Origin of the sequence: Flavobacterium pallidum (assembly GCF_003097535.1) — a bacterium.
Taxonomy (GTDB): Bacteria; Bacteroidota; Bacteroidia; order Flavobacteriales; family Flavobacteriaceae; genus Flavobacterium; species Flavobacterium pallidum.
In genome coordinates, this window is the sequence record NZ_CP029187.1 from 346,029 (window position 1) to 576,714 (window position 230,686).

The 230,686-nt window shown below is 44.2% G+C and carries 198 protein-coding genes and 7 tRNA genes (1 of these 205 running past the window's edge); 90 read left to right on the top strand and 115 right to left on the bottom strand.

Features of this window, described 5'->3' with window-relative positions; all coding sequences use genetic code 11:
- Nucleotides 1–72 precede the first annotated feature (72 nt).
- Entirely contained in the window at nucleotides 73–687 is a 615-nt protein-coding gene (locus HYN49_RS01285; RefSeq protein WP_108902430.1) for a hypothetical protein, read from the bottom strand.
- The gene (locus HYN49_RS01290; RefSeq protein WP_146185027.1) at nucleotides 680–1,261 is read right to left on the bottom strand and encodes a hypothetical protein; all 582 of its coding nucleotides are present in this window, start codon (nucleotides 1,259–1,261) and stop codon (nucleotides 680–682) included. The genes HYN49_RS01285 and HYN49_RS01290 overlap by 8 nt, the downstream gene beginning before the upstream one ends.
- A gap of 104 nt (nucleotides 1,262–1,365) precedes the next feature.
- Between HYN49_RS01290 and HYN49_RS01295 the strand changes: the two genes are divergently transcribed.
- Nucleotides 1,366–2,328 carry a hypothetical protein gene (locus HYN49_RS01295; RefSeq protein ID WP_108902432.1) on the top strand — a complete coding sequence of 321 codons (963 nt, stop codon included), beginning with the start codon at nucleotides 1,366–1,368 and terminating at the stop codon, nucleotides 2,326–2,328.
- A 19-nt stretch (nucleotides 2,329–2,347) separates the two neighbouring features.
- Here HYN49_RS01295 and HYN49_RS01300 read toward each other — a convergent pair whose 3' ends face one another.
- From HYN49_RS01300 to HYN49_RS01310, 3 genes are read right to left on the bottom strand one after another with little or no spacing between them, the layout of a single operon-like run.
- Nucleotides 2,348–3,577, bottom strand: coding sequence for an RNA polymerase sigma factor (locus HYN49_RS01300; RefSeq protein WP_108902433.1), 1,230 nt, complete (start codon nucleotides 3,575–3,577; stop codon nucleotides 2,348–2,350).
- Between the two features lie 9 nt (nucleotides 3,578–3,586).
- A complete protein-coding gene (locus HYN49_RS01305; RefSeq protein WP_108902434.1) occupies nucleotides 3,587–3,928 on the bottom strand; it encodes a YciI family protein in 342 nt (113 codons plus the stop codon).
- An 18-nt stretch (nucleotides 3,929–3,946) separates the two neighbouring features.
- On the bottom strand, nucleotides 3,947–4,408 hold the full coding sequence (locus HYN49_RS01310; RefSeq protein WP_108902435.1) for a carboxymuconolactone decarboxylase family protein: 462 nt from the start codon (nucleotides 4,406–4,408) through the stop codon (nucleotides 3,947–3,949).
- Between the two features lie 249 nt (nucleotides 4,409–4,657).
- Here HYN49_RS01310 and HYN49_RS01315 point away from each other — a divergent pair, with 249 nt between their 5' ends.
- A complete protein-coding gene (locus HYN49_RS01315; RefSeq protein WP_026707723.1) occupies nucleotides 4,658–5,521 on the top strand; it encodes a sigma-70 family RNA polymerase sigma factor in 864 nt (287 codons plus the stop codon).
- 582 nt (nucleotides 5,522–6,103) lie between these two features.
- On the top strand, nucleotides 6,104–6,763 hold the full coding sequence (rpe, locus tag HYN49_RS01320) for a ribulose-phosphate 3-epimerase (RefSeq protein WP_108902436.1): 660 nt from the start codon (nucleotides 6,104–6,106) through the stop codon (nucleotides 6,761–6,763).
- Here the strand turns inward: rpe and HYN49_RS01325 are convergent.
- The 17 genes from HYN49_RS01325 to HYN49_RS01405 all read right to left on the bottom strand — a co-directional run bounded on the left by HYN49_RS01325 (nucleotide 6,760) and on the right by HYN49_RS01405 (nucleotide 25,007).
- Nucleotides 6,760–7,560, bottom strand: a complete 801-nt coding sequence (locus HYN49_RS01325; RefSeq protein ID WP_108902437.1) for a zinc-dependent peptidase — start codon at nucleotides 7,558–7,560, stop codon at nucleotides 6,760–6,762. The two genes, rpe and HYN49_RS01325, sit on opposite strands and share 4 nt — an antisense overlap.
- Nucleotide 7,561: 1 nt before the next feature.
- Nucleotides 7,562–8,458: a DUF72 domain-containing protein gene (locus HYN49_RS01330; RefSeq protein ID WP_108902438.1), complete on the bottom strand. Its 897-nt coding sequence runs from the start codon at nucleotides 8,456–8,458 to the stop codon at nucleotides 7,562–7,564.
- 75 nt (nucleotides 8,459–8,533) lie between these two features.
- A tRNA-Arg gene (locus HYN49_RS01335) sits at nucleotides 8,534–8,605 on the bottom strand.
- 56 nt (nucleotides 8,606–8,661) lie between these two features.
- On the bottom strand, nucleotides 8,662–9,111 hold the full coding sequence (locus HYN49_RS01340) for a GatB/YqeY domain-containing protein (protein ID WP_108902439.1): 450 nt from the start codon (nucleotides 9,109–9,111) through the stop codon (nucleotides 8,662–8,664).
- Between the two features lie 151 nt (nucleotides 9,112–9,262).
- Nucleotides 9,263–11,197 (bottom strand): cell division protein FtsZ, encoded by a 1,935-nt coding sequence (gene ftsZ, locus HYN49_RS01345; protein ID WP_108902440.1) that lies wholly within the window; start codon nucleotides 11,195–11,197, stop codon nucleotides 9,263–9,265.
- A gap of 77 nt (nucleotides 11,198–11,274) precedes the next feature.
- Nucleotides 11,275–12,672 (bottom strand): cell division protein FtsA, encoded by a 1,398-nt coding sequence (gene ftsA, locus HYN49_RS01350; RefSeq protein WP_108902441.1) that lies wholly within the window; start codon nucleotides 12,670–12,672, stop codon nucleotides 11,275–11,277.
- Between the two features lie 6 nt (nucleotides 12,673–12,678).
- Nucleotides 12,679–13,413, bottom strand: coding sequence for a cell division protein FtsQ/DivIB (locus HYN49_RS01355; RefSeq protein WP_108902442.1), 735 nt, complete (start codon nucleotides 13,411–13,413; stop codon nucleotides 12,679–12,681).
- A complete protein-coding gene (gene murC, locus HYN49_RS01360; RefSeq protein ID WP_108902443.1) occupies nucleotides 13,400–14,749 on the bottom strand; it encodes a UDP-N-acetylmuramate--L-alanine ligase in 1,350 nt (449 codons plus the stop codon). Before murC ends, HYN49_RS01355 begins: the two co-directional genes overlap by 14 nt.
- Nucleotides 14,746–15,879 (bottom strand): undecaprenyldiphospho-muramoylpentapeptide beta-N-acetylglucosaminyltransferase, encoded by a 1,134-nt coding sequence (gene murG / locus HYN49_RS01365; protein WP_108902444.1) that lies wholly within the window; start codon nucleotides 15,877–15,879, stop codon nucleotides 14,746–14,748. Before murG ends, murC begins: the two co-directional genes overlap by 4 nt.
- 2 nt (nucleotides 15,880–15,881) lie before the next feature.
- Nucleotides 15,882–17,228 (bottom strand): FtsW/RodA/SpoVE family cell cycle protein, encoded by a 1,347-nt coding sequence (locus HYN49_RS01370; protein WP_108902445.1) that lies wholly within the window; start codon nucleotides 17,226–17,228, stop codon nucleotides 15,882–15,884.
- A 52-nt stretch (nucleotides 17,229–17,280) separates the two neighbouring features.
- Nucleotides 17,281–18,615: a UDP-N-acetylmuramoyl-L-alanine--D-glutamate ligase gene (murD, locus tag HYN49_RS01375; protein WP_108902446.1), complete on the bottom strand. Its 1,335-nt coding sequence runs from the start codon at nucleotides 18,613–18,615 to the stop codon at nucleotides 17,281–17,283.
- Nucleotides 18,616–19,845 (bottom strand): phospho-N-acetylmuramoyl-pentapeptide-transferase, encoded by a 1,230-nt coding sequence (mraY, locus tag HYN49_RS01380; protein ID WP_108902447.1) that lies wholly within the window; start codon nucleotides 19,843–19,845, stop codon nucleotides 18,616–18,618.
- Between the two features lie 4 nt (nucleotides 19,846–19,849).
- A complete protein-coding gene (locus HYN49_RS01385; RefSeq protein ID WP_108902448.1) occupies nucleotides 19,850–21,313 on the bottom strand; it encodes a UDP-N-acetylmuramoyl-L-alanyl-D-glutamate--2,6-diaminopimelate ligase in 1,464 nt (487 codons plus the stop codon).
- Nucleotides 21,310–23,310, bottom strand: coding sequence for a penicillin-binding protein (locus HYN49_RS01390; protein WP_108902449.1), 2,001 nt, complete (start codon nucleotides 23,308–23,310; stop codon nucleotides 21,310–21,312). Before HYN49_RS01390 ends, HYN49_RS01385 begins: the two co-directional genes overlap by 4 nt.
- Nucleotides 23,301–23,648 (bottom strand): FtsL-like putative cell division protein, encoded by a 348-nt coding sequence (locus HYN49_RS01395; RefSeq protein ID WP_108902450.1) that lies wholly within the window; start codon nucleotides 23,646–23,648, stop codon nucleotides 23,301–23,303. Before HYN49_RS01395 ends, HYN49_RS01390 begins: the two co-directional genes overlap by 10 nt.
- Before the next feature lie 2 nt (nucleotides 23,649–23,650).
- Nucleotides 23,651–24,547 carry a 16S rRNA (cytosine(1402)-N(4))-methyltransferase RsmH gene (gene rsmH, locus HYN49_RS01400; protein WP_108904906.1) on the bottom strand — a complete coding sequence of 299 codons (897 nt, stop codon included), beginning with the start codon at nucleotides 24,545–24,547 and terminating at the stop codon, nucleotides 23,651–23,653.
- Complete coding sequence (locus HYN49_RS01405; protein ID WP_108902451.1) at nucleotides 24,534–25,007, bottom strand: division/cell wall cluster transcriptional repressor MraZ; 474 nt, start codon at nucleotides 25,005–25,007, stop codon at nucleotides 24,534–24,536. The genes rsmH and HYN49_RS01405 overlap by 14 nt, the downstream gene beginning before the upstream one ends.
- 369 nt (nucleotides 25,008–25,376) lie before the next feature.
- Here HYN49_RS01405 and HYN49_RS01410 point away from each other — a divergent pair, with 369 nt between their 5' ends.
- Nucleotides 25,377–26,141 carry an alpha/beta fold hydrolase gene (locus tag HYN49_RS01410; protein ID WP_108902452.1) on the top strand — a complete coding sequence of 255 codons (765 nt, stop codon included), beginning with the start codon at nucleotides 25,377–25,379 and terminating at the stop codon, nucleotides 26,139–26,141.
- 54 nt (nucleotides 26,142–26,195) lie between these two features.
- Nucleotides 26,196–26,813 (top strand): ribosome biogenesis GTP-binding protein YihA/YsxC, encoded by a 618-nt coding sequence (gene yihA / locus HYN49_RS01415; RefSeq protein WP_108902453.1) that lies wholly within the window; start codon nucleotides 26,196–26,198, stop codon nucleotides 26,811–26,813.
- A 1-nt stretch (nucleotide 26,814) separates the two neighbouring features.
- Here the strand turns inward: yihA and gldC are convergent, their stop codons facing one another.
- Complete coding sequence (gldC, locus tag HYN49_RS01420) at nucleotides 26,815–27,147, bottom strand: gliding motility protein GldC (RefSeq protein ID WP_181368989.1); 333 nt, start codon at nucleotides 27,145–27,147, stop codon at nucleotides 26,815–26,817.
- On the bottom strand, nucleotides 27,140–28,114 hold the full coding sequence (gene gldB / locus HYN49_RS01425) for a gliding motility lipoprotein GldB (protein WP_108902454.1): 975 nt from the start codon (nucleotides 28,112–28,114) through the stop codon (nucleotides 27,140–27,142). Before gldB ends, gldC begins: the two co-directional genes overlap by 8 nt.
- 195 nt (nucleotides 28,115–28,309) lie before the next feature.
- On the opposite strand from gldB, the gene nadE reads away from it, so the two are divergent.
- Both nadE and HYN49_RS01435 read left to right on the top strand, forming a co-directional pair.
- The gene (nadE, locus tag HYN49_RS01430; protein WP_108902455.1) at nucleotides 28,310–29,128 is read left to right on the top strand and encodes an NAD(+) synthase; all 819 of its coding nucleotides are present in this window, start codon (nucleotides 28,310–28,312) and stop codon (nucleotides 29,126–29,128) included.
- A 50-nt stretch (nucleotides 29,129–29,178) separates the two neighbouring features.
- Nucleotides 29,179–29,808 carry a response regulator transcription factor gene (locus HYN49_RS01435; RefSeq protein WP_108902456.1) on the top strand — a complete coding sequence of 210 codons (630 nt, stop codon included), beginning with the start codon at nucleotides 29,179–29,181 and terminating at the stop codon, nucleotides 29,806–29,808.
- Here HYN49_RS01435 and dnaG read toward each other — a convergent pair.
- The 8 genes from dnaG to rlmN form a co-directional block, all read right to left on the bottom strand.
- Complete coding sequence (gene dnaG / locus HYN49_RS01440) at nucleotides 29,805–31,781, bottom strand: DNA primase (RefSeq protein ID WP_108902457.1); 1,977 nt, start codon at nucleotides 31,779–31,781, stop codon at nucleotides 29,805–29,807. The genes HYN49_RS01435 and dnaG overlap by 4 nt on opposite strands.
- 167 nt (nucleotides 31,782–31,948) lie before the next feature.
- Nucleotides 31,949–32,998 carry a hypothetical protein gene (locus tag HYN49_RS01445; RefSeq protein ID WP_108902458.1) on the bottom strand — a complete coding sequence of 350 codons (1,050 nt, stop codon included), beginning with the start codon at nucleotides 32,996–32,998 and terminating at the stop codon, nucleotides 31,949–31,951.
- A 26-nt stretch (nucleotides 32,999–33,024) separates the two neighbouring features.
- On the bottom strand, nucleotides 33,025–33,771 hold the full coding sequence (locus HYN49_RS01450) for a hypothetical protein (protein WP_108902459.1): 747 nt from the start codon (nucleotides 33,769–33,771) through the stop codon (nucleotides 33,025–33,027).
- Nucleotides 33,758–34,318 carry an RNA polymerase sigma factor gene (locus HYN49_RS01455; protein ID WP_108902460.1) on the bottom strand — a complete coding sequence of 187 codons (561 nt, stop codon included), beginning with the start codon at nucleotides 34,316–34,318 and terminating at the stop codon, nucleotides 33,758–33,760. Before HYN49_RS01455 ends, HYN49_RS01450 begins: the two co-directional genes overlap by 14 nt.
- A 224-nt stretch (nucleotides 34,319–34,542) precedes the next feature.
- Nucleotides 34,543–35,517, bottom strand: coding sequence for a polyprenyl synthetase family protein (locus HYN49_RS01460; RefSeq protein WP_108902461.1), 975 nt, complete (start codon nucleotides 35,515–35,517; stop codon nucleotides 34,543–34,545).
- A gap of 114 nt (nucleotides 35,518–35,631) precedes the next feature.
- On the bottom strand, nucleotides 35,632–36,126 hold the full coding sequence (locus tag HYN49_RS15070; protein ID WP_146185028.1) for a hypothetical protein: 495 nt from the start codon (nucleotides 36,124–36,126) through the stop codon (nucleotides 35,632–35,634).
- A 5-nt stretch (nucleotides 36,127–36,131) separates the two neighbouring features.
- Nucleotides 36,132–36,509: a hypothetical protein gene (locus HYN49_RS01475; RefSeq protein ID WP_146185029.1), complete on the bottom strand. Its 378-nt coding sequence runs from the start codon at nucleotides 36,507–36,509 to the stop codon at nucleotides 36,132–36,134.
- A gap of 404 nt (nucleotides 36,510–36,913) precedes the next feature.
- Nucleotides 36,914–37,954, bottom strand: a complete 1,041-nt coding sequence (gene rlmN / locus HYN49_RS01480; RefSeq protein WP_108902465.1) for a 23S rRNA (adenine(2503)-C(2))-methyltransferase RlmN — start codon at nucleotides 37,952–37,954, stop codon at nucleotides 36,914–36,916.
- Nucleotides 37,955–38,160: 206 nt separating this feature from the next.
- Between rlmN and HYN49_RS01485 the strand changes: the two genes are divergently transcribed.
- Nucleotides 38,161–38,802 (top strand): O-methyltransferase, encoded by a 642-nt coding sequence (locus HYN49_RS01485; protein ID WP_108902466.1) that lies wholly within the window; start codon nucleotides 38,161–38,163, stop codon nucleotides 38,800–38,802.
- 107 nt (nucleotides 38,803–38,909) lie between these two features.
- Here the strand turns inward: HYN49_RS01485 and HYN49_RS01490 are convergent, their stop codons facing one another.
- The 7 genes from HYN49_RS01490 to HYN49_RS01520 all read right to left on the bottom strand — a co-directional run bounded on the left by HYN49_RS01490 (nucleotide 38,910) and on the right by HYN49_RS01520 (nucleotide 44,945).
- Nucleotides 38,910–39,482, bottom strand: a complete 573-nt coding sequence (locus HYN49_RS01490) for a phosphatase PAP2 family protein (RefSeq protein ID WP_108902467.1) — start codon at nucleotides 39,480–39,482, stop codon at nucleotides 38,910–38,912.
- Between the two features lie 2 nt (nucleotides 39,483–39,484).
- Nucleotides 39,485–39,859, bottom strand: coding sequence for a Sec-independent protein translocase subunit TatA/TatB (locus tag HYN49_RS01495; RefSeq protein WP_108902468.1), 375 nt, complete (start codon nucleotides 39,857–39,859; stop codon nucleotides 39,485–39,487).
- Nucleotides 39,860–39,925: 66 nt separating this feature from the next.
- Nucleotides 39,926–42,190, bottom strand: a complete 2,265-nt coding sequence (locus tag HYN49_RS01500) for a M1 family metallopeptidase (protein ID WP_394336399.1) — start codon at nucleotides 42,188–42,190, stop codon at nucleotides 39,926–39,928.
- Between the two features lie 8 nt (nucleotides 42,191–42,198).
- On the bottom strand, nucleotides 42,199–42,690 hold the full coding sequence (locus HYN49_RS01505) for a DUF6702 family protein (RefSeq protein ID WP_108902470.1): 492 nt from the start codon (nucleotides 42,688–42,690) through the stop codon (nucleotides 42,199–42,201).
- Between the two features lie 12 nt (nucleotides 42,691–42,702).
- Complete coding sequence (locus HYN49_RS01510) at nucleotides 42,703–43,461, bottom strand: hypothetical protein (RefSeq protein WP_108902471.1); 759 nt, start codon at nucleotides 43,459–43,461, stop codon at nucleotides 42,703–42,705.
- Nucleotides 43,448–44,158 (bottom strand): hypothetical protein, encoded by a 711-nt coding sequence (locus tag HYN49_RS01515; RefSeq protein ID WP_108902472.1) that lies wholly within the window; start codon nucleotides 44,156–44,158, stop codon nucleotides 43,448–43,450. Before HYN49_RS01515 ends, HYN49_RS01510 begins: the two co-directional genes overlap by 14 nt.
- On the bottom strand, nucleotides 44,145–44,945 hold the full coding sequence (locus HYN49_RS01520; protein ID WP_108902473.1) for a carboxypeptidase-like regulatory domain-containing protein: 801 nt from the start codon (nucleotides 44,943–44,945) through the stop codon (nucleotides 44,145–44,147). Before HYN49_RS01520 ends, HYN49_RS01515 begins: the two co-directional genes overlap by 14 nt.
- 118 nt (nucleotides 44,946–45,063) lie before the next feature.
- On the opposite strand from HYN49_RS01520, the gene pepE reads away from it, so the two are divergent.
- Complete coding sequence (gene pepE, locus HYN49_RS01525; RefSeq protein WP_108902474.1) at nucleotides 45,064–45,771, top strand: dipeptidase PepE; 708 nt, start codon at nucleotides 45,064–45,066, stop codon at nucleotides 45,769–45,771.
- A gap of 199 nt (nucleotides 45,772–45,970) precedes the next feature.
- On the opposite strand, the gene HYN49_RS01530 is transcribed toward pepE, so the two are convergent.
- Nucleotides 45,971–46,043 (bottom strand) — tRNA-Gly (locus HYN49_RS01530).
- A gap of 122 nt (nucleotides 46,044–46,165) precedes the next feature.
- On the opposite strand from HYN49_RS01530, the gene HYN49_RS01535 reads away from it, so the two are divergent.
- Nucleotides 46,166–46,606: a GNAT family N-acetyltransferase gene (locus tag HYN49_RS01535; protein WP_108902475.1), complete on the top strand. Its 441-nt coding sequence runs from the start codon at nucleotides 46,166–46,168 to the stop codon at nucleotides 46,604–46,606.
- Here the strand turns inward: HYN49_RS01535 and HYN49_RS01540 are convergent.
- Nucleotides 46,601–47,308, bottom strand: coding sequence for a murein L,D-transpeptidase catalytic domain family protein (locus HYN49_RS01540; RefSeq protein WP_108902476.1), 708 nt, complete (start codon nucleotides 47,306–47,308; stop codon nucleotides 46,601–46,603). The two genes, HYN49_RS01535 and HYN49_RS01540, sit on opposite strands and share 6 nt — an antisense overlap.
- A 277-nt stretch (nucleotides 47,309–47,585) precedes the next feature.
- Between HYN49_RS01540 and HYN49_RS01545 the strand changes: the two genes are divergently transcribed.
- The 5 genes from HYN49_RS01545 to HYN49_RS01565 all read left to right on the top strand — a co-directional run bounded on the left by HYN49_RS01545 (nucleotide 47,586) and on the right by HYN49_RS01565 (nucleotide 56,843).
- Nucleotides 47,586–49,928: a DUF5916 domain-containing protein gene (locus tag HYN49_RS01545; RefSeq protein WP_317045859.1), complete on the top strand. Its 2,343-nt coding sequence runs from the start codon at nucleotides 47,586–47,588 to the stop codon at nucleotides 49,926–49,928.
- Nucleotides 49,929–50,006: 78 nt separating this feature from the next.
- Nucleotides 50,007–51,524 (top strand): 2,3-bisphosphoglycerate-independent phosphoglycerate mutase, encoded by a 1,518-nt coding sequence (gene gpmI / locus HYN49_RS01550; protein WP_108902478.1) that lies wholly within the window; start codon nucleotides 50,007–50,009, stop codon nucleotides 51,522–51,524.
- Nucleotides 51,525–51,572: 48 nt separating this feature from the next.
- On the top strand, nucleotides 51,573–55,130 hold the full coding sequence (locus HYN49_RS01555; protein WP_108902479.1) for a T9SS type B sorting domain-containing protein: 3,558 nt from the start codon (nucleotides 51,573–51,575) through the stop codon (nucleotides 55,128–55,130).
- A gap of 130 nt (nucleotides 55,131–55,260) precedes the next feature.
- Nucleotides 55,261–56,079, top strand: coding sequence for a type I methionyl aminopeptidase (gene map / locus HYN49_RS01560; RefSeq protein ID WP_108902480.1), 819 nt, complete (start codon nucleotides 55,261–55,263; stop codon nucleotides 56,077–56,079).
- Nucleotides 56,079–56,843: a class I SAM-dependent methyltransferase gene (locus HYN49_RS01565; protein ID WP_108902481.1), complete on the top strand. Its 765-nt coding sequence runs from the start codon at nucleotides 56,079–56,081 to the stop codon at nucleotides 56,841–56,843. The genes map and HYN49_RS01565 overlap by 1 nt, the downstream gene beginning before the upstream one ends.
- A 119-nt stretch (nucleotides 56,844–56,962) precedes the next feature.
- On the opposite strand, the gene HYN49_RS01570 is transcribed toward HYN49_RS01565, so the two are convergent.
- Complete coding sequence (locus HYN49_RS01570) at nucleotides 56,963–59,773, bottom strand: M16 family metallopeptidase (RefSeq protein ID WP_245892237.1); 2,811 nt, start codon at nucleotides 59,771–59,773, stop codon at nucleotides 56,963–56,965.
- A gap of 153 nt (nucleotides 59,774–59,926) precedes the next feature.
- On the opposite strand from HYN49_RS01570, the gene HYN49_RS01575 reads away from it, so the two are divergent.
- Both HYN49_RS01575 and apaG read left to right on the top strand, forming a co-directional pair.
- On the top strand, nucleotides 59,927–61,180 hold the full coding sequence (locus HYN49_RS01575) for a type IX secretion system plug protein (protein WP_108902482.1): 1,254 nt from the start codon (nucleotides 59,927–59,929) through the stop codon (nucleotides 61,178–61,180).
- Nucleotides 61,181–61,255: 75 nt separating this feature from the next.
- On the top strand, nucleotides 61,256–61,642 hold the full coding sequence (gene apaG / locus HYN49_RS01580; RefSeq protein WP_108902483.1) for a Co2+/Mg2+ efflux protein ApaG: 387 nt from the start codon (nucleotides 61,256–61,258) through the stop codon (nucleotides 61,640–61,642).
- 65 nt (nucleotides 61,643–61,707) lie between these two features.
- Here the strand turns inward: apaG and HYN49_RS01585 are convergent, their stop codons facing one another.
- The 5 genes from HYN49_RS01585 to HYN49_RS01605 form a co-directional block, all read right to left on the bottom strand.
- Nucleotides 61,708–62,028: a hypothetical protein gene (locus tag HYN49_RS01585; RefSeq protein WP_108902484.1), complete on the bottom strand. Its 321-nt coding sequence runs from the start codon at nucleotides 62,026–62,028 to the stop codon at nucleotides 61,708–61,710.
- Nucleotides 62,029–62,101: 73 nt separating this feature from the next.
- A complete protein-coding gene (gene pdeM, locus HYN49_RS01590) occupies nucleotides 62,102–62,737 on the bottom strand; it encodes a ligase-associated DNA damage response endonuclease PdeM (RefSeq protein ID WP_108902485.1) in 636 nt (211 codons plus the stop codon).
- Entirely contained in the window at nucleotides 62,734–65,202 is a 2,469-nt protein-coding gene (locus HYN49_RS01595) for a ligase-associated DNA damage response DEXH box helicase (protein WP_108902486.1), read from the bottom strand. Before HYN49_RS01595 ends, pdeM begins: the two co-directional genes overlap by 4 nt.
- Before the next feature lie 3 nt (nucleotides 65,203–65,205).
- Entirely contained in the window at nucleotides 65,206–66,807 is a 1,602-nt protein-coding gene (locus HYN49_RS01600; RefSeq protein WP_108902487.1) for an ATP-dependent DNA ligase, read from the bottom strand.
- Nucleotides 66,804–67,838, bottom strand: coding sequence for a ligase-associated DNA damage response exonuclease (locus HYN49_RS01605; RefSeq protein WP_108902488.1), 1,035 nt, complete (start codon nucleotides 67,836–67,838; stop codon nucleotides 66,804–66,806). The genes HYN49_RS01600 and HYN49_RS01605 overlap by 4 nt, the downstream gene beginning before the upstream one ends.
- Before the next feature lie 273 nt (nucleotides 67,839–68,111).
- On the opposite strand from HYN49_RS01605, the gene HYN49_RS01610 reads away from it, so the two are divergent.
- From HYN49_RS01610 to HYN49_RS01625, 4 genes are all read left to right on the top strand, one after another.
- Complete coding sequence (locus HYN49_RS01610) at nucleotides 68,112–68,516, top strand: tetratricopeptide repeat protein (RefSeq protein ID WP_108902489.1); 405 nt, start codon at nucleotides 68,112–68,114, stop codon at nucleotides 68,514–68,516.
- A gap of 68 nt (nucleotides 68,517–68,584) precedes the next feature.
- Complete coding sequence (locus tag HYN49_RS01615; protein ID WP_108902490.1) at nucleotides 68,585–68,986, top strand: hypothetical protein; 402 nt, start codon at nucleotides 68,585–68,587, stop codon at nucleotides 68,984–68,986.
- Between the two features lie 164 nt (nucleotides 68,987–69,150).
- A complete protein-coding gene (pruA, locus tag HYN49_RS01620; RefSeq protein ID WP_108902491.1) occupies nucleotides 69,151–70,779 on the top strand; it encodes an L-glutamate gamma-semialdehyde dehydrogenase in 1,629 nt (542 codons plus the stop codon).
- Nucleotides 70,780–70,871: 92 nt separating this feature from the next.
- The gene (locus HYN49_RS01625) at nucleotides 70,872–71,864 is read left to right on the top strand and encodes a T9SS type A sorting domain-containing protein (protein WP_108902492.1); all 993 of its coding nucleotides are present in this window, start codon (nucleotides 70,872–70,874) and stop codon (nucleotides 71,862–71,864) included.
- A gap of 232 nt (nucleotides 71,865–72,096) precedes the next feature.
- Here the strand turns inward: HYN49_RS01625 and rsmG are convergent, their stop codons facing one another.
- Nucleotides 72,097–72,726 (bottom strand): 16S rRNA (guanine(527)-N(7))-methyltransferase RsmG, encoded by a 630-nt coding sequence (gene rsmG, locus HYN49_RS01630; RefSeq protein WP_108902493.1) that lies wholly within the window; start codon nucleotides 72,724–72,726, stop codon nucleotides 72,097–72,099.
- 147 nt (nucleotides 72,727–72,873) lie between these two features.
- Between rsmG and HYN49_RS01635 the strand changes: the two genes are divergently transcribed.
- The 4 genes from HYN49_RS01635 to HYN49_RS01650 all read left to right on the top strand — a co-directional run bounded on the left by HYN49_RS01635 (nucleotide 72,874) and on the right by HYN49_RS01650 (nucleotide 76,789).
- Complete coding sequence (locus tag HYN49_RS01635) at nucleotides 72,874–73,968, top strand: fatty acid desaturase family protein (protein ID WP_108902494.1); 1,095 nt, start codon at nucleotides 72,874–72,876, stop codon at nucleotides 73,966–73,968.
- Between the two features lie 22 nt (nucleotides 73,969–73,990).
- Nucleotides 73,991–75,175: a pyridoxal phosphate-dependent aminotransferase gene (locus tag HYN49_RS01640; protein WP_108904908.1), complete on the top strand. Its 1,185-nt coding sequence runs from the start codon at nucleotides 73,991–73,993 to the stop codon at nucleotides 75,173–75,175.
- A 124-nt stretch (nucleotides 75,176–75,299) separates the two neighbouring features.
- On the top strand, nucleotides 75,300–76,466 hold the full coding sequence (gene purT, locus HYN49_RS01645; RefSeq protein WP_108902495.1) for a formate-dependent phosphoribosylglycinamide formyltransferase: 1,167 nt from the start codon (nucleotides 75,300–75,302) through the stop codon (nucleotides 76,464–76,466).
- Nucleotides 76,467–76,471: 5 nt separating this feature from the next.
- Nucleotides 76,472–76,789 (top strand): DUF6370 family protein, encoded by a 318-nt coding sequence (locus HYN49_RS01650; RefSeq protein WP_108902496.1) that lies wholly within the window; start codon nucleotides 76,472–76,474, stop codon nucleotides 76,787–76,789.
- An 89-nt stretch (nucleotides 76,790–76,878) separates the two neighbouring features.
- Here the strand turns inward: HYN49_RS01650 and HYN49_RS01655 are convergent, their stop codons facing one another.
- A complete protein-coding gene (locus HYN49_RS01655; protein WP_108902497.1) occupies nucleotides 76,879–78,507 on the bottom strand; it encodes a hypothetical protein in 1,629 nt (542 codons plus the stop codon).
- 249 nt (nucleotides 78,508–78,756) lie between these two features.
- Here HYN49_RS01655 and HYN49_RS01660 point away from each other — a divergent pair, with 249 nt between their 5' ends.
- From HYN49_RS01660 to fabD, 5 genes are all read left to right on the top strand, one after another.
- Nucleotides 78,757–79,437 (top strand): response regulator transcription factor, encoded by a 681-nt coding sequence (locus HYN49_RS01660; protein ID WP_108902498.1) that lies wholly within the window; start codon nucleotides 78,757–78,759, stop codon nucleotides 79,435–79,437.
- Entirely contained in the window at nucleotides 79,437–80,825 is a 1,389-nt protein-coding gene (locus tag HYN49_RS01665) for a sensor histidine kinase (RefSeq protein ID WP_108902499.1), read from the top strand. The genes HYN49_RS01660 and HYN49_RS01665 overlap by 1 nt, the downstream gene beginning before the upstream one ends.
- A gap of 86 nt (nucleotides 80,826–80,911) precedes the next feature.
- Entirely contained in the window at nucleotides 80,912–81,637 is a 726-nt protein-coding gene (locus HYN49_RS01670; RefSeq protein WP_108902500.1) for a hypothetical protein, read from the top strand.
- 30 nt (nucleotides 81,638–81,667) lie between these two features.
- Nucleotides 81,668–82,618, top strand: a complete 951-nt coding sequence (locus HYN49_RS01675; protein ID WP_108902501.1) for a bestrophin family protein — start codon at nucleotides 81,668–81,670, stop codon at nucleotides 82,616–82,618.
- A 97-nt stretch (nucleotides 82,619–82,715) separates the two neighbouring features.
- Nucleotides 82,716–83,591, top strand: coding sequence for an ACP S-malonyltransferase (fabD, locus tag HYN49_RS01680; protein WP_108904909.1), 876 nt, complete (start codon nucleotides 82,716–82,718; stop codon nucleotides 83,589–83,591).
- A gap of 52 nt (nucleotides 83,592–83,643) precedes the next feature.
- On the opposite strand, the gene galE is transcribed toward fabD, so the two are convergent.
- The 3 genes from galE to HYN49_RS01695 are packed head-to-tail and all read right to left on the bottom strand — an operon-like array spanning nucleotide 83,644 to nucleotide 86,232.
- Nucleotides 83,644–84,666, bottom strand: a complete 1,023-nt coding sequence (galE, locus tag HYN49_RS01685; RefSeq protein WP_108902502.1) for a UDP-glucose 4-epimerase GalE — start codon at nucleotides 84,664–84,666, stop codon at nucleotides 83,644–83,646.
- 5 nt (nucleotides 84,667–84,671) lie between these two features.
- Nucleotides 84,672–85,097: a hypothetical protein gene (locus HYN49_RS01690; RefSeq protein WP_108902503.1), complete on the bottom strand. Its 426-nt coding sequence runs from the start codon at nucleotides 85,095–85,097 to the stop codon at nucleotides 84,672–84,674.
- A 4-nt stretch (nucleotides 85,098–85,101) separates the two neighbouring features.
- Nucleotides 85,102–86,232, bottom strand: a complete 1,131-nt coding sequence (locus HYN49_RS01695; protein ID WP_108902504.1) for a DegT/DnrJ/EryC1/StrS family aminotransferase — start codon at nucleotides 86,230–86,232, stop codon at nucleotides 85,102–85,104.
- 101 nt (nucleotides 86,233–86,333) lie between these two features.
- Here HYN49_RS01695 and HYN49_RS01700 point away from each other — a divergent pair, with 101 nt between their 5' ends.
- The 4 genes from HYN49_RS01700 to HYN49_RS01715 all read left to right on the top strand — a co-directional run bounded on the left by HYN49_RS01700 (nucleotide 86,334) and on the right by HYN49_RS01715 (nucleotide 90,572).
- Nucleotides 86,334–87,569, top strand: coding sequence for a 3-deoxy-D-manno-octulosonic acid transferase (locus HYN49_RS01700; RefSeq protein WP_108902505.1), 1,236 nt, complete (start codon nucleotides 86,334–86,336; stop codon nucleotides 87,567–87,569).
- Complete coding sequence (locus tag HYN49_RS01705) at nucleotides 87,562–88,008, top strand: GNAT family N-acetyltransferase (protein ID WP_108902506.1); 447 nt, start codon at nucleotides 87,562–87,564, stop codon at nucleotides 88,006–88,008. Before HYN49_RS01700 ends, HYN49_RS01705 begins: the two co-directional genes overlap by 8 nt.
- 18 nt (nucleotides 88,009–88,026) lie before the next feature.
- Nucleotides 88,027–90,168 (top strand): S46 family peptidase, encoded by a 2,142-nt coding sequence (locus HYN49_RS01710; protein WP_108902507.1) that lies wholly within the window; start codon nucleotides 88,027–88,029, stop codon nucleotides 90,166–90,168.
- A 194-nt stretch (nucleotides 90,169–90,362) separates the two neighbouring features.
- Nucleotides 90,363–90,572 (top strand): hypothetical protein, encoded by a 210-nt coding sequence (locus tag HYN49_RS01715; RefSeq protein WP_108902508.1) that lies wholly within the window; start codon nucleotides 90,363–90,365, stop codon nucleotides 90,570–90,572.
- 130 nt (nucleotides 90,573–90,702) lie between these two features.
- On the opposite strand, the gene HYN49_RS01720 is transcribed toward HYN49_RS01715, so the two are convergent.
- Nucleotides 90,703–91,032 carry a DUF1508 domain-containing protein gene (locus HYN49_RS01720; protein ID WP_317045860.1) on the bottom strand — a complete coding sequence of 110 codons (330 nt, stop codon included), beginning with the start codon at nucleotides 91,030–91,032 and terminating at the stop codon, nucleotides 90,703–90,705.
- Between the two features lie 246 nt (nucleotides 91,033–91,278).
- On the opposite strand from HYN49_RS01720, the gene HYN49_RS01725 reads away from it, so the two are divergent.
- On the top strand, nucleotides 91,279–92,313 hold the full coding sequence (locus HYN49_RS01725) for an acyltransferase family protein (protein ID WP_181368990.1): 1,035 nt from the start codon (nucleotides 91,279–91,281) through the stop codon (nucleotides 92,311–92,313).
- 47 nt (nucleotides 92,314–92,360) lie between these two features.
- Here the strand turns inward: HYN49_RS01725 and HYN49_RS01730 are convergent.
- The 3 genes from HYN49_RS01730 to mutS form a co-directional block, all read right to left on the bottom strand.
- A tRNA-Leu gene (locus HYN49_RS01730) sits at nucleotides 92,361–92,446 on the bottom strand.
- Between the two features lie 8 nt (nucleotides 92,447–92,454).
- Nucleotides 92,455–92,527: transfer RNA gene (locus HYN49_RS01735), tRNA-Gly, on the bottom strand.
- Nucleotides 92,528–92,665: 138 nt separating this feature from the next.
- Complete coding sequence (gene mutS, locus HYN49_RS01740) at nucleotides 92,666–95,272, bottom strand: DNA mismatch repair protein MutS (protein ID WP_108902511.1); 2,607 nt, start codon at nucleotides 95,270–95,272, stop codon at nucleotides 92,666–92,668.
- 160 nt (nucleotides 95,273–95,432) lie between these two features.
- Here mutS and HYN49_RS01745 point away from each other — a divergent pair, with 160 nt between their 5' ends.
- From HYN49_RS01745 to HYN49_RS01755, 3 genes are read left to right on the top strand one after another with little or no spacing between them, the layout of a single operon-like run.
- Nucleotides 95,433–95,939, top strand: coding sequence for a DUF1573 domain-containing protein (locus tag HYN49_RS01745; protein WP_108902512.1), 507 nt, complete (start codon nucleotides 95,433–95,435; stop codon nucleotides 95,937–95,939).
- 59 nt (nucleotides 95,940–95,998) lie between these two features.
- On the top strand, nucleotides 95,999–96,529 hold the full coding sequence (locus HYN49_RS01750; RefSeq protein WP_108904910.1) for an RNA methyltransferase: 531 nt from the start codon (nucleotides 95,999–96,001) through the stop codon (nucleotides 96,527–96,529).
- A gap of 42 nt (nucleotides 96,530–96,571) precedes the next feature.
- On the top strand, nucleotides 96,572–98,644 hold the full coding sequence (locus HYN49_RS01755; RefSeq protein WP_108902513.1) for an Ig-like domain-containing protein: 2,073 nt from the start codon (nucleotides 96,572–96,574) through the stop codon (nucleotides 98,642–98,644).
- On the opposite strand, the gene folK is transcribed toward HYN49_RS01755, so the two are convergent.
- Complete coding sequence (folK, locus tag HYN49_RS01760; RefSeq protein WP_108902514.1) at nucleotides 98,637–99,770, bottom strand: 2-amino-4-hydroxy-6-hydroxymethyldihydropteridine diphosphokinase; 1,134 nt, start codon at nucleotides 99,768–99,770, stop codon at nucleotides 98,637–98,639. The two genes, HYN49_RS01755 and folK, sit on opposite strands and share 8 nt — an antisense overlap.
- Before the next feature lie 202 nt (nucleotides 99,771–99,972).
- Here folK and sppA point away from each other — a divergent pair, with 202 nt between their 5' ends.
- Nucleotides 99,973–101,736 (top strand): signal peptide peptidase SppA, encoded by a 1,764-nt coding sequence (gene sppA / locus HYN49_RS01765; protein ID WP_108902515.1) that lies wholly within the window; start codon nucleotides 99,973–99,975, stop codon nucleotides 101,734–101,736.
- 115 nt (nucleotides 101,737–101,851) lie between these two features.
- Nucleotides 101,852–104,452, top strand: a complete 2,601-nt coding sequence (locus HYN49_RS01770; RefSeq protein ID WP_108902516.1) for an AsmA-like C-terminal region-containing protein — start codon at nucleotides 101,852–101,854, stop codon at nucleotides 104,450–104,452.
- A gap of 29 nt (nucleotides 104,453–104,481) precedes the next feature.
- Here the strand turns inward: HYN49_RS01770 and HYN49_RS01775 are convergent, their stop codons facing one another.
- Nucleotides 104,482–105,276: a DUF2797 domain-containing protein gene (locus HYN49_RS01775; protein ID WP_108902517.1), complete on the bottom strand. Its 795-nt coding sequence runs from the start codon at nucleotides 105,274–105,276 to the stop codon at nucleotides 104,482–104,484.
- A 154-nt stretch (nucleotides 105,277–105,430) separates the two neighbouring features.
- Here HYN49_RS01775 and HYN49_RS01780 point away from each other — a divergent pair, with 154 nt between their 5' ends.
- The 3 genes from HYN49_RS01780 (at nucleotide 105,431) to HYN49_RS01785 (ending at nucleotide 109,711) form a co-directional block, all read left to right on the top strand.
- Complete coding sequence (locus HYN49_RS01780) at nucleotides 105,431–106,945, top strand: GH3 auxin-responsive promoter family protein (RefSeq protein ID WP_108902518.1); 1,515 nt, start codon at nucleotides 105,431–105,433, stop codon at nucleotides 106,943–106,945.
- Between the two features lie 49 nt (nucleotides 106,946–106,994).
- Nucleotides 106,995–107,147, top strand: coding sequence for a hypothetical protein (locus tag HYN49_RS15135; RefSeq protein ID WP_181368991.1), 153 nt, complete (start codon nucleotides 106,995–106,997; stop codon nucleotides 107,145–107,147).
- A 104-nt stretch (nucleotides 107,148–107,251) separates the two neighbouring features.
- Complete coding sequence (locus HYN49_RS01785; protein ID WP_108902519.1) at nucleotides 107,252–109,711, top strand: TonB-dependent receptor domain-containing protein; 2,460 nt, start codon at nucleotides 107,252–107,254, stop codon at nucleotides 109,709–109,711.
- Between the two features lie 73 nt (nucleotides 109,712–109,784).
- Here the strand turns inward: HYN49_RS01785 and clpX are convergent, their stop codons facing one another.
- From clpX to HYN49_RS01815, 6 genes are all read right to left on the bottom strand, one after another.
- The gene (clpX, locus tag HYN49_RS01790; protein ID WP_108902520.1) at nucleotides 109,785–111,017 is read right to left on the bottom strand and encodes an ATP-dependent Clp protease ATP-binding subunit ClpX; all 1,233 of its coding nucleotides are present in this window, start codon (nucleotides 111,015–111,017) and stop codon (nucleotides 109,785–109,787) included.
- 68 nt (nucleotides 111,018–111,085) lie between these two features.
- Entirely contained in the window at nucleotides 111,086–111,760 is a 675-nt protein-coding gene (clpP, locus tag HYN49_RS01795) for an ATP-dependent Clp endopeptidase proteolytic subunit ClpP (protein ID WP_108902521.1), read from the bottom strand.
- A 143-nt stretch (nucleotides 111,761–111,903) separates the two neighbouring features.
- Nucleotides 111,904–113,229: a trigger factor gene (gene tig / locus HYN49_RS01800; RefSeq protein ID WP_108904911.1), complete on the bottom strand. Its 1,326-nt coding sequence runs from the start codon at nucleotides 113,227–113,229 to the stop codon at nucleotides 111,904–111,906.
- 86 nt (nucleotides 113,230–113,315) lie between these two features.
- Nucleotides 113,316–113,672 (bottom strand): phage holin family protein, encoded by a 357-nt coding sequence (locus tag HYN49_RS01805; protein WP_108902522.1) that lies wholly within the window; start codon nucleotides 113,670–113,672, stop codon nucleotides 113,316–113,318.
- A 1-nt stretch (nucleotide 113,673) separates the two neighbouring features.
- Nucleotides 113,674–114,438 (bottom strand): alpha/beta fold hydrolase, encoded by a 765-nt coding sequence (locus tag HYN49_RS01810; RefSeq protein WP_108902523.1) that lies wholly within the window; start codon nucleotides 114,436–114,438, stop codon nucleotides 113,674–113,676.
- Nucleotides 114,439–114,609: 171 nt separating this feature from the next.
- Nucleotides 114,610–115,323, bottom strand: a complete 714-nt coding sequence (locus HYN49_RS01815) for a pyridoxine 5'-phosphate synthase (RefSeq protein ID WP_108904912.1) — start codon at nucleotides 115,321–115,323, stop codon at nucleotides 114,610–114,612.
- Between the two features lie 107 nt (nucleotides 115,324–115,430).
- Between HYN49_RS01815 and HYN49_RS01820 the strand changes: the two genes are divergently transcribed.
- The 8 genes from HYN49_RS01820 to murI all read left to right on the top strand — a co-directional run bounded on the left by HYN49_RS01820 (nucleotide 115,431) and on the right by murI (nucleotide 123,802).
- On the top strand, nucleotides 115,431–116,090 hold the full coding sequence (locus HYN49_RS01820; protein ID WP_108902524.1) for a CBS domain-containing protein: 660 nt from the start codon (nucleotides 115,431–115,433) through the stop codon (nucleotides 116,088–116,090).
- 90 nt (nucleotides 116,091–116,180) lie between these two features.
- Entirely contained in the window at nucleotides 116,181–117,065 is an 885-nt protein-coding gene (locus HYN49_RS01825; protein WP_108902525.1) for an NAD kinase, read from the top strand.
- 169 nt (nucleotides 117,066–117,234) lie between these two features.
- Nucleotides 117,235–117,918 carry a type IX secretion system protein PorG gene (porG, locus tag HYN49_RS01830; protein ID WP_108902526.1) on the top strand — a complete coding sequence of 228 codons (684 nt, stop codon included), beginning with the start codon at nucleotides 117,235–117,237 and terminating at the stop codon, nucleotides 117,916–117,918.
- Between the two features lie 3 nt (nucleotides 117,919–117,921).
- Nucleotides 117,922–118,662, top strand: a complete 741-nt coding sequence (locus HYN49_RS01835; protein ID WP_108902527.1) for an isoprenyl transferase — start codon at nucleotides 117,922–117,924, stop codon at nucleotides 118,660–118,662.
- On the top strand, nucleotides 118,595–121,351 hold the full coding sequence (locus HYN49_RS01840; protein WP_108902528.1) for a BamA/OMP85 family outer membrane protein: 2,757 nt from the start codon (nucleotides 118,595–118,597) through the stop codon (nucleotides 121,349–121,351). Before HYN49_RS01835 ends, HYN49_RS01840 begins: the two co-directional genes overlap by 68 nt.
- Before the next feature lie 30 nt (nucleotides 121,352–121,381).
- Nucleotides 121,382–122,422 (top strand): OmpH family outer membrane protein, encoded by a 1,041-nt coding sequence (locus HYN49_RS01845; RefSeq protein ID WP_108902529.1) that lies wholly within the window; start codon nucleotides 121,382–121,384, stop codon nucleotides 122,420–122,422.
- A 31-nt stretch (nucleotides 122,423–122,453) separates the two neighbouring features.
- Nucleotides 122,454–122,954 (top strand): OmpH family outer membrane protein, encoded by a 501-nt coding sequence (locus HYN49_RS01850; protein WP_108904913.1) that lies wholly within the window; start codon nucleotides 122,454–122,456, stop codon nucleotides 122,952–122,954.
- 71 nt (nucleotides 122,955–123,025) lie between these two features.
- The gene (gene murI, locus HYN49_RS01855) at nucleotides 123,026–123,802 is read left to right on the top strand and encodes a glutamate racemase (protein ID WP_108902530.1); all 777 of its coding nucleotides are present in this window, start codon (nucleotides 123,026–123,028) and stop codon (nucleotides 123,800–123,802) included.
- A gap of 4 nt (nucleotides 123,803–123,806) precedes the next feature.
- On the opposite strand, the gene HYN49_RS01860 is transcribed toward murI, so the two are convergent.
- The 3 genes from HYN49_RS01860 to HYN49_RS01870 all read right to left on the bottom strand — a co-directional run bounded on the left by HYN49_RS01860 (nucleotide 123,807) and on the right by HYN49_RS01870 (nucleotide 134,289).
- Nucleotides 123,807–124,325: a gamma carbonic anhydrase family protein gene (locus tag HYN49_RS01860; protein ID WP_108902531.1), complete on the bottom strand. Its 519-nt coding sequence runs from the start codon at nucleotides 124,323–124,325 to the stop codon at nucleotides 123,807–123,809.
- A 63-nt stretch (nucleotides 124,326–124,388) separates the two neighbouring features.
- Nucleotides 124,389–125,378: a PorP/SprF family type IX secretion system membrane protein gene (locus tag HYN49_RS01865; RefSeq protein WP_108902532.1), complete on the bottom strand. Its 990-nt coding sequence runs from the start codon at nucleotides 125,376–125,378 to the stop codon at nucleotides 124,389–124,391.
- A 4-nt stretch (nucleotides 125,379–125,382) separates the two neighbouring features.
- Nucleotides 125,383–134,289: a choice-of-anchor L domain-containing protein gene (locus tag HYN49_RS01870; RefSeq protein ID WP_108902533.1), complete on the bottom strand. Its 8,907-nt coding sequence runs from the start codon at nucleotides 134,287–134,289 to the stop codon at nucleotides 125,383–125,385.
- A gap of 131 nt (nucleotides 134,290–134,420) precedes the next feature.
- On the opposite strand from HYN49_RS01870, the gene HYN49_RS01875 reads away from it, so the two are divergent.
- The 6 genes from HYN49_RS01875 to HYN49_RS01900 all read left to right on the top strand — a co-directional run bounded on the left by HYN49_RS01875 (nucleotide 134,421) and on the right by HYN49_RS01900 (nucleotide 143,999).
- Entirely contained in the window at nucleotides 134,421–135,326 is a 906-nt protein-coding gene (locus HYN49_RS01875; protein ID WP_108902534.1) for a NifU family protein, read from the top strand.
- A 173-nt stretch (nucleotides 135,327–135,499) separates the two neighbouring features.
- Complete coding sequence (locus HYN49_RS01880; RefSeq protein WP_108902535.1) at nucleotides 135,500–137,539, top strand: thioredoxin domain-containing protein; 2,040 nt, start codon at nucleotides 135,500–135,502, stop codon at nucleotides 137,537–137,539.
- 52 nt (nucleotides 137,540–137,591) lie between these two features.
- Entirely contained in the window at nucleotides 137,592–139,637 is a 2,046-nt protein-coding gene (locus HYN49_RS01885) for a CotH kinase family protein (RefSeq protein ID WP_108902536.1), read from the top strand.
- Between the two features lie 3 nt (nucleotides 139,638–139,640).
- Nucleotides 139,641–141,398: a DUF885 domain-containing protein gene (locus HYN49_RS01890; RefSeq protein WP_108902537.1), complete on the top strand. Its 1,758-nt coding sequence runs from the start codon at nucleotides 139,641–139,643 to the stop codon at nucleotides 141,396–141,398.
- Between the two features lie 265 nt (nucleotides 141,399–141,663).
- Complete coding sequence (locus HYN49_RS01895; protein ID WP_108902538.1) at nucleotides 141,664–142,485, top strand: mechanosensitive ion channel family protein; 822 nt, start codon at nucleotides 141,664–141,666, stop codon at nucleotides 142,483–142,485.
- Nucleotides 142,486–142,613: 128 nt separating this feature from the next.
- On the top strand, nucleotides 142,614–143,999 hold the full coding sequence (locus tag HYN49_RS01900; protein ID WP_108902539.1) for an exonuclease domain-containing protein: 1,386 nt from the start codon (nucleotides 142,614–142,616) through the stop codon (nucleotides 143,997–143,999).
- Nucleotides 144,000–144,059: 60 nt separating this feature from the next.
- Here the strand turns inward: HYN49_RS01900 and HYN49_RS01905 are convergent.
- Nucleotides 144,060–144,141 (bottom strand) — tRNA-Leu (locus HYN49_RS01905).
- 111 nt (nucleotides 144,142–144,252) lie between these two features.
- Between HYN49_RS01905 and HYN49_RS01910 the strand changes: the two genes are divergently transcribed.
- Together HYN49_RS01910 and HYN49_RS01915 are read left to right on the top strand one after the other, a co-directional pair.
- Nucleotides 144,253–145,641 carry a dipeptidase gene (locus HYN49_RS01910; protein ID WP_108902540.1) on the top strand — a complete coding sequence of 463 codons (1,389 nt, stop codon included), beginning with the start codon at nucleotides 144,253–144,255 and terminating at the stop codon, nucleotides 145,639–145,641.
- A 196-nt stretch (nucleotides 145,642–145,837) separates the two neighbouring features.
- The gene (locus HYN49_RS01915) at nucleotides 145,838–146,938 is read left to right on the top strand and encodes a DUF4407 domain-containing protein (RefSeq protein ID WP_108902541.1); all 1,101 of its coding nucleotides are present in this window, start codon (nucleotides 145,838–145,840) and stop codon (nucleotides 146,936–146,938) included.
- 98 nt (nucleotides 146,939–147,036) lie between these two features.
- On the opposite strand, the gene HYN49_RS01920 is transcribed toward HYN49_RS01915, so the two are convergent.
- The 5 genes from HYN49_RS01920 to ruvC form a co-directional block, all read right to left on the bottom strand.
- Nucleotides 147,037–147,768 carry a PH domain-containing protein gene (locus tag HYN49_RS01920; protein ID WP_108902542.1) on the bottom strand — a complete coding sequence of 244 codons (732 nt, stop codon included), beginning with the start codon at nucleotides 147,766–147,768 and terminating at the stop codon, nucleotides 147,037–147,039.
- 73 nt (nucleotides 147,769–147,841) lie between these two features.
- On the bottom strand, nucleotides 147,842–148,213 hold the full coding sequence (locus tag HYN49_RS01925; protein ID WP_108902543.1) for an MmcQ/YjbR family DNA-binding protein: 372 nt from the start codon (nucleotides 148,211–148,213) through the stop codon (nucleotides 147,842–147,844).
- A 6-nt stretch (nucleotides 148,214–148,219) separates the two neighbouring features.
- On the bottom strand, nucleotides 148,220–148,999 hold the full coding sequence (locus tag HYN49_RS01930; RefSeq protein WP_108902544.1) for a cyclase family protein: 780 nt from the start codon (nucleotides 148,997–148,999) through the stop codon (nucleotides 148,220–148,222).
- Nucleotides 148,996–150,132 carry a radical SAM family heme chaperone HemW gene (hemW, locus tag HYN49_RS01935; RefSeq protein WP_108904914.1) on the bottom strand — a complete coding sequence of 379 codons (1,137 nt, stop codon included), beginning with the start codon at nucleotides 150,130–150,132 and terminating at the stop codon, nucleotides 148,996–148,998. The genes HYN49_RS01930 and hemW overlap by 4 nt, the downstream gene beginning before the upstream one ends.
- 51 nt (nucleotides 150,133–150,183) lie before the next feature.
- Nucleotides 150,184–150,738, bottom strand: coding sequence for a crossover junction endodeoxyribonuclease RuvC (gene ruvC, locus HYN49_RS01940; RefSeq protein WP_108902545.1), 555 nt, complete (start codon nucleotides 150,736–150,738; stop codon nucleotides 150,184–150,186).
- A 23-nt stretch (nucleotides 150,739–150,761) separates the two neighbouring features.
- On the opposite strand from ruvC, the gene HYN49_RS01945 reads away from it, so the two are divergent.
- Together HYN49_RS01945 and HYN49_RS01950 are read left to right on the top strand one after the other, a co-directional pair.
- Nucleotides 150,762–151,700, top strand: coding sequence for a lysylphosphatidylglycerol synthase domain-containing protein (locus HYN49_RS01945; protein WP_108902546.1), 939 nt, complete (start codon nucleotides 150,762–150,764; stop codon nucleotides 151,698–151,700).
- Complete coding sequence (locus tag HYN49_RS01950; RefSeq protein WP_108902547.1) at nucleotides 151,697–152,779, top strand: glycosyltransferase family 2 protein; 1,083 nt, start codon at nucleotides 151,697–151,699, stop codon at nucleotides 152,777–152,779. Before HYN49_RS01945 ends, HYN49_RS01950 begins: the two co-directional genes overlap by 4 nt.
- A gap of 95 nt (nucleotides 152,780–152,874) precedes the next feature.
- Here HYN49_RS01950 and HYN49_RS01955 read toward each other — a convergent pair whose 3' ends face one another.
- From HYN49_RS01955 to trxA, 5 genes are all read right to left on the bottom strand, one after another.
- Nucleotides 152,875–153,351, bottom strand: a complete 477-nt coding sequence (locus HYN49_RS01955) for a hypothetical protein (protein ID WP_108902548.1) — start codon at nucleotides 153,349–153,351, stop codon at nucleotides 152,875–152,877.
- A gap of 2 nt (nucleotides 153,352–153,353) precedes the next feature.
- A complete protein-coding gene (locus HYN49_RS01960; protein WP_146185031.1) occupies nucleotides 153,354–153,713 on the bottom strand; it encodes a hypothetical protein in 360 nt (119 codons plus the stop codon).
- Nucleotides 153,714–153,920: 207 nt separating this feature from the next.
- Nucleotides 153,921–153,994 (bottom strand) — tRNA-Asp (locus HYN49_RS01965).
- 86 nt (nucleotides 153,995–154,080) lie between these two features.
- Nucleotides 154,081–155,019, bottom strand: a complete 939-nt coding sequence (locus HYN49_RS01970; RefSeq protein WP_108902550.1) for a DUF58 domain-containing protein — start codon at nucleotides 155,017–155,019, stop codon at nucleotides 154,081–154,083.
- A 140-nt stretch (nucleotides 155,020–155,159) separates the two neighbouring features.
- Nucleotides 155,160–155,477, bottom strand: a complete 318-nt coding sequence (trxA, locus tag HYN49_RS01975; protein ID WP_108902551.1) for a thioredoxin — start codon at nucleotides 155,475–155,477, stop codon at nucleotides 155,160–155,162.
- A gap of 217 nt (nucleotides 155,478–155,694) precedes the next feature.
- Between trxA and HYN49_RS01980 the strand changes: the two genes are divergently transcribed.
- Nucleotides 155,695–157,515 (top strand): T9SS type A sorting domain-containing protein, encoded by a 1,821-nt coding sequence (locus tag HYN49_RS01980; RefSeq protein WP_181368992.1) that lies wholly within the window; start codon nucleotides 155,695–155,697, stop codon nucleotides 157,513–157,515.
- On the opposite strand, the gene dnaE is transcribed toward HYN49_RS01980, so the two are convergent.
- The 4 genes from dnaE to HYN49_RS02000 form a co-directional block, all read right to left on the bottom strand.
- Nucleotides 157,512–162,017, bottom strand: coding sequence for a DNA polymerase III subunit alpha (gene dnaE / locus HYN49_RS01985; RefSeq protein ID WP_108902553.1), 4,506 nt, complete (start codon nucleotides 162,015–162,017; stop codon nucleotides 157,512–157,514). The two genes, HYN49_RS01980 and dnaE, sit on opposite strands and share 4 nt — an antisense overlap.
- Before the next feature lie 164 nt (nucleotides 162,018–162,181).
- Nucleotides 162,182–162,550, bottom strand: a complete 369-nt coding sequence (locus HYN49_RS01990) for an RNA recognition motif domain-containing protein (protein ID WP_108902554.1) — start codon at nucleotides 162,548–162,550, stop codon at nucleotides 162,182–162,184.
- Nucleotides 162,551–162,654: 104 nt separating this feature from the next.
- Entirely contained in the window at nucleotides 162,655–163,869 is a 1,215-nt protein-coding gene (locus tag HYN49_RS01995; protein WP_108902555.1) for a sensor histidine kinase, read from the bottom strand.
- Between the two features lie 76 nt (nucleotides 163,870–163,945).
- The gene (locus tag HYN49_RS02000) at nucleotides 163,946–164,500 is read right to left on the bottom strand and encodes a DUF6252 family protein (RefSeq protein WP_108902556.1); all 555 of its coding nucleotides are present in this window, start codon (nucleotides 164,498–164,500) and stop codon (nucleotides 163,946–163,948) included.
- A gap of 232 nt (nucleotides 164,501–164,732) precedes the next feature.
- Between HYN49_RS02000 and HYN49_RS02005 the strand changes: the two genes are divergently transcribed.
- The 5 genes from HYN49_RS02005 to HYN49_RS02025 all read left to right on the top strand — a co-directional run bounded on the left by HYN49_RS02005 (nucleotide 164,733) and on the right by HYN49_RS02025 (nucleotide 169,079).
- A complete protein-coding gene (locus tag HYN49_RS02005) occupies nucleotides 164,733–165,377 on the top strand; it encodes a 30S ribosomal protein S16 (protein ID WP_108902557.1) in 645 nt (214 codons plus the stop codon).
- Between the two features lie 15 nt (nucleotides 165,378–165,392).
- Nucleotides 165,393–165,917 carry a ribosome maturation factor RimM gene (gene rimM / locus HYN49_RS02010; RefSeq protein WP_108902558.1) on the top strand — a complete coding sequence of 175 codons (525 nt, stop codon included), beginning with the start codon at nucleotides 165,393–165,395 and terminating at the stop codon, nucleotides 165,915–165,917.
- Between the two features lie 187 nt (nucleotides 165,918–166,104).
- The gene (locus tag HYN49_RS02015) at nucleotides 166,105–166,815 is read left to right on the top strand and encodes a tRNA1(Val) (adenine(37)-N6)-methyltransferase (RefSeq protein ID WP_108902559.1); all 711 of its coding nucleotides are present in this window, start codon (nucleotides 166,105–166,107) and stop codon (nucleotides 166,813–166,815) included.
- 284 nt (nucleotides 166,816–167,099) lie between these two features.
- Nucleotides 167,100–168,278, top strand: coding sequence for an acyl-CoA dehydrogenase family protein (locus tag HYN49_RS02020; protein WP_108902560.1), 1,179 nt, complete (start codon nucleotides 167,100–167,102; stop codon nucleotides 168,276–168,278).
- Between the two features lie 81 nt (nucleotides 168,279–168,359).
- Nucleotides 168,360–169,079: an SGNH/GDSL hydrolase family protein gene (locus tag HYN49_RS02025; RefSeq protein ID WP_108902561.1), complete on the top strand. Its 720-nt coding sequence runs from the start codon at nucleotides 168,360–168,362 to the stop codon at nucleotides 169,077–169,079.
- A 213-nt stretch (nucleotides 169,080–169,292) separates the two neighbouring features.
- On the opposite strand, the gene HYN49_RS02030 is transcribed toward HYN49_RS02025, so the two are convergent.
- The 9 genes from HYN49_RS02030 to trmB form a co-directional block, all read right to left on the bottom strand.
- On the bottom strand, nucleotides 169,293–169,622 hold the full coding sequence (locus HYN49_RS02030) for a 2Fe-2S iron-sulfur cluster-binding family protein (protein ID WP_108902562.1): 330 nt from the start codon (nucleotides 169,620–169,622) through the stop codon (nucleotides 169,293–169,295).
- A 1-nt stretch (nucleotide 169,623) separates the two neighbouring features.
- Nucleotides 169,624–170,187, bottom strand: coding sequence for a ferritin-like domain-containing protein (locus HYN49_RS02035; RefSeq protein ID WP_108902563.1), 564 nt, complete (start codon nucleotides 170,185–170,187; stop codon nucleotides 169,624–169,626).
- A complete protein-coding gene (locus tag HYN49_RS02040) occupies nucleotides 170,188–171,240 on the bottom strand; it encodes an NAD(P)/FAD-dependent oxidoreductase (protein WP_108902564.1) in 1,053 nt (350 codons plus the stop codon).
- Nucleotides 171,241–171,432: 192 nt separating this feature from the next.
- A complete protein-coding gene (locus HYN49_RS02045; protein ID WP_108902565.1) occupies nucleotides 171,433–171,672 on the bottom strand; it encodes a NifU family protein in 240 nt (79 codons plus the stop codon).
- An 80-nt stretch (nucleotides 171,673–171,752) separates the two neighbouring features.
- Entirely contained in the window at nucleotides 171,753–172,889 is a 1,137-nt protein-coding gene (locus HYN49_RS02050) for an Mrp/NBP35 family ATP-binding protein (RefSeq protein WP_108902566.1), read from the bottom strand.
- Nucleotides 172,890–172,975: 86 nt separating this feature from the next.
- Complete coding sequence (locus HYN49_RS02055) at nucleotides 172,976–173,719, bottom strand: hypothetical protein (protein ID WP_146185032.1); 744 nt, start codon at nucleotides 173,717–173,719, stop codon at nucleotides 172,976–172,978.
- Between the two features lie 150 nt (nucleotides 173,720–173,869).
- Nucleotides 173,870–174,190 (bottom strand): MGMT family protein, encoded by a 321-nt coding sequence (locus tag HYN49_RS02060; protein ID WP_108902568.1) that lies wholly within the window; start codon nucleotides 174,188–174,190, stop codon nucleotides 173,870–173,872.
- Entirely contained in the window at nucleotides 174,190–174,825 is a 636-nt protein-coding gene (locus HYN49_RS02065; RefSeq protein WP_108902569.1) for a LysE family transporter, read from the bottom strand. Before HYN49_RS02065 ends, HYN49_RS02060 begins: the two co-directional genes overlap by 1 nt.
- Nucleotides 174,825–175,499, bottom strand: a complete 675-nt coding sequence (trmB, locus tag HYN49_RS02070) for a tRNA (guanosine(46)-N7)-methyltransferase TrmB (RefSeq protein ID WP_108902570.1) — start codon at nucleotides 175,497–175,499, stop codon at nucleotides 174,825–174,827. Before trmB ends, HYN49_RS02065 begins: the two co-directional genes overlap by 1 nt.
- Before the next feature lie 87 nt (nucleotides 175,500–175,586).
- Here trmB and HYN49_RS02075 point away from each other — a divergent pair, with 87 nt between their 5' ends.
- The gene (locus tag HYN49_RS02075) at nucleotides 175,587–176,651 is read left to right on the top strand and encodes a glycosyltransferase (RefSeq protein ID WP_108902571.1); all 1,065 of its coding nucleotides are present in this window, start codon (nucleotides 175,587–175,589) and stop codon (nucleotides 176,649–176,651) included.
- Here HYN49_RS02075 and HYN49_RS02080 read toward each other — a convergent pair.
- Together HYN49_RS02080 and HYN49_RS02085 are read right to left on the bottom strand one after the other, a co-directional pair.
- Nucleotides 176,625–177,680 carry a sensor histidine kinase gene (locus tag HYN49_RS02080; RefSeq protein WP_108902572.1) on the bottom strand — a complete coding sequence of 352 codons (1,056 nt, stop codon included), beginning with the start codon at nucleotides 177,678–177,680 and terminating at the stop codon, nucleotides 176,625–176,627. The two genes, HYN49_RS02075 and HYN49_RS02080, sit on opposite strands and share 27 nt — an antisense overlap.
- A 60-nt stretch (nucleotides 177,681–177,740) precedes the next feature.
- The gene (locus tag HYN49_RS02085; protein ID WP_108902573.1) at nucleotides 177,741–178,424 is read right to left on the bottom strand and encodes a response regulator transcription factor; all 684 of its coding nucleotides are present in this window, start codon (nucleotides 178,422–178,424) and stop codon (nucleotides 177,741–177,743) included.
- Nucleotides 178,425–178,603: 179 nt separating this feature from the next.
- On the opposite strand from HYN49_RS02085, the gene HYN49_RS02090 reads away from it, so the two are divergent.
- From HYN49_RS02090 to HYN49_RS02110, 5 genes are all read left to right on the top strand, one after another.
- Complete coding sequence (locus HYN49_RS02090; protein WP_108902574.1) at nucleotides 178,604–181,423, top strand: TonB-dependent receptor; 2,820 nt, start codon at nucleotides 178,604–178,606, stop codon at nucleotides 181,421–181,423.
- A 192-nt stretch (nucleotides 181,424–181,615) separates the two neighbouring features.
- Entirely contained in the window at nucleotides 181,616–182,800 is a 1,185-nt protein-coding gene (locus tag HYN49_RS02095) for a hypothetical protein (protein ID WP_108902575.1), read from the top strand.
- Between the two features lie 160 nt (nucleotides 182,801–182,960).
- Nucleotides 182,961–183,284, top strand: a complete 324-nt coding sequence (locus tag HYN49_RS02100) for a T9SS type A sorting domain-containing protein (RefSeq protein ID WP_108902576.1) — start codon at nucleotides 182,961–182,963, stop codon at nucleotides 183,282–183,284.
- 121 nt (nucleotides 183,285–183,405) lie between these two features.
- The gene (locus tag HYN49_RS15220) at nucleotides 183,406–185,196 is read left to right on the top strand and encodes a T9SS type A sorting domain-containing protein (protein ID WP_245892238.1); all 1,791 of its coding nucleotides are present in this window, start codon (nucleotides 183,406–183,408) and stop codon (nucleotides 185,194–185,196) included.
- A gap of 76 nt (nucleotides 185,197–185,272) precedes the next feature.
- Entirely contained in the window at nucleotides 185,273–186,253 is a 981-nt protein-coding gene (locus tag HYN49_RS02110) for a LuxE/PaaK family acyltransferase (RefSeq protein WP_108904916.1), read from the top strand.
- Here the strand turns inward: HYN49_RS02110 and HYN49_RS02115 are convergent, their stop codons facing one another.
- Both HYN49_RS02115 and HYN49_RS02120 read right to left on the bottom strand, forming a co-directional pair.
- Complete coding sequence (locus HYN49_RS02115; RefSeq protein ID WP_108902577.1) at nucleotides 186,254–188,773, bottom strand: DUF7619 domain-containing protein; 2,520 nt, start codon at nucleotides 188,771–188,773, stop codon at nucleotides 186,254–186,256.
- A gap of 72 nt (nucleotides 188,774–188,845) precedes the next feature.
- Nucleotides 188,846–189,283, bottom strand: coding sequence for a retropepsin-like aspartic protease (locus HYN49_RS02120; protein WP_108902578.1), 438 nt, complete (start codon nucleotides 189,281–189,283; stop codon nucleotides 188,846–188,848).
- A gap of 81 nt (nucleotides 189,284–189,364) precedes the next feature.
- Here HYN49_RS02120 and HYN49_RS02125 point away from each other — a divergent pair, with 81 nt between their 5' ends.
- The 7 genes from HYN49_RS02125 (at nucleotide 189,365) to HYN49_RS02155 (ending at nucleotide 200,383) form a co-directional block, all read left to right on the top strand.
- Nucleotides 189,365–190,132, top strand: a complete 768-nt coding sequence (locus tag HYN49_RS02125) for a TatD family hydrolase (RefSeq protein WP_108902579.1) — start codon at nucleotides 189,365–189,367, stop codon at nucleotides 190,130–190,132.
- A 62-nt stretch (nucleotides 190,133–190,194) separates the two neighbouring features.
- Entirely contained in the window at nucleotides 190,195–191,331 is a 1,137-nt protein-coding gene (locus HYN49_RS02130; protein WP_108902580.1) for a 1-acyl-sn-glycerol-3-phosphate acyltransferase, read from the top strand.
- Nucleotides 191,321–192,349 carry an asparaginase gene (locus HYN49_RS02135; protein WP_108902581.1) on the top strand — a complete coding sequence of 343 codons (1,029 nt, stop codon included), beginning with the start codon at nucleotides 191,321–191,323 and terminating at the stop codon, nucleotides 192,347–192,349. Before HYN49_RS02130 ends, HYN49_RS02135 begins: the two co-directional genes overlap by 11 nt.
- Before the next feature lie 48 nt (nucleotides 192,350–192,397).
- Complete coding sequence (locus HYN49_RS02140; protein WP_317045862.1) at nucleotides 192,398–192,730, top strand: DUF6660 family protein; 333 nt, start codon at nucleotides 192,398–192,400, stop codon at nucleotides 192,728–192,730.
- 100 nt (nucleotides 192,731–192,830) lie between these two features.
- Nucleotides 192,831–197,183 carry a CusA/CzcA family heavy metal efflux RND transporter gene (locus tag HYN49_RS02145; RefSeq protein ID WP_108902583.1) on the top strand — a complete coding sequence of 1,451 codons (4,353 nt, stop codon included), beginning with the start codon at nucleotides 192,831–192,833 and terminating at the stop codon, nucleotides 197,181–197,183.
- Nucleotides 197,184–197,188: 5 nt separating this feature from the next.
- Complete coding sequence (locus HYN49_RS02150) at nucleotides 197,189–198,412, top strand: efflux RND transporter periplasmic adaptor subunit (protein WP_108902584.1); 1,224 nt, start codon at nucleotides 197,189–197,191, stop codon at nucleotides 198,410–198,412.
- Nucleotides 198,413–198,439: 27 nt separating this feature from the next.
- A complete protein-coding gene (locus tag HYN49_RS02155) occupies nucleotides 198,440–200,383 on the top strand; it encodes a heavy metal translocating P-type ATPase (protein WP_108902585.1) in 1,944 nt (647 codons plus the stop codon).
- Between the two features lie 147 nt (nucleotides 200,384–200,530).
- Here the strand turns inward: HYN49_RS02155 and HYN49_RS02160 are convergent.
- Together HYN49_RS02160 and HYN49_RS02165 are read right to left on the bottom strand one after the other, a co-directional pair.
- Nucleotides 200,531–200,617, bottom strand: a tRNA-Ser gene (locus tag HYN49_RS02160).
- A 117-nt stretch (nucleotides 200,618–200,734) separates the two neighbouring features.
- Complete coding sequence (locus HYN49_RS02165) at nucleotides 200,735–201,595, bottom strand: SDR family oxidoreductase (protein ID WP_108902586.1); 861 nt, start codon at nucleotides 201,593–201,595, stop codon at nucleotides 200,735–200,737.
- A 155-nt stretch (nucleotides 201,596–201,750) separates the two neighbouring features.
- On the opposite strand from HYN49_RS02165, the gene HYN49_RS02170 reads away from it, so the two are divergent.
- Nucleotides 201,751–202,149, top strand: a complete 399-nt coding sequence (locus HYN49_RS02170) for a winged helix-turn-helix transcriptional regulator (protein WP_108902587.1) — start codon at nucleotides 201,751–201,753, stop codon at nucleotides 202,147–202,149.
- A 294-nt stretch (nucleotides 202,150–202,443) separates the two neighbouring features.
- Here the strand turns inward: HYN49_RS02170 and HYN49_RS02175 are convergent, their stop codons facing one another.
- From HYN49_RS02175 to HYN49_RS02185, 3 genes are read right to left on the bottom strand one after another with little or no spacing between them, the layout of a single operon-like run.
- Nucleotides 202,444–202,902, bottom strand: coding sequence for a periplasmic heavy metal sensor (locus tag HYN49_RS02175; protein ID WP_108902588.1), 459 nt, complete (start codon nucleotides 202,900–202,902; stop codon nucleotides 202,444–202,446).
- Nucleotides 202,899–203,195 (bottom strand): hypothetical protein, encoded by a 297-nt coding sequence (locus tag HYN49_RS02180; RefSeq protein ID WP_108902589.1) that lies wholly within the window; start codon nucleotides 203,193–203,195, stop codon nucleotides 202,899–202,901. Before HYN49_RS02180 ends, HYN49_RS02175 begins: the two co-directional genes overlap by 4 nt.
- Nucleotides 203,192–203,863 (bottom strand): RNA polymerase sigma factor, encoded by a 672-nt coding sequence (locus HYN49_RS02185; RefSeq protein ID WP_219928758.1) that lies wholly within the window; start codon nucleotides 203,861–203,863, stop codon nucleotides 203,192–203,194. The genes HYN49_RS02180 and HYN49_RS02185 overlap by 4 nt, the downstream gene beginning before the upstream one ends.
- Before the next feature lie 91 nt (nucleotides 203,864–203,954).
- Here HYN49_RS02185 and HYN49_RS02190 point away from each other — a divergent pair, with 91 nt between their 5' ends.
- Nucleotides 203,955–204,656 (top strand): porin family protein, encoded by a 702-nt coding sequence (locus HYN49_RS02190; protein ID WP_108902591.1) that lies wholly within the window; start codon nucleotides 203,955–203,957, stop codon nucleotides 204,654–204,656.
- Here HYN49_RS02190 and HYN49_RS02195 read toward each other — a convergent pair.
- The 4 genes from HYN49_RS02195 to HYN49_RS02210 form a co-directional block, all read right to left on the bottom strand.
- Entirely contained in the window at nucleotides 204,651–205,256 is a 606-nt protein-coding gene (locus HYN49_RS02195) for a hypothetical protein (protein ID WP_108902592.1), read from the bottom strand. The genes HYN49_RS02190 and HYN49_RS02195 overlap by 6 nt on opposite strands.
- Nucleotide 205,257: 1 nt before the next feature.
- Nucleotides 205,258–206,712, bottom strand: a complete 1,455-nt coding sequence (gene rpoN / locus HYN49_RS02200) for an RNA polymerase factor sigma-54 (RefSeq protein WP_108902593.1) — start codon at nucleotides 206,710–206,712, stop codon at nucleotides 205,258–205,260.
- Nucleotides 206,713–206,872: 160 nt separating this feature from the next.
- Nucleotides 206,873–208,306, bottom strand: coding sequence for an asparagine--tRNA ligase (asnS, locus tag HYN49_RS02205; protein WP_108904917.1), 1,434 nt, complete (start codon nucleotides 208,304–208,306; stop codon nucleotides 206,873–206,875).
- Nucleotides 208,307–208,460: 154 nt separating this feature from the next.
- On the bottom strand, nucleotides 208,461–210,815 hold the full coding sequence (locus tag HYN49_RS02210; RefSeq protein ID WP_108902594.1) for an efflux RND transporter permease subunit: 2,355 nt from the start codon (nucleotides 210,813–210,815) through the stop codon (nucleotides 208,461–208,463).
- Between the two features lie 171 nt (nucleotides 210,816–210,986).
- Here HYN49_RS02210 and HYN49_RS02215 point away from each other — a divergent pair, with 171 nt between their 5' ends.
- A complete protein-coding gene (locus HYN49_RS02215; RefSeq protein WP_108902595.1) occupies nucleotides 210,987–213,254 on the top strand; it encodes a cation:proton antiporter domain-containing protein in 2,268 nt (755 codons plus the stop codon).
- Between the two features lie 8 nt (nucleotides 213,255–213,262).
- The gene (locus HYN49_RS02220; RefSeq protein WP_108902596.1) at nucleotides 213,263–213,592 is read left to right on the top strand and encodes a DMT family transporter; all 330 of its coding nucleotides are present in this window, start codon (nucleotides 213,263–213,265) and stop codon (nucleotides 213,590–213,592) included.
- Here the strand turns inward: HYN49_RS02220 and HYN49_RS02225 are convergent.
- The 3 genes from HYN49_RS02225 to pyrH all read right to left on the bottom strand — a co-directional run bounded on the left by HYN49_RS02225 (nucleotide 213,589) and on the right by pyrH (nucleotide 217,484).
- The gene (locus HYN49_RS02225) at nucleotides 213,589–216,081 is read right to left on the bottom strand and encodes a DUF5686 family protein (protein WP_108902597.1); all 2,493 of its coding nucleotides are present in this window, start codon (nucleotides 216,079–216,081) and stop codon (nucleotides 213,589–213,591) included. The genes HYN49_RS02220 and HYN49_RS02225 overlap by 4 nt on opposite strands.
- 96 nt (nucleotides 216,082–216,177) lie before the next feature.
- On the bottom strand, nucleotides 216,178–216,741 hold the full coding sequence (gene frr, locus HYN49_RS02230) for a ribosome recycling factor (RefSeq protein ID WP_108902598.1): 564 nt from the start codon (nucleotides 216,739–216,741) through the stop codon (nucleotides 216,178–216,180).
- A gap of 35 nt (nucleotides 216,742–216,776) precedes the next feature.
- On the bottom strand, nucleotides 216,777–217,484 hold the full coding sequence (gene pyrH / locus HYN49_RS02235) for a UMP kinase (RefSeq protein WP_108902599.1): 708 nt from the start codon (nucleotides 217,482–217,484) through the stop codon (nucleotides 216,777–216,779).
- A gap of 196 nt (nucleotides 217,485–217,680) precedes the next feature.
- Between pyrH and HYN49_RS02240 the strand changes: the two genes are divergently transcribed.
- On the top strand, nucleotides 217,681–218,277 hold the full coding sequence (locus HYN49_RS02240; protein WP_108902600.1) for a thioredoxin family protein: 597 nt from the start codon (nucleotides 217,681–217,683) through the stop codon (nucleotides 218,275–218,277).
- Here HYN49_RS02240 and HYN49_RS02245 read toward each other — a convergent pair.
- Genes HYN49_RS02245 through HYN49_RS02265 form a run of 5 tightly spaced genes read right to left on the bottom strand, consistent with a single transcriptional unit; the run spans nucleotide 218,272 to nucleotide 221,536 of the window.
- Nucleotides 218,272–218,886, bottom strand: a complete 615-nt coding sequence (locus tag HYN49_RS02245) for a porin family protein (protein ID WP_146185034.1) — start codon at nucleotides 218,884–218,886, stop codon at nucleotides 218,272–218,274. The genes HYN49_RS02240 and HYN49_RS02245 overlap by 6 nt on opposite strands.
- Complete coding sequence (gene truB / locus HYN49_RS02250; protein ID WP_108902602.1) at nucleotides 218,837–219,523, bottom strand: tRNA pseudouridine(55) synthase TruB; 687 nt, start codon at nucleotides 219,521–219,523, stop codon at nucleotides 218,837–218,839. Before truB ends, HYN49_RS02245 begins: the two co-directional genes overlap by 50 nt.
- Nucleotides 219,523–220,326 (bottom strand): undecaprenyl-diphosphate phosphatase, encoded by an 804-nt coding sequence (locus tag HYN49_RS02255; protein WP_108902603.1) that lies wholly within the window; start codon nucleotides 220,324–220,326, stop codon nucleotides 219,523–219,525. Before HYN49_RS02255 ends, truB begins: the two co-directional genes overlap by 1 nt.
- A 40-nt stretch (nucleotides 220,327–220,366) precedes the next feature.
- Nucleotides 220,367–220,633: a DUF3098 domain-containing protein gene (locus HYN49_RS02260; RefSeq protein ID WP_108902604.1), complete on the bottom strand. Its 267-nt coding sequence runs from the start codon at nucleotides 220,631–220,633 to the stop codon at nucleotides 220,367–220,369.
- A gap of 27 nt (nucleotides 220,634–220,660) precedes the next feature.
- On the bottom strand, nucleotides 220,661–221,536 hold the full coding sequence (locus tag HYN49_RS02265; protein ID WP_108902605.1) for a cell division protein FtsX: 876 nt from the start codon (nucleotides 221,534–221,536) through the stop codon (nucleotides 220,661–220,663).
- Nucleotides 221,537–221,718: 182 nt separating this feature from the next.
- Here HYN49_RS02265 and leuS point away from each other — a divergent pair, with 182 nt between their 5' ends.
- Together leuS and HYN49_RS02275 are read left to right on the top strand one after the other, a co-directional pair.
- Nucleotides 221,719–224,586 (top strand): leucine--tRNA ligase, encoded by a 2,868-nt coding sequence (gene leuS, locus HYN49_RS02270; protein WP_108902606.1) that lies wholly within the window; start codon nucleotides 221,719–221,721, stop codon nucleotides 224,584–224,586.
- 266 nt (nucleotides 224,587–224,852) lie between these two features.
- Entirely contained in the window at nucleotides 224,853–225,536 is a 684-nt protein-coding gene (locus HYN49_RS02275) for a zinc metallopeptidase (protein WP_108902607.1), read from the top strand.
- A 102-nt stretch (nucleotides 225,537–225,638) separates the two neighbouring features.
- On the opposite strand, the gene HYN49_RS02280 is transcribed toward HYN49_RS02275, so the two are convergent.
- Nucleotides 225,639–225,992: a winged helix-turn-helix transcriptional regulator gene (locus HYN49_RS02280; RefSeq protein WP_108902608.1), complete on the bottom strand. Its 354-nt coding sequence runs from the start codon at nucleotides 225,990–225,992 to the stop codon at nucleotides 225,639–225,641.
- A gap of 77 nt (nucleotides 225,993–226,069) precedes the next feature.
- On the opposite strand from HYN49_RS02280, the gene HYN49_RS02285 reads away from it, so the two are divergent.
- The gene (locus HYN49_RS02285; RefSeq protein WP_108902609.1) at nucleotides 226,070–226,957 is read left to right on the top strand and encodes an NAD(P)H-binding protein; all 888 of its coding nucleotides are present in this window, start codon (nucleotides 226,070–226,072) and stop codon (nucleotides 226,955–226,957) included.
- Between the two features lie 69 nt (nucleotides 226,958–227,026).
- Here the strand turns inward: HYN49_RS02285 and HYN49_RS02290 are convergent, their stop codons facing one another.
- Together HYN49_RS02290 and HYN49_RS02295 are read right to left on the bottom strand one after the other, a co-directional pair.
- A complete protein-coding gene (locus HYN49_RS02290) occupies nucleotides 227,027–227,497 on the bottom strand; it encodes an Lrp/AsnC family transcriptional regulator (RefSeq protein ID WP_108902610.1) in 471 nt (156 codons plus the stop codon).
- Nucleotides 227,498–227,671: 174 nt separating this feature from the next.
- The gene (locus HYN49_RS02295) at nucleotides 227,672–229,039 is read right to left on the bottom strand and encodes a saccharopine dehydrogenase family protein (RefSeq protein WP_108902611.1); all 1,368 of its coding nucleotides are present in this window, start codon (nucleotides 229,037–229,039) and stop codon (nucleotides 227,672–227,674) included.
- Between the two features lie 108 nt (nucleotides 229,040–229,147).
- Between HYN49_RS02295 and HYN49_RS02300 the strand changes: the two genes are divergently transcribed.
- Nucleotides 229,148–229,534, top strand: a complete 387-nt coding sequence (locus tag HYN49_RS02300; RefSeq protein WP_108902612.1) for a DUF423 domain-containing protein — start codon at nucleotides 229,148–229,150, stop codon at nucleotides 229,532–229,534.
- A 78-nt stretch (nucleotides 229,535–229,612) separates the two neighbouring features.
- Nucleotides 229,613–230,686 carry the 5' portion of a phosphoenolpyruvate carboxykinase (ATP) gene (pckA, locus tag HYN49_RS02305; protein ID WP_108902613.1) on the top strand. The gene runs 528 nt beyond the window's last position, so only the first 1,074 of its 1,602 coding nucleotides appear in the window; its start codon is at nucleotides 229,613–229,615; its stop codon lies off the right edge, out of view.

The following is a 230,686-nucleotide window of genomic DNA, read 5'->3' on the forward strand; positions in this document are numbered from 1 at the left end:
GGGGTTTCGTTTTGTCGTGAAAACGATCTGCTTTACCCGTTTCAGAGTTTAAAACCTAAAACGATAATGTGCCTAAAAATTCCAGCTCCCCGACACGCCAACATTAACAGATGATGCCCCGAAATCCCGTTCCGCACTGCCATTGAAAAGGCCGTAAGGCGAATAATGGTAGCTGCAATGCACGCCAAATCCGTGAAACATTAGCTTAATGCCCTGCGACAACGCGATGGTGTGGAGCGCAGGACTGAAATCCATACTGTCATACGGCTCCCCTTCGGGCTTGCTGTAGTGCAGGTATTTCCAGCCGATCCCGGAATTGGTTTCGATATGGAAATTCCCATTCGGCGACTGGTACCAGAATCTCGTGTACCGCAAACCCAGGAGGAACGTGGTCTTACTGCCTTCGAGCAGGATTTTCTGGTTGTTTACATTGTACTCAACGGCCCGGCCTTTGATGACCGCTCCCAACTCGGCCCCGAAATCGATAAACTGCCGCCTTGCCACTTTGGTCCGCATATAGAAGCCGGTGTTTATGGAACTTTGATATTTGTCTGCCAGCGCACCCAGGGGAGTGCCGTAACTGACTTCAACGATATTTCTCTTGTACACGTCCACCTTAGGGACCACTATAGTGTCCTGCGCCTGCATCTTACACGCGATCAGGACCAGGAAAAGCAGCTTATTCATGGGTCAGGAGTTTAAATTTATAATCCGATTTTGAAGAATTTCCCGCCCCGAACAGCAGGAACATACCTTCACTTACATCGTGTTTTTCAAATAATATTTCGTGTGCATCAGGCAGGTAGACAGTGAACCTCGTCATGTCCTTCTGTATGAAAAGCACCGGGAACGATACCGTTTCATAACTGGTGTAAAAAACAAATTTGCTTTTATACCGTTTGCCGTAGAATTTCAGCACATGCTTCTTTTGAAAGGTGTCCACAAAATCGAGGAATAATGCATCCCCTTTAACTGTTATTACAACCGGTTGGGCATAATTGATGTTGTCCAGCCCCGAGAAATCCTTCAGCAGGCTCCTGGTATAGACACGATTGTCATAATTGTAATGCAGTGTGTCCAATTTGTCATAGAATTTCGCCGAAAAACCTTCCGGCATCCGTTTGAAATCATCCTTGTTGAGATGGTTCTGGACACTACAGGAAGTCACAGTGTACAACAAAACCATTTTGCACACCGACTTGAAATACCATCGAAGGGGTTTCCGGCGTGGCTTAAAACTTTCTCGAGTTGCTTTTTTCATAATGCGGTCTGATTAAGATTACAAGACAAACCTAATGCGATTAACACAAACAAAACTGCGCGAAAACAGTATTATATTTTATATATTTGTGATTATCGCAAAATATGAATCATCAGGAACAGCTTTTAAAAGCCATCAGGAAGACCCTTGGCAGGTCGGAGTCGCTGAACGATGCCATCGCAACGGTATTGAATATCAGTTATGATGCGGCACACAGGCGGGTTTCGGGTAAAAGTAAATTTTCGATTGACGAAGCTGTAGTGCTCTGCAGGGCTTTCAGCCTCTCGATGGATGCCATTTTTGGCGGCGACAATAAGGTATTGGTGGAAAAAACCAAAGAAATCAGTTCGTTTGATGATTTGCTGCTGTACTTTGAACAGTCTTCGGAATACCTGAGGCAATACATCGGTAAACCCGAAGCGACCTTGTATTATTCGGCCAAGGACATCCCGCTTTTTTACACCATTGGCGGTACTTTGCTTTCCAAATTCAAGCTCTATGTATGGATGAACCTGCTGGGCGCGAAGGAAAACCCGGAGCCATTTGAAAAATTTGTCCTTCCGGTCTCGTTGCTGGAATACAGTTCCCGATTGAAAAGCGTTTATGACCAGGTACAGGTAAGCGAAGTTTGGAATGACACGACGATAAACAGCACGCTGCAGCAGATCCTGTACTTCTCGGAATCGGGCTTGCTGTCGATACGGAACGCGCGCGAACTGTATACCGAATTGCGGGTGATGCTGCAGGAAATTGAAAAGAAGTCGGCCGAAAACCGCCCGAAATTCCACCTGTACTACAACGAATTGCTGATCCTGAACAACAATGTCCTGATTTCCGACAGAGAGAAGAGTTCGCTTTTCATTCCGTATACGATGTTGGGCTATTTCATCACCGAAGACCAGGTTACCTGCAAAAATGCCGGGGAATATTTCCTGCACCAGACCAAAAATTCGAAGTCGCTGAACCTTTCCGGCACACGCGACCGCAAGATTTTCTTCAACAGGGCACTGCGTAAGATTGATCATTATGCTGAAAGGCTTGGCCCTGAGTCAGATCCTTTGTACTAAAAGCAATTTAGATGTTTTTTTACCCTAAAGCGGATAATTTTTTCCTTATCGTAATCCTTTCCGCTTCCGAATGTGCCAGTGCCAATGCTTTCTGATAATGATCGATGGCTTTCGGCAGATTGACTTCCGAATACAAATGGCCCAGCAAAGAATACCAAAAAGGATTGCTGGTGAGTTGTAGTTTCTCAGCCTCCATAATGGCCTGCCGGCTGCCATTCGCTTTCGCTAAGGCAAAAGTACGATTGAGTGCGGCAATCGGTGAATACTCAATAATCAGCAGTTGATTGTACAATTGAAGGATATTTTCCCATTTCCCGGCGTTGTCTTCCTTCTGTGTGTGCCAATAGGCGATCCCGGCCTCAAGGTGGTACTTCGATAATTTTTCGCCCCGGAAGGCACGGTCCATAAAATAAACGCCTTTATCGATCAGGCCATAATCCCAAAGGTTTGTATCCTGGTCGTCATATAGGATGGTTTCCCCGTTTTCATTCGTACGCGCTTTAAAACGCGACGCATGGAAACACATCAATGACAGTAAGGCGTTGGCTGAAGGGCTATCTGTCCTTTCATTTTCAACCAGCAGATAGTTCAGCCGCATGGCTTCGGCACAAAGATCTTCCCTGATGATGGTTTTCTGCGAACCTGAATAATAGCCTTCGTTAAAGAGCAGGTACAGCGTGCGCAACACCATTTCGAGCCTTTCGCTTACCGCTTCCTGTGAAGGGTGCTCGATTTTCACCTGTTCCGATTTGAGCTTTTCTTTGGCTCTTGCCAGCCTTTTGTAAATGGTGTCGTTATTGGTCAGGAATGCATCGGCGATCTCCTGTGTCCCGAAACCACAAAGCAGGTTCAATGCCAATGCGACCTGCGCTTCAGCGGGAATGCAAGGATTGCAAACGGTGAAAATCATGGCCAGCTGGCTGTCGGCAATGCTTTTTTCAGAAAGGTCTATGTCGATTTCCTCGGAGCTTCCTGCGTTATGCCTGATTTCTACTGCAAGCTTTTGGGCAAAGAAGGCATCGCGCTTCAGGTAATTTTTGGTCTTGTTCTTGGCAACGGTATAGAGCCATGCAGCCGGATTGGGCGGCAAGCCTTTGAGTCCCCACAATTCCGAGGCAGCGAGAAACGTATCGCTCACTATGTCCTCGGCAATCTCGATGTGCTGTATCCCAAAAGAAGTACAGAGCACCGAAACGATTTTCCGGTACTCTGTCCTGAATAAATGGGGTATGAGGTTGGTTTCCTCCATAAGATTGTGTTACAGCGTGCGTACTTCGCGGACTTCAACATGTCCGCCCACATCGAAGATCGGGCATCCTTTTGCGAGTTCCGTTGCTTCATCATAATCATCGGCCTGGATCATCGTATAGCCACCAATGGTTTCCTTGATTTCAGAATAAGGGCCATCGGTGACGAGGGTAGAAGATTTGACGATTTTACCGCTGTCTTCAAGTCGGTTGCCACGGTCTACAAGTTTGTTTTGTGCAGCAATACTGCCAATCCAGTCCATCCAGCGTTTGGTATTGGCCTGCATTTCTTCCGGAGAAAGTTGTGGTGCTTTGTTGTGGTCTGCCCTGAAAATAAATAAGAAGTTTTTCATAATAATGTGCTCTTTAAATTAATTGAATTGTCCTACCTGATAAGTCCCTACTTCGGCCCCGAAAGCAATGTTGACGCGGTTGTACCCGTTGATGGCGATGACAGCCAGGGTAAGATCGATCAGTTCCTGTTCGCTGAATTGGGCCTTGGCTTCGTTATAAATGGTATCGGCTACCAAACCGCCGTTAATGGTGGTCAGCGATTCCGCCCAGGCCAATGCCGCACGCTCCCTCTGTGAATAGAATGGAGCTTCACGCCAGGCATCGATTACTAAAAGGCGTTGTACGTCTTCTCCCTCTGCAAGCAAATCTTTAGAGTGCATGTCAAGGCAAAACGCGCATTGGTTGAGCTGTGACACCCTGTAATAAACCAAATGTAGTAAAGATTTTTCTAAGGGTGATTTTGAAAGGTATTTTCCAAATCCATACATGACACCCATCGCCTGTTGGCCTTTTTCAAAAACTTTAATTCTTTGTTCCATTTTCCTGAAATTAAATTGTTATTAAACGTTGATTTCCCATATAACAATCGGTTTTGCGGAATTGGACAATTTTGATTGCTTTTTTTTATTTTTTTATTATAATGAATTGCATTGCAAAAAACGCCATCCTAAATCGTTGTTAAATAACGGTTTGTGTACACATAAAAATATTTTTCTGCGTTTATGTAACTTTTGATGATTATAATACGTACAAGTTATTGTACACTTAATAAAAAGGAGGAAATTTAAATGAGACAACTCAAAATTACAAAGCAGGTAACCAACAGGGAAACTGCTTCACTCGACAAGTACTTACAGGAAATTGGAAAAGTGGACCTCATTACCGCTGACGAAGAGGTAGAATTAGCACAGAAAATCAAGGCCGGAGACCAGAGAGCGTTGGAAAAGCTTACCAAAGCCAACCTTCGTTTCGTTGTTTCTGTGGCCAAACAATACCAAAACCAGGGATTAACCCTTCCCGATCTGATCAATGAAGGAAACCTTGGTTTGATTAAAGCTGCACAAAGATTTGACGAAACACGTGGTTTTAAGTTCATTTCTTACGCCGTTTGGTGGATCCGCCAATCAATCCTTCAGGCTTTGGCAGAACAGTCACGTATCGTTCGTTTGCCGCTGAATAAGATCGGTTCGATCAATAAGATTAACAAGATGTACGCGCTATTGGAGCAGTCCAACGAACGTCCGCCTTCAGCAGAAGAAATTGCGAAAGAGCTGGACATGACAGTAAATGATGTGAAGGAAAGCATGAAAAATTCCGGTCGTCACCTGTCAATGGATGCCCCGCTTGTGGAAGGTGAGGATTCGAACCTTTACGATGTTTTGCGTTCAGGAGAGTCTCCAAACCCGGACCGTGAGTTGATCCATGAGTCATTGCGTACTGAAATTGAGCGCTCTTTGGAAACATTGACACCTCGTGAAGCTGATGTGGTGCGTTTGTATTTCGGATTGGGAGACCAGCATCCGATGACTTTGGAAGAAATCGGTGAAACTTTTGACCTGACCCGTGAGCGTGTTCGCCAGATCAAGGAGAAGGCCATCAGAAGGCTGAAGCACACTTCAAGGAGCAAAATCCTGAAGACGTATCTGGGCTAATTTTTAGTTTTTTTTAACGTTATTCTTTGTGTTTAAGATTTAATTCGTATTTTGCGAGTCTCAAAACACAACAACAATATTTACCGTAACAACAGTCTGATTAACTGTTCGTTTTTTGATTGATGATTGAAACTCCGGCTGATTACCGGAGTTTTTTATTTTGTAAAAAAACTCCAGTCTGTTCGCTTTGCTCGGGTTCCCGGAGTTTTTTATTTTGTAAAAAAACTCCAGTCTGTTCGCTTTGCTCGGGTTCCCGGAGTTTTTTATTTTGTAAAAAAACTCCAGTCTGTTCGCTTTGCTCGGGTTTAGCTTCGCTCTGTTCGCCTTTCAGGCTCGGGTCCGGAGTTTTTTATTTATCTTAATTTCCCATTCTTTCCATAACTGCTTACTGTGACTGCCAACTGTCTACTTTCATATGGCGTTGCCTGCGGCCCGGGCTGTCCGCTATATCTTTTCCTTCCTGCGTCAGGAAAAGGATGCCGCTTTCATCCCTAACGCAATTCAAACATCAACTTTAAACTTTATTCCTCGAACTTTACAACATAAAATTTTACTTTTGCACGAAACAACACCAACTACAACATGACTAAAACACTCATTGCCCCATCCGTACTGGCAGCAGATTTCGCTAACCTGCAACGCGACATCGAAATGGTAAACAACAGCGCCGCAGATTGGTTCCATATCGATATTATGGATGGCGTTTTCGTTCCCAACATTTCTTTCGGGATGCCTGTTTTGGATGCCATTACGAAGCATGCCAAAAAAACCATCGACGTGCATTTGATGATTGTCGATCCGGACCGTTATATCAAGACTTTCGCTGATTTGGGTGCCAATAACCTTACCGTGCACTATGAAGCCTGCACACACCTTCACCGAACGCTTCAGGCGATTAAGGCGGAGGGAATGAAAGCGGGCGTCGCCATCAATCCGCATACCAATATCGATTTGCTGGAAGACACTATCAATAATATCGATTTGGTGTGCCTTATGAGTGTCAACCCGGGGTTTGGCGGACAATCTTTTATTGAGAACACTTATGCAAAGATTAAAAGGTTAAAAGATTTAATAAACCGAAAAGGCGCCAACACACTCATCGAAATTGATGGCGGTGTCACCGACAAGAATGCCAAACAACTCGCTGAAGCTGGTGCTGATGTGTTGGTTGCCGGGAATTTCGTGTTCCGCTCTGACAACCCCACGAAGACTATTGAAGACCTAAGGCAATTACTGGCTTAATTTTCCCTGTAATTGATCATTTCAGAAACCTGCTTGTATAATTTAGGGTAATTCGTCCTGAATACCATTGGCGTTTCAAAAAAATGCTCGAGCATCACTGCGATGAATTCGTATTCATTCGTAAATCCATAATCCCTGAAATAGCCTTTATCGAACAAAACCTGCCGTTGTTTTTCATCCCGGATCATACTCCTGATGCTTTGATATCGGGTTGCAAACATGGCTTCTGCTTCGTTTGGTTTGCGTAGAGAATACAGATAGATCGCATGTGCAAATTCGTGTATGGCGAGATTGAGGTTGTCATTTTCAGTATGGCAGCCCCGTTCAAAAGCAGCCCAGGAAAATACAATCAACTTATGTGACGGGTTGAATTCGCCATCATGAAGGTTTCCTGTAATCGTAGACTCATAGGAATCGGGATAAATGATAATCCTTTCGAAAGAACCCATCATGTAATTCCGCATCCCGAATGTCATCATCACATACACTGATGCAATCCTGACTTTCATTTCATCGGTCAATTGAATCTCGCGCCCTTCAAATGCAATCGTTACTAAAAAGGTTTTCAGCCGATGCTCAAAATAAGCCTGCCTTTTTGGCGAAAGCCGTTTGAAAAACGGGCTGTATTGTAATGCCAATGAGCGCTCGTTCGCAGTCAGCTTAAGAGGCTTATAATACAAATGCACATAGACTGGCCTGTTGAGGAAATACATAAATGCCGGTTCCAATATGGCATGAAAAAAGCCATAGCCAATAAGCAGGAAAAGCAACGTGAAGATTACAAAGAAAACTTCCATATTATTCGGTGTCAAACATGGATTTCTGTGCAGATTGCCGCAACGGAAGAGGAATGGAAAGGTGGAGTGCCTTATTGATTTCCCTGATGAAATGTTCCGCCAATAAAGGGGATTCCACTTCGATATTCTGGTGTACGAAGAAATATAGTTTTTTTAGCCCGAATCCTTTCCATAAAATGATCCGCTGCACCCATTCATCGAGCCTTGAAATGTCAGAAGGGTGGTTTGCCCCGACATAGCGCACAAAAGCCACAGGGCTTGTCAAACGCATGTGCAGCATGTCCCGGCGTCCGGCAGTATCGACGATGATATTTGCCATATTATTTTTTTCAAGCAGATCTGCATAAGCATCAATTACAGGATTTTGAAACCATTCTGCATTGCGGACTTCAACACCAAGTGGCACCCCTTTTGGGAAATCGTTCAGGACATTTTCAAGTCGGGCGAAATCTTTTGGCTTAAAATTATCAGGCAATTGCAGGAAAGCCATCCCCAATTTGTGATCAAAATTGCTCACAGAATTGGCAAATGCATCTACGAGTTCCTTTACGTCAATCAACCTTTTGTAATGCGTAATAATGTCGGTGACTTTTGGAAAAAACTTGAAATCTTCGGGCGTTTTATGCTTCCAGGTTTCCACCTGTTGCCATTCGGGCATGCGGTAGAAAGTGGCGTTGAGTTCAATTGAATTGAATTGAGTCGAATAATAAGCCAATTCATCTTTCGTTCCGCGGGGGTAAAAACCTTTTAAGTCTGTACGGTTCCATTTCGCACAACCGATATACACTTCAAGCGGGGAATCATCTTTATGTTTGTTAAGAATCCCAGCGGTTTGCTTTGCATCCGCTGGAAGTGTGAAATCTATATTTTCAGGATGGTCGACTTTTCCGAATTGCATGGTATTATTTTACCGCAATATAAGATAACTCATACCATAAAAAAAGCCTGAAACATAATATTTCAGGCTTTAAAGTGACCGCGAGAGGACTCGAACCTCCATCATCAGAACCGGAATCTGACATTCTATCCATTGAACTACGCAGCCTTATTGAGATTTCGAGATCATCAGATTTTCAGAGTCTGACAATCTGAAAATCCAAATTAAGTAAGCAGTTTCTTAACAATCGTCGAAATGGTTTTGCCTTCAGCGGTACCACCCAATTGTGCTGTGGCCAGTCCCATCACTTTACCCATTGAAGCAATGCCGGATGCGCCGGTTTCAGCGATGATTTTAGCAATGACCGCTTCCACTTCCGCTTCGCTTAATTGTGCAGGAAGGAACTTCTCGATTACTGCTACCTGCGCCAATTCGGGTTCAGCAAGATCCAGGCGGTTTTGCTCCGTGAAGATGCGCGCGCTTTCCTTACGTGTCTTTATGAGGCGTTGGATCAGCTTTATTTCCTCTTCTTCAGAGATCTCTTCTTTCGAACCGGATGCGGTTTGCGCCAGCAGCAATTCCGACTTGATGGAACGCAGCGACTCCAGCGCAACGGTATCTTTTGCTTTCATGGCGTTTTTAATTTCGTCCATGATTTTAGTTGATAAGCTCATATTTTGTTATTTACGAAAACCTTTAAAGGCTCCAGATAATGCAGTGCAAACTTAGCTAAAATTACCGGAACGGCAAAGTCAGGCCGCATTCGTTTTGCATAAAAAAACCCGAAAATCGAAGACTTCCGGGTTTAAAATTGGTTTGAGTTAGTTAATCCACGTTGTCGTGAAGGAACGAGTTGTTTGACCGCAACTGTATGTCGTCGTTGCTGTCGATTCCCAGTGAAGTCCGGGATTTATTGTTGCTCTCAGGCGTTCCTGAGATGTCGATACCCAATCTCTTGTAAGCAGGTTCCTTTTCCATTTCCTCCATGCGGGAAGAATTGGTATGGAACTTATAATTGAATTCTTTCAGTTTCCTTCTTCTTTCGTCAGCCCTTAGTTTGTTGGCATCTTCCAAAGACATTTCGGTTGGGGAAATGTTCTCGAAATTGCTGAATTCATTTGCAGGCTCAATGGTTTTTTTAGTGAACTGCAATTCTGACGGCTCCTCAGCCACTTTCGCTACAGGTTTTGATTCCAGCAGGGAATTCTCGATTTCCATATATTCTTCCAAAGAATAACGTACTACGCCGGTCTCATTCAATTCCGTCATCGGAACCACCTGGACAGGTTGGTTTACCTTAATGTCTTTGGCCTCTTCAGTCAGTTCGAAAAAAATCCTGCTGTCTGTATTTTCAGAAATTACCGGTGCTGTTTTTGCAATTGGCAGGTCGAATGAAAATGTGATCTGCTCTTCTTCCTGTGCTACATGTTTTGGTTCCTGAACGATGATTTCACGAACTTCAGGCGTTGTGAAAAAGAAATCCGGCTCGGCTGCCACTGCAGGAGCAGAAACAATTTCAAAAGTCACATCAAGATTCTTGATAAATTCAGTTGTCGGAACAAGTGTCACTTCAAAAACCGGCTCTTCAACAACTGGTTCTTCTACGATTTCTTCCATCAGGTCGTGTACAATCCTTTCTTCATTTGCCGGAGCGGACACTTCGGTAAATTCAAAAGAAGACACCACTTTCGGAGTCAGGTTATGGGTAATCCTTTGCTCTTCTTCAAGTGCATGTATGATTTTCTTAGGCTCTGTATTGACGATTTCGTTTTGTTGCTCTACATTAAATCCCGTAGCGATAATCGTAACCGCAATCGAATCCTCCAGGCTTTCGTCTTCACCGACACCCATGATGATGTTAGCGTTGAAACCGGCTTCATGCTGGATGTGATCGTTGATTTCACCAATTTCATCAATCGTGATTTCATTAGTACCCGAAACGATAAGCAACAATACGTTTTTGGCACCTGTAATTTTATTGTCATTTAAAAGTGGGGAGTCCAATGCTGATACGATGGCATCCTTCGCACGATTTTCACCATTGGCCAATGACGATCCCATGATCGCTGTTCCGCTGTTCGAGAGGACCGTTTTGGCATCTTTTAAATCGATGTTTTGTGTGTAATGGTGCGTGATGACTTCAGCAATGCCGCGCGAAGCGGTTGCCAAAACTTCGTCCGCTTTGGAGAATCCGGCTTTGAAGCCAAGGTTTCCGTATACTTCACGCAGTTTATTGTTGTTGATAACGATGAGCGAATCGACTTGCTTGCGTAATCTTTCCACGCCATTCAAAGCCTGTTCCTGACGCACTTTGCCTTCAAACTGGAATGGGATGGTCACGATTCCTACAGTCAGGATGTCGCGCTCACGGGCAAGCTGTGCAATGACAGGTGCCGCTCCGGTTCCGGTTCCGCCGCCCATACCAGCCGTGATGAACACCATTTTAGTATTGATGTCAAGCATTTTCTCAATATCGGAAATACTTTCGATTGCCGATTGCTGCCCCACTTCAGGGTTTGCTCCGGCTCCGAGGCCTTCGGTAAGGTTTACCCCGAGTTGGATTTTATTTGGCACAGGGCTGTTCTGCAAAGCCTGCGAATCGGTGTTGCAAACGATAAAATCAACCCCTTTTATCCCTTGCTTAAACATGTGGTTGATGGCGTTACTACCGCCGCCACCTACACCGATTACCTTAATCACATTTGATTGGTTCTTCGGCAAATCAAATGAAATACTTCCAAAATCTGAGTTGCTTGTCATATTCTTTGGTTTTATTATTCTTCCGTCTTCTTTTCTTTTCTCTCCCCCCTGTTAGCGAATTTCAAATTACACTGAATTTATTCAGCGTTATCTAAGAAATCCCTGATTTTATCAACATACTTATCAAAAAAAGATTTCCTGATTTTGTTCTCTGTAGACTCCTGGATTTTCTCTGCCTTCGGAGCCACATCTGCAAAAACCACTTCTTTAACTTCCTCTGGTTCAGGAGTTGGTTTTGCCGCTTCAGGCTCGATATACCTTTGGACAGGCTTCACTTCTTCGACCACTTTCTCAATCAGTACGGCGCTCCTGGTGTTGTTCTGGATGCTGTTCATCACCAAACCAACCGCCGTAGCGTACAACGGACTTGAAATTTCTTCATCGGAGTTGCCTGCCAGATGCTCATTTGGATAACCGATGCGAGTATCCATTCCGGTAATATATTCTACCAATTGCTTGATGTGCTGTAATTGCGCACCGCCACCGGTCAATACGATTCCTGCAATGAGTTTTTTGCGTGGGTCTTCGTGTCCGTATGCTTTGATTTCTGCAAAAACCTGCTCGATGATTTCGACTACACGGGCGTGGATGATTTTGGATAAGTTTTTCAATGAAATTTCTTTTGGCTCCCTCCCGCGAAGGCCTGGAATCGAAACAATTTCATTGTCTTTATTTTCACCCGGCCATGCAGATCCGAATTTCACTTTCAGCAATTCCGCCTGTTTTTCTATGATTGAACAACCTTCTTTGATGTCATCCGTAATCACATTTCCACCGAAAGGAATCACTGCAGTATGACGGATGATACCATCTTTAAAAATTGCTAAATCAGTAGTTCCGCCACCAATATCGATCAGCGCGACTCCGGCTTCTTTTTCTTCCTGGCTCAGCACGGCATCTGCGGAAGCGAGCGGTTCTAATGTCAGCCCTGAAAGCTCAATACCCGAGCTTTGGATGCAACGGCCCACATTACGGATCGAAGAGGCCTGGCCCACCACAACGTGGAAGCTGGATTCCAATCTTCCGCCGTACATACCAATCGGCTCCTTGATTTCCGATTGCCCGTCAATCTTGAATTCCTGCGGCAGTACGTGGATGATTTCCTCACCAGGAAGCATGGCCAGTTTGTGTACCTGATTAATCAAAAGATCGATATCCTTGTCGCCGATCACCTCTTCAGGATTGCTCCTGCTGATGTAATCGCTGTGCTGGATGCTGCGGATGTGTTGCCCGGCAATGCCTACAACGACGTCCTTGATGCTGTAACCCGAATTGTTTTCGGCTTCAGCAACAGCAAGCTGGATGGACTGGATGGTTTGGGTGATGTTATTCACGACACCCCGCGCCACACCAAGGCTTTTGGACTTTCCGACACCGAGGATCTCGAGTTTTCCGTACTCGTTTTTCCTGCCAATCATCGCGACAATTTTGGTTGTCCCGATATCTAAACCAACGGCGATATTCTCTTTTTCCATAATCTGTTATTTAGTACACACTACCTGTTGCGTAAACTTTAGGTTGATGAACCTGTAATTATTTAATAAACTGTCCTTTATTGCCTTTTGAAAGAAAGCTTTATAATTGTTAAACTTCCTTTCCGCATTGATCGGCTTCCCGAAATCAATCTGGTAATCAAAATTCCTGTTCGACATGATCAGGCCGCCGTTAGGCAAAACCTGTATACCGATGATGTTCTTTTTCAAAAAATCATCGTCATGTATCAGCCGGAAAACTTTGCACAATTCTTTGCTGTTGTTTTCGTCAACCACACCCGAAACAAGCGGAACCCTCGCAGTATGAATTATCGACAGCGGCATCTTGTCCCCTTCACTGTCAAGGTAAAAAGATCCTGCATCATCCACCACTCTTGCTATGGGGGTCTTTTGTTTTACAACAGCTTTCAGGACACCATCAATACTCACAAAAACCTCTGATTTTTCAATCATTTCATTGGCGTTTATGGCATTTTCCAGTTTACCCAAATCTAGATTTTCTTTGCGTATGGTTTGCGCCGACGGTTTATTTTCTATTAACAATTTATTAACCATCTCGCGGGTAATGAAAAGGTTGTCGTTGGCAGTAAATTCAATTACGGATGCCTTAAGTTTCCGCTCTTCATTCCTTTTTAAAGTAAATGAATATAACGAGATCAAACCGATGCAAATCAGCAGCAGCCTTACGTTGACCCATATATTTATCCAGTTAAGCTTTTTCATGCAATGCTAATTTTAAGGATTCTACCATTTCACCAATATCGCCTGCGCCGATGGTTACAATAACTTCAGCATCACTGTTTAAAACTTCAGGAATCAGCCTGTCTTTAGATACGAGTTTTTTATTCGGATTGGTCATTTTTGACAAAAGCCAGTCAGAATTCACGCCTTCCACAGGAAGTTCCCTTGCCGGATAAATATCAAGCAGGATAACCTGTCCGAATTTCGAAAGGCTTTCCGCAAAACCGTCAATGAAATCCTTCGTCCTGCTGAACAAATGCGGCTGGAAAATCGCCAATACTTCCTTATTTGGATACAATTCGGAAACCGCCTGGAACACTGCATCGATTTCCGTCGGATGGTGTGCATAATCGTCTATGTAAACCAGTTTATCGGTTTTAATCTGATAAGAAAAACGCCTTTTGACGCCGCGGAAAGAGGATAACGCCTTGACAATGGACACGGTTGGGGTTCCGAATTTCCTGGCCATTGCCAAAGCCATTACCGCATTCATAAGATTGTGCCTGCCGGGCAATCCGAACCTGATATTTTCAATCGTTTCAGATGGTGTTTTGACATCGAAAACATAATTCCCGTTCTCAATCCGGATGTTGTATGCTTTATAATCCGCATCTTGATTGATGGCTACCGACATACCGTTTAATGGTAAATCCTTCGCAATGAATAAATTTTCCTTTTCATCAATCTTATCGGCGAATTTCGTAAACGACGCTTCAATCGCACTGCTGTCGCCATAAATATCCAAATGATCAGCATCCATTGAAGTGATGCAGGCCAAATCCGGATGCAGGTGCAGGAAAGAGCGATCGAATTCATCGGCTTCGACTACAGTGACGGTTTTCCCGTTTCCGATCAGATTTGAATTGTAATTTTCGACAATGCCACCGAGGAACGAAGTCACATCGGCACCACTTTCATATAAGATATGCCCGAGGATACTTGAAGTCGTGGTTTTACCATGTGTTCCGGCCACTGCAAAACAGAAAGTATCTTTCGTGATGATGCCTAAAACTTCGGCGCGTTTTTTCACATGGTAATTCCTTTCGAGGAAATAATTCCATTCTGAATGTGAAATCGGGACCGCCGGCGTAATGACAACCAGGGTATTCTCTACGTAAAAATCTTTGGGGATCAGGCTGATATTGTCTTCAAAATGAATCTCAATCCCGCTTTCGATCAGCTCGCCGGTCAAGGTTGACGGCGTCTTGTCATAACCCTGGACATTTTTACCCAACATCTGGAAATAACGCGCCAACGCACTCATGCCGATACCGCCGATGCCTATGAAATACACGTTATGGATTTGGGTAAGGTTCATAAAGAAGTGGCTGAATTGCTGAGCGACTGAGTGGCTGAGTTTGGGATTAGCTTTATAATTTCGTCTACGATATCTCTGGTGGCGTTTAATTTAGCCAGTGTTTTGATGTTTTGTGATAATTTCTGTTGCAGGTTTTCATCTGACAGTAAATTGTTGAACAGGTCTGTGAACTGTGTATCCAATTCTGCTTCGCGGATTAATAATGCGGCATCTTTATCCACTATTGATTTGGCATTTTTCGTCTGATGGTCTTCGGCTACATTGGGTGACGGAATGAAAATTACCGGTTTACCCACGATGCATAATTCTGAAACCGATGACGCTCCGGAACGCGAAATTACGACATCTGCGGCAGCGTAGACCAAATCCATCCTATCAATAAAAGCCATAACCTGCACATCTTCCTTCTCGCTGAAATGCTGATATTGTTCGTAATAATATTTGCCGCATTGCCAGATGACCTGCACATTTTGGGCAGCGAAATTCACGAGTTCCTTTGCTATCAATTGATTAATCCTTGCCGAACCAAGGCTTCCGCCGAGGATCAAAACCACTTTTTTATCGTGCGAAAGATTGAAGTGTGCGAAAGCCTCATTCCTTTTGCCATCAATGCCAAGCAAATCCTGACGGACCGGATTTCCGGTGAACACGATCTTATGCTTCGGAAAAAATCTTTCGAGGTTTTCGTAGGCCACGCAGATTTTATTTGCTTTGGCGCTCAACCAGCGGTTGGTGATCCCGGGAAAGGAATTCTGTTCCTGGATTACTGTCGGGATATTTGCGATTCCTGCAACCCTTAATAACGGTCCGCTGGCGAAACCTCCCGTACCGATGACAACATCAGGTTTAAATTCGCGGATGATCGTTCTCGATTTTAATAAACTGTCAATTAATTTCAATGGGAAAAGCGAATTGTCGAATGTTAACCTGCGCTGTATGCCTGCAATCCAAAGTCCTTTGATTGGGTAACCGGCCTGTGGGACTTTCTGCATTTCCATTTTGTCCCTGGCACCTACGAAAAGGATCTCGCAATCGGGAAACCGCTGCTTTAATTCATTGGCAATGGCAATAGCAGGGTAAATATGCCCGCCTGTGCCGCCACCGCTTAATATGAATTTGAGTCTTTTCATGTTTATTTGTTCATCACTGCCTTCATCGGGTTTGCCGAATCGGTGATGGAATAATTATTTTCATCAAAAGCAGCATTTTTTTCAGCCACTTGTTCTTCATCTTCCTCCTGCAAATGCTTGTCAATCATTTTTTGCAATGCTTCATTCCTCCTGTCCTTTTCTTCCATTTCCTGCGCTATTTCTTCCTCTTTTTTAGTCACACTAATGATGATTCCGATGGCGATACAGGTCATCCAGATCGAACTTCCGCCGCTGCTGACCAACGGCAAGGTCTGTCCGGTTACGGGAAGCAATTGTACGGCCACGCCCATATTGATCAACGCCTGGAAGATAATCGGGAAACCAAGGCCGACGACAAGAAATTTGCCGAAAGGCGTATTGGCTTTATGCGCCGCGACAATGAATCGGAAAAAGAGCAAAAGATATAATGCCAGTACCCCCAGGCCGCCAATCATTCCGTATTCCTCGACAATGATGGCGAAAATGAAATCGGAGGAGGATTGCGGAAGGAAATTCTTCTGTACGCTTTTGCCCGGGCCAAGACCATAGAAACCACCGGTGGCGATGGCCGTTTTTGCCTTTTCGATCTGGTAATCATCATCGGAGACTTCGTATTGGGATTTGTCTTTTTCTTTGAAGAAAGTGCCGACGCGGTTTTCCCAGGTTTTGACACGGGCGAAGATTTTTGGTGTGTTATCGGGGTTTGTTTTTTCGGCGACTTTGGCTACGATAATAAATAAAGCGAACATGGCAACACCGATCCCGATAATCGACATGATGTATTTCAACGGGTAATTGCCGATGAATGTCAACATCAGGACCATGGAAAATATTAAAGCCGCAGTGGAAAAGTTGTTTGGTAAAATCAGTGCCAAAGTGAATCCAACCGGCAGCCATAAATCAATAAACGACGATTTGAAGGTGATTTCCTCATTCTGGATTTTGGACAGATACCTTGCCACAAAGATCATCAATACAATAAAAGCCAACGCGGATGTCTGAAACGAAATCCCCACAAAAGGCACTTGTATCCAACGTGTAGCACTGCCCTGCTCTACCCCGAAAAATAAGGTATAAGCCAGCAATGCCCACACGAATGGGAGTAAAATCCGGGAAATACCCCGGAAATAATGATACGGCACTTTTTGGATATTGTATAAAATAAAAAATCCGAAAAGGATGTGTATGGCATGTTTCAGCAAATAACCCAGCGTATTTCCCGAACCGTGGTTCATGTAAGCCAGGTTGCTGCTCGCACTGAATACGGGCATAAATGAAAACAGCGCCAGCAGGGCCACGAATGACCAGATGCCTTTGTCTCCTTTTAAGCTGTTGATTAGTTTGAGCATATCTTTTGGTTCAGGGTTCAGGGTTCAGGAAAAACTTATGCCCTGTAGCTATTTATAAATTTTGTACTGCCTGTTTGAATTGCCTTCCCCTGTCTTCATAATTTTCAAACAAGTCGAAACTCGCACAGGCCGGTGATAATAATACTGCATCACCTTTTTCTGCGATGCGCTGCGAAGTGCGGACGGCATCCACCATCGAATCGACCTCGACCATGATATCCACTACGTTTCCAAACGCATCGATGATTTTTTTGTTATCCACACCAAGGCAAACGATGGCTTTTACTTTTTCGCGTACCAACGGCATCAATTCGGCGTAATCATTTCCTTTATCAACACCACCGACAATCCACACTGTAGGCACGGTCATGCTGTCCAGTGCAAAAAAAGAAGCATTTACATTTGTCGCTTTTGAATCGTTGATGTATTGTACATTCTGGATTTTCAGCACTTTTTCAAGACGGTGTTCCACACCCTGGAAATTGGACAAACTTTCCCTGATGGTTTCCTTTCGGATTTTCATCAGTTGCGCTACTGAGGCTGCAGCCATCGCATTCTTAAGGTTGTGTTTGCCTTCGAGTGCAAGGAAATTGGTGTCCATTGTAAATTCTTGTTCTTTGATGTTGATCTTCATTGTCTTGTCGTTTAGGGATGCTCCGTTAGTTATTGGCTTTGAAATTGAAAATGGTATTTTATTTGCTTTGGTCTTATTTTTTGAAAACCATCCTGAAATGGCTTCGTCATCTTCATCGTAAATCAGGAAATCACCTTCCTTCTGGTTCATCGTAATCCTGAATTTTGAACTGATGTACTCATCATAATTATAATTGTATCTGTCGAGATGGTCCGGGCTGATGTTCGTAATCACTGCGATATGTGGCCTGTAATTTATAATTCCGTCGAGTTGGAAACTGCTTAACTCGAGCACATACACGTCAAACTGGTTTTCGGCTACCTGCCAGGCAAAGCTTTTTCCGATGTTGCCCCCCAAACCAACGTTCAGTCCGCCGGATTTCAGCAAATGGTATGTCAGCATCGTAGTGGTTGTCTTGCCGTTGCTTCCCGTAATCCCGATCATCGTGGCATCAGTATATTGTGCTGCGAATTCGATTTCCGAAATCACCGGGATACGTTTTTCAATCAGCTTTTTGACCATCGGTGACTTTTCAGGGATTCCGGGACTTTTCATCACCAGGTCCGCATTCAGGATCAATGAATCCGTATGCTTTTCCTCCTCCCATTTAATCTCATTAATCGTAAGAACTTCTTTGTAATTTTCCTTTATCTTCCCGAAATCGGATACGAAAACATCGTACCCCTTTTTCTTACCCAAAATGGCCGTGCCTACGCCGCTTTCGCCACCACCCAGAATCACTAATCTTTTCATCTACCTCAATTTTAAAGTCACGATGGATAAAATGGCAAGCAAAATCCCGACAATCCAGAAACGGGTTACGATTTTGCTTTCGTGATAACCTTTCTTCTGATAGTGATGGTGTAAAGGCGACATCAGGAAAATCCGTCGGCCTTCGCCAAAGCGCTTTCGCGTATATTTGAAATAACTTACCTGAAGGACTACCGAGAAATTTTCGACGAGAAAAATTCCGCACAACAGCGGCACCAACAATTCTTTTCTTACCGAAATGGCCAAAACCGCTATGATCCCGCCAATCGTAAGGCTTCCCGTATCACCCATAAAAACTGTTGCCGGGTAGGAATTATACCAAAGAAACCCGACGAGTGCCCCGACGAATGAGGCGATGAATACGGTCATTTCACCGGAATTCGGGATGTACATGATGTTCAGGTAACCCGAAAAAATGATGTTCCCTGATACAAACGTGAAAATCCCTAGTGCGATGACAGATATAGCGGAAGTTCCCGCCGCGAGGCCATCGATACCATCGGTTAGATTGGCACCATTAGAAACTGCCGTGATGATGAAAATGACAATCGGAATGAAAATCAGCCATGCCCAGTCTTTATAACCATCACCCATCCAGGCCAGTATTTCGGCATAATCAAATTCGTTATTTTTGAAAAAAGGAATTGTCGTAGCAGTAGATTTTTCTTCCAAAGGCAGCGAAGACACAACATTTTGTGACTGGTTGTAAGTGAATGTCTGGATGTTTTTATCATTCCTTATTGTAACCGCCGGACTGAAATACAATACCGAACCTACAATGACACCCAACCCTACCTGGCCAATTACCTTAAAAATGCCTTTTAATCCTTGTTTGTCTTTCTTGAAAATCTTGATATAATCATCCACAAAACCGATGACGCCCATCCATAATGTCGTGACTACCAGCAATATGATGTATATATTGTCCAGTTTCGTAAAAAGGAAAACAGGGATCAACGTAGCCATGATGATGATCAATCCACCCATGGTTGGCGTACCGGCTTTTTCATTCTGGCCTGCCAGGCCAAGTTCCCTTACCGTTTCGCCAACCTGCTGCTTCCTGAGGAAGTTGATGATTTTCTTTCCGAAAATAGTGGAAAGCGATAACGACAGGATAATCGCCAATGCCGACCTGAAAGTGATGTATTGAAACACTCCGGTTCCGGGAATGTTCAGGTCTTTGTGCAGATAATCGAATAAATAGTACAGCATATGGCTACTTGTTGAGTTGTTCCAAAAATTCCTTTACGATTTGCATATCGTCAAAATCATATCTTACACCCTGAATTTCCTGATAAGTTTCGTGGCCCTTTCCGGCAATCAGGATGATATCGTTGGCTTCAGCAAGCTGGCAGGCCGTTTTGATTGCCTGCTTCCTATCTGTGATGGAAACCGTTTTTTTGTAAAATTGTGGCTCGATGCCTTTCTCCATATCGGCTATAATGGCTTCCGGATCTTCGCTTCTCGGATTGTCGGAAGTGATGATGACTTTATCGCTCAAAGCCGCCGCAATTCCTGCCATCAAAGGCCGTTTTGTTTTATCGCGATCGCCACCACAGCCTACCACTGTGATGAGCTGTTCGTTTTTGGTACGGATGTCGGCGATGGTTTTCAGTACATTTTCCAAAGCATCAGGCGTATGTGCGTAATCCACTACTGCCGTGATTTTTTGGTTTGAAACGATGAACTGAAACCTGCCGGAAACACTTTCCAATTCTGAGAGCAATCTCAAAACCTCGAAACTTTCCAGTCCCAGCTCCACTGCCGTTCCATAAATGGCCAGCAAATTGTAAGCGTTGAAAGTGCCGATTAACCGCACCCAGACCTCATTGTCATTAATTTTCAGCAACAATCCTGACAATTGGTTTTCTAAAATCTGAGCCTTATAGTCGGCGTAAGATTTTAACGCATAAGTCACTTTTTTGGCAGCTGAATTCTGCAGCATCACCAAACCATTCTTATCATCCACATTGGATAAAGCAAAAGCCGATTTGTCCAAATGATCGAAAAACGCCTTTTTGACATCGCGGTATTCCGCAAACGTATCATGGTAATCCAGGTGATCATGCGATAAATTGGTGAAAACGCCTCCGGCAAAATGCAGGCCTTCGGTACGTTTTTGGTGGATGCCGTGAGAACTGACTTCCATAAAACAGAATTCGACGCCTACTTCGTTCATTGCCTTGAGGTACCGGTTTATCGTCAGCGTATCCGGCGTGGTATGCGTCGCTTTATACTCCACTTCATCCACTAAAATCCGTACGGTAGAAATCAATCCGACTTTGTAACCTGCTTTCTTAAACAATTGGTACAATAATGAAGCAACGGTCGTTTTTCCATTTGTACCGGTAATGCCAACCAATTTCAGGTTGCGGGATGGATTATCATAGTAATTATCAGCCATGAAAGCCAGTGCGGCATTGGTGTCTTTTACCCTTACGTAAGTAATTCCCGTAACAATTATTTCGGGAAAAGTATCGCATACAACTGCGATCGCACCTTGATTTATCGCTTTTTCAATAAAATCATGCCCATTTGAAAGTGTGCCACGGATAGCCACAAACACATCATTTTCAGTGATTTTCCGGGAGTCAAAATCGATGGCATTGATGTCCACATCGGTGCTGCCTTTGACGGCATCGATCGAAACGCGGTATAAAATGTCTTTTAACGTGCTCACGATAATTCGAGTATTATGGTTTTCGACTTGTCTTTGCTTTCTCCGGCAGGCAATGATTGTTTTTTTACTTTTCCAACACCGACTGCTTTTACTTTAAAGCCCATATTTTCCAATAATGCAACGGCATCCATGCCGGCCATGCCTTTAACGTTTGGCATTTTATCCGGGTTATTCTGCGCTTTTGCGTCATAATTGTTATAGCTTTTTTCTTGTACTGCGATTTTCTTTTTCAGGGTTTTGATTTCATTCATTGACGGTGAATCTGTAAAAATCTTCTGTGCGATACGCTTGAAAACCGGTCCGGCAACATCAGCCCCATAATAGTTATTGTTGACCGTGCTTGGCTTATGGACCACGACGATGCAGGAATATTTCGGGGCATCGGCAGGAAAATAACCCACGAAAGACGAGGCATAATATTTATTGGCACCTCCGTTTTTAGCGTAATCTACCTGAGCAGTACCTGTTTTTCCCGCCATGGAGAAATCTTTGGAATACAGGTTTTTACCGGTGCCTCTTTTCACGACATTTTTGAGGACTTCGCGGACTTTCGACAAAGTTTCATCAGAACATATTTTGGGATTGATGACCACCTTATCGTATTTCTTAATGGTTTTATTCCACTCCTTAATTTCTTTTACGAAAATCGGCTTGATCATTTCGCCATTGTTAGCGATAGCGTTATAAAGTGATAATGTCTGTAATGGCGTTACTGAAACCCCATATCCGAAAGCCATCCATGGCAGTGACAATTTCGACCAGCGCTTTTCCTGAGGCTGCGGAATATATGGACGCCCTTCACCCTGAAACGGCAGTCCCAGAGGCTTGTTTAATCCGTAACTGTTGATGCGGTCTACGAATTCCTGCGGATTATTTTTATAATTATTGTACACCGCCTGAACCATTACCGTATTTGACGACACTTCGAATCCTTTGGCCAGGGAAACCCTGCCGGAGGTGCGATGCGAATCCTCGACATCGTGCCCCCAATACTGGATCAATCCATCATGCTTGTCAAACACTGCGCTGGTATCGATTTTTTTGTCATCAATCAACGCGATCAGGTCGAGTAATTTAAAGGTCGAACCCGGTTCGTGTGATTCTGCGACAGCGTAATTCTGTGTTTCATAATACGTCCCGTCATTGCCTTTGCCAAGGTTGGCGATAGCACGGATTTCGCCGGTTTTGGTTTCCATCACGACCACACAGCCGTGATCTGCATCATAATCCTGGAGCTGTTTCAGCAACGCATGATGCGCAATATCCTGGATGTATACATCAATCGTGGAAATGACATCATAGCCATCGCGGGGCTCTACTTCATTGTTATCGCGCAAAGGCTTCCATTGCCCTTTAGCAATTTTCTGTTTCAGGATTTTGCCGTCTTTTCCATTCAGATATTGACGGTAAGCCCATTCGATTCCTTTCCCGTCAGGCGTGCCGTCCGGTTTTACCCTTTCATAACCGATGGTACGCTCTGCGATAAGCCCGATTGGATGTTCGCGGACCGTTTCCTGTTCGATGATGATCCCGCCTTTATAAGCGCCGAGATTGAACAGTGGAAATCCTTTTATGGCAACATACTGCGTATAGCTTAAATTTCTTGCCACAAGGAAATAGCGATCTTTATTAGCCCTGGCGCGCTTCAATCCTGAAAGGTAATAGCTGGATGGCTTTCCCAATAACACATGAAGCGAATCGGCAAGTGCGGTTACATTTTTTTTAAAATCTTCAGTTTTCGGGGCAACGGCATCAAAACGGACTTTGTAATTCGGGATGGAAGTGGCCAGCAAACTTCCGTCAGAAGAATACAGATTTCCTTTATTGGCAGGGATCACGAAATTTTTCACAGTCCTTTCTTTCGCCAATTTTTTATAATGGTCCCCTTCAACCCATTGGATATTGGTCAGTTTCACGACAATAGCGCATGCCATCACGAACAGGGCAAACCCGACGAGGTAAATGCGGTAAGAAATATTTTTTTCTTCTATTGCCATACGTTATCCCAAAAACCTTTGACTTTTTCCTGCTTTACTTTAATTTTTACCGGCGGAACCGATGACGGGAAAATCTGCTTTCCTGCCATTTTTTCTGAAACTGTTGATTCCATGCGGAGTTTCATCAATTCTGAACGGCGGTCCACGAATTCCGAGCGCAGTTCTTTTACTTCATTGGTGAGTTCGGTAATCTTGAAAACCTTTTGCTCGTAGCGGTTTGTATTGGCAATCATTGCGAGCACGATCAGGATGATGAATACAATAAAGCGCCAGTTTTTATTGGCATCTTCATTGACCAGGAACCTTGCTTTCAATATGCTGTAAACCCCTTTCTTCATGGCTAAAGCTTCTCGGCTATCCTTAATTTTGCGCTGCGTGCGCGGTTGTTAATCTTAATTTCAGCATCAGTCGGCACGATCAGCTTGCCTATCAATTTGAACGGAACCGAAAAATTCCCAAACATATCGCGTTCCGGTTCGCCTTCGAACATGCCATTCTTCATGAACCTTTTCACCAGGCGGTCTTCAAGCGAATGGTACGAAATCACACTAAGCCTGCATTGAGGCTTCAGGATTTCAAGCGATTGCTCTAAAAACTCCTTCAGCACTTCCATCTCACGGTTCACCTCGATGCGGATGGCCTGGTACATTTGCGCCAGGATCTTGTGGCTTTTATGCTGTGGCAGGAACCGGCTTAAAACCAATTTCAGCTGCTCCGTATTTTTAATCGGCTCCTTTTCGCGCGCTTCAAGAATAACCCTTGCAATGGCCGGCGCGTTTTTCAGTTCGCCATAATCGAGAAAAACCCTTCTCAGGTTTGCTTCATCATATTCATTAACAACGCGATAGGCATTGAGGTCGTTTTTCTGGCTCATTCTCATGTCCAGACCCGCATCAAAACGCGTTGAGAAGCCACGCTCGGCGACATCAAACTGATGTGAGGAAACACCTAAATCCGCTAAAATGCCATCAACTTTAGTCACGTTATAAAACCTCAGGTATCTTTTCAGGAATTTGAAATTTTCATTGATCAGCGTAAAACGGTCATCAGCCAGAGCATTTGCAAGCGCATCTTCATCCTGGTCGAAAGCAAATAACTTTCCATTTGGACCCAGGCGGCGCAATATTTCAGCTGAATGTCCGCCGCCGCCGAAAGTCACATCAACATAAACCCCATCAGGATTGATGTTGAGGCCGTCCACGGTTTCTTTCAGCAATACCGGATTATGATAGTCCATTGTCATCGTCGTTTACATCCCCCATTACTTCTTCGGCCAAATCAGCAAAATCCTCATCACCGCCGGCAATGGATTGCTCGTATAAATTCTTGTCCCAGATTTCCACGATATTCACTTTGGAAGAAAACACCACGTCTTTTACAATACTGCTGTACGTTGCCAGGTCTTTGGCTACCAAAAGCCTTCCAACCTCATCAATCTCCACCATTTTCACTCCGGCCATAAACTTGCGGATGAAATCATTGTTCTTTTTATTGAAGCGGTTGAGTTTGTTGATTTTAGCCATCATCAGGTTCCACTCGGACATCGGCCACAATTCGAGGCATTTGTCAAACACGGAACGCTTCAGGACAAAACCGTCCTGTAGTGAAGCTGAAAGCTGTTTCTTCAAAGGAGCCGGCAACAATAGCCTTCCTTTTCCGTCCGCTTTACATTCGTATGTTCCGATAATGGTATTCAATGAGTTACACTTTTAAGTGATTGAAAGCAAAAATAAATAATTATTTCCCACTTTTTACCTAAATCCCCCACTTTGTTGATAAGTTTACCCTTTATCAACCAAATCGGGAAAAATGTATAAAAATGTAATTTTGAATTAATAACAGTTGTTTTCGATTTTAATGAAAAAATTGAGCCCCTAAAGGATTTTTCCTGCTGTTTTATTGATTAAAAAGCAACAGTTTTTGTAAGCATGATGATTTCGTCCATCAGAAATGGCTGAAGGCTAGCATTTTAAATTATCACTTGAGAAATGCCAATAATTCCGTTATACGCCTGATATATACCCATAAAATCATATATTTGCGTGAACGCCAAAAGCCTGACCATAATGAGTACTGACCTGAAAAAAGAAGGAAAATATAAATACTTTGAAGCCGGCGAAGGCACGCCGATTATTATCCTGCACGGGTTGATGGGCGGACTGAGCAATTTTGACGGCGTTGCGGAATATTTCCCGGCACACGGCTATAAAGTTGTCATTCCGGAATTACCGATTTACACCCAAAGCATCCTGAAAACCAACGTGAAGGCTTTCGCAAAATATGTAAAGGATTTCATTACTTACAAAGGTTTTGATCGCGTGATCCTTTTAGGGAATTCCCTGGGCGGCCACATTGCTTTGTACCATACGAAAATGTATCCTGAAAAGATGTTGGGGTTGATTATTACAGGCAGTTCCGGGCTTTATGAAAGTGCGATGGGCGACAGTTATCCTAGGCGTGGCGACCGTGATTATATCAAGAAAAAGGCAGAGGAGGTTTTTTATGACCCAAAAATAGCTACTCCTGAAATCATTGAGGAAGTGTATACCATGGCCAACGACAGGATTAAGCTGATCAAGACCCTGACGATTGCCAAAAGCGCCATACGCCATAACATGGCGAAGGATTTGCCTAAAATGCATGTCCCGACCTGTATTATCTGGGGAAAGGATGATAAAGTAACGCCACCTGATGTGGCTGTAGAGTTTGATAAATTATTGCCGAATTCTTCCTTATATTGGATTGACAAATGCGGTCACGCTGCGATGATGGAGCACCCTGATGAATTCAACCAACTGATGCACGACTGGCTCAGGACACACCATTTTTAAATCAATATAAAACCGCGGTCCAAAAGATGGCGGTTTGTTTTTAATACACAGCATATGAAAATCAACACTGCCGAATTTGTAATCAGCAACTCTGAAGTGGCGAAATGCCCGAAGGACATGCTTCCGGAATATGCCTTTATCGGGCGTTCCAATGTAGGAAAATCGTCGTTGATCAATATGCTTACTAATAACAAACATCTTGCAAAAACTTCAGCAAGGCCTGGAAAAACGCAGTTAATCAACCACTTCCTGATCAATAAGAACTGGTTCCTGGTGGATTTACCGGGATATGGTTATGCAAAGGTTTCGAAAAAAACCAAGGAAGTTTTCCAAAAATTCATTACGGATTATTTTGAGAAAAGGGAGCAGCTCGTTTGTGCTTTCATATTGATAGACATCCGCCATGAAGCGCAGAAAATCGATCTGGAATTCATTACTTATATCGGAGAAATCGAAATCCCGCTTTGCCTGGTTTTTACCAAAGCTGACAAAATTGGAAAAGTCAAGGCCGATATTGCCGTTGCCGATTACCGCAAAAAACTGCTTGCCAACAATTGGGAGGAAATGCCGCCGTATTTTATCACTTCGTCATCAGAAGGGCGCGGCAAGGAAGAATTGCTGCATTATATTGACGGTATAAACCAGGAAATGTTTAAAAATAACGGCTTCTAGATTACTTTTTCAAATTCAGCTTTTCAGCAAAATAATCACAGAAATCCTTCATCGTATCGGTCATCTTATCATCTGCGGTAGCGCGCTGGAACGTATCGGCCATAGCCACGAGCGTTTGGTGGAAAAATACTTTCATTTCATCTACGGGCATGTCTTTGGTCCATAAATCTATACGTAAAGTTTCCTGTGCATTGCTGTCCCAGATAGACAACATCATCGCTTTGGCTTCTTCGGCATCCACGCCGCCATCCTGTGCGGTCCAGCTTAATTTTTCGGGCACACGGTTCTCATCGAGTTCGACAAGGAATTTTATTTCGGAGGTAATGTTACTCATTTTGGGAAGGTTTGTATTTTGATTTGTTGAATATTTCGGTAGCATCCATCATCAGCATTTTCTGCAGGGTTACGTCGGGATTGTTTTTCATGAACGAACGGACGATCTGCCATCCCACCCAATTGCCGATGCGGCCAGGGCTTTCATTGTCAATTTCAAGGTAAAATTTCGAGAATGGCGCGAGGTTGATAAATCGGCTCAGCAGCTTAATATCAGTGCTATAAAGGTAACTTTCTTCAATAAAGTAACTCCACATCATGGCTTCATTGGCCTGTGCCCACTTTAGCTGTTCTTCAGTATACCCGATTTTATCCGCATCGGAATAATCCGGAATCAAAAGGTCTTTCATATACAATTCCTTTCCGCCGTAAATCATATGCGCCAAAAGTGTTTTCTCTGTTGGAGGCGGGACTTTGGTTTTTGCAAAAGCGGAAGCCAGGTCCGGCATCATCTGTTTCGGCTCGAAATTCTGCCTGATGTACTTGTCGATGCCTTCATAAAATTTGTGGTCTTTTCCTAAATACATTTCCAATGAAATCAACACGATGCTGTCGGTGTAAATTACTTTGGTATTGTAATCCATTTCATAAATCATCGTAGTGACTTTGGGTGTCCGGGTTTTTGGGTAATAGTATTTGATGTGTTTTAAGACATCTTCGATTTCATGCGTTTGTGGTGTAAAATCACTGTATTTTTTCTCTACCTCTTTATACAATTCACGCCATTGGGGATGCGTCATTTTTTCAATATACTGCGCATCATTAACATTTGGTGGGAAAAAATCCGGGAATTGCTGCTTCAGTTTTGGAAGATCAGCCGGTTTGGTTTCGAAAAAGGCCTTGTCGAACCGTTCGACTTTGATGGGTTGCAGTATCACTTCCCCAACCTTTTCTTCCACTTGCGATTTTTTGTCGCATGATAACAAAAACATCGCTAAACAAACTGCAAACAACTTCGTTAACTTCATATGTTCATTGGATTTCTGAAGGCGCGTATTACACCATATTATCGGAAAATTCAGCTTTAAATATTACAACTTTTCTGACTTAAAGAATAAATTGTTTTGTTAAATTTATACGAATTTTATCTTGTCATTTTGTGGTTTCAGGATAAGTGATTCGCCGTGCAAATATACATTTCAGTTTTTTAAATTATCCAAACTATGCAAAAAATGACTGCGGCTACAGCCGGCAAAATAAATGAATTTATTGTTGATTGGCTCAAACGTTATGCCGATAACGCGAAAGTAAACGGTTTTGTTGTAGGGATATCCGGCGGTATCGATTCTGCCGTAACCTCTACGCTTTGTGCGCAAACCGGCAAACGTGTCTTATGCGTCGAAATGCCCATTCATCAGGCCGAAAGCCATGTAAACAGGGCGAGACAGCATATTGCGCAGCTGAAGCAGCGCTTTTCGAATGTGGAAAGCACCTCAGCTGATTTGACTGCGGTTTTTGAAATATTTAAAACAAAAGTGTCTTCGGATGCGAATGAAACGAACCTGAATTTGTCATTGGCAAATACCAGGGCACGGATCAGGATGACGACCTTATATTATTATGCCGGGATTTATGGCCTTTTGGTTGCCGGGACGGGAAATAAGGTGGAAGATTTCGGGGTGGGGTTTTTTACCAAATATGGCGATGGCGGTGTGGATCTGAGCCCTATATCTGATTTGGTAAAATCTGAAGTATATGACCTGGGCAGGTTTTTAAATGTCCCTGAATCGATACTTACAGCCGCTCCCACAGATGGATTATTCGGCGATGACCGTACCGATGAACAGCAGATTGGTGCTTCATATGACGAACTGGAATGGGCGATGAATGCCTCGGAAAATGGAAAAACAGAACAGGATTTTTCCGGTCGTGAGCAGGTAGTCTTCGGGATTTACCAAAAGCTGAACCGCAACAACAGGCACAAAATGGAACCGATACCCGTATGTACGGTTCCTGAAGAATTGAAAGAACCGCTGACATGAAGCGGAATGCAAAATTAAATATCTGAAAAGAATTTATAAAAACTACGATTATGATAAAAGTTGGTATCGCTGATAATCAGCCAGTAGTCCATTTCGGAATCGAATCCTTTTTTAAAGGCCACGATAAAATCAATATCGTAGGTCATTATGGTAACTTCAACGAACTTGGAAAAGTGCTGGAAACCGAAAAACCGGACATTTTAATTCTTGACCTGGAACTCGACGGACTTACAAGCATGAATTTCATCAAGACCCTTAAAAGGGAGCATCATTTTACAAAGATTATCATCTACAGCAATCTTTCCGAGCAGACGTACACGCCCAACGCCATAAAAGCTGGTGTTTCTGCCTATGTCCATAAATCAAATGAATTGGAAGTCCTAGAAAATGCCATCCTTAAGGTCAACCAAGGAGAAATCATTTTCAGTGACGATGTCCGGAAAAAATTGCTCGCCATTTCAAAGCAGAATAAAAGCGAAAGGCTTTACCGCAAATTATCTTCACGGGAAGTGGAAGTATTACGGTATTTAAGCGATGGCAAGAAAAATAATGAAATTGCAAAACTGCTCGACCTGAATGAAAAAACCATCAGTACTTACAAGTTGCGTTTATTGAATAAACTGAACGTGACCAATCTGGTTGATTTAGTGAATAAAGCGAAGAAACTGGAAATCGTTTAATGGTAACGGGACATCACGCGCCCAAGTTTTGTCGAGAAAAAGTTAATGAGTTTATAATAATCCATCGCGGTTGACAATACTTCGGAATTGTCGGCCTCTTTTTCCTGAGAGATGGCTGCTTTAAGTTCCTCAATAATCCTGTCTACCAGATACCAGCGCATGGTCAGGATGGTTTCAGAAACATATTGTGCAATGGAATGATTTTTCTGTTTGACAATGATATTCTGCGCTTCCCAATTGTGCAGGGTCATTTTCTCATCTTCCATCAATATATCGGTAACTTCCTGCGCGAATTCCGTCGGAAGCTGCATCAGGTATTGTTCAGTACTGAAGGTTTCATTTTGCTGAAAATAAGTAATGAGGTCATTGTAGATTCCTCGGAACAATTCATTTGCCAATTCTACCTCATCTTCCTGTAGGCTTAGGAAAACACGTTGGTGTACTTTATAAGTATGCTTTTCAGTGGCAAATTCGACTTCGCCTTCATCATTTGTTTTCAGCAATACATCTTCAAATTCCTCTTCTATATTGCCATACAGCAAAAGGATTTCAATAATTTTGCGTTCCAATCCGTATAAAATATCGACCTTTTCCACTTCCTGTGGATACTCTTCACGGATGACTTCAAATGCCTGTTGTTCCTGTTTCTGCTTTTTCGCCAGATCGCCTAAATCCTTCTGCACCATCTGCGCCAGCGTACTCACCAGCACCTGCTCAGAAATATCCATAATACGCGAACATTCCTGTATGTAAATCTCACGGCGGATGCGGTCCGGAATCTTGGAAATGCTTGTTACCATATCACGGATCAGGTCGGCTTTCTTGATCGGATCGTTCTTGGCTTCATCCATCAAAAGCGATGCCTTGAATTGTATAAAGTCACGTGAGTTTTCATCGAGGTACGCGATCAACTGCTCATAAGGCGTCTTTCTTGCAAAACTGTCAGGGTCTTCCCCTTCCGGAAATGTACAGACTTTTACATTCATGCCTTCTTCAAGGATTAAATCAATCCCACGCACTGAGGCGCGCAGTCCGGCTGCATCGCCGTCAAAAAGGACCGTGATATTTTTCGTCAGGCGATTAATCAAACGAATCTGGTCGGGAGTAAGCGCCGTTCCTGATGAGGCGACAACGTTCTCAATTCCGGCCTGGTGAAATTGTATCACATCGGTATAGCCTTCTACCAAAAAACAATTATTCAGTTTCGCAATAGCCTGCTTGGCATGATTGATGCCGTATAATACTTTGCTTTTATGGTAAATCTCGCTTTCGGGGGAATTGACGTATTTCGCCGCTTTCTTGTCATTGGTCAAAATCCGGCCTCCAAAACCAACTGTCCTGCCTGACATGCTTTGTATAGGGAACATTACGCGCCCACGGAAACGGTCGAAGTGCCTGTCGTCTTTTACGATGGTAAATCCCGTGCTCTCAAGAAATTCGAGCTTGTAACCTTTGCCCAAAGCCTCTTTCGTAAATGCATCCCAGGATTCCGGCGAGAAGCCAAGGCTGAATTTTTTAATCGTTTCTGCAGTAAAGCCGCGCTCCTTAAAATAAGAGTACCCGATAGCCTTTCCTTCTTCGGTATTTAAAAGCACGTCGTGGAAATAATTCTTTGCGAATTCTGAGACGAGGAACATACTTTCTCGCACGTCTGAATTGGCCTTCTCTTCCTGGCTTTGCTCGGTTTCCTCGATTTCTATATTGTACTTTTTCGCCAGATAACGGATGGCTTCAGGATAGGTAAAATGTTCATGCTCCATTAAGAACGCGACGACATTTCCGCCTTTTCCCGAACTGAAGTCCTTCCAAATCTGCTTCACCGGAGACACCATAAACGACGGAGAGCGTTCATCAGAAAATGGGCTCAGTCCCTTAAAATTGCTTCCCGCACGTTTTAATTGCACAAAATCACCTATTACCTCCTCAACACGGGCGGTTTCGAAAACGGTATCTATAGTGGCTTTTGTAATCAAGGTGGCAAAGTTTCAAAGTGCCAAAGTTACAAAGTTTAGCGTGCATGAGTGCGGGAGTGCCCGGGTTTTTTAGTGATGGCGCCAACCGATAGTGGATATGGATACCTAATACTAAAAAAGCACTCCTTTCGGAGTGCTCAAAACTTATTTAACTAACTCAAACAAATTTAATTGAAATCGAAACGCACACCCAGCGACACGTTGTTCTGTTTCACCGCATTATCCTTAAACAGCGGATTCAGGTCATATTTCGCATAAAGGCTTACTTCGCCATAACCTATGTAAGCACTCAATCCGTAGATGAAATCATTGGTGTTGAAACTGCCTTTGGTTACCAGTTTTGAATCATAACCGGCCATGTCATATTTAATGATTTGCTTTGATTTTACGTTTACACCAGCGTAACCCCCGAGTCCTAAGCGGAAACTTTCATGGGTTTTGTAAAGCGTTTTTCCGTCTTTTACCGTTGGGCGGGTAAAATCGAATTCAAGATGCAATGGCACTACTAGGTTGACATTCCTGAAACGGGAATCTTCCATCTTTACAGGATTCGTTTCCAGATCGGTTTGTGAACCGTTGTCCACAAACATGCGGTTGTCGGTTGGGCGCAGGTTGTTATACATTAATGACAGTCCGTATTTGGCATGGAGCAGGTTGCTGTTTTTAGCGATGCGCGTGTTCCATGAAAGCCCCCATTCATAAAAATGCGATCCCCAATACCTGTAATCCGATCCGGCAACGGCGCCATCTGTAGCGAGATTATTCACCCCAAAGGCAAAAACGAACTGTGAGGTCGTCCTCAATTCCCCCGGAACATATGGTTTCCGGCTGTCCCTTATTTTAAAACCCGGTAAGGTTAAATCCAGACGGTAACCGTTGCCGGTGGTGTCGCGTTCTGCAATTTTCCCATCCACCTTATCCTGAACTAAAGTCTTCAGCTCAGCTTCTGCGGCAGCGACACGTGTTTCGATATTTTTGGCACGTACCTCGGCAAGTTTCAGTTTCCTTTCGTCGGCCTGGGCTGCAGTAATGGTGCCTTTTTCCAATTCCTGATTCACTTGCTCCACTTCGTCGCGAAGCATCATTTTTTCTTCTTTTGTTATGTTTTCGATTTTGATGGCAATGACTTTCGCTTTGCCTTCAAAGGTTTGCTGCGCCGTCATTTTGCTCATAAAAAGACACAGCGATACTGCTAAGTAAATGGTTAAATTTCTCATGATTGATTGTTTTAATAAATTGATGATTACTCTTTGTTTCGGTTCGCCAAAGCGACTTTTACGTTTTGGTAGTTTTTGTTCGCCGTCCTGATGACGCGCTCACGGAAGGTAAGCGTGATTTCGCCATCGACCTGCGACAATAAGCTGTTCGCATTCACTTTCACCGCCGGAGCTGCAGTCGCCGGTTTTTTTGTTTTTGAAACTGATGCCAATAGTTCGTCAACATTCACTTCAGTTCCTCTTTTGGTGTTGGATGCCAGCGTTTGATTTACAGCAGGTTCCGGATTTTGTTGCCTTTCGGCGATTTGATTGTTTTGATTTTGACTGATTTTTTCAATAACAGGAAGCGCTTCGTTTGTTATTGGGATTTTGATTGATGATTGATTATTTTGATGAGGTGTTGTCTTATTGTTTTGCGATGCCTGGCTGCTTTGCGTTTCCGCTACAACCGTTTCATTTATTACCGCATCGCTGTTGATTTCATTTGCACCTGTATCTTTCACCGTGTCTTTTACAGCATTGCTTTCATGTACAGTTACCTGATTATCATCCTTGCCCACATCGGTCATCTCGGCTGTCTGGGAAAGGAATACCATCCCGATAAACAAAAAACCCAAAATCGATGCTGCGATATAAATCCAGCCGTACTTTTTCTTTGGCTTCTCAGCGACTGTAAGCATCGCATCGAGCCTGTCCCATGCATTTGCCGATGGCGTAATCTCCCTTTGGTTCAGTTTATCCCTGAAATTCTCTTCTAATTTATGCTGTGCCATTTTGATAATTCTTTAATTTGTTAATCTGCTCCTGCAGCATCCTGCGGGCATGCGACAACTGTGATTTTGAAGTTCCTTCCGTAATCCCGAGTGCCTGTGCAATCTCCTGGTGCTTGTAGCCCTCGATGGCATACAGGTTGAAGATCATTCGGTAACCATCGGGCAGGCCATCGATCAGTGCCTGTATGTCCTCGACGTTGAAATTGCTTTCGATGTTGTTGAACGTGTCTTCCTTATAATAGGTGTCTTCAAGAAAACTGACCTTCTTCTGTGCCCTCAGGAATGAAATGCTTTCATTGACCATAATCCTGCGGATCCATCCTTCAAAACTGCCCTTGTGCTCAAATTTATCCAGGTTAGCAAACACTTTCATAAATGCCGTAATCATCACATCCTCGGCTTGGTGCAAATCCTTAATATACTGTCGGCATACGCTTAACATCCTTGAGGCATGCTTCGAATAAATCTGCTGTTGGGCATGCCGGTTATTTTCAACTGCCAGACGGATGATATCCTGCTCTTCGTGATGTAAATTGATTACTTTCATTTACGGTTTGGTTCCTTAAATCAGACTTCTATTGGCATAGACGGAAATGGTCGGAAAATGGTTGCATCGGAAAATTAAAAAATGAAGGAATCAGAAAATTAGATAATGGAAATGCGAGTAAAATCTGGCGTTTAGCAAATAAAAATATTTTAACAATTTCAGATAATCGTCTATTGATTCTGTCCGAACAATTTTCTAATTATTTAAATTGCTGCATTTTCTAATTACTTCTTACGTTCAATTACGTAATTCACCATCAATTCCAGGGCATCCTTATAAACCGATTGCGGATATTTCGAAATAAGCTGCAAGGCGCGCTCGCGGAATTCATTCATTTTAGCTTCAGCGTAAACCAGTCCGTTATGGCCTTTCACGAACGCAATGACTTCCTTCACGCGTTTCTTGTCCTTATTATGATTTTTGATGGAATTGATCAGCCAGGATTTTTCTTTTGCCGAACAGTGATTCAATACATGAATTAACGGCAGCGTCATCTTCTGCTCCTTAATATCGATACCGGTGGGCTTCCCGATGGCTTCCTCGGTATAGTCAAACAAATCGTCTTTAATCTGAAATGCCATCCCTATCAATTCCCCGAAATAGCGCATATCTTCTACTTTCCCTGAATCTTCAATTACAGACTGCGCACCCAATGCACAGCAGGCAGCAATCAGTGTAGCGGTCTTTTGGCGGATGATTTCATAATAGACCTCTTCGGTAATATCAAGACGCCGTGCCTTTTCTATCTGCAGCAATTCCCCTTCGCTCATTTCGCGTACGGCCACTGAAATAATTCGCAGCAAATCGAAATCGCCATTATCAATTGATAATAACAATCCTTTAGATAATAAATAATCGCCTACCAGCACCGCAATCTTGTTCTTCCACAACGCATTGATGGAGAAGAACCCCCTGCGGCGGTTGCTGTCATCGACCACATCGTCATGCACCAAAGTCGCCGTATGGATCAGTTCGATCACCGAAGCCCCGCGATACGTGCGCTCATTAACAGTCCCTGAAACCATCTTTGCGGTCAGGAATACGAACATCGGTCGCATCTGCTTACCCTTACGGTTTACGATATAATAGGTGATTCGATTGAGCAGTGCCACCTTGGAAGCCATGGCATCGTGGAACTTCTTCTCGAAAAGTTCCATCTCCTGAAGTATGGGCTGCTTGATCTGCTCGGTGACTTTCATTGGGGTAAAGATAGTAAAGTTTTCAGTTGGCAGTTGCAGTATTCGGGTGAGCATTACTAATAAAAAGCCCCCGTAAGCATTCACTACGGGGGCATCCTTTTAAAACTTTAAAATTTAATTCAACGTAATCGTAGTAGTTCCTGCCGATCCGGAGCCACCCTGGGCAACAGTCAGCGTGCGAGCCCCCACAGTATAGGTTCCCAGCCCGTAACGATAGGTGGTACCTCCTCCGATACTGATGGCCACATAGTCGAATACCTGGCTCGTGGCGGCAGCGTCCATATAAGCAGTATTGCCGCTGAGTGCTGCAGGAGCTACACCGCTGGTATATTTTGTCCAGGTATCAAAATACGCACCCATGCCATGAATATACAAATATGGGAATTTGAACATGTTACCTGCAGCAGGAGTCATCGTGTACGAAGTCGTAACCGATACCGGGCCGAGGCTGCTTGTTCCTACAAACCTTAGATATGCGCAACCAGAGTCTATCGAAGAGACTTCGGAAACAGACATTGAGGTACCAGTATTATTTATAAATGTTACTGTTTTTTGTGCCTGGACAAAGAGGCTTAACAAAAGGAATGGCAATACGATATATTTTTTCATGATAATTATTTATTAATGTTGGTGAATTGGATTTGTGCTGCATAAACGCCTATGGCCTTCTCAACGATTGTCACGTCGTCATTCTTCAGCTCACTTTCGTTGCCTGTGAGGGCCAGCAGCGCTTTTGACTCCTCAAGCATCAGGTGTTTATTCTGGTCGCTGATTAAAGGGCTTCTGTTGTCGTGGGGTGATCGGGCCCTTTCGTCAAGCATGTCTTTGAATGCTTCCTTGAAATTCCTGAATTCAACCGAATTCACCATCTTTAATTTCGATGCTTCGCTCACCGCTTCCGGGTTTGCGCCATCGGGCTCCTCATTGCTGCAGGAATATAATCCCATAGAGGTCGCCAACAGGACCGCAGCAATACAAATGAATTTTTTCATGTTATTAAGAGATTCCCTGAACGAATGTCCTTAAGGCTGTAGGAATCAGTTTTAGGTTAAGTTCCAGCCCGTACAGTTTTTCCTTGCTATAATTGCTATAGGCTCTAAAGCGATTTCCTTACGGTATATCAAAGTATCCGAAAGCGATTGCCGGTAAGCTCAGGATGTAAAACTGCCACTTCCGGACCAGGGGGTGTCCGGAAATTTTTCATGACTAAAATACGAATTTTATAAGTCAAATGCGCAAATAGACATATAATTTAATATTATGCCATTACTTTAACATCCGATTTATGATTTTATAACAAAATGACAATGTTACACACAGTATGCATAACTAATAATCAAATGCAAAAGCTGATTTTTCACCGGAATAAAAATATTGAAACGGACAATGCGAAAAACTATCCCTTATTGGCCAATTGCCCGCACGCAGCATCGATATCCTTACCGCGGCTTCGGCGCACTTTCGCCACAATGCCTGCGGCTTCCAATGCTTTTATATAAGCATTGATGCTCTGTTCGGAGGCTTGCTGGAATTCCCCGTCGTCTATAGGATTGTATTCGATAAGATTGACTTTACAAGGCACATATTTGCAGAAACGCACCAGGGCATCGATTGATTTCTTATCGTCGTTGATACCGTCCCAAACCACGTATTCATAGGTGACGCGGCTTTTGGTTTTCAGGTACCAGTATTCCAAAGATTCGCGCAATTCGGTCAGCGGGAAATTTTTCGTAAACGGCATAATGCGGTTCCTTGTCTCCTCAATAGCGGAATGCAGCGACACGGCAAGCTTGAATTTGACCTCATCGTCCGCGAGCTTGCGGATCATTTTTGAAACCCCTGAAGTAGACAATGTAATGCGTTTTGGAGACATCCCCAAACCTTCTGGCGAAGTGATTTTCTCAATCGCCTTCATGACGTTATTATAATTCATCAGCGGCTCGCCCATGCCCATAAACACGATGTTTGACAATGGATGGTTGTGGTACAGGCGGCTCTCTTTATCAATAGCTACCACTTGGTCATATATTTCGTCAGGGCCTAAATTACGCATCCTTTTGAGCCTGGCCGTAGCACAAAAATTACAGTCAAGACTGCATCCCACCTGGCTCGACACACAGGCCGTTGTCCTCGTCTCAGTAGGTATCAGCACCGATTCAACTACAAGTCCGTCATGAAGCCGCACTGCATTTTTTACAGTCCCATCTTCACTGCGTTGCATCTGGTCAACCATAATATGATTGATGACGAAATGCTTGTCGAGCATCTCGCGCGTGGGTTTTGCGACGTTCGTCATATCTTCAAAACTATGTGCGCCCTTGTTCCAAAGCCACTCATACACCTGGTTCCCGCGAAAGGCCTTATCGCCATTAGCAACAAAAAATTCACGAAGCTGCTCTTTGGTCAAAGCACGGATGTCTGTCTTTTGGATTTCCATGGCGCAAAGGTAAGGAAAGTTTGCAGTTTGCAGTCACAGTAGGCAGCGGTAGTTCTATTAATGACATCTGGGGTTTTCATTACGATTGATTACTACGTGCTGCGACTGAATCTCACATTTGACAATGTTCCGGAGGTTACGGGATACAACTGCCAACTGTCACTGCCAACTGAATACTTTTAGTATTTTTGCAAAAAATACTAAACATGCATTTCCTATCCGACGACCTCGAAAATTACATCGAACAGCATTCAGAAAAAGAGCCTGAACTGTTGGCAAAACTCAACAAGGAAACCTATCAGAAAATTTTACTCCCGCGGATGCTCAGCGGGCATTTCCAGGGACGCGTATTAAGCATGCTTTCGAAACTCATCCGCCCGAAATCGATACTGGAAATTGGCACCTATACCGGTTATGCGACGCTTTGCCTTTGCGAGGGATTGCAGGAAAACGGCGTCACGCATACCATCGATATTAAGGAAGAACTGATGGATTTCCAGCGGAAATATTTTGATGCATCGCCGTGGGGAAACCAGATCGTCCAGCATTTGGGCGAGGCTTTGGATATTATTCCTGAAATTGACACGAAGTTTGACCTGGTTTTTATCGATGCGGACAAGGAAAATTACATCAATTATTACAACATGATTTTACCGAAGATGAACAAGGGCGGCATCATCCTGTCGGATAATGTATTGTGGAGCGGAAAGGTTGTACAGGAATTGCAGCCGAATGACCTAAGTACGAAAGTGCTTTTGGAATACAATGCCTTATTAAGGGACGACCCGCGTGTAGAGACGGTTTTACTGCCTATCAGGGATGGACTGACGGTGAGTCGGGTACTCTAGCCCCGATGGGAGCAACCCGAGCGAAGCGAACTGGCAAAGCACATCCTTTTTCCCGCTGCTGCCAGCAGGGAAAAGATATAGCGGACAGCGGAAAATAGCTCCTGAAATTACAAATGTGAAAAATACTGCTCTTTTACCCGAAAATACAACTTCAGTACCAGCCAGCTTGTAACAAAACCGCATAAATAACCGCATAAAATATCAATCGGGTAATGCAGCCCGAGGTAAATGCGGGTGTAAGCGAAAAGTAACGGCCACAGGAAAATGAGCCACATCATGCGGTAATGTGGTTTCAGCAGCGTATAAATGAAAATCGCGGCCGCCATGGAATTTGCCGCGTGGCCCGAGAAAAAACTGAAGGTTTTGCTGGTCTTCCCTTTTACATAATAAATAAAAGTGTTCAGTTCCGGATCACTGCTGGGACGAAGCCGGCGGAATTCGTATTTGAAGAAATTTGTTGTCTGGTCGGTAATCAGGATCAGCAATGCGATAAATCCCATGATGATCAGGGTATTCTTAGCGCCTACTTTCTTGAAAATCAGATAAAAAAGAAACAGGAAAAAGGGTGTCCAATTCAATTGGTTGGTCAGGAATAAAAAAACCGCATCCCATTTTTCGGAACCGAAACCATTAAGGTAAATAAAAAGACGGCGGTCGAGCGACAGGATCTCATCGAGCATGACTAGGATCTTTTGATAGAGCCAGAACCCGTAATATCGTCGAGAGCTTCTTTGGCTTTATTGATTTCGGAAGTGATGTCCGAAGTAACGTCATTCATATTCAACGGCGATTCCGGCGTTTGTTTATCGACCATTTTGTTGAAACCCTGCTTTACATTATCAATTTCATCGGTAAAACCTGAGGTAAGTGATTTTTGGTCAAGGCCGTGCTCTTCTGCACCTTTCCTGATCTCGTTCTTGATTTCGTTAGTCGCATTTCGCAACTGCGCCATACCTTTACCGAGTCCGCGCGCAATTTCAGGGAGTTTATCGGTCCCGAATAACATCAGTGCAATAAAGATGATAAAGATCATTTCGCCGCCACCAATTCCAAACATAGCCTTTCAATTAGAAAATTACCGTGCAAAAATACAAAAGATTATGTGCGCCGAAACACTTTATGATCAATCAAACTTCGATTTAACGGTTTCTTTAGGCCAAACGTTGTTTGTAACATCTATATCGGCGGTTTCGAGTTTTGGATCTACCGTGAATTTCTTCACGGGCTTTGTTGTGGCAAAAAAGCGCGAGACTTCCCTGTCGTTCATACGCCAGATTTGCGCAGGGAACGTTTGCGTCTCCGTCGTGCCATCCTCAAAAGTCATTTCTAAAATGATGGGCATCACCAATCCGCCCGGTTTTTCGAATGTGATATGGTAGAAATATTTCGGATCGGCGAGTTTCGCCTTTTCTTCATCTGAAAAATTGGCATCGACAAATTCCGACAGCGGTTTTGCTTCCTTATAACTGAACGCCTTATTAAGCTCCGGCTTAAAATCCTCACTGCTTTGAGCAATCATATATACCTTCGGGCCTGAAGTGGATTTTGGTTTGCGCGGACTGAATTCTGCCTTCGCTTCTTTATATCCTTTAGGGGTTTCTGCACTGACAAAATACCTTTTTACTTCTTTTATACCGATGTCATTAAAATCCGTCGTATAAAACCAACCCCTGAAAAACCAGTCCAGATCGACGGCCGAAGCGTCCTCCATCGTACGGAAAAAATCCTCGGGTGTCGGGTGCTTGAATTTCCATCGGTTCGCATACGTACGGAAGGCAAAATCAAAAAGCTCATGGCCCATAATCGTTTCCCGGAGGATATTGAGTCCGGCCGCAGGCTTTCCGTAAGCATTGTTCCCAAATTGCTTGATGCTTTCAGAATTGGTCATAATCGGCACCAAACCCGACTGGTCGCCGCTCATATAAGGTACGATCAGTTTCGCCGGACCACGCCGTGACGGAAAATTTGGGTCGAAGGATTGCTCTGCGAGGTATTCCATAAACGTATTCAGGCCTTCATCCATCCAGGTCCATTGCCGCTCGTCGGAATTGACGATCATCGGGAAGAAATTATGCCCGACTTCGTGGATTACAACCCCCAGCATGCCATATTTTACACCGTCGGAAAAAGTTCCGTCTTCCTCGGGACGTCCGAAGTTCCAGCAAATCATCGGATATTCCATGCCCTGGTCCTGCGCATTTACAGACACGGCTTTCGGGTACGGAAAATCAAAGGTGTATTTGGAATAGCTTTTTAGCGTATGTGCGACAGCCCTGGTCGAATATTGCTCCCACAATGGATTTCCCTCTTTCGGATAGACCGAAATGGCCATTACATTCTTATCGCCTATTTTCACTGCCATGGCATCGTAAATGAGTTTCCTTGAGGTCGCAATCCCGAAATCGCGTACATTCTCAGCCTTGAATTTCCATGTTTTTTTTGCTGTTGAAAATGAGGATTCTTTTGCAGCAGCTTCCGCCTGGGTGACGACGATTACAGGCTTATCGAAAGATTTCTCGGCCTGCTCGTAGCGTTTCACCTGTTCGGCGGTAAAAACCTCTGCCCTGTTCTGCAACACGCCGGTCGCTTCCATAATATGGTCTGCAGGAACAGTGATGTCAACTTCAAAATTTCCGAACGGCAACGCGAATTCGCCACCGCCCCAGAACTGCATATTCTGCCAGCCTTCAACATCGTTATAAACTGCCATCCGCGGATAAAACTGCGCCAACACATAAAGATTGTTACCGTCTTTGGCAAAATGCTCATAACCAGAGCGCCCGCCAACAATCATATAATTATTGATATTGTACCACCATTTCACCGAAAATGAACATTTTTCCCCGTGCTTCAGCGGCTTCGGCAAGTCAACGCGCATCATGGTTTCATTGATGTTGTATGGCAATGCTTTTCCGGCGGCATCTTTCACATATTCAATTTTAAAACCGCCATCGAATGGCTCCTGCAGGTATTTTTTTGAAAAGCCATTTACGCTGATGGCATCATCGGGATTCTGGTTTTCAGCAAGTGGCGATTTTGAGGTTTTTGCGTGCTGATTTTGATCAAGCTGCACCCAAAGGTAATCGAGCGATTCCTTCGCATTATTCGTATAAGTGATGGTTTCCGAGCCGAATAATTTCTGGTTCTTATCATCAAGTTCGATGCTCATTTTGTAATCGGCCTGCTGCTGGTAGTATTCAGGGCCAGGCGCACCGGACGCTGTCCTGTACATATTCGGCGTGGCCAAAAGGTCATACATCTGGCGGAATTTATTCACATCCTCATGGCCGGCTTCTTTTGTTTTGGGCTTATCCTGGGCATAAAATAATTGGCTTACGAAACAAAGCAGCAAAAGCGGAAACTTGATATTCTTCATGGAAACTGACATGTAAATTCTTATTTAATAACGCCTGACGGATTGCCAACAGTAAGCAGCAAACTTTGTTTTTCATCACCTTTGCTGTATTGGATGATGTTTTGCTGGGTATCATTGAGCTCCATCAGCGCGGCGTTGTATATGTCTATTTTATCGGCTTTCGTTACGCCTGAAACCCGGAAATAGCAAATCACGACATTGGCTTCGATTTCTTTGCTCAGGTAGGCGATGTCTTTTTTTTGTCCGTTGACTTTAATGGTGAATTTTTCGGCGAGGTATTTTTTCAGGAGCTCGATGTCTTCAGGCACTTCTTTATTTTCGCCGATGTGGGTCTTCTTATTGAAATGTTTCCCGATCGCATTATTAAGGTCGTCCATAAAAATACGCGCCGTGATTTCAATGCGCTTCTTATCTGTGGCAACGTGCACCTGATAAATCGAGACATAAAACTTGTGTGCCGAAAAGCCCGTCAGCACTACAAACATCAATAAACAAGTTGCAATCTTTTTCATTTCCCAAAGATACTATTTCTTTTCCTCAGTAATGGCCGCATTGAAGTCGGCGGCTTTCCTGATCATTTCAATCACGATGCGTTCGTTGTTTCCAGCAGCAAAAGTTTCTGCGAATACCATATCCTCTGCAAGATAATATTTGAAACCGCTTATCTCGTCACGCGCCACCTTCAAATCATTCATAAAAAATTCATCTGTGTAATTTTCATTGATTTTAGCCAGCAACATTTCTTTTTTCTCAAGTTTAACTTCGTTTTTAAGGCGCTTTGTCTTACCATTGATTGCGTTTATAATCGGGTCGAATTCCATGCCGCCCGCAATAATCCCCAACAGTTGAATCGGCTTGAAATCTCCGGCAGTCCTTAGCCTGCGCTCTGCGGGAGTATATTCTTTCGCGGGTTTTGCCAAAATCCCGAGATCGACTGCATTAATCTTATTGTGATTGACGACTTCCACTTCGTCAAGCTGTGTTGGTTTTGCCATCATCGTAATATCGATTTTTCCTTTATAATACATGCTTTTTTCAACAATGATCCTTTGGAATTCAAGGTGTTCGGCACTGAGTACGAGTACATCGTCAACATTGGCCGGAATCATAAAATTTCCTTCACTATCGCTGACAACTTCCTTTTCATTGGCGACATTTACAATATGTACATTGGAAGGCGAGCCGTCCCGCACGGAAATTTTCCCTGCAATGTCCCTTTCCTGCGAAAAAAGCAATTGCAGTAAAAGCAGGCAGATGGGCAGGAAAATATTACTTTTTCTCATTCGAAAGTCCGTTGTAATCCCTTGCCAGTTCGACCATCAGGAACGTAGCCATGAGTTGGTCCTTTAACTTAAGCGTCTCGACGAATTTCTTGTTTTCCACGATATAGTAATGGAAGCCTTTGATCCTATCTTTGGCAATCCCAAGGTTTTCCTCGTAAAAAGAATCCGGAAACAGGCCATCGAGTTTTTCCAGCAGCATTTCCTTCTGCTCAATCCTGACATTGGCCTTCAATTGCCTGGTCCGTCCTGAAATCAGGTTGATCAGGGCATCGATTGCCGTACTGTTTGCTGTATACACTTTGCGTTCTGCCGGTGTGTATTGCTTTGGTTTTTTTGATAAGATGCCCAGGCTCACGGCATCAAATCTGATGATTTCGACTTGCTCCAGTTGCGTGGCTTTTGCCGTAGTTTCGATGGTAATCTTACCAGAATCATAATCGTCTTTTTCGACAGCCTTGCGTTGCAAATCGACATTAGTCCCTGAAATGAGTAAAATATCATCTGTCTTTGCTAAAATCGAAAACGCACCATTCCCATCGGTAACGGCTTCCTTTTCATTGACCAGGTTCAGGATATGGATTTCTTTCGGGTTGCCATCCTTGACAACAACTGTTCCGGAAATAAGCTTGCCATCCTGTGCAAAAAGGAAACCCGAGATTAAAAAACAAAGTAGTAAAAAAGTATTATTTTTTTTCATTGGCAATGTTTTCAATAAATTTTACAGCAAGTTCCCCAATAATAAAATCAGACATCGATTTGTTTTTTGAGACTAAGGTATTCAGAAAAGGCTGATTTTCCACGAGGAAATATTGGAAACCCTTAATATAATCAAACGGTATTTTAAGTTTTGCCAATAAAAAACCTTCATCATACAGATCCTGTACACGTTGCAGCCAGTTTTCTTTTTTCTCTGTTTCCAATGCACTTTTGAGCATGGCCGTACGTCCGGAGAGGGCATTAAGCAATGGATCAATCGAGAATTTTGTATCCAGTCCAAGTTGCGCATCGGTACGCGTGGCGGTGTTAAGCCGTCTTTCAGCTGGCGTGAATTTCTTCTGCCCGGCGGGAATAATTCCGAGTGATACCGCATTGATTTTAGGATAATTCACAATCACGACTTCATTGAGCTGCGTAACGGATGATTCCAGTTTCACGTATATCTTATCACTTTCCATGTCTTCGCAGCTTATCGAAATCTTTTTGGGTTTGATATTTACTGCGGAAAACAACAGCGTGTCATGCTCTTTTACCTGAATCGTAAAATAACCTTCTTCGTCAGTCACAGCATATTTTTCCGTCCTGGTGTTAATGATACTGATATTGGCCAATACGGAAAAATCTATACTTACTTTGCCTTTAAGATTCCTGACGGGATTTTGCTGTGCATGAATCAATGCTACAACAAAAAATGACAATAAGGTGTAATAGTTTTTGCACATGCTTTCAGGGGTAATGGGAAAATTACGGAGGTAAAAATATTCCAATCCCTTCCCAATTTATTGCCAACAGGTTCGTAAAATTCTGTTAATTAGCATTTAAACATCATGCCCAACTGTTTTATTTTAGGCAAAAGGTTTTTTATCTTTATCCAAAATCAATCCTATGAAAAACCTGATTATTGCGAGCACCTCAACACTGCACGGAAGCGGTTACCTCGACTATATCATGCCTGAACTTGAACATCATTTTAAAGATTGCAGTACAATCCTTTTTATCCCTTATGCCAGGCCAGGCGGCATCACGCATGATGAATATACCGGAAAAGTAGCCGAAGCATTTTCAAAAATCAGAAAAAACGTGAAAGGGATACACGAATTTGAAAACCCTGTCGAAGCCGTGAAAAATGCGGAAGGGATTTTCACCGGCGGCGGCAATACGTTTTTACTGGTGTCGCAATTGTATAAATTCGGGGTGATGGAACCGCTCGCTGAAGTGGTGAAAAACGGCACGCCATACCTGGGCAGCAGCGCCGGGAGCAACATAACCGGCCTGACGATGCAGACGACCAATGACATGCCGATCATTTATCCGCCGAGTTTCAAAACGCTGGGCATGATCCCGTTTAACCTGAATCCGCATTATCTTGATGCCGATTTACAATCGAAGCACATGGGGGAAACGCGCGAAACGAGGATTAAGGAATTCCATGTATTCAATTCGGTGCCGGTTTTGGGATTGCGTGAAGGAAGCTGGCTGGATGTAAAAGGAGATAAAATCACTTTGAAAGGTGCATTGGCGGCGAGGCTTTTCAGGCAGGGAATGGATGCGGTCGAATTGGAAACAGGAAGTGATTTGGGTTTCGTGAAATAGACACGATGCATCGACGGAACGCGGAAACTGCGTTAGCGATTAAAGCGAAAAGCCCACAGCGAGGCACGAGCGAGGACTTGCAGCGGAAAGCGCGGGCCGCAGGCAACGCCCTAAGAAATTTCAAATGATGAATTATAAATGACGACCATTACATTTAAATTCAAAATAAAAAAGCCCCAAACTTTCATTTGAGGCTTAGAGCGGAAGACGAGGCTCGAACTCGCGACAACCAGCTTGGAAGGCTGGAGCTCTACCAACTGAGCTACTTCCGCAATAACGGTGCAAATATAAGTAATAAGTTTTTTGAGTTGCAAGTTTTTTTATGAAAAAAAATCAGGAAATCAGGAAAGCACGCATAATCGTTTTATCCTTAAAAAGTTACAGCAGCAATTAAATGAACACAATCACGCAGATCACCGCTGAGGAGACGTATCCGGTGCGCCACGAAGTGCTTCGGAAAGGAAAACCTTTGGAAAGTTGCCGTTTTGATGGTGATGAATTAGAGACAACCGTACATTTCGGACTTTACGAAAATCTCGAGTTAGCCGGAGTTGTTACCGTATTAGAAAATGGAAATCCGGTTTTTGAAGCGGAAAGACAATTCCAGGTTCGCGGCATGGCCGTTTTGGAACAGCATCAGAAAAAAGGCTTTGGTGACAATTTGCTGACGGCTGCGGAAGACTATATTAAAGGGAAGCACGGCAGGCTGATCTGGTTTAACGCAAGGATTGGCGCTGCAGGATTTTATGAAAAAGCAGGTTATAAAAAAAACGGCCCGGCGTTTGAGATTCCAAACGTCGGGCCGCATTATGTAATGCATAAGGAAGTCTTATGATGCCAAAACCTTCGCCAGATTCCTGACATGGGAAGGATGGTAGATGTAAAGGCAGGATTTATTTTTGATGACGTTGATGATTTCATCGTTCAATTCAGCCGGAAGCGCCGGACAACCCTGGCTCCTGCCCAGGCGGTGGTTGTTTTTGATAAATGATTCAGACACATAATCTGCGGCATGCATCACAACGCCACGGGCCCGTGCAGAACTGTTGACGCCTTTTTCCATGCCATCGAGCTTCAATGAAGCACCGTGTTTCCCGTTGTAGATTTCGCCGGTAACGTAAAGTCCGAGGCTGCTTTTATACGATTCTGCTGCGTTTGAAAAAGCGTTTGCAAATTCGTCGCCGCTGTTCCTTCCGTGTGCCACCAGTGATTGATACAGGATCGTATTTGTTGCCATATCTATAACCCAAAGCCTTTTCGTATTTGATGATTTGCTGAAATCAATTAACGTAAGGATGTCTTTTTTAAGCGCTCCCGAAGCCTTCAATTCATAAAAGGCCTGAAGTCCCTGCGCAAAGCTTTCCATGCCGGGAAGGCTGAAATGGTTCGCATTCAGACTGCTGTAGATTGTTGCCGCTTCCGTTTCAAACGTTGCCGTTTTGGAATTACTTGCTAAAACTTTTTTCTCTGTTGATTTTTCGATTGGGGAAAAGCTTGTCAGAAAGAAAATAATGACTGCCGATATTCTGTATACCATTGAAAATGTTTAAGTTAATATTGCGTCTTTGGGATGGCAAAAGTAATTCGTTCATGGCTGATTGCCAAACTTATAATGAAATTTTAACTTTTGCAGCAGTATCGGGTAGGACATTATAAACGCAGCTATTGTATTATTATTGTAATGTTTAGGTAAATTTTCGCATAAATTTTTACATTTGTCCCACAACCAAGTCCCGATGAGCAAATTCCTTAAATTATCCCTGTTGCTGTTTTTATTCGCAGGCGTAAATTCATTTGCTCAAAAAAAAATCCTCGTGGCAAAAACCACCGCCGAGAAAATCGTCATCGATGGAAAATTCAATGAAGCCGTTTGGAAAGACGCTCCTCTGGCCGGCGATTTCGTTATGTTCCAGCCAGATAACGGCAAACCCATAGATTCTTCGAAAAATACCGAAGTGCGTATCCTTTACGACAATGATGCCGTGTATATTGCCGCTGTGATGCATGATAATGATCCTTCGAAAATCAGGAAAGAGATTACGCAGCGGGACAACGTCGGGACGGCTGATATTTTTGGGGTTTTCATCAATGGATTCAATGACGGGCAGCAGGATTTCCAGTTCTTCGTAACGGCTGCCGGCGTGCAACTGGACCGGTTGGCGACAGAAGACGGCGACGTTTCTCCCGACAATTTCAGCCAGGATTTTTCATGGGATGCGATTTGGGACAGCAAGGTGGTGATTACCGATTTCGGCTGGACCGTAGAAATGAAGATTCCCTACGCAGCGCTGCGGTTTTCAAAAGAAAACGTACAAACATGGGGACTGAATTTTTACCGCAGCATTCGCCGTGACAGGCAGCATTATACCTGGAGCCCGATTGATTCTGAAATCCGTTCGACACGAAATCAAAATGGCGTTTTGGAAGGAATTGAAAATATCAAAACCTCAACGAGGCTGTTCTTTATCCCCTATTCTTCTTATTATTATGAAAACAACGAATCCGGTTCCGCCAATAAATTCAAGGCCGGAATGGATATCAAATACGGCATCAACGATTCCTTTACGTTGGACGCTATCCTTGTACCGGATTTCGGGCAGACACGTTTTGACAATGTGATATTGAATCTGAGTCCGTTCGAGCAGCAATTCAGCGAAAACCGTCCGTTTTTTACAGAGGGTACAGATTTATTCAACAAAGGCGCGCTTTTATACTCGCGAAGGATTGGCGGCGCACCGCGATTTACGCCTGAAAATTACGACCAGGCCAACGAAACCATTACCAACACGCCGGCAACGGTCAACTTACTGAATGCCGTAAAAATCTCCGGACGCACAAAAAAGGGCCTTGGAATCGGGGTTTTGAATGCGGTAACGGAACGCACTTATGCTACAATCCAGAACAACACCACCGGTGAAAAACGTGAGGGCATCGTTGAGCCGCTCACGAATTATAACGTTTTGGTCTTAGATCAGAGATTCAACCAAAATTCGTCTGTAACCTTAGTGAATACAAATACTTTTAGGGAAGGAAGTTACCGCGACGCGAATGTGGCCGGATTGCTTTTTGACTTAAATACAAAAGAGAATTCCTACAACCTTTCCGGTGATTTCAAATACAGCAGCATCACGTCCGACGGGAATTATGACGGGTTCAAGACGTCATTGAATTTTGAGAAAACGAGCGGAAAATACCGTTATACGCTTTTCGGAAAATACCTTTCGGCAGATTATGACATTAATGACCTGGGCATTGGCTTCCAGACGGATTATCACAATATTTATGCCGATTTCAGCTATCGCATCCTGAATCCGAACAAGATTTTCAACACGTTCCGGACCGATGTAAAATCGAGTTTAGAGCTTGAAAACACTACAGGTAAAGTACAGGACAATTTTGCGAATTTTTCAGCGGAGGGCAACACCCGCAAAAACGATTACTACAAATTCCTTGTCCAGATAAATCCTTTGGAAAGCTTTGATTTCTACCAGCCGCGCGTTGCCGGAAGGTATTCCTATGTGCCGCGGAGCCTGACGTCGCTTTTCGTGTTTTCATCGAATTACAACAATACGCTGGCGATCGATTTCAATCCTTCGGCAAAATTATATGATGAGAAAGGGCGTAAGGATTACGGGTTCTTTTTTAGTCCGCGTTACCGCATTAACGACAAGATTTTATTGATTTACGGCTTTAATTATTTCCGTTCAATGAATGACCGCGGTTTTGTCGCCTATGATGGCGCTGGCATTTATTATGCTGAAAGGGACATCAAGACCATTACGAACGAATTGTCCGGGAAATTTGCGCTGAACAATAAGATGACCATCAACCTTACCGCAAGGTACTACTGGTCATTTTCAGACAATCATGAATTTTTCGCATTGCAGGATGATGGCTATTTATCCGCGACAGGATTTACCGGCGCTCCGGATGAGAATTTTAACGTATGGAATTTTGATCTTTCTTATTCCTGGTGGTTTGCGCCTGCAAGCCAGATTTCCGTTTTATACCGGAATAATGCGCTCGATTACCGCAATGACATCCGCAGGAACATCGGTGACAACCTCAAAAACCTGTTCGACAACAGCCTGAACAACATATTTTCAGTAAGCTTCCGTTATTACATCGATTACAACAGCGCAAAGAAGTGGTTTTAAGGCTAAACCAACCGGTTTTTGGTTTTTCTTAACCTGCCCGCCCTCGAAATCAATTATATTTGCAAAAAATACTTTTCGATGAATAAGAAAGTCATTCTGATGATCCTGGACGGTTGGGGAAAATCCCCGGATCCAAAGGTTTCAGCTCCCGATAATGCGTATATTCCTTTCATAAAAAACCTGCTTGCAAATTACCCGACCGCTGAATTGCGCACGGACGGACTCAACGTCGGCCTTCCTGAAGGGCAAATGGGGAATTCCGAAGTAGGGCATATGAATTTAGGTGCCGGAAGGATTATTTACCAGGATTTGGTCAAAATCAATCTTGCCGTAGAGAACAAGACATTCAATAAGGAAAAAGCCGTTGCCGATGCGTTCCATTATGCAAAAGAATACGACAAGGATGTGCATTTGCTGGGCTTGGTTTCAGATGGCGGCGTGCATTCGCACATCAACCACCTTAAGGGACTTATTGATGCGGCGCATGATTATGGCCTGGAAAAAGTATTCGTACACGCCTTTACCGATGGCCGTGACGTGGACCCAAAATCTGGAACGGGTTTCATCGGCGATATCGTGAACCATGTAAAAGGGACTTCGGTTAAACTCGCTTCGATCATCGGAAGGTATTATGCGATGGACCGTGACAAACGCTGGGAGCGCGTGAAACAGGCTTACGATCTGCTGGTCCATGCCAATGGAACGCATTCAAAAGATGCCGTAAAGAGCATCGAGGAAAATTATGCCAAAAACATCACTGACGAATTCCTGCCCCCGATAGTGATGACAAACGAGAATGATGAACCTTTGGTGACAATCAAGGAAGGCGATGTGGTGATTTTCTTCAATTTCAGGACCGATCGCGGGAGGCAGCTTACGGAAGTGCTTTCGCAGAAAGACCATCCGGACGAGAATATGCACAAAATGAATTTGTATTACGTCACCATGACCAATTATGACGATACATTCCAGAATATTTACCGTGTTTTCGACAAAGACAACATTACTGAAACTTTGGGCGAGGTGTTGGAAAAAGCCAATAAAGAGCAAATAAGGATTGCCGAAACGGAAAAATACCCGCACGTGACGTTTTTCTTTTCGGGCGGAAGGGAAGCGCCTTTTGAAGGGGAAACGCGTATTTTGAGGAATTCACCTAAGGTCGCCACTTATGATTTGCAACCGGAAATGAGCGCTTATGAACTGGCCGATGCTTTGGTTCCCGAGCTAGATAAAGGTGAAGTGGATTTCGTATGCCTGAATTTTGCCAACGGAGATATGGTAGGCCATACCGGCGTGATGGCCGCTGCAATCAAGGCCTGTGAAGCAGTCGACAAATGTGCTGAGAAGGTCATCACGGCAGCACTAAGGAACCATTACACCACCATCGTCATAGCCGATCATGGGAACTGCGAAACGATGATTAACCCCGATGGCACACCCAATACCGCGCATACAACAAATCCCGTCCCGATCATCCTTGTGGATCCCGAACTTAAAAACGTACACAATGGGGTTTTGGGCGATATCGCTCCGACCATACTGGAACTCATGGGCATCCCTAAACCTGACGCGATGACAAGGCATTCGCTGCTGTAAAGGTAGGGTTAGCAGACCCTTTTACTGTTTAAATATTATTTGACTATAATGAAAATATTACATAAGGCACTAATGCCTGTTTTTTTGATGTTTTCCGCGTTGGCGCTTGCCCAGGGTGGCGCTTCCTCGTGTGGTGAATTGCAGGCGAATTTCCAACAGTACCAAGCCTGCGCGACGACCATTCAATTTACCAATTCGATTAATAACCCCAGTCAGGAAAATTTCAACACGAGTTGTATTGGAGACAATCTCCAGGGCCCAACGTGGTTTTTTATAAAGATTAAATCCGCTGGGGATATCCACATGCAGATAAGCCAGGTTGGTAACAGCGGCAATGAAACGGATGTAGATTTTGTGCTTTGGGGGCCATTTCCGAATCTTGACAACGTATGCGGTCAATTGAACCCATCCCACGAAATTGACTGCAGTTGGTCAGTTTTCGCTACAGAGCAGGTATCACTTCCCAATGCTATCGCCGGGCAATTGTATGTACTCCTTGTGGACAATTATTCAAACGTACCCGGTGAAATTACCATTACGCAAACCGGCGGTACCGGAAGTTCAGATTGCGGATTCTTATCGGCAGTGGATATCCTTGACAATACGGGTGCAGAAATTACAAATCTCAATTATTGTAAACCCGGCACCAAGGACCTCGTAGCTAAGGTGGACACTTCTGACTTTCCCGGAAATTTAGCAAACTATCGCTATAACTATAAATGGTACAAGGACGACGTACTGATTAACACGATTACAGATTCTACTTCAGACACAAATACAATTACCGTAAATGAAACCGGAGATTACAGGGTTGATATGACTGCCTACGACAGTACCGACCCGACTGTAGATTTGACAAACCTGGACATCAGTTCAGATGAAATCACGCTGTCTTTTTTTGATGCTCCAGATATCACACTGCAACTTTCAGGCGGTTCCTGTCTGGCCCAAAATCCCGTGCTCCATGCAGTGGACAACAATGGTAATTTTGACGGAACCTATCAATGGTTCAGAAATAATGTTATGATTCCGGGTGCCGCAGCTCCAGACTATACTCCTGACACTGCCGGAAATTATTATGTTAAAGTGGCCAATGCAGGCTGCCCTCCTGTAAATTCAAACAGCATCACCGTATATGTTGCCCCACAAATTTCGATTAGTGGCAACCAGACCATTTGTGAAGGAACCACACACACGATTACCTCAGCAATATCCAACAGTGCTTCACTGACATCAGTCACGTTCCGATGGTTCAAAGACGGACAGGTAATTCCTGGCGCTACAAATAATTCTTACATTGTATCTGCTGTCAACCAAGCCCCGGGCACAACGGCATCTTACGAATTGGAAGCCACCGAAAATGGCACATGTGTATCTCTTACAAATGCTACTTCTATTACCATAAGTCCAAAACCGCAGCTGGTTTCGAATGTCAACTTAGAACAATGTGACTACATAGCCCCGAACAATGATGGCATTGCCAAGACCAATCTTACCCAGGTTTATCAGGCCATTACCAATAACAATCCGGCGTTTACACTAACATATTATCTTGATTCCGGGCTTACCCAACAGATTCCCGACCCTTCAGCGTTTACCAATACCACGCCAAACCAGACGATATATGTTACGGGGACTATCCCAACCTCCGTTTGTATTTCTAATACGGCTACGATCAGCCTTACTGTAAGCCCTACAAACGTAGCTTCTTATACTAACATGGCTCCCGTTTGTCCTGAAATCAACAGCAGTTTTGGTTTTCTTGATTTTGAAAGTCAAAGGCAGGTTATCAAAAATACTTTTTTCCCAACGTCTAATGTCACCATCGATTTCTATGACAATGAAAATGATGCCGCGCTGGAGCAAAATCCGCTGACGAATACGACCCAAAGGCCGATAGGCCCCACAGTAGTGTATGCCAGGATCGAAATGGGCAACAATTGCTTTGAAGTAGGCACATTCAATACAGAAATCTACTCCGCTCCGCTGCAATCGGCCATTGGGAATGTGGCGAAATGCCAGTCTGATACACTTTTATTATCTTCCAAAGATCCTGAAGCGCTTGCAGGACAAAACAACGCCGTCCAGGTGTCTTATTTCTATTCGTTCGACAATGCAAAAAACAATGCTAATGCCATCCCGAAAACCAGCGCTGTCAACCTGCCGCTGGGCAATAATCCAATTTTTGCACGGTTGGTCAACAGCAATTCGCAGTGCGTATCCATCACGGATTTCACGGTGACAGTATTTGCAAATCCTGTATTGACGCAGCCTGATGATATTTCCCTTTGCGGTGATACTACGGCAGTATTCAACCTGGATTCCCGTATTCCACAGATTACTTCAGGGAACACAAATTACCAGGTGACGTTTTTTGCCTCACAGCAGGACCTGAATTCCGGTAATGCCATCCCCGATTCCGCCGCGTATGAATCCGCACCAAAAACCATATTCATAAAAGCAATCGACCCAACAAATAATGGTTGTCCGTCGACGACTTCATTGACCTTGAATGTTTACCAAAGCCCCGGAAGCCCTGACAATCCCGATATCATTGAAGAATGCAGCAGCGATGGATTTGCCGAATTTGACCTCACCAGCCATGAGCAGCAAATGGCAGGTACGACCCCGATAAACGAAATTGAATTCCGTTATTATATCGATCCGGCAGATGCTGCGGCCAATAATTCCAATGTCATATCAAATCCAGGAGCCTTTACCAATACTGCCATCTCAGAGCAGGCCATTTATGTCCGCTTAAATGGAAGCAACAGGATCGACAGTGAAACCGGGATAGCCTGCTACAGGATTTTACAGCAAATGATTTATGCAAGGCCCTTTCCAGAAAACAAACTGAATGATTATCCATACAAGATTTGTCTGGACATCGATGGAAATGTTGTAAATCCAGCGATTGTCGATGCCGGTCTGTTGCACGGCGATTACGATTTCATATGGTATAACGGTTCTGATGCCATTGCAGGAAATGAAATCATTACCTCGAATGGAAGTATTTTCACAACGGAGCACGAAGGCGATTATTCTGTAAGGATTACTGATCTTACGCATCTTACGTTATGCCAGACGATCGTGAATTTTACCGCAAGGAACTCCCTGATTCCATTTTCGCTTACTGGAAACCCAACAGAATTAGTGGCTTTTGAAACTGACAATACCATTACTGCTGTCGTGACACCACCTTCAGATGATTTTGAATACAGCCTCGATAATACGCCATGGCAGGACAGCAATGTCTTTACTGATGTAAAGGAAGGGATTTACACTTTAAGCGTCAGGAATAAATACGGTTGCGGGGAACTCAGCACCATGGTTGTCGTTACGGATTACCCTCGGTTTTTCACGCCGAATGGCGATGGTTATAATGACCGCTGGAATATCGGCGGGCGACTGGCACTTGACAAATCCAATGTATTCATTTACGACCGATTCGGAAAACTCATGACAGAAATCACAGCCAACGAAACGGGCTGGGATGGTACATACAATGGAAAACCGATGCCGGCAGACGATTATTGGTTCCGTATCAATTACATCGTTGGGGGACAGAAAAAAGAATTCCTGGGGCACTTTTCGCTGAAGCGATAATCACTGTTTCCTAAAAACCCATGATCTCCGGACGGAATTTTCCTTCCGGATTTTTTTACTTTTTTCAAAAACCTGGCGCTTTGCTACTTTGCAACTAAAACCGTACTTTTGCCAACTGAAATTTACCATCATGATTATACCGAAAACAAGGGAAGAAATCGAGCTGATGCGCGAAAGTGCGCTGCTGGTTTCCAAAACATTGGGAATGATTGCTACCGAAATCAAACCAGGCATCACCACGCTGGAACTTGATAAAATGGCGGAACAATTCATCCGTGACCATCAGGCCGTTCCCGGATTTCTTGGATTATACGGCTGTCCTTCCACATTGCTTACGAGCGTAAACGAGCAGGTCGTTCATGGCCTTCCGACCAACCGCCCTATTGAGGAAGGTGATATCGTATCGGTGGATTGCGGTGTACTGAAGAATCATTTCTACGGCGACCACGCTTATACTTTTGCCATCGGAGAGATTGACCCGAAAACAGAAAAATTGCTTCAGGTGACCAAGGAATCGCTCTACATCGGCATCCGCGAATTCAGGGCCGGGAACCGTGTGGAAGACATCGGCAGCGCCATCCAGAAATATACCGAATCACATGGTTACGGGGTGGTGCGTGAACTTGTCGGACATGGATTGGGCGAAAAGATGCACGAAGACCCCGAAGTCCCGAATTACGGCAAACGCGGGCGCGGTAAATTGTTCGTAGAAGGCATGACCATTGCCATCGAGCCGATGATCAATATGGGTACAAGGAATATCAAAACACTTAAGGACGGCTGGACGATCGTGACCGCGGATAAAAAACCAAGCGCGCATTTCGAGCATAATGTCGCGCTGGTGGACGGGAAACCTGAATTGCTTTCCACTTTCGCTTATGTCTATAAAGCTTTGGGAATCACATCCGATGAGGAAAATGAATTCAGGAAAACGCCATTGGTCATCTGATGAAAAAAATATTCAAATTCATATTGAATACGATTCCGCGGCCATTGTTAATCCGGCTGAGCTATGTTGCCCGTCCGATTCTGGCTTTGGCGCTAAAAGGAAAAAAATTCACCGACCCGATTGATGGCAAAAGCTTCTCAATGTTCCTCCCCTACGGCTATGGGACGCAAAGGAATAATGTGCTTTCACCCAGTACGCTTTCGCTGGAAAGGCACCGATTGCTCTGGCTTTACCTGAATAATGAGACTGATTTTTTCACGAGCCCAAAAAAAGTGCTGCATTTTGCACCGGAACAGGCTTTTTATAAACTGTTCCGAAACCGGAAAAACCTCGATTATACTACAACCGATTTGTTTTCTCCATTGGCCGATGTTAAGGCGGATATTTGCGATTTGCCTTTTGAGGACAACCAATATGATGTCATCCTATGCAACCATGTCCTGGAGCATATCCCGGATGATACCAAGGCGATGCAGGAACTGTACCGTGTCCTGAAGCCAGGCGGCATGGGCATTTTCCAGATTCCGCAGGATTTGACAAGGGAAAAGACTTTCACTGACGACACCATTACCGACGCTAAGGAGCGTGCCAAAATATTCGGGCAATACGACCACGTACGCATTTATGGCCGTGATTATTTTGACAAACTGCGCAGCATCGGATTTAAGGTGGTTGAAGAAGATTACACCAAAAAACTATCGCCGGAACTGGTGGAGCGATTTTGCCTTGCCAAAGGTGAAATTATTCCGGTTTGTTTTAAATAAGTCCGGAAGTTGGAAAAGTCCGAAAGACCGAAAGACAATTAAAAAGCCTGATAGAAAACTCCATCAGGCTTTTTTTATTTGGTATCCGAAGCCTCATACATGGCTTACTTTCGGTCTTTCTAACCCTTCTCCGGCATCAAAATCCCGATTACCTTGTCCTTCGTGAGGTATTTTTTAGCTACATCCTGCAGGTCTTTGGCAGTAATGGCCTTGATTTTGTCCTCTTTTTTCAGCAAATCTTCCGGATTGCTTGAATTCCTGTAAGCGCTGGTGAAATTCTCAAGCCAAAAGCTGTTTTCCTTAATGCTTTTCTTGTATTCCAGGAGTTCGGCTTCCTTGTATTTCTCAAGGTCTTTCGCTTCAGGTCCTTTATCGATTATCTTTTGGAGTTCCTTCAAAGCCGAGTCAACCAGTTTGTCCGTGTTTTCAGGCCCGCATGGAAACCCGATATTGAAGCCAAAACTGCCATAAGGCACTTTCCTCATGTAACCGCTTGCCCTGATTCCGTATACGCCGCTTTCATTTTCGCGCAATTGCTCGATCAGTTTTATCGTAAGCACTTCACCCAAAGCTTCCAGTGCAAGTGCTTCTTTGGCAGAATAAGCAGTGTCGCCATAATACATGATGGTGACGTTGCTTTTTGGGTCTGAACCTTTATTCACCACTTTTTTGAAATCGCCTTTTGCGAGCCTGTAGCCTAAATCCACAGGTTGGTCTTTCTTGCCCGTCGACGGCAGCGAGGCGAGGTATTTCGCAGCATAGTCTTCCATGATCTTGTCATCGACATTGCCTACGAAGTAAAACTCGAAATCACCGGCATTTGCAAAACGTTCCTTGAACTTGTTGTACGCCAGTTCGTAATCCGAATTTTTCCAGGCTTCATCATCCGGGAAAATGCCCGCAAACCTTGGATTGTCCTTCATCAGGTAGGAATAAAATTCTTTTTGGAAATACACTGACGGCTGTGAACTCAGGTTCTTGAAAAAAGCCGACTGCTTCTGCTTGTAACCTTCATAAGCTTCCTTGTCAAGATTCAGGTCGGTGAAATAAGCATGGATCATCTCGAACATATATTCAAGGTCTTTTGGCGTCGCATTACCCGAAATGTTTTCCGTAATATCGTCTACATAGGGATACACATTTGCGATTTTCCCGGACATGAATTTATTGATGTCGTTTACTTTCAAGCCGGAAAAACCAGCTTCCATCAAGGCACCATCAGCAAATTGTGTCTTTTTGATCTCATCATTGGAGTACAGGTTTGAACCTCCCCAACTGATGCCTTCCATCACAACCTCATCATTCTTGAAATCGGTTTTCTTGTATGTTACCTTCGCGCCGTTTGAAAGGAATAAAGTCGTCGCACCAATTTTTGCATTGGTTTCTTTCTTCACGACACTACCCGCTTTTACAGGATGGCGCAATAGGCCAGCGGCAATTTCAGTATCTTCGTAAGGCTTGATATCTGCATCATTTACTTTCAAAGCTTCAAGCACTTCCTGCTCCGTAACCTTCTTCAGGCCTTCCTTTTCAGGCCCTGTGATCACGACGACCCTGTTGCCTTCAGTAATATATTCATTCAGGAAAGAACTCACATCCTTCAGGTTGATTTCCGGAATCATCTTTTTAGCGGCATTATATGACCATTCGATTCCGGGAGCAGGGCTTCCTTCCAAAAAGTATGACTGATACTGTCCGATATAATCCTGGGATTCAGATTTGTCCCTTTCATTATAAGCTGTTTCATATTCTGACAGGAACTGTGACTTCGCCCTGTCAAGCTCACCTTGTGTAAAACCGAATTTCTTGGCGCGCTCATTTTCGGTTACCAAAACCTTCAACGCCGACAATTGCTGGTCTTCCTGCATCATCGCCATCGACTGGTATGCTTCTTTAGTCCTGGCAAAAGTCCCTCCGTGATAAGAAAATCCGTACACAAATGGTGGTGTCGGGGAATTGGTCAATTCGTTAAAACGGTTGTTCAGCATCGTCGTGAACAATCCTTCCATAAGGCTTTTTTTGTAGTCGTCAACAGTGACAATCTTTTTAGGAAGCCCTGCATCCTTATACAACAGCTGGACATTCGAGCTTGAAGCTTCCTTGTCGCTTTCGATTGCGATAAATGTTTCTTTGTGATTTGGCACATCAAACGTTTTCCTAGGCTTTTCATTTTTCGGATTTTCATAAGAAGAGAAATGGTCGATGATTTTCTTTTCCATCTCCGCCACATTGATATCCCCAACGACAATTACACTGATCAGATCCGGGCGGTACCAATCTTTATAAAAATTAACGAGTTTGTCGTATTTGAAATTCTCCAATATTTCTTTTTTACCAATCGGAAGGCGGTCTGCGTAATGGGATTTGTACATCATTTTCGGAAGGTAGCGTCCCATCATCCGTTTGTTCGCCCCCAGTCCGAGGCGGTATTCTTCCAGCACGACACCCCTTTCCTTATCGATTTCATCCGGTGTCAGGTTTGCATTGAATGCCCAATCCTCGATAATCTGAAATCCTTTTTCCAGTTTTTCAGCATCATCAGAAGGAATTGGAAGGAAATAAGCGGTTTCATCAAAACTGGTATACGCGTTCAGATGCTGCCCGAATTTCACCCCGATGCTCTGCAGGTAATCCACCAGTTTGTTTTTCGGGAAACGCTTGGTCCCGTTAAAATTCATGTGTTCCATGAAGTGCGCCAGTCCCTGCTGGTCATCGTCTTCAAGGATAGAGCCTGCATTGATAACCAATCTGAGGTCTACTTTGTTCTCGGGTTTTGCGTTTTTCCTGATAAAATAGGTCAGCCCGTTTTTGAGTTTTCCTGTTTTTACGTTTGGATCGAGCGGAATTTTAGCAGTTCCGGTAAGGTCCTGGGCAGTTATTGACAGTGGAAATGCCAATAATAACAGCCATGCTTTGTTCATTTGTTTCATAAGGTTTCGTGATTAAGAGCCTGAAAGTAGCATATTATGCTGATAAATTACTTATATTATTAATAATTTAACAATCCGATTTCCAATGGAAACCGGGGAGTATCACAATTAAAATCACTTTTATTTGTTTATATTTACTTCAAGAATATATTTATGATGAAGCATTACTGTTATTTCCTGCTTTCCCTTTTTTTTCTAACCACCGTCCTGCAGGCACAGGTTGAAACCGAAATCATTCCTCCATTCAACATCAAGACCATCACTTTTGTACAGAGCGGGCAGAATGCGATTCCGGTATTCACCCTGAATGATTCTTTCCAGCTGCAGTTCGACGACCTTTATGGCAATGAAGCCAATTATTATTACCAGATCGTGCATTGCAATTATGACTGGACAAAATCAGATTTATCAGAAAGCGAATACATCCAGGGATTTGACGACCAGCGCATCCAGGAATATTACAATTCGTTTAATACACTGCAGTTGTATTCGCATTACAAACTCTCATTCCCAAACAAATTCACACGGTTTAAGGTTACAGGCAACTATATGCTTAAAATCCTGAATGAGAACAGGGAAGTCGTTTTTTCAAGGAAATTTATCTTATATGAAGACCTGGTTTCCGTGCCGCTGCAGATCAAAAGAGCGCGTAACCTCGGCGTGATCGACTACAAGCAGAATCTTGATTTTGCCATTAAATCAAAAAATATACAATTCCAGAGCCCGTTGCAGAATGTAAAAATATTGCTGCTGCAAAACGCCGAAATCAATTCAGGCATCACCAATATCAAGCCACAGTATACCATCGGGAACGACCTGATTTATAAATACGATGCCGAAACCCAATTCTGGGCAGGAAATGAATACCTGTATTTTGAAAATAAAGATGTCCGTGGCGCAACCAACAACGTACTACGGGTGGATTCTCAGGACACTTATAATGCTTACCTGTACACAAATGTCGCGCGCGGCAGCAATCCATATACGTATTATCCCGACATCAATGGGAATTTCCAGATTAAGAACATCAATGCTGAAAACAATGAATTGGAAGCCGATTATGTCTGGGTATTCTTCACGCTTTCTGCGCCGAATTATTTCGGAAAAAAAGACATTTACATCAACGGAATGTTCAACAATTATGCCATCGATCCGGAATTCAAGATGGATTATAATGCTGATAAAGCAGTGTATGAAAAGGCATTGCTCATCAAGCAGGGTTTTACGAATTTCCGTTATACCATTTCAGACGCGAAGGGAAACATTGATCGGGAAAATGCGATTGATGGGAATTTCTACCAAACAGAAAACAATTATTTCGTAATCGTGTATTACCGCGAAAACGGTCAACGTTATGATAAAGTTATCGGAAAAGGTGTCGCAACCTCAGTTGATATTACCAATTAATCAAAATTTAACGCTTCCCCTGTGAATTCCATCCGAATTTTTGTAAATTTGGGTGTTTTAAATTCTGCCGTACAAATGGTTACACAAATAACGAGAGGCATCAAGATTTCAGTCCATACCAGTTTTGAAGGCACTTACTTCAAGAACTACAAGATTCATTTTGCCTTCAGTTATGAGATTACGATAGAGAATTCCAGCAAAGATTCCGTGCAGCTTGTGTCACGCCACTGGGAAATCTTCGACTCATTAAACGAGTTGGAAATTGTGGATGGTGAAGGCGTAATCGGCAAAAAACCCGTTTTAAAACCCGGCGAAAAGCACACTTACAGCTCCGGCTGCCTGCTTTCCTCCCCTTTTGGAGCCATGAAAGGCTATTTCAATATGGTCAATTTTACGACGACAAGAAACTTTCGTGTCATTGTCCCGAATTTCCGCCTCAGTGCGCCATTTGCCTTAAATTAAATAAACCTTAATATTACAGAGAATGCCCCATCAGGGGCATTTTTCATTTAAGCAAATTACGGATTTTAAACCGCACTTCCAGGTGCTGAAGGATCCATCGGTGATCGTGGCGACCTTGAATCGTGTTGCGGATCAACATCCCCCCAATCCGATTTATGGGTTTCTTCCTCATCAACTTCTTCATTTTTTTCTTCTCTATCTTCATCATCTCTATCTTCATCATCGATGCGGTCGTGCAAAGCTTGCATTTCAGCATCAGGATCGGCATGCGGGAAAGTGCTTATATTGCCTGCAATGCCAGGAACTAAAAGCGCATCATCATCATGTCGTGCCAGGTTTTTCAATGTCTTATTGTCCGTGCCGTTGTTTATGTCTGTAGGTTCCATAATATTTTTTTATTCAAATTTACTTACCGTGCGCCAGAGTATTTTATGGAATTCCTTTCGAGTTATGTAATATTCAGCACACTTTCACAATCCGGTCTTTGGCAATGGCATATACGCAATCGTCGGTTTCCGGAATCAAAACGTAAGTTCCCGTAAATTCGCCAAATGCCGGCAATATCATCTGGTTTTCCCTCTGAAAAAAACAAGGCAGTTTCATAAATTGCTTCCCGATGCCGCGCAGTTCAATCGCCGGATGGATGTGCCCGCAAATGTTGAATAGATCATCCCTTTGCTCGGGATGGTGCGTCAACAGGAATCCGTCAGTCAAAATTTCTTTCAAGACCAAAACGCCCAAATCATCATAATGCTGCTGCGAAATGATGTCGTGGTTTCCTGCCACCAATATTATTTTCGCTTCCGCAGATTTTACCCAGCCGTCAAACAATTCCCATTCCCTGTTTTTCTTACTGTGGAAAAGATCTCCCATAAAAATGACGGCTTCCGGCGAAAAGAAATCGAGCACCCCGTCAAGCCGATGGAAATTCATTGCTACGGCATTTTCGGGAATGGCCATGCCGTGCTTCCGGAAATGGGATACTTTCCCGAGGTGCACATCGGAAATCAAAAGCGTGTTTTTTTCCTGCCAGAACAAGGCTGCCGACGGATGCAGTATAAAAGTATTGTTGCGTATGGAAATCGTTTGTGTCATTTTTCGTTTTTCATAAAGGAAGCTGTCATTTTTGCAATACGGTCGGCCAGGGTTTCACTGCTGAGTTTCTCCCGAAGCCTGTCGGTAATGATCGGGAAACTAAAAGGTGTAGGTTTATCGCATTTTTTGACGACGATATTCTGTGTCGCGATTCTTTCCAAAGCCAAAATCAAACGCCCTTCTTCCAATTGGTGCTCAAACGTTTCGCGGTACGCCTGTTGGAGCAATAAATTATCAGGTTCATAATCCCGGAACACGGCAAAAAGCAATTGCGAACTACTTTGCAAATGTTTCGTTTTAATCAATTGCCCCGGATAACCTGTAAATACCAATCCCGCAATCACAGCAATATCGCGGAATTTCCGCCTTGCCATTTCCGTAGCATTCAGGCTGTGCTGCAAATCATGGTGCACGTATTCGGCCGAAAACAAATTGTTATCCAATACGCCTTGAATATCAATTTCCTGGTCTGAAAGCAGTTCAAATCCGTAGTCATTATAGGCCAAAGAAAACGAAATCGGTGACAGCAAACTGATGCGATAGGCCAAAAGGCTGGCCAGGGCTTCATGCACGAAGCGTCCTTCAAACGGATAAAATATCGCATGGAAACCTTCGCGCGACTTGAACATTTCAATAAGGAATTCATCGGCAGAAGGAACGATGGATTCCTTTCGCTGGCGTTTGAAAACGGGTGCCATGGCTTTAAGTTCGGGAGTCAGTTTGTCGGTATTGGCAAGATACATTTCCTGCCGCAGCATTTCGCTCATTTGCGCCGAGAATGATAACCTGCCGCCCATCCAGCTTGTGAGTTTTGAACTTTTAGCATTATCGGCACGGCGTACGATGACCTGCATGTTTTTCACCTGGAACAATTCGAGCTTCCTTCCTGCGAACGTAAACACATCGCCCGGTTTCAGTTTCGATATAAACCATTCCTCAATCGTCCCGATAAAACTGCCGCCCAGGAATTTGACGTTCATCACGGCATCTCCCACAATCGTTCCAATCTGCATCCGGTGGTGCATCGCAATCCTTCTGCTGGTAATTTTAAACAATCCGTTTTCAAGGATATCTACTTTTTTATATTCGTCGTAGGCCTGTAAACTTTGGCTGCCTTTTGTAATAAAGTTCAATAACCATTGCCAATGTTCTGGTGTCATCGCCTGATAGCAGAATGTTCCTTTCACTTCCTTGTAAATTTCGTCAGGAAAAAATCCATCCGAAACGGCGAGCGTATTGAGGTATTGTACCAAAACATCCCAGCTGTTCAGGTAGGGTACACGGTCTTCGACAACGGTATCGGCAACGGCTTTTTTGAGCGCAGAAGCTTCAATGAGTTCCATGGCATAAGTCGCAAGGAAATAAATCACGCTTTCCTTACCCGGCTGGTGCCCGCTGCGGCCCGCACGCTGCATAAAACGCGCCACGCCTTTGGGTCCGCCTACCTGAATAATGGTTTCTACGGGCGCAAAATCGACACCCAAATCCAGGCTTGAAGTACAAACGACGACTTTCAATTGCTCGTCACGAATGGCCTGCTCGACCCACAGCCTCGTATCGCGGTTGATGCTGCCATGGTGCATCGCCATTTCGCCGGCGAATTCGGGGTATTTTTCCAAAAGCCGTTGGAACCAGATTTCGCAGGCCGAACGCACATTGGTAAAGATCAATGTAGTCCTGCTTTTTCGGATAATATCGGCCACCTCATCGATTAAGTGCAAACCCATATGCCCGCGCCACGGATAGGCTTCCATTTTTTCCGGAATGATTGACAGTATTTTAATTTTTTTATTGATATGCGCATGGATTAACACCGAATTTTGCAACGCTGCCGACTTTACGCCTAACAATACTTCCTGCGCCTGCTGCAAGTTGCCGATGGTTGCCGAAATGCCCCAAATCCGCATATCATCCGTAATCGATTTTAACCGTGACAATGCCAATTCCACCTGTACGCCACGTTTGGTACCAAGCAACTCGTGCCATTCGTCAATAATGATGGCGCTGCAATCCTTAAACACCTTTTCATATCCTTTTGAAGCGAGTAAAAGCTGTAAACTTTCGGGGGTAGTGACGAGCAAGTCAGGCATTTTGTCCTTCTGCTTTGCACGTTCACCCGCCGGGGTATCGCCACTGCGGATACCGACGGTCATCTTCGCATCGAGGTCGTTCACGACCCGTTCCGCCGCCTGTTTTATTTCCACCGATAAGGCTCGTAAAGGCGTAATCCAGATGGCTTTCAATCCCGGTTTGTGTTTGTTTTGATAATCCGGATTTTGCTTGATGTAATTGAGCACGACCGGGATCCAAAGCGCATATGTTTTCCCGCTCCCGGTGGGCGCATTGAGCAAACCGTTTTTGCCCTGCAGGAAAGCCGTCCAGGTTTCTTTTTGGAATGGGAACGACTTCCAGCCCTGGGTTTTAAACCAATTGTCGGCTATTTCGAAAAGTTTTGCTCTGTTCAAGTGTTAAGGAATCATATTTTTTAAATCATCAATCGAATTGGCCTCGTTAATTTTTTTATCATGCCGCCATCTTAAAATTCGCGGAAATCTAGTTGCCACGCCGCTTTTATGCCTTTTAGATAACGCAATCCCTTCAAAACCTATTTCAAAAACCAATTGCGGCGTCACGCTGCGCACCGGTCCGAAACGTTCCAGCGTATGTTTTTTAATCCAGTCATCAACCTGGCGGAATTCGGCATCGGTGAGCCCTGAATACGCTTTCGCAAAAGTGACCAGTTCCTTGGTGCCGTCGTCATTGGTTTGCCAAAGCGCAAAAGTATAATCCGTGAAGAGATTCGAGCGACGGCCTGAACCCCGCATCGCATAAGTTAAAACCGCATCGATTACCAACGGCTCAATTTTCCATTTCCACCAGTCGCCTTTTTTACGGCCGACTTCGTATTTGGAATCGCGGCGTTTGAGCATCAGCCCTTCACTACGCATCTCCCTTGCCTGGAGTCTTTCATTTGCGACTTCCTCCCATGAATTGCAAACGCTGTTTCCGGATAAAATAAGCGGCAGATTTTTATCTTTTACAGATTCCAGAAGTTGTTCCAATAGCTTCCTCCTTTCATCATAGGTCTGTTGCCGGATGTCTTTCCCTTCCCATTCCAATAAATCATAAGCCTTAATGATAACCGGTGTTTTTGATAACAAATCCTTTGAAATGGTTTTACGTCCGATGCGGGTTTGCAAATCATTGAATGTCCCGATTTCGCCATTCGGGAAAGGCAAAATCTCACCGTCAATCACCGTGCCATTGGGAATGATCCCGGTGAAGCTGTGAAGTTCCGGATATTTATCGGTGACCAGTTCCTCGCCGCGGCTCCAGACATACAACTCGCCGTCACGGACAATCGTCTGCGAACGGATGCCATCCCATTTATGCTCGATGGCCCAGTCCGAAGCATTGCCTAAAGCGGACACTTCACCTTCAATCGGATAAGCCAGATAAAACGGGTAGGGTTTTGAAAGATGGTCGCTGCTTTTTTCATCCAGAATCAATTCCTGGAATGAAATGGTTGCCGGATTCCAGTTTCCCATCAGTTTGTAAGCGAGCAAATCCTCATCGACTTCGGTGGCTTTTGAAAGCGCACGCGTCATCAGTTTCTGGCTGACACCGATGCGGAAACTGCCCGTAATCAATTTGGTAAAGACAAATCGTTCGTAATAATTCAAGGCCAGCCAGTTTTCGTGTAAGTAGGCGCGTTTCTGTTCATCAGTTTTGCTTTTGAGCGCAATCATTTCGTGCAGATATTCGGACAGGCTTTTGTCTGAATGTTCTTCAGTCGTTGGGATAATTAACGCAATAGTTTCCGCCAAATCGCCGACGATATGGTAACTTTCCTCAAATAACCACAACGGGATGGCTGCCAATTCGTTTGCCCAAATGCGCAGCAATGTCGTATTGACGGGACGTGGCGGACGGCGGTGTGACAAGATCGCAATCGTCCAAACCTTGTCCTCATCGGAGGCATGCCCGAAATACTCCGTCAGCGCGTTGACTTTCACACTCGTTTTGTTGGAACTGTCGAGGGCTTTTATGAGATTCGCAAAATTCTTCATGCGGCGGTTTCGTTTTCATTTTCGGGTGTCGTGCCCATTTCCGCAGATTCGCCTTCATATTGTGTGTTGGCAGTGCGGGCATCATAACCCAATTCGCGCAAATACTTTGAAAAAATATCGGAATACCCGTGGGTGCAGATCACTTTTTCGGCACCTGTCGCTTTGATGCTGTCCAATAACGAATACCAGTCGCAATGGTCACTCAATACAAATCCTTTGTCGATAGCGCGTCTTGCACGTGCACCACGAAATGCCATCCAGCCGCTTGCCGTGCCCGTAACGAATGGCGTCATTTTCCTGATCCACGGACTGCCGTGGGCGCTTGGCGGTGCAATAACGATGTTACCGAGCAATTCTTCTTTTTTGGTGGCGGATGTGATTAATGTCGTTTCGGGAAGTTTGACGATGGAACGCAACACTTCAGTCATGTTTTCGACGGCGCCATGGGTGTAGATTTTCCCGATCGAAGTGTCGAGGTGCTTCATCAGCCGTTGTGCCTTTCCTAAAGTGTATCCGAACAGGATGGATGTCTGACCTTCCGCTTTATTTTCGGCCCACCAGTTGTTGATGTCACAGAAGACATCTTTCTGCGGAAGCCAATTAAAAGCTGGCAATCCGAAAGTACATTCTGTAATGAAGGTATCGCATTTCAAGACTTCGTAAGGTTGTGAGATTCCATCGTCTTCGGTTTTATAATCACCTGTAAATACCCATACTTCGCCTTTGTATTCGACACGGACCTGTGAACTGCCGACGATGTGCCCGGCCGGATGCAGCGAGAATTTTACGCCGTTCACGAGGAAGGTTTCATTCCAGCTTTTACCAGTGACGTTAATTTCGCCGAGGCGGTGACGGATAATTGGGACGTTTTGGTAATGGGTGATATAGTTTTGATGTCCCCAACGGGAATGGTCGGAATGACCGTGGGTGATGATGGCGTTGGTGACCGGCCGCCACGGATCAAGGTACACATCAGCCTGCTCGCAGTAAATGCCTTTGTCGTTAAAAGCCAGCAGCGGAGTTCTTTTCATAATCGGGTTTTGACATTCTTATAAATTTACGAAGCCACTGCAACATGATTGGTTTATTTAGAAGAAGTTTAACTTTTGTTTGGACACCATAACAATCTTAGTTCTGAAGTCTTTAGGAAGTAAAGTATCAATTAAATGGAAAATACCTGAATTTGAATAATCCCGTTATGACCGCGAAGAATCTATAATAATTTCAATAGCGAAATTAGGTTTTTTTACCTGATTATGTTTAAAATCAAATGATTACATTTGTTTAAATCTTAATTATCAAATATGAAAAAATTATTTTTAATCGCAATATTCAGCATAAATGCCTATTCCCAAAAAGATTCCTTGTCTGTGGCTGTAGCGGGAGATAAGATCAGTACTGACAAACTGGAAATGTTACTCAATGATTTGACCAAACAAATCGATGAATCTAAGGATCTTGATAAAAAGTCAGATTTTCTTAACCAGCGAGGCGTGCTTTTTTTGGCCATGGGAAATTATAGTAAATCCAACTCGGATTTTGTAGCAATAATTGAAATCGATAAACGTCATATTCCGGAGGCATATTATTATAAAGCCATAACGAACTCGCTTCTTGGTAAATCTGATTGCGATTCATTTAAAAAAGCCAAATCATTAGGCTACGAAACTGATTGGACTAATCTAAAAATTTTTTGTAATGATTTATAATCTAACCTTTTAAATTATCAAACAATGAAAAAAATTAAACTACTCCTCGGATTTTTTTCCTGTCAATTATGATTTCATGCTCAGATGAAGGAAGTGACGTTTTAAACGCTAACTCAAAATCAATGGAATATTATGGCGTTACCATTCAGTGGCCTAAAGATCTTAGATTAAGTGTGGAAAGCGACATAATGAAGGCTGAGCATGGATGCTACACTGTACAAGTCAGGATATACATGACAGAAACGGACAGAAATGAAAAATTGTTGATATGTAGTTCAGTCGTTAAAGTTGGTGAATGTGCAGAAAACAGACCTGTTGATAACTGCACCGGAACCTATAAAGATCAATTTATTACATCAGAATATGTTAATCCGGAATTTCCTGAAGCATGTGCAATAGCAGTTTTCGATGATCAACCAACTATTTATAATGAGTATTTAACCCAGCGAAGAGCATTAACAGGATTATAATAAAAAAACCACATGATAGACTGCCCCCAAAAGTTAGACACTTATTGGGGGCATCTTTTATTATAATCCTCAGAAGCGTAGGTGTTCCTGGCAAATATTGATTTTATTATCGATTTCGTATCTTTGCACCACAATTTCAGATAATACTTAAAAAATATACATTTATGTTAAAAGGTTTTTTTCATGTGCCAAAAGCGGTCAATGAACCGGTGAAGGCTTACAGGCCGGGAAGTCCGGAAAAAGAGGCTGTGCTTGCGGCTTACAATGCAATGTGGAATGCTCAGGTTGATGTGCCGTTGTATATCGGGAGTGAGGAGATCAGGACCGGGAATACGAAAAACATGTCCGCGCCGCATGACCATAAGCACGTTGTTGGGACCTATCATCTGGCCGAGAAAAAGCATGTGGATATGGCCATTGAAAACGCTTTGGCGGCAAAAGATGCCTGGGCAGACCTTGCCTGGGAGCAGCGCGCAGCGATTTTCCTGAAAGCCGCCGAATTGATTGCCGGGCCTTACCGTGCCAGGATCAATGCCGCAACGATGATCGCGCAATCGAAGACGGTTTTCCAGGCCGAGATTGATGCGGCGTGCGAACTGATCGACTTTTTGCGTTTCAACGTCGAGTTCATGACGCAGATCTACAACGACCAGCCTAAATCGAATTCGGATATGTGGAATCGTTTGGAATACCGCCCGCTGGAAGGGTTCGTGTATGCGATTACGCCGTTTAACTTTACCGCGATTGCTGCGAATTTGCCTGCGAGCGCCGCGATGATGGGCAATGTAGTGATTTGGAAACCAAGCGACAGCCAGGTATTCTCTGCCAAAGTGATCATCGATGTATTTAAGGAAGCAGGTGTTCCGGATGGCGTGATTAACGTGGTCTTCGGCGATGCGGCGATGATCAGCAACACGATTTTCGACCATGCTGACTTTGCGGGAATCCATTTTACGGGATCAACGCATGTGTTTAAGGATATCTTTAAAACAATCGGAAATAATATCGATAAATATAAAACTTACCCGAGGATTGTCGGGGAAACCGGCGGCAAGGATTTCATCGTCGCGCATCCCTCTGCGGACGTGAAGCAGGTTGTTACGGGAATTGCACGTGGCGCATTTGAATTCCAGGGACAGAAATGCTCGGCGGCATCGCGCGGTTATATTCCGCAAAGCCTTTGGCCTGCCGTGAAAGAACAGTTGATTGCTGATGTAAAATCGATGAAAATGGGTTCGCCTGCGGATTTCTCGAATTTCGTTACGGCGGTGATCCACGAAGGTTCGTTTGACAAGCTGGCTTCGTATATCGACCAGGCGAAAAAAGACAAGGATGCCGAAATCATTATCGGTGGCAATTATGACAAATCTGTGGGTTATTTTATTGAACCAACAGTGATTGTGACCACCAATCCGCATTATGCCACGATGGAAACAGAGTTGTTCGGGCCTGTGATGACGATTTATGTGTATGACGACAACAAATGGAGCGAGACTTTGAAACTGGTGGATGAAACTTCTCCGTATGCCCTGACCGGCGCAGTGTTCAGTCAGGACCGTTATGCACTTGCAGAAGCCACAGAAGTGTTGAAGAATGCCGCCGGAAATTTCTACATCAACGACAAACCGACAGGAGCGGTCGTGGGCATGCAGCCATTTGGCGGGGCAAGGGCTTCGGGCACGAATGACAAGGCGGGATCGGCGCTGAATTTATTGCGTTGGGTGTCTCCAAGAACGATAAAAGAAACGTTCGTAACGCCTACGGATTACCGTTATCCGTTTTTAGGGGAATAAACCTCAAATTCTAAATGGAAATGCAGATATACTCATTAGCCCGGAAACATCCGGGCTTTTTTTGTATATTCGGCTAATCTTAAACGAATTATATGAAAACAACATTACTTTCACTATTTTCACTTATTACAGCCGCAGCGTCAGCTCAGAGCGTGGCGAGTTACTACGGAGACAACAATACGGCTTATACTTTATTTTCCGCGGTAGTACCTCTAGACCATTCCGCTACAGGCGCAAATCAAACATGGAATTTCAGCGGCCTGACAGCTACAGGTAATGTGGTAGATGTTGTAGGCGCTCCTACCGGTCCTGAAGCCACAACCTATCCCGGAACTACCGGAACATCAACTACATCAGGAACAGAAAACGGGAGTCCGACTACCAGCAAAATTTTTTCAAAGGATGTCGCCGGGGCCATTTCTGTTACAGGTGTTGCCAGCGACGGATTGATTCTTAATTATTCTGCTGACAATGCTTCAGTAGGGACATACCCTCTCGCCTTCGGTTATTCAAATAGCGACAGCGTTGCAGGAACTTTTACTTATACCACTTACAGCGGCACATTCTCCGGAAATGTAACCACCACAGTCGATGCCTATGGTACTTTGACATTAGATCCGGGACCTGACAACATGAATGTAGTGCGTATAAAAACAACACAAACGATTGACCTGTTTTACCCTCCGTTTGGCGATGTAGGGGATGTAATCATTACCAGTTACAGTTATTATGAAGCCGGAAGCAATTCGCCTTTGTTCAGGACTGCAACAACAACGATGGTCGTGGCTTTGCTGTCAATCAACCAGACAAGGACGAGGGTTGAAATCATGAGTTCAGCACTTGGCCTTGATGACATGAACAGGAATACAGTACAATTGCTGCCAAATCCGGCGCAGGATGTATTGCATGTCGTGTCTGATGGAAATCAAACAGTGCGTTTGATCCGCCTTATCGATATGAATGGCAGGATTGTTTCACAATCCTCTGCGTCAAGCATGAATGTTTCGCAGCTGCAGAAAGGTATGTATTTTGCTGAAATCACTACTGATTCAGGAACTTTTACGAAGAAGGTGATAAAGCAATAGCAAGGGCGAGCCATTATAAAATTTCAAATCCCAGATTCCAATGAGTATACATTGGAATCTGGGATTTTGAATTTACGGTTGACCGCGCCAGGGATGTAAGCGGCATCCTTTTGCGGCCGCAGCGCAGCGGAGGCCGTAAAAGATATAGCATTATCAAGGAAAAAGCATCGCTTTTGACGAAGATACCTCACGTAGTGATGCCCGACCCGCAGGGGGTGCCGAAATAAAAAAATCAGGCCTTAAACTTCAGCGGAAGATGCACCACTTTTTTCGTTTCAAAAAATTCATCTGAGAAAAAATCCGAAATATTGTATTCGGTTGCCTTTGGAAAATCTTTTAATTCCTCAGTCAAATCGCCACCTTTGAGGTACAAGATTCCGTTCTTCAACTCGTGTTTCTGCTGCTTTTTAATCTTATCCTTAATCCAGGATACGAAATCGGGCATGTTCGTCACGGCGCGGCTGATGATGAAATCAAAATCGCCTTTGACCAGTTCGGCGCGAAGTTGTTCGGCTTTGACGTTCTTCAGCTCCAATCCTTCCGTTACTGCCTTTACCACATTGATTTTCTTCAGGATGATGTCGATCAGGTAAAAACGCGTTTCCGGAAAAAGGATCGCCAAAGGAATCCCGGGAAAGCCACCACCAGTACCCACATCCAGCACGTAAGTTCCCGGCTCGAAAGGCTGTACTTTGGCAATTGCCAGCGAATGCAGCACGTGTTTTGTATACAACTGGTCGATGTCTTTCCGGGAAATGACATTGATTTTTGCATTCCAGTCGTGGTACAAAGCTTCCAGCTTCAGGAACTGTTCCTTTTGAATATCAGTCAGGTAAGGGAAATGCTTGAGGATTTCATCCATTTTTTAAGAATTTAGCTACGCGCCATCGGCACATGGCTTTACGCCACAAAAGTAATCATTTAGTATTGAAATTTTTCGTTGATTTACACGTTTAGCTGTCTAATAATATTTACCTTTGGAAACAATTTTTTTACATTAAAAAATAATATGAATACCACAATTCCTACGTTCTCCAAGCAGGACAGCCTGAAGTTCTTCAGGACACTTAACTCCCGCGTAAACAACTACTTCAAAGAAAACAACCTCCAAAAAACCGGAAACTGGAAACTGCACCTGAAAGCCATCGTGATGTTCTCCATTTTCCTGACACCGTACTTTTTAATCCTGACGCTTGACATGCCTTTTTGGGTCATGCTGCTCCTGTCGATTGTCATCGGCGTAGGAATGGCCGGCGTGGGCATGAACGTGATGCACGACGGGAACCACGGTTCCTACTCCAACAAATCCTGGATCAATAAATTCATGGGCGGCAGCATTTACATCCTTGCCGGAAACGTATACAACTGGCAGGTACAGCACAATGTTTTGCATCACACTTACACCAACATCCACGGCCATGACGAAGATCTTGAAGCAGGCCGCATCATGCGTTTTACACCGCAGGCAGAATGGCGAAGGTTTCACAAATTCCAGCATTATTATTCTGTTTTCCTTTACGGATTACTGACTTTCAACTGGGCCATTACGACCGATTTCCAGCAGATGCGCCGTTATATGAAAAGGAAATTATCGTACGGCGAATTCCCAAATCCGGTAGCACAGTGGACCACTTTAATTATTACGAAGATCATTTATTTTTCGATTTGGCTTGTCGTTCCTATGGTTTTGGGCATTACGTGGTGGAAAGTTCTATTAGGCTTTTTGGTAATGCATTATACCGCAGGGGTTATCCTGAGCATCGTATTCCAATTGGCACACGTGGTCGAAGACACTTCAAATCCTGAACCAAACGAATACGGCGAAATCGAAAACACCTGGGCCATCCACCAATTGTTCACCACCGCGAATTTCGCTCCGAAAAACTGGCTCGTAAATTACTTCACCGGCGGCTTGAACCACCAGATTGAGCACCACATTTTCCCAAACATCAGCCATGTGCATTATGATAAGATTGCGAAAATCGTGAAGGAAACCGCACAGGAATTCAACCTTCCCTATTACGAATTCAAGACCATGAGAAGTGCTGTTGCCGCGCATTTCAAACACCTGAAAGAACTGGGACAAAACCCACAGTTAGCTTAATATGCAAACCGAAACAACTACAATGAATCCATTATCGGACAGGATCAATAATTTATCGACCTCACAAACGCTTGCCATGGCGGCACTTGCCCGGGAATTAAAAGCACAGGGGAAAGACATCATCAGCCTGAGCCTTGGAGAACCGGATTTCAACACGCCGGATTTCATCAAGGAAGCAGCCAAAAAAGCCATCGACGAAAATTATAGCACATATTCACCCGTAGACGGTTACCTCGAATTGAAAGAAGCGATTTGCCGTAAATTCAAGCGTGATAATAATCTCGATTATAAGCCGGGAAACATTGTCGTTTCTACCGGTGCCAAGCAATCGTTGTTTAATATCGCACAGGTGATGATCAACGAAGGCGACGAAGTGATCCTTCCTGCGCCTTACTGGGTCAGCAATTACGAAATCATCAGGATGGCAGGCGGAATTCCCGTCGAAGTGCCGACATCTGTAGACAGCGATTTCAAAATTACGCCCGAGCAGCTCGAAAAGGCCATCACGCCAAAGACAAAAATGATCTGGTACAGTTCGCCCTGCAATCCAAGCGGTTCAGTATACAATCGCGAAGAACTGACGGCCTTGTCAAAAGTATTGGAAAACCATCCGCAGATTTATGTTGTCTCCGATGAGATCTACGAACACATCAATTTCTCCGGCACCTTCTGCAGCATCGCCAGCATCCCAGGGATGTTCGACAGGACGATTACTGTAAATGGCGTAGCAAAAGCCTTCGCAATGACAGGTTGGCGGATCGGCTACATCGGTGTCCCGGAAATCATTGCCAAAGCCTGTACCAAAATGCAGGGACAGGTAACCAGCGGCGCCAACAGTATTGCTCAACGCGCGACCATCACTGCCGTCGATGCCGATCCTTCCGTTTTGAAGGATATGGTAAAAGCATTCCACAGCAGGCGTGATCTCGTTGTCGGATTGATCCGTCAGATTCCGGGATTAAAGCTCAATGTCCCTGAAGGCGCATTTTATGTATTCCCAGACGTGTCCTCTTTCTTCGGGAAAACACTGAAAGGCACGAAAATCAACAACGCCGACGATTTCTCCATGTATCTTTTATCAGAAGCCAATGTGGCAACAGTAACCGGTGACGCTTTCGGAAATCCGGACTGCATCCGCATCTCTTACGCCACGAGCGAGGAGTTGCTCACCGAAGCGATGAAAAGGATCAAAGACGCTTTAGCATAACATACGCCCCGGATTTTCGGGGCTTTTTTTATTGATAATTTTGGCGCTGCCTTCGGCCCGGGCTCTCCGCGGTGCACGGCACCTTGCTTCGATCCCTAGCGCGGCCCCACCCTAACCTCAACGTATGAACAAGAAAATACTCCTCCTCGGATCGGGAGAACTCGGAAAAGAATTCGTCATCGCCGCACAACGCATTGGCCAGACCGTCATCGCCGTAGACAGTTACGAAAATGCACCGGCCATGCCTGTCGCACATGGATTTGAAGTCATCAACATGCTCGACGGCGATGCACTTGATGCCATCGTCGCTAAACACAAACCGGACTTTATCGTCCCTGAAATTGAAGCGATCCGCACCGAACGCTTTTACGATTACGAAAAACAAGGGATTACTGTAGTCCCTTCTGCGAAAGCGGCGAATTTCACGATGAACCGTAAAGCGATCCGCGACCTGGCCGCAAAGGAACTCGGCTTGAAAACCGCGAATTACCGTTACGCCACCACCGCCGGGGAATTGCAAAAGGCAGTGGCTGAAGTCGGCATGCCATGCGTCGTAAAACCATTAATGTCCTCATCGGGCAAAGGCCAATCTACCATAAAATCTGAAGCTGATATCGAAACCGCATGGAATTATGCTGTTGAAGGCTCGCGTGGCGATGTTGTGGAAGTGATTGTGGAAGCATTTGTCAAATTCAATTCTGAAATCACGTTGCTCACCGTTACCCAAAATAATGGCCCTACCCTATTCTGTGCACCTATCGGCCACCGTCAGGAACGCGGTGATTACCAGGAAAGCTGGCAGCCTGCAAGGATTTCGGACAAGGATTTGTATGAAGCGCAGGACATGGCTGAGAAAGTCACTGAGGCTTTGGGCGGCGCCGGATTATTTGGTGTGGAGTTTTTTCTTGCCGATGACGGCGTGTATTTCTCCGAATTGTCACCGAGGCCGCATGACACCGGCATGGTAACTTTAGCAGGAACGCAAAACTTCAACGAATTCGAATTGCATTTGCGTGCGATATTGTCCCTGCCGATTTTCGAAATCCGATTGGAGAAAGTTGGCGCAAGTGCTGTAATCCTGGCGTCGGAAAACAGCAACAATCCTACTTTTACAGGAATTGAAAATGTCGCAGGCCTTCCTAAAACAGATTTTCGTATCTTCGGCAAACCGACATCAAGGCCGTACCGAAGAATGGGTGTTGTTTTGACCAATGACACTTTGGAAACCGATGCAGCACAAGTCGTTGAAAAGGCGAAGTCGGCAGCGAAATTAATAACCGTAAACTCTTAAATATTATGAAAAAATCACTTTTAATCGCATTTGCGTTTATATCTTTTGCCGTAAGCGCACAGGAAAAAATCAAAGACAAAGTAGTCGAAGTATCTTGTGGCGAGTGCCAGTTCCACATGAAAGGCAAAGGCTGCAACATGGCCATCCGCATGGACAAAAAGACCTATTTCGTTGATGGCGACAAACTGGACAAACATGGGGATGCCCATGCCGAAGACGGGATGTGTAATGCCGTCAGGGAAGCAAAAGTAAGCGGCGAAATTGTAGGCGACCGTTTTAAAGCAACATCCATCACGTTGTTACCCGCAAAGAAAAAGAAATAACAATACATTTATCAGCATAAAAAACCGGGACATCATGTCCCGGTTTTTTTATTTAAACAGTAAGCGTATAATGAAAATCTAAATTAAGACTATTTTTTCAGGCTTCGGTTTTCAAAAGTAGTCACGTCAATTATTTTCTCGTTGTCAATGTCGAAGGAGATGTTGATGCTGTCGCCTTCCTTGGTAACAGGCAATTCGCTGGACAATTGGGAAGAACCGACAAAAATATTCGGATAATCCTTGACCGTAAAATAGTAAAAACTGTTGCCATTCTTCACATCGCTTTGGATTCTGGACACCACGGTTTTCAACGATTTGCGGTTGTCCTGGCTGCCCGGATTGATTTTATTGCCTGCCATATTGTAAACGCTTTTATACGCCGAAAGCGCTTCGCGCATGCTGTTCCCAACACCCACAATCGTGTAATCGTTAATGGAAACCATCGCATACATCTTCACCAGGCCGCCTTCATCTTTCAGCGTCATGACGTAAGTCGGGATGTTGTTGATGTTATAAGGAATCGGCAATGAAGCGCGATAGCCTTTTTCCTGCACTTTACCTTCAGCGGAACTTTGGGCGGCAAATTCAGTAGCGCCGCTTTGCCCATAAATGGTGGTCTCTTTGGTACGCGTATCAACAAGTACGAACCCTACAGCAGACTCTTCCTTACCGACTGAACTTATACCGGTGTACCAATACGAACGGTTGTTCTGGCCATAAACCAAAGTCAGCCCTTCCGTAATCATCAATTTGTCACGGTTAGACCAGTTCCAGTAGCCGTGTACATAGTCACCCCAATCTGAAAGCTGGTCCTGGATGAATGAAATCGGCTGCACACGGTCAACCCACGACGGGGCATCTTCTATACCATACTCTTTCATGGCACCGGTTTCGGCATCGACAACCACGACACCTGTGGCATCATTTCCGGCAAAACCGATTTTCTTTTTATAAGTCGTAACAACCCAATACGGATGCCCGGCATCATCAATCTCAAAATTAAAATCCTCTAATCCGACAGACATATAGCCATTGAAATAAAGGTGCCTTTCAATTTGTGACCCGAAGAATGCCGCGGGTTGGTATTTAATGTGTATTTGCTTGCCATTGATTTTTTCAACCAATTTCACATCGCGTTCATTCGTTGCTGAAACCATCACATAACCCGGTGTGCCTTCAGAATTGCTGAACCATTTAAAAAAACCGGTATGCAATAACGGCGCTACCCAGTACAAATCATGGTTGACTTTTTGGATGGTAAAGTCCCCAATTTCTACCTGGCTTCCCAATGCAGGCTGCGACCCGAGGATTTTCTCGCCCAGGAGATACGCCAGCGGCTCGTCAACAACACGGATTTCATCTATTGAAATGGGCGCGATGTGATTGGATATCTTTTTACCATTATCCACTTTTCCAATCATATTACGATACGCATCAGTGTGGAACATCGGTGCACTTGTAATCAATGGCACGATGGTCATGTAAACTACCAGCGCCAGGATCAACCATCCGAAAATTCTGTTTGGTTTCGAGATGAACTGGAATTTTTTACGATCCTGCGAAAGCCCGATTTTGGTAAAAAACAACATTCCGATTATAGCAAGGATCAGTAGCATTACAGGCAACTGGATGAATCCGTAATTCAATACCGGATGGCCGAAGTACAGGAACAGGAAAATGATGAACAGGAATAACAGAGGTGATAAAATTCTTTTCATGGTTTTGTTTTGGTTTTGACTATGATACGCTGCCTTTTATAATTTGTTACATTTGATGATGGCGAAGAAGTCCGTGAAGCCATCCGGCATTTAACTATTCTCGTGAAATTGAAATTTTAACGCATAAAATTTTCATGTAATCGTAATTATCGGAAGCATTTTAACAATATCCCTTAATTCTTTTACACATTAAGTTTTTTTAAAGAAAGTTTAAAAATGTGTGGCTTATTTTTGGCAAAACTTTTTCAAATGAGACTTTTGATTGTTGAAGATGAGCCCAATTTACTTTCCGTAATCCGCAAGGGCTTTACAGAAAAAGGCCACAACTTAAGCGCTGCTATGGACGGCAGGACGGCTTTGGAAATGCTGGGCGAATACACTTTTGATGCCGTAATCCTTGACATTATGCTTCCGGACACCAATGGTTTGGAAATTTGCCGCCGACTTCGGTCCGTGCAGAATTTTGTACCGATATTATTGCTTACTGCACTGGGAAGCACCGAAAATATTGTTACCGGGCTCAATGCCGGCGCCGATGACTATCTTCCAAAACCATTCCGTTTTACAGAACTGGAAGCGCGGGTCAATGCCCTGGTCCGCCGTTCGTCACAGGAGCATAAACCCATTGAAACCATTACCATCGAAGATCTTGAAGTAGATTTTCGTGCCAAAACCGTGAAACGGGATGGCAGTTTTATACAACTTACTGCGAAAGAATTTTTACTGCTCGGTTATCTCGTGAAAAATTCCGGTACGATATTGTCGCGCAATCTGATTTTGGACAACGTCTGGGACATCAATTTTGACCTGAACACGAATGTGGTCGATGTGTACATCAATTACCTTCGGAAGAAGATTGACAAACCTTATGAAGATAAATTAATCCACACCATCAAAGGCCTGGGTTATGTAATCAAACCTTTAACCTAATGCAGATCAGGAAAAAAATTACCCTCACTTATATTGTACTTTCCGGGTTGAGTACCTTGCTGCTCTGCCTGGTGGTGCTTTTCCTCTTTAAGAAGAACAACCAGTATTACTTCCTCAAACGTTTACATGACAGGGCAAAAATCGTCGCTTCCATCCACAGCCAGCATGACCCTGAAAAAGCGAAATATTACAGAAAGCTCAAAGAGAACGGACTTGAGGAACTCATCGATGAAAATGATTTCGTGCTTCGCGTAAACGGCAAGGATTCATTTGAATACAATACTGCACTAAATCTTCCGGCAACATTCTATACCGAGGTGCTTTCGCAGCAATCTACCTGGACTGAAGACGACAACCGGTATTTCTACGGACAGCTTTTTGAGGAAGGGAACCAAAAATACATCGTCATCATCACCGCAAAAGACCGCCGCGGGAATACGACGACAATCTATATTTTACAGATCCTTTTCTTCGCCGGAATCGCATTTGTTGTCCTTGCTTATTTCCTCGGACGGTTTTTGGCAAAAAAAATGATCACACCGGTCTCGAAAATTACCGCCGAAGTAAAACGCATCAGCGCTTCGAACCTGCACAATCGCGTAAAAGAACCTGAAAATAACGATGAACTGGCCGATTTGACACGTACCTTCAATGACATGCTCGACCGGTTGGAAACTTCGTTTGAAATTCAGGCCAATTTCATCAACAACGCTTCGCACGAACTCCGCACACCCATCACGACGATTATTGCCGAAACAGAAGTGATGCTTTCAAAAGAGCGCGAACCCCGGGAATACATGGAATCGCTTTCCAATATACAGAACCAGGCATCAAGGCTTGGAAACCTGACCAACGGACTGTTAAAGCTCACACAAACCGGTTATGACGGCAATAAGCAGGTGCTTGACGTAACAAGGCTGGACGAACTTTTAATGGACGTGAAATCGGATCTGGACAAGATTTACCCCACCAATAATGTCACACTGCGCCTCGATGATTTGCCCGAAGACGACGCTTTATTGCTGATCCCGTGTAACAAACCGCTTTTGGAACTGGCCTTGTCAAACATCATTTCAAACGGTGTAAAATATTCGGACAACGGCATCGTGTTTGTCACGCTTTCTGCGGATGCGAACCTGTTACGCATAAAAATAACCGACATCGGTATAGGAATTCCATCTGAAGATTTCCCTCATTTATATGAGCCTTTTTTCCGCGGAAAAGAAGCCTCGCGTTACAACGGATACGGACTGGGGTTGCCGCTGGCCATGAAGATCATCAGGATGCACAGCGGGGAAATGCAGATCCAGTCGGAACCGAATAAGGGCACTGTGGTACAAATCGACTTCCGCCGTTCCAACATTAAAATCTCTAATGGGAATTCTTAGGAAATTCTAATACGGATTTAACCTGCCTCTAATTTCAGGGTTGTTGTTTTGCAAGTGTAATTAGTAATCACTTAAAAATACAAGTCATGAAAAATATCTTAATCCCTACGATTTTACACCAGGATACGGTGGTTGCCGTAGCCTCTGCCATCGCGCATGCGGGTGGAAAACCATGCCGGATCATTTTACTGCAATTACAGCAGGTACCGGAAAATTATTCGTCAGCTTCCGTGCTGCGAAGTATGAAATCGGAACTCACCCAGGCGCAGCGCGAAGTTTTGGAAACCTCCCGGCATATCGCTGCATCTGAACCAAATTGCAACCTTCAAATACAAACGCAATATGCGCTGTCATCACCGCTGCTGAATCATTTACTGGAAAGCCTTTCGGCAGATTTGGTCATCCTGAGCGACTCATTCAAAAACTCTGATGTGCCCATCAATAAATATTGCGTAAAACTTCTCGGCAATTGCAAACTGGCCATCCTGCATGTTGGCGAAGGAATTGCAAAACCCGAATTCAGCAATGCGCTTTATCTGGAAAAAGCCCAATCCAAAATTCCTGTGGAAGATTTACAGCAATTGCTCAGTGAAAGTTTCTCCTGCAAAATCGTAAGCCGTGCCACGGTATTCGCAGACCAGGATTCGGATGAAATCATGCCGCAACTGTCGGAAACGATTTCCCGGAACAACATCGATTTATTGATTGAAATGCGCAAGCCTTCGAAAATAAAAATGAACAGGAAGCACGAACAGTCGTTTGCAAAAACAACCGGACTGCCGGTACTTTCGGTTTATGAAAAAGTAATTTAATCCCAAATCATTCATTTTAAAAAGAAAATTATGCTATTGAAAAAGAAAATTCCCATGAAGTATGTTTTGGGAAAAATACGTGTCGAACTAATATTGGTATTGCTTTATGCCGTGGGATTTTCGGTTTTCCACTTTTATTATTCTGGCGTTCCGTTGAATATCCCGATTGCCATTCCGGGGATTTTAGGCACCATCATTTCACTTTTGCTCGCGTTTAAATCGAACCAGGCTTACGACCGTTGGTGGGAAGCAAGAATTGTCTGGGGTTCGATCGTAAATGATTCCCGATCGCTGCTGCGCCAGGTCATCGCTTTCTATAAAGACCAGGATTTTTCAGTCGAAGCCAACGATTTCAGGGAACGTTTCGCACAAAGGCAGGCCGCGTGGTGTTACAGCCTCGGGCAATCCTTACGCGGGAAAGATGTCATGAAATCGATAAAATCGTTGTTGGAAGAAGAAGAACTGCAGTTTGTGAAACGCCATAAACATGTGCCGAACGCCCTATTGATGCTGCATGCCAAAGACCTTACAAAAGCTTTGGAAAAAGGAAAAATCAATTCCTTCCAACAAGTTGAAATCGACAATACACTGACGCGTTTGTGCGATGCCATGGGGAAATGTGAACGCATTAAAAACACGATTTTCCCGACCACGTACAGTATGTACATCCGTTTTACGCTTTGCCTGTTCGTCATATTATTGCCCTTCGGGATGGCAGAACACCTCGGTTGGCTGGTCATTCCGGTGGTGACATTGATTGGTGCTGCGTTTTTCCTTGTCGAAAAAATGGCAATTCACCTCCAGGACCCTTTTGAAAACAGGCCAACCGATACGCCGATGACGCTGATTGCCATGAATATCGAGCAAAACCTGTTGCAGATGGTGAATGAATTCCGGGACGAATACCAGAATGAGATTCCGGACGACAAGCCGAAACTGCATCACATACAGCCTGTTAAGAATGGTTATTTTGTACTTTAAGTTTGTTGAGTTGTGGCTCGAATCCGGATCCGTCCGGATTTTTGCTTTTCAGGATAATTCAAAAAAAATGTACCTTTGCTGCTCTAAACAAAACAATATGAAAGCATACGTATTTCCAGGACAGGGTGCGCAATTCACCGGAATGGGTAAAGATTTATATGAAACTTCAAACCTGGCCAAAACCTTGTTTGAGAAAGCAAACGACATCCTCGGTTTCCGCATCACGGACATCATGTTTGAAGGCACTGCGGAAGCATTGAAAGAAACTAAGGTTACACAGCCTGCGGTATTCTTGCACTCGGTGATATTGGCAAAAACCTTAGGAAATGACTTCAAACCGGATATGGTGGCAGGGCATTCCCTCGGTGAATTTTCTGCGTTGGTGGCCAATGGTGCCTTATCATTCGAAGATGCATTGAAACTGGTTTCACAACGAGCGATGGCGATGCAGAAAGCGTGCGAAATTACCCCTTCTACCATGGCTGCAGTTTTAGGCTTGGACGATAAAACCGTAGAAGATGTTTGTGCCTCTGTCGATGGCGTAGTGGTGGCTGCGAATTATAACTGCCCGGGCCAGCTCGTGATTTCCGGTGAAACCACAGCGGTTGAAAAAGCCTGCGAAGCGATGAAGGCTGCAGGTGCAAAAAGGGCGCTGATATTGCCTGTAGGCGGGGCTTTCCATTCCCCTATGATGGAACCGGCAAGGGAAGAACTGGCTGCTGCTATTGAAAGTACTTCTTTCTCTACACCGATTTGCCCGGTGTACCAAAACGTAACTGCTTCGGCAGTTTCTGATCCGGCGGAAATCAAGAAAAACCTGATTATCCAATTGACGGCTCCCGTGAGATGGACACAATCAGTACAGCAGATGATTAAGGATGGTGCTACTTCATTTACTGAAATCGGGCCAGGAAAAGTATTGACAGGATTGGTTAGTAAGATTGACCGTGAAGTCGCTACTGAAAATATTTGATTTAATTAATAAATAAAAAATCCCGACAGCTTGTTGCCGGGATTTTTTTATATCAATTTTCAATTGCCCTTATTTTCCTTTCCCAGCGCCACGCGTCGCGCATCGCGTCTTCAAGTGAAAATCCGGTTTTCCAGCCAAGCACATCGTTGGCTTTTTGCGTATCGGCATAAGCTTCAATCACATCGCCGGGTCTTTTATCTACTAATTTATAAGGTAATTTTTTGCCGCTTACTTTTTCAAAAGCATGTATCACTTCGAGCACAGTACTTCCCGTTCCGGTGCCGAGGTTGAAGGTTTCCACTTTTTCAGCATGCTGGTTATTGATGAGCCTTTCCAATGCGATAACATGTGCTTTGGCCAAATCGACCACATGGATGTAGTCGCGGACACAGGTACCGTCAGAAGTAGGATAATCTGACCCATAAACCGACAGTTCCTTCCTTAATCCCGCGGCAGTCTGGGTAATGAATGGCACTAAATTCTGCGGCACACCTAACGGCAACTCTCCTATTTCTGCAGATGGGTGTGCCCCGACCGGATTAAAATACCGCAATAAAATCGCCTTAATGTGGCTGATATTCGCCACATCGCGTATGATTTCTTCTCCTATTTGCTTGGTGTTCCCATACGGTGACATTGCAGGTTGTACGGCGGCATCTTCGGTAATCGGCATGGAAACTGCCTGTCCGTAAACGGTGCATGAAGAGCTGAAAATAAAACTCGCTTCCGGCATTTGCTGCAATTGCTGTAGCAAATACACCAAAGTACCGATATTGTTTTCGTAATACAGTAATGGATTTTCAACGCTTTCACCAACTGCTTTTGACGCAGCAAAATGAATGACACCTTTCAGGTCATGGTGTTTTTTAAAAAATGAGACAACCGCTTCTTTTTCGCGAAGATCGATTTTTTCGAAGATCGGTTTTATTCCTGTAATGGCTTTGATACCGTCAAGAACACCTTCGGAGGCGTTTGAAAGATTGTCGATAACGATCACTTCAAATCCCTTGGCAATAAGTTCCACAACAGTATGCGACCCAATGAATCCAAGGCCTCCGGTCACGGCTATTTTCATGTTTTCTACTTTTTTGGTGCCAGCGTAAAGTCAAATAAATGGGCACCTTTGTTATCCCGATAATTATATTTCAATCCAAATTGATTGTCCCGGATGATCTTCATTTGCGGGCTGGTATCGAAATTCTGCTGTGTTTTCGCCTTGATTTCAGCAACAACAGGACTCATATCCTGCGGAAGGCTGTCCTTCGACTTCAATATGGTATAATAATAATTAGCGATTTTACCGGATAAGGCGACGCTGTCAAGACGCGTCATATCATCAATCTTCATCGGGCATTTTTTGTTGACACTTTCAATCTCGGCTTTGGCCCGTGCCATAACCGAATTGCCGGACATCAGTTTTGTAGTCACAAAAAAAGCCAGTCCAAATGCTATTATGAAAGTGATGACATTGAACAGTATTTTATTATTTTTCTTTTTTGGCTCCATCAGATTAATTTAAAAATTCCAGGATGCTATCCGTAATAAATTTGATCTGCTCATCATCCAACTCGGTATGCATCGGCAAGGAAATCACTTCTTTTACCAAACGGTTCGTGATCGGGAAATCTTCTTCCTTATACCTTGGATCCAGATACGCTTTTTGCGCATGCAGGGGAATCGGGTAATAAATTGCACACGGGATCCCTTTATCCAAAAGGTGCTGCATGAGTCCGTCACGGTCGGCACCGACGATCCTTAAAGTGTATTGATGGAACACGTGGCTGTCCTTTTCACCAGCTATAAACGGCGTAATGATGTTTTTATGATTGGCTAATGCTGACGAATATTTCGAAGCTGCAAGCTGGCGGGCTTCGTTGTAATTGTCCAGGTGCGGCAATTTTGCATTCAACACACCGGCCTGGATACTGTCCAGACGGGAATTTACACCCACCACATCATGATGGTAACGTACATACATGCCGTGGTTTACAATACCGCGAAGTGTGTGTGCCAATGCATCATCATTAGTGAAAATCGCACCGCCGTCACCATAGCAGCCCAGGTTTTTAGATGGAAAAAATGAGGTTGAAGCCACATGCCCGATAATCCCGGCTTTCTTCTTTGAACCATCAGCCGATTTATAATTCGCTCCAATCGCCTGCGCGTTGTCTTCAATTACGTATAAGTTGTGCTTTTTCGCCAATGCCATAATTGCATCCATATTTGCGGCCTGCCCGAAAAGGTGTACCGGAACGATCGCTTTGGTCTTCGGCGTAATTGCTTTTTCGATGGCAGCAATCGAAATATTGAACGTATCTTCTTCCACATCCACCAACACCGGGGTGAGTTGCAAAAGCGCAATCACTTCCACTGTCGCAGCAAACGTAAAATCGGCCGTAATCACTTCATCCCCTGGCTTTAAATCAAATCCCATCATAGCGATCTGGAGCGCATCAGTTCCGTTCGCGCACGGAATAACGTGCTTTGCACCAAGGTATTCCTCGAGATTTTTCTGGAAAGTATGGACCAGCGGCCCGTTGATGTAAGTATTGGTGTCAAGCACTTCCTGAATGGAAGCATTTACGGTTTCCTTGATACGTTCGTATTGCCCTTTCAGGTCAACCATCTGGATTTTTTTCATCGGATTTTGGTATTAAAAACAGGCAAAAATAAGAATTTAATGGGTGGCAACCAATGAAATTAATTTTATCTGCCGTATTTTAGCCCGACAAATTTCCTGCGATGATTTTCCTTTACAACCTTATCGTCCTGACGGCTTCGCAACTGGTAAAAGTCGCAGCAATGTTCAGTCCGAAGATGAAACTTTTCGTGGAAGGAAGGAAAGAGGTAACACAGAAAATCCTTGCAAAAATAAACCCGTCAGACCGCACAATCTGGTTCCACACCGCATCCTTAGGCGAATTCGAGCAGGGACTTCCCGTGATGGAAGCCATCAAACAGAAATACCCAAACCATAAAATCGTCGTGACTTTCTTTTCTCCTTCAGGCTATGAAGTCAGGAAAAACAACACTGTCGCCGACGTAACGGTCTATCTGCCTTTGGACACTCCGGCAAAAGTGAAATCCTTTCTGAAAGCCGCGCATCCGGATATGGTTTTCTTTGTAAAATATGAGTTTTGGCCGAATTATCTCAGGCAGCTGAAACAACAAAATATCCCAACATATCTGATTTCAGGAATCTTTCGGGAAAATCAGGTTTTCTTTAAGTGGTATGGTGGTTTTTACAGAAAAGCGCTGCGTACTTTCGAACAGTTCTTTGTGCAGAATGAAAAATCGAAAAATCTGTTGCAAAGCATCGGTTTCCAAAATGTAAAAATCAGTGGTGATACGCGTTTCGACCGTGTTTCGAAAATTTTGGAACGCGACAATTCCCTCGATTTCATTGAAGATTTCATCGATGGAAAAATGACTTTGGTTGCCGGAAGCTCGTGGCCTAAGGATGAAAGCCAATACCGGGACTTCGTCAACGACCCTTCTTTTGACGTAAAATACATCATTGCGCCACACACGATCAAGCCCGAACAAATGCAGGAATTGAAAAACAGCTTTACCAAAAAACCCGTTTTATTTTCTGAAAAGGAAGGCAAAAACCTGGCCGATTACGACATTTTCATCATCGACACCATCGGTTTGCTGACGAAAATTTACAGTTATGCCGACATCGCTTATGTAGGCGGAGGCTTTGGTACTGCGGGTCTTCACAATATCCTGGAACCGGCGACTTTTGGCATCCCGATCGTGATTGGCCCGAATTATGCGAAATTTTCAGAAGCCGTGGCGCTGGTCGGTTTGGGCGGATGCCTTTCGGTGAAAACCAAAAATGAACTGGAGGAAACATTGGCGCTTTTGATCCAAAACCAGGATGAAAGGCTTGAGAAAGGGCATGTCTGCAGCACTTTTGTGCAGATGAATAAGAATGCGACGGACATCATCATGAAAAACATTCAAAATGTGTGAATTCATTTCCATAACCGAAAATGACATTCCTGTCATCCTTTCCATGATGGAAAATTTTTACGCCATCGATGGTTATCCGATTGACATTGAAAAATCAAATAGACTGTTCGAAACCTTTATCGCCGATGAAAACCTGGGCAAAGCATGGCTGATTTATTCTGACGGAGAAGTCGCTGGTTACGTCATCCTCACTACGATTTTCAGTTTCGAATACGGCGGAAAAATCGCTTTTATCGACGAGTTATATATTAAGGAAGAATTCCGCGGCAAGGGAATCGGGAAAGCCAGTGTAACTTTCCTGAAGGAAGCAGCGACTAAACTGGGGCTGAAGTTGTTGTACCTTGAAGTCGAGCACCACAATTCGAATGCGCAGGAGTTGTACCTCAAATCCGGATTTTCGCTGCACAACCGGCGGCTGATGCAATATAAAATCAAATAATTCACTAAACACACCTTTATGAGATTCTTAAAACTGATATTTTTATTTGTCGTTATCCAGGCCAAAGCGCAGCAGGGAGGCATGTGGATTCCATCACTATTGGAGGGCATGAATGAAAAGGAAATGAAAAACCTGGGCATGAAAATGTCGGCAGCCGATATTTATGATGTCAACCATTCGAGCCTGAAAGATGCCGTGCCGCAGTTTGATGGCGGCTGCACCTCGGAAGTGATTTCCCCGAAAGGATTGCTGCTGACGAACCATCATTGCGGATTCGATGCGATACAGTCACATTCTTCCGTAGCACACGATTATCTCACCGATGGTTTCTGGGCCTATAAAATGGAAGATGAATTGCCGAATGAAGGCATGGTGGTGATGTTCATCGTAAAAATCGAAGACGTCACGAAACAGATTTTAACGGGCACCGAAAATTTGGCAGAAGCCGACAAACAAAAGAAAATCCAGGAAAACATTACTGCCCTTTCCAATACGTTCCCGAAGGAGCGCTGGCAGGAAAACAAGATTCGTACGTTTTATGAAGGCAATCAATACCTGCTTTTCGTAACGGAGACTTTCAAAGACATCCGGTTGGTTGGGGCACCGCCGTCGTCCATCGGTAAATTCGGGTCGGATACGGACAACTGGGTTTGGCCGCGTCATACCGGAGATTTCTCATTGTTCCGCATTTATGCCGATAAAGACAACCATCCGGCACCTTACTCAAAAGAAAATGTGCCGTATGTGCCGAAACATTTCCTGCCGATATCACTCGACGGTGTAAAAGACAACGACTTCAATATGGTGATGGGCTTTCCGGGAAGGACTACGGAATATTTACCGTCAGTAGCCATTGAGCAGATCGTTGACGAGCTGAATCCCGCCAAGATTGAAGTGCGCGACAAAGCGCTTAAGATTGAAGATGGATTTATGCGCAAGGACAATGCGATTAAAATCCAGTATGCCTCAAAATATGCAGGCATAGCCAATTATTGGAAGAAATGGATTGGTGAAACGCAGGGATTGAAGAAGTCAGGCGCGGTTAATGTGCGCAAACAGGACGAAAAGCGTTTCCAGCAGGAAGTCGTCAAAAAAGGGAAAACGTCCGAATATGGCAGCCTATTGTCTGATTTCGAAACCAATTACAAAGAAATTGCGCCGTATGCTTTGGCACGGGATTATTTCAATGAAGTAGCGTTGCGCAATACGGAATTGCTGAGTGTCGGGTATAAATTGTATCAATTGGAGCAGTTGCAGAAGACCAAAGGCGAACAGGCATTTACCGACAGGAAAAATACTTTGGCCAATGGCTTAGGTGATTTTTACAAGGATTACAACAAAAATGTAGACGAGAAAATATTTGAGGAACTGATCCGTATCTATGCGCTTAAAGTACCTTTCCAGTTTATACCTCCCGGACTTGCAGGTACCGACACACGAAAATTGACTGTGGAAATTTATGATACATCAGCGCTTACCAGTTATGATGCCATCAAAAAATTACTGACCGGCGATACCCAGACCGTCCTTAATAATATGAATGCGGACAAAGGTTACCAGCTGATCAAGAATATGGCCGACACTTACCTTAATAAGGTAGCTCCGAAATATGATGAAATCAACCTTCGGATTACGGCTTTGCAGCGCACGTACATCAAAGCCCTTCTGGAATTAAAAACCCGCGACCGGATGTTTCCTGATGCAAACAGCACGCTGCGTGTCACTTATGGCAAAGTGAAGGGATACAAGGCCAAAGACGCTACGATTTATGAATCGAAAACGTATCTTGACGGTGTGATGGAAAAATATATTCCGGGCGATTATGAGTTTGACGTGTCTCCAAAACTGATTGACCTTTATAGTAAAAAGGATTTTGGCCGATATGGTGAAGACGGAAAAATGCCCGTTTGTTTCATAGGGACAAGCCATACTACGGGCGGAAATTCAGGAAGTCCGGCGATTGACGCACGCGGAAACCTGATCGGGTTGAATTTCGACCGCGTTTGGGAAGGCACGATGAGCGACATTTACTACGATCCGGCAATTTGCAGGAATGTGATGACAGATATCCGTTATGTGCTGTTCATTATTGACAAATTTGCAGGGGCGCAAAACATCATTGACGAACTCAAACTGGTGCACCCGAAGAAAAAAAGATAACAAGCTGTTTTCCAAAGGCAAAGGCATAAAAAAGCAACTACAACGTTTACGCGGTAATTGTTTAAAGGGGCACTGATTTCCAAAGCATTGAAAAATTGAATTTTTTTCAAAAAAAAATTGAAAAATATTTTTACATGTCAAAAAATTTATATCTTTGCCTCGAATTAATAATTAACCTTTTATAATTAAGTAAGATGAAAAAAGTATTTTTAAGTTTAGCTGCTATCGCTGTATTGTCTGTTGTTTCTTGCAAGAAAGAAGCTGAAGGAACTGAGACTACTGTAGATTCAACTACTGTTGAAACTCCAGCTGCTGTTGAGACAACTACAACTACTACTGTTGATACAACTGTTGTTGACACTACTAAAGCTGCTGCTACTCCTGCTGCTACTCCAGCTAAGTAATTAGTATCTAAAGAAAAAATCAAAGCCTCGCATTGCGGGGCTTTTTTTATGGAATATGGTGATCGATTTCTTTACCTGAAGACATCGAGCCATTTTGCCACGGCTATTCCAGGTTCGTGAATCTTAAATCTTATCCGAAGACGATGTCGTTTTGGGTGAAATCGAGAATTTCAGCCGAAGCCGCGCTTTGATTCACTTCATCAATTCCCTTCTGCAACCTCAGCTCTGTAGAATATTTCCTGCTGGTCACTGTTAGTTCTTCATCAATAGTTAGTTTAAAGAAATATTTTCCTGCTGCTGCTTTGTGCCTGGAATAAGAGGCATCAACCAGATTTGATTTGAGCTTTTCAATCGCTTCCTCACATTCAAAGCGCAACTCATAACCCGGGCTGCTGAAAATAGTTTTGCCTTTTCGCGATGTAAATGCAAATTTATATTCCCCGTTAAATCTTTTACTCATTACAAATGCACCCATTGAAATACTCCTTTTGAATTATGACATCACCTAGTCCATTGATAAATTTCTTGAGCCAAACCATCAACAGCAAGCTCCGACAATTGACAAAAATAACAATAAAAATACCATTGCACATTTTTTTCATCACTTATCCTGAAGCATATTTTTAATTAAAATAGCGCCTCAGATCCTGTAAACTTACTTTAATTTAATATTTTTGAACACGGCACCTATCCTAATATTGACCCATTGAGAATCCCACAATTAACTTTTACAAGATTCATTGCCGCTTTGGCGATAGTCATTTATCATTATGGGCGGGAAAGTTTCTTTTTTAAAAACGAAAAAATATCTTTTATTTTTGAACAGGCTGACCTTGGTGTAAGTTATTTCTTTATCCTTTCAGGATTTGTAATGATGGTAGCTTACAATAAACTTGAACGTGTGGACTTCAAAAAGTACCTCGCCAACAGGCTAATCCGAATCTATCCCGCATATTTCCTTGCAGGTTTCCTTACCCTGGCGGCAAGCATGTTTACCTCATATCTTACCAGCAATTTCGTTTTATACAATACGATGCTACAAACCTGGTTTCCAGGAAAAGCGCTTTCAATAAATTATCCCGGATGGTCTCTTTCCATTGAGCTTTTTTTTTATGTGAGCTTTCCATTTTTGTTCAATAAGGTATACCGACAAATCAAAATAAAAAGAATCGCCGTTTTTATCCTCGGGATCTGGATTGCCACACAAATATTTGCAAATGTCATTGATGAGGACATTATGATTGGACGATTAAATTTTCAGGATCTGAAATACCATCCATTACTGCATTTCAATGAATTTCTGGCAGGAAATCTGGCGGGACTTTATTTTATGCGACAGGAGCGATTGTCAAAAAACTACTTCTACCCTATTCTCGCACTATTAATCACGCTTGTATTGACATTTAAATTCGCGCAAAAATTAGAGCTTCATCATGGATTGCTGGCCATTATTTTTGTACCCTTGATTATTTTGATGTCATTGAGCAATGACCGGCTTACCCTGCTATTCAGAAGCAAACCTTTTGAATTTTTAGGAGAAATCAGTTTCGGGATTTATATTTTTCAGGCACCTGTATGGCTTATGCTTTCCAATCTTAAACTTGAAGGGTATTTTGGGTTACATGAAAAAACAGATGGTAATTTATGCTTTTTCATAAGACTTATCATACTGATAGGGATCTCGGCGATAAGCTATGTGCTTTTTGAAAAGCCGATCAGGGAGAGATTAAGGCGTTCATAAGAAATGCCCGAATACAAAAAAACCCTTCAAAAGAAGGGGTTTTTTTGTACTCAGAGCGGGACTTGAACCCGCACGAACATTACTGTTCACTGGATTTTAAGTCCAGCGTGTCTACCAATTTCACCATCCGAGCTGGATTAGAGCGAAAAACGGGGCTCGAACCCGCGACCTCGACCTTGGCAAGGTCGCGCTCTACCAACTGAGCTATTTTCGCAATTATGTAAAAGAACCGCAACACTTCTTGTGTATTGCGAGGGCAAATTTAAAACATTAATTGAATTACACAAGGCTTTTCAGGAAAAAAATCCAACTAAAAATATAACCTATTGAAACACAAATCGTAAATCCGGAACTATTTTTTTGAAAGCATCCTGCGGATTTCATTTAGTTTCATCAAGGCCTCAACCGGCGTCAGTGTATTGATATCAAGGCCCAGGATTTCATCGCGTATTTCTTCTAAAAGCGGATCATCAAGATTGAAAATACTCAATTGCAGTTCCTCTTTAGCCGATTTAATCCCGTTCAGTGCTTCACCGGAATGGTCTTTTTCCAATTTCTTCAAAAGTTTCTGTGCCTTCAGGATGACCGTCTGCGGCATTCCGGCCATTTTCGCCACATGGATCCCAAAACTGTGCGCACTACCGCCTTTAACCAGTTTACGCACAAACAAAACCGTATCTTTTAATTCCTTTACCGATACATTATAATTCTGTATCCGGGGCAGCATATCGCTCATTTCATTCAGCTCGTGGTAATGCGTTGCAAAAAGCGTTTTCGGTTGTGAAGGATGTTCATGCAGGTATTCGGCGATGGCCCATGCAATTGAAATCCCATCATAAGTGCTGGTACCTCGTCCGATTTCATCCAATAAAACCAGGCTTCGGTCAGAAATATTATTCAGGATAGAAGCGGTTTCATTCATTTCGACCATAAAGGTTGATTCGCCCATCGAAATGTTATCAGAAGCGCCTACTCGTGTAAAAATCTTATCCACTATTCCCATTCTGACGCTATCGGCCGGAACAAAACTCCCCATCTGCGAAAGCAGGACAATCAGTGCGGTTTGCCTTAAAATAGCCGATTTTCCCGACATGTTAGGCCCGGTAATCATAATAATCTGCTGCGAATCCCGGTCAAGGAAAACATCATTGGCAATATAAGGTATTCCGATAGGCAATTGTTTTTCAATTACCGGATGCCTGCCATTGCTGATTTCCAGATCGAAAGTATCGTCGAGGACCGGGCATACATAATTGTTTTCGAGTGCCAATTGCGCAAACGAAGTCAGGCAGTCCAATTGTGCGACCAAATTCGCATTCAATTGTACCGGCTTAATATAGGTCGCAATCCAGGCCACCAAGTGCTCAAACAATTCCGTTTCCAATTTGTGGATTTTTTCCTCGGCACCTAATATTTTGGTTTCATATTCCTTAAGTTCTTCGGTAATGTAACGCTCCGCATTTACAAGCGTTTGTTTACGGATCCATTCCACGGGAACCTTATCCTTATGTGTATTTCGCACTTCAATATAATATCCGAAAACATTATTAAACGAAATCTTCAACGAAGAAATACCCGTAATTTCAGATTCCCGTTTCTCGATGCCTTCCAAAAATTCTTTTCCCGTAGTGGAAATCACCCGAAGTTCATCGAGTTCATTATTGATCCCGGAAGCGATAGCATTTCCTTTGGCAATGGCTACCGGGGCATCCGGATTCAGCGTGTGTGTTATCTTTTCGCGAAGCAAATCACAACTGTGCAGGCTGTCGCCGATGGTTTTTACGGCTTCCAGCGGACTGGCCAACGCTAAGTCCTTAATCGGCAGAATGGCATCCAAAGAATCTTTCAGATAAATCACTTCCCGCGGCGTAACTTTCCCTGTTGCTATTTTAGAAATCAGGCGCTCCAGGTCGGAAATCTGCTTGATTTGCTGCTGTATCTTTTTCAGCACATCCTGATTGTCTTTGAGATAGCTGACCACTTCATGGCGGCTTCTTATCTTATTAATATCTTTCAGCGGAAGCGCCAGCCAACGTTTCAGCAAACGGCTGCCCATAGGCGAAAGCGTACGATCGATGACATCGAGTAGCGTAACAGCATTCGGGTTATAACTGTGGTACAATTCCAGATTCCGGATGGTAAAACGGTCCATCCATACATAAGCATCTTCAGCAATGCGCTGTATTGACGTAATGTGCTGTATCCTGTCGTGTTGGGTTTCCGATAAATAATACAATATTGCACCTGCAGCGATGATGCCGTCCGGCAATTCCTCGATCCCGAAGCCTTTAAGCGAAACGGTCTTGAAATGATTGGTAAGCGTCTGCAGCGCATAATCTTCCTTGTAAACCCAATCCTCAAGGTAAAAATTATGAAAATCCTCGCCGAAGGTTTCCTTAAAATCATTCTTATTCTGCTTCGGCACAAGCACTTCGCTGGGGTTAAAATTCTGGAGCAGCTTATCTATATATTCCTCATTGCCCTGTGCTGTCAGGAATTCTCCTGTGGATACATCCAGAAAAGCAACTCCCAAACTCTTTTTACCGAAATACAAAGCAGCCAGGAAATTATTGGACTTGGAATGCAGCACTTCATCATTCATGGAAACTCCGGGAGTGACCAATTCGGTGACGCCTCTTTTGACAATGGTTTTCGTCATTTTTGGATCCTCAAGCTGGTCACAGATGGCGACGCGAAGTCCGGCCTTGACCAATTTAGGCAAATAGGTATTGAGCGAATGGTGCGGAAATCCGGCCAAAGCAGTTTCAGTTTCAGAACCGGCACCACGCTTGGTCAGGACAATACCGAGAATTTTAGAAGCGCGGATGGCATCCTCACCGAAAGTTTCATAGAAATCCCCAACACGGAACAAGAGGCAGGCATCAGGATATTTGCGCTTTATCTCATTATACTGCTTCATTAAAGGGGTTTCCTTCGGTGCTTTCTCTTTTGTCGTCAATGCTTTTGTATTTAGCGTTCTGCTGTAAAAATAGTGATGCGAATTTAACTATTGCGCTGATTTTGCGTTGTTAAAATTTAAATTTAATTTAAGAAAAATTGTTTAGGCTATGTAATTTTAATTTATACATTTGTTTCGCTAATTTAATTTTTAAAAAAAGATGAAAAAAAATCTGATATTATTTTCTGCAATGGCTCTATTTGCAGTGAATGGTGCTTTCGCGCAGGAAACTGCAAAAAAAGCGGTTAAGAAAACAACAACAACTACCAAAACAGAAATGAAAAAGGTAGTGGCCCCTATGACAGCTGCAACACCAGCTGTTGATGGCGCAGGGATGACTTTCGAGTCTGAGACAATCGACTACGGAACTGTAAAGCACAATGCTGACGGAAAACGTGAATTCGTTTTCGTAAACACTGGAAACAAACCTTTGACAATCACTAACTGTGCAGGTTCATGCGGTTGTACCGTTCCATCATGGCCAAAAGAACCAATCGCTCCGGGTGCAAAAGCAGTTATCGGTGTGAAATATGCTACTGACAGGGTTGGTCCATTCACGAAAACAGTAACTGTAACATCTAATGCTTCTGAAACTCCGAAAGTATTGACCATCAAAGGAACTGTTCTTGCTGATCCAACTCCGGCAGAAACGCCTACAAAAAGCTAATTACTTTTTAAACAAAAAATCTAAGCTTCCCTTAATCCGGAAGCTTTTTTTATAATATGATGCGAAAACTTGAGAACAGCGAATTAGACCGCAAATCCATAGCCGATTTTAAGGAAGCTGAAAAAACCCCGATCATTATCATCCTGGATGACATACGGAGCCTTCACAATATTGGCTCGGTATTTCGTTCCGCCGATGCATTCCTTGTTGAAAAAATTTACCTCTGCGGGATTACTGCCTGCCCTCCGAATAAGGAAATCCACAAAACCGCTTTAGGCGCAACGGAAACTGTAGACTGGGAATATAAGGCATCCGTAACAGAATTGATTGCCGGACTTCAGGTACAAAGCATCAAAGTCTTTGCCGTAGAGCAGGTAGAGGGTGCTGTGATGCTCAACAAATTCAGTTTTAAAACCCATCAAAAACTTGCATTGGTCTTCGGAAACGAAGTGTATGGCGTGAGCCAGGAAGCCATCTCCTTATGCGATGGAAGCATTGAAATCCCACAACTTGGCACTAAACATTCCCTGAATATTGCCGTCAGCGCCGGGATTGTCATCTGGGACCTGTTCCAGAAAATGAAAATTTAACTGTATCTTCGGCTTCCAAAAAAAAAACTGCGAATCCAATACATGAATCCGAATCAAGCCTACACCTACATTTTTACCTTTTTATTATTAATTGTCTCGGCTAAGATGGCTGCACAAAACCAGCCCCCAACGCTCGCTGCAACCGGAAACCAGGTGTATTGCCCGGGAACGCAACTTAATATCGTAACCAATATGAGCATCAACGATCCGGATGATGTTTCGATTGATGCCATCTACATACAGATTTCTTCAGGTTATGAAACAGGCCAGGAGCAATTGGTGCTTACTGGCTCACATCCCACCATATCCAGCAGCTGGAATAGCGCAGAAGGCAAGCTTACACTGAAAAGTCCAACTTCGATTCCTGTTTTATATACCGAATTTGAAGATGCTGTTGAAGATGTTATTTACACCAGTTCACAGGCAAATCCTTCCGGCATCCGAAATTTCTCGATCAGCGTCGGACAGGCCAATTATCTTCCTTCGACCCAACATTACTATATGTATGTCCCGGCATTGGGAATAACCTGGACTGATGCAAGGGCAGCCGCCGCAGCCAGCACTTATTATGGGCTTGAAGGTTACCTTGCTACGATTACTGCTGCCGATGAAGCACAGCTTTCGGGTGAGCAGGCCCCCGGTGCAGGCTGGATCGGGGGTAGTGATGCCGACCTTGAAGGCACCTGGAAATGGATGACGGGACCTGAAGCTGGCACGGTATTCTGGACTGGCGGGGCTAATGGAACTACGACCACATTCGCTTTTTGGAACAATTCCGAACCCAACAACCTCAACAACGAAAATTACGCACACGTTACAGCTCCTGGTGTCGGGATTCCGGGCTCATGGAATGACCTTTCGAATACTGGGGGTGACAGCGGCGACTACCAGCCAAAAGGCTATATCGTTGAATATGGCGGCATGCCAGGCGATCCGGTGCTTCATATTGCAACAAGTTCAACGATTTTTATTCCAAACATTGCTTCAACAGTGCCGGCTTCCCGTTGCGGCTCGGGCAGTTTGAACCTTAGCGCGACAGGCTTCGGCGACATTAAATGGTATGACAGTGCCACCGGCGGAACATTACTTGCTACAGGAAATAATTTTACGACGCCAGCATTGACCGCTACAACTACGTATTATCTGGATCCTTACGAACCGGGATGCACAACTGCCTCCCGCACCGCAATTACAGCAACCATAAATGAAATCCCAGTCTTAAATATTCAAATACCTCCGCCTGCCTGCGAAGGAAGTGTTGCGCTGCATGCAACAGCTACCACAGGGCAGGTACGTTGGTATGATCAGGAGACCGGGGGCACATTACAACAAACCGGCGAGAATTTCATCACCCCTGTATTGACACAAGAGACTATTTATTATGTTGATGCGAAAAATAACGACTGTTTTTCCGGGCCGAGGCAAGCTGTAAATGTGAAGATCAATCCACGTCCTATAGTAAGCGATGACAGCAAGGGCATTTGCGAAGGAACCCAAACTATTCTAGACGCGGGTATTCCAAACGTTACCTATCTTTGGTCCACTGGTGCTACGACGAGAGAAATTACCGTTGATACCGCTGGCACTTATACCGTCACCGTCACCAATGTTTCCGGTTGCAGCAGCATGAAAACCATCACGGTCACGGAAAAATACGCGCCAATAATCAGTGATGTAAATATTATTGGCACTACAGCAACAATCAATACCACAAATACCGGTGCTTTTGAATATGCCGTTGACAATGGATCGTACCAGGACTCCAATGTGTTCACTTTTACCGAAGGTGGATTGCATACTGCCCATGTGCACCAGGTTGATGGCTGCGGCGATGACAAACGCGATTTCATTATCGTAATCGTACCCACTTTTTTTACGCCGAACGGAGACAGCGTCAACGATCAGTTTATCGTTCCCGGAATGGTATTGCTTCCCGGATCAAGCATGAGTGTTTTTGACCGTTACGGAAAATTGATTACCCTGCTCAATCCGCGAAATACTTCATGGGATGGTACGCACAAAGGCAAACCCTTGCCTGCCGATGATTACTGGTACGTGATGAGAATCGATAACAGCCAGCCCGAGCTCAGAGGCCATTTCAGCCTGGTCAGGTAATTTTCTTCCGGATTTCTTCAAGAATGTAAAGGTAATCCTCTTGTTTTTTTACGAAATCCCTGTCGGAAACATCGATAACGAGTATATTCAAACCGGTTTGTGACTTGATATAATCCAGATAGCCGCGGTTAATGCTGTCGAGATATTCCGCCGGGATTTCCTGCTCATAGCTGCGGCCGCGCTTTTTGATGTTCTCCAACAGCCTTGGCGTATTCTGGTATAAATAAATATACAGGTCGGGCTTCGGCATTTCCTTATAAATAATTTCGAAAAGCTTACGATACAATCTGTACTCATCATCACTGAGGGTCACTTTGGCAAAAATCAGCGACTTGAAAATATGGTAATCCGCTACAATGAAATCCTTAAATAAATCAAATTGGGCCAGGTCATCAGACAATTGCTGGTAGCGATCCGCCAAAAAAGACATTTCCAACGGAAACGCGTACCGCGGCTGGTCTTTATAAAACTTCGGCAGGAAAGGGTTGTCTGCAAAACGTTCCAATACGGTTTTCGCATTGAAATCTTCAGCAATCTTACACGCCAATGTGGTTTTGCCTGCGCCGATGTTGCCTTCAATGGCGATATAATTGAAACGATCGAGCTTCAAACCGTCAACAGCCGATGGAATATTTTGTACGGTTTTACATTGGCTTTCATCTTCGCACTCGGAAATCAGCACAGAAATGGATTTGCCCGACACCGGATGTACGAAATCAGGCTTTACATCCCTCAGTGGCAATAATACAAAAAGCCTTTGTCCCATCTGCGGATGCGGCACCTGCAATTGCTTTCTTTGGATCACATCAGCGTCAAACGAAATAATATCGAGATCGATAATGCGCGATTGGTAACCGCTTACTTTTTCCCGCTTTCGCCCCAACTGCGTCTCAATCGACAATAAAGCTTTCAATAAAGCCGGAGCCGATTTATGCGTATGGACCAGCAAAGCGCAATTGTAAAATGCCTCCCCAACGAATCCCCACGCAGGCGTTTCATACACTGAGGACACTCTGATCACCGTGGCGGCGCTCCTGTGTATCAACGCTATCGCATTTCGAAGATGCTCAAGGCGGTTGCCCTGATTGCTTCCGATGGAAATAATGGCTTGGTGCTGCAGATTCATATTCGTGCACAAATTAAGGAAATTTAGTTGGAAAGCCGAAAGTCAAAAGCCGAAAGTGGGAAAGGAAACAAAAAGTTGTTAACTTACATCGTCAAACCAAAGTGATTTAAAATAAATCTGTTCCTATGCCCGACTTTTGACTTTCGACTAATCCTGTAACAAATCCAACACAATCGTTACTAATGCAAAAAAGTAAAATCCCATGAAATTTTTATCAAACGTCCTCGCCACTATTGTAGGGCTCTTTATTTTCTGCGTACTGTCCTTTTTTTTCGTGCTGATTATAGGCATTATCGTGGGCAGCAGCAGTGCTGATGAAGTCCGCGTAAAGGACAACTCGGTCATCAATCTCGACCTCAGTACCATCAGCCATGATTATGCCGGCAAATTCTCAGACCCATGGGTCACGATGTTTTCAGAAAATGCTTCCGTTGGAGTCACTGACGTTATAAAAGCCATTACTGAAGCAAAAACAGACGACAAAATCAAAGGAATTTCGATCCTTAATAACAACGGTGCACTAGGAATGGCTCAGATAAAAGCCGTTCGCGATGCCCTGAATGATTTCAAAAAATCAGGAAAATTCATCGTTTCTTATGCAGATGCGTATTCCCAAAGGGACTATTACCTCAATTCGGTGGCCGACACCCTGTACCTGAACCCGACCGGCGACATGGAATTCAAGGGGCTATCGACAGAGTTGATGTTCTTCAAGGATTTCCAGGATAAGACCGGGATTAAGATGGAAGTCATCCGCCATGGAAAATACAAAAGTGCGGTGGAGCCATTCCTTGACAATAAAATGAGCGATGCCAATAGAGAACAACTTACTGCCTTGCTGAATTCACTTTGGAATGGTGTCGTAAATGACATCTCGAAAAGCCGGAACATCCCCGTAGACCGCCTCAATGCTATCGCTGACGGATTGCTGGCACGCACTCCGGAAATGGCAAAAACTTCGGGACTGATTGACAAGCTGGGGTACCAGGATCAATATGAAGCCGGCATCCGCAAAGCTTTAAAAGTTAAAAAAGACAAAGATTACAACAGCGTTGACATCGCCGATTATGCCAAGAAAACAAATACTATCGCGGCATTCGGTGACGGTTCGGATAAGATTGCAATCATTTATGCTCAGGGGGAGATCAAAGGCGGGGAAGGCGATGTTGATTATATCGGCGAAGGCTCGATGAGGCGCGCCCTGCAAAAAGCCCGTGAAGACAAAAATATCAAGGCTATCGTGCTGCGTATCGACAGCCCGGGCGGAAGTGCCATGACTTCAGAACTGATCTGGAGGGAAATTGAAATCACCAAAAAAACCAAGCCGGTTGTGGTGTCGATGGGTAATTATGCAGCCTCAGGTGGATATTATATTGCGTGTAATGCGAACGAAATCTTCGCCGAAGAAAGTACCATTACAGGTTCTATAGGCGTGTTCGGGATGTTGCCGAACTTTACCGGGCTTGCAGGAAAAGTGGGTATTAACACTGAAGTGGTGAGTACACACAAGAATTCCGCAGAATACAGTCCGTTCCGACCGCTCAGCGACGATATGAGAGCACAAACCCTGGAAGGGGTGGAACGCATTTACAACACCTTCGTAACCCGAGTGGCTACAGGAAGGAAAATGAGTTTTGCACAAGTGGATGCCATCGGCCAGGGCCGTGTCTGGTCTGGTGCCGAGGCAATCAAAATTGGGTTGGTGGATAAAATCGGCGGTATGGACGATGCGCTGAAAGCCGCTGCAAAACTGGCAAAACTGAAGAATTACCGTACCGAGAATTTTCCTGAATACGACAAGAAACTGGGCGACCTGCTTTCGGGCTTCCCTTTTGCCAAAACAAAAGAAAGCCTGATTAAGGAAGAGCTGGGTGTGGAAAATTACGAATTACTACAACAGGTAAAACAGGCCAACAGCCGCAAAGGTATACAGGCGCTGATGCCGTTTGAAATGGAAATCCATTAATTATAAAATAATCCGCTCACAAGGCGGATTTTTTTTATGAAAAGATTAAATCAGATATTGGATACTTATCCTATTTTTGTAAGAGAACATTCTCTCACTTTTTAAATTTCGCTCCATGCTTAAGAAAATCCTGAAGATTACCGGTATCATTTTACTGCTACTGATTGCAGCGCTGTTTGCGATCCCATACCTTTTTGAAGACCAGATCAAGGCCAAGATTGCTGAAGCGATCAACAAAAAAGTCGATGCCAAAGTCTCATTTGCAGATGCCGACCTGAGCCTGTTCCGGAATTTTCCTGAAGCCACGGTATCTGTTGAAAAACTACTGATCCTGAATAAAGCACCTTTTGAAGGCGACACGTTGGTATCTATGGGAGAACTCAGCCTGGAAATGTCAATAAAGGAATTGTTTAAAGGCAAGGACGAGCCAATGAATATTGAAGCCATTTCAACCGAAAACGGCATCGTTAATATTTTATTCAACAAAGACGGCGTGGGGAATTTCGACATCGCCTTAAGGGACGAAGCAGCGCAGGACAAGTCCAAAAGCGATCCACTTTCGCTGAAGATTAAGCAATATGAAGTGAAAAATTTACGCTTTACATATTACGACGAGCGTTCTAAAATAAAAATGATTATCGACAGCCTCGACCATAAAGGCACCGGGGATTTTACAAACGATAAGCTGGACCTGACCACGACCTCGAAAGCGAAAGTATCTTTGGATATGGATAAGGTCAATTATATGAAAAATGTTGCCTTGTCACTGGATGCTGTTTTGGGCATCGATATGGCACAAAGCAAATATACGTTCAAGAACAACAAGGCACTGATCAACAAACTGCCGTTGGAATTTGACGGGTTCCTGCGCCTGGCCGACGAAGGGCAGGAATATGACCTGACGTTCAAAACGCCTACTTCGGATTTCCAGAATTTCCTCGGATTGATTCCTTCCGCCTATTCCGGCAGCCTGGAAAATGTAAAAACAACAGGAACTTTCAGCGTAAAAGGTTTTGCAAAAGGCATGCTGACAGATACTACCGTTCCGAAATTCAACATCGAAATGGCATCAGACAATGCTTCCTTTAAATATCCAAACTTACCCAAATCAGTACAGGATATCATAATCGACATGAAGGTGATTAATGAAACCGGGCTGATGAACGACACCTACGTCAACCTTGACAAACTCGCTTTCCGCATTGACCAGGATGTATTTGATGCGCATGCGAATATCAAAAATGTCACCGTAAATCCAATGATTGATGCGGCTGTGAAAGGAACCGTGAATCTGGCAAATCTTTCAAAAGCATATCCTATTAAGCTCGAAAAACCGCTGTCGGGCATATTAAAGGCTGATGTAAAGACGAAATTCGACATGAAATCTGTGGAAACGAGCCAGTACCAAAACATCAAAAATGAAGGAACAGTGAGCCTTTCCGGTTTCCGATACACGGATGAAAAAGGAAAAGCGCTTGACATCAGCCAGGCTGTGGTGGCTTTCAACCCAAGCCGGGTGAACCTGCAGCAGTTCAATGCAAAAACGGGCAAAACCGATTTGAGCGTCAATGGTACTTTGGATAATTTCTACGGATACATGTTCAAAAACCAGGAACTGAAAGGGAATTTCAACCTGAGCTCAAACCAGTTTGCGGTATCGGACTTCATGACCACAGAAGAGGCAAATACCAAAACAACCGCGCCGGCGCAGGAAGCCATTAAGATCCCGGCGTTCCTGAACTGTACCCTTTCTGCAAAAATGAATACCGTGCTTTATGACAATCTGGTGTTGAAGGACATGACCGGAAAAGTCATCATCAAAGACCAGAAAGTCACTTTGGACAACCTGAAAACAAATGTTTTCGGCGGAATGATTGCCATGAACGGAGACATTTCTACCAAAGAAAAAGTGCCGGTTTTTAACATGAGCCTCGGCTTAAATAAAGTGGACATACAGCAGACATTCACGCAATTGGACATGATGAAGAACATTGCGCCTATTGCAGGGGTAATCAACGGGAAACTGAACTCTACAATAAAGCTTTCGGGAAAACTGGATGCGAAGGAAATGACCCCTGATTTGAAGTCACTGTCTGGGGATTTGTTCGGGCAATTCCTTTCGACAACTGTGAACGCGAGCAATTCTGAATTGCTGAATACCTTGAGCAACAATGTCAAATTCATCGACCTTAAGAAAATCAATTTCAATGATTTAAAGGCGTACCTTACGTTTAAGGATGGTAAAGTGAGCCTGAAGCCAATTGAACTGAAATATCAGGATATTAAAGTGAATCTGCAGGGGCAACATGGATTCGATCAATCGCTGACCTACAACGTGGGTTTTGATGTGCCTGCCAAATACCTGGGTGCTGAAGCCAATAAACTCCTTGCGCAACTGTCTCCGGCCGATGCTGCCAAAGTAGATAATATTCCCATCAAGGCTGCGATTACCGGAACTTTCAAAAACCCTAAAGTGACTACCGATATGAAACAGGCGGTGACGAATCTGGCATCACAATTGGTAAAACAACAAAAAGACAAGCTGATTAATCAAGGTACGAAAGCGCTCGGAAACCTGATTGGCGGCAAGAAAGACACCACAAAAACCACCCCGACAACCAAAGAGGAAGTGAAAACTGAAGTGAAAACAAAAGCCAAAGACCTCCTCAACGGCCTTTTTAATAAGAAGAAGAAAACGGAAGAGAAAAAAGAATAACAGAAAAGCCCTTTTACAGAGGGCTTTTTTTATACTTCAATCGTAACCTTATACCCTTCAAAACCACGTATATTGAATACGGTGCCATCCTGGAAAATCAGGTATTGGCCTTTAATCCCCATTAATTTACCTTTATAGGAAGCTTCCTTATCAAGATTCAGACTGTTGATTTTCTTCGGATATTCCAGCACCGGATATTGCAGTTCATATAAATCGGCTTTATCGATATCAAAATATTCACGGACTTCGCCAGGTAATTTGTCTAAAATCTCATGCCGGTGTGACAGCAGGTCCAAGGATACGATTTCGTTCGTAAGCATTTTGCGCCAATTGGTTTTATCAGAAAAATGCTGTTTCAGCGCGACTTCAGTAATCCCTGCGAGATAACGGTTCGGTACTTCGACAATGGCCAATGCTTTTTCTGCGCCCTGGTCGATCCAGCGTGTAGGCACCTGGGTTTTTCGGGTGACACCCACTTTCACCTCACTTGACAAAGCCAGATACACGATATGCGGTTGCAGCTGCACCCGCGTTTCATAATCCAGATCACGGTCTGCAATGCCTAAATGCGCGGTACTGAGCTCCGGTTTCATAATCCAATCCCCTACCGCAGGACTTGAATAAAAACAATCGTAACAGAAACCCTGGCGATAAATCTTCTTGCTTTTGCTGCAATTGAGGCATTGGTGTCCGGAAAAAGTGATTTCCATATCCTTGCCCAGCAATTGGTTCATGTGCAGGAAATCGTCTGCAAACACGAGGTAATATTGGATCGGGTTACCGAATTCAGTTTGCATTTTTGTAAGGACACCCTGATAGTTCATTGGGAATTATAAATTATGGATTGTGGTTGCGATTACTGAGTTTGGAATTTCGACGCTCAGATTTAATTATTTTCGCTATTTTTGATTGCGATGTAAAGTTATGATTTTGGACTCAATCTATCCAAATTCTTAATTCATAATTCATAATTCAATTATGCCCATACCAATTATCAATTCGGTTGCGTCCTGGATACTTAAGAAACGGATTCATCAGATTGAATTGTTCATTAAATATCCGAACGAGGTACAGGAAGAACTCCTGATGAATCTCGTGCGCAGCGCCGAGAATACCGTTGTGGGAAAAAGCTATGATTTTGAATCCATACGCTCCTATCAGGCTTTTAGCGAGCGGATTCCTGTGGCCACTTACGAAGATCTGGAACCGATGATCGAGCAGACGCGCAAGGGCGGGCAGAATATCTTCTGGAATACCCCAATCAAATGGTTTGCAAAATCGAGCGGTACCACCAATGCCAAGAGCAAATTTATTCCGGTGAGCGGCGAAGCTTTGGAAAACTGCCATTATAAGGCAGCGAAAGATTTGCTTTGCCTGTATTTAAACAACAACGAAGACTCTCAATTGTTTACCGGCAAAAGCTTGAGGCTTGGCGGCAGCAAGCAATTGTATGAGGATAACAATACGTTTTTCGGGGATTTGTCGGCTATTTTGATAGAAAATATGCCGATGTGGGCCGAATTCAGCAGCACGCCCAGCAATCGCGTGTCATTGATGAGCGATTGGGAAATCAAGCTGAAAGCCATTGTCAATGAAACCCGCATGGAAAACGTAACGAGTTTTGCAGGCGTTCCGTCATGGATGCTGGTACTGTTAAACAAAATGCTTGAAGAAACCGGCAGGGACAACCTTTCGGAAATATGGCCGAATGCGGAAGTGTATTTCCACGGCGGCGTGAGTTTTGATCCGTACAGGGACCAATACAAGAAAATCATCCCCAAGACAGATTTCCAGTATTATGAAATCTACAATGCCTCCGAAGGATTTTTTGCGATTCAGGACCTGAATTACTCCAATGATTTGTTGCTGATGCTCGATTATGGCATCTTTTATGAATTCATCCCGATGGAAACGTACGGCACGCCGGAGCAAAAAATCATCCGTTTGTCGGATGTAGAACTGGATAAGAATTACGCCATTATCATCACGACGAATTCGGGATTGTGGCGTTACCAGATTGGTGATACCGTACGCTTCACTTCATTGAATCCATTCCGTATCAGGGTCACGGGCCGCACAAAGCACCATATCAATGTCTTTGGAGAAGAACTGATTATCGAAAATTCAGACAATGCCATTGCAAAAGCCTGCCAGATTACGCGAACCGAAGTCATCGATTACACAGTAGCACCGGTTTTTATGAACGGCAAGGAAAAAGGTGCACACGAATGGATTATTGAATTCCGCCAGCAGCCTGACGATATGACACTCTTCAACAAAGTCCTTGACGAAACGCTGCAATCGCTGAACTCCGATTATGAAGCCAAGCGCTTCAATAATATGACCCTAAAGGAACCTGTTGTGAATATTGCACGCGAAAACCTCTTCTATGACTGGCTCAAACATCAGGATAAACTGGGCGGCCAGCACAAGATTCCACGGCTCTCCAATGAGCGGCATTATGTAGAACAACTGATGCAACTTCAGACTTAACCCTCTGACTGGCACGGTATTTGCATTACCATTTGGAAAATAAAATACTATGAAAAAAAGAACCGCCTTCCTATTATTGGCTTCCGGACTATTGCTCGCTTCCTGCGCCAGCAGCAGTTGGAGTTGCTGTAAACGCTATGTGAAAACGGACAAGGAAAAAACCCGAAAGGCCGATAATCCAAATCAAAAACCATTAGTTTAAAATAATCAATCCTGCTTCGGCGGGATTTTTTTTGATTTATTCGGATGAAACTGTAACAAAATACTCACAATGGTGTCTACTACACCATCATCAATCAATAACCCATGAAATCATCAATCTTTACAGCACTCGTGCTGCTTACGGGCATTTTTGCATCTGCCCAGCAACGCCCGGTCGCAATTGACATCAAATGTCCTTCTGATTTTGTTTCCTGCGAATCGGACACCAACCAGAGAAACATCCTCATTGAACGCACCGGGAATGGTACTACAGAACAGGTCGGTTTGTATGAAACCACGGGCTGCAACTTCTCGACTTCTGTAGCCTTATCCAGCGGGATGTATTATGTGACCGTTTCCGGAGTCGCTTTTGAAACAAAGAAAACGACTTTTGAAGTGACGGAACAAACAAAAACCATTACCATTGACGTTTCCTTAAGCCAAAAAACCAATACCCTGAGTGAAGTTACCGTTTTCGGAAGCCGTAAGCAATTCGTAAAAATCGAATCCGATAAAACCACAGTACGCGTACGCGAAAACGGCATGCTCAACAGCGGCAGCAGCCTTGACGCTGTGAGGAGGCTCCCCGGAGTGGTGAAAGGCCCGGGCGGGAATTTATCGCTGAACGGTAAGGGCGTAAAAATTTACATTGACGGTGTGCCGAGTATACTGACCGGCACTGATCTGGAAAATTATCTGGCTACATTACCCGCCAATGCGATTGAAAAAGTGGAGCTCATTTACAATCCCGGCGCAGCTTATGACGCCAATTCCAGCGGCTCCATCATCAACATTGTCACTTCGTCCAAAAAAATGAAAGGCATTAACGCCAGTTTCAACATCAATTACAACTTCAACAAATACCAAAAGCCAAGTCCGCAAGTGCTCCTGAATGGCAAACAGGGTGATTTAAGCTGGCAGACGATGATCGGGTACAACTACATTGAAGGCGAGAACCGCAACAGGACTTTAACGGAATTCACTTCGTTTAATCCTGCTAAGATCCTGGATAATGACAATAAAGCCGTAAGCACTTTCCGTAATTTTTACTGGAGAACCGGAACCAATTATAAGATCGACGAGAAATCAAACCTGTTGTTCAACTACAACCTGAACCTCGGGAATGACCGTTTCGTGGAGACGCAATCAACTTTGGCGGAAGACATCGACTTCACCAACAACGGCATTGCCAGAACCAAGAACAGCAACAATGAGCTGAGCTTGCAATATAAGCTCAAACTTGACACCATCGGCACAACACTTGATGTGACAGCCTACAGCAACCTGCTTCGCCAGGACCGTGGGCGTAAAGCGATGGCGATTGACAATGGAACGGGCAGTTTCAACAACAGCGACGCCGATTTCAGGATTGACAATTATTACCTGAAATACGACTTCACTTTTCCATTCAAAAATGATTTTTCGGTAAGCACGGGCGGGAAATACAATATGGTAAAAGTCAGTGACCTGGGGCGTTATAATTTTGAAAGCCCAACCGATGATATTTTCGGGTCCGGTAATTTTGCCTCGCTGATCGATTTTGATTACAAGGAAAACAACCTCGCATTTTATGGAGAAGTCCGGAAAAAATACAAAAAATTCAATTTTACCGCCGGATTGCGTTTCGAGGATTACCGTGTGGAAAGGGCGGCGAGCACGATAGCGGACAAGATTGAATTCAACAACACGAATTTCTTCCCGAGCGTGACTTTGATGTATTCTCTGAATGACAATATGAACATTACGTCGTCGTACAGCCGCCGGATTTCGCAACCTGGATATTTTATGATCGACCCGAATAGCAGCAATATTTACAACAAATACAATACTTCGGAAGGAAATGCCACACTGGCTCCGATTTTCTTCAACAATTATGAGTTGAAGTTTACGGCTTTTGATTATGTACAGCTTGGGACCAATTACATGGACATCCGCGACAATACGCAGTTTATCATTTCGGCAAAGGACAACGAACTGGTAAGCAACCGCGAATTCATTTCAATTGCAAAAACGGAGATTTTTAATGCTTATGTGAACTTCCCGATTCCGCTGGATTATTTCTTTAAAGGCAAAGAAGAGTTTACAAAACGGATGAGCACAATTGATAAAATGAATTACATTTTCGTGAATCTCAATTACGGAAAAATGATGACCAAAGGCTACAGCAGCGGCTTCCGTAACCATGGATTGATGACCTACGGTGCCCAATCACAAATCCTTTTACCCTGGGGCATCACCAACAATATGAACTATTTTATCCTGCCAAAAGGGATTTATGAGATTTACCGGATAGACAAACCGATACAGCAATTCGATATTTCGTTCAACAAGGATTTCATGGATAAAAAGCTGAAAGTGGGGTTGCATTGTTTTGATGTTTTCAATGCGAATGAAGTCAACGCTTTTGTAAAAGGCAATAACGTGAATACGCATTTTTATGAAAAGCAGGATTCACGTACGTTCCGCATTTCACTGACCTGGAATTTCGGGAATCAGAAACTGCAGAAGGAAAACACCGATATTAACGTGGATAAAAGCAATCAGGGCGGCGGCATGCTGAAATAGGTTTGATTTATATAGAAAAAACTCCCGTCAGAAAATGTTTCCGGCGGGAGTTTTAATTTTACGCTTAAAGAATTTAAGACGCTATTTCAAGTCGCTTTAAAAGATTCTTATTCAAGGTTTCCTTGGCATAATCCATATCGATTTCAAGATGCTTATCATCAGATCCCGGAAGGTCATACATCGAGTCGGTCAAAATCGCTTCGCATAAGGAACGCAATCCGCGCGCGCCAAGTTTATACTCCAAAGCTTTATCGACAATAAAATCCAAAGCTTCATCAGTAATCGTAAATTCGACTTCATCCATTAAAAACAGTTTTTTATACTGTTTGATCAACGCATTTTTCGGTTCGGTCAGGATTGCACGCAACGTTTCCCTGTCCAATGGGTCCATATGTGTCAATACCGGTAGCCTTCCGATAATTTCAGGGATCAGCCCGAAATCCTTGATATCTTTCGGGATAATGTATTGCAGTAAATTGTCCTTGTCGATATTATCAGAATTCTTCGAAGTACTGTAACCTACAGCCTGTCGATTCATCCTTTTGGAAATGATGCGATCGATGCCATCAAAGGCACCTCCGGCAATAAACAGGATATTCTGTGTATTGACTTCAACGAATTTCTGGTCGGGATGCTTCCTGCCTCCTTTCGGCGGCACATTTACGACCGTTCCTTCAAGGAGTTTCAGCAATGCCTGCTGCACGCCTTCCCCGGAAACATCACGGGTGATGGATGGATTGTCGCTTTTACGCGCAATCTTATCGATCTCGTCAATGAACACGATGCCGCGTTCAGCTTTTGTAACATCGTAATCGGCCGCCTGCAACAAACGGGTAAGGATACTCTCAACATCTTCACCAACGTAGCCTGCCTCAGTCAATACCGTCGCATCGACGATAGCCAATGGGACATCAAGCATTTTGGCGATGGTTTTTGCAACCAGTGTTTTTCCGGTTCCGGTTTGCCCGACCATTATGATGTTGCTTTTTTCGATCTCGACATCATCGTCCTGTTTCTGCTGCATCAACCTTTTATAATGATTGTACACGGCAACCGACATGACTTTTTTGGTCTGGTCCTGCCCTATCACGTATTGATCAAGGAAGGCACGGATTTCCTTTGGTTTCTTAAGAATCAAATCGCCGATGAGTTTTGCACCACCCGCCGATTTAAGTTCCTCAATCACAATGCCATGCGCCTGCTCGATGCATCGGTCACAAATGTGGGCATTAATTCCTGCAATCAGCAGGCTAGTTTCTGGCTTTTTCCTTCCGCAGAATGAACACTCTAATACTTCTTTTGCCATTTGTTTCAGTTGACAGTCGCAGTCGCAGTCTTCAGCCTGTAAACTGAAACTGCGACTGCAAACTAAATTTAGCTTCTCCTCAATACTTCATCAATCATCCCATACTCTTTCGCTTCATCAGCTTTCATCCAGTAGTCGCGCTCACTGTCTTTGTGGACTTTATCAAAAGTCTGGCCTGAATGGTTCGCGATGATATGGTATAATTCTTCTTTCAGTTTCAGCATTTCACGCAGGTTGATTTCCATATCTGTGGCAACACCCTGAGCGCCTCCTGAAGGTTGGTGAATCATCACCCGCGAATGTGGCAATGCCGAACGTTTTCCGGAAGCACCGGCGCAAAGCAATACAGCACCCATCGAAGCTGCCATTCCAGTACAGATTGTAGCTACATCGGGCTTAATATATTGCATGGTATCGTAAATTCCGAGTCCGGCATAAACGCTTCCACCCGGAGAATTGATATAAATCTGAATGTCTTTTGATGCATCGGCGCTTTCCAGGAACAGCAATTGTGCCTGCACAATATTTGCAATCTGGTCGTCAATTCCTGTACCGAGGAAGATGATCCTGTCCATCATCAGCCTTGAAAACACATCAAGCTGAGAGATGTTCAGTTGTCTTTCCTCGATAATATATGGGGTCATATTGGTCGGGGTCATCGCGCCGACAATCTTGTCGTAATACATGGCGTTTACACCCTGGTGCTTGGTGGCAAACTTTTTGAATTCTTTTCCGTAATTCATAATTTATGTTGTAATTAGATTAAATTTAAAGCTAAAACGTTGGAACGCGGTGTTTCTTACAAATTCTGTTCCAAAACTTTTAAAATAATAAAAAGCGCCAGAACTGACATTCTGACGCTCAAATATAATCATTTTTATCACAATTATTCTCCGTACGAAGCAGCGATAAACTGGTCGTAAGTCACTTCTTTCACGTCGTGTTTCACCACTTCTTTGTAAAGATTCAGCATTTTTTCGCTCATCACCTGATCGGAAAGCCTCTTGATTTCTTCCTGGTTTGACAATACACGCGCTACAATTCCATCAACATCGGCATCGCTTGGATCCATTTGACCGAACTGTGCCATTTGCTTGCGGATCATCTGCGCGGTGTAATCTTTCAACTCTTCAAAAGTAATCTGCAGGTTATTTTGCGACATTACTTTTCCTTCAATCAATTGGTAACGCAGGCCTTTTTCAGATTTTGCGTACTCTTCTTCAGCCTGCTCCGCATTCAAGCGCGTTTCACCAACGGTTTGGATCCATTTTTTTAGGAAAGCTGACGGAAGCTCGAATTTGGTATTGTTCAAAAGGTATTCGGTTACATCATTCAGGAACTTTTGGTTTGCCTGGGATTCGAATTGTGTTTCGGCATCCTGCTTGATTTTTGCCTTGATTTCTTCCACCGAAGATACGTTTCCTTCGCCGAAAAGCTTGTCGAACAATTCCTGGTTCATCTCTGCCAATTCTGCAGTATGGATTTCCTCAATCGTGAAATCAACATCGATATCCAGACCGTGAACATCGTCATGCGACACTTTCAGGTAGTCCATCAATTGATGGTCATCAGGAAACAATCCTTTGGTATTCAGCGTCACCACATCACCCGTTTTTTTTCCGAGGAATTTATCAGCTTGCTTTTTATCTTTAAATACATCAAGCGTAAATTGTGCAGGATTGCTGATGCCTTTTTCAGTATTATTGAAAGTTCCGGCGATGTCATCTCCGGCTTCCACAGTGTCTTTGGAAATCAGTTTCCCGTATTGCTTGCGGATCCTTGTGATCTGGTCGTCGAGCATCTTGTCGTCGGCGACGATCTTATATTGTGTCAGGTTTTTGGCTGAGGAAAGGTCGATGTCGAACGCCGGGGTAAGTCCCAGCTCAAAATCAAAAGCATAGTCTTCAGCATCCCAATTGAAATTTTCGTCAGCCTTGGGTAGCGGATTTCCAAGGATATCAAGCTTTTCTTCCTGAAGGAACCTGTTCAGGTTTTCCTGAAGGATTTTATTGACTTCTTCAAGCAAAACCGCTTTTCCATATTGCTTTTTGATCATGCTCATAGGCACGGCACCTTTACGAAACCCAGGGATCGAAGCGGTTTTGGCATAATTTTTCAAAACCGAATCTACCTTAGGGGCATAATCGTCTTTACTCACTTCAACGGTAACGATGGCATTTAAATCGTCAATATTTTTCTTTGTGATCTTCATGTTTTTGTTCATAAAATTGGGCGCAAAATTAGCACATTTTTGGAAGCCCTACAAATTTTAATATTTTCTTGGGAATCGATGGCCATCTATTTCTTTTCGTCCGTAAGCCTGAATAAAACCGATTGGCAGACAGATAATAGTATACTGAATATAAACGCAGTCATAAATCCGTCCACATGGAAATTCCCAAGGCGATAGGTCTGGAACAGGTTCGAGCAAAGCATAATGATCAGCGCATTGATGACGAGCAGGAACAGGCCGAGCGTAAATAATGTCACCGGAAGCGTCAGCAATACCAATATCGGTTTTACGAAAAGGTTGAGCAGCCACAATACAAAAGCCACGACAAGCGAGGTGCGGAAATCCTGCACATGCACGCCGGGCAGATTCGATAAAAGCAATACCAGAACGGCAGTCAGTAATAGCCTGAGGATGTATTTCATTTTATTTTCTCAAAAAGTTTATGGTGGATTCAAAAAAGTCTTTTGGGTTTTCAGCGTGAAGCCAATGACCCGCATTTTTTATCGTAACAATTTCCGACTGTGGAAAATGATGACGGATTGTCGGCATATCATCATCACAGATGTAATGTGACTTTTCACCTTTCAGGAACAAGGTGGGTTTTGTAAAGATGGCATTTGCCGAAAGCGCCTCACCAATGACATCAATGGAATCATTGAATGCCCTGAGGTTAAAACGGAAACCCAATTGTCCTGGTTGTTCCCAATACAGGCTTTTCATGAGGAATTGCCGTGTCCCGAAATCAGGAACGTATTGCGCAAGGATATCGTCCACTTCCTGCCTTGTCGGTTTTTTCGAAAAATCGACGGAATTTAGTGCTTTCATGATGTCCTGGTGGTGCGGTGCATAATATCGAGGCGCGATGTCGGCAATGACCAGTTTGCGGACGCTGTCCGAATATTGGGTGGCATAAAACATCGCTATTTTCCCACCCATAGAATGCCCTATGATATCGACAGCGCCAAGGTTATTGAAGCGGATGTATTCTGCAATATCGCCCACCATGGCGGCATAAGTAAAGTCTTGAGAATGCAGGCTGCGGCCGTGGTTGCGCATGTCTAAGGCATGGACCTGGAAACCTTCGGCGGCATATTGCCCGGAAAGGGTTTTCCAGTTGTCGGACATGCCGAGGAATCCGTGGAGGATTAAGAGTGGTTGGCCGGTGCCTTCTGTTTTTGAATATAACATGGATTGGGATTTGGAATCTGGAATTTGAAATTTCTCCGGTTTGCGTGAGGGATGGAAGCGGCATCCTTTTTTAATCCCGGAGGGTTAAAAAAGATAGAGCGGACAGCCCGACGGCGGCTACTTCAAACCGTGACTGCGACTGTGACTCATCAAAGCCGCCGGCACGCCCTACTATTTTAACTTCTGTAAATACATATTCACGACATTTTCAAGCCCAAGGTACAATGACTCGGAAATCAGTGCGTGACCAATCGACACTTCCAATAATCCCGGAATATTTTCCTTAAAAAATTTAATGTTTTCGAGACTTAAATCATGACCCGCATTAAGTCCGAGTCCGAGTTCATTAGCCAAAACAGCGGCTTCGTAATATGGCTTAACCGCATCTTTATTGCCCAAACCGTATTGGTGCGCAAAGGCTTCGGTATACAATTCAATGCGGTCCGTTCCGATGGCTTTGGCACCTTCGACCATTTTATTGACAGGATCGGTAAAAATTGATACGCGGATACCGTTGCGTTGGAATTCCTGTGTCATTTCAGTCAGGAAACTTTTGTGCTTTATAGTGTCCCAGCCGGCATCGGAGGTAATGGCATCGACGGCATCGGGAACCAAAGTGACCTGGTCCGGCTTCACTTCGAGCACCAAATCGACGAAGCTTTTCTCGGGATTCCCTTCGATGTTGTATTCGGTGTAAACGATGGCTTTAAGGTCACGCGCATCCTGGTAACGGATGTGCCGCTCGTCCGGACGCGGATGGATCGTAATGCCCTGTGCCCCGAAACGCTGGATGTCTGTAGCGACTTTAAGCAGGTCGGGCACATTGCCACCGCGTGCATTGCGGAGCGTCGCGATTTTATTGATATTCACGCTTAATTTGGTCATGGTCATACTTTTGGCATGATAAATGCGGTTATGGCTTACAAAAATACAAAGTTAAAGCAGGTGTTTTGTACTAAAATTTGATTAATTTGCACTTGAATTTATTTGCTATGAATACCATTACAGATTTTATAAACCGGGACTTCCGCCCGATTGACAGTAAAGATACGATTGCTGAAGTGCTGGATTTTTTTGCCGATGTGAATTTTTCGCATTTTCCTGTTACTGAAGAAGGCATTTACATTGGAAGTGTTTCCGCGGAAGATGTGGAGACCTTCGAGCCGGAAAAAACCCTGGCGAATTACCGTTATGCCATCGAAGTGTTTTTTGCACGCACGACCACAAACTGGTTTGACGTGCTTGAAGTTTTTGCGAGAAACCATACTGATGTGGTGCCGGTTTTGGATGCAGAAAACAAATATGCAGGATATTATGAGATTTCCGATATCGTCAAATTTTTCAACGACACGCCATTTTTAAAAGATCCGGGCGGCATTATTGTTGTTGAAAAAGGCATACTCGACTATTCGATGGGACAGGTCGTGCAGATCGTGGAAAGCAATAACGCCAAAATCCTCGGCACGTTCGTCTCAGGATCTACAAATGACACCATACAGATTACAGTGAAGATTGCGATGGGCAGTATCAATGAAATCATCCAGACTTTCAGGCGTTATGATTACGAAATCATTTCGGAGCATAATGAAGACAATTACCTGAACAGTTTGAAGGAGCGTTCTGATTATCTGGACAAATACCTTAATATATAAATGAGATAATGAATCAATTAGAAAATGAGATTATTATTTGACCACGCAACTTCCGTTTTCTAATTTTCTAATTAACCTGTTATCTAATTGATGAAAGTCGCCATCTACGGACAATATTACCAAAACAGCACTGAGCCGATCATCCGGGACATTTTCGTGTTCTTCAACGAAAACCAGGTGGAAATGGTCATTGAGGCGGAGTTCCTGAAGATGCTTTATGAGAAAGAACTTATCAAAAAAAGCTACAAGACTTTCAATTCTTACACTGAATTAGATTCCTCTTTCGACATGATGATCAGCATCGGTGGTGATGGAACGATTTTACGCGCTGCGACTTTGGTGCGGGATTCCGGCATACCTATTTTAGGTATCAATGCGGGAAGGCTGGGCTTTCTGGCCATGGTTCAGAAAGAAAGCATTTCGACTTTTATGCAATTCGTGATTGACCGGAATTACACGCTTTCGCCAAGGACACTCTTAAGCCTTGAATCAGAACCTGCCAATCCTGATATTGAAAGCATCAATTTTGCAATGAATGAAATTTCGGTGAGCCGTAAGGACACCACTTCGATGATCACCATTGACACGTATCTGGATGGTGAATTCCTGAATTCATATTGGGCAGATGGCTTGATCATTGCGACACCAACCGGTTCTACAGGCTATTCCATGAGCTGCGGCGGCCCGATTCTGACGCCTAACGTTGAAAGCCTTGTGATCACGCCTATAGCACCACACAACCTCAATGCCCGACCGTTGGTAATTCCGGACAAGACCGAAATCCGCCTGAAGGTTTCCGGGCGTGAGGAACAATATCTGGTGTCACTGGACTCCAGGATTGCATCCGTTAAAAATGAGTCCAGCCTGATTATCCGAAAAACCCCTTTCAGCATAAACATGGTCGAGATACCAGGCGAGACCTTCCTGAAAACCCTGCGCAACAAACTCCTTTGGGGCGAAGACAAGCGGAATTAAAAGTTAATTTCCCGCACCGTTTATACGATTACACACCGTCTTTTCGTTTAAGAGGCTTCCGGAAACGTTCCGGACTAATCTTTATTGGCCTAAATAAAAGTCAGATTTGACTGCATAAGCGATTGATTAGTACTCATAATTGTTATATTTGCACGCTGTTTTGAAAAGAATGAAGAGATTATTTCCGACGCTTATCTGCTTTTGTATGGTTTCACTGATGCAGGCACAAATCCACGAAGTTGGGCTATTTGCCGGTGCCAGTAATTTCATAGGCGATGTCGGACCCACCAATTACATCAACCCGAATGAGCCTGCGCTGGGTATTTTATACAAATGGAACCGCAGCCCGAGACATTCCTGGAGAGCGTCGTTTACGTATGCCAAACTGGCTTCAGATGATGCCAACTCCAAAGTTCCCGGAAGGCATGATCGTGGTTATTCGTTTGATAACAGCATAAAAGAATTATCATTGGGACTGGAATTTGATTTTTTTGAATTTGACCTGCACGATCTCCGCAGGCAGATGACTCCTTATATATATGGCGGCATCAGTTATTTCAGGTATGATTCACAGTATGTTCAGAACGGCACAACACGCGTTGACGACCAGAGCAACTCGCTTGCCATACCGATGGTTGTGGGTGTAAAAAGCAATATTACCCCTAAACTGATTCTTGGTTTTGAAATCGGGGCGCGCTACACTTTCGCTGATGATATCGACGGGAGCACCCCGAAGAATGAGCAATACAAGCCACTGCAATTCGGAAATATAAACAGCAACGACTGGTATGTATTTACCGGCTTTACACTTACTTATACCTTTGGGAATTCCCCTTGCTTTTGCCCGGAATAAATTATGGATTTGAAGGATACGATAAATAAAACACAATTACCCAAACACATCGCCATCATTATGGACGGCAACGGGCGTTGGGCAAAAAAACAGGGATTTATCAGGGCACTCGGGCACGAAAGCGGCACGAAATCTGTAAAGGTTGTGGTTGAAACCTGTGCAAAACTTGGCATTGAAAACCTCACATTATACGCTTTTTCCACTGAAAACTGGAACCGTCCCAAACTTGAAGTCCAGGCATTGATGAAAATCCTGATCAATTCCCTTAAAAACGAGGTGAAAACGCTTCAGCAAAACAACATCAGGCTCAACTCGATCGGGAACCTGGACAAACTTCCAAAATCGGCACAGAAGCAACTTTTAGAAGTCATTAACAAGACCAAAGACAACACCAGGATGACCTTAACGCTGGCATTAAGCTATGGCTCAAGGGACGAAATCATCTCGGCAGTCCGCGATATCAGCAGTAAAGTTAAAAATAATATAATTTCAATTGACGCTATTGACGAATCAATTATTAATCAGCATCTTTACACGCAAAATTTACCGGATGTAGATTTATTGATCAGGACCAGCGGCGAACACCGCATCAGTAATTTCCTGCTTTGGCAGATCGCTTACGCAGAATTATATTTTACGGATATTTTATGGCCGGATTTTACAGAACAGGATTTATATGAGGCCATTATCAGCTACCAGAGTCGCGAGCGGAGATTTGGAAAAACAAGTGAACAAATTAAATAATTTTTTAGTGTTAAACAAAAGCATAAAACTACTCCTTACCATATTATTTCTTGGAAGTATTTCCCCGGTACTCGCACAGGAGGATGAAGACAGAATCCCATTTGAACAAGGAACGCCTTATTATCTAGCCAATATTGATGTCACCGGAAAGATAAGCTACAACCAGCAGACGGTGATTACTTTTACGGGCCTTGAAAAAGGGCAGCGCATTACCGTTCCGGGTGAAGAAATCAGCAATGCGGTGAAGAAACTTGGGAAACTCGGGCTTTTTAACGACATTAATTTTTATGTGAATAAAATTGAGGGTGACAGCATCTACCTGGAGCTGAACATCAATGAGTTGCCAAAGCTCAGCGAGCCCAAAATTGCCGGCGTTAAAAAATCAAAAGCGGAGACTTTAATCAAAGATACCAAGCTTACCAAAGGCATGGTCGTCAATGAGAACCTTATTACCACTACAAAAAATTACATTGAAAATAAATACCGCAAAGACGGTTATTACAACGCTAAGGTCAATATCAATACCGAAGCAGATACGACTGCAAATCAGGTAAAAATGTTCATCCGGATTGACAAGGGCGACAAGGTAAAAATCAGTGAAATCAATTTTACAGGTAACGAAAAACTTTCGGATGCGAGGCTGCGCAAAGCCATGAAAAACACCAAGGTGAAAAATCCAATCCGCATTTTCAAGGCCTCGAAGTTTATTGCTGCAAAATACGAAGAGGATCTCGAGAACATTATCTCAAAATATAAGGAAAAGGGCTACCGTGATGCGCGCATCATTTCGGACAGTGTGTCTTATGATAAAAAGAAGAACAAGATTGCCATCAACATCAAGCTCGAAGAAGGTAATAAATATTATTTCGGAAATATCAAGTTCCTCGGAAACACCATTTACACAGACCAGGGACTGAACCGCAAGCTCGGGATCAAAAAAGGCGATACTTATAATGGTGTCCTTCTGGAAAAAAGGATTGCCGACAAATCAAAGCCGGATGCTGATGATATTACGAATCTATATCAAAACAACGGCTACCTTTTTTCGACTATAAATGCCGTGGAAACCCGTACTTATAACGACACCATAGATTTCGAAATCAGGATTATGGAAGGGCCGCTGGCTTATTTCAATAAAATTTCCGTCGTTGGGAATGACAAAACAAATGACAAGGTAATTTACCGTGAATTGCTTACGCATCCCGGCGACAAATACAGCAAGCAAGCACTCGTAGAAACCATCCGGGAAATCGGACAATTGGGCTTTTTCGATCCTGAAGCCATTGAACCGAAGTTCAAGAATGTGGATCCGGCAGCCGGAACCGTAGACATTGAATACAATCTTGTTGAAAAAGGCTCCAGCCAGATCGAACTTCAGGGTGGTTATGGCGGCGGCGGTTTCATCGGGACACTCGGATTGTCATTCAACAACTTCTCGATGCGAAACCTCTTCAATAAAGAAGCTTACAAACCTATTCCTATGGGGGACGGTCAGCAGGTGTCGTTAAGGCTGCAGGGAAGCAGTTATTTCCAGACTTACAGTCTTTCGTTTGCCGAGCCTTGGTTTGGCGGCAAAAAGCCGGTCCGCTTCAACACTTCGTTATCATACAGCAAGCAATTCCTGAATAACTATGCATCGAATTCTGTAGACAGGAGCCGTAGCTTTAACATCATTTCGCTGTCAGTTGGTTTAGGCAAGAGGCTTACCGTTCCCGATAATTCCTCTTATTTCACGCAATCGTTGAGCTTCCAGTATTACGATCTTAACAATTACAACACCGGACTCTTTACTTTCGGTAACGGATCTTCCAGAAACTTTGCTTATACGGTCGAAGTAAAAAGGAACAATAAAGGATTTAACCCTATCTTCCCGACATACGGATCGGAATTCAGCCTTTCGCTGAAACTTACACCGCCATATTCCTTAATTAATGGTATTGATTATGGAAAACTCGGTGACCTGCAGGAAAACAAGCTTCGTTACAACGAAACACAGATTGTGGACAGGGCAACTGGTGAACCTGGCCCTTCAGTTGGGGCTTACCTCGCTGAGACAGATATTGAAGGCCATTACAAGGTCGTAGATGATTACACCAAAGCGAGTCCGGACCAATCGAAAATAGACCAGGAAAAGTTCAAATGGCTTGAATATTATAAAATTAAATTCAAAGCCGATTGGTATACCAAAATTTATGGTAATTTAGTGCTCCGTTCATTGGCTGAGTTCGGTTTCTTAGGAAATTATAACAGTGAAAGAGGGAATGTTCCGTTTGAACGTTTTTACATCGGAGGAGATGGTCTGGCGAATTTCGCGCTTGACGGAAGGGAAACCATTCAGTTAAGAGGGTATCCAAACCAATCGCTGACACCTATTGACGATAAGAATAACCAGAACGGTGCAACAATTTATAACAAATTTTCGTTTGAGCTGAGATATCCGTTAACTTTGAAAAATCAGGCATCTATCTATGCGCTCACCTTCTTCGAAGCAGGAGCTGGTTACGACAGGGATTCAGGCAAAAGGTACAATCCATTTGTGCTGCAGCGTTCAGCCGGTTTCGGATTAAGGGTATTCATGCCAGCGTTCGGTTTGCTTGGGATTGATTTCGGCCATGGATTCGACGCAGTTGAAGGCGGCACGGGCAAGAACGGATGGGAAACACATTTCATCATAGGCCAGCAATTTTAATATTGCAGCCATTTTAATACAAATAAAAGTATGAAAAGACATTTTTTAGTATTGATTTTGATTCTTACTGCAACATTACATAGTCATGCACAAGGCGCAAAAGGTGTCCGGATTGGTTACATTGATATGGAATATATCCTGCAAAATGTTCCCGATTATCTTGAGGCTAAAAACCAATTGGAACTGAAAGCCCAAAAGTGGAAGACCGAAATGGAAGCCAAAAAGAATGAAATCAATAAACAAAAAGACAATCTAAAAACCGAAAGGGCGCTGCTGACGAAAGAACTTCTGGCAGAGCGCGAAGAAGAAATCGCTTTTCTCGAAACGGAACTATCCGATTACCAGCAAAAGAAATTCGGTCCTACCGGTGAACTTGTAGTACAGAAAGCTGTTTTGGTAAAGCCAATCCAGGACCAGGTTTTTACAGTAGTTCAGGATATTGCAGAAGCGAAAAAATATGATTTCGTATTTGATAAATCATCGGATATGACCATGATTTTTTCGGCAAAAAGATTTGACATGAGTGATTTGGTAATCCGCAAATTATCAAGGGCGGCGAATCGCGATAAGAAGTCTAAAAAAGAACTTAAGGAAGACGAGATACAGGAATATAAAGAGAGCCTTGAGGACAACCCAACCATGCTTGACAGGCAGAAAAAACTGGACGAACGTAAAGCACAACGTGAAAAACTGGTAGCGGACCGTAAAGCAGCCGCCGAAGCCAAAAAAGCGGAAGCAGCTGAGAAAAGGCAGCAATTACAGGATGGAAAAGCCGCTAAAAAAACGGAAGGGGCTACTGAAAAAGGTACTGGCGCTGACGATACAAAAACCAATGCAACTGCCGAAAAAACAGAGAAGCAAACTACCGTGAGGGACAGCATCGCTACAAACCGGGAAGCAGCAAGGCAAGTCACCGCAGATGCCAAGGCCAAAACGCTTGAAGAACGCAAAAAAGCCCTGGAAGAAAAGAAAGCAAAAACACAGGCAGACCGTGAGGCTGCTAAAAAAGCAAGAGAAGAAAAAACAAAAAAGAAGGACTCCGTACCTTCGACACCAAATAATAACGATTAAAATTTAATTACTTACTTAATATTTAAAAATGATGAAACAATTGAAAACTTTACTAATTGCTGCTGTCTTATTTGTTAGTGCAAGCCAGGTAGCGACTGCACAAGCCAAATCGGCACACGTAGATGTTAGTGAAATAATGTCGAAAATGCCTGCTATGCTTGAGGCACAAAAGCAATTGGAGAAATTAAGCCAGACTTATCAGGCCGATTATAAAACAATGGGTGACGAGTATAATGCCAAACTGAAAAAATATGCAGCTGAAGTGGATTCAGTGTCGCAAAAGATGAATGAGGAGCGCCAGAAAGAAGTTGCCGACATGGAAAAAAGAATCGGTGAATTCGGACAGACAGCCCAAAAAGAACTACAAACAAAAGAAGCGGACCTGATGAAGCCAATCGAGGATAAAATCAAAACTGCCATCCAGAAAGTAGGCAAAGCCAAAGGATACCAATACGTATTTAATTCAGCAGGGCTTTTACTTGCTGACGGTCCGGACCTTACAGTTGATGTAAAGAAAGAACTGGGATTCTAAGAAATATATCAAAAAATGATGACTGCTCTTCCGGCGTTTCGGACTGAGCAGTTTTTTTTTACATTTGTTTCATGCAGAACAACAACCCCATCGGATTATTTGACTCGGGAATAGGAGGAACCTCTATCTGGAAAGAAATCCACCAACTTCTACCCGGCGAAAGCACTATATACCTTGCTGACAGTAAAAATGCGCCTTACGGGCAAAAGTCAAAGGACGAAATTATTGCATTAAGTCAAAAAAATACGGAATACCTACTCGAACGAAATGCCAAACTGATTGTAGTGGCCTGTAACACGGCGACGACCAACGCCATCAAGGAATTGCGTGCCAGATATGATGTGCCGTTCATTGGGATTGAACCGGCGATAAAACCCGCAGCATTGCATTCAAACACTCAGAAAATCGGGATATTGGCTACCAAAGGTACGTTGAGTAGCGAGCTTTTTAACAAAGCCGTCGAAACACATCAAAATACTACCATCATCGAACAGGTAGGGCATGGTTTAGTACAGCTTATTGAAAACGGTGATATTGATTCTCCTGAAATGTCCGGATTGCTGCAAACCTACCTTACGCCAATGATTCAGGCCAATATCGATTATTTGGTTTTAGGCTGCAGCCATTACCCGTACCTGATACCACAAATCAGGAAAATATTGCCTGCACATATTAAAATCATAGATTCCGGCGAAGCAGTGGCGAGGCAGACAAAAAACGTGCTTATCGAGAAAGTCGGGCTGAGGCATGGTGATTACCCTGAAATCGTCTTTTACACCAATGCAGAACCGAAAGTCCTGAATGATATCCTTGACAATCAATATAAGGTTATTTACGACGATTTTTAGGCATTTATTCTTCGTTTTTAAACCATCCCGAATACATCACGTAATTGTTCGAGATACGTTCGATTTCGCCTCCAAAATCGGATTGGTTGATTTCCTTGACCTTTTTCGCAGGGACTCCTGCATATATTGATCCGGATTCTACCCTAGTGTTTTGTGTTATCACGGCTCCGGCAGCCACAATAGCATTGCTTTCTACTACACAGCCATCCATTACTATGGCACCCATACCAATCAGGACATTATCATGCAGCGTACAGCCATGCACGATCGCATTATGTCCTATAGACACATTATTACCAATCACAGTGGCATGTTTCTGGTAAGTACAATGAATAATGGCACCATCCTGTATATTGACCTTATTGCCAACGGTGATGGAATGCACATCGCCACGTACCACTGCGTTGAACCAGACACTGCAGGAATGCCCGAAGCTTACATCGCCAACGATTGTAGCATTTTCGGCCACATAACAATCTTCAGGTATTAAAGGAGATTTGCCGTTTACAGATTTTATAATCATAAGTTTTTATAAAAAAAGAAGTCCCGATATAAAATCGGGACTGAATTAATATCAACACTAAAATTAATTAATTGCAGGGCAGTTACAATCGTATTTCTCCCTTGTACAGAACAGGTTGACACCAAGGGTAATTTGGTGAAACCCACCCTGATCGAATTTAACATCACCAATCAGGTGAGAGTAGGTATAAGATACCATATAGCTTTTGAAATTCAAACCAATGATAGGCGTGACGTATTGAAGCCTTTGTGTAGAAACCGAGCCGTTATTTTCAAATTCTGCAGCATCGAAACTCCTCCTGTAAGAAAGGCCTCCCCACAATTTTCCGAATTCTAAATCCTTGTACGCTTTGATGTTAAGGTCAATGGTTTTTTCCTTGGTTTCATCAACCAATTGAAAAAGGAATGACGGCTCCCACTGGATGCGGTCACTATCCCCAAAAACATATCCTGCGCTAAGTAATAATTTCCTCAAATTGTCCGACTCAATATCTGAATAGATGTCCCTTTTACTGGCCAATGCGTTTTTCACGGTAAGATGCGCATAAAACTCAAGATAGTTATAAGACGCACCAAGATCTACGTTGAAATACGAATCCTTTTGGATAATCCCACCGATAACCGGGTCATAGTCGACAAATTTAGTTTCATCAAGCTCAGCCTGAACCAATCCTGCACTAATACCAAATGAAAGCTGGTTCAAGTCCACCTCACTTCTTGAAAACATCAGGTGGTATGCGAAAGTTGCCTTGAAACCTTTTTGGGAATGGTACCCATTTTTATCATTGAAAACGATTAAACCACCTCCGGTCTTATCGCCTAATTTTCCATTAAAACTTAACGTTTGCAATGCAGGAGCATCTTCCTGGCCAAACCACTGCTGACGCGCAGTAAGCCTGATTTTGGCACAATTCGCAGCACCAGCCATAGATGGGTGAATCAAATAATAATTGTCTGATAAATAATCCGAATAAACTGCGACTCCTTCTTGCGAAAATGAAAATTTTGATATTAACAATAAGATTAATACTAAATATCTCTTTTTAAAATTCATTTGGTTAACGTTTTAATGTAAAATGTGCTCTAAATTCTTTATTGATTCCCTGTTCCATATACTTGACAACAAACCAGTAATCATCCGCTGCCATAGGCTGACCGTTGTAAGTCCCGTCCCAACCCGTTGGATTTGTGGTACTGATTTGTTTCAGCAATTTTCCGAACCGGTCAAATATATAAATTTTTGCGTTAGGTTGATTACTTAATACAGAAATATTCCAAGTATCGTGAAATCCGTCACCGTTAGGTGTAAAATACTTCGGATAATCCACAACTTTCACATCATAGGACAATTCATCACAAGCTTTTAAATCCCTTACATACACCGTATGATCACCTGTCGTATTCTGCGAAAGCACTGTCCTTACGCCGGAAAACACATTGTCTGTCTGCCATGGACCATCGTCCAGACGGTACTCATAATCAGTGCTTGCAGGAGTAGCGGTAACCACAATACTGGCATTGTCTGCAAAGAATAACGTATCCACCTGTGCTGTTATTGTCAATGGCGGTGTGGAAGTAGTAATTGGTGCCATTGCCGAATCTGTACAGCCAGTGGCCGTATCGGTAATGATGACTTTATAACTTCCTGCTGCTACTGCATCGTAAGTTCCTTCTGTCGCACCCGGAATTTCAACATCGTCAAGGTACCAAATGAACTGATACCCATCAGCAGTGGTCAAACCGGTATTCAATTCATAGAAGGAACCGGTCATTGTTTGTCCTGATGCAGGATCTAGGCAGATATAACCATCCTGGTCGAGTTCAGGATCCGGGATTTCCAGTACAGTCACCACCGCCTCACCGGTCAACGCTTTTGGGCAGGGAGGGTTGTTATTGGCTGCAACACTCACAAGGCTATAGGTGGTAGTTTCACCCAATACGCCTGTCAGCAATCGGGCAGAACCTGAAGGATTCAGTGTAATGGTTTGCTCTTCGCCACCGTTTACAGTGTAGGTTACAACGGCATTTGGCGTACCCCTGAAGATTACATCAGTACCTGTATTATCACAGATTGTGGTGCTTGCACCATTTGCGATTGTAGCATTCGGAAGCGGGCGTACCGTAATTGTAGCAGGCTGCGAGTAAATATCAGGACACGACAAAGTAGCATCACTTATGATACAACGGTATACACCGCTATCGGTAAGCGCAGCGTCATCAATTTGCAGTGTTGGCGTGGTTACTCCGGTGTCAGCTCCGTTGAAAGTCCATTTGTAAGTCACATTTCCTGTAGTTTCAACAAACAACAAGATGGTATCATCCACACACACCGTTCTTGAAACCGGTTGCTGGACGATGGTCGGAGAGTCGATGATCGTGACATTCGCCACAACTGAAGTCACCGGATCGCAGGTGTCATTGCTGACGACACAGATATAATCCCCGGAATCGGCAACGGTCGTTGAAGACACCGTGTAAAAACGTGAATTCGTCCCCACGTTAACCCCATAGTGTTTCCATTGATACAACGTCACATCACCAGTGGTCTGTACGCTAAGGCTTAATGGTTGTCCGGCACAAAGAGAAGGTACTGATGTCGGTTGCTCCGTAATTTGCGGCGCCACGCTGATGTTAACTACCACGTCTGTCGAAGTTTGTAGTCCGCCACAAGTTCCAGACACCGTAACGTGATAAGTCCCCGCATCATTAATTGTAGCATTTGATACACTATAACTACTTGAAGACCCTGACTGTACGACAACATTCCCTCTACTCCATTCATAAACCAAGTCCCCTCCTTCTGCAGTTACATCAAGTACAAAGCCGTCGCCCGTACATTGGTCATATACGGCCTGAGGCTGCTGTGTAATCGCTGTAGTTACATCGACAGTCACGGTCGCAACATTTGAAGTCACGGACGGACAACCGCTATTGATTACCTCACAAGTATAATCTCCCTCATTTGCCTCAGTAACGCCGAGCAATTCTAAGGTGTCGCTGCTTGGGGCTCCGTCGACAGGAACTCCGAATTTTTTCCATACATAAGTCGTTGAAGCATCGGTTCCGGTAGTGGCTACAGTAAGTATAATATCATCACCCGGGCAACTGCTTGATGGCGCTACAGGATCTGTGACTACATGCGGCCCTTCATTTACAATCGCTTCTACATCTACCGAAATCGCATCCGGAGCACATTTCCCATGTACCGTTACCGTGTAAATTCCACCATCAGCTAAAGTGGCATTGGTTTTCGTATAAGTATTTGAAGCGCTGTCCTGCACCGTTACCGTGCCGTGTTTCCACACATAGGTAAGATCGGTTCCGGTGGCCTGCACACTCATACTGAAAGTCTCCTGTTCACAAATCGCAGGAGGGTCTACTGGCTGGGTAGTAATTACAGGCTTCAGGTCAACTCCTGTAGTAACGGATTGGCTGAGTACCCTTACGCAGGAATCTGTGCTGGTAATATTGTCCAGCGTATAGGTGGAAGCAGGCAAATTTGTCTGTCCGCTGCCTGAAGCCGGAATGACATAGGCAAAAGCCGTATTGCTGCTGTCGTGGAAATTCACGGTTGCATTTGCGGTGCCTACAAAAGACAACGTCGCGTCTGTACCTTCACATACCGTGGTAGTAGCCGTGAACGAATTAAGGTCAGGTAATGGGAAAACGTTAATGGTAATACTCTCCCCCGTAATCGCCTGCGTTTGTCCGCAAGCTGCCACATTGATGCTCGTTAAGGTATAAGTTGTCGTTCCATTTAAAGTTTGCGTGATGGTACCCTGCCCACTCGTAGCGTCTAAGTTCACCGAACCTCCGCCTGCTGTCCCTCCATTATAATTGACAACACCCCCCGGCGTACCGAGAATAGTGATCGTTACACTTTCTCCTTCACAGGCGGTAGTGGTCGTTGGACCTATAATATCCGCCGTTGGCGTACCTACAGAAATGGTAATGAAAGAACCTGTCGAACCGGCTGTAATCGTTTGCGAGCAAGGTGGCACCGTAGAACTTACAACGTCAACAAGCTGGTAAGTAGCCGGGGCCGTCAATGCAGGGGTATCAAATTCATAAGTGTTTGTATTTGTAATTACCACGGGAGTAACGGTAGTGCCGTCAGTGTATTTTACTGTATCGCCTGCTACTCCGGTAATGACAATGTGTGCTGAGTCTCCCGTACATACATTGTTTGGCCCGGAAATGGTTGCCGATGGGATAGGATTTACCACCAGTGTCAATGAACTCGCCGGGGACGATTCTGTTCCCATCGTCGCTACAACGCTATACGTATAACTGCCTCCTGCTAAAGGGGCTGTAATTGAATTCGTTTGTGGCGCAGTCGTCGTATCAAAGACACCATTGGCATCAGACCATACATAGCTTACTCCTGGTTGGTTCACAGCAGAGGTCTCTAACACGAAAGTATCTCCGGCACATATTGCCCCTCTTGGAACAATGGTTGTTACCAGACACGCGCTCACGTCAAACGTAACAGGTTGTGATTCATAGGCGCTGCAGGTACCGGCAGGAATTTTGTATTTAATGGTATAAGAGCCCGACTGCGTATTGGTATCGAGGTCGATTTCTCCGGTTAGGAAATTAATGTTGAGCCCTGAAGGTGATGCTTCGTAATATCCTCCCGGGGTGAATTCGGTACTTTGTGTCACACTTACGGTGCCTCCGCCAATACAATGCGGACCGGCAGGATAACTGATTTCGCCTTTCGAGAAAGTCTTTGACAATACCAACGGCTTAATCAGCACGCAATTGCTTGCGCTTCCCTGATCGGCAATCCTGACATAGATCGTTTTGGTTTCCCCTTCAGCCATCGGTGTATTTATAACGTAATCAAGGCTTCCGTAAAGGCTTACGATATCATTAAGCCCTTCATCGATGGCATCCTGCTCATTTTCATAATAACTGATCGGATAGTTCGCCGGATTGAAGCCGTTCAGGATGTAATTGGTCTGGTCTATATTAAAATGGAAAGGCGGATCCTGCTGGCAAATCGGAACCGGGAAAGGATCTCTTGTAGGCAATGGCGCTGTGAAGCTCACATCGATATCATCTGATTTTTGACAACCTGTACCGAAGGTAACCACTGCCGTATACCTGCCCGATTGGGTCACATCATAAAAATAATCCGTGGCGTTATCGATCCTCACGCCATTCTTTAACCAGGAATAGGTCGCATTAGGCAAAGGACTGTCGCCGTATTGGATTCTTTGGGTCTGCCCGTTGCAAACAGAATTACCACCTGTAAAATCTTTTATCGACGCTGACGGGCCGGAACCGGTGACTTCCGCATCGAATTTAAAACTTCCTGCTTCAATAAACACCGCGGAATTCCAGTTGTTATCCGTCGCATTGGCTATAATGAGCTGTATGCTGTATTCATGCCCCGGAATCACCGCACCTTTTGCAGTAAGCAGCTTGGTCTGGCCGTTGATGGATATCGCAGCAGCCTGCCTTATTGCTGTGTTTTCGGGTGTATTTGTATCAAAATTATATTTTCCGAAGTGAATTGCATTTACCGGATTGGTACAGTCCGGCGTTGCCCTGTGTACGGTCGTTACCTTGACAGGAGTTGTCGTGTTTGGTAATATTGCAAGATTCACAGGGGGAGTACCTGCCGTGAGGTCTTTCAGGATGAAAGCAAAAACATCAGCATAAAAACATTCAAAGTTACCATAATGATATTCCTCGGCCGCAAATATATAATTGAACTTCAGTTCCTGTGCAGAAGGCACAAAATTAAATTTCAGGTACTGCGGGGTATGCAGTGAAGCAGTAATTCCTGCAGGCGGCTGAAGGCTTGAAGAGGTAAGGTCTCCGATATCATCGGAGGTCCATTCGTCGGTGCCGTTACCTATAGTCCCATCCATATTATGCTCCCCACCCACCAATGTAGCATCTCCGGACGACAGCACGAGCCCTTCCTGTATCGGGAAATCTGAATTCCGCCTGTTGAAATAAGCGACACCATACTTTCCAGGTTTTGAAGCGCCTGAGTACATCTTAAAATTTGACACCTGCGCGCAATGTGACCTCACCAATATATTTTCGACAAATCCCTGCGCAAGCCCGCTTTCCTGCCCGTTTGAAGAATATGCGGCAGTATTGTTGCTTACAAATAAGAATCTGTTGCTTGGCACGTCATTGTCTGTAGCCGTATTGTTGGCAATCACGGGATCCGGAGTTCCCGGCACCACCGTTACGGTATTGATCAGGTTGCTGTCAACCTGCGGCGTAGCATATACCTGGAATCCCATCGGAATATAAACCTTTACGGTGTAAGTCATGATCCCGCCGACGGCAAGATGTGCTATAGTATCATGCAAATTACCTGTGCCACTGTGCCCGTTTCCGGACCAGGTGACATCGGCTGGGCTTATTTGTGTACCTGCCACATTCGTATTCACAGGAATATTATCGGTCACCTGGATGTTTACAGAATCGCTTGGCCCGTAGTTGATGATGGTAATGGTGTAAGTTACATATTCCTTACGCAAAACAGCAGGAGTCGTATCATCATCCTTATCATCGGTCAGCCCGGATTGCTGGTAGGTGGCACTATTATCCGTTTTATTTACAACCAGATTGGCAGATGGCCCGGGCACATCAACATCAGTGGCTGTATTATTCGTTGGACGCGGATCTGATGCAACAGTAGCTGTTACCGTATTGATCAGGTTTTCGTTCTGAGGCATGCCGGAAGGAAATGATACGGTAATCGTGTAAGTCACACTCTGCCCCGCGCCCAGCGTATTTATCGTATTGTTGATAGCTCCAGATCCCGAAGCGCTGTTGCCGCTCCAGGTATAACCCGAAGTCGCAATGGCCCCCGGAACAATACTGCCTACCTGGATATTGGACACCGGCGTAGCGCCATTATTGGTCACCGTTACCGTATACACCCTGCTTTGTCCTGCTATATAGGTCGTAAAGCCGTCCGTAATTGAAATCCCGATGTCATTATTCGCCGGAGTCATTGTCATAATCGCCGTGGCTGTAGAATTGGCAGGATTCGGATCAGTCGACAAAGTGGTTGTAGCCGTACTCGACACCGAGCTTCCACTTGCCGGAACCTGTATTGTAATCGTATAAGTAACGGACGTACCGACTCCCAGATATTGTATCGTATTGGCCAAAGTCCCGGTTCCTGACGAACCATTGCTTCCTGACCAGCTCATTACGGTCACACCGGCAGGGATCGCATTGGCTACCGCTACAGCCATTGCAGGCTGGGGACCATTATTGGTTACCGTTACGGTAAATTGTTCGGTTGTGCCGTATAAAGGTGTTGGTGTGGAAGGCGAATTGGTTACCACTATATCCGATGATGCCGCCACATCAGTATCGGTAGCTGTATTATTGGCCAACGATGAATCCACCGGAGTAGTACTCACTGTAGCCGTATTGATCAAACTGCCACTGAAATTCGCAGGCACTGTTACCGTTACAGTATAAATAATCGAAGCGCCATTGGCCAGTGACGGAATAATCAGGTCGATCGCACCGTTGCCGCTCGTACTGTTATTGGCAGTCCAGGTCATCGTCGCAATTCCCGAAGGCAATGGATTTTCAATATGTACCTGCATAGCCGTCTGCGGTCCGTTGTTGGTAACAGTCATTGTGTACACCCTTGTACTGTTCAAAACATAAAAGCCCTGGTTGTCTGTATTCGTGATGATTACATCCGCCTGCGGCGTGCCATTGGTATCGATGTCCGTACAACGTGCACATGAAGTTACCGGATCCACAGAAGTGGTTGAAGCAATGGATGGTTGTGCCACAAGATTTCCGGTAAATGCGCCGGGAATATCAACAGTTACCGAGTAAGTCACCGTTTGCCCTACAGCAAGTGTAGGGATTGTAGTATTGATCGCTCCGGATCCTGAATTACTGGTGCTGGTCCAGTTCATTGAAGTGATGCCGGCAGGCAACGGGAATACTACGTTAATACCCGTAGCAGTCGAAGGTCCGTTGTTGGTGACGGTGACCGTATAAAATGCCTGTCCGCCTGGGGTGTACACGTCTTGGTTGTCCGTATTTACCATGACCACATCAGCCGTATTTACAGGGGTGTCGGTATCTGTTGCGGTGTTATTTGCGGAAGCCGTATCTGTTGTAGCCGTTGTCGTAACTGTTGCCGTAGTGGTATAATTGGCAGAAAACGTTGCCGGAATCTGCAATGTGACCGTATAAATGACAGAAGCGCCGTTAGCAAGCGTAGCAATGGATGCATTCAACGCCGCGTTTCCTGAGGTACCATTGTTGGCTGTCCAGGAGAGACCGGTAGTGGCAGCGGGAACTGTGAATTGAACAAGGACATTATTAGTATCTAAAGGCCCGTTGTTTGTCACGGTAACGGTGTAGGTTTTCACATTCACTGTTCCGGCGTTATAAGTCGTGCCACCGTCAGTACTGGTAACCGAAATATCCGTACCAGCCTGCGTATCCGTGTCGGTACATTGCGGGCATCCAGGCGTAAGATCGATCGTATCAGAAGTGACCACTACCTGATGGGTCAGCCCTCCGGAAAAGGTAACCGGAATGTTTATGGTTATAGTATAGGTTACCGTTGCGCCATTGGCCAAAGATGCGATGGTGTCCTCAAAAGTGCCTCCACCGTTTGTGCCATTGCTTCCGGTCCAGCTCGCAATACTTACTCCTGATGGCAACACATTGGAAACATGCACATTTTCAGCAGCATTGGGCCCGTTATTGGTTACCGTCACCGTATAGGTCTGTTGTGTCCCCGAAACGTAATTTGTTTTGTTGTCTGTATTGGAAACTGAAATATCCGCACCTGATTTATCAGTATCGGTACAGCCCATACAAGGATTAGGGTCTGGCTGGTCGCTTGAAGCGGTTACCTGTGTGACAAGATCGGTATTGAAACCTGCAGGAACTGCTATGGTCACAGTATAGGTTACTGTTGCGCCTGGTGCCAGTGTAGCGATGGTGTCTTCAAGCGAGTTTGTCCCCGAAGAACTGTTCGTGCCTGACCAGCTGGTGATCGTCGTACCATTCGGTGCCGGCATGAAAACCTGCACATTGGTTGCTGTTTCAGGGCCCTCATTGCTTACCGTTACGGTATAAACCCGTGGTTGGCCGGCAGTATAATAATCCTGATTGTCGGTATTTACAACCACAAGGTCGGCTCCAAATGCCTTCACGTTGGTATCAAATGCATTGAAGTCGTCCGGGGTAGGATCAGTTGAAGTAGTATAAACGACCGCTTTATTGATCACAACAGCACTAAAAGTAGCCGGAATCGCAATGGTAACCGTATATACGACACTCTCTCCAACAGGCAGTAATTCTATGACATCTTCCAGGATTACACCGGTCCCTGAAGTCCCGTTACTTCCTGTCCATGACATCATGGACTCATCCAATCCCTCCGGAATATCGTTTTTTACCACCACATGCACTGCATCTGTCGGCCCGTTATTTTTGATCGTAAGCGTATATACGGAATTCTGGCCCGAATGATAAACGTTCGTATTGTCCGTATTCACTACACTGATATCCGCATTGGCAATCTGGTCCGTATCGGTAGCCTGGTTGGATGTAGTATTGATTTCGGCAGGCGAAGCCATTGTAACGCTTGCCGTACTGGTCAGTGGCCCCGAGTAACCGTTTGGTATTTCAAGATGGATGGTATAAACCAATACTTCCCCTACTCCAAGCGTGGCCACTGTATTGTCTAGATTGCTGTTTGAGCCAAACGAAAAATTACTGCCCTCCCAGTAAAAAGTGGTAATCCCACTTGGAACCGGACTTACAACATGTACATTTGTAGCGGCAACAGGACCGAAATTCGTAACCCTCACAGTATACACCGCCGAAGTACCCGGCACGTAAAATTCCTGATTGTTCGTATTGGTAATCACCAGATCGGTCTGCGCAAATGTTATTGATGCGAAGAAGAAGGTCAGCAATAGTAATATTTTTTTCATTGCAGTATGTTTGTAGATAGTGAGTGTATATTCTAAAAAAAACAGTAAATTCTGTTAAATTATATTAAAATCTCAAATGTAATTATTCGTGAAAAATATCTTTGTTAAATTTGTAAAAAAATACAATTTTCATGAAAAATGTTATAATAAAGGAAACCCAGAATCCCGCTATATTGAAGTTCGAATTCCCCGATTTTATTACCCAGAATAATAATTACGAATTCAAAAACATAGACGAAGCCGTTTCATCGCCGCTCGCACAGCAGCTTTTCTACCTTCCGTTCGTAAAAACCGTTTACATTTCCGGTAACTTCATTGCGATCGAACGTTACAATATCGTTGAATGGAACGATGTAAAAGATGCTGTCGCAGAGCAGATTGACGATTTTGTCGCCAAGGGCGGCACCATCATCACGGAAGAAGCGCCAAAACCATGGGACAAAAAACAGCCGGCTACCGTTTACGGAGAAACCACTCCGAATCCATCCGTACTGAAATTCGTCGTCAGCCGCATGATTACCACTGAAGCGGTCGAATTCAAAAACATCGACGAAGCCGCTGCTTCACCGCTCGCACAGGAATTGTTCAAATTTCCGTTTGTCAAAGAAATTTTCATTGATGAAAACTACGTTTCAGTCACCAAATACGACATCGCCGACTGGGCCGAAATCACCTTCGAAATCCGCTCCTTCATCAAGGATTTCATAGAAAACGGAGGTACCGTAATAGACAACAGCAAGCTCGTCAAAAACCCTACTGCCGAAAAGCAGAAAATTTCAAATTTTGATAACCTTGACGTAACCTCGCAGCAAATTGTCAACATCCTGGAAGAGTATGTAAAACCAGCGGTCCAGGCCGATGGCGGCAACATCCTGTTCGACTCCTATGATGAGGCCGACCACCGTGTGAAAGTCATCCTGCAGGGCGCCTGCAGCGGCTGCCCTTCCTCGACTTTCACCTTAAAAAATGGCATCGAAAACATGCTCAAGGACATGCTCAAAAACGACAACATCAAAGTCGAAGCGTTAAATGCATAATCGTTTCCACACAAAATAACTACCTTTAAGCGTTCCATTTGGAGCGCTTTTTTTATTTGGAGCCAATCCTGCTGTCCGCTATATCTTTTTGTTTTTAAAGAAAAAACAAAAAGGATGCCGCTTCCATCAGGGCTAGGCACATCCCGAAACCCTGAACCTTGTACACTGCACCCATGAACGAACTCTCCACCGAAACCTCCCCTTACCTGCTACAGCACGCAAACAACCCCATACACTGGAAGGCCTGGAACCCCAAATCGCTTGCCGCAGCGGTCGAAAATAACAAACTCATCATCATCAGCATTGGCTACTCTGCCTGCCATTGGTGCCACGTCATGGAACACGAAACCTTCGAAGACATCCAGGCCGCCGAAACCATGAATGCCCATTTCGTCTCCATAAAAATCGACCGGGAAGAACGCCCCGATGTGGATGCCGTATACATGAAAGCCGTCCAGCTGATGACGCGCCACGGCGGCTGGCCCCTGAATGTCGTTGCACTGCCTGACGGCCGGCCGGTTTGGGGCGGTACCTATTTCCGTAAAAACGAATGGATCAATACATTGGAACAGCTGCAGGAGCTGCACCTTTCAAACCCGGAAAAACTGACCGAATATGCCAGCAAACTCGACGAAGCTTTACAGGCCATCAGCAAACCAGTTCTACCGCAAAATGATATAAAATCCGTCGAAGGTTTCCAATTCAATCCTACATTCCTGAACGGCCTGGTTTCAAAATGGTCCAAAAGCTTTGACCACGATTTCGGCGGGATGGCACGTGCCCCAAAGTTTATGATGCCGAACAATTACCAATTCCTGCTGCGGTATGCCTATCAAAACAATGACAATCCATTGCTCAGTTTCGTAAACCTGACGTTAACCAAAATGGCCTATGGTGGCCTTTTCGATACCGTCGGCGGCGGATTCTCACGCTATTCCGTCGACATGAAATGGCATGTCCCGCATTTTGAGAAGATGTTGTATGACAACGGGCAACTCATTTCGCTATATTCCGATGCTTATCGGTTGACAAAAAATCCTTTATATCAGGAAATTATCGAAAAGACGCTCGGTTTCTGCATAACTGAACTCCAAAGCCCAGACGGCGGATTCTATTGTGCCCTCGATGCCGACAGCTTAAATGAACACTCAAAATCTGAAGAAGGCGCTTACTATGCTTGGACGGAACAACAACTGCGCGAAATTATCGATGAAGAGTATCAATTGTTTTCTGAAGTATTCAGCATCAATGATTTCGGGCATTGGGAACACGGGAATTATGTGTTGATACAGGAATTCCCGCTGGAAGATATTGCCGCAAAACACCAAATCCTGCTTTCGGAATTGCAGCAGAAAAAAAAGCATTGGGAACAAGTATTGTTCACCGAAAGGATGCAACGCTCCAAACCCGGCCTCGACGACAAATGCCTTACATCCTGGAATGCCATCATGCTCATTGGTTTCGCAGACGCTTACAAGGCCTTTCAAAATCAGTCCTATCTCGACACCGCTTTAAAAAATGCCCGCTTCATAACCGAAAAACTTTGGCACAATGGTGAAAATCTCTATCGGAATTATAAGGACGGCAAAGCCACCATCAATGCCTATCTTGAAGATTATGCCTTTGTAATCAAGGCATGGTTGAAACTATACGAAGTCACTTTCGATGAAAAATGGCTTCAGGAAGCAAAGCAATTGACGGATTATTGTTTCGAACATTTTTATGATCATACCACCGGATTCTTCGCGTTCACCTCATCGCTTGACCATGCCCTAATCGCCCGTCATTTTGAAACCGAAGACAATGTGATCCCCGCTTCTAATTCAGTGATGGCGCACAATTTATATGCCCTTTCCATTTATTTCGGGAATACTTATTATGAATCGGTGATGGAAAACATGCTTTCGAAAATCACGGCCTCTGTCGATTATCCATCTGCTTTTTCGAACTGGCTTGACCTGTACCTGAATTTTTCGGGGCAAAACAGGGAACTTGCCATTACAGGTCCGCATTCCATAAGTTTCGGCAATAACATCAACACGCTTTACCTGCCCCACGTTTTATTGGCAGGAACCGGCAGCGAATCGGTTTTGCCTTTTCTGCAGCAGCGGTTCACTAAAGATAAAAACCTGTTCTATGTCTGCAAAAACAAAAGCTGTGATTTGCCTTCTGATGATTTTGACAGCGTTAAAAACAGCCTGAAAATCAGCTGACTTCATGGTGTAGTAACTTTTTCTTTACTTTTACATCACATTTTAAAATACCATGAAGAAAAATTGCCCCCCGAATCGCCTTTTGTTTAAAATCATTTTTTCGCTTTCCCTGCTTTGGCAATTTACGGCTTTTGCCCAGCCTTTTACCGACAGCAACCTGCCCATCGTGATCATCAATACCGATGGCGGGCAGGAAATCCCTGACGACCCGCGCATCCTGGGCGATATGAAAATCATCTATCGTGGGGAAGGCGTGCAGAATTACATGACCGACCAGAACACGCCGGCGTATTTAAATTATAATGGCCGCATCGATATTGAGATACGTGGCTCCAGTTCACAGTCGCTGCCCAAAAAACCTTATGGTTTCTCTACTAAAATGGCCGATAATGTGACCAACAATAATGTAAGCCTGCTCGGGATGCCCGCCGAAAATGACTGGATCCTGAATGCGCTGGCTTTCGACCCCTCACTGATCCGGGATTACCTGTCTTACAATCTTTCGAGAAGCATGGGGAATTATGCGTCACGGACGGCGTATTGCGAAGTCGTCATCAATGGTGATTACAAAGGCCTGTACATCCTGCAGGAAAAGGTAAAAGCCGACGGCAACCGTGTGGACGTTACAAAAATCACCACTTCCCAAAACACACTGCCCAACCTCAGCGGGGGCTACATCACCAAATGCGACAAGACTACCGGCGGCGATCCTGTAGCCTGGACCATGCCAAATTACAACGGCTGGGAAGTCGAATTTATACACGAATTGCCGAAACCCCAGGATGTCACCAATCAGCAGGACAATTACATCCATACTTATTTTACGGATTTCCAGAGCAGTGTCAACAGCAGCAATATTACAACGGGTTATCCGTCAATGATTGACATTCCGTCTTTTGTCGATTTTATGCTCTCAAATGAATTGGCCAGCAACGCCGACGGGTATTCTCTGAGCACCTATTTCCACAAAGACCGCAATGCCAAACTGCGAGCCGGGCCTATCTGGGACTTCAACCTTACTTATGGCAACGACCTGTTCATTTGGGGATTTGACCGCAGCCATTATGATGTGTGGCAATTTTCAGATGGTGGGAATGACGGCGCGAAATTCTGGACAGATTTGTTCAACAATACCCTTTTCAAATGCTACCTGTCGAGGCGTTTTAACGAACTGACCCAACCGGGACAGCCCATGAACCTAGATACGCTGAATACTTTTATCGACAATACAGTGGCATACATCAGTGCAGCGGCGGTACGCGAGAACAATTTATGGGGTACCGTCCCCGATATTGATACCGAGATTTTTACACTGAAATACTGGTTGAATCAGCGCATCAACTGGATGACAAACCACCTGGGCAGCTTTACAGGCTGCAGCAATATTGTCGTTCCCAACCTGGTCATCAATAAGATCAATTACAACCCAAACACTTCCGGAAGTTTCACCAACAGCAATGATCAGGAATTTATCGAAATCAAAAATGCCGGGAATACGACCATAAACCTGAATGGCATCTATTTCCGCGGCACCGGGTTCGTCTATCAATTTCCTGCAAACCAGTTTTTGGTAGCAGGCGGAAGCGTGTTTATCGCGAGTAAGGCTGCCATATTTACAAACCGGTATGGTTTCGCTCCCAATGGCGAATTTACCCGCAATATGTCCAATAGCAACCAGGACCTGGTGCTTGCTGATGCATTCGGGAATGTCATCGATCACGTGCATTATTACGACAGTGCGCCTTGGCCTGATGCTGACGGCAACGGCAATTACCTGCAACTCACCAGTACCGCACTCGACAACAACCTGCCTTCGAGTTGGATTGCGGTGAGCATGAGCACGCTTTCCGCAGATGGTTTACAGGCAGAAATGTCGCTGCAACTGTATCCAAATCCTGCCAAAGCCATGCTGCACGTCGATTCCGGAGAAACGATTTCAGCAATTGAAGTTTTCGATATGGGCGGAAGGCTCGTGGTTTCGCTTTTACCCGATTCCGATGCTGTAACAATTGACACGGGTATGTTGTCTAACGGCTTGTACCTGATCAAGGTGCATTCCGGCAATAAAACCAAAACACAGAAATTCGCAAAACAATAATTTATGAGAAAAATTTCCTTGCTGACAGGCCTGCTTTGTACGCTGTTTTTTATCCAATGCAAAAAGGAGGACATCAAAACCGATTTTACCGCATTGTGCAAAAGCTATTTCGCTGATAAAAGTGCGCTGAATCCAGTAGATGCGACGGTATATGGCCAAAACCAATACAATGCCGAACTGCTTTTTGAAATGACAGACTCGCACCGTAAGGCCCAGGGGAATTTCTTTGATAAATATGAGAAAGCCATAGCGGATGTCGATTATTCGGAACTGAAAGAGGACGAAAAGGTCAGCTATGACATCATCAAATGGGAGGTCAGCATCGGGAAGGAAATGCTGAAATACCCGACAAACCTGATCCCGATCAATCAATTTGCAGGGACACACCTTAATATGGGCATGTTCGCCGGAGGTACAAGCTCACAACCATTCAAAACCGAAAAAGACTACCGCAACTTCCTGACCAGGATGGATAAATTCTCGGTCTGGATCGACTCGGCGATGGTTTATATGAAAAAAGGCGTCCGGAAAGGCTACGTATTGCCCAAAGCGCTTACGCTGAAAGTCATCCCGCAGTTTGAGGAATTGATTACCGAAAAACCTGAAGACAACCTGTATTATTCAGCCATTAAGATCATGCCGGCCGATTTTCCTGATGCGGTTAAAAAAGAACTTGCGGCACAATATGCTGAAACCATCCGCAGGAAACTCGTGCCCCAGTTCCAAAAAATGGCCCATTATTTAAAGACAGATTACCTTGCAGCGTCGAGGAACACCTCGGGAATCAGCAGCCTGCCGATGGGAAAAGAAATTTATATCGCTTTGGCTAAAAGCTGGACGACGACCGAAAAAACACCCGATGAAATCCATGAACTCGGACTACAACAGGTCGCAAAACTGAAAGCCGAAATCGAGGCAATAAAAAATCAAGTTGGTTTTAAAGGCAGCATGAAAGATTTCCTCAACGATTTGCGCACCAATAAAAAACTCATGCCGTTTACGACACCAGAGCAGGTACTTGCACATTTCGATTCGATTTATAACAGGATCAGGCCGAATGTCGGGAAGTTGTTTTCGGTTACGCCAAAAACACCGTTCGAAATCCGTAGGACAGAAGCTTTCCGTGAGAAAAGCGCCAGTGCGGAATACATCCAGGGATCAGCCGATGGCACACGCCCGGGCGTTTTTTATGTTCCCGTACCCGATGCCAAGACGTACAACGTATTACAGGACGAGGATTTGTTTTTACATGAAGCGATTCCAGGGCACCATTACCAGGTGTCACTGCAGCAGGAAAATACTGCCCTGCCCGACTTCAGGAAATTCAACTGGTTTGGCGCTTATGGCGAAGGCTGGGCGTTGTACACCGAAAGTTTAGGAAAAGAACTGGGCGTTTACACCGATCCGTACCAGTACCTGGGCATGCTCAGCGCCGAAATGCACCGCGCCATACGCCTTGTAGTCGATACAGGAATCCACACCAAAGGCTGGACCCGGGAACAGGCCATACAATATTCACTCGACAATGAGGCTGAAACCGAGGCTTCCATCATTTCTGAAATTGAGCGCTACATGGCCGTTCCGGGACAGGCACTGTCTTACAAGATTGGGCAGCTGAAAATCATGGAGCTCCGCGAGAAGGCGAAAAAGAAAATGGGCAGCAAATTCGATATCCGTGAATTCCATAAGAAAGTTCTTGAATCCGGCGTGATGCCTTTAGAACTGCTCGAAGCAAAGATGGACGCGTGGATGGGGAAGTAGGCAGTCGCAGTTTTCAGTGGGCAGTGTTCGGTCGCATGAGGCAGTTTCAATCTGAGGCCGGTTTGCGCCAGGGATGGAAGCGGCATCCTTTTTAATCCCGAAGGGTTAAAAAGATACAGCGGACAGCCCGGTCCGCAGGGGGCGCCATAAAAAAGCGAACCATCTCAGTCGCAGTAATCAGTTTGCATATTGGAGAAAAATTAACTTCACTTTATAAAATCAGCCACGGAGAAACTTTTAAATTTGCAGCTGAAAAAAATATGCGATGACCCTTCTTCCTGAATTTATTACCGAAAACGGCGAGCACATCCGCCTGATGCTTGTCGATTATTTCCCGCGGCTTGTCACTGCCATTGTCATACTGATTGTGGGAATTTATGCCATCCGCGTAATCAAACGTATTGTACAGAAAATCATGGTACAGCGGCAGTTCGAACCCACGCTGTCAAAGTTTTTAGCAGACATCATGATCTGGGCACTACGGATATTGCTGTTTGTTGTCTTTATTTCGAAATTGGGCGTGGAGACCTCCGCGTTTGTAGCGATTTTGGGGGCTGGCGGATTGGCCATCGGTTTGTCGCTGCAGGGATCGATGTCGAATTTCGCGGGAGGTATGCTCATCATCGTATTCAAGCCTTTCCGCGTGGGTGACACGATTGAGGCGCAGGGTGTCATCGGCACGGTTTCAGAAATACAGATATTCGTAACCAAACTCACTACCGGAAACAACCAGACGATTTTTATCCCAAACGGCGCCTTGTCCAACAATACCATCATCAATTATTCGATGGCTGGTACCAGGCGTGCCGATCTGCTGTTTGCGGTGGCTTATGATGCGGACCTGAAAAGAACGAAGGAAATCATACAAAGCGTACTGACATCAAACAATAAAGTATTGAAAAATCCTGAGCCTGCAGTAGTCGTGAATGACCTCACCGACAACTCTGTAAGGCTTGCCATCCGACCCTGGGCCACCAATGCCGATTATGGTACCATGGTTTCCGAAGTACTCGAAAGCATTAAACTGGAATTGATGCAGGCAGGCATTGAGACACAGCCTTTTGTGAAGGAGTCGTCGAAGAAGTAGCTTTTACTAAAACCGGCCATAAGGAAGAGAGACGGATTGTTTTATGGCTGATGCCCCGCATTTATTCCGGTTTTTATTTTAATTTTATAATGTTGGAATAACCACTCTCTTTTCACGTAATCTTCCCTATGAAAGCGACCCAGTACGCCATTACCGATATTGAAACCACCGGCGGCAATGCCAGCGGCAGCCGTATTACGGAAATTGCGATCATCATCCATGATGGCACAAAAATCATTGAGCGATGGGAAACACTGGTGAATCCGGAGCAGGAGATTCCGCTGCCTATTTTCGCTTTAACAGGCATCAACAATGATATGGTGCGTCACGCCCCGATTTTTGATGACATTGCCGAAAAAGTCATGGAACTGCTTTCAGGACGTATTTTCGTAGCGCATAATGTCAACTTCGATTATTCATTTATACGGCACCAGCTCGAACAGTCCGGCTTTAAATGGACGGCGAAAAAACTCTGTACCGTTCGCGCTGCGCGCAAGATCAAGCCGGGGCTGGCTTCTTATAGTTTAGGGAACTTATGCCGTGCTTTAGGCATCAACATCGAAAACCGGCACCGCGCCGGCGGTGATGCTGATGCGACCGCCATATTGTTTTCACGCCTGCTCGAGTGGGACACGGAAGCCGAAATTGAAAAGATGCTGAAGAAAGCCTCACAAGACCAGCGCCTGCCACCGAACGTCCCGCATGAAGATTTTGAGCAGCTGCCGGAAAAACCAGGCGTATATTATTTTTATAACGCAGAGAAAAAAGTCGTTTACGTAGGCAAAGCGGTGAACCTGAAAAAACGCGTCGCATCTCATTTCAGTGGACATAAGGTGACGCCGCAGCGACAGCATTTCCTGAGGGACATCCATAGCATTTCATTTGAAACCTGCGCTACCGAACTCATGGCACTGCTTCTGGAATGCACTGAAATCCGCAAATTATGGCCCATTTACAATAAAGCGCTGAAACGTTTTGAAGGGAAATATGGATTGTATGAATACGAAGCCCGCAACGGCTACCGCTATCTTGCAGTCGGAAAACTCCACAAGCAGCAGTCGTGCATCCGGATGTTTTATAATGAATATGATGGCATCTACCTGTTGCTGGATCTTGCGGCGCGATTCAATATCAGCCACAGGTTTTGCATCTTTGGAAAACCTGCCGAGGGGGAAATCATATATCAACCAAACCTAGCCAGTTTACCTTCTGTCGAAGACCATAACCAACGCGTGACAGAAGCCATAAATTCACTTTCAAAAGACAGGCCTAGTTTTGCCATCCTTGACAAAGGCAGGCATCCTGACGAACGCAGCTGCATCTGGGTGGAAAATGGGGATTTTTACGGAATGGGATATGTCGGTTCGGATGTTGGGTTTAAGCAACCATCCGAAATCCGGGAGTATGTGACGCAGTATAAAAGCAACCAGTATCTGATGCAGTTGGTGAATGCCTTTGTCAAGAAATATCCGGGAAAAGTAGTGACACAATCGCCTTTAGCAGCCACTTTTTAGCATAGTTCAGCGTAAATCTGGAAATAAAAAAAGCCTCTCAGATGTGGGAGGCTTTTTTTGTGCGGATAATAGGACTCGAACCTACACACCTTGCGGCACCAGATCCTAAGTCTGGCGTGTCTACCAATTTCACCATATCCGCGAAATTGTGAGTGCAAATATAAGGATAACTTCTAATTATCAAAGAAATTTCTCCAAAAAAACTTTACAGTCTTTTTTTGTATTTTTGGCTGACTAAATAACCAAAACCATTATGGACAATATAAAATCTTATGTGCAGCAGCACAAAGACCGCTTTATCAACGAGTTAATTGAATTATTGAAGATTCCATCCGTAAGTGCGGACAGTGCCTACTCACAGGATGTGATTGATACGTCGGAAGCCGTAAAGGCAAGCCTTGAAAAGGCAGGATGCGACTACGTTGAAATTTGTGACACCCCGGGTTATCCCATCGTTTATGGCGAAAAGATCATCGATAAAAACCTGCCTACAGTATTAGTGTACGGCCATTATGACGTGCAGCCGCCGGATCCTTTGGACTTGTGGACTTCACCCCCATTCGAACCGGTTATCAAAAAAACGGACATCCATCCTGAAGGAGCCATATTTGCACGCGGTGCCTGTGATGATAAGGGACAAATGTATATGCATGTAAAGGCTTTGGAGTATATGGTGCAGTCCAGCACATTGCCATGCAACGTAAAATTTATGATTGAAGGCGAAGAAGAAGTGGGTTCGAAAAGCCTCGGCTGGTTTGTCGAGAAGAATCATGAAAAATTGAAATGCGATGTCATACTGATTTCAGATACCGGCATGATTTCAAACCAACAGCCCTCGATCACGACCGGTCTGCGTGGCTTAAGCTATGTAGAAGTGGAAGTGACCGGCCCGAACCGCGACCTGCATTCGGGATTGTATGGCGGGACCGTGGCAAACCCGATCAACGTACTGGCGAAGATGATTGCATCATTGCATGACGAAGACAACCACATCACGATTCCGGGATTCTATGATAATGTAGAGGAACTGACTGCCGAAGAACGTGCCGAGATGGCCAAAGCGCCTTTCAACCTTGACAATTATAAAAAAGCACTGGACCTGAATGACATTTACGGTGAAAAAGGTTATGTCACCAATGAGCGCAACTCCATACGCCCGACACTGGACGTAAATGGCATCTGGGGAGGCTATACCGGTGAAGGTGCCAAAACGGTGATTGCCAGTAAGGCTTACGCCAAAATTTCGATGCGGCTTGTGCCACACCAAGACTGGGAGGAAATCACGGAACTGTTTACAAAGCATTTCGAAAGCATTGCCCCGTCAGGAGTTACGGTAAAAGTAAAACCGCACCACGGCGGCCAGGGTTATGTAACCCCGATTGACAGTATCGGATACCAGGCTGCGGCCAAAGCTTACGAAGAAAGTTTCGGTGTAAAACCTATCCCTGTCCGTTCAGGAGGCAGCATCCCGATTGTGGCATTGTTCGAGAAAGAACTCAAAAGCAAGACCATCATGATGGGATTCGGACTGGACAGCGATGCGATACACTCCCCGAATGAGCATTTCGGGATTTTCAATTATCTGAAGGGTATTGAGACGATTCCGTTGTTTTATAAACATTTTGTGGAATTGTCGAAATAGCGAAGCGTAAAACTCATTTCAATTTTTCCCGACTTGCATCCATCAATTTAACGGATGCCCAACCTATACAAAAATCCGTCTTCTACTGGACGGATTTTATATTTCCCTGCAACCCAACTCATAAAAAATCAGCCTCTTAAGACTATATATTGCTTTTTGGCGTTACCTTTGCAGGAATCATCATCAATCAATCATTATGTTACAACAATTCTTCCTCCTTTGTTCCGGAGCGGATAAAAACCTCATCGCCGGTTGCTCCGAAGGCGAAAAAACCAAATTTGCAGGCATTGGCGCCACTGTGTTCTTTACTGCAGTGATGGCTTTTATTGCGGGCTCTTACGCATTATACACTGTTTTCGATAACATTTATCCCGCTATTGCTTTTGGATTTGTTTGGGGCTTATTGATTTTCAACCTTGACCGTTTCATTGTTTCCACCATCCGGAAAAGGGAACGTTTCGGGAGTGAGTTCCTTCAGGCTTTACCCAGGATCGTGTTGGCCGTCATCATTGCCATCGTTATTTCAAAACCTTTGGAAATCAAAATATTCGAAAAGGAAATCGACACGGTTTTGCTGAAGGAAAAAAATGCAATGGAACTCAGCAACAAAAAGGACATCGCAAATTATTTCAAATCGGATTTGGACAAAAATAAAACCGAAGTGAGCACACTGAAGTCGGAGATTACTGCAAAAGAGCAGGAAGTCAACACCCTTTACAACACCTACATCACTGAAGCGGAGGGTACGAAAGGCACGATGAAAATCGGGAAAGGGCCTGTGTTTAAAGAGAAAATCGCCAAGCATGATCTGGCACGAAAAGAACTAGACACCTTACGCAAAAAGAACCTGGCGCTCATTGCCGAAAAAGAGGCAAAGACAAAAACATTACAGGCCGACCTTGATAAAAAAGTCACGCAGACACAACCCATCATCGAAGGTTTTGACGGATTGATGGCGCGCATCAATGCTTTGGACAAACTGCCCTGGTTGCCCTCGTTTTTTATCATGTTGCTGTTCCTCGCTATAGAAACCGCGCCGATCATCGCCAAATTATTATCCCCAAAAGGCGAATATGATTTTAAACTGGAAGACCTGGAAACTGCATTAAAGGCTACTTTATCTCAGGACAAATACCAGCGCGAATTGCTTGTAAAAACCAGCGCTTCGATGCACGATAAAGTGTATGCCGACATTGCCGAAGACAAATCATTATACAGCCTGCAACGGAAGAAAGCAACAGAATTGCTGGAGCTACAGGCGAATAATTTCGTAGAAAAGCAACGCAAAACTTTGTAGTCAAAAGCAGCAAGAAATATTCAGAACCTATAAAAAAAATCCGGAGCATGTACTGTTCCGGATTTTTTATTTTCACTTGTGACTTCGACTCCGATTGATCACATGTAACCCAAAATCTCTTTCTTCAGGTTATCATATTCTCCTTGCATGATCAGTCCGTTATCAAGGAGTTTCTTGTAATTCTGCAGTTTTACGAACAATTCATCACTCGACATTTCGTTAAGCGGGCGCTCTTTGTTGGTTTCGGCGTGTACGTTCGCCGGTTGGCTGGTGGAAGCGAACTCAGGCTGGGCAATCGGCATAATCTCTGCAAAATCAGTTACTTCTTCTACTTCAGCTTCTTCGATTACTTCCGGTTCAGCAGCCGGAATTTCGGCAACCCTGATTTCATCCTCGATTTTCGGTTCTTCAAAAGGGACTGCAACAGGAATGCCATTTTTCAGGATATCAAGCTGTTCTTTTGAATACGTATACAATTTCCAGGCCTGTGTTTTCGGAATATAATCAATCGAAATCGCCAATTCTGTTTTGGTGGTGAATGAAAATTCCGAACCCAGAATATTTTCCTTTACGAAAACGCTTTCCACATCATCCCAGGTATAATCGGTAAAATCCATTGACAGGCCCAGATTCTTAGGGCGGCATAAGATTAACCTTTTATTTGTAGCAACGATACTGTCCGGGAATACGGTGATTGCAGGTTTTTTTTGTACACCTATATACCCCACGTCTTCACCTTTCATCAGCAGGTCATTGAGTTTGTTTGTGATTTTTTCTATCGCTTTCGGATCCTGCTCTTCATTCAGGAATTTCTTGATGCTGTCTTTCATTTTTTAGTGCGTGAGTGCCTGTAGCTGAGTGCCTGAGACTCTGTTATCGGCAAATTTGTTTGCAAAAATAATGCTATTTCTCTAATCCGCCGATTTCCGACTGTAGTTTTTTCGTCAGGCTTTTGAAAACCAGCGCATAGGAATGGTCTATGAGTTCGCGCAACATTTTATCAGGAACGCCCTGATTGACGCTTATGGTGTTCCAATGCACTTTACTCATGTGGTAACCCGGCTTGATGTCGTCATATTCGGCGCGCAATTCGGCGCTTCGTTCCGGATCACACTTCAGGTTTACTGAAGGGTTTCCTTTTTCCCATGCTGAAAGCGATGCCAGGGCAAACATCTTCCCTCCTACTTTAAAAACCAGCGTATCCTCATCAAACGGAAAATGCTCGGTGACCGCAGGTTTTGAAAGGCAGTATTCGAAATATTGCTGGATGTTCATTAATTATTAAAATTCAGTATTTATAATTTTATAAAGAACCGGTTTTGAAGGTGTTGCATCATTTTCGAACGATGCGATCTGAAGGTTTAGCAGATAGATTCCGTCCGGGATTTCATCAGGAACGAAAATCAATTCGGTGATGGAACAATCCAGTCTCGCATCGGCATTGAGCGTATTGACATCGTTGACATTCCAAAACGCTTTATGTGCCAGTAATTTCCCTTCATCATGTTCCTTATCCACGCTCGGCAAATCGATAAGCAAATGTCTTATACCGCTTTCGCGGACGAAAATCGCTGCATCCTCATGTAAATACGGCGGATTGGTATTGGAATATTTCCTTGATTTTTTAGCTATCTCATTGGGTAGGGTACGGATGACAATCGCTTCGGGAGCTTCTTCGCTGAGCCGTTGCCTGATTTGCTCTTTGGTAATCACCAAATCATCACCTACGGCTTCAGGCTGCACTGAAATCACTTCGGCCAAAAAGAAAAACGCCTTGAGGTTTTGGTTGATGCTGTAAAAATCCTTTGTAATATGACCAAGACATTCCGTATGCGTTCCATGCCCATGCGGATTGAAGAAAATATTGTTGAAGTTAGTCGAAGAACTGCCTTCAGCCACCTTCCCAACCCAGTCTCCAAAACGGACCGGTTCAATCTCCGGTTTTTCAATGTACCAGGCAATCGGGTTGGAATCGGTATTGCTTAAAGGGATTGAAATGTCGAGTGGTTTTGACAAATCAACGGAAAAAGAATATTTAAGGTGTTGGATGGTTGTTTTCATTCCTCCAAATTTACCAAAAACAAATCACTCGCAATTCCATCGGTGAGGAACTTTCCTTTTGCAGTGGTTTTCAGGATATCGTTTTCAATTGCCAGCAGGCCGTCCCCGATGTATTTAGCTGATTCTTTTTCTAAATAATCAAGATATTGCTGACCAAACTGACTTTTTATTTTATCCAAAGAAACGCCCCATATGGTACGCAGCCCGGTCATGATGTATTCGTTATAGCGGTCTGTTGCCGACAAAATTTCTGTTTCTGATGGCAATATGTTTTCAGCGATTGACTTGAGGTAAAGCGCATTATTAGCGATATTCCAACTCCGTGAAATGCCATCATAACTGTGTGCCGACGGCCCAATACCCAAATATTTCTTTCCAAGCCAATACGCAGAATTATTCCTTGAGAAATAATTTTCCCTGGCAAAATTCGACAATTCATAATGGATAAATCCCTGTTCGTGAAGCTTCTGCGTAAGAATTACAAAATGTTCCTGCGCGGTTTCATCTTTCGGTGCGGCTATTTTACCGGTGGCAATTAATTTCTTTAAGGCAGTTTTCGGTTCTACGGTCAATGCGTAACTTGAAATATGCGGCACCCCGAATGACAACGCAGTTTCTACATTCTGCTTCCATTTATCATTGCTCATCCCCGGAATGCCATAAATCAGGTCGATGGAGATATTGTCAAAATATTTTACGGCATCCTCCAGGCATCTTTTGGCTTCGTCCGCATGGTGCGCGCGGTTCATCATCTTTAAATCATCTTCAAAAAAAGATTGTATGCCGATGCTCAGGCGGTTGACTTTTGTCGCTGCAAGATTACTGATATATTCCAGGCTTAAATCATCGGGATTGGCTTCGATCGTAATTTCCGGATTTTGATCTATATTGAAATTTTCATAAACCGTGCCAATCAGAAACTCAAGATCTGCAATATTTAAAACCGAAGGCGTACCACCGCCGAAATAGATGGTTTCTACGACATCGTTCCCCAATTCATTTTTACGCAGTGTGATTTCTTTAGCCAAAGCCGAAACCATCGCTTCCTTGTTTTTCATTGAAGTTGAAAAATGGAAGTCGCAATAGTGACAAGCCTGTTTGCAAAACGGAATGTGGATGTAGATTCCTGACATATTGATTTTCAGTTTGAGTTGCATTTACTGCCAACTGCGACTGTGAACTGTTTACTTTTTGACTCGCTCCTCATTCTGCTTCACAAAAGCATCCCAACCCGAATAACTTTTGCCCGCAACCACTTTCCCGGAATTGAAGAAATGGCATACGGCTGCCGCCAATCCATCAGTCGAATCGAGGTTTTTTGGAAGTTCTTTCAGGCCTAACAACTGCTGGAGCATTTTCGCGACCTGTTCCTTTGTAGCATTGCCGTTGCCGGTGATCGCCATTTTTATTTTCTTGGGTTCGTATTCCGTAATAGGAATTTGCCGCGATAAGCCGGCTGCCATTGCTACGCCTTGCGCGCGTCCCAGTTTGAGCATCGATTGTACATTCTTCCCGAAGAAGGGTGCTTCAATCGCAATTTCATCAGGGTGGTGTGTGTCAATGAGTTCGATGGTCCTTTCGAAAATAATCTGGAGCCTTTTATAATGATCATCGAGCTTACTCAATTGCAATTCATTAAGCTGCAGGAATTCCATCTTTTTCCCGGTGATTTTTATCAATCCGAAACCCATGATGGTCGTACCCGGATCGATTCCCAATATGATGCGCTCGTTTGCCAATTTTAATTTGTTATTTTGCGGTAATGGTCGCAATATCTGACAAAGCTAAACAATTCCTGTTTGTTATAATCAAAGTTTTGATTGTAGGCGGTGCATTTTATTTCATATATCAAAAGCTCAGCAACAACCCAAAACTGGATTGGCAAAAGTGCACCGAAGCCATCCATAACAGCCGCGCAATGATCCTGTTCTTAGTAGCGTTGCTCCTCGCCTTCCTGAACCGTTTTTTCGAAATCCTGAAATGGCAAAACCTTGTGGGCACTTTTCAGCGAATTTCGCTGGGCAGTGCGACCAGGCAGGTTTTGGGCGGATTGACAGCCGGAATCTTCACTCCAAACGGCGTTGGGGAATATGCCGGGAAAGCACTTTATTTTGAAAAAACGCTGACCAAAAAAATCCTGTTCCTAAATCTTGTCTGCAATGGGGCGCAGATGATTATTACAGTTGTTTTTGGATTTTTCGGATTGCTGTATTTTAATGTCAGCCATCATGTGATTACGCCCGGGACGGTGATTTTCGTATTTGCAGCGGTCTGCACGGGATTGTTTGCATTATTCATGATGAAACGCTTTTCAATAAAAGGATATTCGCTTGAAAAAGGCATCCATAAGATCAATGCTTTGCCTAAAAACACCCATCGCAGGAATATGGCTTTAGCCGTGGCACGTTACCTGTTTTTTTCACACCAGCAATATATAATGCTACTGTGCTTTGATGTGCATCTGCCTTATTTCCTGATTATGGCCACCATTGCAGCAACTTATTTTCTGGCATCCTGCCTGCCATCATTCCAGTTTTTGGATTTTGCCGTAAAAGGCGGTGTGGCAGTATTGTTCTTCGGGATATTGGGTGTAAACGAATGGATTGTCGTGCTTGTGACCACTTTAATGTGGTTGCTCAATGTGGTCATTCCTGTTATTATCGGGAGTTATTTTGTATTGCGCTTTAAGCAAACGACATGATAGCGGTTTATGTCATTTTAATGTTGTATTGTGCCATGATTTTTTCATTGGTCTACGGATTTTCAAGAGTGAAGCCCTTTGTTTTTGAAAAGGTTTCCCAAAAAACAAAATTTTCTATTGTTGTCCCTTTCCGCAATGAAAAGGAAAATCTTCCTGCACTTTTGGAAAGCTTATCAACATTGGATTATCCTGAAGATTTATATGAAGTGATTTTAATTGATGATGATTCTGAAGATGGTTTCAGCCCCAAAGTTCCAGGTTTCAGGGTGGTTCAGAATATCAGGGTTTCTGCTTCGCCAAAAAAGGACGCGATACTGACAGCCATTGCCATAGCAAAGCACGAATGGATAGTCACTACTGACGCGGATTGCATTGTTCCTCAAAAATGGCTGGCAACGATCGATGCGTTTGTTCAAAAACATTCCTGCGAGATGGTTGCCGGAGCGGTTACTTACAATCTTAATGGTGCTTTTTTGCAGCATTTCCAGCAATCTGACCTCGCAGCCTTGCAGGGCGTGACGATGGGCTGTTTCGGATTGGGAAAGCCGTTTATGTGCAACGGCGCAAATTTTGCTTACACCAGAGATATCTTTACAAAATTAGAAGGTTTCAATGGAAATGATAAACACGCGGGCGGAGATGATGTCTTTTTATTGCAAAAAGCTATTGCTGCCTTTCCTGAAAAAGTCGGTTACCTGAAATCTGCATTCCATATTGTGGCTACAAAACCTGTGGAAACATTCAGTGGATTGTTTTACCAACGGGTACGCTGGGCTTCTAAAACCGCTTCCTACCAAAGTGTTTTTGGGAAATTAATTGGTATTCTCGCACTTTTGGGAAATATGGCATGGATTGCAGGATTGGTTTTACTCTTGATGGATTTAAATCAACCCTTACTATTAACTTTGCTGTTGCTGAAATGGCTCTCGGATGGATGGCTGATTACCAAAACCAATCAATTTCTGGGGAACCGGACGCGCTATTACCTTCTGTCGGCAATCTCCTATCCGTTCTTCAGCACGGTGGTGGCGCTGTATTCCTTAATCGGTAAATATGAATGGAAGGGAAGGCATTTTTGAAAGGGATGCCCTAGCCCGGATGGAAGCGGCATCCTTTTTATTTTTCCTTTAAAAATAAAAAGATAGAGCGGACAGCCGGATTGGCTCCGGAAAAATCAATGCATGACATTTAAAATCACAGGCAGGACAAACTGGGTTTTTACCGGCAACCCGCGTTTCAGGGCAGGACTGACTTTCGGGAAATCGATCAGTTTCATTTGAATGATGCTGTCCATAACGGCTTTGTCGTAGACCGTTTTTTCTGGAAATTGCGGCTCAAATTGCAGGGTGGCATCACGCGAAACGGTCACCTTCACATTAATGGTGTCCAACTGGGCATAGCGCACGGTAAGTGTATCGGTGCTGAGGCGGTCCTGGATTTCGGCTGCCATAAAATCGATGAAGCATTGTGCTCGCTCGGGTTCCGTGGCCATACTATCGCAGGCAGGCACTGAAGGCATTTCGTCTACTTCATTCCAGTTTATCGAATCGAGCTGTTGCTTTAGCAGCCCCTCTTTTGACGGTACTTCACGCTGAAAATACTGGCAGGAAACCAGCAGCAGGCAGGCGACAAAAGGCATAATTTTTCTCAACTTTAATCTTTTTTTGGGCGTGAAGCCATATAATCGCTGTACATGCGCGCAAGCCATTCATTTTTGGTCTTTTGCGCAACTTCTTTTTCTTTCTTATACAGCAGTCCATATTTTTCTGAGTAGATGGCGATTTTTACGGTGTAGGTATAATATTCTTCTTTGGTCAGCGTAGGTGATTCTTCAGACTGTTTTTCGAAAAACGCCATCATCAGGTCGTCAAAATCTTTGCGGTCGTAACTGCGGACTTCGTTTTTATATTTTTTATAAAGCCTGTCTTTAACATCAAAATCCGGATCTTTGGGATCCTGCGCTGAGGCAAAAGCGAAAAAAAAGAAAGCAAAAAGGGCGAGGATTTTTTTCATAGTCAATGATTTGAATTCAAATGTAATGAAAAAGGATTTATAGTCGGAAGTCATATAAATCAAAAAAGCCCTCCAAGTAAATGGAAAGCTTTTCATTGGTCTAACTACTAAACCTTTGGCACTTTCGTGCCTAAACAACACAACTAATCTTAGATGCTTTCTTTGGGCAAAAAAGCCTTTCATGATGAAAGGCTTTCCCCAATTTAGCGGTCTGGACGGGACTCGAACCCGCGACCCCATGCGTGACAGGCATGTATTCTAACCAACTGAACTACCAAACCTGCGCTTAATTGCGAGTGCAAATATACTATACAATTTCATTTCTGCAAGCATTTTTCAAAAAAAATTCAATGCTTTTTATAATGTATTACCCAAAACTTTGTTTTTCAACTAAATATGTCGTTAGTATTTTCTCAAAACTTTCACCAACACTTACCGGAACATACTTGATTTTATTCTGGATACAGGTTTCGGCGAGTTTCTTAAAATAAGCCTGGACCTGCTTTTCATATTGCTGTTTGATGTTGTCGGCAAAAATATTCACATCCTCGCCGGTTTCCATGTCAATGAATTTGCGCGGCGCATTGTCATAATCGAAATTGAGTTCGGTTTTGTTGTCTATGACGTGAAACAATACGACTTTGTGCTTGTTATGCTTTAAATGCTGTAACGCGTTGAACAATGCTTCTTCTCCGCGACCATCGGGACCGGACTGGAACATATCGGTGAAAATGACAATCATCGAACGGCGGTGCATCTTCTCGGCAATCTGGTGAAGGTATGTCGTTGTATCGGTATTCCTGGATTCCTTGCTTGTTTCCAAAAGGTTTTCCAATTTATTGAGCAACATGCGGTGGTGGCGTTCGCTACCTTTCTCAGGTGCATAATATTCGTACTGATCTGAATACACGCTCAATCCTACCGCATCGCGTTGTTTCTTCAGCAAATTCATCAACACGGCGGAAGCCAGCACCGCAAAACCGATCTTGCTTTCGTAAAACGGCTGGCCATCCTTCAGTTCCGGGTAATGCATCGACGACGAATTATCGATGATCAGGTGGCAGCGCAGGTTGGTTTCTTCTTCGAAACGCTTGGTGTAAAGCCGGTCTGTTTTGGCAAACAATTTCCAATCAATGTGTTTGGTGCTTTCGCCTGAATTGTAGACCTTATGCTCCGCAAATTCAGCTGAAAAACCATGAAACGGACTCTTGTGCATTCCCGAAATAAATCCTTCTACAACCTGATTTGCCAGCAATTCCAAATGCTGGAAACTCGATATTTTTTCTAACTGTGATTCAATCTTCATATTAACTTCGTCAATTCACCTTTTTTAAAGGCGCGTATCAAATGTATTAAAAGATGGAAAGATTAAAAATTAAAAGGACACAAATTTATGCCAATAAAAAAGCCCCGGAAAATCGGGGCTCTCGTTTGTATCTGAATGAATTAAAGCAGCGCGTTGAGTGAATCTGCGTAAGTCTGCTTTGGCGCAACACCTACCTGGCGGCCTACTACTTCTCCTTTATGGAAAACCAAAACCGTTGGGATATTCCTTACACCATACTTGGCGGCAAATTCCTGGTTGGCATCTACGTCCACTTTTCCTACGACGGCCTTTCCATCATATTCTGATGCGATCTCATCGATTACAGGACCTACCATACGACATGGACCACACCATGCTGCCCAAAAATCGACCATTACCGGTTTGTCTGATTTCAAAACTACTTCATCAAAAGTAGCATCTGTTATTGCTAATGCCATAATATTTTAATTATTAAGTTGATTTCTGACGACAAAATTAGGCATTATATGCATAGTATCAGTTGTATTAAAATCAGTTTTGGTTATGAAATTATATTCAGAATTGATTCGGGGTCAAATCAACTAAAGTAAAGATTCTGTTTTGTTGAATTTTATTTTAAATTAAATTCTCATTATGCTATTTTTAGTTAATTTTACTTTACATAAAAACTGCATTATGAAAACAAAAAACCTCCCCTTAATTTCTGTTTGCATTTTATACACAGTGATTTCTTATTCGCAATTGTATGTCGGCGACGATACCAATATCTATATAGCCGACAAATTTGTTTATGTAAAAAAAGACATTAAACTCGACACTGGTTCCAATTTATACCTAAGGAATGAATCGCAGCTATTGCAGGGCACATCCTCATCGGGCAGTAACTCCGGCAACGGGAAATTATCGCTGTTCCAGGAAGGCACCGTAGACGGTTACAAATACAATTATTGGTGTGCACCCGTAGGTGATTACGCTACTCCGAACGGAAACGGCTCCTTCTGGATTGACCAGTTTTATGCGCCGCAATCCAAAACCAACAGCACCCAGGCCATGGTGATTGACGATTCGCAGGATGGCGTTTCCAACCCTTTGGGGATTTCATCTTACTGGATTTTTAAATACCTCCAGCAGGAATTTTACGAAGGGTATGCCCATGCCAGCGCTGACGATAAAATGAAGCCCGGGGAAGGTTTTACGATGAAAGGTACCATTGGGACCGACCACACGGCAGTGCTTGGGGTAGAGAACAATCCAGACGGCAACCACCAGCGTTACGATTTCCGTGGCAGGCCGAACGATGGCACGATCGACATTTACGTTGAAGACGGCATGTATACGCTGACCGGAAACCCTTATCCTTCCGCAATCGACCTGTCCGCATTCCTTACCGACGCGACGAATTGCACTGGCATCGCTTACTTTTGGGAACAGGACAAAAATGCTGAAGACACGCATAACCTTGAAGGATACATCGGCGGATATGGTTCCTTTTCACCGGTATCACGAGGCGGTTCCGGTGTATATGTCCCGGCCGAATATTATGTAAGGGACCCGGCATACCCAAACGTGGAAATTTATATTCAAATCACCGGCAACTATTTCGAAAGAAGGTTCACTCCCATTTCTCAAGGATTTATGATTGAAGGAAACAGCTCGGGAAATATTGTGCAAATGAAAAATACGCACCGTGTCTTCAAAAAAGAGGGCGCTGCAAATTTGTCGCAATTTGACCGCAATGCAAATCATCAACCGACAGAAACCAAAATTGCTTCGGTTTCAGGTTTCGATTACAGCAAAATCTACACCGATGGCATTCCGCAAATCCGCTTTAAAGTGGAAATGAACAACAAAAAAGTACGGGAGCTGGCCTTGGTATTTGATCCAAAAGCCACAAACGGCGTGGACCACGCCATGGATGCCAGGCTCTTCAAAGCTGATTATGCCGCGGTTCCTTATTTTATACTGAACAAAAACGAGGAATATGTTATTGACGCAGTGCCGTTTAATGCAGAAGCCAGAATCCCGTTTGGATTTCGAAACAGGGAAAAAACACAATATAAAATTTCTGTGAAATCAGTTTTAAATTTTAATGAAGCCAAAAACATTTACCTACATGACAAAAAAACCGGCCGTTACTATAATCTGCAAAAAGATTTGTGTGAACTGACATTGCCTGCAGGCACGAATAACGCCGATTTCGAAATCACTTTTACCAATTCTGAAAATCAATCCGGCACACCCATTGCTTCAGCAGGAAGAATCCATATTGTGCAATCCAACGAGGGAAAAATTTTGTCAATTACCAACGAAAATGCGGACAATCTTGAAAGTATTGAACTCTTTGATACCGCTGGAAAATTGGTTTTCCGCATGAAAAATCCGAATTTAGAAAAATCATACGAGATACCGACCGCCCATTTCGCAGATGGAATTTATATCGTCCGCACCACCGGTAATGACGGCACATTCAGTAAAAAAATCAGCATTAAAAATTAATTCAGCTTAAAATCAAGCTGCATTTTTTCCAATTCCTGAAGCAATTCGTTTGAAATCCTGACTTTGAGCTTACGGCTTGGCATCGTGAGTTTGGTAATGACCCTGGTTTCCTCGATTTCTGTGGCAACGCTGAGCTCCATTTCCTCTCCATCGATCACGTCTGCGTTATCCTCACTGAGTATGGACTCGTCGAGCGCCACCTCCGGAGCGGTAATCACTTTTTTTACTTTTTCGGTTTCCTCAACTTCGAATGTTACGGCATGGTCGCCTTTGTTTTGCAGGAAAACATGGCTTAAATGGTGTACGGTTTCTGCCTTAAGCTCTTCAATATTAAGGTTGATAATGAGTTTTTTTGCAAAAGCGGTCAACACATCCTGCAGGTATTGTACGAGCATAAACTGCAACCTCGGCTCGCCTTTCTTGCCGGTTTCCTTATCAGCCCAGCCTTCGCGTACCATCACTTTGATGAACGTAAAATTGTTCTGGATGAGGAAGTGCCTGAATTTCAGGTATTCTTCGCCGAAAATCCTGAACTCATAGCTTTCATCATAACCTTCCAGTACGAAGGAAGCCCAGCCTTTTCCGTTTTTGGCGGTCCGGTGCTGCACATTGGTGATGATTCCACCAAGGCTTAAAGTCTTATTGACATGCGCTTCAAGGTTTTTCAGCGATTCGAGTTTATTGCTGCAGAAGTATTTCATCTCGAATTTATAATCATCCAAAGGGTGCCCGGAAATGTAAATCCCAACGACCTCCTTTTCCTTCGCGAGCTTTTCCATTGTATTCCAATCATCACATGGTGGTACGACAGGTTCGGGAATCTGTACGTCGCTGGCTTCCCCGAAAAGACTCACCTGAGAGGAGTTTTCATTTTCCTGGAATTTCGAACCATAACGAACCGCTTTTTCAAGAAAGGTGATTCCGTCACCTTCATCATGAAAATATTGCGCCCGATGTGTTCCGGTAAAGGAATCAAAACCACCTGCGAGCGCCAGGTTTTCAAAGGCTTTTTTATTCGCTGCGCGTAAATCAACACGTTTCGCCAAATCAAAAATGGACTTGTATTTGCTGGTTTTGCGATTTTCTACAATAGTCTGTACCGCACCCATGCCGACACCTTTTACAGCGCCAATACCGAAACGGACCGCATAATCTTCATTCACCGTAAATTTATAAAACGATTCGTTCACATCAGGCCCAAGCACCTGCAGCCCCATCCGCTTGCATTCTTCCATAAAAAAGGAAACCTGCTTGATATCGCTCATGTTGTTTGAAAGCACGGCAGCCATATATTCTGCCGGGTAATTCGCCTTTAGATAGGCGGTTTGGTAAGCAATCCAGGCGTAGCAGGTCGAATGCGATTTGTTAAATGCATATTCGGCAAAAGCTTCCCAGTCTTTCCAGATTTTCTCCAGTTTGGCTTCCGCATGGCCGTTTTCCATCGCCTGGTTGATGAATTTTGGTTTCATCTTATCAAGGACGTCACGTTGTTTTTTTCCCATCGCTTTACGCAAAACGTCGGCATCACCTTTAGAGAAATTGGCCAGTTTTTGCGACAGGAGCATTACCTGCTCCTGATATACCGTAATCCCGTAAGTATCTTTCAACAATTCTTCACAAGCTTCGAGGTCATAAACAATTTCTTCTTCACCGTTTTTCCTTTTGATGAAACTCGGGATGTAAGCGATAGGTCCCGGGCGGTATAAGGCATTCATCGCAATGAGGTCGTCAAAAACAGTCGGCTTGAGTTCCTTCATGTATTTCTGCATTCCGGCGCTTTCGTATTGGAAAATCCCTACTGTTTCTCCGCGCTGGAACAACTCATATGTCTTCACATCATCAATCGGGAACTGGTCCGGGTCGATATCCTTTCCGGTGCGGTATTTAACCAGTTTAACAGTATCTTTTATCAGCGTTAATGTTTTTAAACCGAGGAAGTCCATCTTCAGCAAACCGGCACTTTCGACAACCGAGTTATCGAATTGGGTTACATATAAATCCGAATCTTTGGCGGTCGCTACGGGAACAAATTTCGTGATATCATCGGGCGTGATGATTACGCCGCAGGCATGGATTCCGGTGTTGCGAAGGTTCCCTTCCAGGATTTGCGCCTGTTGCAGTGTTTCACCGCCCATATCGTCGGCTTTAGCCAAAGCAATCAATTCCTGGACTTTTTCAAAATCTTCAGGACGCAGTGACGATTTGAGTTTCGCCTGATCCATCGAGAAAATCTTTGCAAGGTTCAGGTTAAACGGAATCAGTTTGGCTATTTTGTCGGCTTCAAAAAGCGGAAGATCGAGGACGCGCGCGGTATCACGGATGGCAGATTTTGCAGCCATCGTACCGTAAGTGATGATCTGTGCAACCTGTTTAGAACCATATTTACTGATCACATAATCCATCACCTTACTGCGTCCTTCATCATCAAAATCGATATCGATATCGGGCAGCGATACACGATCCGGATTCAGGAAACGCTCAAAAAGCAGGTTGTATTTCAGTGGGTCAATATTTGTAATTCCGAGGCAATAAGCCACCACAGCTCCCGCTGCAGAACCACGACCCGGGCCGACGGAAACACCCATATTACGGGCTTCAGCAATGAAATCCTGTACGATGAGGAAGTATCCGGGATAACCGGAATTTTCAATGGTGAGCAATTCGAAATCGATGCGTTCCCGAATGGCTTCGGTGATTTCGGCATAACGCCTTTCAGCACCTTTATAAGTAAGGAAACGCAGGTATTTGTTTTCGCCGCGCTTTCCACCATCAGTGTGATCTTCAGCCACCATAAATTCATCTGGAATGACGAACTTTGGCAGCAACACTTCACGAGCAAGCGAGTAAATCTCAATCTTATCGACGATTTCTGAAATGGTGTGAATGGCTTCGGGAAGGTCATTGAAAAGCGCCTTCATTTCGTCACCCGACTTGAAATAATACTCCTGATTCGGCATACCATAACGGAAACCGCGGCCAAGACCTATTGGTGTAGCCTGTTTTTCACCGTCCCGCACACAGAGCAAGATGTCGTGTGCATTGGCATTGGCTTTGTCTATGTAAAAAATATTATTGGTGGCAACGAGCTTTACCTCATGTTTTTGTGCCAATTTCACCAACGACTGGTTTACACGGTTTTCATCTTCCTGATTGTGGCGCATCAGTTCGATATAAAAATCTTCTCCGAATTGATTTTTCCACCAAATCAACGCTTCTTCTGCCTGGTTTTCACCAACATTTAAAACCTTATTCGGGATTTCGCCATATAGATTGCCTGACAGGACAATCAGGTCTTCCTTATATTCCTCAATGGCACTTTTGTCGATACGCGGCACATAGTAAAACCCTTCTGTGTAAGCAATCGAGGAAAGTTTGGCCAGGTTGTGGTAGCCCTTTTTGTTTTTCGCTAAAAAAACGATCTGGTAACCATTATCCTTCCGGCTTTTGTCTTTCCGGTCTTCGCATACAAAAAATTCGCAGCCCACAATCGGTTTCATTGGTACTTCCGATGGTTCCTCGCCGTTTTCTATCGCAGCATTATTTTTGGCTTCAGCCGATTTATTGTGGTTTAAGATATCACGCACGAAATGAAACGCGCCCATCAAATTGGCGTGATCTGTAATGGCAACCGCGGGCATTTTATGCTGGACGGCCGCCTTCACCAGAGAAGCGACGCTTATTGTAGATTGCAGTACTGAAAACTGTGTATGGTTATGCAAATGGACGAAATCAGTATCGATTGCAATTTGTTTCGCCGAATTGCTGACGGGGGCTTTCACTTGTTCGGTCTTCCTGAAACTTTCCCGAATGGCTTCCGAAGCGGCTTTGAGGTTGATGTGCTTTAACCCGATAAGCTGGATTTCGCCGGTATTTAAACTTTGGTACTCCGTAAAATAATCCGCAGGGACATCGAGCTCTTCTTTGGTAAAAATCTGGCGACGGATCAGTTCGAGAAAGCAACGCGTGGTGGCCTCAACATCTGCAGTGGCGTTGTGTGCTTCAGAAAAAGGTATGCTAAAAAGGTATTCGTGGAGCTCGGTTAACGTTGGCAATTTGAATTTTCCGCCACGCCCGCCGGGAAGTTTCAGCAATGATGCCGTGACTTCAGTACAGGTATCCAGAACGGGCATCGATGCCATTGCGGAATCCACCCCGAAACGATGGAATTCACACCCCATAATATTAACATCAAACCCGATATTCTGGCCGACAATAAATTTGGCCCTGGACAGCGTGGCATTGAATTTCTGAAGGACCTCAGCCAGCGGCACGCCTTGCTGTTGCGCCAATTCTGTTGAAATTCCGTGGATACGTTCCGCATCGTACGGAATATTGAACCCTTCAGGCTGAATGAGGTAATCCTGATGTTCGATAAGGCGGCCCATCGCGTCATGGAGCTGCCAGGCAATCTGGATGCATCGCGGCCAGTTTGACGTATCGGTAATGGGAGCATCCCAACGCTTGGGCAATCCGGTTGTTTCGGTATCAAAAATTAAATACATAGCTGGATATGAGTTCTTTGCGAATGCAGAAAAATGCAAAGCGTAATTTTCAAAAATAGCGTATTTTGACTAAAAAGAAAGCGGAAGTTTTCAACAAAAAAACCATCCGACTAAAAGCCGGATGGTTGATATATTGAAGTATTTTATTACTTTACTGTCAGTGACTAGTAGTCCCTGCCACCGCCACGGTTGTAACCACCACCGCTGCCACGGTTGTCTCCATAACCACCGCCTGAACGGCCACCGCCGCTACCGCCACGGTTGTTATTGAAACTTCTTCTTTCACCTTCCGGCTTTGGCTCTGATTTGTTTACAACAATATTACGGCTTTGAACCGTTGCGCCATTCAATTCGTCGATTGCTTTTTGTCCTTCGTCATCATTTGACATTTCAACAAAACCAAATCCTTTGCTTCTTCCGGTAAATTTATCGCTGATAATTTTAACTGAATCTACTGTACCATAAGCCTCGAAAGACTCTCTTAAATCTGCTTCCTCAATACTGAACGGAAGATTTCCAACAAAAATATTCATACTATTCTATTAAATTAAATTCACACAAATGTAAGCGTTATTTTGAGAGCAGCACTATTTATTTACTTATTTATAACACTTTAAAAAGAAATCTTTTTCGTATTTTACAGAAAATTATATTTTGTAAGGGTAAAAGAGAATTCCGTGCCCTTGCCAATTTCAGATTCCACAGCGATCGTACCGCCCAATCCTTCAACCATTTTTTTTACTGTCGAAAGGCCTATGCCGCTCCCGCGTTTCCCAAACCGGTCTTCAGTAGCCAATACCTCAAAGATATCAAAAATGCGTTTTTGGTCTTCCTTACGGATTCCGTTGCCATTATCCTTTACCCGGAAATGATAAAATTCATCCGCCTCTTCAAAATCAATGGCAATGGAAATTTTTTCCTTATTGTTATATTTAATGCTGTTTGCAATCAGGTTCAATAAGATTTGCTGCAAGGCAGTCCTGTTGGTGTAAATCTTTTGATTTTCAAATGTAATCTTGAATTCGTAATCTTCCTGCGGATCCAGCAATGAAATGGTTTCATGGACCAATTCATGCAATTCGAACACCGTTCGTTTGCCAACCAATACGGCATCACCCCTGCTGTATTCAAGAATCCCGTCAACCAGGTTCCGCAAGGTATTCGAGGATTCGTCAAGCATTGAAAGATAGAGCTTTGCCTCATCGTCCAGTTTTTCAGCGTAATCAGCAATCAATATCTGGCTTAGTCCCGAGATGTTGTTCAGAGGCGATTTGATATCATGGGCTGCTACATGGGCGAATTTTTCAAGTTCCTTGTTCCGGTTGACAAGGTCTTTTGCGAATTTCTCCAGCAGCATCTTGCTTTTCCTGAGCTCAAAAAGGCTTACCACCTGGTTTGACAATGCCTTTAACGCCTTCAATTGCTCTTCATTGAGCTCCTTAGGCTTGTCATCAATCACACACAAGGTCCCTAAGGCGAGGCCTTCAGGACTTACAAGCGGAATACCGGTATAAAATACAACATGTGGCTCGCCTATTACCAATGGATTGTCATAGAAACGTTCATCGAGCCGTGAATCCTTTACGGTAAAAATTTCATGCGGATTGATAATGGCATGTGCGCAAAAAGCGGCATCGCGGGAAGTTTCATTAGCGTCGAGACCGACTTTTGACTTGAACCATTGCCGCTTTTCGTCGATGAGGCTTATCGTAGATATGTTGGTATCACATATTTGAGATGCCAGTTTTGTAATGTCATCATATTCTTCTTCGGGAAGGGTATCTAAAATAGAATATTCCTTTAACGCTTTTAACCTTAAGGATTCGTTTTCTGGGGCAGGAGGAGTAATCATCTCGAAATGCTTTGGTTTTTAGAAAAAAAACCACCCCTTTCAGGATGGTTTGCTATATTTTGACAGGCATTTAAAATTACTGCCTTTGGATATTGTAAAATGCGCCTTCCTGAAAATTCACATTCTCCGGAACAATATCACTTGTGCCCTGATACTTCGCATTGAATTTAAAGTTACCGCTTATTGTTCCTTTAACAGGATCATATGATGTGATTACGATTTGTGCATTGCCTCTTTGCTGCGCTCCTACATTATAACCCATACCTGTAATATACTCCAGTGTCACGCCGTTATCTTCATAAGAATAAGACACCACAATATCATCATCATTTTCAGGATGTGCTGCATCATATCCGTAACTGAACTCCAATGGATTATTATTCATTACTCCTGCCGAAACCACGAAAGGCATCTTTAGGGTAACTTCCTCCAACCCCTTATAAGCAGTTATGGTCAACTCGCCAATACTAGGGTCAACGGGATCTGTAGTTGTGAAAGAAGCTGTGGTAAGATCTGCTCTCCATATTAAATTGTCTTTTCTGCCCTGAAGCCCCGGATCGCTGAACTTTACATCCGTTTCACAAGAAGAAAAAGCAACTAAAATCAACAACAGAGATACTATTTTTTTCATCAAAATAATAATTTAGATTGGGTATTCAATATTTTTAGGTTACAAAAATAGTTTTTAAAACGAAATATGCTAAACAAAATTATAATATTTCGTCATCTCATTAAATATTAACTATTTCATTTCAGTTAATTCCTCTAAAAACCAGCCAAATATTAGCACAGTTTAAAAATATTTGTATCTTTGCGCCCTTAATTAACCGGGGTCGTGTACCCCACAATTTAATCACTGGATTATGTCTGTAAAAATTAGACTGCAAAGACACGGAAAAAAAGGGAAGCCTTTTTACTGGGTAGTAGCCGCTGATGCGCGCTCAAAAAGAGATGGTAAATACCTTGAAAAAATCGGTACTTACAATCCAAACACCAACCCTGCAACTATCGAACTGAACCTTGACAGCGCCGTACAATGGCTGCACAATGGAGCACAGCCAACCGATACCGCAAGAGCAATCCTTTCTTACAAAGGCGCTTTATTGAAGCACCACCTTGATGGCGGCGTTCGTAAAGGAGCCCTTACGCAAGAACAGGCTGATGCGAAATTGGCTACTTGGATGGATGAGAAGACTGGTAAGGTTGATGCTAAAAAAGACAACTTGTCTAAAGCACAGGCTGATGCTAAAGCAAAAGCATTTAAAGCAGAACAGGAAGTAAACGCCAAGCGTATTGCTGCCGCTGCACAAGCTGAAGCTGACCTGATTGCTGCTGAAGAAGCTGCAAATGCACCTGAAGTGGAAGAAGCACCAGAAGTGGAAGCTGCTGCTGAAGAAGTAACTGAAGCTCCGGCTGAAGTGGCTACAGAAGAAGCACCTGCTGCTGAGGCTACAACTGAGCAAGCTGCTCCTGCTGCCGAAGAGAACAACGAAGAAGCACAAGCTTAATTTGACCCTGCGTTCATGCGTAAAGAAGATTGTTTCTATTTAGGTAAGATCGCAAAAAAATTCAGCTTTAAAGGGGAAGTCTTGGCGTATCTCGATACCGACGAACCCGGCTTATACGAAAATCTGGAATCAGTGTTTGTTGAAATAGACAAACATCTGGTTCCTTTTTTTATTGAAAGCAGTTCCCTCCATAAAAACGACTTCCTGCGCATCCGTTTTGAGGATGTGAAAACCGAAGAGGAAGCCGACGACCTTATGAACTGCGGCATTTACCTTCCTTTGCGGATGTTGCCGAAACTATCGGGCAACAAATTCTACTACCACGAAGTCATCGGGTTTGACATTGAGGACAAACGTCTTGGCATCTTTGGAAAAATCGTTGCCATTAACGACAGTAGCGCACAACCACTTTTCGAAGTATTAAATGGTGATACGGAAATCCTCGTTCCGATGATTGATCAATTTCTCGTAAAAGTCGATCGTACCAATAACAAAATCGTGATGGATTTGCCAGAGGGTTTGATTGAAATGTATCTTTAATTTTTTCAGGAGCTATTTCCCGCTTTCGCCTTTATCTTGCTTCCGCTGGTGCTCCAGCAAGGATATCGGCTCTATCGGGGCTAGGCATTCCACCCAATATTAAAAATTTCATGTTCAAAATTCGTTCTTCTTTCTCTGAAGTTTTGAACAGCGATTAACGAACTTTGAATTTCGAAATTCACACGCTATGTTCCAATTCAAGAAATTCTCCATCCAACAAGACAAAACCGCCATGAAAGTCGGTACCGACGGCGTGTTGCTTGGCGCGTGGGCTCCAATTAACAACGATCCATTCTCAATATTGGACATTGGTGCCGGAACCGGATTGATTGCATTGATGCTCGCGCAACGTACTGTTGCAGAATATATTGAAGCGCTTGAAATAGACAATGACGCGTTTGAGCAATGCGTTGAAAATTTCGAAAACTCGCCTTGGAACGACCGTTTATTTTGTTTCCATGCTTCGCTGGACGATTTTATGGAGGAAATTGAAGACGAAGAGTATGATTTGATTGTTTCCAATCCGCCATTTTACAGCGAGACTGTTTCGTCCGGAAATGATGCGCGCGACCAGGCACGGCAAAACAATGCACTTCCTTTTTCTGATCTGGTTGAAGCTGCAGCGTTATTGCTTTCTGACGTAGGGATTTTTTCGGTAATCATACCTCATAAGGAAGAAAATAAATTTGTGGCTTTGGCAAAAGAGCATGATTTATTCCCCATAAAAATCACACGCGTAAAAGGCACGCCGGATGCTGAAATCAAACGCAGCCTGATGGCATTTGGAAAAACTGAAATCCTAAATTTTCCAGCCGACGAACTCGTTATCGAAACCGCACGCCATCAATATACTCCGGAATACATTGCGTTGACTAAGGATTTTTACCTTAATATGTAGCAGGGTCCGCAACAGGGATGGAAGCGGCATCCTTTTCCTGACGAAGGAAGGAAAAGATATAGCATTATCGAGTGAAAAGCGTAGCTTTTTAGCGAAGATACCTCGCGCAGCGATGCCCGGCCCGCAGTGGTTGCCAAAAAAGATTGTAAGACTGTAAGACTTTAAGATTCTTTCCAACTTTCCGACTTTCGGACTTTCTGACTTCCCAACTGAAATATCAATCGTTTTCGTTGATTACTAAATCCCATTTACTTACTTTTGCACCGATTTAAAATGCAAAAAAAATGAGACCAGACCTTTTCCAGGCACCTGATTATTACAATCTTGACGAATTACTTACTGACGAACATAAATTGGTGCGCGACGCGGCCCGCGAATGGGTAAAGCGCGAAGTATCGCCAATCATCGAGGACTACGCCCAGAAAGCGGAATTCCCGAACCAAATCATCAAAGGCCTTGCCGATATCGGTGCTTTCGGCCCATACATTCCTGAAGAATATGGCGGCGCCGGTCTGGACCAGATTTCCTACGGACTGATCATGCAGGAAATTGAAAGAGGAGACTCGGGCGTACGTTCGACGGCTTCTGTACAGTCTTCGCTGGTGATGTACCCGATCTGGAAATACGGAAACGAAGAGCAACGCAAAAAATATTTACCAAAATTAGCTTCCGGGGAATTCATGGGCTGTTTCGGGCTTACGGAACCCGACCACGGCTCGAATCCCGGCGGCATGATTACCAATTTCAAGGATATGGGCGACCATTATCTTTTGAATGGGGCGAAGATGTGGATTTCAAATGCCCCGTTTGCGAATATTGCTGTAGTTTGGGCAAAAGACGAAACCGGACGCATCCACGGATTGGTGGTAGAGCGCGGCATGGAAGGATTTACCACTCCTGAAACGCACAACAAATGGTCGCTTCGTGCTTCAGCGACAGGCGAATTGATTTTCGACAATGTTAAAGTTCCTAAAGAAAATTTATTGCCAAACAAGTCAGGATTGGGCGCACCGCTGGGCTGCCTTGATTCAGCCCGTTATGGTATTGCATGGGGCGCTATCGGCGCGGCGATGGATTGTTATGATACGGCTTTGCGTTATGCCAAAGAGCGTATACAGTTCGACAAACCGATTGCAGGAACACAATTACAGCAGAAAAAACTGGCTGAAATGATCACTGAAATCACGAAAGCGCAATTGCTTACATGGAGATTGGGTGTTTTAAGGAATGAAGGCCGTGCGACATCGGCTCAGATTTCGATGGCGAAAAGGAACAATGTGAACATGGCGATCGAAATTGCGCGTGAAGCAAGGCAAATCCTTGGCGGCATGGGAATCACGGGAGAATATTCGATCATGAGGCATATGATGAACCTGGAATCGGTGATTACTTATGAGGGTACACACGACATCCACCTGCTGATTACCGGAATGGACATTACCGGAATTGCAGCATTCAAATAAAAAACCCAAGCCCTTCACCTGAAGGGCTTTTTTTTGCAAACTATAATGGGGTGCAATGCGTAAATATGTTAAAACCATATCATGAAAGCCATCACAAACAGCGCATTATCCTTACTATTATTCTTTACTATTTCATGCAACAGCAATGATGACAATAATGAAGCAACAAATCCATTGCCAACTGACCCTGAAACCCGTGAGATTAAATACCTTGCATTAGGCGACAGTTACACTATAGGTCAAAGCGTTTGCGAAACCTGCCGCTTTCCAGAGCAATTAAAAGCGGCATTGTCCACACAAATTGAAGCCGATTATACGCTTAAAATCGTAGCGCAGACGGGTTGGACCACAACCAATCTTAAGAATGCCATCGCAGCCCAAAATCCATCACATGATTATGATTTGGTGACCTTGCTCATCGGCGTGAACAATCAATACCAGGGAATGCCTTTTGAAACATACGAGCAGGAGTTTCCGGAATTGGTCAATACTGCCATTATGCTGGCAAAAGGAGACAAGCAACATGTGATTATCGTTTCCATTCCTGATTATGCCTATACCCCTTTCGGGCAAAGCACCGGGGATCCGGGACAGATTTCTTACGAAATCGATAGGTATAATAATTTCGCCTTAAATTATGCTACGGCAAACGGGATTCAGTTTGTGAACATTACTGACATCACTAGGGAAGGCATTTTCAACCCGGAATTGGTCACTTCTGATGGCCTCCATCCTTCGCAAAGTGCTTACGCTAAATTCGTTGAACGATTGTTGCCGAAAGCCACATCTATTCTGGAATAATCGATTTAACCTCAGGAAAAATCGTTTTCGCCTATATTTTTTTTAGCAATAAAAAAACCACCATATGTTTGTCAGGTAATCAGGAACATACTTACAGATATGTACTGACAACCGCCCCAAATACGGTTAATAATTTTTATAGTAGTTTGTTTATATTTAGAAAAACTTCGGAATTCCCCTTTCCGGGGTTTTTCTTTTTTAGGCCCCTCTGAATTAATATTCCGGTGCGAGTTCCAGTTCAAGTCCGTCTAATTCCCGGGTAATCTGGATCTGGCAACCCAATCGGCTGGTGTCTTTCACATAAAACGCTTCAGAAAGCATCGCATCTTCTTCGTCACTTTTTTCAGGCAGCGCCACATCATTTAACACATAACATTGGCATGAAGCGCACATGGCCATTCCGCCGCAAACACCGATAGTACCTTCAGGTGCGAGTTCATAAGCTTTACACAATTCCATGATGTTCATCGCCATGTCTGTTGGCGCCTGCACTTCGTGCACCTGCCCTTCGCGATCGGTGATTTTTATGATGATGTCTGACATGTTACTCTTTTTTGCAGTAATGATCTGAATTTTCTACCGGGTATTTTTTATCAAGGTCGATGTTGTTGAAACTGTTGTTCCCCCATGAAAAATATTTCTCGTAATAAGGCAGGAATTTATTGGTTTTTATTTTCTCAAGGAAATAAACTTCATGCTCTTTTTCCTTCATGCCCATATCATAAAGCATCTGGTCGTATTTCGTGATGCCGAGGGAATTGAAATACTGTTTCATCCGAAAGTACTCGCAAACATTTCCGCTTTCGAGCCTTCCGGCAAAATAAAAAGGCATAAACCAGCCAATGATATAACAGCTGCCTGAAATGACTTTCCCGATGACATGAAATTTTAATTCATACCATCCCGAAATTTTTATGCCGTAATCATTCATAATCTGCAGCACTTCTTGCCTGTGAAACCACTCATCGCGTTCAATCTGGCGGATTTCATTCTTCTCTGAAATGTCCTTTACCGAACCCGCATGCCCCTTGTAAGCGAAGGCTGCGGCTTTTTCAGCGGAATACGCTTTTTTAAGCAGATCAATTAATTTCGGATGATTAAGCTGCATTTAGTCAATTGATTTCACAACGGCCTTCTCCGCTTCTTTACGGGTTCCGTCAAAACCATCCACACCGGAAACCGTGGTGTATTTCATCACATATTTCTTGCCAGGATTCAGGCGTTGGTACACGCTTTGGCACATCAATGTCGCTTCATGGAAACCACAAAGAATCAGCTTCAGTTTTCCAGGATAGATATTGACATCGCCAATGGCGTAAATGCCCGGGATGTTGGTTTGGTAATCCAAAGCGTTGTCGACTTTAATCGCATTTTTCTCGATTTCCAATCCCCAGTTTGCGATGGGACCGAGTTTTGGTGACAATCCAAACAGCGGAATAAAATAATCAGTTTCAATCTTGCGGTGTGCACCATTTTCATCGATATCCAAAGCCTCAAGCCTTTCTGCGCCGTGTAATCCGGTAACTTCAGCGGGCGTAATCAATTTGATTTTTCCTTCATTTTTGAGTTCCTGCACTTTGTCGACAGAATCCAAAGCGCCACGGAATTCATTCCTTCTGTGGATCAAAGTTACTTCCGAAGCGATATTGGACAGGAAAATACTCCAATCCAATGCAGAGTCGCCGCCACCTGCAATCACGACACGCTTGTCACGGAATTTTTCCGGATTCTTGATGAAGTATCTCACGCCTTTGTCTTCGTAAAACTCGATGTCTTCAATCAAAGGTTTCCTCGGTTCGAAACTTCCGAGCCCACCTGCAATGGCTACGGCATTGGCGTGGTGCTTTTTGCCTTTGTCGGTCGTGACGATAAAAGTGCCGTCTTCGAGTTTTTCTATTGTTTCGGCGCGTTCACCCAAAGTAAATCCGGGTTGGAACTGCTTGATCTGTTCCATAAGGTTATCAACCAGATCGCCCGCCAACACTTCCGGGAAACCGGGAATGTCGAAAATCGGCTTTTTCGGATACAGTTCAGCGAGTTGCCCGCCGGGTTGCGGCAACGCATCGATGATATGGCAGTGGAGTTTAAGCAGTCCCGCTTCGAATACGGCAAAAAGTCCCGTAGGGCCTGCTCCTATGATGAGTATGTCTGTTTTAATCATTTTAGTTGAAAGTTGAAAGTCGAAAGCTGAAAGAGGACCGGCTTTCGACTTTGGACTGGTTTTGCGTTAGGGATTGAAGTGGAAATCCTTTTTGGATTATCCGTAGCGCAGCGAAGGAAAATCTTCATGAAGCGCAGCGGAATGCAAAAAGATTGCAACAAAAAGCCCGGCCGGAGGCAACGCCCGAATTAATTAAGCTATATTCCTTACCGTCTCGATCTGCGGCGCGAATTTCTTGATGGTTGTTTCTACACCGGCCTTCAAAGTCATTTGGTTGACGCTGCACGCGGTACAGGCTCCTTCAAGGCGCACGGTGACGTGTTTGTCGTCTTCGATACCGATGAGCTTGATGTCGCCGCCATCTGAATTCAGGAACGGACGGATTTCTTCAAGGGCTTTTTCGACGGTTAGGGTAAGTTCTTCTGTTGTCATTATTTCTAATTTTATTTGGATCGTAAGATTTTAAGACCGTAAGACTACACGTTTGTCTTAGAATCTTATAGTCCTACAATCTATTTTTTCACTGCCGAACATCCCGCCATCGTCGTAATCTTAATGGCTTCGGTTGCGGGAAGGTTTTCGTTGCGGTTTACTGTTTCCTGGACGACATTCCGGGTGATTTCCTCGAAAATGGTTTCGACCACCGAGGCGGTTTGCAATGCGCCCGGCCTGCCGTAATCCCCGGCTTCGCGGATAGACTGTACAAGTGGCACTTCACCAAGGAACGGTACGCTTAAATCTTCTGCAAGGTTTTTCGCACCTTCCTGCCCGAAAATATAATATTTATTGTCTGGCAGTTCTTCCGGTGTGAAATAGGCCATATTTTCAATAATGCCCAAAACAGGCACTTTGATGCTGTCTGAAAGGAACATGGAAACCCCTTTTTTAGCGTCGGCCAAAGCTACTGCCTGCGGTGTGCTCACGACAACGGCTCCGGTAATCGGCAGCGATTGCATGATCGACAAGTGGATGTCTCCGGTTCCCGGCGGAAGATCGATCAGCATGAAGTCGAGTTCACCCCAATCAGCATCAAAAATCATCTGGTTCAGGGCTTTTGAAGCCATAGGCCCGCGCCATATTACGGCCTGGCTTGGTGCGGTGAAGAATCCGATGGAAAGGATTTTTACACCATAACTTTCAATCGGTTTCATTTTGGATTTGCCGTCAACGGTGACTGAAACCGGTTTTGCGGATTCGACATCGAACATGATCGGCATCGAAGGTCCGTAAATATCGGCATCGAGCACGCCGACTTTAAAACCCATATTGGCTAAAGTCACCGCTAAATTCGCCGTGACAGTCGATTTCCCCACACCGCCCTTTCCTGAGGCCACCGCAATGATATTGCTGATCCCGGGAATGGCTTTGCCTTTAATTTCGTTGCCTTCCGCTTTTTCAGGAGCTTCGACCTTGATGTTGATTTTTATTTTCGCTTCCGCAGATATTTTCTCGAGTATCGTTTTACGGATGTCGTCTTCAGCGCGTTTTTTGATATGCATCGCCGGAGCGTGCAGTACGACATCGACGACAACCTCATCGCCGAAAGTGAGTACGTTTGCAATGGCACCGCTTTCGACCATATTTTTACCTTCACCCGCCACCGTAATGGTTTCAAGGGCTTTGAGGATTTCTTTCCTGTCTAGTTTCATAGTTTTTGCTGTCTTATTAAGACTAAATTCAGATTGCAAAGATAGTTGGAAAAGTTGTGATTGTAAAGGAATTGGATTGGATTTGTCTATGGCTTATTGCATTTCTGCGGGAGATTATTAAGGAACATACGCGCTTTATGAAATTCAAAATATTCAGCATCGGGTCTTGTTCTATTCTCCAGATAGGAGCCGATAAAATCCTGATTGAATTGCGAATGGTTGATATGTCCGGTGATTTCATTGGAATAGTATACATCATTTCCGCTTTTCATCTTAACCCTGATTTTGGTTTTAAAATCTCCTGAGTATTTAATGACCGAAGCTCCAATGTAATGTCTGGGTAATAGCTTGTAATGCAAATTTATTGGTATGCAGCCACCACCATCATCTGACCATTGAAAATCAATGGGCTTCCATTTGCCATCACTATCAAGCGCTTCCTGTATCATTTGGAAATGCATAAAATTTCCCTCGCTGACGTAAGCTGTCTGCTGCGACGGGTTGAAGATCAAGACCGGATAAGACGAAATGTATTTTTGCTTTTGGAATTTCTCGCGTTCAAAATAAGCTTTGATCAAGGGTGCTGCAGCCTTGCCGTCGAATGGCCTCGTGTCCCACGGAATTCGGAATGGGAAAGGCATCCGTTCATACACGTATCCTTTGACGAACAAATGGTAGGTCGTATCGATAATAACCTTTAGGTCATACCTTGGCAAAACCGTATCCCACGGAAAATTCCGGATGCCGATTTCACGTTCAGAATATCGGCTTGCCATGGCGGTGTCACCTGTAAAGTTGGCATTCAAAAATTGCGGATCGCTGCGAAGCATTATTTTGGAATTGATCGCAGTGGCCTTATATATTTTTGGAGTTATCAGTCGTGGTAAATGATCCCCCTTTTTTTTTTGACAGGAGAAAAACACCAAAACCATGAAAAGGAAGAGTAACTTTCTCATCTCCACACTGTATATTGCAACTGCCTACTGCACCTCAGGTTTCCACAAATATTTCTCAAAATCAACAATCTGGTTATCCTCGACTTCAACGCCTTCACTTTCCAAAAGCTGCTGCATGAGATTCGTCCCGTCAAAATGATGTTTTCCGGTAAGCAGGCCAACACGGTTTACCACGCGATGTGCCGGCACATCCTCAGGGCAATTGTTCATCGCCCAGCCCACCATCCGGGCGGAACGCCCGCTGCCGATGGCCTTTGCGATGGCGCCATACGAGGTCACTTTCCCGTACGGGATCTGCCTGGCGACGGCATAGACTTTGTCAAAAAAATTATCGTCCGCGGCCATTAATTAAGGTAATAGAGAAGGACGTTGACCAAAGTGATAATCGAAATCAGTCCCGTAACCGAACCAATAATATAGTTCATGTTGTGCAGTATGAATGCCGTGCGGGATTCCATTTTCTTAAAAAAGGCAATGTAACAGTAAAAGGCAAAGAAAGCGCCCAATCCTGATCCGACAACAAACGTATAAATGAACGGCAATTCAAAAACAAAATAATGATATGATGCCAAGGTTACGCTGATGAAAACGTAAAACGGAATCGGGAAGAAATTTAGCGCTGAAAGCAGCATGCCGAGAAAAAAACGGCTTTTTTTACTGTGCAGCTTACTTTCTTCCTGGGCCTCTTTGGGCTTTTTGGCGAAAAAGAAAAAGTAAATGGTCAGTATCGTGAAAACAATGAGCCCGGCTTCGCGCAGCATGATCACGATATACGGATTTTCGTCGATGAATCTTGCGAAAATGACGCCGATGAACGTTTGTACCAAAACTACAAGGGTGGCGCCAAGCGCGAAAATCAAAGCCCGGTTGCGGCCTTCGTTGAGGCTCACTTTCGCCGCCGTCATATTGATCAGCCCCGGCGGCGTGATGCCGAAGGAAGCTGTAAGGAATCCGAGGAACAAAGGCAGCGAATAACCCATTACTTTATTTTGAACCGAATATACGTAATTGCTTTGTTAATTTCCAAATATTGTTTTTCATAAAACGTCTGAATACCAGTAACTTCCTCGGGCGCACCGTGGTTGTTGTATACATTGTGGTTCGCATACAGCACTTCGTGGCCTTCGCCGTGCAGCAACCCGAGGGTGTAGCCGTGCATGAACTCGGAGTCGGTCTTTAAATTCATGATGCCGTCCGGCTTCAGGATGCCTTTGTATAATTTCAGGAATTCCGAATTGGTCATGCGATGCTTGGTTCGTTTGTACTTGATTTGCGGGTCTGGGAACGTGATCCAGATTTCATCGACTTCTTTTTCGCCAAAAATATGGTTGATGAGTTCGATTTGCGTGCGTACGAACGCCACATTATTGTGCCCGCTTTCAATGGCTGTTTTGGCTCCACGCCAGAAACGTGCGCCTTTAATATCAATACCGATGAAATTTTTCTGCGGATATTTTTCAGCCAGCCCGACGGAATATTCGCCTTTGCCACAACCGAGTTCCAAAACTATAGGATGCACATTTTTGAAGAAATCAGTATTCCATTTTCCTTTTAACGGAAAGCTGTCACTGACCACTTCTTCCCTTGTCGGCTGGAAAACATTTTCGAAACTTTCATTTTCCCTGAACCTTTTTAACTTATTTTTACTTCCCACAACGTTGCTTTAATTATTTGGTAAAATTAAGGAAATATACAAGAACCCAATTCGTTTTACCTTGCGCTTTTCAAAAATCATTCAACCTTGGAAACCCACACCCGAAATATCCTTGTCGCCCCGCTGAATTGGGGGCTCGGCCACGCCACAAGATGCATCCCGATAATTAAGGCGTTACAGCAAAACGGTTTCCATCCCATTATTGCTTCAGATGGCAGCGCATTGGCTATGCTTAAAAAAGAGTTTACTGATGTAACCTGCCTCGAATTGCCTTCATACGAAATTGAATATGCCAAAAACGGCAACCATTTTAAGTGGAAAATGCTCAAGAACATGCCCACGATGATCGAAGCGGTACTGCAGGAAAAGAAAATCGTAAAGAAATGGGTGAAGCAATACGACCTTTATGGCATTATCTCGGACAACAGGCTTGGGGTTTTCAGCAAAAAAGTACCGTCGGTTTTCATTACGCACCAATTGAATGTGCTCACGGGGAATACCTCATGGCTGACGAGCAAGCTGCACCAGGCCGCGATTAAGAAATTTGACGAATGCTGGGTGCCCGATTTCCAGAAAAGCCCGAATTTAAGCGGAAAACTCGGGCATTTGGACAATCCTGATTTCAGGGTGAAATATATAGGTGCCTTGAGCCGGTTGAAAAAACTGGCCTTGCCAAAGAAATACGACTTGATGGTCATCCTTTCGGGGCCTGAACCGCAACGTACTTTTTTGGAGGAAAAACTTTTTGACGAAGTGCAGCGTTTTGACGGCAAAGTGGTCTTCATTAAGGGAAAAGTGGAACCAGAGCAGAAAATACTGGAATATTCAAATGTCACTTTCTATAATTTCATGACTTCGGAAGAGTTGGAAAAGACCTTCAATGAGAGCGAGATCGTCCTTTGCCGCTCGGGATATACAACGATCATGGACCTGTCCTTTTTATCAAAGAAGGCATTCTTCATCCCCACTCCCGGGCAATACGAACAGGAATATCTTGCGAAAAAACTCAAAAAAGAAGGGTTGGTACCGTACGCTAAACAACAGGATTTCAGGATTGAAAATGTAGTCGAAGCCAACTTATACCGCGGACTGAAACCGTGTGAAAATAAGAACAGCTGGAAACAGTTATTCGGACTTTTCGAGCGTGAATGAAAATTCAGACCCGATGCCGAACTGGCTTTCGATATAAATATTTTCATCATGCGCCTCGATGATGTGCTTCACGATGGATAATCCGAGCCCGGAGCCGCCTTCCGCCCTGGCACCGCTTTTATCGACGCGGTAAAATCGTTCGAATAACCTCGGAATGTGCTGCTTTTCTATGCCTTCACCATTATCATTCACACGGACGATGACTTTATTGTTGACTAAATCCTCAATCCCGACTTCGACAGAACCATCCTGTTTTCCATACTTTATCGCATTAACGATCAAATTCATCACGACTTGCTGGATCTTTTCGCGGTCGGCGATGACTTTTATTGCTTTAGGGTATTTGTTGTCAAAGGAAAGGATGATGTTTTTCTTTTCGGCTTTCATCTCAAGGAGATCAAAAACATTCTGTACCACTTCGACAATGTTGAATTCGGTCATGTTCAGGTTCAGGTTACCCGATTCCAATTTGGTAATCATGTCGAGATCCTGGACGATGAAAATCAATCGCTCCACCCCTTTTTCAGCGCGCTGCAGGTATTTCTTACGGATATTTTTATCGTCCATGGCCCCGTCAAGCAACGTCGAAAGATACCCCTGCACGGTAAAAAGGGGTGTTTTCAATTCGTGCGAAACATTGCCGAGAAATTCACGGCGGTATTCCTCACGCACTTTGAGTGTCTCGATTTCCATCTTCTTATCGGTGGCGAACTTCTTGACTTCGCGCGTCAGCGTAGCCATATCGGTACTGATCGATTGCTTCCGGAAGGTACTCGACTCAAGGAAAGACACGTCATCATAGATTTTTTTTACCCTTCGGTAAATGAAAACTTCCACCCGGTACTGGATTACGAAAAATGCGAAAATGTAAAGTGAAAATGCGAAAACAAGGCAAAAAGCAATCAGGTCGCTTCGATGTTGCTTAAAAAAGAAATACGCCAATATCGCTGCAAATCCTGTAGCAAACAACGTGACGTATAATGCCGATTTGACGGCAAACTTGTATGTTTTCTTAAAATTTAAACTCATTTTTGAAGTGGCAAAGTACCAAAGTTACAAAGTTGCAAAGTTTTTGGCACCGCTGAAACGTTAAACTTCAAATTTGTAGCCTACTCCTTTAATAGTCTTGAAAAAATCATCACCTATCTTCTCGCGGAGCTTGCGGATGTGCACATCGATGGTACGCCCGCCTACGATGACTTCATTGCCCCAGACCTTGTCCAGGATTTCCTCGCGCTTGAATACTTTTCCGGGTTTGGAAGCCAGTAAATAAAAGAGTTCAAATTCTTTCCTAGGCAAAACGATTTCAAGATCGTCCTTAATAATCTTGTATTCTTCGCGGTTGATTTCGATCCCTCCCACGTTGAGGGTTTCAGAATTGCGGTCTTCGTCCTTCAGCCTTCTTAATAAGGCCTTTACTTTACTGACCAGCAATTTCGGCTTGATCGGTTTTGTGATGTAATCGTCGGCACCGGCATCGAACCCGGCAACCTGCGAATAATCTTCGCTTCTCGCGGTCAGGAATGTGATTATCGTATGGGCAGTCTCAGGTGTTTTGCGGATAATTTCCGTAGCTTCCATACCGTCCATTTCCGGCATCATGACATCCATGATAATTAAATGGGGCAGTTCTTTTTTGGCTTTGGCCACAGCCTCACGACCATTACTGGCGGTGCTGATCTGGTAGCCTTCCTGCGACAGGTTATAGCCTACAATTTCCAATATATCTGCCTCATCATCAACCAACAAGATCTTAATGTCCTTTTTTTTCATATCGAAGTTTAAGCGATTTGCGAGTGTAAATGTAAATATAAAACAAAACGAAATGCTGTATTTACGGTTATTTAATCTCTTAACATTTTGATAATATGACAGCAACAGAAACGTAACAACGTATTAACGCAAAATTTACATCGCCGGAGTTCCTTTGCAGCAAATTTAAAAACCCTGAGATGAGAATCAGCCATTTGATTATTACATTGCTTTTTTGCGTTACGGCCTTCGCCCAGAATAAAGGTACGGTATCGGGAACCATTACCGATAAAGATATGAACAATGAAACGCTGCCGTTTGCCAGCGTCACACTTAAAGGTACGTCAATCGGGTCGAGCACAGATATTGAAGGGAAATACACCCTTACTGCACCGGAAGGCACCTATACTATGGTCATCAGTTTTGTGGGTTATGAAACCCAGGAAGTGGCCGTGACAGTAAAGCCGAATGAAAACATCGTAGTAGACAGGGCACTCGGAAGCGGAAGCGTCAAACTCGAAGATGTTGTCGTAACCCAGAACATCAACCGTGAAAAAGAAGCGGTGTTATTGCTCGAGCAGAAAAATGCCACGGTAATCAAGCAAAGCATCGGTGCGCAGGAATTGTCCAGGAAAGGCGTGAGCGATGTGGAAGAAGGCCTGACAAAAATCACGGGGATCACAAAAGTAGGGTCGCGGGGACTTTTCGTCCGCGGATTGGAAGACCGATATAATAATTTACTGATAAACGGTCTGGCGGTTCCATCAAACAATCCGTTCCGGAAAATCATCCCGCTGGATTTGTTCCCGACGGATATCGTAAGTGCGATCGACGTTTACAAGACTTTCAATACCGATATTTATGGGGACTTTTCAGGAGGTACCTTTAATATCGGCACTTCAAAAGGAGGTAAAAGCATCACGAAGCTGAGCGTTGGTTTTGGCTATACGACAGACAACAACCTTTCGGACTTCAGCATGGCTGCAGATGCTAACGGATTTAAGGGTTTTATGGGGCTCACCGGAAAAGACCGCAAGTTGCCCGGGATTTTCGGAAATGCGCCGGTCAAGCGTCCGTTGGGAGGGCAGGAGTCCTTGGCGTCATTCAAGTCAGGATTTGATGTCGACACTAAAACGAGCCCGCTGAACAGCAGCATCGGCATATTGCACGGAGAGAAATTCACCTTGAAAAACGATGCTAAAATGTCCTATTTATTTTCGCTGAATTTTGAAAACAGTTATAAAGTAAGGGAAGGACTGGACAGGACCGTATTTGGAACTTCTTACGAAGACACTCCGACACCTACAGGCCAGTTTGACAACAACTTCACCAAAAAAAGTTTTGACTACGAAACCAATACTTCCGCATTGATAGGCTTAAATTACAAAACCGATGCCTGGGATCTTGGCATGAATATATTCTATTTAAGGAACACTGTAAGTTCAATCCAGGACCAGTTGGGTGTTTCAAACGCAGAATTGCAAAATCCGGATCACTTCTTCAGGACAAACCAATTGGACCAATCTGACTACCTGACGGCACAGCTTACCGGAAAATACAACCTCACCAAGGACAAAAACCAAACCCTTAAAAGTGGCGTGTCATTCACAAAAACCTCTTACCAGCAGCCTGACAGGAAATTCCTCGAAGGGACCAGGGAAGGAGACAACCTGGTGATGTCCTATGGCGGTAACGACCTGCTTCGCCAGTATTTCGATATCTCGAATGATTTCTATTTTTCGGCTATGGCTGAATATGCGCTGAAATTCGGAAAAGGTGAAGACAAAAACCAGGTCTTTACGTTTGGCTATAACGGAAACGCCTCTATGTCAGAATCATCATACCGTTTCGTAGGAAGTTATGACAGGGGTGTCGGAATATTTACATTGCCACTGAACAATATCGATGCCACTGTCGCGTTGGATCTTGCCAATGAACGGTTTTATTTCGAGGAAAGTTCAAACGCGCAGTACCGTGTGAAACTGATGGAAAGCACCAATGCGGCGTACGCCAACATCCTGTACCACTTCGGAGAGAAATGGGAACTGAATGCAGGACTGCGTGGCGAGATGGCGATGCGTGAAACCAAATTCAGGAGGAACGGTTCGTTCGACCAGAAATTTGAAAAGAAGACCTTCGATAAATTTTACGCTTTGCCATCGGTGAACGTTAAATATGCACTATCGGACAGGGCCAACTTAAGGCTTGCAACGGGCATCACTTACACGAAACCCGTGCAGATCGAGGCTTTGGCGATTTCTTACCTTAATGCCGATGGCACTTCGATCAACGGAAACCCAAACCTGGTAAACAGCGACAATTACAATGTGGATTTCAAATACGAAATCTTCCCGACCAGCAAGGAAATGTTTGCGGTAGGCGTTTTCGGCAAGAAAATAAACAATGCCATTGAAAGGAATTTCCAGTCCACTGCAAGCGGATTCATTACCACTTATTTCAACACGGGCGACGCTACATTGTATGGTGCCGAACTGGAATTCATTTTTGATTTCGCACGGATCAGCAAAAGCCTGTCCGACCTGTCGTGGGGATTCAACACCTCGCTGATGCAAACCCACGTCAAAGCAAATGAGTATGTGGTAAACAACACGGAAGACGCAGAATTGGTCAAATCATCTGAAACCCACCGCGAAAGGGATCTGCAGGGCGCTTCAAAATGGCTTGTCAATACTGACCTGAAATACCAGTTCAACTTAGGAAAGGAATGGAGCAACACGGTTTCGGCAGTATATTCGGTATTCGGGAAAAGGATTTTCAGTGTGGGAAGCAAGCCGTTTGACCACATTTATGAGCTTCCGCTAAGCAAACTGGATTTGGTTTGGTCAAGCAAGGTAAACGAACATCTTGATTTCAAATTTTCTGCAGACAATATCCTGAACCCTAAAGTAAAATTCGAACTGGGCGAAAACAGCAATACCAACTTTGTTGAAAGCTCAAGGATATTGCAGGATTACAAGCGAGGCGTAGGATTTTCACTTGGCTTTTCGTACACCTTTTAAAGATTTTTATTTGATTTAGTTGAAAATTAAGGCTGTCTTCGGGCGGCCTTTTCTAATTACATAAAATCAACGTGCTTAACATTGGCTTAATAATTTTATCAGCTTAAGCTAACCTTATTATAACAATGGGATAACTCCTTTCAAAAAGTGCCATGATACCTTTGTGGCATAAAATTTAAATTAAACAACAACATGAAAAAATTAGTTTTTAGTCTTGCAATTATCGCATCTATCTTTACAGGATGCAGCAGTGATGATGAAGGTACAGCGCAGCCTGTAGTAGGGGAAATCACCGGAACCATTTCAGCGAATACCACTTATGCGTATGGAAATTACACGCTTAAAGGGATTGTAAAAATCGCTTCAGGTGTAACGGTTACTTTCGACGCAGGATCTACAATTACAGCAAACAAAACAACAGGTGATAACGCTTTGGTTGTATTGAACGGGGGAAAACTGATCATCAACGGTACTGCTTCACAGCCTGTAGTATTCACAGAGGCTTCACAAACACCTGGATCCTGGGGTGGAATCATCATGTATGGCGATGCGCCGATCAAAGCTATCGGAGGTGCCGTAACAGCTACTTCTGAAGATGGAAACAACCAGACTTACGGTGGTACCAACGCAGCGCATAATGGCGGTTCATTGAACTATGTAAGGGTAGAATATGCCGGTGCAAAATTGGCTGATGGTACTAAAGAAAACAATGCTTTTACGTTTTACTCAGTAGGATCGGGCACGCATCTGGACCACCTTGTGGCTTATAAAGGTGCTGATGATGGTTATGAGTTCTTCGGTGGAACAGTGAGCGCTACAAACCTGATTTCTTATGGAAATTATGACGATGCCTTTGACTGGCAGGATGGATGGCAAGGACAGGAAAACAGCAACTGGTATGGTTACCAGACTGTAAAAGGAAATTACGGAATGGAAATCGAAGCGTCAAGCAACGACAATGCCTTCTTCCCTAAAGTGACCAATGTGACTTTAAAAAGAGCTGCAGGAACGACACCTGAAACCGCAGGCGCTATCGAAATCGATGCATTCCAGTTCAAGAAGCAAGGAAACGGGGATTTCAGCAATGTTGTGATTGAAGGTTACGGAGATTATACTGAAGGAGCTACCGTTTATCACGGTGCTGCAGTAAAAATCCAGGATGCAACGACGAATACAGCCCAGGTTTTGACTTCAAAAATCAAAATTACCAATGCTAAAATTTCAGGAACTACACAAACGACTCCTGTAGGTGCGACCGTTGACATCATCGTAGCTTTCCCTGCAAATACGTTTACCACTTCTACGACAGCTACAGGCGCGTCTTCATTGACTGCAGGAAACTGGGCTACCGTAGGAACCACAAACCTTTTGCAATAATCAATAGAGCTGGTTTAACGCCAATTAATAATACTGAAAACACTTCTCTTTACGGGAAGTGTTTTTATTTTGCGGCAATTGTTAAATTTTTCCTGTTTTTAATACCGATGCATTTTTACGATTTATTTTTTCATACTTTTACCCCATAAAACTACCCCAAATGCAAAGAAATTACTTTTTTATGTTTCTGCTAATGTGCTGCTTATCCTTCGCCGGTGTTTCCGCCCAGGATAACAAGACACAGCCTGCTGTTACTGAAGGGTTGAATTTCTACCCTAATCCGGTTAGCAACGGCAAGATTTATATCACTTCTAAAAACAGCCTGGAAAAAGACATTGCCATTTTTGATGTATTGGGCAAAAAGGTCTTCCAGCAAACCACTACAAGTAAAGAGGTAAACATCTCTACGCTTTCTCCCGGCGTTTACATCATTAAAATCAAGGAAGGTGACGCTACGGCCACCAGAAAACTGATTGTCAAGTAATTATTATTTTCAACATATTTACTTTTTGTTATAAATTAACCATTCTTTTACACTATTTGTTTTAAACAAAACAAAATTGTGTTTATCTTTGCCGCGTAAAAACTTAATTAAAATTCATAAAATGAAAAAACTTTACACTTTATCTTTAGTGTTGTTTGCTTCCGCTGCTTCTTTTGCTCAGTTTTATTCTGAGAGCTTTGGAACGCCAACAGGAACGACACTTTTCCCTGCTTATGCAACAGGTACCGCTCCTGCGACATTTGACAATGGCGCTCCAATCGTTTATGGTGGAAATGCAGACGTAAGGATTACCGGTGCTTCTTCTGGTTATGCCGGTGCAACAGGAAGCGGAAATGCTTTTATCGGAACTGCAGCAGGCGTTGGAAAAGTGATGCAGATTGACGGTCTTGACACATCAGCTTACAACTCAGCGGATCTCGTATTGAGTTTTGGTATGACCATTTCAAATAATGGCGGAAACCCGATGATACTGGAGCAAAGTACAGATGCTACAAACTGGTCTCCAATTGCCTATACTGCTGCTGCTACAGGATGGAACCTTGTGAGCATCGGTGGTGGCGCCATTGAATCTTCAGGTACGTTATCCCTTAGATTTACGAATCCTGGTGGAACGGCACAGGTAAGGATCGATGATATCTCATTATCCGAAGGCGCTGTGACACCTGCCTGCAGCCTGATTTTCGGAACTGTGGCCAAATCCTGCGACGCTATAACCTCAGGAACAGATACTTATACTGTAACAATTCCTTTTACTGGTGGTGGTACAAATCCTTACACGCTTAACGTTGATTCTGGATCTATCGGCGGCGATGACCCAACAAGCATGGATTCAGGAAACATTGTCATTACAGGCATTGCTGAAGGTACTGCTATCGTTTTCACAGCTGAAGGAGGCGATTGTAACCTGACGGTAAACGTAACTTCACCTGATTGTACTCCTGCTCCAACCGGAGTAACGCTTCCATACACAAACAACTTTGCTTATGCTGCTGGTGCAACTTTGTCAGCTCAGCCAGACTGGACTATCCAAAGTGGTACAACTGATGAGATTATGGTTGCTGCAGGAAATCTTGATTACACTGGAATAGCTTCTGTTGGGAATTCAATCACTTTTGATGGAACAGGAATTGACAATGCGATCATTTTTGACACACAAACTTCAGGTACTGTGTATTATTCTTTTCTTTTGAATATTAGCTCAATGACTGGTGTAACAGAGCCTAACGGAGGTTATTTTGCAGGTTTGGGTTCAAGCGGAACTAATTTCGGAGCTACGCTTTGGTCTAAAGCTGTAAGCGACACTAGCTTTAATCTTGGTACTGAAGTTAGGACAGCCAGTGGAACAAATACGTCTTGGGCAGCTGATACATACCAAACTGGCCAAACTTATTTTGCAGTTCTAGGCTATACATTTGGTGACGCTGCTACTGCATCGGATGATACAGTTAACCTATGGATCGATCCTACAGTTGGTGGTGCACAACCAGCAACATCGACAATCGGAGATGCTCACACAGGAGCTGACCTTGCATCAATCAACAGATTCTTCTTCCGTCAGGACAGTGCTACTGAAACTCCTGGAATCCAAATCGATGCATTGAGAATCGGTACTACATGGGAATCTGTAACAGCATCAAACCTTAGTATTAAAGACAACAATATTGCTGGCCTTAAAGTGTATCCAAACCCGGTATCTAACGGTACTTTCTTCATCGAGACTGCAGCAAATGCTGAGAAAGCAGTAGTGGTGTATGATGTATTGGGCAAGCAGGTTGTAAACACTACAACGACTACTAATGCAATAAATGTTTCCAACCTTAAAGGTGGTGTTTACATCGTAAAAATCACTGAAAACGGTAATACAGCTACAAGGAAAATGGTTATCAAATAATCAACTTCTGATATGATTATAAAAGCGCTCTTTATGGGCGCTTTTTTTATTTTAATTACTTTTGCAAAAAAATCCCTTGATCAACCCCTCAGATATATTTACCATCTCTTCCCAGAAGCAATTTGAAAAAATGGCGCTGAAGGTATTCAGGTACCAGCATGAACACAATGCGGTTTACAGGCAATTCTGCGACCTGCTGAAGACAGAAAAACAGGAAGTGAAATCACTCGTACAGATCCCATTCCTGCCCATACAGTTTTTTAAGACGCATAAAGTCCTTTCAGGCACAGATGAAGTGCAGGAAACCTTCACCAGCAGCGGGACAACGGGCATGGCAACGAGCCGGCACCTCATCGCCGATTTAAGCCTTTATGAAACAAGTTACCGCAAAGCATTTACAGCTTTTTACGGAAATATAGAAGATTATGCTATATTGGCCCTGCTTCCCTCCTACCTGGAGCGTGAAGGTTCCTCACTAATTTATATGGTTGAAGACCTGATCCGGATGACAAACAATCCGGACAGCGGTTTTTACCTGTTCAACCACGATGATCTGATAAAAAAAATGGCCCGGCTGGAATCACAAAATCAAAATACGATCCTTATTGGGGTCACCTATGGCTTATTGGATCTGCTCGAGAAACAATCTTTCAGCCTAGACAACACCATCATTATGGAAACCGGCGGGATGAAAGGCAGGCGCAAGGAGATGATCCGTGAGGAATTACATCAAGTCCTTTGTGAAGGTTTCGGGGTCAATGCCATCCATTCAGAGTATGGCATGACAGAATTGCTGTCGCAGGCTTATTCTTTCGGAAACGGTATTTTTGAATGCCCGCCCTGGATGCATATCATGATCCGTGATACAGAAGATGCGTTAACTTATATGGAAGACGGAAAGACAGGCGGCATCAATGTTATTGATCTGGCAAATATCAATTCCTGTTCGTTTATAGCCACGCAGGATTTGGGAAAAAAATACCCCAACAGTGCTTTCGAAGTGCTGGGGCGTTTTGATCATTCGGACGTCCGTGGATGTAACCTGATGGTATTGTAATTATTGTTTTATCAGCTTTAGGGTTTCTACTCCATTTTCCGATTTAAGTTTCAAGAGATAGATTCCGGCAGACATTCCTGAAAGATTCATCTCAGCACGATTGGCATTGATATTTTCAGACAACAGGCTTTTTCCTGAAATATCCATCAGCTCCAAAGACTTTATCATTTTGCTTCCGGTCATTGAAACCGACACTTTATCTTTCGCCGGATTTGGATATACCCTAAAATCTGTTTCACTTACGTCGTTAACACCGAGCTGCGACACAAATTCCGTCTGGAAAGTATTTGTAACAATAGCAGGGTTAAAATCAAAATAAATAGATGCGGTATTCGGGATGATATCACCCAATTCAAAACCTGGTTCCGGTTTCACTTCAAAAGTGACATAACCATGCCCTATTGTGGTATTTTCTTCTGATGGTGGCAAATCAATTGCTGTAAACTTCCATGTCAGTTCGTTCCCGTTGCGTTCCAGCACATAGGGCGCGGAAGCGCCAACCATACGGACGGTATTCTCATCCAACATCGCATCAAGGGTATCGGTTATGGAAACATTTTGCGCATTGGCGGTTCCGGTATTCTCAAACTGGATTGTGTAGGTAAGGGTATCATCCGCAGAAAAACCAGAGAAAAGGATTTTCCCGCCATGTTTTTCAGTTTTATCATTCGGGTCCCACGAACCCACAATCATTGCCGTTGAAAAATCGCTGTTGTTGTATGGAAAAGCATCATTTTCAGAAATGTTCCCGCTTACGGTATTGGTAAGTAATTGCCCTAAATCCACCTCAGGGATTGGCGGAACCTGCATCATTACATACATATAGCGGGTTTCGAAAGGCTGAAGGTCTGTAAAATTATAGGTAAACCCTGAAGCAGAAACAATGGCACCCGGCTCAGAAACCGCTGTGACAGTTGTCAATCCGTCAGCATTAAAAAATACGGTGCCCGAAGCAATGGCCTGGCTGCCGTTGTTGGTATATTCAACAAGATTCTGGTATTCAAATCCCGGTCTCGGCGGAAATCCAGCCTGTAGCAAACTGACTTTCAAATCATATGATGCAGACACGGCTGTTACCGGAAAATAATACGTGGTATCACTGCTGGGTGTAATATTTTCATATGACGCTGTTGTTAGCGTGTACAATGAAGCATATTGAGGATCAATTTCAAAATAAACATCATAAGAGTCCATGGACGAACCATAAATCAACGCCTCTCCCAAATACGGGTAGATGTATTGCTGATCTTCTGTGTCGTTTTTAACATAACGGAATTGTCCTAATGAAAATGCAGCTTCCCCATCATCTTTGATGTTATTGCCATTGGCATCCACAAAAGCCTTCAGCCTGATGCCGCCGGAAGGAAACACCGTGATGGTAATGATGTTAGTCTGCGTTGCCAGCAATGTTTGCCCCGTGACATCGTAGCCGTCTACCGTTGAAACAAAATCCAGTGCGCCATTGGCAATATCCTGTTCCGTAACAATATAATGGCCTGTCAGGCTCGTTACAACTCCGGGCAGCAATGTCCCTACAACTCCGTTATTGTCTAACACCATACCCTGTGGAATCGCAGTGCTGAGCGTCACATTGTAAAGCGTAACCATTCCTGTATTGGTTATATCGTATGTCATAACGATTTCATTACCATTTTGATAGGTAGTCATCATCATAGACAGTTCCGGGGCCGGGGCCTGATTGAGCATTGTAACCGTGGGGTTGTCATTCCCGTTTTCAGGATTCCCCTCATCTGAAACATCTGTAACCTGGTTTCCTGCCGGATCCGTTCCGATTACAGCCGCAGAATTGATTACAAAACCTGCATTTACATTCGCATCGGTAATAATATAAGCCGTGGCAAGGAAAGCCGTCTGCCCGGGAAGCAATGTTGACGGTGTCACAGGAACAAGAATCGAACCCGTCAACGCGTCATTGATGGCAAGGTTACTGATGGTGGTAGTTCCCGTATTGGTTACCGTAAAGTAATACGTGATGAGATCACCTGCCTGGCCATTTCCATTAACAGCGGCTGTTTTTATAAGCTGGAGCGAAGAAATGTTCTGCGGTGGCGTAAGCAAAGTGATCGTCGGGTTGCTGTCGCCGTTTGAAGGATCGCCGTCGTCCGAACTCATGTCGAAATCAGCACCATCCTGAGTAGAGACATGGATCGTAGCAGTATTCTCCACAAAGCCTGCATCGATATCATTCTGGTTGATAATATAATTCGAGTTGAAATTCCTGCTGTCACCGGGATACAACGTTTGCATGTCTAAATTATCCATTCCCACCAGCGGATCAGTCAATGTTATCGTCATTGGAACCGGACCGTTATTGACAATGTGAAACGTATAAGCGATATTGTCGCCCGGACTCAGCCCAACCGGATTCACATCCAGGTAAATACCGGTTACGAAAAATTCTACAGGGCCGGATACGGTTTTATCACGCGCCATCAGGCCTGAAAATTGAAGTACGGAGAAGAGAAGCGCAAGCAGAAACGGAGTGTAGTTTTTTTTCATAATTGGAAATTTATTGGTCAAATATATTCTTTTTAACAGGCCAAAGGCACGCGTAGTCAAAGTGCTACAACATCATTTCAGGTAAAGGCAATGGTTGTAATAATCAATAATCCCTTTGCCTTTCATCAGCACATCGGCCCCAATGATCCCATGCACGGTCTTTACCCCATGCTGTGTCAAAGCTTCATTTACATGTGACAAATCAAAAATAACGAGGTCAAGATCATCACATTTCCAGCGTACTACCTGCAATTGGTTGCCCAATGACAATTGCGTTACCATTCCCGTAGCGCCGGCACCGGCAGCTTTGGTTTTGGATTTTTTGGCTTTCAACAAGAACAGTTCAATGGACTCAAACCCTACACAGCTGTTTGAAGCGCCTGTATCCAGAATGAAATTTCCCGCGACACCATTGATTTTTGCTTTAATAAGTAAATGCTGGGTTTTGGTAATCCTGAACTTGATTTTTTTATACTTTTCCTGTTTCAGGATGTCGTGAAGGTCTTTCATAATCTCGGTTGAGTGTCAAAAATAGCCAAAATCCGAAAACCTTTGGCCTCAAAAAACTAACTTTGCATTTTATTTAAATTTATGCTCCTTACCGACACCCACGCCCATATTTACAGCGAAGAATTTGCCGACGACCGCGACGCGATGATGCAACGCGCGTTTGAATCCGGTGTGAAGCGTATTTTCGTGCCATCAATCGGTTCGTCATACACTGACAAAATGTATGCGATGGAAGCGCAATATCCAGAGTCCGTTTTCCTGATGATGGGTCTGCACCCGACGTATGTCAAAGAAAACTTCGAAGCTGAATTACAGCATGTGGAACATGAACTTTCCCGTCGGAAGTTCGCTGCCATAGGCGAAATCGGGATCGACCTGTATTGGGACAAATCGACCTTAGACATCCAGAAAATCGCTTTCCGCAGGCAGATCCAATGGGCGAAACAGTACAAATTGCCCATCAACATTCATTGCCGCGAAGCTTTTGATGAAATTTTCGAAATCCTTGAAGAAGAAAAATCTCGGGAATTATGGGGGATCTTCCATTGCTTCGCCGGAGATTATCAACAGGCGCTGCAAGCCATTTCACTGAATATGAAACTCGGGATCGGCGGTGTGGTCACTTTTAAAAACGGAAAAATCGACCAATTCCTGAACCAGATCGACATCAGCAATATCGTTTTGGAAACCGATGCGCCATACCTCGCTCCGGTACCTTTCCGCGGCAAGCGCAACGAAAGCAGTTACATCAGCAATGTAGTGGCAAAGCTTTCAGAAATTTACGGACTTCCGGCAGGCGACATCGCCCACATTACTACAGAAAATTCGAAAGCTGTTTTTGGGATTTAATAAAAAGAAAACAAGCATGTCAATAAATTTTCGTTCTTTTGTTAAGCTATTAAAAATCCGACATGCAGAAGTTTGACGCCATTCGTCCTTTTTATGATGCCGAAGTAAACGAGGCCATCCAGAAAGTCGCAAACCATCCGATGATGAAAGCGCTGATGAATTTTACTTTTCCGGATCTGGCCGATGATGTCTGGAAGGAACAGCTTAAACGCACCTATTCCATCCGCGATTTCCAATGCAATTACATCTATCAGTCTGTGCAGCAGGTGCTTCGCAAGAGCTCGGACGGCCTGACGACTTCAGGTTTTGAAAAGCTTGAGCCGAATACTTCTTATCTTTTTATCTCAAACCACCGCGATATCATCCTCGATACGTCGTTGATCAACGCCTCGCTTTTCGATCACGGATTGGTCATGACGGCCTCTGCGATTGGTGACAACCTTGTCAAAAAATCATTTTTGCATGCGCTTTCAAGACTGAACAGGAATTTCCTCGTGCTGCGCGGGCTCCCGCCAAGGGAATTGCTGCAAAGTTCAAAATTGATGGCAGAATATATTGCGCAATTGCTGCTACGCGAAAATCGTTCCGTATGGATTGCACAGCGCGAGGGCCGCACCAAAGACGGGAATGATGCCACACATCCGGGTGTTTTGAAAATGCTCGCCATGGGATCGGATGAAAATAATCTGATGGATTATTTCAGGAAAGTAAGATTGGTCCCGATTTCTATTTCGTATGAATATGATCCGACCGATGCTTTGAAGATGCCGCAACTGATGGCTGAAGCGAACAACGAAATTTACATCAAGGAAAAAAACGAAGATTTCATGACGCTGCTCAGCGGAATCATGGGCCAGAAAAAACGCATCCACATTCACGTGGGTGACGTTTTGGATGATGAAATTGAGGCCATCAAGCAGGAATTCGACAACTCCAACAAGCAAATCCAGGCTTTGGCACAGGCGATTGACGATTCGATTTTATCTTCATACCATCTTTGGCCTACAAATTATATCGCTTACGACATCCAGAACAATACTGACAAATACAAATCACATTACACTGAAAATGAAAAAATGCTGTTCGAGCGCCGCCTTGAAATGCGTATCGATGAAAGTGACCCTATGCAGGTGCAGCGTTTCCTCGCGATGTATGCCAATCCTGTAGTGAATAAATCAAAATACCACAATGTCGTCTAAACCGGGAATCCTTTTAATTTACACCGGCGGCACCATCGGGATGATGAAGGATTTCGAAACCGGCGCGCTCAAGGCTTTCAATTTCAGCAAACTCCAGCAGAAAATCCCGGAACTGAAACAACTCGATTGCAATATCGAGACCATTTCATTCGAGCAGCCCATCGACTCTTCCAATATGAATCCTGAAAAATGGATACAGATTGCCACCATCATTGAAGAAAACCATGAGCGTTTTGATGGATTTGTAGTGTTGCATGGTTCGGATACGATGTCATATTCTGCATCTGCGCTGAGCTTTATGCTCGAAAATCTTTCAAAACCGGTCATTTTCACCGGATCGCAACTGCCTATCGGGGATTTGCGGACTGATGCCAAGGAAAACCTGATTACGGCGATACAAATCGCATCGCTTCAGCATAAGAGCAAACCGGTAATCAGGGAAGTCTGCCTTTATTTCGAATACAAACTGTACCGTGGCAACCGCACGACGAAAATCAACGCGGAGCATTTTAATGCTTTTGCCTCCCCAAATTATGCGCCACTGGCAGAATCCGGTGTACACCTTAAATTCAACCCTGAATTGTTTTTGCCAAAAACCAGTACCAAAAAATTATTGGTACATAAAAACCTCAACAACCACGTCGCTATCGTGAAAATGTTCCCCGGAATCAGTGAAACGGTACTTTCTGCCATCGTCAATATTCCCGGGCTTCAGGGCATTGTGTTGGAGACTTATGGTGCCGGCAATGCCACTACGGAGGATTGGTTCATCCTATTGCTTAAAAAAGCCATTAAAAACGGGCTTTATGTCGTAAATGTCACGCAATGTTCCGGCGGCAGCGTCAGCATGGGCCATTATGAGACGAGTACTTCACTGAAAAAAATCGGGGTGATTTCAGGAAAAGACATCACTACCGAAGCTGCGATTACAAAGTTGATGTATTTGTTGGGCCAGCATGTGGCTCCGAACGTTTTCAAAACCATCTTTGAAACACCCTTGCGCGGAGAAATTCAATAAGGATATATTAATCCTGTTTTATTTAAAATCTTTACTATTTTTACGGCTGTGAAATTTTCGAGCACCATATTGTCAATGTTATTCCTCATTTTATCCTGCATGCCATGCGCCGATGCAGAAATCGATAATGTGGCTACACGAACGACAAAAACGGTTGCCGGAAATCACTCCGGACATGATGCTGAAAAACACAATGATGCGTGCTCTCCTTTCTGCATCTGCAATTGCTGCGGTGTTCAGGTACTGAATTTTACAGCACCGTTGGCTTTCAATATTCCCGATGCTGCAGTAAATGTCACTTCTAAATTAGAAATCCTTTACAAATCACATATGGCTTCCATGTTCTCCGGAAGCATCTGGCAACCGCCTCAAATAGCATAATGATGCCCGTCCCGAAGCATGGGAACGGGTAGAAAATTTGTGTATTTATTACATCTTAAAGGCATCTCCTCCTTTAATTTTCACTCATTATACTATTTAAATGTTAGATAAAATCATACAATTCAGCATCAATAATAAATTTATTATTGGGCTGTTTACAGTAATCCTGATGGCAATCGGAAGCTATTCCGCGTACACACTGCCCATCGATGCCTTGCCAGACATCACCAACAACCAGGTGCAGATCATTACCAGTTCGCCCACACTGGCCACGCAGGAAGTGGAGCAATTCATTACTTACCCCATCGAACAATCCGTAAAACCGATCCCTGATGTCATTGAGCTTCGTTCCATCAGCCGTTTCGGGCTGAGCGTTGTGACGGTGGTATTTAACGAACATGTCGATATTTACTGGGCCAGGGCGCAAATATCAGAACGCCTAAAAGCCGCCGAAGCCTTGATTCCGGAAGGTGTTGGCTCCCCGGAAATGGCTCCCGTCAGTACGGGTTTGGGCGAAATCTACCAATACGTGGTCTTCCCCGAAAAAGGCTATGAAGGCAAATATACGGCGACCGACCTTCGCACAATCCAGGATTGGATCATCAAGCCGCAGCTTATCGGTACCAAAGGCGTTGCGGAAGTCAATACTTTGGGCGGAAGCCTGAAACAATACGAGATTGCCGTCCAGCCCGACAAGCTCAAAAGCATGAATACGACGATCTCCGAAATATTCGATGCACTTGAAAACAACAATGAAAATACCGGCGGAGCGTACATCGATAAAAAGCCGTACGCCTATTTCATCCGCGGCATCGGTATGGTGAATGGTATCGATGATATCAATAAAATCGTGGTCAAAACCCAAAATGATATTCCAATACTGATTCGTGATGTGGCCACCGTACAAATCGGAAGCAGCATCCGTTATGGTGCCGTAACTAAGGACGGTAAAGGCGAGGAAGTGTCCGGCATGGTGATGATGCTCAAAGGCCAGAACAGCGGCGAGGTCGTAAAATTGGTCAAGGCGAAAATGGAACAAATCAAAAAATCCCTTCCAAAAGGCGTATCCATCGAACCTTTCATGGACCGCACAAAACTCGTCGACAAAGCCATCAGCACCGTCGAAAAAAACTTAATCGAAGGGGCATTAATCGTCATTTTTATATTGGTTTTATTGCTCGGGAACTGGCGTGCCGGTTTGGTTGTAGCATCGGTGATCCCGTTGTCGTTATTATTCGCCATCAGCATGATGAAGCTCTTTGGCGTAAGCGGGAATCTCATGAGTCTGGGCGCCATTGATTTCGGTTTGATTGTCGACGGCGCGGTAATCATTGTTGAAGGATCGTTGTTCTACCTCGAACATACAAAGAATAAGAAAAGGCTTTCACAACAACAAATGGACGAAGCCGTTGGAAACAGCACCAAAAAACTGATGAGCAGTGCCGCTTTCGGGCAGATGATCATCCTGATTGTCTATTTCCCGATTTTATCGCTCGTGGGTATTGAAGGAAAAATGTTCGGCCCGATGGCACAAACGGTTTCCTTTGCCATTATCGGTGCTTTTATCTTATCGCTCACCTATGTGCCGGTGGTATCTTCCATCGCATTGAGCAAAGAACCCGGTCATCAGAAAAACATCAGCGATAAAATCATCAACGGACTTTACGGTTTCTATGCGCCCTTACTGGAAAAAGCCTTGAAAGTAAAAGCCCTGACCCTCGGAATGGCTTTCGGGTTGCTCCTGATCGCTTTACTTATATTCCACTCCCTCGGCGGCGAATTCATCCCAACGCTCGACGAAGGCGACATCGCCACGCATTTTATCATCGCATCAGGAAGCTCGCTCTCACAGGAAATTGAGACAACCACCAAAGCCGAAAAAATCCTAAAAGCGAAGTTTCCCGAAATCAAAATGATCGTTACAAAAATCGGCTCGGCAGAAATCCCGACCGACCCCATGCCCGTCGAAGCCGGTGACATGATTATTTTGCTGAAAGACAAAAGCGAATGGACATCAGCGGATTCCAAAGAAGCGCTCATGGAAAAAATGGAAAAAGCACTTGAAGACATTCCGGGCGCTTCCACTGAATTTTCACAGCCGATACAAATGCGTTTCAACGAACTCATGACCGGCGTGCGCAGCGATGTAGCCATTAAGATTTTCGGCGACAATATCGAGATGCTCGTCAGCAAGGGCGATGAAGTGCTGCAGCTCATCAAAGGTATCGAATGGGTTTCGGATGCCAAAGCAGAACGCGTGGCCGGTTTACCGCAGATCACCATCCGTTATAACAAGGACAAACTCGCGCTGTACGGACTTAAAATCGGCGACCTGAATAAAGTCGTCCGTATGGGCTTTGCCGGAGAAGCCGCCGGTGTCGTTTATGAAGGTGAAAAGCGGTTTGATATCGTCGTAAGGCTGGACAGCAGCAACCGCCGTGACATTTCGAATTTAAAATCGCTGTACGTGACGCTGCCGTCCGGGAACCAGATTCCGCTGGAGCAAATCGCCGACGTGAATTTTGAGGACGGCCCGATGCAGATTTCACGGGAAGAAGGAAAACGCCGCATTGTGGTAGGATTCAATGTGCGTGGTGCAGATGTAAAATCGGTCGTAGAGAAAATCCGGGCAAAACTCGATGAAAAACTCAGACTCCCCGAAGGATATTACACCACTTACGGCGGGCAGTTTGAAAACCTGGTCGATGCCAACAAGCGCCTTGCCATTGCCGTTCCGGCGGCATTGGTGTTGATTTTGGTATTGTTGTATTTCACATTTCATTCCATAAAGCAATCGCTGTTGATTTTTACCGCGATCCCGTTATCGGCGATTGGCGGAATTTTTGCGCTTTGGCTGCGCGGCATGCCTTTCAGTATTTCGGCAGGTGTTGGTTTCATTGCGCTTTTCGGAGTGGCGGTACTCAACGGAATTGTATTGATCGGCTATTTCAACCAATTAAAATCAGAAGGAATGACTGACATTTATGAGCGTATTAAAGAAGGCACGAAAGTGCGGTTGCGTCCCGTAATCATGACCGCAGCCGTAGCATCATTAGGTTTTTTACCGATGGCGATCAGCAGCAGCGCGGGTGCTGAAGTACAGAAACCCTTGGCAACGGTAGTCATCGGAGGATTGATTACGGCAACATTGCTGACACTTATCGTTTTACCGATTTTGTATTTGTATTTCGAAAGAGGAATTAAAAATAATTTTCCAAAGCAGATAAACACCATCATGATCCTCGGTTTGAGCCTGTTCTCATTTAACGGGAATGCGCAACCAACCCAAAGTTTAGACATAAAACAGGCCGTGGAGATCGGATTGAAAAACAACCTGAACGTGCAGGCTTCCGAACTTGATTCAAAGATGCACGCCCAATTAATCAAAACTGCCGTCGACATCCCGAAAACAGAAATCAATGGTACATTCGGACAGATCAATTCCGCTTTGCAAGATAAAAACCTGAGCATTTCCCAAACCTTCAATCCTTTCCAAATCAGTGCCAAAAGAAACCTGCTTCGTGAGAATGACCATGCAAGCCAGATCAAATTAGGCATTTCCAAACAGGAAATGACATTAAATGTACGGCAGGCCTGGAATGAATTGCTCTTTTATCAAAAACAGAATCAGCTGTTGCAAACGCAGGACGTGATCATGCAGAAATTCGTAAGATCAGCCATACTGAAATTTGAAACCGGCGAAAGCAGCGCTTTGGAAAAATCGATAGCCGCTGCAAAACAGCAGGAATTGGAGCAGCGCATCAGGCAAAACAACGCACGGATCCGTTCCCAGAAAACCAATATCCGGATGTTGCTGAATATGGCCGGCGACTTTACGGTGTCAGACACTGCTTTTATCCCGATGCCTTTCAGCGTTCCTGCCGATTCCACAATGGTAAGACAAAATCCTTCATTGCAACTCTCCGAAAAGCAGGTACAAATTGCCGAAGCCACGCGCAAAGTCGAAAAAGCAAACCTGTTCCCGGATATTTCCGCAGGATATTTTATCCAATCCATAACCGGAAACCAGGAGTGGAATGGACAAATGACATCCTACGACAATTCCCTGCATTTCCAGGGATTTTCAGTTGGCGTTGCCGTACCCATTTTTGCCGGAAGCGCCGTTGCGAAAGCGAAGGCCGCTGCAACGAACAGCGAACGGGAACAGAAAAATGCCACTTATTTACAGGCACAATTGAAAAGCGAGTTCATACAGCAACAGGAAAATCTCGTCACGTATCAGTCGCAGATCGATTTCTACAATACCACAGCCATCCCGAATGCAAACCTTATCGGCAAGAATGCTGCAAAAGCCTACCAGAACGGAGATATTTCATACGTTGAATATGTCCAGAGCATCGAAACCGCACTCGACATCAGGCTTAATTTCCTCCAGGCCATCAACAATTACAACCAGACGGTCATTAATCTTTTGTACTTAACAAATCAATAATTACGATGAAAAAGAAACATTTTATATACGTCATTGCTATTGCTGCCATTTCACTCATCACTTATTTCGTCTGGCCGCGTTCCGAAACTGACGGGCATGAGCACGAGTCCGCCAGACCTGAAAAAACGGATACAGTTGCCGAAATAGAAACACCCGCTTCAAAAGAAGTCCAACTCAACGAAGCGCAATACCATGCGTCGGAAATTGAATTGGGAACCTTTTCCTCGAAAAACCTGAGCGCCGTAATTTCTGCCAATGGCTATACCAAACTGCCTCCGCAAAACGAAGCGGAAGTATCAGTATATATGCCGGGAATCGTGCGATCCATAAATATCATCGAAGGGCAGGCTGTACGGAAAGGACAGGTTTTGGCCACGATTGAAAGCCCGGAATTCGCAAGTATCCAGCAGGAATATAAAACTTCGAAAAGCAGCCTGGAGTTCCTGAAGCTCGAGTTTGACCGCCAGAAAACCCTGAGCGATGAAGGCGTGAATTCGAAAAAAACATTCCAGAAAACAAAATCAGAATATGAAATCGAGAAAGCGCGTTTCAATTCATTGCAAAGGCAAATGCATTTACTGAACATCAACGGCAATTCGAATGCGACGACCACTGCGCCTGTTTTAGCTCCCATTTCAGGATTCATTACAGAAATCAATATCAAGATCGGCAGCAATGCAGAAGCCGGAAAACCGCTGTTAGGGATTGTCGACAATTCCAAACTGCACGTGGATTTATTGGTTTACGAAAAAGACCTGCATAAGGTAAAACCCGGGCAAAATGTACGATTCGTTTTGACAAACCAGGACAATTCTGAAATCATGGGGAAAATATTCAGCGTAGGCAAAGCATTTGAAAATGAAACCAAATCCGTTGCCGTACATGCCGACATTTCAAACGACAAGCAGAAGCTGATCCCCGGAATGTATGTCAATGCACTAATTGATATCGGCGCAAGTGCAGTCGATGCCTTACCGATTGATGCCGTTATTAAAGCTGATGGACGCGAATTTATTTTTATCCTTCAAAATATGGAAGACGACCCTAAACAGGGAAAAATGTACCATTTTCAAAGGATTGAAGTGAAGTCTGGTACGGCACAATTGGGTTATGTACAGGTTGCAACTTTACAACCGCTTGAAAAAGATGCCGAAATTGTGCTGAAAGGTGCTTATTACATCCAAAGCCATTTATTAAAAAGTGAAGGTGGTGGCGAACATGAACATTAAGCCACAATTTAATTGTAAATTTAAGCTATGGAAAATACCGATACATGCTGTAAAGATCCTATTTTAAAAGATCACGACCACGATGACCATGATCATGAAGGCGGAACCGGTGAATCCATATGGCAAAGCCATTGGCAACTGTTATTGTCGGTAGCCGTTTTATTCGTAATGCTGTCGCTGGAATTCGGTTTTGACTACATCCCGGCATTTCCGTTTAACCTGATTATTTTCAGTATAGCATATTTGCTGTCGGGGTATAATGTCCTTTATCTCGCCTGGCGCAAAGCCCTTCGTTTCGATTTCTTCAATGAATTTTTCCTGATGAGCGTGGCCACTATTGGCGCTTTTGCCATTGGCTCCTATAGCGAAGGCGTTGCGGTGATGGCATTTTATGCTATCGGCGAATGGTTTCAGGATGCGGCCGTCAATCGGGCAAAACGCAGCGTCAAGGCATTGCTCGACATCCGCCCGGACGAAGTGGCTGTGAAGCGTGATGGAAATGTATCTGTGATCCATCCGAAAGAGGTCAAACCTGGGGAAATCATCCAGGTAAAACCCGGCGGAAAAGTAGCACTCGATGGCGAGTTGCTTTCCGAAAAGGCAGCATTCAATACCGCAGCGCTTACGGGCGAAAGCAAACCAGACAGTAAATCCAAAGGTGACATCGTTTACGCAGGAATGATCAACCTGAATACCGTTGCAGAAATCAGGGTAACTTCAGGATTTCAGGATAGCAAACTGAGCAGGATTTTAGAAATGGTGCAGGATGCGACAGCAAGGAAATCGCAAACACAATTGTTCATCAGCCGTTTCGCAAAAGTGTATACGCCGATTGTATTTGCGCTGGCCCTGGCAGTTTGCCTTATACCGTATTTTTTGGTCGAGGCTTATATTTTCAATGTTTGGTTTTACAGGGCTTTGGTGTTTTTGGTGATCAGTTGCCCTTGTGCATTGGTGGTTTCCATTCCGCTTGGATATTTCGGCGGCATCGGACTCGCATCAAGAAACGGGATCCTTTTCAAGGGTTCCAATTTCCTTGATGTGATGACGCAAATCGACACCGTTGTAATGGACAAAACCGGAACGCTTACCCAAGGTGTTTTCCAGGTGCAGCAAATCGTGGCCAATGATATGGAAGAACAGGATCTGGTAAAATTGGCAGCAGCCATCGAAACCCATTCGACACATCCTATTGCACAGGCCATTGTACAACATGTTGGAAAAGATTTGGTTAACGGGATTGCTGTTTCTGAAGTGGAGGAAATTTCCGGGCACGGCTTAAAAGGCTTATTTGACGGAAAGGAAATCCTCGCAGGCAACACCAGGCTGATGCAAAAATTCAGCATTGATTATCCCAAAGAAATCAACAGCATTGTCTATACGATTGTTGTTGTTGCGGTTGATAAAAAGTACAAAGGCTATATCACGATTGCCGATAAGATAAAGGAAGATGCGGAGCAGTCCATAAAAGATTTGCACGCCTTAAACATAAAAACGGTCATGCTCTCCGGCGACAAACAATCCGTTGTTAATGAAGTTGCCAATACACTCGGGATTGACGATGCCTATGGCGATTTGTTGCCTGAAGGTAAAGTGGAGAAAGTAGAAGTGTTAAAATCCGAAGGCAAACGCATTGCATTTGTCGGTGATGGGGTAAACGATGCGCCCGTTGTGGCATTAGCCGACGCCGGCATTGCCATGGGCGGCCTGGGCAGCGATGCCACCATTGAAACCGCCGATATTGTGATCCAAAACGACCAGCCTTCAAAAATTGTCACCGCCATTAAAATCGGCAAACTGACCAAACAGGTAGTGTGGCAGAATATCATCATGGCAATGGTGGTAAAATTGATTGTGCTGGGTTTGGGTGCAGGAGGCATTGCTACATTGTGGGAGGCGGTGATTGCCGATGTAGGTGTGGCGTTATTGGCGATATTGAATGCGGTGAGGATCCAGAAGATGAAAGTATGAAAGACGGATTAGCTCTGCAGCATAAACACTGAAGCGCGACTTTGCAAGCGATTTGCATTTTTTGTTGTCGTGGCCTTAGAAAAGTCCTTTCGGTCTTTACGCCCGCACCAATAAAAAATGCGCGCCTTACAGACGCGCATTTCAATGCAGAGAGGATGGGATTCGAACCCACGATGCAGTTGCCCACATACAAACTTTCCAGGCTTGCTCCTTCAACCACTCGGACACCTCTCTAAGTTTGAGGGTGCAAATAACTTAAAAAAAAATCAGTTGGCGAAATTTAACTGATGATTTTATTAAACGAAAACGCCGTAAAATCAATTACGGCGTTTTTCTATTGCCAATAAAAATTTAGTTTAATAATTCCTGCAACCCGAAAGCACTCACAAAGTTTTTATATCCCTCAGACACATGGGTATTGGCATCTTTGGCAAACTGGCCTGTCGCTACGTCTACTACGGTACGCAACGGCCGTTGTCCCTGTGGTTTGTTGATGAGGTTCAATACCGCATCGGCAACATCCTGCGGGTTGGGCTGCAGGTTTTCAAACAATTGTCCTATACCCACTCCAATTTGTTCCGGGATGGCAGACAAATCACCATAATCAGCAGCAATCGTACTGTCAGATCCATACGTAGACTTGCCAAAAATTTCTGTTGGAAAAGCGCCTGGCTGAACAATGGCTACGTCAACACCCAATGAGCGCACTTCGTAGTGCAACCCTTCACTGAGGCCTTCCACAGCGAATTTAGCCGCATTGTAAAATGTCATGAATGGTGCTGAAAATCTTCCTAGTACGCTGGAGGTATTCACGATAAGGCCGTTTTTCTGCTCACGCATTTGTGGCAAAACTGCTTTGATGGTACGCCATGTCGCGTTGAAATGCACATCGAACAGCGTATCGATATCTTTTTGCGTAAAGGTTTCAGCGATACCGCCCATGAAATTTCCGGCATTGTTGATCAGCACATCCAGTTGTCCTTCGGCAGCAAGGATATGTGAAACAGCCTTATTCACTGAGTTTTCGCTACTCAGATCCACTTCAATGACGTGTACATTCTTTAATTTTGCGAGTTCTTCCGCTTTATCTTTATTCTTTCCAGAGGTATCACGCATCGTGGCATAAACGGTAAATCCTGCGTCAGACAAAGTGTGGGTATGCAGCCAGCCGAAGCCGCTGTTGGTACCGGTAATCAAAATTACTTTTTTCATTTGTAATGTAAATTAAATGTGGTTATTAGTATTTTCCGAAAGTTTCTAAAGTTTTTCTAGTATATAAAAGTTTTTTAGTTACTTTTGGGTACCGCAAATTTGCGCAGAAAAAAATTCACACACAAGAAGGCACCTTCAGGAAACACAGTTACCAAATGGAAACAATTAGCGTCCCGTCTGCAATAGACACCAGAAAAAAATTAAAAGAAATTTTAAATACCCCGCGTGATTGCAATACGACCTTATGCCCGGTGAAGGATGTTTTGCATAAAGTAGGCGACAAATGGTCGGTGTTTGTCATGATGGCATTGGGCGCTGAAAAAACAATGCGATTCAACGAGCTCAAAAATTCGATTTACGGCATTTCGCAAAAAATGCTCACGGTTACGGTACGGGATCTCGAATCCTTCGGGTTGATCGACCGAAAAATTTACCCACAGATTCCGCCAAAGGTAGAATACACCTTAACCGGCAAAGGCGAGGAATTTTTGCAGCATCTTATTGTATTGCTCGATTGGGCCTGCCGTTACAGTAAGAAGGAAAAGAGTTCCTGAGGTACTTTTATAAATATGCGTTCGGTTGATGCCTGAAATAATAATCAGCAAGCGAAAAACTTTAACAAATGGTATACTTTTTCCGTATTGAATAAATTCAAATTTTCCGTAGGGCTACAACTTCCCTTTCCCTGAAGGTAAAATACGATTTTTCCAGAACATGATGCTACGGAAAACACACACCATTTGTTAAATATGCTTCGCATGTATTTTTATGCAAAAAAGCCCGCAAAAGCCGGCAAAGCAACCTATAAACCTGAAAGTTTAAAATCAAATTGGCTTATGCTGTAATTATCATCGTCCCGGTTTTGGATTAGAGAAAATGTCTGCGATCCGCGTTGTCATGTCATGGTAATAGGGCAACTGCTCTTTTCGGCACAAACTTTTAATATCCTGGAAATGTTTGTAATGAATATGCTCAATTTCAACCTGGACTTTTCCTATTTCTGCCATTAATGAATCATTCGCCATCTGGTTTGGATTTGGATTATCCAATGGGGCATAAAGTTTGTTTTTCAAATCCATAATCCTGCCATCCGCTTCACGGATTTGGTTTCGGTGCCAGTGAATCATTTTTTCATATTTTGCAATCTGTACTTGATCAAGTTGCAGTTCGTGGATCACAATGTCCTTCTTCTCCTCTGGCCTGCCATGCCGATGTTCCCTTTGTTCAAGCAATGCTGTGGCAATCAGGAACAGGTTCAATGCGACGAGGGTGACACAGAAAATGGTGAGTATCTTTATTTTTTTCATGGCTGTGCGTATATATCGTTATGGGGCATCAGGTCGAAAGACACACTTGATTTGACAGGTGATTTGACATTTCCTGCTGAATAAAAAGTGAGCACACAAAGCAAAACCAGTGATGCACATGCCCACACTGCAGCCCCTGGCGTGATATTTTCTGAAGCACGGTGTATCTTTGCATTAATTTTATCCCTCAGGAAAAAAGGCGGATTCACTTCGCGGACAGCATCCAAAGGTTTTAACAATTCCTCCATAGCAATAGGATTTATGGGTTTAGACGTTTTTATATTGGTGTTCATTCGCGCGTATTGATTTTTTTATGCAGATTTTCTTTTGCCCTGTGCAAAAGCGATTCAACGGCCTTTTCGGAAATGTCCATGACTGCAGCTATTTCCTTTTGGGATTTCTGTTCGATTTTACTCAGAAGCAAAACCGTTTTCTGGTTGAATGGCAGTGTATCGATATGCGCAAATAATGCAGCGACGGCCTCTTTTTGTTCCAATGCTACGCCCGGATGATTGAAATCCCCGACCTCATGCCGGATTTCACTGCTGTCTTCATAAAATAACGAAGTCAGGAAGCCGAACCGCTTTTTTCTTTTTTTGGCCTTCAGGAAATCGATGCAGCAGTTTACACAAATGCGGTAAATCCAGGTTGACAGTTGCGATTGGTTATTGAACGTATGCAATTTGAGGTGGATCCGGACAAATACATCCTGCGTTACTTCCTCAGCATCTTCAAGGCTTTGGAGGTAATTCAGGCAGAAATTGTACACCCTGCGGTGGTGTTCTTTGTAGATGTCGTTGAAATGCAATGCGACGCTTAATATTTTTCCGAAGATAAAAATATTTCTTAAACCGTAGCCTCTTCGTGATTTAATGGCAAAAATCCGGATCCGGGCGAAGTTCCTGCCCCGGATGGAAACGACACGAGCGAAGCGAACTGGCGAAGCACATCCTTTTTCCACACCTTTATCAGAAGAAAGATATAGTGGACAGCCGGAAAAGGCCAAAAAAATTCCATAAATTTTTAGTAATTTAGGCGTCAAAATAAAATGCATGCGCCTTTTAAAAATCCTATGCCTGTTCGTTGCAGCAACCGCTTTTTCGCAGGAACAACCGCCTGTAAAAGTCCAGGACACGACCTTTTTTACCAAAGTCGATTCGCTTTACAGGGAAGACCAGTTTTATTTTTCGGTTACTTATAATTTATTGCAGCACAAGCCTCCGGGTTTTTCGCTGAATGGGTTTTCAACGGGCATCAGCATGGGGTTCCTGCGCGACATGCCCATCAACAAAAGGCGGACCTATGCGATTGCCGCAGGACTTGGGATCTCTTATAACAAATACCACAACAACCTTTTGGTCACCGAAAGCGGTGGCGGCCACAATTACGAAATCCTGGAAGATGTCAGTTACTCGAAAAACAAATTGGAGCAGGTCTTCCTAGACCTTCCGATTGAATTCCGCTGGAGGAATTCGACACCGGAAAGCCATAAATTTTACAGGATTTATGCAGGTTTCAAAGTGCGTTATCTTTTGATGAACAAGACGAAATTTGTCGGCGATGAGACCATTACTGTTTTTAAGAATAAAGATTTCAACCAGATCCAGGTGGGGCCTTACGTCGCGACGGGTTTCAACACGTGGAATTTCCATGTATATTATGGACTGACGCCACTTTTCAAATCTGCCCAGGTCAATGGCAAACCTATAGAAATGAGGACATTGAATTTCGGTTTGATGTTTTACATCCTATAACCAGAAATACAGCAATCCGGCCTGGGGAATGATCCCGATTAAACTCCCTAAAACCAGTTCCTGCATCGTATGCGCGTTCATGCGAAGCCTTGATGTGGCGACAAAACCATTGCAAAGTACCAAAACCAGTACCGGAAGTATCATCCTGATCTGAAAATGCAGGCTGATGGCCATCATAAATACCGTTAGCGCAGTAATGCCGATCATGTGCAGACTGACTTTATGCCCTGCAAACACCATCAGCAATGCCAGTAAGGTACTGATCAGGCTTCCGAAAAAGAAAAAATACAATTCCACGCAGCTTTCCAGCGTGATGCTTTTCTGTATTAAAATAAAAAGCAATACCGCATGGATCATCAAAGGCAGTTTACGCTGGGCCTTGTCGGCGAGCATAATCGAATCGACTTTACCCAGGGAAAGCAAGAGGTAGTAAAAAGTAACCGGAATGAAAATCGTGATGATCACAATCTGGATGATAATGAGGTAAATCTCGCTGTATTGGAAGGTTTTTTCGCCAAACAGGAAAAAGCCCAAAACCGCATAAACTGAAATAAACAGCGGATGAAAAATGTATGAAAACAAGTTGAATAACTTTCCCATATTAAATTTTCCGGCGCATCCTCGCTACTGGAATATCAAGTTGTTCGCGGTATTTTGCAATGGTACGACGCGCTATAAGATAGCCTTTCTCTTTCAGGATTTCAGCAAGCAGGTCATCATTTAAAGGCTTGTCCTTATCTTCCTCATCAATAATTTCGCGCAGGATTTTCCTGATCTCTATAGTGGAAACTTCTTCTCCCTGGTCGTTGGTCAACCCTTCGGAGAAAAATTCCTTGATCAGTTTTGTACCGTATGGCGTTTCGACATATTTGCTGTTTGCAACACGTGAAATGGTTGAAATATCCAACCCGACCATATCGGCAATGTCTTTTAAAATCATTGGTTTCAGTGCTGCTTCGTCGCCTTCAAGGAAATAATCTTTCTGGTAGTGCATAATCGCATTCATCGTCACCAACAAAGTTTCCTGGCGCTGGCGTATTGCATCGATAAACCATTTCGCAGAATCGAGTTTATGCTTGATAAACTGCACCGCATCGCGCTGTGCTGTAGATTTATCGCGTGATTCCTTATACGTTTGCATCATTTCCTGATAATCTTTGGAAACGTGTAAAGAAGGGGCATTGCGCCCGTTTAATGTCAATTGTAATTCGCCGTCTACAATCCTGATCGTAAAATCAGGAACAATATTTTCAGTCACACGGCTTGCGTAAGAACCGCCAGGCTTCGGATTCAGTTTTTCAATAAGGTGGATGGCGTTTTTCAGCTCCGCAGAGGTCACCCCGAACTTCTGCATCAGTTTATCATAATACTTATGGCTGAACGCATCAAACTGTTGCTCGAGGATGTCTATGGCCAGCGCTACTTCCTGTGTCGGTGTTTTTTGCTTCAGTTGCAGCAAAAGGCATTCCTGCAGATCGCGTGCCCCTACTCCCGCCGGTTCCAACTGGTGGATGATATGAAGTATTTTCTCCACCGTCTTCTCATCGGTGTAAATGCCTTGTGTGAAAGCCATATCGTCGACCATATCCGGGATACTCCTGCGGATATAACCCGTATCATCTATACTTCCCACGAGGAATTCCGCAATGTCGCGCTCATCATCATTGAGAATAAAAGTATTGAGCTGGTTGATTAAATCCTGATGGAAACTGATTGGTTCGGCCAATGGCGATTCACGCTCTTCGTCGTCATCGCTGTAATTATTGGCCTGGGTTTTGTAATCAGGCGTATCGTCGTTCAGGTATTCATCGATGTTGATTTCTTCATCGGCATGGTCGGTTTCATTGTCATCGAAATCCTCGTATTCTTCCGTTTCATATTCATCGGCAGGAATTTCAGGTTCTTCCTTTCCTGCTTCCAATGCCGGATTGTCGTTGAGTTCCTCCAACAGCCGTTGCTCAAAAGCCTGGGTTGGCAATTGGATCAGTTTCATCACCTGTATTTGCTGCGGTGATAACTTTTGGGAAAGTTTCAGATTTAGGAACTGCTTGAGCATAGGTTGATTTCTTCTTTCAAAATTACAAAAAACAAATTCCAAATCCCAAGCCTAAACTGCATGGAATTTGGAATTTTATTCATTTTCAAAATTCAAAAAAATGAATCCCAAATTCCAAACGTTCGCCGGAATTTGGAATTTTATATTTAAGATTTTACCATTAGAACTCCGCATTCTGCGGTGTCCTCGGAAACGGGATCACATCACGGATGTTGGTCATGCCCGTCACGAAAAGCACCAGTCTTTCAAATCCCAAACCGAATCCTGAGTGAACGGCACTTCCGAAACGGCGCGTATCAAGGTACCACCACAATTCTTCCTCATCTATACCGAGCTTTCGCATTTTCTCGACCAATACATCATAACGTTCTTCCCTTTGCGAACCGCCGACGATTTCACCAATTCCGGGGAAAAGGATATCCATCGCACGTACGGTCTTGCCGTCTTCGTTCAAACGCATGTAAAATGCCTTAATATTTGCAGGATAATCATATAAAATCACCGGGCATTTGAAGTGTTTCTCCACAAGGAAACGCTCATGCTCGCTTTGTAAATCGGCACCCCATTCTGTTATCAGGTATTGGAATTTCTTTTTCTTATTTGGCGTGGAATCTTTTAAGATATCAATCGCTTCGGTGTATGAAACGCGCTTGAAGCTGTGGCTTAACACGAAATCCAGTTTTTCCAAAAGTGCCATTTCACTGCGTTCAGCCTGTGGCTTTGATTTTTCCTCCTCAAGCAAACGGCCTTCCAGAAATTTCAAGTCATCTTTACAATGATCAACCGCATATTTCACCACATACTGAATGAAATCTTCAGCAAGATCCATGTTGTCGTTCAGGTCATTGAACGCCACTTCCGGCTCAATCATCCAGAATTCGGCAAGGTGACGTGAAGTATTAGAATTCTCCGCCCTGAAAGTCGGTCCGAAAGTATAAATCTGGCCTAAAGCCATCGCGAACGTCTCGCCTTCCAATTGCCCGGAAACGGTCAGGTTTGTATGTTTTCCAAAGAAATCCTCCTTGTAATTGATGTTTCCTTCTTCGTTTTTCGGCAAATTGTCCAGTGGCAACGATGTCACCTGGAACATTTCACCCGCGCCTTCCGCATCGGCACCGGTAATGATCGGCGTGTTTACATAAACAAATCCTTTATCCTGGAAATATTTGTGCACCGCATATGACAACACCGAACGCACACGCATAATCGCACCAAAAGCATTCGTACGCACACGCAAATGCGCATTCTCACGCAGGAATTCCAATGAATGTTTCTTCGGCTGCATCGGAAACTTCTCTGCATCAGAATCACCAAGGATTTCGAAGGAACGCGCCTGAATCTCAAACTTCTGCCCCGCGCCCTGGCTCTCTACCAAATCGCCGATGATAGAGACCGCCGCACCTGTCGTAATGCGTTTCAATTCCGTTTCCGGCGTATTTTCAAAATCGACCACACACTGGATATTATGGATCGTCGAACCGTCATTCAGCGCAATAAACTGGCTATTCCTGAAGGTACGAACCCATCCTTTCGCGTTAATGTCTTTCATCGGCTGCGTCGCCGCAAGCAAATCCTTAATCTTGGTGTGTTTCATTTTCTTCTGTTTTAATGCAATTGAAGCGCAAATATAATTTTTATTTTTTTTGAGGAGCATTTTCCCGTTATCCGCTGCAATCTTTTTACATTCCGCAGGCTCCATTGTAAAAAGGATTTCCGCTGCTATCGGGGCTAGGGTCTGGTCGTAAAATTTAGTCCAGTTCCTTTTTGGCACGTTTCTTCTCGAACGTCAGCACCAATGCCGGAAGCACAAGCAAATTGGCAAACATGGCAAACAACAACGTCACCGAAATCAGTCCGCCCAAGGCGATCGTCCCGCTGAAGCTCGACACCGTGAAAATCGCAAATCCGAAAATCAATACGATTGACGTATAAAAAGTACTGATGCCCGTTTCGCGTATAGCGCTGAAGATCGATTTCTTGACGCGCCCGTCGTTCTGGATCAGGTCGTGCCTGTATTTTGCCATGAACTGTATCGCATTGTCCACAGAAATCCCGAATGCAATACTGAAAACCAATATCGTCGACGGCTTCAGCGGAATCCCGAAATAGCCCATCAATCCCGAGGTAATGCACAACGGCAATACATTCGTAATCAAAGATGCCATTACCATTTTTACAGAACGGAACAAATAGGCCATCAATAATGCAATAGTCAAAATCGCGAAAATCAGCGATTCGATCAGGTTGTCCACCAGATATGCCGTGCCTTTCTGGAATACCAGCGCTTTGCCGGTCAGGGTCACTTCAAAATTTCCTTTTGGGAAGACTTCATCTACTTTGGCGCGGAGTTTCTTTTCGATGAGCGCCATCTTATCGGTCCCAATGTCTTTCATGAACGTTGTAATCCTGATATAATGTGCGGTCGAATCGACATAGCTTTTCATCAGGTTGTCGCCTTTGCCCTTGCTTTTCATCATGCTTTTGGCGTAGGTCAGCACAAAAGCCTGCTCATTATTATTCGGCAATTGGTAATATTCAGGATTGCCGTTGTAGTAGGTCTGGTTCAGATATTTGGCAAAATTCACCACCGAAACCGGTTTGGAAAGCTCGGGGATTCCGGCAATCGTCTGCTGCAGCTCTTCTACTTTTTCCAGCGTTTTCGGGTTAATGGCTTTCCCTTTTTTCTGGTGGATCATGATTTCAAGCGGCATGACACCGTTGAATTCCTTTTCGAAGAACAGAATGTCTTTAAAAAACGAGGCTGACTTCGGCATTTCCCCGATCAGGCTTCCGGACACTTTCATCTGCGAAACCCCGATCACGCTGAAAACCAGCAACAGTCCGTAAATGCTGTAAATCACCGTGCGTTTTGTCCTTACGGTTTTCTCAACCCAGTCCAGCAACGACGAAATATAATTTTTGCTTAAGTGGTACAAATGCTTTTCCTTGGGCACCGACATGAAACTGTACATTATCGGGACAACCATCAGCGTAAGTAAATACACTGAAATCACGTTGATTGACGTCACCAAACCGAATTCAAACAGCAAATCATTTCCTGTAATCATGAATGTCGCAAAGCCAATTGCGGTGGTCATGTTCGTCATTAACGTTGCGACCCCAATTTTAGAAATCACACGCTGCAATGCTTTCGCCTGGTTGTGGTGTATCTTGATTTCCTGCTGGTATTTGTTGATCAGGAAAATGCAGTTCGTAATCCCGATGACGATGATTAACGGCGGTACAATAGCCGTTAAAATCGTGATTTTATAATGGAACATGCCCAGCGTCCCGAAAGACCAGACCACCCCAAAAAGTAAAATCCCGATCGAAATGAATGTCGCACGGAACGACCGAAAGAAAAAGAAGAAAATCACCGAAACGGTCAGCAACGCAGCCCCAATAAAAAGCCCGATCTCGCCTTTCATATTCTCGGCATTAATCGTCCGGATGTATGGCATTCCGGACACGCGCAGGTCGATGTTGGCGGCTTTTTCAAATTTTTCAATCTTCGGAACCAGGTTTTCCACGATGAAAGTTTTCCTCTCCGCGGTATTGACGATACTTTTCTTCAGGTAAATTGCTGAACGGATGCTTCCCGATTGTTTATTGAACAGCAATCCTTCATAAAACGGCAAGCGGTTGAACAATTCATCCTTTATGGCTGCAAGATATGCCGGGTCATTTGTACGGTTTTGGTCGATCAACGGCACCATTTCAAATTTCTGGGCGATAGTGTCCTTGTGCAGTTTTTTAAGATCGTTTAAGGAAACCACCAATTCCACATCAGGGCTTTTTTTCAGGCTGCCCATCAGTTCATTCCAGGCGGCATAAGCTTTTGGCGTGAAAAAAGCATTGTCCTTTACGCCGATTACGACCAAATTTCCTTCTTCCCCAAACTTATCAAGAAAGTCAGCATATTGCTGGTTTACAATGTGTTTCTGCGGAAGCAGATTTGCTTCCGTATATGTCATGGCGAGGTTTTTACATTGCCACCCGAGAAAAATCGTGATGGCGGCAATGATACCGAGGATGAAATTCCTGTTCTTTAAAATAATTCGGGCAACGGCTTCCCAAAATCCCGGATTAATGCGCTTCTTCATAGCCTTAAAAATGGTTGCAAAGGTACATAAAACCAATAAAAAGCATCGGCAAAAAACAAAAAAATAGCACGGTTTCAAATGCCCGTTTTAAATTTATATTAAATACCCGAAAACCGATATAATTTATATATTTGGTTTCGCATATTTGCAGCCTACCAAACCAACTGATATATGAAGAACCTCAAGAATTCGCTTTTTTATATCCTGACCATTTCCGGCTTTTCCGCGCTGATTTACTACATTATTACACAGGGGAAAAATCTTGAATCCGGTCGCAATATTGTAGCGAAAACTGGTAAAGGCCAATGGGACGAATTCCTGGATTCGATGGCACACAACCTCAGTGAATCTTTGGCCATATTATTGCTGCAAATCCTTTCCATCATTTTGGTAGCGAGGGTTTTCGGGTGGTTTTTCCGTAAAATCGGACAGCAATCGGTTGTGGGCGAAATGGTCGCCGGCATTGTGCTTGGCCCATCGCTCGTCGGGCTGTATTTCCCCGAATTTTCAAACCTGCTTTTTCCGGTAGCGTCATTGCCCAACCTGAAACTTTTCAGCCAGTTGGGACTGATTTTCTTCATGTTCGTCATTGGAATGGAACTCGACTTGAAAGCCTTAAAAAACAAGGCCAATGATGCCGTAGTCATCAGCCATGCGAGTATCATTTTTCCTTTTGCTTTAGGTACGGGATTGGGTTATTTCATTTACAGGCAATTTGCACCTCCAGGTGTCGAGTTTTTATCTTTCGCGCTGTTTATCGGGATTTCAATGAGTATCACGGCATTTCCCGTTTTGGCGCGTATCGTGCAGGAACGCGGTATTCATAAGACCAAACTCGGAACAATCGTGATTACCTGCGCTGCTGCAGATGATATTACCGCCTGGTGCATCCTGGCCACGGTGATTGCGATTGTAAAAGCCGGTTCGTTTGTAAGTTCGCTTTATGTCATCGGGATGGCGATTGCTTATGTTTTCCTGATGCTGAATGTCGTGCGCCCGTTCCTGGCTCGAGTCGGGGAATTAAAGAACTCGCGCCAGAGCATGAGCAAATCAGTCGTCGCGATTTTTTTCCTGACATTGATTATTTCCGCCTACACTACTGAAATCATTGGGATCCATGCCTTATTCGGAGCGTTTATGGCGGGCGCGATTATGCCGGATAATGCTAAATTCCGAAGCATCATCATTGATAAAGTCGAAGATTTATCAGTCATCATATTGCTGCCTTTATTTTTTGTGTTCACCGGGTTAAGGACAAAAATCGGATTGATTGACAGCCCTGAAATGTGGAAAATCACCGGGCTTATCATTGTTGTAGCTGTCGCAGGGAAATTCCTCGGAAGTGCCATTGCAGCGAAATTTGTCGGCCAGAGCTGGCGCGACAGCCTTACCATCGGCGCCTTGATGAATACCCGCGGACTGATGGAACTTATCGTGCTCAATATCGGAAAAGACCTCGGTGTGCTTGACGACAGGATTTTTGCCATGCTTGTGATTATGGCTTTGGTGACCACTTTCATGACCGGGCCGGCACTGGACCTCATCAATTTTATCTTTAAGACCAAAGACGCTCTCGTTCCGGAAGAAATCCAATCGGAATCCAAATTCAAGATCCTGATTTCGTTTGGAAATACAGAAAGGGGGAAAGCATTGTTAAGGCTTGCCAATAGTTTTGTAAGGAAAGAAAAGGACGATGCTATCGTTACAGCGATGCACCTCACGCTGAGCAACGAACTGCATACATTCAACCTGGAAGAGCAGGAAAATAAAAGCTTTGCACCGATAGTACATGAATCTGAAGCACTGGACCAAAAGATTATTACGCTTTTCAAGGCATCCAATGACATCGATAACGATATTGTCGAAATTGCCAACCAAGGAGAATATGACCTGTTGCTTGTCGGGCTTGGCCATTCCATTTTTGAAGGCACGCTGCTTGGAAAAGTTTTAGGTTATACGACAAGGATCATCAATCCGGACCGGCTTTTGGACAAATTCACCGGAAAAGAAGGGCTTTTTGAAAATTCGCCTTTTGATGAAAGGACGCGCCAGATTATTGCCAAAAGTAAAATGCCGGTTGGGATTTTAGTCGATAAAAACCTGGAAAAACTCCAAAATGCCTTCATGCCGATTTTCAGCACCGAAGATGCATTCCTTTTCGATTACGCGCAAAGGCTGATCCAGAACAACGATGCAAAGATCACGCTGATGGATCCTAACCACGCGATTCGCGACAACAAGGAACTGTATGGCAGAATTGATGAGATTGAAAGCCTGAAACCGAATTACATGTCGATGCAGGAAGACCGCACCATGAAAAAAGATTTCCTTGAAAAAATGGACATCATGGTCATCAGCCTGGAAAGCTGGAAAAAACTTGTGAATTCACAAAGCACGTGGCTGAGCAACATTCCTTCAGTACTGATTATTAAGCCTTAACTTTTGATATGGCGTGGATTTTACTGATTATCGGCGGTTTTTTCGAAGTGGGTTTTGCCACTTGCCTGGGCAAAGCCAAAGAGACCCAGGGAATCATTTCTTCCTTATGGCTTGGCGGTTTCCTTGTCTGCCTTTCCATCAGCATGGTGCTTTTGTACAAAGCTTCGCAGTCACTGCCGATCGGGACGGCTTATGCGGTCTGGACGGGAATTGGGGCGGTGGGAACGGTATTGGTCGGGATTTTAATATTTAAGGAACCTGCTGATTTCTGGCGGATGTTTTTCATCACCACACTCATCGCCTCGATCGTAGGATTGAAAATCGTTTCAACACACTAAATCCCGAAATCAAGTATAAAGCTCAGTTTTATTGAAATATTGTCCTCAAAACGCGGCAATTGGTTTGGCCCATACCTGTAAAACCCTGACAGCCCGAAACCTTTAAAGATCTGGTTCAGTTCGATCCCGGATTCAAAATAGCCTTTGTCCAGCGTTTTGTATGCGATGCCGAAATGCTGCTCGGGATGTTCCATATTCCCCCAGCCCATTCTTGACACCAATACCATTGAAGGTCGCACTTTTTTGAACAATTCCACACGCTTGAAACCATGTTTCAGTTGCAGCATCACATACTGGCTTGAAAAAAATTCATTGAAATACATCGTCTCGAAACTATTTTTCCCGGCCAGTGTAAGGCGCTGCAGCACCTTGTCTTTCGTAAGGCTGTTCGGCGAAGTGTTGTACAAATGCGTCAGCGGGACATCGCCGAAAGCATAACCGGCTTCAAGGAACACGGCAGTCTTTTGCCCGTTCAGGTATTTTTTCTGGTATTCCGTACGGAAATCTATTTTCCCGAAATCAAAATCATTGCTTAAAACCCCCGGAAGCGACTTGGTGAACTGGAAGGTAAATTTCGGGTAGCGTTTTTCAATTTCTACCTTTCCGTTCGGCGTCTGCATGAAATCGCTGAAAGGGTTCCATTGCAGCGAAACCATTGCAGTCGTCATATTAAACTTCGTATAATCTTTGCCATTGGCCTGATAAATGTAGCTGAATTTCGGTTCGACGACACTTCGTGACAGTTGCCAGATGCTTTCGGTCTTCGGGATGATTTTCGTTTCTATATACCCGCGCCAGGTTTGGTAGGCATAAAACGTACTTAAGTTGATCGGGCGTGGGTCGTATAATTTGAAAACGCGTTTGTCAATCGCAAAAGAAGTACTCGCAATCTCACGCACATCATCAGTATAGGCCCCACCAATCCATGAATTCGAAAACCTCCCAATCCTTGCAGCAGTACCAATATTGTATTTGAAATTCCCGTCTTTGGTACCATAAGCGGTATACCCTTCCACCCTGTATTTTTCAGAAAAACGATCATTTGTGATTCCGCCGGCACCGAGCCGGAATCCTTCATAATTATTATAGCTCAGCAGGTAACGCAAATCGAAATCTACAGGGCCGATCGGCACATAACCGTTGATGAGCTTGCGCCCGATGCGCAGTTTCTTCTCCACTTTTTCCTTCTTTGCAATGCTGTCCAAAGCGATATACGTCTGGCGGCTGCGCGAATCCAGGCTGTCTTTTCTGAATTGATTCCAAAAATCCTCATCCCGGTTCACGGCATCGTCTTTAACGTGCATGATGACCGAGGATTTGCTGATCGTTACCGGCTTATTGTATTCGCGGTTGAAATACCAGTATTTGGATTGAAGGTATGTAAAATCGGAAGATTGTTTTTTGCGTTTTGTATGTTTTCCATCTGCATCAAATTTGAATGTTTCGCCTAAAATCCTGATATCCTCATCATTTTTGCCCTTGACAATCTTAAATTCTTTATTCGTCGGGAACCAGATTTTCTCTTCCGGAATGTATTCAAATTCATGCGTTGCCGTGACATCCAATACGGTCCGCAGGCGCATCACGGCTTTTGCGACAGCGTAACTTTCCTGATCGATGTACAGCAAACCCTGCAGCCCGGTTTTACGGTATTTCCGCTTTGGAAAAAAATAAACGAGATAGGTTTCCCTTCCGCCAATCTTCACCGTATCGAGCAAATGGTAGTAATAATCCGAAAAAGCGTCATTGGCAATCGGGCTATTGTACTTGGTTTCAAACAGTTCATACTTGCTATCATACACCGAAAAAGACTGCAGGTTGAAAGCCACCACTTCATATACCGGCTTGTCGAATCCGGACATCCGGATGCCACGGACGGTTTCCTTCAGCCTGCGGTCGGCGAACTGGAAATCCGACACTTTTTCCATCTGGAACAAATGCTGCGAGCTGATGATTTTTTTGAACCGAAACGAGGAGGAATCAGGTTTAGCCAGTGGCGGGCCGTCATTCTTTTTGATAAAAACCGAATCAATTTTACCGTCTATGGAATCCGGATTTGCAGTAACGATCAGTTTGTTGTAGGCTTTGAACTGGAAGGTTTTCAGCTTTTGCTGTGGATTGTTATTCTCTTTAGAGGCGATGACGCGCCGGATGATGTCGTATGCAGGATCTTCTTTTTTACCTAAAACAACCGGTTCGAGCTTTTTTACAGCTGCAAAAAGCAAAATGGTAACAAACTTTTCAGTACCGATTTTAACTTCTTTTTTTTGGTAACCTATGTAGGAAACAGTGATTTTTTCGTTTTTTGCTTTTGCAGGAATCGTAAATTTCCCATCAACATCAGCAATCTGGCTTTGCCCATTGCTGTCAATAATCGAAGCAAAAGCAAGCGGCATGTGCGTATCAGCATCTTTTACAACGCCGCTCACGGTCTGCTGTGCAAAAGAAAGTGTTGAAACCAGTAATAAAATCCAGGTGATTGCCCTCATCGGTGCTTTTACAAAATTGCTGCAAGTTACGAAGCTGCGAAATAAAAAAATCCGCTCTGTTCGGAAACGGAGCGGATTTTATACATTTTTTATGATTTAGACCTTCATGATCTCGGCTTCTTTGGTTGCCAGGTGTTCGTCTACTTTTTTGATGTAGGCATTGGTCAGGTTTTGCACTTCTTCCTCGGCACTCTTACAGGCATCTTCGGAAGCGCCTTCTTTTTCCAGTTTCTTGATGTCGGTATTGGCATCTTTCCTGGCATTCCTGATTCCGATTTTGGCATCTTCAGCTTCGGCTTTGGCTTGTTTGACCAGATCACGTCGGCGCTCTTCCGTCAAAGGCGGCACGCTGATGATGATCACATCCCCATTATTCATCGGATTGAAACCGATGTTGGCTATCATAATCGCTTTTTCAATGGGATGCAGCATATTTTTTTCCCAGGGCTGTACGGTAATCGTCCTGGCATCAGGCACGTTAATATTGGCCACCTGGGAAAGCGGTGTGGCTGATCCGTAATAATCTACAAAAACACTGCCCAGCATGGCCGGGCTTGCCTTTCCTGCGCGAATGTTCAGGAATTCCTTTTCAAGATGCGCAATCGAACCCGTCATGGATTCTTCGGCGCCGTCTAATATAAAATCAAGTTCTTCGTTCATTTCTGAGTGATTTTGGAATTTGAAATTTGTAATTTTTATATGTTTACTTCCGTTCCTATGTTTTCTCCCTGGCAGATTTTCAAAAGGTTTCCTCTTTTGTTCATATCAAAAACCACAATCGGCAGTTGGTTTTCCTGACTTAAGGTAAACGCGGTGGTATCCATTACGTTGAGGCCCTTTTTCAAAACGTCTTCAAACGAAATATAATCAAATTTGACCGCATCTGGATTTTTCTCAGGATCGGCGGTGTAAATACCATCAACGCGCGTTCCTTTCAGGATCACATCGGCGTGGATTTCAACGCCGCGCAATACCGCAGCAGTATCTGTAGTGAAATAGGGATTTCCGGTGCCGGCACCAAAAATGACAATCCTGCCTTTTTCAAGGTGGCGGACAGCCCTCCTTTTGATGTATGGCTCAGCAATCGCTTCAATTTTTAAAGCGGTTTGCAGGCGTGTCAGCATGCCTTTGTCTTCCAATGCGCCCTGCAAAGCCATCCCGTTGATGACCGTGGCAAGCATGCCCATATAATCTCCCTGGACGCGGTCCATCCCATTGCTGGCTCCGGCTACGCCCCTGAAAATATTTCCGCCTCCGATGACGATGGCAATTTCAATGCCCTGGTCGTGAATCGTCTTGATGTCTTCAGCGTACTCGGCCAGTTTTGCCGGATCGATGCCGTATTGACGTTCCCCCATCAGGGCTTCACCGCTTAATTTCAGGAGGATTCTTTTAAATTTCATCTGCTAATTTTGTTGAGTTGTGCAAATATAGACATATTCTGAAGATTTTGGAATCTGGCAATAAAATTTGAAAATGCCCGGAATCCCTAGCCCTGATGGAGCCGGTATCCTTTTTATTTTTTTCTTAAAAATAAAAAGATTAAGGCGAGAGCAGGGTGAAGCTCCTGAAACAAATTATTACACTTAATTTTGCCCTATGAAAAACACGATTACAAAAGGCCTTGCGGAAAGCATTTCCTACGATGGTTACCGTAGCATGGTCACAACCTTGCTGTCTGAAAACAAATCGACCGGGCATGGGCAATCTGAAGCCCTGACGCACTACAGCCGGATGAATGAGACCCGCATGAACAGGCTTGAAAAGACCGTTCTGATTTCTGAAAAGAATGCTTCAGCGATGCAATCATTGGCATCCCGGTTTACGTGGCTCGTGATTTCTGAAGGCTGGTGTGGTGATGCGGCACAAATCCTGCCTGTATTGGAGAAGCTGGCCAAATTGTCTGACAAAGTCACCCTCAAAATCGTACTGCGCGACGAACATCCGGAGCTGATGGATTTATTTCTGACCCACAACACACGCTCGATTCCAAAGCTGATCGTCCTGGATGAAAACAATGCAGTGAAAACGACATGGGGACCGAGGCCAAAAGCTGCGTTGGATCTGGTGGCAGATTATAAACGGGAAAATGGCGTTTTCGACGACGCTGGAAAAACGGCATTACAGCTTTGGTACACCAAAGACAAAGGCGCATCAATCCAGGATGAAATGGTCGCAATAATGGCCGGCTTATAAGAACGTATAGCCAAGCCCGATATTGAACGTAGAAAGATTGTCGAAATCCTCTGGTTTGAAATGATAGTAAGAGATTTCTATAAAAACGGACAGCACGCCTTTTTGCCGTTCTTCATTTTCACTGAGGACAGCCACATCCAGACCAAGGTTGCCCCGCAGGAAATTCCCTGAGAAACGGTCCTTGTTCAACACAAAAACTTTTCCGTAACCGAACGACACAAAGGGCCTCACCTCGTCATCCTGGGATAATTTCGGGGCTATTTTGATATTTCCAAAAACCGGCGCAGATACCAAACCCGGATCCGATTTCCATTCGATTCCGGTATGTAGCCCGAGTGACATCCAATCGACCACGCGGCGGCCGAAACCGACCCGGAGATAAGCGCCTCCCGGACGGAAAAAAGGCTGTTCTTCATCCTCTCCAAAGGCTTCATTCTGCTTTATCGGGGCAGCGAGTTCCCACTGGAAATAATTTTTCTTTACGGGTTTAAGCGGCATCGATTCCTGTGCCCTGGAAGCCACGGAACCCAACAATAACAATACCGTTAAAAGTATTTTCTTAAGACAGGCTGTTTTCAAAATCGGGTACGGGTTGTGCATCGTTAACATGGTAATGGCCTATTTTGGTGCGGCGCAATGCGGTAAGGTGTGCTCCGGACTGCAGTGCTTTTCCAAAATCAAAAGCCAGCGAACGGATGTAAGTCCCTTTACTGCAAACGACCCTGAAGTCTATTTCGGGCAGTGCAATTCTGGTGATTTCAAATTCGTGGATGGTGGTTTTCCTGGAAGCGATTTCAACGGTTTCACCGGCACGGGCATGTTCGTACAATCGCTTGCCGTCTTTTTTTATCGCGGAAAAAACGGGGGGTTTCTGGTCGATTTCGCCAAGGAACTGTTTTACGGTTTCGTGTATCAAATCCGCATCAATATGTAACGTTGGGAAAGTCTCGTTTATTTCGGTTTCTAAATCATAAGAAGGTGTGGTCGCACCAATGTGGAATGTTCCGGTATATTCTTTTTCCTGGCCCTGCAACTCCGTAATCCTCTTGGTGAATTTTCCGGTGCAGACTATCAGCAATCCGGTCGCCAATGGATCGAGCGTACCGGCGTGCCCGATTTTGATTTTCCTGATCCCGAGTTTGCTCTTGAGTGCCCATTTCATTTTATTGACCGCCTGGAATGACGACCAATGCAGGGGCTTATCAACCAACAGGATCTGTCCGTTCTGGAAATCTTCCGCTGTCATTATGCAGCAACAGGGGATTCGAAATAATAAATCGCAAGCAGGATGATTCCCAGTGCAATCCTATAATAACCGAAAACCTTAAAGCCGTTTTTAGTCAGGTAATTGATCAGGAATTTAATGGAAGCATACGAAACCAAAAAAGCAATGATGTTCCCCACTGCAAGGATTCCGAGATTGTCGGTATTCAAAATCTCAGGAGAATTTTTCCATACGTCGTAAATGCTTTTTACGGTAGCCGCGAGCATGGTGGGTACGGCAAGGAAAAACGAAAATTCGGCAGCAGTCCTGCGGTCGAGCTTTTGCTCCATCCCGCCGATGATGGTGGCGGCACTTCGGCTGGTACCCGGAAATACAACGGCCAACGTTTGGTAAAAACCGATGGTCAGTGCTTTTTTATTTGTTATTTGTGCTTCATCGGTAATTTTCGGATTGGGGAACCATTTGTCGACAAAAATCAGTACAATCCCTCCAATCAATAACATCAATGAAATCACGACGGGTGTTTCCATCATTTTTTCGATATGCTTTTTGAAAAGCCCTCCGATAAACAGGGCGGGGATTACCGCAATCATCAGCTTGACATAAAAACCAAGCCTTTTGAAATCAAAAAATTTGCGCCAGTAGATCGCCACTACGGAAAGGATTGCGGCCAGTTGGATTACGATTTCGAACAATTTCGTGAAATCGTCTTTTTCAATACCCATGAACGAAGAGAAAATGACCATATGCCCTGTCGAGGAAACGGGCAGGAACTCGGTTACGCCTTCAATGATTGCCAGGAGAATGGCCTGAATATAATCCATATGAAATGGGTGTTAGTGTTGTTTTTGGAAAAAAAATATCCTACTCGTTGCCTGCTGATTTTGGGGATTTCAGGATGGCATAAATAGTGATTCCGAAACCAACCAAAACCGTAGTCGGTGCCAAACGGATTCTTCGGAAACTGAAGATATCCTCACTGAAAACTTTCGGATCATCACTGCCGCCACCCATCATCAATATAAAACCCAATGCGATCACGCCGATGCCGACCAGCAGGATTTTGTAATTGATCTTTTCGAAAAGGAAATCACCTTTGTATTTATTGTCTTCTGAATGCTTCATCTTCATTTGTTTCTTTTTTAATTTTTACCTTATCTAGTAAAGATCATCTGTCCTCAGGTTCAAAAAACGCTGTGTTGCAAAAAACGTACTGAACCACGTAATCAGAATCCCGATCACTATCACGCCAAGCAAAACCAAACCGGTCATTGCCTGGTCTTCGATAATCTTCAGATCCGGATAATTCTCGTCAAGGGTTACCAGCGTGACAATCAACGCCGCGACAGCCAGTACCGATCCGATGATTCCCAACATAATGCTGCGTACGATAAATGGCCTGCGGATAAATGATTTTGTCGCGCCCACCATCTGCATGGTTTTGATGATAAAGCGGTTGGAGTAAATCGAAAGGCGCATGGAACTGTTGATCAGCAACACTGCAATCAGTGCAAATATAGCACTCGCAATCAATATCCACATGCTCACATTTTCAATATTCTGGTACACAAGATCCACGAGCACATCGTCATAAACGATATCTGAAATCATGTCGTTTTTCCTGAACCGGTCTTCTATCTTACGGATGCTGTCGTTACGGATATATGCTGCATTGAGGTGGATATCGAAGCTGTTTTCCAATGGATTCTCTCCGGCAAAAGCCATAAAATCCTCGCCCATATCCTTGGAATATCTTTTGGCAGCCTCTTCCTTGGTTACGAATTCGCTGTTTTTCACAAAACGTGCCGTTTTTAACTCTGCTGCAAAGGCCTTGTGCACACTATCGGTCGCTTCATTCTTGAAGAAAATACTCATCGGGATTTCCTCTTTGAAATGGTCCGATAGTTTCTGGGAATTGATCACGAACAAGCCCAAACCGCCCAACAGGAAAAGTACCAGGAAAATACTCAGCACTACAGAAAAATAAGAAGTAATCAGCCTGCGCTTTTTAAACTTTTCGTAAGACGAACTCATAGTTGGAAAATTATGGCGTAAAAATATAAAGAAAATCCTTAACCGCAGTTTATAACGTGCAAAGTTTTGACTTTCGTACAATAAGCGTAAATTTGCCGCTCGCAGCTAAATTGTGCAATTAAAAATACATCCCATTCTTTGCTCAGGCACTCACGTGCTCCGCAACTCTGGCACTTAAAAAGATGAAATACAATCCTTCCGAAATCGAAACATACTGGCAAAAATACTGGGCAGAAAACCAGACATTCGCCGCTGAAAACAACTCCGAAAAGCCTAAATATTACGTCCTGGACATGTTCCCGTATCCTTCCGGTGCCGGGCTTCACGTAGGACATCCGCTGGGCTACATCGCTTCGGATATTTATGCGCGCTACAAACGCCACAAAGGTTTTAATGTGTTGCATCCGCAGGGTTACGACAGTTTCGGCCTTCCGGCAGAACAGTATGCGATCCAGACCGGGCAGCATCCTGAAAAGACAACGAAAGAAAATATCGCGCGATACCGCGAACAATTGGACAAAATCGGATTTTCCTTTGACTGGAGCCGCGAAGTGCGTACGTCTTCTCCTGAATATTACAAATGGACACAGTGGATTTTCATCCAGTTGTTCAACTCCTGGTATAACAAGCAAACCGATAAGGCGGAAGACATCTCGACATTGACAGCCATTTTTGAAAGGGCCGGCAATGCCACGGTCCATGCGGTGTGCGATGACAATATTGACATTTTTTTCCCATCGGAATGGAAATCATTCTCCTACGAAAAGCAACAGCAAATCCTGCTTCAGTACCGCCTAACCTATCTGGCAGAAACCGAAGTCAACTGGTGCCCGGCACTGGGAACCGTCCTGGCGAATGACGAAATCGTAAACGGTGTGTCAGAACGCGGCGGGCATCCCGTCATCCGTAAGAAAATGACACAGTGGAGCATGCGCATTTCCGCTTACGCAGAAAGGTTGCTGCAGGGTTTGGAACAAATCGACTGGACCGAAGCGCTGAAGGAAAGCCAACGGAACTGGATCGGAAAATCGGTCGGTGCGTCGGTGACGTTTAAGCTGAAAGATTCTGAAACAGAGCGCGACAATATCGATTACCTGCTTTCAGGTGACGAAACCAACGATTATAAAATTGACGTGTTCACGACCCGTCCCGATACCATTTTCGGCGTCACTTTCATGACACTTGCCCCGGAACACGAACTCGTTTCAAAAATTACCACGCCGGAACAAAAAGCAGCCGTCGAAGCCTATGTCGAAGCGACCGCACGCCGTTCAGAGCGCGAACGCATGGCCGATGTGAAGACGATTTCAGGGGTTTTTACCGGCGCTTATGCCGAGCATCCGTTTACGAAAGAACCGATTCCGGTATGGATTGGCGATTATGTTTTAGCGGGTTACGGAACCGGAGCCGTGATGGCCGTACCTTGTGGGGACGAGCGCGATTATGCGTTTGCAAAACATTTCAAAATCGAAATAAAAAACATTTTTGACAACGTTGATATTTCTGAAGAAGCGTATGCCTCAAAAGACAATGTCACGATTGCGAATTCCGATTTCCTGAACGGGCTCAATTATAAGGAAGCTACAAAAAAAGCGATAGCCGCTCTGGAAGAAATCCACCAGGGCAAAGGCAAGACGAATTACAGATTACGCGATGCAGTTTTCTCCCGCCAAAGGTATTGGGGCGAGCCGTTCCCGGTATATTATGTGAATGGCATGCCGCAGATGATCGATGCGGAACACCTACCGATTCGCCTACCGGAAGTCGAGAAATATCTACCGACCGAAGACGGGCAGCCGCCGCTTGGAAACTCAAAAGAGTGGGCCTGGGACACAGTAAAAAACGAAGTCGTTTCGAATGATACAATTGATAACGTCTCCGTGTTCCCGCTTGAATTGAACACGATGCCGGGCTGGGCCGGAAGTTCGTGGTACTGGCTGCGTTATATGGACGCACACAATGACAACGAATTTGTTTCGAAAGAAGATGAGCAATATTGGCAGAATGTCGATTTGTATATCGGCGGCAGCGAGCATGCGACGGGGCATTTATTGTATTCCCGTTTCTGGAATAAATTCTTAAAAGACCGCGGGTTTGTATCGCAGGACGAGCCTTTTAAGAAGTTGATTAACCAGGGAATGATTTTGGGGACGAGTGCGTTTGCATACCGACTTGAAGGAACGAATACTTTTGTCTCTAAAAATAAAGTAGGCGATCAGAAAGCACAACCCATCCATGCTGATGTGAATATTGTAAATTCTTCAGACGAACTCGATATCGAAGCATTTAAAAACTGGCGTTCTGATTTCGCCGATGCCGAGTTTATCACGGAAGACAACGGCAAATTCATCGTGTCCCGCGAAGTCGAAAAAATGTCCAAATCCAAATACAACGTCGTGACCCCGGATTTGATCTGCGAGGAATACGGCGCTGATACCTTGCGTTTATACGAAATGTTCCTAGGGCCACTCGAACAATCTAAGCCGTGGAACACCGCAGGAATTACGGGCGTTTTCGGGTTTCTGAAGAAATTATGGCGTTTGTATTTTGACGACAACGGATTGATCGTGAATGCGAATCCTGCGTCGAAAGAAGCGTTGAAAACACTGCATAAAACGATTAAGAAAGTCCAGGACGATATCGAGCATTTCTCGTTCAATACCTCGGTGAGCCAGTTTATGATCTGCGTGAATGAACTTAGCGCCATGAATTGCCACGAGCGCGTGATTTTAGAGCCATTGGCGATTGTCATTTCTCCTTATGCGCCGCATATAGCCGAAGAATTGTGGAAACAGCTGGGTCATGAAGGCAGCATTTCGACCGTGCCGTTCCCGATCTTTAATCCCGAGCATCTGGTGGAAAGCAGCAAGGAATACCCGGTGTCGTTTAACGGCAAAACACGCTTTACGATCGAGCTTCCGCTGGATTTATCCAAAGAACAGATCGAAGACATCGTGATGAACGACGAACGCACGGCAAAACAACTTGAAGGGCGTACGCCTAATAAGGTTATTATCGTTCCGGGCAAGATTATCAATATTGTGGGATAAGACCGGAAGTTAGGAAAGTCCGGAAGTCCGGAAGAGTAATCCGTTCGGGTACGGGAGACCGCGTGAGGGATTGCAGCGGCATCCTGCCGTGTAGCGCAGCGCAACGGCAGATACAGCGGAAAGCCCGACCTCGTTGCTGCACAGTTTTTCATTTTAGTGTATGGTTTCCGCAACGAGGGCACGCCCAAAAAAACTGTCAAAGTGACACGGTTTAAATCTGGCTTGCATTTTGCTTTTACGGCTGCAACAATTTAAACTAGATTACTATGGGACCCGGATACCTGATTTTGGCCATTCTGATTATGGGCGTAAGCTGGCTGGTCGGCAATACGCTGAAACGGAAATTTGAGCACTACTCCAAACTGCAGTTGCAGAACAATATGTCAGGCCGTGAAATCGCCGAGAAAATGCTCGCCGACCACGGAATTTTTGACGTTAAGGTCATCTCGACCGAAGGCCGCCTGACCGACCATTACAACCCCGCTGATAAAACGGTAAACCTCAGCGAAGCCGTGTATAACCAACGAAATGCCGCCGCTGCCGCCGTTGCAGCGCACGAATGCGGTCATGCGGTGCAACATGCGCAGGCGTATTCTATGCTGCAATTGCGCTCGAAGCTCGTGCCAGTCGTGAGCGTGGCATCAGGCATGATCCAATGGATACTGATTGCGGGGATTTTGATGATTAAAACGTTTCCTGAACTTCTTTTAGTAGGGATTGTGGCATTTGCGTTGACAACTTTATTTACTGTCATTACGTTGCCGGTCGAATATGATGCGAGCAACCGCGCTTTGGCCTGGCTTGAAAACAAACAAATGCTGACGCGCCGGGAACATGACGGTGCAAAAGATGCGTTGAAATGGGCCGCCCGTACTTATGTCGTGGCCGCTGTCGGTTCTATTGCTACGTTGCTGTATTACATTTCGGTGTATGCGGGCAACAGGAGGTAATAGGCGTGTGGAATTTACGAATGGAATATTGAAATCCGCGGCCTTCATCAGGCCGCGGATTTTTATTTGGAAGTATTTTCTCCAAATCTGCACCTTCCCGAATTATCTCATGGCGTTCCGCATTCCCCAATCGGCCAATGCCGCCATGGCCGGGATGAGTTCGCTGCCGCTGCCGGATAATTGATATTCTACATGAGGCGGCATCACTTCTATCACAATCCTTTGCACGAGTTCATCGGATTCCAATTGCTTGAGGTGCTGGATCAGCATTTTTTCTGTGATGGGCGGAATCGCTTTGCGAAGTTCGCTGTAACGCAGTTTTCCATTGCGAAGGTTCCATAAAATCAGCGGTTTCCATCGGCCTCCTACTTTATCCAACGCATAACTCACGGGGCATTCCACCATAATTGCCTGGCGGTTTTCGTTGTTCGTAGAACTTTCCTTGATATTTCTCATTACATACTTTTTGGTAGGTACTTGTACAAAAGTAAGTATAAAAATACCTTTGACAAATAATTCTAAATAAAAATATTATGAAATATGTTTTAACCGGTTCTGTTGGAAACATCAGCAAGCCATTGGCACAACAATTAATTGCCGCAGGGCATGATGTGACCATCATCAGCACTAATGAAAGCAAAAAGAAAGAGATTGAACAACTGGGCGCTAAGGCTGCTATCGGCGATGTAAATGACATTGCATTTGTCGCACAAACTTTTAAGGGCGCGGATGCCGCTTACGTGATGATTCCACCAACCTGGGCCCCGGAAGACTGGCCTGCGCACATGAAACAGGTCGCCGACAATTATGTTGCCGCCATCAAAGAAAGCGGCATTAAAAAAGTAGTGCAGCTCAGCAGCATTGGGGCACATTTGGGTTATGGGGCAGGGCCAATTAACGGACTCGCCTACTTTGAAAAGCAATTGGACAAACTGGAAAACGTCGATGTTTTGAGTTTAAGGCCGTCTTATTTTTACACGAATTTATTTGCCATGGCAGATTTGATCCGGAACGCAGGCATTATGGGCTCGAATTTCGGTGCTGCCGATGGAAATTTGGTGTTGACACATCCTGCTGACATCGCTGATGCAGCCGCACAGCGCCTTTTGTCTTTGGATTTCAACGGCCATATCCATCAATACGTTTCAAGCGATGTACGTACACTTGCGGAAGTCGCTGAAACCATTGGAAATGCTATTGGAAAACCAGGATTGCCATGGATTTCATTTTCAGATGAAGAGGCGTACAACGGGATGCTCGGGGCGGGGCTTACGAAAACCATCGCTGACGGTTATCTTGAAATGGGCCAGGGAATCCAATCCGGCATTCTCCAGGAAGATTATTTCAGTTCAGGCGCAACGCCGCAGGGGAAAGTGAAATTGGAGGATTTTGCGAAGGATTTTGCTATCGCATTTGTGTAAACTTCAATATTAAAATTCCAAATTCCAATCGTTCACGCAGATTGGAATTTGGAATCTGCTTTTTGAAATTTAGAGTTGTATTTGCCGCTCGATTTGTTGATCCAGCGAAATGAATGTTTCCGTACGCGACACGCCTTCAATTGCCTGTATTTTGGTATTCAGTAAATTCATCAGGTGTTCGTTATCGCGACAGATGATTTTTATAAGTATAGACCAGTTTCCTGTGGTGTAATGGCATTCGAGCACTTCCGGGATTTTCCGCAGTTCTTTTACAGCTTCTGGATTTCGGGCGGCCTTGTCGAGGTAAATTCCAACGAATGCCATGGTACTGTATCCCAAAACCTTATTGCTTACCGTGAATTTCGAACCCGAAATGACGCCGGATTGCTCGAGTTTCCTTAACCGTTGATGGATTGCTGCGCCGGAAATCCCGATTTTATTGGCAATTTGCAGGATGGGCTTTCTGGCATCGCCCATGAGGTCGCGGAGGATTTCCTTATCGATGCCATCTATTTCAATTTGGAGGGAGTTTATTTTCATTTAGTTACAAATTTAAACCGAATGTAGGAATTTATTTCGAAATCCAAACGTGATTAGAGCATTTGCATCCGGTTTCAACTTGCCCTAGCCCGGATGGCAGCGGATATCCTTTTATTTTTTTTCTTAAAAAAAATAAAAGATAGCAGCGTACAGCCGGAATAGCTCCTAAAAATACTAATTCAACTTATCCGGATTATACCCAAAATACGTCACATGCTTTTCATTAAACACTACGCCATATTCTTCCAATTCCTTTAATATAGGCTCGTAAACTTCCCTGCGGATGGGAAGTTGGACACCCGGAGTGGTAATATTACCGTTCAAAATCTGCAATGTCGCCATGGCAACGGGAAGTCCGACGGTTTTTGCCATTGCGGTATACGTCTGATCGTCGCCGATACAGACCATTTTGGAATCGATCTGTTTTTGTTGGCCGTTGAGTTCAAAGCCGAATTTATGGTACATCACAATCATGTCCTTGTCTTCAGGCTTTAATGTCCAGCTGTCATTCAGTATTTTCTCGAGGATTTGTGCCGGCGTCGCATTTTTCAGTCCGACAATCTTGTTTGGATTAAAAATATCAAGTTCCAATAATTTGTCCCACATAATGTCATCCTGTTCAATACCAAGCTGCAGGCGCATTTTTATTTCAACTGAATCTGTGGGGTGATAAGGCAAAAACAGGTTCGTGAATTCGCGGTAGCTGATGGTATCAGAATTGTCGATCATATACGTATCGTCAGTCATCCCGAGTTGTACGAACATATTCCAGGCCCGTGAATATCCTACGCGACGGATGGTGCCGCGGTATAAGGTTAAGATATCGTCAAGTCCGTATATACTTCGGTATTTCAACGAATCGCGGTTCGCATACCCTTCGAAACGGCCGTAGCCTTCGACTTCGAGGAATTCAGTACGGCGGAACAGTTTATGATAAGGAATATACTTGTAAGTACCTTCCTGTATGAATTTTGCAGCGCCGCCCTGTCCTGCCAACACCACATTTCTTGGCGCCCAGGTGAATTTGTAGTTCCAGAGATTGTCGTCGGATTCTGGTGCGACGAGTCCGCCACAGAACGATTCGAATAGGATCATCCTGCCGCCTTTGTCACGTATCTCGTCGATGACTTTCATCGCGCTCATGTGGTCGATACCCGGATCAAGCCCGATCTCATTCATAAACACCAGCCCGTTTTCTTTTGCGGCAGCGTCAAGGCTTTGCATCGCATCACTGATGTAGGAAGCCGTCACCATGTGCTTTTTGAAAGTGATGCAATCTTTCGCGACTTCAAAATGCAGGTGTGCAGGCAGCATTGAAATGACTACAGCTGCTTTTTGTATTTCACTTTTGCGCTGGGCTTCGTCAAAAATATCGAAAGCTATGGCGGTGGCATTGGGATGGTTTTTGGTTTTCCTTTGAGCCAGCTCGACAGAAAGGTCGCCGATGGTCAGGTGCAGGTTTTCGGCATCCGACTTTGCCAGCAGGTATTGTATCAGCGATGATGCCGAACGGCCGGCACCAATAATCAGGATATTTCTCATTTGTTATGATTCTGGCGCAAATGTAGGTATTTGTTATATTTATAAAAAAGTATCCCTCCTTGTTTTTTCTTACACCTGTGCGCATTACTTTTATCGAAAACTTTAAAGATGGATAAGAAGATCATTAGCGCAGGTGCTGTGTTTGGATTTTTTGGGATTATTTTCGGGGCTTTCGGGGCACATGCGATGAAGAAAATATTGAGTGTTGATTCCTTAGCGGTGTTTGAAACCGCCGTACGTTACCAGATGTACCACGCCTTATTCCTGTTATTCCTTGGAACGGTTAACATCATTCCTCAAAAAGCAAAAAAAATCATTTTTAATTTCATCCATTGGGGTGTTTTCTTTTTTTCAGGATCGCTTTACACCCTGGCTTTATTTTCCGCAAGCGATATGGATGTAAAATTTATAGGAATCCTCACCCCTTTCGGCGGAACTTTGTTAATTATCGGCTGGATTTGGTTATTCGTTGAAATTTCCCGCAAAAAATCATAAAATTTGACGTAACTACAACGTTGTAATTTTAATTTTTTACTTTTGCTCTTTAAAATTTACAACTCAACTTAAAATTTTATGGCAAATAACGCTTTGATTACGAAATCGATTTCGTTGGAAAATTTAAAAATACACAACGCGAAAGTCCATTACCAGCTTACCCCAGACGAATTACACGACATTACCATACAGTCCGGACAAGGCCGCGAAGCTTCAACAGGAGCGTTGGCCATCAACACCGGCGAATTTACAGGAAGGTCACCTCAGGACCGTTTCATCGTAAAGGATGAAATTACTGAAAGCCAGGTATGGTGGGGTAAGGTGAACATCCCTTTCTCTCCTGAAAATTTTGACAAATTATATGATAAGGTCACCGCTTATCTTTCCAATAAAGAAATTTATGCACGTGACAGTTATGTTTGTGCCGATGACAATTACCGATTAAATGTACGTGTCGTTACTGAAACGGCGTGGTCAAACCTGTTTTGTTACAATATGTTCTTAAGGCCTGAAGCTTCTGAACTGGAAAACTTCACACCGGACTGGCACGTAATCTGCGCGCCCGGCTTTATGGCTGATCCTGAAGTTGACGGAACAAGGCAACACAACTTTGCTATCCTGAATTTTACTAAAAAAATCGCTTTGGTTGGCGGAACCGGATATACAGGCGAAATGAAGAAAGGGATTTTCTCTGCACTGAATTTCATCCTTCCGGTCGATAAGAATACGTTACCGATGCATTGCAGCGCCAATGTGGGCGAAGATGGCGATACTGCTATTTTCTTCGGGTTATCAGGCACAGGGAAAACAACGCTTTCCGCAGATCCGAACCGCAAACTGATCGGTGATGACGAACACGGATGGACGAGTGAAAACACGGTTTTCAATTTTGAAGGTGGCTGTTATGCGAAAGTCATCAACCTTTCTGAAGAAAACGAACCGGATATTTACCACGCGATTAAAAGGGGAGCCATCCTTGAAAACGTAATTTTCAAGCCGGGCACGGATGAAGTGGATTATGCTGATGTATCGATTACACCAAATACACGCGTAAGTTACCCGATTTACCATATCGACAATATCCAGCCGGGTTCTATCGGCAAGAATCCAAAACATATTTTCTTCCTGACTGCGGATTCTTTCGGGATCCTG

Bases quoted from the DNA above. Each gene is read 5' to 3' on its own strand.
- HYN49_RS01945 (WP_108902546.1), top strand. From the start codon at position 150,762: ATGGTCGCAATATCTGACAAAGCTAAACAATTCCTGTTTGTTATAATC.
- HYN49_RS01655 (WP_108902497.1), bottom strand. From the start codon at position 78,507: ATGAAAAGAATTTTATCACCTCTGTTATTCCTGTTCATCATTTTCCTG.
- nadE (WP_108902455.1), top strand. From the start codon at position 28,310: ATGCAAAAAATGACTGCGGCTACAGCCGGCAAAATAAATGAATTTATT.
- HYN49_RS02195 (WP_108902592.1), bottom strand. From the start codon at position 205,256: ATGGGAAAGTTATTCAACTTGTTTTCATACATTTTTCATCCGCTGTTT.
- HYN49_RS01395 (WP_108902450.1), bottom strand. From the start codon at position 23,648: ATGAAGAAAGGGGTTTACAGCATATTGAAAGCAAGGTTCCTGGTCAAT.
- HYN49_RS02275 (WP_108902607.1), top strand. From the start codon at position 224,853: ATGGGACCCGGATACCTGATTTTGGCCATTCTGATTATGGGCGTAAGC.
- HYN49_RS02295 (WP_108902611.1), bottom strand. From the start codon at position 229,039: ATGAGAAATATCCTGATTATTGGTGCCGGCCGTTCGGCATCATCGCTG.
- clpP (WP_108902521.1), bottom strand. From the start codon at position 111,760: ATGAATTACGGAAAAGAATTCAAAAAGTTTGCCACCAAGCACCAGGGT.
- HYN49_RS01570 (WP_245892237.1), bottom strand. From the start codon at position 59,773: ATGAAACAAATGAACAAAGCATGGCTGTTATTATTGGCATTTCCACTG.
- HYN49_RS01460 (WP_108902461.1), bottom strand. From the start codon at position 35,517: ATGAAAGTCACCGAGCAGATCAAGCAGCCCATACTTCAGGAGATGGAA.
- yihA (WP_108902453.1), top strand. From the start codon at position 26,196: ATGAAAATCAACACTGCCGAATTTGTAATCAGCAACTCTGAAGTGGCG.
- rpe (WP_108902436.1), top strand. From the start codon at position 6,104: ATGACTAAAACACTCATTGCCCCATCCGTACTGGCAGCAGATTTCGCT.
- HYN49_RS01500 (WP_394336399.1), bottom strand. From the start codon at position 42,190: ATGTCAGTTTCCATGAAGAATATCAAGTTTCCGCTTTTGCTGCTTTGT.
- HYN49_RS02100 (WP_108902576.1), top strand. From the start codon at position 182,961: ATGCAAAGAAATTACTTTTTTATGTTTCTGCTAATGTGCTGCTTATCC.
- HYN49_RS01330 (WP_108902438.1), bottom strand. From the start codon at position 8,458: ATGCAATTCGGAAAAGTCGACCATCCTGAAAATATAGATTTCACACTT.
- HYN49_RS01540 (WP_108902476.1), bottom strand. From the start codon at position 47,308: ATGGTATACAGAATATCGGCAGTCATTATTTTCTTTCTGACAAGCTTT.
- HYN49_RS01705 (WP_108902506.1), top strand. From the start codon at position 87,562: ATGTGTGAATTCATTTCCATAACCGAAAATGACATTCCTGTCATCCTT.
- truB (WP_108902602.1), bottom strand. From the start codon at position 219,523: ATGACAGCGGAAGATTTCCAGAACGGACAGATCCTGTTGGTTGATAAG.
- HYN49_RS01690 (WP_108902503.1), bottom strand. From the start codon at position 85,097: ATGGAGCCAAAAAAGAAAAATAATAAAATACTGTTCAATGTCATCACT.
- HYN49_RS01510 (WP_108902471.1), bottom strand. From the start codon at position 43,461: ATGAGAAAAAGTAATATTTTCCTGCCCATCTGCCTGCTTTTACTGCAA.
- HYN49_RS01745 (WP_108902512.1), top strand. From the start codon at position 95,433: ATGAAAAAAAATCTGATATTATTTTCTGCAATGGCTCTATTTGCAGTG.
- asnS (WP_108904917.1), bottom strand. From the start codon at position 208,306: ATGAAACACACCAAGATTAAGGATTTGCTTGCGGCGACGCAGCCGATG.
- HYN49_RS02155 (WP_108902585.1), top strand. From the start codon at position 198,440: ATGGAAAATACCGATACATGCTGTAAAGATCCTATTTTAAAAGATCAC.
- HYN49_RS01325 (WP_108902437.1), bottom strand. From the start codon at position 7,560: ATGGAAGTTTTCTTTGTAATCTTCACGTTGCTTTTCCTGCTTATTGGC.
- HYN49_RS01770 (WP_108902516.1), top strand. From the start codon at position 101,852: ATGCTTAAGAAAATCCTGAAGATTACCGGTATCATTTTACTGCTACTG.
- HYN49_RS01755 (WP_108902513.1), top strand. From the start codon at position 96,572: ATGAATCCGAATCAAGCCTACACCTACATTTTTACCTTTTTATTATTA.
- HYN49_RS01640 (WP_108904908.1), top strand. From the start codon at position 73,991: ATGAATCCATTATCGGACAGGATCAATAATTTATCGACCTCACAAACG.
- HYN49_RS01850 (WP_108904913.1), top strand. From the start codon at position 122,454: ATGAAACAATTGAAAACTTTACTAATTGCTGCTGTCTTATTTGTTAGT.
- HYN49_RS01355 (WP_108902442.1), bottom strand. From the start codon at position 13,413: ATGAAAAAGCTTAACTGGATAAATATATGGGTCAACGTAAGGCTGCTG.
- fabD (WP_108904909.1), top strand. From the start codon at position 82,716: ATGAAAGCATACGTATTTCCAGGACAGGGTGCGCAATTCACCGGAATG.
- HYN49_RS02080 (WP_108902572.1), bottom strand. From the start codon at position 177,680: ATGAGTTTAAATTTTAAGAAAACATACAAGTTTGCCGTCAAATCGGCA.
- HYN49_RS01710 (WP_108902507.1), top strand. From the start codon at position 88,027: ATGAGATTCTTAAAACTGATATTTTTATTTGTCGTTATCCAGGCCAAA.
- HYN49_RS01840 (WP_108902528.1), top strand. From the start codon at position 118,595: ATGAGGCCATTATCAGCTACCAGAGTCGCGAGCGGAGATTTGGAAAAA.
- clpX (WP_108902520.1), bottom strand. From the start codon at position 111,017: ATGGCAAAAGAAGTATTAGAGTGTTCATTCTGCGGAAGGAAAAAGCCA.
- HYN49_RS02175 (WP_108902588.1), bottom strand. From the start codon at position 202,902: ATGAAAAAAATAAAGATACTCACCATTTTCTGTGTCACCCTCGTCGCA.
- HYN49_RS02030 (WP_108902562.1), bottom strand. From the start codon at position 169,622: ATGTCAGACATCATCATAAAAATCACCGATCGCGAAGGGCAGGTGCAC.
- HYN49_RS02060 (WP_108902568.1), bottom strand. From the start codon at position 174,190: ATGGCCGCGGACGATAATTTTTTTGACAAAGTCTATGCCGTCGCCAGG.
- HYN49_RS02015 (WP_108902559.1), top strand. From the start codon at position 166,105: ATGTTCCAATTCAAGAAATTCTCCATCCAACAAGACAAAACCGCCATG.
- porG (WP_108902526.1), top strand. From the start codon at position 117,235: ATGAAGAGATTATTTCCGACGCTTATCTGCTTTTGTATGGTTTCACTG.
- murC (WP_108902443.1), bottom strand. From the start codon at position 14,749: ATGAACCTTACCCAAATCCATAACGTGTATTTCATAGGCATCGGCGGT.
- HYN49_RS01555 (WP_108902479.1), top strand. From the start codon at position 51,573: ATGAAAATATTACATAAGGCACTAATGCCTGTTTTTTTGATGTTTTCC.
- HYN49_RS02145 (WP_108902583.1), top strand. From the start codon at position 192,831: ATGTTAGATAAAATCATACAATTCAGCATCAATAATAAATTTATTATT.
- HYN49_RS01575 (WP_108902482.1), top strand. From the start codon at position 59,927: ATGATGAAGCATTACTGTTATTTCCTGCTTTCCCTTTTTTTTCTAACC.
- HYN49_RS01860 (WP_108902531.1), bottom strand. From the start codon at position 124,325: ATGATTATAAAATCTGTAAACGGCAAATCTCCTTTAATACCTGAAGAT.
- HYN49_RS01600 (WP_108902487.1), bottom strand. From the start codon at position 66,807: ATGAAGAATTTTGCGAATCTCATAAAAGCCCTCGACAGTTCCAACAAA.
- HYN49_RS02115 (WP_108902577.1), bottom strand. From the start codon at position 188,773: ATGAAAAAAAACTACACTCCGTTTCTGCTTGCGCTTCTCTTCTCCGTA.
- HYN49_RS01610 (WP_108902489.1), top strand. From the start codon at position 68,112: ATGAAAAAATTATTTTTAATCGCAATATTCAGCATAAATGCCTATTCC.
- HYN49_RS02040 (WP_108902564.1), bottom strand. From the start codon at position 171,240: ATGATTAAAACAGACATACTCATCATAGGAGCAGGCCCTACGGGACTT.
- HYN49_RS01565 (WP_108902481.1), top strand. From the start codon at position 56,079: ATGAAAAAAATATTCAAATTCATATTGAATACGATTCCGCGGCCATTG.
- HYN49_RS02180 (WP_108902589.1), bottom strand. From the start codon at position 203,195: ATGAACACCAATATAAAAACGTCTAAACCCATAAATCCTATTGCTATG.
- HYN49_RS02130 (WP_108902580.1), top strand. From the start codon at position 190,195: ATGCAGAAGTTTGACGCCATTCGTCCTTTTTATGATGCCGAAGTAAAC.
- HYN49_RS01960 (WP_146185031.1), bottom strand. From the start codon at position 153,713: ATGAAAAAAATCCTCGCCCTTTTTGCTTTCTTTTTTTTCGCTTTTGCC.
- HYN49_RS01885 (WP_108902536.1), top strand. From the start codon at position 137,592: ATGAAGAAAAATTGCCCCCCGAATCGCCTTTTGTTTAAAATCATTTTT.
- HYN49_RS15135 (WP_181368991.1), top strand. From the start codon at position 106,995: ATGAAAAAAAGAACCGCCTTCCTATTATTGGCTTCCGGACTATTGCTC.
- HYN49_RS01605 (WP_108902488.1), bottom strand. From the start codon at position 67,838: ATGAAAAGAACTCCGCTGCTGGCTTTTAACGACAAAGGCATTTACTGC.
- HYN49_RS02005 (WP_108902557.1), top strand. From the start codon at position 164,733: ATGTCTGTAAAAATTAGACTGCAAAGACACGGAAAAAAAGGGAAGCCT.
- HYN49_RS01670 (WP_108902500.1), top strand. From the start codon at position 80,912: ATGAAAAATATCTTAATCCCTACGATTTTACACCAGGATACGGTGGTT.
- pyrH (WP_108902599.1), bottom strand. From the start codon at position 217,484: ATGAAATTTAAAAGAATCCTCCTGAAATTAAGCGGTGAAGCCCTGATG.
- HYN49_RS02000 (WP_108902556.1), bottom strand. From the start codon at position 164,500: ATGAAAAAAATAGTATCTCTGTTGTTGATTTTAGTTGCTTTTTCTTCT.
- HYN49_RS01625 (WP_108902492.1), top strand. From the start codon at position 70,872: ATGAAAACAACATTACTTTCACTATTTTCACTTATTACAGCCGCAGCG.
- HYN49_RS01990 (WP_108902554.1), bottom strand. From the start codon at position 162,550: ATGAATATTTTTGTTGGAAATCTTCCGTTCAGTATTGAGGAAGCAGAT.
- tig (WP_108904911.1), bottom strand. From the start codon at position 113,229: ATGAAGATCACAAAGAAAAATATTGACGATTTAAATGCCATCGTTACC.
- HYN49_RS01615 (WP_108902490.1), top strand. From the start codon at position 68,585: ATGATTTCATGCTCAGATGAAGGAAGTGACGTTTTAAACGCTAACTCA.
- HYN49_RS02150 (WP_108902584.1), top strand. From the start codon at position 197,189: ATGAAAAAGAAACATTTTATATACGTCATTGCTATTGCTGCCATTTCA.
- HYN49_RS02165 (WP_108902586.1), bottom strand. From the start codon at position 201,595: ATGAAAAAAGTAATTTTGATTACCGGTACCAACAGCGGCTTCGGCTGG.
- HYN49_RS02065 (WP_108902569.1), bottom strand. From the start codon at position 174,825: ATGGGTTATTCGCTGCCTTTGTTCCTCGGATTCCTTACAGCTTCCTTC.
- HYN49_RS01660 (WP_108902498.1), top strand. From the start codon at position 78,757: ATGAGACTTTTGATTGTTGAAGATGAGCCCAATTTACTTTCCGTAATC.
- HYN49_RS01485 (WP_108902466.1), top strand. From the start codon at position 38,161: ATGCATTTCCTATCCGACGACCTCGAAAATTACATCGAACAGCATTCA.
- HYN49_RS01435 (WP_108902456.1), top strand. From the start codon at position 29,179: ATGATAAAAGTTGGTATCGCTGATAATCAGCCAGTAGTCCATTTCGGA.
- HYN49_RS01950 (WP_108902547.1), top strand. From the start codon at position 151,697: ATGATAGCGGTTTATGTCATTTTAATGTTGTATTGTGCCATGATTTTT.
- purT (WP_108902495.1), top strand. From the start codon at position 75,300: ATGAACAAGAAAATACTCCTCCTCGGATCGGGAGAACTCGGAAAAGAA.
- HYN49_RS15070 (WP_146185028.1), bottom strand. From the start codon at position 36,126: ATGAAAAAATATATCGTATTGCCATTCCTTTTGTTAAGCCTCTTTGTC.
- HYN49_RS01970 (WP_108902550.1), bottom strand. From the start codon at position 155,019: ATGAAGATTGAATCACAGTTAGAAAAAATATCGAGTTTCCAGCATTTG.
- HYN49_RS01700 (WP_108902505.1), top strand. From the start codon at position 86,334: ATGATTTTCCTTTACAACCTTATCGTCCTGACGGCTTCGCAACTGGTA.
- gpmI (WP_108902478.1), top strand. From the start codon at position 50,007: ATGAATAAGAAAGTCATTCTGATGATCCTGGACGGTTGGGGAAAATCC.
- HYN49_RS01900 (WP_108902539.1), top strand. From the start codon at position 142,614: ATGAAAGCGACCCAGTACGCCATTACCGATATTGAAACCACCGGCGGC.
- HYN49_RS02220 (WP_108902596.1), top strand. From the start codon at position 213,263: ATGGCGTGGATTTTACTGATTATCGGCGGTTTTTTCGAAGTGGGTTTT.
- frr (WP_108902598.1), bottom strand. From the start codon at position 216,741: ATGAACGAAGAACTTGATTTTATATTAGACGGCGCCGAAGAATCCATG.
- murI (WP_108902530.1), top strand. From the start codon at position 123,026: ATGCAGAACAACAACCCCATCGGATTATTTGACTCGGGAATAGGAGGA.
- HYN49_RS01340 (WP_108902439.1), bottom strand. From the start codon at position 9,111: ATGAGCTTATCAACTAAAATCATGGACGAAATTAAAAACGCCATGAAA.
- apaG (WP_108902483.1), top strand. From the start codon at position 61,256: ATGGTTACACAAATAACGAGAGGCATCAAGATTTCAGTCCATACCAGT.
- HYN49_RS01890 (WP_108902537.1), top strand. From the start codon at position 139,641: ATGAGAAAAATTTCCTTGCTGACAGGCCTGCTTTGTACGCTGTTTTTT.
- pdeM (WP_108902485.1), bottom strand. From the start codon at position 62,737: ATGACACAAACGATTTCCATACGCAACAATACTTTTATACTGCATCCG.
- HYN49_RS01715 (WP_108902508.1), top strand. From the start codon at position 90,363: ATGAAAAAAGTATTTTTAAGTTTAGCTGCTATCGCTGTATTGTCTGTT.
- HYN49_RS01450 (WP_108902459.1), bottom strand. From the start codon at position 33,771: ATGGCACAGCATAAATTAGAAGAGAATTTCAGGGATAAACTGAACCAA.
- HYN49_RS01305 (WP_108902434.1), bottom strand. From the start codon at position 3,928: ATGAAAAACTTCTTATTTATTTTCAGGGCAGACCACAACAAAGCACCA.
- HYN49_RS02050 (WP_108902566.1), bottom strand. From the start codon at position 172,889: ATGAAACTAGACAGGAAAGAAATCCTCAAAGCCCTTGAAACCATTACG.
- HYN49_RS02025 (WP_108902561.1), top strand. From the start codon at position 168,360: ATGAAAGCCATCACAAACAGCGCATTATCCTTACTATTATTCTTTACT.
- gldC (WP_181368989.1), bottom strand. From the start codon at position 27,147: ATGAGTAACATTACCTCCGAAATAAAATTCCTTGTCGAACTCGATGAG.
- HYN49_RS01285 (WP_108902430.1), bottom strand. From the start codon at position 687: ATGAATAAGCTGCTTTTCCTGGTCCTGATCGCGTGTAAGATGCAGGCG.
- HYN49_RS02240 (WP_108902600.1), top strand. From the start codon at position 217,681: ATGAAAAACACGATTACAAAAGGCCTTGCGGAAAGCATTTCCTACGAT.
- HYN49_RS02055 (WP_146185032.1), bottom strand. From the start codon at position 173,719: ATGCTTCGCAGCGATCCGCAATTTTTGAATGCCAACTTTACAGGTGAC.
- ftsZ (WP_108902440.1), bottom strand. From the start codon at position 11,197: ATGACAAGCAACTCAGATTTTGGAAGTATTTCATTTGATTTGCCGAAG.
- HYN49_RS02280 (WP_108902608.1), bottom strand. From the start codon at position 225,992: ATGAGAAATATCAAGGAAAGTTCTACGAACAACGAAAACCGCCAGGCA.
- murD (WP_108902446.1), bottom strand. From the start codon at position 18,615: ATGAAAAGATTAGTGATTCTGGGTGGTGGCGAAAGCGGCGTAGGCACG.
- HYN49_RS01310 (WP_108902435.1), bottom strand. From the start codon at position 4,408: ATGGAACAAAGAATTAAAGTTTTTGAAAAAGGCCAACAGGCGATGGGT.
- HYN49_RS02135 (WP_108902581.1), top strand. From the start codon at position 191,321: ATGTCGTCTAAACCGGGAATCCTTTTAATTTACACCGGCGGCACCATC.
- HYN49_RS01635 (WP_108902494.1), top strand. From the start codon at position 72,874: ATGAATACCACAATTCCTACGTTCTCCAAGCAGGACAGCCTGAAGTTC.
- HYN49_RS01870 (WP_108902533.1), bottom strand. From the start codon at position 134,289: ATGAAAAAAATATTACTATTGCTGACCTTCTTCTTCGCATCAATAACA.
- HYN49_RS02245 (WP_146185034.1), bottom strand. From the start codon at position 218,886: ATGTTAACGATGCACAACCCGTACCCGATTTTGAAAACAGCCTGTCTT.
- HYN49_RS01920 (WP_108902542.1), bottom strand. From the start codon at position 147,768: ATGAAAGACAGCATCAAGAAATTCCTGAATGAAGAGCAGGATCCGAAA.
- gldB (WP_108902454.1), bottom strand. From the start codon at position 28,114: ATGAAGTTAACGAAGTTGTTTGCAGTTTGTTTAGCGATGTTTTTGTTA.
- HYN49_RS01665 (WP_108902499.1), top strand. From the start codon at position 79,437: ATGCAGATCAGGAAAAAAATTACCCTCACTTATATTGTACTTTCCGGG.
- HYN49_RS01300 (WP_108902433.1), bottom strand. From the start codon at position 3,577: ATGGAGGAAACCAACCTCATACCCCATTTATTCAGGACAGAGTACCGG.
- HYN49_RS02190 (WP_108902591.1), top strand. From the start codon at position 203,955: ATGCGCCTTTTAAAAATCCTATGCCTGTTCGTTGCAGCAACCGCTTTT.
- HYN49_RS01370 (WP_108902445.1), bottom strand. From the start codon at position 17,228: ATGCTCAAACTAATCAACAGCTTAAAAGGAGACAAAGGCATCTGGTCA.
- HYN49_RS01845 (WP_108902529.1), top strand. From the start codon at position 121,382: ATGAAAAGACATTTTTTAGTATTGATTTTGATTCTTACTGCAACATTA.
- leuS (WP_108902606.1), top strand. From the start codon at position 221,719: ATGAAATACAATCCTTCCGAAATCGAAACATACTGGCAAAAATACTGG.
- HYN49_RS02020 (WP_108902560.1), top strand. From the start codon at position 167,100: ATGAGACCAGACCTTTTCCAGGCACCTGATTATTACAATCTTGACGAA.
- HYN49_RS02255 (WP_108902603.1), bottom strand. From the start codon at position 220,326: ATGGATTATATTCAGGCCATTCTCCTGGCAATCATTGAAGGCGTAACC.
- HYN49_RS02120 (WP_108902578.1), bottom strand. From the start codon at position 189,283: ATGAAAGACCTTCACGACATCCTGAAACAGGAAAAGTATAAAAAAATC.
- HYN49_RS01390 (WP_108902449.1), bottom strand. From the start codon at position 23,310: ATGGCAATAGAAGAAAAAAATATTTCTTACCGCATTTACCTCGTCGGG.
- HYN49_RS01895 (WP_108902538.1), top strand. From the start codon at position 141,664: ATGACCCTTCTTCCTGAATTTATTACCGAAAACGGCGAGCACATCCGC.
- rlmN (WP_108902465.1), bottom strand. From the start codon at position 37,954: ATGGAAATCCAAAAGACAGACATCCGTGCTTTGACCAAAGAGCAGCTT.
- HYN49_RS01915 (WP_108902541.1), top strand. From the start codon at position 145,838: ATGTTACAACAATTCTTCCTCCTTTGTTCCGGAGCGGATAAAAACCTC.
- HYN49_RS02035 (WP_108902563.1), bottom strand. From the start codon at position 170,187: ATGCAGCTTAATCATCCGAAATTAATTGATCTGCTTAAAAAAGCGTAT.
- HYN49_RS01720 (WP_317045860.1), bottom strand. From the start codon at position 91,032: ATGAGTAAAAGATTTAACGGGGAATATAAATTTGCATTTACATCGCGA.
- HYN49_RS01455 (WP_108902460.1), bottom strand. From the start codon at position 34,318: ATGAAAGTAATCAATTTACATCACGAAGAGCAGGATATCATCCGTCTG.
- HYN49_RS02090 (WP_108902574.1), top strand. From the start codon at position 178,604: ATGAGAATCAGCCATTTGATTATTACATTGCTTTTTTGCGTTACGGCC.
- HYN49_RS01780 (WP_108902518.1), top strand. From the start codon at position 105,431: ATGCCCATACCAATTATCAATTCGGTTGCGTCCTGGATACTTAAGAAA.
- HYN49_RS01785 (WP_108902519.1), top strand. From the start codon at position 107,252: ATGAAATCATCAATCTTTACAGCACTCGTGCTGCTTACGGGCATTTTT.
- HYN49_RS01875 (WP_108902534.1), top strand. From the start codon at position 134,421: ATGAAAAATGTTATAATAAAGGAAACCCAGAATCCCGCTATATTGAAG.
- HYN49_RS01930 (WP_108902544.1), bottom strand. From the start codon at position 148,999: ATGAAAACAACCATCCAACACCTTAAATATTCTTTTTCCGTTGATTTG.
- HYN49_RS01880 (WP_108902535.1), top strand. From the start codon at position 135,500: ATGAACGAACTCTCCACCGAAACCTCCCCTTACCTGCTACAGCACGCA.
- mraY (WP_108902447.1), bottom strand. From the start codon at position 19,845: ATGCTGTACTATTTATTCGATTATCTGCACAAAGACCTGAACATTCCC.
- HYN49_RS01980 (WP_181368992.1), top strand. From the start codon at position 155,695: ATGAAAACAAAAAACCTCCCCTTAATTTCTGTTTGCATTTTATACACA.
- pepE (WP_108902474.1), top strand. From the start codon at position 45,064: ATGAAAAACCTGATTATTGCGAGCACCTCAACACTGCACGGAAGCGGT.
- sppA (WP_108902515.1), top strand. From the start codon at position 99,973: ATGAAATTTTTATCAAACGTCCTCGCCACTATTGTAGGGCTCTTTATT.
- HYN49_RS02045 (WP_108902565.1), bottom strand. From the start codon at position 171,672: ATGACAACAGAAGAACTTACCCTAACCGTCGAAAAAGCCCTTGAAGAA.
- rsmG (WP_108902493.1), bottom strand. From the start codon at position 72,726: ATGGATGAAATCCTCAAGCATTTCCCTTACCTGACTGATATTCAAAAG.
- HYN49_RS01290 (WP_146185027.1), bottom strand. From the start codon at position 1,261: ATGAAAAAAGCAACTCGAGAAAGTTTTAAGCCACGCCGGAAACCCCTT.
- HYN49_RS02085 (WP_108902573.1), bottom strand. From the start codon at position 178,424: ATGAAAAAAAAGGACATTAAGATCTTGTTGGTTGATGATGAGGCAGAT.
- map (WP_108902480.1), top strand. From the start codon at position 55,261: ATGATTATACCGAAAACAAGGGAAGAAATCGAGCTGATGCGCGAAAGT.
- HYN49_RS01750 (WP_108904910.1), top strand. From the start codon at position 95,999: ATGCGAAAACTTGAGAACAGCGAATTAGACCGCAAATCCATAGCCGAT.
- HYN49_RS01995 (WP_108902555.1), bottom strand. From the start codon at position 163,869: ATGATTACTCCTCCTGCCCCAGAAAACGAATCCTTAAGGTTAAAAGCG.
- HYN49_RS01410 (WP_108902452.1), top strand. From the start codon at position 25,377: ATGAGTACTGACCTGAAAAAAGAAGGAAAATATAAATACTTTGAAGCC.
- HYN49_RS01295 (WP_108902432.1), top strand. From the start codon at position 1,366: ATGAATCATCAGGAACAGCTTTTAAAAGCCATCAGGAAGACCCTTGGC.
- trxA (WP_108902551.1), bottom strand. From the start codon at position 155,477: ATGGCATTAGCAATAACAGATGCTACTTTTGATGAAGTAGTTTTGAAA.
- folK (WP_108902514.1), bottom strand. From the start codon at position 99,770: ATGAATCTGCAGCACCAAGCCATTATTTCCATCGGAAGCAATCAGGGC.
- HYN49_RS01585 (WP_108902484.1), bottom strand. From the start codon at position 62,028: ATGGAACCTACAGACATAAACAACGGCACGGACAATAAGACATTGAAA.
- HYN49_RS02095 (WP_108902575.1), top strand. From the start codon at position 181,616: ATGAAAAAATTAGTTTTTAGTCTTGCAATTATCGCATCTATCTTTACA.
- HYN49_RS02260 (WP_108902604.1), bottom strand. From the start codon at position 220,633: ATGAAGATGAAGCATTCAGAAGACAATAAATACAAAGGTGATTTCCTT.
- hemW (WP_108904914.1), bottom strand. From the start codon at position 150,132: ATGTCAGGAATCTACATCCACATTCCGTTTTGCAAACAGGCTTGTCAC.
- pruA (WP_108902491.1), top strand. From the start codon at position 69,151: ATGTTAAAAGGTTTTTTTCATGTGCCAAAAGCGGTCAATGAACCGGTG.
- HYN49_RS01515 (WP_108902472.1), bottom strand. From the start codon at position 44,158: ATGAAAAAAAATAATACTTTTTTACTACTTTGTTTTTTAATCTCGGGT.
- HYN49_RS01815 (WP_108904912.1), bottom strand. From the start codon at position 115,323: ATGACCAAATTAAGCGTGAATATCAATAAAATCGCGACGCTCCGCAAT.
- HYN49_RS01490 (WP_108902467.1), bottom strand. From the start codon at position 39,482: ATGCTCGATGAGATCCTGTCGCTCGACCGCCGTCTTTTTATTTACCTT.
- HYN49_RS01675 (WP_108902501.1), top strand. From the start codon at position 81,668: ATGCTATTGAAAAAGAAAATTCCCATGAAGTATGTTTTGGGAAAAATA.
- HYN49_RS02225 (WP_108902597.1), bottom strand. From the start codon at position 216,081: ATGAGGGCAATCACCTGGATTTTATTACTGGTTTCAACACTTTCTTTT.
- galE (WP_108902502.1), bottom strand. From the start codon at position 84,666: ATGAAAATAGCCGTGACCGGAGGCCTTGGATTCATTGGGTCGCATACT.
- HYN49_RS01810 (WP_108902523.1), bottom strand. From the start codon at position 114,438: ATGTTATATTCAAAAACAGAAGGCACCGGCCAACCACTCTTAATCCTC.
- HYN49_RS01925 (WP_108902543.1), bottom strand. From the start codon at position 148,213: ATGAACATCCAGCAATATTTCGAATACTGCCTTTCAAAACCTGCGGTC.
- HYN49_RS02285 (WP_108902609.1), top strand. From the start codon at position 226,070: ATGAAATATGTTTTAACCGGTTCTGTTGGAAACATCAGCAAGCCATTG.
- HYN49_RS01535 (WP_108902475.1), top strand. From the start codon at position 46,166: ATGAACACAATCACGCAGATCACCGCTGAGGAGACGTATCCGGTGCGC.
- HYN49_RS01820 (WP_108902524.1), top strand. From the start codon at position 115,431: ATGAATACCATTACAGATTTTATAAACCGGGACTTCCGCCCGATTGAC.
- HYN49_RS02300 (WP_108902612.1), top strand. From the start codon at position 229,148: ATGGATAAGAAGATCATTAGCGCAGGTGCTGTGTTTGGATTTTTTGGG.
- HYN49_RS01505 (WP_108902470.1), bottom strand. From the start codon at position 42,690: ATGAAAAAGATTGCAACTTGTTTATTGATGTTTGTAGTGCTGACGGGC.
- HYN49_RS02265 (WP_108902605.1), bottom strand. From the start codon at position 221,536: ATGAGTTCGTCTTACGAAAAGTTTAAAAAGCGCAGGCTGATTACTTCT.
- HYN49_RS01775 (WP_108902517.1), bottom strand. From the start codon at position 105,276: ATGAACTATCAGGGTGTCCTTACAAAAATGCAAACTGAATTCGGTAAC.
- HYN49_RS01315 (WP_026707723.1), top strand. From the start codon at position 4,658: ATGAGACAACTCAAAATTACAAAGCAGGTAACCAACAGGGAAACTGCT.
- rsmH (WP_108904906.1), bottom strand. From the start codon at position 24,547: ATGGACTATCATAATCCGGTATTGCTGAAAGAAACCGTGGACGGCCTC.
- HYN49_RS01475 (WP_146185029.1), bottom strand. From the start codon at position 36,509: ATGAAAAAATTCATTTGTATTGCTGCGGTCCTGTTGGCGACCTCTATG.
- HYN49_RS01695 (WP_108902504.1), bottom strand. From the start codon at position 86,232: ATGAAAAAAATCCAGATGGTTGACCTGAAAGGGCAATACGAACGTATC.
- HYN49_RS15220 (WP_245892238.1), top strand. From the start codon at position 183,406: ATGAAAAAACTTTACACTTTATCTTTAGTGTTGTTTGCTTCCGCTGCT.
- HYN49_RS01825 (WP_108902525.1), top strand. From the start codon at position 116,181: ATGAAAGTCGCCATCTACGGACAATATTACCAAAACAGCACTGAGCCG.
- HYN49_RS01445 (WP_108902458.1), bottom strand. From the start codon at position 32,998: ATGAGAAATTTAACCATTTACTTAGCAGTATCGCTGTGTCTTTTTATG.
- HYN49_RS01835 (WP_108902527.1), top strand. From the start codon at position 117,922: ATGGATTTGAAGGATACGATAAATAAAACACAATTACCCAAACACATC.
- HYN49_RS02170 (WP_108902587.1), top strand. From the start codon at position 201,751: ATGGAAACAATTAGCGTCCCGTCTGCAATAGACACCAGAAAAAAATTA.
- murG (WP_108902444.1), bottom strand. From the start codon at position 15,879: ATGAAAAGACTCAAATTCATATTAAGCGGTGGCGGCACAGGCGGGCAT.
- HYN49_RS01910 (WP_108902540.1), top strand. From the start codon at position 144,253: ATGGACAATATAAAATCTTATGTGCAGCAGCACAAAGACCGCTTTATC.
- HYN49_RS02215 (WP_108902595.1), top strand. From the start codon at position 210,987: ATGAAGAACCTCAAGAATTCGCTTTTTTATATCCTGACCATTTCCGGC.
- HYN49_RS02125 (WP_108902579.1), top strand. From the start codon at position 189,365: ATGCTCCTTACCGACACCCACGCCCATATTTACAGCGAAGAATTTGCC.
- dnaE (WP_108902553.1), bottom strand. From the start codon at position 162,017: ATGTATTTAATTTTTGATACCGAAACAACCGGATTGCCCAAGCGTTGG.
- HYN49_RS01495 (WP_108902468.1), bottom strand. From the start codon at position 39,859: ATGTTTGGAATTGGTGGCGGCGAAATGATCTTTATCATCTTTATTGCA.
- HYN49_RS02290 (WP_108902610.1), bottom strand. From the start codon at position 227,497: ATGAAAATAAACTCCCTCCAAATTGAAATAGATGGCATCGATAAGGAA.
- rpoN (WP_108902593.1), bottom strand. From the start codon at position 206,712: ATGCTCAAGCAGTTCCTAAATCTGAAACTTTCCCAAAAGTTATCACCG.
- HYN49_RS01865 (WP_108902532.1), bottom strand. From the start codon at position 125,378: ATGAATTTTAAAAAGAGATATTTAGTATTAATCTTATTGTTAATATCA.
- rimM (WP_108902558.1), top strand. From the start codon at position 165,393: ATGCGTAAAGAAGATTGTTTCTATTTAGGTAAGATCGCAAAAAAATTC.
- HYN49_RS02210 (WP_108902594.1), bottom strand. From the start codon at position 210,815: ATGAAGAAGCGCATTAATCCGGGATTTTGGGAAGCCGTTGCCCGAATT.
- HYN49_RS01650 (WP_108902496.1), top strand. From the start codon at position 76,472: ATGAAAAAATCACTTTTAATCGCATTTGCGTTTATATCTTTTGCCGTA.
- ftsA (WP_108902441.1), bottom strand. From the start codon at position 12,672: ATGGAAAAAGAGAATATCGCCGTTGGTTTAGATATCGGGACAACCAAA.
- HYN49_RS01805 (WP_108902522.1), bottom strand. From the start codon at position 113,672: ATGAAATACATCCTCAGGCTATTACTGACTGCCGTTCTGGTATTGCTT.